The 230,686-nt window shown below is 43.0% G+C and carries 187 protein-coding genes, 7 tRNA genes, 2 rRNA genes, 4 pseudogenes and 2 riboswitches (1 of these 202 cut by a window edge); of the genes and pseudogenes, 142 read left to right on the forward strand and 58 right to left on the reverse strand.

The genetic code is table 11. The features are described from left to right. The 6 genes from ACP7A0_RS09960 to ACP7A0_RS09985 form a co-directional block, all read left to right on the forward strand. Window positions 1-103, forward strand: a 23S ribosomal RNA gene (locus tag ACP7A0_RS09960); the annotation flags it as partial. A 61-nt stretch (window positions 104-164) separates the two neighbouring features. Then, window positions 165-280 (forward strand): 5S ribosomal RNA (gene rrf, locus ACP7A0_RS09965). A gap of 42 nt (window positions 281-322) precedes the next feature. After that, window positions 323-397, forward strand: a tRNA-Asn gene (locus ACP7A0_RS09970). Between the two features lies 1 nt (window position 398). After that, window positions 399-471 (forward strand) — tRNA-Thr (locus tag ACP7A0_RS09975). A 354-nt stretch (window positions 472-825) separates the two neighbouring features. Then, window positions 826-2,265, forward strand: a complete 1,440-nt coding sequence (locus tag ACP7A0_RS09980; protein ID WP_426004987.1) for a SulP family inorganic anion transporter — start codon at window positions 826-828, stop codon at window positions 2,263-2,265. Between the two features lie 46 nt (window positions 2,266-2,311). Beyond that, window positions 2,312-3,292, forward strand: coding sequence for a bile acid:sodium symporter family protein (locus ACP7A0_RS09985; protein WP_081311457.1), 981 nt, complete (start codon window positions 2,312-2,314; stop codon window positions 3,290-3,292). 39 nt (window positions 3,293-3,331) lie between these two features. Here ACP7A0_RS09985 and ACP7A0_RS09990 read toward each other — a convergent pair whose 3' ends face one another. From ACP7A0_RS09990 to murQ, 6 genes are read right to left on the reverse strand one after another with little or no spacing between them, the layout of a single operon-like run. Then, the gene (locus ACP7A0_RS09990) at window positions 3,332-4,579 is read right to left on the reverse strand and encodes an exo-beta-N-acetylmuramidase NamZ family protein (protein WP_426004989.1); all 1,248 of its coding nucleotides are present in this window, start codon (window positions 4,577-4,579) and stop codon (window positions 3,332-3,334) included. An 11-nt stretch (window positions 4,580-4,590) separates the two neighbouring features. Continuing rightward, window positions 4,591-6,510, reverse strand: a complete 1,920-nt coding sequence (locus tag ACP7A0_RS09995) for a glycoside hydrolase family 3 protein (protein ID WP_106061675.1) — start codon at window positions 6,508-6,510, stop codon at window positions 4,591-4,593. A 13-nt stretch (window positions 6,511-6,523) separates the two neighbouring features. Continuing rightward, window positions 6,524-7,879 (reverse strand): penicillin binding protein PBP4B, encoded by a 1,356-nt coding sequence (gene pbp4b / locus ACP7A0_RS10000; RefSeq protein WP_340875029.1) that lies wholly within the window; start codon window positions 7,877-7,879, stop codon window positions 6,524-6,526. 19 nt (window positions 7,880-7,898) lie between these two features. Continuing rightward, window positions 7,899-9,272, reverse strand: a complete 1,374-nt coding sequence (locus ACP7A0_RS10005) for a PTS transporter subunit EIIC (RefSeq protein WP_066031425.1) — start codon at window positions 9,270-9,272, stop codon at window positions 7,899-7,901. After that, window positions 9,269-10,138 (reverse strand): MurR/RpiR family transcriptional regulator, encoded by an 870-nt coding sequence (locus ACP7A0_RS10010; RefSeq protein ID WP_060595393.1) that lies wholly within the window; start codon window positions 10,136-10,138, stop codon window positions 9,269-9,271. Before ACP7A0_RS10010 ends, ACP7A0_RS10005 begins: the two co-directional genes overlap by 4 nt. A 14-nt stretch (window positions 10,139-10,152) precedes the next feature. Next, window positions 10,153-11,064: an N-acetylmuramic acid 6-phosphate etherase gene (gene murQ, locus ACP7A0_RS10015; protein ID WP_066031424.1), complete on the reverse strand. Its 912-nt coding sequence runs from the start codon at window positions 11,062-11,064 to the stop codon at window positions 10,153-10,155. 220 nt (window positions 11,065-11,284) lie between these two features. Between murQ and ACP7A0_RS10020 the strand changes: the two genes are divergently transcribed. From ACP7A0_RS10020 to ACP7A0_RS10170, 31 genes and pseudogenes are all read left to right on the forward strand, one after another. Then, window positions 11,285-11,359 (forward strand) — tRNA-Glu (locus ACP7A0_RS10020). A gap of 6 nt (window positions 11,360-11,365) precedes the next feature. After that, window positions 11,366-11,441 (forward strand) — tRNA-Val (locus ACP7A0_RS10025). 3 nt (window positions 11,442-11,444) lie between these two features. Beyond that, window positions 11,445-11,517: transfer RNA gene (locus ACP7A0_RS10030), tRNA-Thr, on the forward strand. Window positions 11,518-11,545: 28 nt separating this feature from the next. Continuing rightward, window positions 11,546-11,630, forward strand: a tRNA-Tyr gene (locus tag ACP7A0_RS10035). 4 nt (window positions 11,631-11,634) lie between these two features. Further along, a tRNA-Gln gene (locus ACP7A0_RS10040) sits at window positions 11,635-11,706 on the forward strand. Window positions 11,707-11,842: 136 nt separating this feature from the next. Next, a complete protein-coding gene (gene rocF, locus ACP7A0_RS10045; protein WP_060595395.1) occupies window positions 11,843-12,754 on the forward strand; it encodes an arginase in 912 nt (303 codons plus the stop codon). A gap of 183 nt (window positions 12,755-12,937) precedes the next feature. Beyond that, window positions 12,938-13,501 carry an RNA polymerase sigma factor SigW gene (gene sigW / locus ACP7A0_RS10050; protein ID WP_003217112.1) on the forward strand — a complete coding sequence of 188 codons (564 nt, stop codon included), beginning with the start codon at window positions 12,938-12,940 and terminating at the stop codon, window positions 13,499-13,501. Window positions 13,502-13,515: 14 nt separating this feature from the next. Beyond that, window positions 13,516-14,142: an anti-sigma-W factor RsiW gene (gene rsiW, locus ACP7A0_RS10055; protein WP_060595396.1), complete on the forward strand. Its 627-nt coding sequence runs from the start codon at window positions 13,516-13,518 to the stop codon at window positions 14,140-14,142. A 217-nt stretch (window positions 14,143-14,359) separates the two neighbouring features. Further along, window positions 14,360-15,181: a diadenylate cyclase CdaA gene (gene cdaA / locus ACP7A0_RS10060; RefSeq protein WP_060595397.1), complete on the forward strand. Its 822-nt coding sequence runs from the start codon at window positions 14,360-14,362 to the stop codon at window positions 15,179-15,181. Beyond that, on the forward strand, window positions 15,174-16,583 hold the full coding sequence (locus ACP7A0_RS10065) for a CdaR family protein (protein ID WP_375566783.1): 1,410 nt from the start codon (window positions 15,174-15,176) through the stop codon (window positions 16,581-16,583). The genes cdaA and ACP7A0_RS10065 overlap by 8 nt, the downstream gene beginning before the upstream one ends. A gap of 25 nt (window positions 16,584-16,608) precedes the next feature. Further along, window positions 16,609-17,955: a phosphoglucosamine mutase gene (glmM, locus tag ACP7A0_RS10070; RefSeq protein WP_034664420.1), complete on the forward strand. Its 1,347-nt coding sequence runs from the start codon at window positions 16,609-16,611 to the stop codon at window positions 17,953-17,955. Window positions 17,956-18,523: 568 nt separating this feature from the next. Beyond that, complete coding sequence (glmS, locus tag ACP7A0_RS10075) at window positions 18,524-20,326, forward strand: glutamine--fructose-6-phosphate transaminase (isomerizing) (protein ID WP_060595399.1); 1,803 nt, start codon at window positions 18,524-18,526, stop codon at window positions 20,324-20,326. Between the two features lie 62 nt (window positions 20,327-20,388). Further along, window positions 20,389-20,688, forward strand: coding sequence for a hypothetical protein (locus tag ACP7A0_RS10080; protein ID WP_426004996.1), 300 nt, complete (start codon window positions 20,389-20,391; stop codon window positions 20,686-20,688). Window positions 20,689-20,851: 163 nt separating this feature from the next. Beyond that, on the forward strand, window positions 20,852-21,208 hold the full coding sequence (locus ACP7A0_RS10085) for a DUF2200 domain-containing protein (protein WP_426004997.1): 357 nt from the start codon (window positions 20,852-20,854) through the stop codon (window positions 21,206-21,208). A gap of 166 nt (window positions 21,209-21,374) precedes the next feature. Continuing rightward, window positions 21,375-21,566, forward strand: a complete 192-nt coding sequence (locus ACP7A0_RS10090) for a PLD nuclease N-terminal domain-containing protein (RefSeq protein ID WP_426004999.1) — start codon at window positions 21,375-21,377, stop codon at window positions 21,564-21,566. 14 nt (window positions 21,567-21,580) lie between these two features. Continuing rightward, complete coding sequence (locus ACP7A0_RS10095) at window positions 21,581-22,498, forward strand: ABC transporter ATP-binding protein (RefSeq protein ID WP_060595404.1); 918 nt, start codon at window positions 21,581-21,583, stop codon at window positions 22,496-22,498. Further along, complete coding sequence (locus ACP7A0_RS10100) at window positions 22,495-23,259, forward strand: ABC transporter permease (protein ID WP_426005001.1); 765 nt, start codon at window positions 22,495-22,497, stop codon at window positions 23,257-23,259. The genes ACP7A0_RS10095 and ACP7A0_RS10100 overlap by 4 nt, the downstream gene beginning before the upstream one ends. A gap of 10 nt (window positions 23,260-23,269) precedes the next feature. Beyond that, window positions 23,270-23,535 (forward strand): annotated as a pseudogene (locus ACP7A0_RS10105) (RidA family protein); the annotation flags it as partial. A 240-nt stretch (window positions 23,536-23,775) separates the two neighbouring features. Beyond that, complete coding sequence (locus tag ACP7A0_RS10110) at window positions 23,776-24,498, forward strand: ABC transporter ATP-binding protein (RefSeq protein WP_106048554.1); 723 nt, start codon at window positions 23,776-23,778, stop codon at window positions 24,496-24,498. After that, window positions 24,491-25,918 carry a sporulation killing factor system integral membrane protein gene (gene skfF / locus ACP7A0_RS10115; RefSeq protein WP_426005003.1) on the forward strand — a complete coding sequence of 476 codons (1,428 nt, stop codon included), beginning with the start codon at window positions 24,491-24,493 and terminating at the stop codon, window positions 25,916-25,918. Before ACP7A0_RS10110 ends, skfF begins: the two co-directional genes overlap by 8 nt. Before the next feature lie 19 nt (window positions 25,919-25,937). Continuing rightward, window positions 25,938-26,453, forward strand: coding sequence for a HEAT repeat domain-containing protein (locus ACP7A0_RS10120; RefSeq protein ID WP_034664409.1), 516 nt, complete (start codon window positions 25,938-25,940; stop codon window positions 26,451-26,453). Window positions 26,454-26,564: 111 nt separating this feature from the next. Then, window positions 26,565-26,762 carry a hypothetical protein gene (locus ACP7A0_RS10125; protein ID WP_223254153.1) on the forward strand — a complete coding sequence of 66 codons (198 nt, stop codon included), beginning with the start codon at window positions 26,565-26,567 and terminating at the stop codon, window positions 26,760-26,762. Between the two features lie 148 nt (window positions 26,763-26,910). Continuing rightward, window positions 26,911-28,038: a DUF418 domain-containing protein gene (locus tag ACP7A0_RS10130; protein WP_426005006.1), complete on the forward strand. Its 1,128-nt coding sequence runs from the start codon at window positions 26,911-26,913 to the stop codon at window positions 28,036-28,038. A gap of 163 nt (window positions 28,039-28,201) precedes the next feature. Next, window positions 28,202-28,573: a GntR family transcriptional regulator gene (locus ACP7A0_RS10135; RefSeq protein WP_034664402.1), complete on the forward strand. Its 372-nt coding sequence runs from the start codon at window positions 28,202-28,204 to the stop codon at window positions 28,571-28,573. A 5-nt stretch (window positions 28,574-28,578) separates the two neighbouring features. Further along, window positions 28,579-29,460 (forward strand): ABC transporter ATP-binding protein, encoded by an 882-nt coding sequence (locus ACP7A0_RS10140; protein ID WP_106048557.1) that lies wholly within the window; start codon window positions 28,579-28,581, stop codon window positions 29,458-29,460. Further along, window positions 29,438-30,043, forward strand: coding sequence for an ABC-2 transporter permease (locus tag ACP7A0_RS10145; RefSeq protein WP_426005009.1), 606 nt, complete (start codon window positions 29,438-29,440; stop codon window positions 30,041-30,043). The genes ACP7A0_RS10140 and ACP7A0_RS10145 overlap by 23 nt, the downstream gene beginning before the upstream one ends. Window positions 30,044-30,220: 177 nt before the next feature. Beyond that, window positions 30,221-30,424: pseudogene (locus ACP7A0_RS10150) on the forward strand (AraC family transcriptional regulator); the annotation flags it as partial. A gap of 131 nt (window positions 30,425-30,555) precedes the next feature. After that, entirely contained in the window at window positions 30,556-31,188 is a 633-nt protein-coding gene (locus ACP7A0_RS10155) for a TetR/AcrR family transcriptional regulator (RefSeq protein WP_081311488.1), read from the forward strand. Window positions 31,189-31,239: 51 nt separating this feature from the next. Next, complete coding sequence (locus tag ACP7A0_RS10160; protein ID WP_426005011.1) at window positions 31,240-31,923, forward strand: bacitracin ABC transporter permease; 684 nt, start codon at window positions 31,240-31,242, stop codon at window positions 31,921-31,923. A 28-nt stretch (window positions 31,924-31,951) separates the two neighbouring features. Continuing rightward, window positions 31,952-32,710: a DUF4097 family beta strand repeat-containing protein gene (locus tag ACP7A0_RS10165; RefSeq protein WP_426005013.1), complete on the forward strand. Its 759-nt coding sequence runs from the start codon at window positions 31,952-31,954 to the stop codon at window positions 32,708-32,710. Window positions 32,711-32,928: 218 nt separating this feature from the next. Further along, window positions 32,929-34,317 carry an amino acid permease gene (locus ACP7A0_RS10170; RefSeq protein ID WP_212041010.1) on the forward strand — a complete coding sequence of 463 codons (1,389 nt, stop codon included), beginning with the start codon at window positions 32,929-32,931 and terminating at the stop codon, window positions 34,315-34,317. Between the two features lie 39 nt (window positions 34,318-34,356). On the opposite strand, the gene ACP7A0_RS10175 is transcribed toward ACP7A0_RS10170, so the two are convergent. From ACP7A0_RS10175 to ACP7A0_RS10205, 7 genes are all read right to left on the reverse strand, one after another. Further along, on the reverse strand, window positions 34,357-35,238 hold the full coding sequence (locus ACP7A0_RS10175; protein ID WP_066031403.1) for a glycerophosphodiester phosphodiesterase: 882 nt from the start codon (window positions 35,236-35,238) through the stop codon (window positions 34,357-34,359). Window positions 35,239-35,330: 92 nt separating this feature from the next. Further along, the gene (gene glpT, locus ACP7A0_RS10180) at window positions 35,331-36,665 is read right to left on the reverse strand and encodes a glycerol-3-phosphate transporter (protein WP_426005015.1); all 1,335 of its coding nucleotides are present in this window, start codon (window positions 36,663-36,665) and stop codon (window positions 35,331-35,333) included. A 224-nt stretch (window positions 36,666-36,889) separates the two neighbouring features. Beyond that, window positions 36,890-37,660, reverse strand: a complete 771-nt coding sequence (locus tag ACP7A0_RS10185; RefSeq protein WP_426005017.1) for a SurA N-terminal domain-containing protein — start codon at window positions 37,658-37,660, stop codon at window positions 36,890-36,892. A 152-nt stretch (window positions 37,661-37,812) separates the two neighbouring features. Next, on the reverse strand, window positions 37,813-39,696 hold the full coding sequence (locus tag ACP7A0_RS10190; protein WP_426005019.1) for a thioredoxin domain-containing protein: 1,884 nt from the start codon (window positions 39,694-39,696) through the stop codon (window positions 37,813-37,815). A 38-nt stretch (window positions 39,697-39,734) separates the two neighbouring features. Beyond that, window positions 39,735-39,896: a DUF255 domain-containing protein gene (locus ACP7A0_RS10195; protein WP_077199439.1), complete on the reverse strand. Its 162-nt coding sequence runs from the start codon at window positions 39,894-39,896 to the stop codon at window positions 39,735-39,737. A gap of 130 nt (window positions 39,897-40,026) precedes the next feature. After that, on the reverse strand, window positions 40,027-40,629 hold the full coding sequence (locus ACP7A0_RS10200; protein ID WP_106039392.1) for a YczE/YyaS/YitT family protein: 603 nt from the start codon (window positions 40,627-40,629) through the stop codon (window positions 40,027-40,029). Window positions 40,630-40,639: 10 nt separating this feature from the next. Continuing rightward, window positions 40,640-41,074: a GNAT family N-acetyltransferase gene (locus tag ACP7A0_RS10205; protein WP_106039391.1), complete on the reverse strand. Its 435-nt coding sequence runs from the start codon at window positions 41,072-41,074 to the stop codon at window positions 40,640-40,642. Between the two features lie 141 nt (window positions 41,075-41,215). Between ACP7A0_RS10205 and ACP7A0_RS10210 the strand changes: the two genes are divergently transcribed. Beyond that, window positions 41,216-41,668, forward strand: coding sequence for a MarR family winged helix-turn-helix transcriptional regulator (locus tag ACP7A0_RS10210; RefSeq protein WP_106039390.1), 453 nt, complete (start codon window positions 41,216-41,218; stop codon window positions 41,666-41,668). Window positions 41,669-41,833: 165 nt separating this feature from the next. Here ACP7A0_RS10210 and ACP7A0_RS10215 read toward each other — a convergent pair whose 3' ends face one another. After that, complete coding sequence (locus tag ACP7A0_RS10215) at window positions 41,834-42,703, reverse strand: AraC family transcriptional regulator (RefSeq protein WP_106039413.1); 870 nt, start codon at window positions 42,701-42,703, stop codon at window positions 41,834-41,836. A gap of 126 nt (window positions 42,704-42,829) precedes the next feature. Here ACP7A0_RS10215 and ACP7A0_RS10220 point away from each other — a divergent pair, with 126 nt between their 5' ends. After that, entirely contained in the window at window positions 42,830-43,783 is a 954-nt protein-coding gene (locus ACP7A0_RS10220) for a DMT family transporter (RefSeq protein ID WP_106039389.1), read from the forward strand. Window positions 43,784-43,873: 90 nt separating this feature from the next. On the opposite strand, the pseudogene ACP7A0_RS10225 reads toward ACP7A0_RS10220, so the two are convergent. Both ACP7A0_RS10225 and ACP7A0_RS10230 read right to left on the reverse strand, forming a co-directional pair. Beyond that, a pseudogene (locus ACP7A0_RS10225) lies at window positions 43,874-44,053 on the reverse strand (DUF255 domain-containing protein); the annotation flags it as partial. Between the two features lie 235 nt (window positions 44,054-44,288). Then, window positions 44,289-45,671, reverse strand: a complete 1,383-nt coding sequence (locus tag ACP7A0_RS10230) for a PLP-dependent aminotransferase family protein (protein ID WP_106061688.1) — start codon at window positions 45,669-45,671, stop codon at window positions 44,289-44,291. A gap of 116 nt (window positions 45,672-45,787) precedes the next feature. Between ACP7A0_RS10230 and ACP7A0_RS10235 the strand changes: the two genes are divergently transcribed. The 5 genes from ACP7A0_RS10235 to ACP7A0_RS10255 all read left to right on the forward strand — a co-directional run bounded on the left by ACP7A0_RS10235 (window position 45,788) and on the right by ACP7A0_RS10255 (window position 49,846). After that, window positions 45,788-46,402 (forward strand): FMN-binding negative transcriptional regulator, encoded by a 615-nt coding sequence (locus tag ACP7A0_RS10235; protein WP_106039386.1) that lies wholly within the window; start codon window positions 45,788-45,790, stop codon window positions 46,400-46,402. Window positions 46,403-46,428: 26 nt separating this feature from the next. Next, window positions 46,429-47,229, forward strand: a complete 801-nt coding sequence (locus tag ACP7A0_RS10240) for a dihydrodipicolinate synthase family protein (RefSeq protein ID WP_106061689.1) — start codon at window positions 46,429-46,431, stop codon at window positions 47,227-47,229. A 383-nt stretch (window positions 47,230-47,612) separates the two neighbouring features. Continuing rightward, a complete protein-coding gene (locus ACP7A0_RS10245; RefSeq protein ID WP_106039384.1) occupies window positions 47,613-48,500 on the forward strand; it encodes an AraC family transcriptional regulator in 888 nt (295 codons plus the stop codon). Window positions 48,501-48,515: 15 nt separating this feature from the next. After that, entirely contained in the window at window positions 48,516-49,259 is a 744-nt protein-coding gene (locus tag ACP7A0_RS10250; RefSeq protein WP_106039383.1) for a class I SAM-dependent methyltransferase, read from the forward strand. A 140-nt stretch (window positions 49,260-49,399) separates the two neighbouring features. Then, entirely contained in the window at window positions 49,400-49,846 is a 447-nt protein-coding gene (locus tag ACP7A0_RS10255; protein WP_189313031.1) for a transposase, read from the forward strand. 543 nt (window positions 49,847-50,389) lie between these two features. Here the strand turns inward: ACP7A0_RS10255 and ACP7A0_RS10260 are convergent. Continuing rightward, window positions 50,390-50,590 (reverse strand): DUF255 domain-containing protein, encoded by a 201-nt coding sequence (locus ACP7A0_RS10260; protein ID WP_106039382.1) that lies wholly within the window; start codon window positions 50,588-50,590, stop codon window positions 50,390-50,392. Window positions 50,591-51,043: 453 nt separating this feature from the next. On the opposite strand from ACP7A0_RS10260, the gene ACP7A0_RS10265 reads away from it, so the two are divergent. Continuing rightward, complete coding sequence (locus ACP7A0_RS10265) at window positions 51,044-51,253, forward strand: hypothetical protein (protein WP_106031881.1); 210 nt, start codon at window positions 51,044-51,046, stop codon at window positions 51,251-51,253. 47 nt (window positions 51,254-51,300) lie between these two features. Here the strand turns inward: ACP7A0_RS10265 and ACP7A0_RS10270 are convergent, their stop codons facing one another. Then, window positions 51,301-51,807: a hypothetical protein gene (locus tag ACP7A0_RS10270; RefSeq protein WP_426005026.1), complete on the reverse strand. Its 507-nt coding sequence runs from the start codon at window positions 51,805-51,807 to the stop codon at window positions 51,301-51,303. A 193-nt stretch (window positions 51,808-52,000) separates the two neighbouring features. Between ACP7A0_RS10270 and ACP7A0_RS10275 the strand changes: the two genes are divergently transcribed. From ACP7A0_RS10275 to ACP7A0_RS10305, 7 genes are all read left to right on the forward strand, one after another. Then, complete coding sequence (locus tag ACP7A0_RS10275; protein ID WP_003217059.1) at window positions 52,001-52,261, forward strand: metal-sensitive transcriptional regulator; 261 nt, start codon at window positions 52,001-52,003, stop codon at window positions 52,259-52,261. A gap of 122 nt (window positions 52,262-52,383) precedes the next feature. Beyond that, window positions 52,384-52,866, forward strand: coding sequence for a DsrE/DsrF/DrsH-like family protein (locus ACP7A0_RS10280; RefSeq protein WP_003216959.1), 483 nt, complete (start codon window positions 52,384-52,386; stop codon window positions 52,864-52,866). Between the two features lie 14 nt (window positions 52,867-52,880). Further along, window positions 52,881-53,234 (forward strand): rhodanese-like domain-containing protein, encoded by a 354-nt coding sequence (locus tag ACP7A0_RS10285; RefSeq protein ID WP_088003756.1) that lies wholly within the window; start codon window positions 52,881-52,883, stop codon window positions 53,232-53,234. A gap of 47 nt (window positions 53,235-53,281) precedes the next feature. Next, window positions 53,282-53,842 carry a sulfurtransferase TusA family protein gene (locus ACP7A0_RS10290; protein WP_426005030.1) on the forward strand — a complete coding sequence of 187 codons (561 nt, stop codon included), beginning with the start codon at window positions 53,282-53,284 and terminating at the stop codon, window positions 53,840-53,842. A gap of 14 nt (window positions 53,843-53,856) precedes the next feature. Beyond that, window positions 53,857-54,984 (forward strand): MBL fold metallo-hydrolase, encoded by a 1,128-nt coding sequence (locus ACP7A0_RS10295; RefSeq protein ID WP_426005032.1) that lies wholly within the window; start codon window positions 53,857-53,859, stop codon window positions 54,982-54,984. Between the two features lie 33 nt (window positions 54,985-55,017). Further along, window positions 55,018-55,248 (forward strand): sulfurtransferase TusA family protein, encoded by a 231-nt coding sequence (locus ACP7A0_RS10300; RefSeq protein ID WP_034664361.1) that lies wholly within the window; start codon window positions 55,018-55,020, stop codon window positions 55,246-55,248. 59 nt (window positions 55,249-55,307) lie between these two features. After that, a complete protein-coding gene (locus tag ACP7A0_RS10305; RefSeq protein ID WP_426005034.1) occupies window positions 55,308-56,084 on the forward strand; it encodes a sulfite exporter TauE/SafE family protein in 777 nt (258 codons plus the stop codon). A 35-nt stretch (window positions 56,085-56,119) separates the two neighbouring features. Here ACP7A0_RS10305 and ACP7A0_RS10310 read toward each other — a convergent pair whose 3' ends face one another. Together ACP7A0_RS10310 and proS are read right to left on the reverse strand one after the other, a co-directional pair. Continuing rightward, window positions 56,120-56,296: a hypothetical protein gene (locus tag ACP7A0_RS10310; RefSeq protein WP_003216908.1), complete on the reverse strand. Its 177-nt coding sequence runs from the start codon at window positions 56,294-56,296 to the stop codon at window positions 56,120-56,122. A 142-nt stretch (window positions 56,297-56,438) separates the two neighbouring features. Then, window positions 56,439-57,872 carry a proline--tRNA ligase gene (gene proS / locus ACP7A0_RS10315; protein ID WP_426005036.1) on the reverse strand — a complete coding sequence of 478 codons (1,434 nt, stop codon included), beginning with the start codon at window positions 57,870-57,872 and terminating at the stop codon, window positions 56,439-56,441. 396 nt (window positions 57,873-58,268) lie between these two features. Beyond that, window positions 58,269-58,368, forward strand: a riboswitch (purine riboswitch). Window positions 58,369-58,445: 77 nt separating this feature from the next. Between proS and ACP7A0_RS10320 the strand changes: the two genes are divergently transcribed. From ACP7A0_RS10320 to ACP7A0_RS10345, 6 genes are all read left to right on the forward strand, one after another. After that, window positions 58,446-59,618 (forward strand): MFS transporter, encoded by a 1,173-nt coding sequence (locus ACP7A0_RS10320; protein ID WP_268496318.1) that lies wholly within the window; start codon window positions 58,446-58,448, stop codon window positions 59,616-59,618. A gap of 249 nt (window positions 59,619-59,867) precedes the next feature. Next, window positions 59,868-60,326 (forward strand): MarR family transcriptional regulator, encoded by a 459-nt coding sequence (locus ACP7A0_RS10325; RefSeq protein ID WP_034664352.1) that lies wholly within the window; start codon window positions 59,868-59,870, stop codon window positions 60,324-60,326. Window positions 60,327-60,437: 111 nt separating this feature from the next. Further along, window positions 60,438-60,683 (forward strand): hypothetical protein, encoded by a 246-nt coding sequence (locus ACP7A0_RS10330; RefSeq protein WP_034666639.1) that lies wholly within the window; start codon window positions 60,438-60,440, stop codon window positions 60,681-60,683. Further along, a complete protein-coding gene (locus ACP7A0_RS10335; protein ID WP_034664351.1) occupies window positions 60,680-61,141 on the forward strand; it encodes a DUF523 domain-containing protein in 462 nt (153 codons plus the stop codon). The genes ACP7A0_RS10330 and ACP7A0_RS10335 overlap by 4 nt, the downstream gene beginning before the upstream one ends. A 29-nt stretch (window positions 61,142-61,170) precedes the next feature. Next, window positions 61,171-61,587, forward strand: coding sequence for a hypothetical protein (locus ACP7A0_RS10340; protein ID WP_106031890.1), 417 nt, complete (start codon window positions 61,171-61,173; stop codon window positions 61,585-61,587). Window positions 61,588-61,668: 81 nt separating this feature from the next. Further along, entirely contained in the window at window positions 61,669-62,496 is an 828-nt protein-coding gene (locus ACP7A0_RS10345) for an aldo/keto reductase (RefSeq protein WP_106061694.1), read from the forward strand. Between the two features lie 41 nt (window positions 62,497-62,537). Here ACP7A0_RS10345 and ACP7A0_RS10350 read toward each other — a convergent pair whose 3' ends face one another. Then, window positions 62,538-63,620 (reverse strand): iron-containing alcohol dehydrogenase family protein, encoded by a 1,083-nt coding sequence (locus ACP7A0_RS10350; protein ID WP_060595537.1) that lies wholly within the window; start codon window positions 63,618-63,620, stop codon window positions 62,538-62,540. 199 nt (window positions 63,621-63,819) lie between these two features. Here ACP7A0_RS10350 and ACP7A0_RS10355 point away from each other — a divergent pair, with 199 nt between their 5' ends. Continuing rightward, on the forward strand, window positions 63,820-64,788 hold the full coding sequence (locus ACP7A0_RS10355; protein WP_060595437.1) for a rhodanese-related sulfurtransferase: 969 nt from the start codon (window positions 63,820-63,822) through the stop codon (window positions 64,786-64,788). Window positions 64,789-65,130: 342 nt separating this feature from the next. Continuing rightward, on the forward strand, window positions 65,131-66,750 hold the full coding sequence (locus ACP7A0_RS10360) for an APC family permease (RefSeq protein WP_106061695.1): 1,620 nt from the start codon (window positions 65,131-65,133) through the stop codon (window positions 66,748-66,750). A 34-nt stretch (window positions 66,751-66,784) separates the two neighbouring features. Here ACP7A0_RS10360 and ACP7A0_RS10365 read toward each other — a convergent pair whose 3' ends face one another. Further along, on the reverse strand, window positions 66,785-66,985 hold the full coding sequence (locus ACP7A0_RS10365) for a hypothetical protein (protein WP_060595439.1): 201 nt from the start codon (window positions 66,983-66,985) through the stop codon (window positions 66,785-66,787). 185 nt (window positions 66,986-67,170) lie between these two features. Here ACP7A0_RS10365 and licT point away from each other — a divergent pair, with 185 nt between their 5' ends. The 4 genes from licT (at window position 67,171) to arr (ending at window position 72,430) form a co-directional block, all read left to right on the forward strand. Continuing rightward, entirely contained in the window at window positions 67,171-68,007 is an 837-nt protein-coding gene (gene licT, locus ACP7A0_RS10370) for a BglG family transcription antiterminator LicT (protein ID WP_066031389.1), read from the forward strand. A gap of 235 nt (window positions 68,008-68,242) precedes the next feature. Continuing rightward, the gene (locus ACP7A0_RS10375) at window positions 68,243-70,102 is read left to right on the forward strand and encodes a beta-glucoside-specific PTS transporter subunit IIABC (protein ID WP_060595441.1); all 1,860 of its coding nucleotides are present in this window, start codon (window positions 68,243-68,245) and stop codon (window positions 70,100-70,102) included. A 19-nt stretch (window positions 70,103-70,121) separates the two neighbouring features. Further along, window positions 70,122-71,543 carry a glycoside hydrolase family 1 protein gene (locus ACP7A0_RS10380; protein WP_060595442.1) on the forward strand — a complete coding sequence of 474 codons (1,422 nt, stop codon included), beginning with the start codon at window positions 70,122-70,124 and terminating at the stop codon, window positions 71,541-71,543. A 470-nt stretch (window positions 71,544-72,013) separates the two neighbouring features. Continuing rightward, window positions 72,014-72,430, forward strand: coding sequence for an NAD(+)--rifampin ADP-ribosyltransferase (gene arr, locus ACP7A0_RS10385; protein WP_106061696.1), 417 nt, complete (start codon window positions 72,014-72,016; stop codon window positions 72,428-72,430). Window positions 72,431-72,493: 63 nt separating this feature from the next. Here arr and ACP7A0_RS10390 read toward each other — a convergent pair whose 3' ends face one another. From ACP7A0_RS10390 to ACP7A0_RS10415, 6 genes are read right to left on the reverse strand one after another with little or no spacing between them, the layout of a single operon-like run. Continuing rightward, a complete protein-coding gene (locus tag ACP7A0_RS10390; RefSeq protein ID WP_426005043.1) occupies window positions 72,494-74,413 on the reverse strand; it encodes a BglG family transcription antiterminator in 1,920 nt (639 codons plus the stop codon). After that, window positions 74,410-75,294 (reverse strand): ROK family protein, encoded by an 885-nt coding sequence (locus ACP7A0_RS10395; protein ID WP_106061698.1) that lies wholly within the window; start codon window positions 75,292-75,294, stop codon window positions 74,410-74,412. Before ACP7A0_RS10395 ends, ACP7A0_RS10390 begins: the two co-directional genes overlap by 4 nt. A 57-nt stretch (window positions 75,295-75,351) precedes the next feature. Continuing rightward, window positions 75,352-78,015 carry a mannosylglycerate hydrolase gene (gene mngB, locus ACP7A0_RS10400; protein ID WP_106061699.1) on the reverse strand — a complete coding sequence of 888 codons (2,664 nt, stop codon included), beginning with the start codon at window positions 78,013-78,015 and terminating at the stop codon, window positions 75,352-75,354. A 28-nt stretch (window positions 78,016-78,043) separates the two neighbouring features. Next, a complete protein-coding gene (locus ACP7A0_RS10405) occupies window positions 78,044-79,162 on the reverse strand; it encodes a PTS fructose transporter subunit IIC (RefSeq protein WP_034664325.1) in 1,119 nt (372 codons plus the stop codon). Between the two features lie 39 nt (window positions 79,163-79,201). Further along, a complete protein-coding gene (locus ACP7A0_RS10410) occupies window positions 79,202-79,528 on the reverse strand; it encodes a PTS fructose transporter subunit IIB (RefSeq protein WP_426005046.1) in 327 nt (108 codons plus the stop codon). Continuing rightward, window positions 79,525-79,983, reverse strand: a complete 459-nt coding sequence (locus tag ACP7A0_RS10415) for a PTS sugar transporter subunit IIA (protein ID WP_060595447.1) — start codon at window positions 79,981-79,983, stop codon at window positions 79,525-79,527. The genes ACP7A0_RS10410 and ACP7A0_RS10415 overlap by 4 nt, the downstream gene beginning before the upstream one ends. A gap of 242 nt (window positions 79,984-80,225) precedes the next feature. On the opposite strand from ACP7A0_RS10415, the gene ACP7A0_RS10420 reads away from it, so the two are divergent. Further along, on the forward strand, window positions 80,226-82,895 hold the full coding sequence (locus tag ACP7A0_RS10420) for a S8 family serine peptidase (RefSeq protein WP_426005048.1): 2,670 nt from the start codon (window positions 80,226-80,228) through the stop codon (window positions 82,893-82,895). Between the two features lie 107 nt (window positions 82,896-83,002). Beyond that, on the forward strand, window positions 83,003-83,485 hold the full coding sequence (locus tag ACP7A0_RS10425; protein WP_426005050.1) for a hypothetical protein: 483 nt from the start codon (window positions 83,003-83,005) through the stop codon (window positions 83,483-83,485). 343 nt (window positions 83,486-83,828) lie between these two features. Here ACP7A0_RS10425 and ACP7A0_RS10430 read toward each other — a convergent pair whose 3' ends face one another. From ACP7A0_RS10430 to mmuM, 3 genes are all read right to left on the reverse strand, one after another. After that, window positions 83,829-84,449, reverse strand: a complete 621-nt coding sequence (locus ACP7A0_RS10430) for a hypothetical protein (RefSeq protein ID WP_426005052.1) — start codon at window positions 84,447-84,449, stop codon at window positions 83,829-83,831. Window positions 84,450-84,571: 122 nt separating this feature from the next. Beyond that, a complete protein-coding gene (gene mmuP / locus ACP7A0_RS10435) occupies window positions 84,572-85,975 on the reverse strand; it encodes an S-methylmethionine permease (protein WP_060595450.1) in 1,404 nt (467 codons plus the stop codon). 46 nt (window positions 85,976-86,021) lie between these two features. After that, the gene (gene mmuM, locus ACP7A0_RS10440) at window positions 86,022-86,960 is read right to left on the reverse strand and encodes a homocysteine S-methyltransferase (RefSeq protein WP_106037050.1); all 939 of its coding nucleotides are present in this window, start codon (window positions 86,958-86,960) and stop codon (window positions 86,022-86,024) included. A gap of 335 nt (window positions 86,961-87,295) precedes the next feature. Here mmuM and ACP7A0_RS10445 point away from each other — a divergent pair, with 335 nt between their 5' ends. The 4 genes from ACP7A0_RS10445 (at window position 87,296) to ACP7A0_RS10460 (ending at window position 89,288) form a co-directional block, all read left to right on the forward strand. Beyond that, the gene (locus ACP7A0_RS10445) at window positions 87,296-88,126 is read left to right on the forward strand and encodes a YitT family protein (RefSeq protein ID WP_034664484.1); all 831 of its coding nucleotides are present in this window, start codon (window positions 87,296-87,298) and stop codon (window positions 88,124-88,126) included. A 97-nt stretch (window positions 88,127-88,223) separates the two neighbouring features. Next, window positions 88,224-88,541, forward strand: a complete 318-nt coding sequence (locus tag ACP7A0_RS10450) for a PadR family transcriptional regulator (RefSeq protein WP_034664309.1) — start codon at window positions 88,224-88,226, stop codon at window positions 88,539-88,541. Beyond that, window positions 88,534-89,121, forward strand: a complete 588-nt coding sequence (locus tag ACP7A0_RS10455) for a DUF1700 domain-containing protein (RefSeq protein WP_106037051.1) — start codon at window positions 88,534-88,536, stop codon at window positions 89,119-89,121. Before ACP7A0_RS10450 ends, ACP7A0_RS10455 begins: the two co-directional genes overlap by 8 nt. Continuing rightward, window positions 89,118-89,288 (forward strand): hypothetical protein, encoded by a 171-nt coding sequence (locus tag ACP7A0_RS10460; RefSeq protein ID WP_181185465.1) that lies wholly within the window; start codon window positions 89,118-89,120, stop codon window positions 89,286-89,288. Before ACP7A0_RS10455 ends, ACP7A0_RS10460 begins: the two co-directional genes overlap by 4 nt. Before the next feature lie 13 nt (window positions 89,289-89,301). On the opposite strand, the gene ACP7A0_RS10465 is transcribed toward ACP7A0_RS10460, so the two are convergent. Then, on the reverse strand, window positions 89,302-90,519 hold the full coding sequence (locus tag ACP7A0_RS10465) for a multidrug effflux MFS transporter (protein ID WP_426005056.1): 1,218 nt from the start codon (window positions 90,517-90,519) through the stop codon (window positions 89,302-89,304). A gap of 213 nt (window positions 90,520-90,732) precedes the next feature. Between ACP7A0_RS10465 and ACP7A0_RS10470 the strand changes: the two genes are divergently transcribed. Continuing rightward, entirely contained in the window at window positions 90,733-91,281 is a 549-nt protein-coding gene (locus ACP7A0_RS10470) for a GNAT family N-acetyltransferase (RefSeq protein WP_106039368.1), read from the forward strand. Window positions 91,282-91,327: 46 nt separating this feature from the next. On the opposite strand, the gene ACP7A0_RS10475 is transcribed toward ACP7A0_RS10470, so the two are convergent. Further along, a complete protein-coding gene (locus ACP7A0_RS10475) occupies window positions 91,328-91,531 on the reverse strand; it encodes a hypothetical protein (protein WP_060595455.1) in 204 nt (67 codons plus the stop codon). Between the two features lie 114 nt (window positions 91,532-91,645). On the opposite strand from ACP7A0_RS10475, the gene ACP7A0_RS10480 reads away from it, so the two are divergent. Then, window positions 91,646-92,185 carry a DUF402 domain-containing protein gene (locus ACP7A0_RS10480; protein WP_106061703.1) on the forward strand — a complete coding sequence of 180 codons (540 nt, stop codon included), beginning with the start codon at window positions 91,646-91,648 and terminating at the stop codon, window positions 92,183-92,185. Window positions 92,186-92,225: 40 nt separating this feature from the next. Here ACP7A0_RS10480 and ACP7A0_RS10485 read toward each other — a convergent pair whose 3' ends face one another. After that, window positions 92,226-93,857, reverse strand: a complete 1,632-nt coding sequence (locus tag ACP7A0_RS10485; protein WP_106061704.1) for a S8 family peptidase — start codon at window positions 93,855-93,857, stop codon at window positions 92,226-92,228. Between the two features lie 168 nt (window positions 93,858-94,025). On the opposite strand from ACP7A0_RS10485, the gene ACP7A0_RS10490 reads away from it, so the two are divergent. From ACP7A0_RS10490 to ACP7A0_RS10505, 4 genes are all read left to right on the forward strand, one after another. Beyond that, window positions 94,026-95,507 carry an amidase gene (locus ACP7A0_RS10490; RefSeq protein WP_426005228.1) on the forward strand — a complete coding sequence of 494 codons (1,482 nt, stop codon included), beginning with the start codon at window positions 94,026-94,028 and terminating at the stop codon, window positions 95,505-95,507. A gap of 37 nt (window positions 95,508-95,544) precedes the next feature. Then, window positions 95,545-96,108 carry a TetR/AcrR family transcriptional regulator gene (locus ACP7A0_RS10495; protein ID WP_034664477.1) on the forward strand — a complete coding sequence of 188 codons (564 nt, stop codon included), beginning with the start codon at window positions 95,545-95,547 and terminating at the stop codon, window positions 96,106-96,108. An 80-nt stretch (window positions 96,109-96,188) separates the two neighbouring features. Beyond that, window positions 96,189-97,211 carry a quercetin 2,3-dioxygenase gene (locus ACP7A0_RS10500; protein WP_375566828.1) on the forward strand — a complete coding sequence of 341 codons (1,023 nt, stop codon included), beginning with the start codon at window positions 96,189-96,191 and terminating at the stop codon, window positions 97,209-97,211. Between the two features lie 150 nt (window positions 97,212-97,361). Then, entirely contained in the window at window positions 97,362-98,495 is a 1,134-nt protein-coding gene (locus ACP7A0_RS10505; protein ID WP_106037056.1) for a zinc-dependent alcohol dehydrogenase, read from the forward strand. Window positions 98,496-98,687: 192 nt separating this feature from the next. Here ACP7A0_RS10505 and ACP7A0_RS10510 read toward each other — a convergent pair whose 3' ends face one another. After that, on the reverse strand, window positions 98,688-99,125 hold the full coding sequence (locus ACP7A0_RS10510) for a MarR family winged helix-turn-helix transcriptional regulator (RefSeq protein ID WP_060595459.1): 438 nt from the start codon (window positions 99,123-99,125) through the stop codon (window positions 98,688-98,690). 262 nt (window positions 99,126-99,387) lie between these two features. Here ACP7A0_RS10510 and ACP7A0_RS10515 point away from each other — a divergent pair, with 262 nt between their 5' ends. The 5 genes from ACP7A0_RS10515 (at window position 99,388) to ACP7A0_RS10535 (ending at window position 104,383) form a co-directional block, all read left to right on the forward strand. Then, a complete protein-coding gene (locus tag ACP7A0_RS10515; RefSeq protein ID WP_066031379.1) occupies window positions 99,388-100,896 on the forward strand; it encodes a class I adenylate-forming enzyme family protein in 1,509 nt (502 codons plus the stop codon). A 66-nt stretch (window positions 100,897-100,962) separates the two neighbouring features. Beyond that, window positions 100,963-102,345, forward strand: a complete 1,383-nt coding sequence (locus tag ACP7A0_RS10520) for an amino acid permease (RefSeq protein WP_060595461.1) — start codon at window positions 100,963-100,965, stop codon at window positions 102,343-102,345. Window positions 102,346-102,444: 99 nt separating this feature from the next. Beyond that, window positions 102,445-102,810 (forward strand): VOC family protein, encoded by a 366-nt coding sequence (locus ACP7A0_RS10525; RefSeq protein WP_375566830.1) that lies wholly within the window; start codon window positions 102,445-102,447, stop codon window positions 102,808-102,810. Between the two features lie 130 nt (window positions 102,811-102,940). Continuing rightward, window positions 102,941-103,279 (forward strand): DUF4288 domain-containing protein, encoded by a 339-nt coding sequence (locus tag ACP7A0_RS10530; protein WP_034664284.1) that lies wholly within the window; start codon window positions 102,941-102,943, stop codon window positions 103,277-103,279. A 243-nt stretch (window positions 103,280-103,522) separates the two neighbouring features. Then, window positions 103,523-104,383 (forward strand): alpha/beta fold hydrolase, encoded by an 861-nt coding sequence (locus ACP7A0_RS10535; protein ID WP_106039363.1) that lies wholly within the window; start codon window positions 103,523-103,525, stop codon window positions 104,381-104,383. 39 nt (window positions 104,384-104,422) lie between these two features. On the opposite strand, the gene ACP7A0_RS10540 is transcribed toward ACP7A0_RS10535, so the two are convergent. Together ACP7A0_RS10540 and ACP7A0_RS10545 are read right to left on the reverse strand one after the other, a co-directional pair. Further along, on the reverse strand, window positions 104,423-105,850 hold the full coding sequence (locus tag ACP7A0_RS10540; RefSeq protein WP_034664280.1) for an alanine/glycine:cation symporter family protein: 1,428 nt from the start codon (window positions 105,848-105,850) through the stop codon (window positions 104,423-104,425). Window positions 105,851-105,883: 33 nt separating this feature from the next. Then, entirely contained in the window at window positions 105,884-106,864 is a 981-nt protein-coding gene (locus tag ACP7A0_RS10545; RefSeq protein ID WP_012008818.1) for a glutaminase, read from the reverse strand. 517 nt (window positions 106,865-107,381) lie between these two features. Between ACP7A0_RS10545 and ACP7A0_RS10550 the strand changes: the two genes are divergently transcribed. The 3 genes from ACP7A0_RS10550 to ACP7A0_RS10560 all read left to right on the forward strand — a co-directional run bounded on the left by ACP7A0_RS10550 (window position 107,382) and on the right by ACP7A0_RS10560 (window position 110,891). Beyond that, window positions 107,382-108,668, forward strand: a complete 1,287-nt coding sequence (locus ACP7A0_RS10550; protein WP_375566834.1) for an ATP-binding protein — start codon at window positions 107,382-107,384, stop codon at window positions 108,666-108,668. Window positions 108,669-108,672: 4 nt separating this feature from the next. Next, the gene (locus ACP7A0_RS10555) at window positions 108,673-109,614 is read left to right on the forward strand and encodes a response regulator (protein ID WP_066031376.1); all 942 of its coding nucleotides are present in this window, start codon (window positions 108,673-108,675) and stop codon (window positions 109,612-109,614) included. 191 nt (window positions 109,615-109,805) lie between these two features. Further along, entirely contained in the window at window positions 109,806-110,891 is a 1,086-nt protein-coding gene (locus ACP7A0_RS10560) for an SEC-C metal-binding domain-containing protein (RefSeq protein WP_066031375.1), read from the forward strand. Between the two features lie 53 nt (window positions 110,892-110,944). Here ACP7A0_RS10560 and ACP7A0_RS10565 read toward each other — a convergent pair whose 3' ends face one another. Then, on the reverse strand, window positions 110,945-111,985 hold the full coding sequence (locus tag ACP7A0_RS10565; RefSeq protein WP_066031374.1) for a DUF4352 domain-containing protein: 1,041 nt from the start codon (window positions 111,983-111,985) through the stop codon (window positions 110,945-110,947). A 455-nt stretch (window positions 111,986-112,440) separates the two neighbouring features. Between ACP7A0_RS10565 and ACP7A0_RS10570 the strand changes: the two genes are divergently transcribed. After that, window positions 112,441-113,370 carry an aldo/keto reductase gene (locus tag ACP7A0_RS10570; RefSeq protein WP_060595468.1) on the forward strand — a complete coding sequence of 310 codons (930 nt, stop codon included), beginning with the start codon at window positions 112,441-112,443 and terminating at the stop codon, window positions 113,368-113,370. A 31-nt stretch (window positions 113,371-113,401) separates the two neighbouring features. Here the strand turns inward: ACP7A0_RS10570 and ACP7A0_RS10575 are convergent, their stop codons facing one another. Both ACP7A0_RS10575 and ACP7A0_RS10580 read right to left on the reverse strand, forming a co-directional pair. Then, on the reverse strand, window positions 113,402-114,367 hold the full coding sequence (locus ACP7A0_RS10575; protein WP_106039360.1) for a sensor histidine kinase: 966 nt from the start codon (window positions 114,365-114,367) through the stop codon (window positions 113,402-113,404). 11 nt (window positions 114,368-114,378) lie between these two features. Continuing rightward, window positions 114,379-115,080, reverse strand: coding sequence for a LytR/AlgR family response regulator transcription factor (locus tag ACP7A0_RS10580; RefSeq protein ID WP_060595470.1), 702 nt, complete (start codon window positions 115,078-115,080; stop codon window positions 114,379-114,381). A 161-nt stretch (window positions 115,081-115,241) separates the two neighbouring features. Between ACP7A0_RS10580 and ACP7A0_RS10585 the strand changes: the two genes are divergently transcribed. Both ACP7A0_RS10585 and ACP7A0_RS10590 read left to right on the forward strand, forming a co-directional pair. Next, entirely contained in the window at window positions 115,242-115,982 is a 741-nt protein-coding gene (locus tag ACP7A0_RS10585) for an ATP-binding cassette domain-containing protein (RefSeq protein WP_426005066.1), read from the forward strand. Further along, window positions 115,982-117,157, forward strand: a complete 1,176-nt coding sequence (locus ACP7A0_RS10590; RefSeq protein WP_060595471.1) for an ABC transporter permease — start codon at window positions 115,982-115,984, stop codon at window positions 117,155-117,157. The genes ACP7A0_RS10585 and ACP7A0_RS10590 overlap by 1 nt, the downstream gene beginning before the upstream one ends. Window positions 117,158-117,213: 56 nt before the next feature. Here the strand turns inward: ACP7A0_RS10590 and ACP7A0_RS10595 are convergent, their stop codons facing one another. After that, a complete protein-coding gene (locus tag ACP7A0_RS10595; protein ID WP_066031372.1) occupies window positions 117,214-117,765 on the reverse strand; it encodes a hypothetical protein in 552 nt (183 codons plus the stop codon). Between the two features lie 375 nt (window positions 117,766-118,140). Between ACP7A0_RS10595 and ACP7A0_RS10600 the strand changes: the two genes are divergently transcribed. After that, window positions 118,141-118,476: a hypothetical protein gene (locus tag ACP7A0_RS10600; protein ID WP_060595472.1), complete on the forward strand. Its 336-nt coding sequence runs from the start codon at window positions 118,141-118,143 to the stop codon at window positions 118,474-118,476. A gap of 84 nt (window positions 118,477-118,560) precedes the next feature. On the opposite strand, the gene ACP7A0_RS10605 is transcribed toward ACP7A0_RS10600, so the two are convergent. Further along, complete coding sequence (locus tag ACP7A0_RS10605; protein WP_066031371.1) at window positions 118,561-119,619, reverse strand: DUF4352 domain-containing protein; 1,059 nt, start codon at window positions 119,617-119,619, stop codon at window positions 118,561-118,563. A gap of 539 nt (window positions 119,620-120,158) precedes the next feature. Here ACP7A0_RS10605 and ACP7A0_RS10610 point away from each other — a divergent pair. Together ACP7A0_RS10610 and ACP7A0_RS10615 are read left to right on the forward strand one after the other, a co-directional pair. Then, window positions 120,159-120,587: a cell wall hydrolase gene (locus ACP7A0_RS10610; RefSeq protein WP_034664257.1), complete on the forward strand. Its 429-nt coding sequence runs from the start codon at window positions 120,159-120,161 to the stop codon at window positions 120,585-120,587. Window positions 120,588-120,706: 119 nt separating this feature from the next. Then, window positions 120,707-121,486, forward strand: coding sequence for a glucose 1-dehydrogenase (locus ACP7A0_RS10615; RefSeq protein ID WP_426005070.1), 780 nt, complete (start codon window positions 120,707-120,709; stop codon window positions 121,484-121,486). Between the two features lie 20 nt (window positions 121,487-121,506). Here the strand turns inward: ACP7A0_RS10615 and ACP7A0_RS10620 are convergent, their stop codons facing one another. Continuing rightward, window positions 121,507-122,547 (reverse strand): acyltransferase family protein, encoded by a 1,041-nt coding sequence (locus ACP7A0_RS10620; RefSeq protein WP_426005072.1) that lies wholly within the window; start codon window positions 122,545-122,547, stop codon window positions 121,507-121,509. Window positions 122,548-122,757: 210 nt separating this feature from the next. After that, window positions 122,758-123,750, reverse strand: coding sequence for an LLM class flavin-dependent oxidoreductase (locus ACP7A0_RS10625; protein WP_426005074.1), 993 nt, complete (start codon window positions 123,748-123,750; stop codon window positions 122,758-122,760). A 435-nt stretch (window positions 123,751-124,185) separates the two neighbouring features. On the opposite strand from ACP7A0_RS10625, the gene ACP7A0_RS10630 reads away from it, so the two are divergent. The 15 genes from ACP7A0_RS10630 (at window position 124,186) to ACP7A0_RS10700 (ending at window position 139,355) form a co-directional block, all read left to right on the forward strand. Continuing rightward, window positions 124,186-124,785: a TerD family protein gene (locus tag ACP7A0_RS10630; RefSeq protein WP_426005076.1), complete on the forward strand. Its 600-nt coding sequence runs from the start codon at window positions 124,186-124,188 to the stop codon at window positions 124,783-124,785. A gap of 20 nt (window positions 124,786-124,805) precedes the next feature. After that, window positions 124,806-125,387 (forward strand): TerD family protein, encoded by a 582-nt coding sequence (locus tag ACP7A0_RS10635; protein WP_034664247.1) that lies wholly within the window; start codon window positions 124,806-124,808, stop codon window positions 125,385-125,387. A 40-nt stretch (window positions 125,388-125,427) separates the two neighbouring features. After that, window positions 125,428-126,006, forward strand: coding sequence for a TerD family protein (locus tag ACP7A0_RS10640; protein WP_034664245.1), 579 nt, complete (start codon window positions 125,428-125,430; stop codon window positions 126,004-126,006). A 140-nt stretch (window positions 126,007-126,146) separates the two neighbouring features. Continuing rightward, a complete protein-coding gene (locus ACP7A0_RS10645; protein WP_426005079.1) occupies window positions 126,147-126,926 on the forward strand; it encodes a TerC family protein in 780 nt (259 codons plus the stop codon). A 94-nt stretch (window positions 126,927-127,020) separates the two neighbouring features. Next, entirely contained in the window at window positions 127,021-128,211 is a 1,191-nt protein-coding gene (locus ACP7A0_RS10650) for an HpcH/HpaI aldolase/citrate lyase family protein (protein WP_106039357.1), read from the forward strand. Beyond that, window positions 128,201-129,532: a phosphoribosyltransferase family protein gene (locus tag ACP7A0_RS10655; protein ID WP_338712595.1), complete on the forward strand. Its 1,332-nt coding sequence runs from the start codon at window positions 128,201-128,203 to the stop codon at window positions 129,530-129,532. Before ACP7A0_RS10650 ends, ACP7A0_RS10655 begins: the two co-directional genes overlap by 11 nt. Then, entirely contained in the window at window positions 129,525-130,634 is a 1,110-nt protein-coding gene (locus tag ACP7A0_RS10660; RefSeq protein WP_426005082.1) for a cysteine protease StiP family protein, read from the forward strand. Before ACP7A0_RS10655 ends, ACP7A0_RS10660 begins: the two co-directional genes overlap by 8 nt. Beyond that, window positions 130,631-131,446, forward strand: a complete 816-nt coding sequence (locus tag ACP7A0_RS10665; protein ID WP_066031364.1) for an HAD family hydrolase — start codon at window positions 130,631-130,633, stop codon at window positions 131,444-131,446. The genes ACP7A0_RS10660 and ACP7A0_RS10665 overlap by 4 nt, the downstream gene beginning before the upstream one ends. A gap of 70 nt (window positions 131,447-131,516) precedes the next feature. Next, window positions 131,517-133,133: a YceG family protein gene (locus ACP7A0_RS10670; RefSeq protein WP_426005084.1), complete on the forward strand. Its 1,617-nt coding sequence runs from the start codon at window positions 131,517-131,519 to the stop codon at window positions 133,131-133,133. 14 nt (window positions 133,134-133,147) lie between these two features. Beyond that, window positions 133,148-134,242, forward strand: a complete 1,095-nt coding sequence (locus ACP7A0_RS10675) for a toxic anion resistance protein (protein WP_003217200.1) — start codon at window positions 133,148-133,150, stop codon at window positions 134,240-134,242. Window positions 134,243-134,641: 399 nt separating this feature from the next. Further along, the gene (gene opuAA, locus ACP7A0_RS10680; protein WP_034664221.1) at window positions 134,642-135,910 is read left to right on the forward strand and encodes a glycine/proline betaine ABC transporter ATP-binding protein OpuAA; all 1,269 of its coding nucleotides are present in this window, start codon (window positions 134,642-134,644) and stop codon (window positions 135,908-135,910) included. A gap of 10 nt (window positions 135,911-135,920) precedes the next feature. Beyond that, on the forward strand, window positions 135,921-136,766 hold the full coding sequence (gene opuAB, locus ACP7A0_RS10685) for a glycine/proline betaine ABC transporter permease subunit OpuAB (RefSeq protein WP_034664471.1): 846 nt from the start codon (window positions 135,921-135,923) through the stop codon (window positions 136,764-136,766). Beyond that, a complete protein-coding gene (locus ACP7A0_RS10690; RefSeq protein WP_034664219.1) occupies window positions 136,766-137,647 on the forward strand; it encodes a glycine betaine ABC transporter substrate-binding protein in 882 nt (293 codons plus the stop codon). Before opuAB ends, ACP7A0_RS10690 begins: the two co-directional genes overlap by 1 nt. 106 nt (window positions 137,648-137,753) lie before the next feature. Beyond that, window positions 137,754-138,509: an alpha/beta fold hydrolase gene (locus tag ACP7A0_RS10695; RefSeq protein WP_223256585.1), complete on the forward strand. Its 756-nt coding sequence runs from the start codon at window positions 137,754-137,756 to the stop codon at window positions 138,507-138,509. Window positions 138,510-138,632: 123 nt separating this feature from the next. Further along, complete coding sequence (locus ACP7A0_RS10700) at window positions 138,633-139,355, forward strand: SDR family oxidoreductase (RefSeq protein ID WP_106039352.1); 723 nt, start codon at window positions 138,633-138,635, stop codon at window positions 139,353-139,355. A gap of 48 nt (window positions 139,356-139,403) precedes the next feature. Here ACP7A0_RS10700 and ACP7A0_RS10705 read toward each other — a convergent pair whose 3' ends face one another. Beyond that, window positions 139,404-140,531: a M20 peptidase aminoacylase family protein gene (locus ACP7A0_RS10705; RefSeq protein WP_106039351.1), complete on the reverse strand. Its 1,128-nt coding sequence runs from the start codon at window positions 140,529-140,531 to the stop codon at window positions 139,404-139,406. A gap of 153 nt (window positions 140,532-140,684) precedes the next feature. On the opposite strand from ACP7A0_RS10705, the gene ACP7A0_RS10710 reads away from it, so the two are divergent. The 3 genes from ACP7A0_RS10710 to ACP7A0_RS10720 all read left to right on the forward strand — a co-directional run bounded on the left by ACP7A0_RS10710 (window position 140,685) and on the right by ACP7A0_RS10720 (window position 144,942). Beyond that, window positions 140,685-142,115 carry a YfcC family protein gene (locus tag ACP7A0_RS10710; RefSeq protein WP_060595483.1) on the forward strand — a complete coding sequence of 477 codons (1,431 nt, stop codon included), beginning with the start codon at window positions 140,685-140,687 and terminating at the stop codon, window positions 142,113-142,115. Between the two features lie 217 nt (window positions 142,116-142,332). Further along, window positions 142,333-143,280 (forward strand): L-lactate dehydrogenase, encoded by a 948-nt coding sequence (locus tag ACP7A0_RS10715; protein WP_060595484.1) that lies wholly within the window; start codon window positions 142,333-142,335, stop codon window positions 143,278-143,280. A gap of 39 nt (window positions 143,281-143,319) precedes the next feature. Beyond that, complete coding sequence (locus ACP7A0_RS10720) at window positions 143,320-144,942, forward strand: L-lactate permease (RefSeq protein ID WP_066031359.1); 1,623 nt, start codon at window positions 143,320-143,322, stop codon at window positions 144,940-144,942. 206 nt (window positions 144,943-145,148) lie between these two features. Here ACP7A0_RS10720 and ACP7A0_RS10725 read toward each other — a convergent pair whose 3' ends face one another. Continuing rightward, window positions 145,149-146,138 (reverse strand): LacI family DNA-binding transcriptional regulator, encoded by a 990-nt coding sequence (locus ACP7A0_RS10725; RefSeq protein WP_060595486.1) that lies wholly within the window; start codon window positions 146,136-146,138, stop codon window positions 145,149-145,151. A 109-nt stretch (window positions 146,139-146,247) separates the two neighbouring features. Between ACP7A0_RS10725 and ACP7A0_RS10730 the strand changes: the two genes are divergently transcribed. The 6 genes from ACP7A0_RS10730 (at window position 146,248) to ACP7A0_RS10755 (ending at window position 152,849) form a co-directional block, all read left to right on the forward strand. Then, entirely contained in the window at window positions 146,248-147,573 is a 1,326-nt protein-coding gene (locus tag ACP7A0_RS10730) for a DegT/DnrJ/EryC1/StrS family aminotransferase (RefSeq protein WP_106031560.1), read from the forward strand. Continuing rightward, entirely contained in the window at window positions 147,548-148,414 is an 867-nt protein-coding gene (locus tag ACP7A0_RS10735) for an HAD-IIB family hydrolase (RefSeq protein WP_106031561.1), read from the forward strand. Before ACP7A0_RS10730 ends, ACP7A0_RS10735 begins: the two co-directional genes overlap by 26 nt. Further along, a complete protein-coding gene (locus ACP7A0_RS10740; RefSeq protein ID WP_060595489.1) occupies window positions 148,411-149,457 on the forward strand; it encodes a Gfo/Idh/MocA family protein in 1,047 nt (348 codons plus the stop codon). Before ACP7A0_RS10735 ends, ACP7A0_RS10740 begins: the two co-directional genes overlap by 4 nt. Before the next feature lie 54 nt (window positions 149,458-149,511). Then, window positions 149,512-150,705, forward strand: a complete 1,194-nt coding sequence (locus tag ACP7A0_RS10745) for an MFS transporter (protein ID WP_106039350.1) — start codon at window positions 149,512-149,514, stop codon at window positions 150,703-150,705. Between the two features lie 112 nt (window positions 150,706-150,817). Further along, window positions 150,818-151,447 carry a LysE family translocator gene (locus ACP7A0_RS10750; RefSeq protein ID WP_034664197.1) on the forward strand — a complete coding sequence of 210 codons (630 nt, stop codon included), beginning with the start codon at window positions 150,818-150,820 and terminating at the stop codon, window positions 151,445-151,447. A gap of 643 nt (window positions 151,448-152,090) precedes the next feature. Continuing rightward, window positions 152,091-152,849 carry a YqcI/YcgG family protein gene (locus ACP7A0_RS10755; RefSeq protein WP_375566851.1) on the forward strand — a complete coding sequence of 253 codons (759 nt, stop codon included), beginning with the start codon at window positions 152,091-152,093 and terminating at the stop codon, window positions 152,847-152,849. On the opposite strand, the gene ACP7A0_RS10760 is transcribed toward ACP7A0_RS10755, so the two are convergent. Then, window positions 152,844-154,196: an amino acid permease gene (locus ACP7A0_RS10760; protein WP_106031564.1), complete on the reverse strand. Its 1,353-nt coding sequence runs from the start codon at window positions 154,194-154,196 to the stop codon at window positions 152,844-152,846. The genes ACP7A0_RS10755 and ACP7A0_RS10760 overlap by 6 nt on opposite strands. Before the next feature lie 79 nt (window positions 154,197-154,275). On the opposite strand from ACP7A0_RS10760, the gene ACP7A0_RS10765 reads away from it, so the two are divergent. From ACP7A0_RS10765 to ACP7A0_RS10790, 6 genes and pseudogenes are all read left to right on the forward strand, one after another. Continuing rightward, on the forward strand, window positions 154,276-154,872 hold the full coding sequence (locus ACP7A0_RS10765) for a DUF1989 domain-containing protein (RefSeq protein ID WP_106031565.1): 597 nt from the start codon (window positions 154,276-154,278) through the stop codon (window positions 154,870-154,872). Between the two features lie 198 nt (window positions 154,873-155,070). Then, complete coding sequence (nadE, locus tag ACP7A0_RS10770; protein ID WP_034664190.1) at window positions 155,071-155,892, forward strand: ammonia-dependent NAD(+) synthetase; 822 nt, start codon at window positions 155,071-155,073, stop codon at window positions 155,890-155,892. A gap of 328 nt (window positions 155,893-156,220) precedes the next feature. Continuing rightward, window positions 156,221-157,168 (forward strand): annotated as a pseudogene (locus ACP7A0_RS10775) (dihydrodipicolinate synthase family protein). 77 nt (window positions 157,169-157,245) lie between these two features. Beyond that, entirely contained in the window at window positions 157,246-158,253 is a 1,008-nt protein-coding gene (locus tag ACP7A0_RS10780) for a LacI family DNA-binding transcriptional regulator (RefSeq protein ID WP_066031354.1), read from the forward strand. Window positions 158,254-158,373: 120 nt separating this feature from the next. Then, entirely contained in the window at window positions 158,374-159,750 is a 1,377-nt protein-coding gene (locus ACP7A0_RS10785; RefSeq protein ID WP_066031353.1) for an MFS transporter, read from the forward strand. Between the two features lie 164 nt (window positions 159,751-159,914). Then, on the forward strand, window positions 159,915-160,472 hold the full coding sequence (locus ACP7A0_RS10790; protein WP_034664188.1) for a shikimate kinase: 558 nt from the start codon (window positions 159,915-159,917) through the stop codon (window positions 160,470-160,472). 36 nt (window positions 160,473-160,508) lie between these two features. Here ACP7A0_RS10790 and ACP7A0_RS10795 read toward each other — a convergent pair whose 3' ends face one another. Beyond that, window positions 160,509-161,282, reverse strand: coding sequence for a class I SAM-dependent methyltransferase (locus ACP7A0_RS10795; protein WP_426005094.1), 774 nt, complete (start codon window positions 161,280-161,282; stop codon window positions 160,509-160,511). A gap of 116 nt (window positions 161,283-161,398) precedes the next feature. On the opposite strand from ACP7A0_RS10795, the gene ACP7A0_RS10800 reads away from it, so the two are divergent. After that, complete coding sequence (locus tag ACP7A0_RS10800) at window positions 161,399-162,298, forward strand: LysR family transcriptional regulator (protein ID WP_106039346.1); 900 nt, start codon at window positions 161,399-161,401, stop codon at window positions 162,296-162,298. A 45-nt stretch (window positions 162,299-162,343) separates the two neighbouring features. Here ACP7A0_RS10800 and ACP7A0_RS10805 read toward each other — a convergent pair whose 3' ends face one another. After that, window positions 162,344-163,129 (reverse strand): carbon-nitrogen family hydrolase, encoded by a 786-nt coding sequence (locus ACP7A0_RS10805; RefSeq protein ID WP_106039345.1) that lies wholly within the window; start codon window positions 163,127-163,129, stop codon window positions 162,344-162,346. Between the two features lie 234 nt (window positions 163,130-163,363). Between ACP7A0_RS10805 and ACP7A0_RS10810 the strand changes: the two genes are divergently transcribed. Then, window positions 163,364-164,320, forward strand: coding sequence for an acetylxylan esterase (locus tag ACP7A0_RS10810; protein WP_106031570.1), 957 nt, complete (start codon window positions 163,364-163,366; stop codon window positions 164,318-164,320). 33 nt (window positions 164,321-164,353) lie between these two features. Here the strand turns inward: ACP7A0_RS10810 and ACP7A0_RS10815 are convergent, their stop codons facing one another. After that, the gene (locus ACP7A0_RS10815) at window positions 164,354-164,668 is read right to left on the reverse strand and encodes a hypothetical protein (protein ID WP_012008865.1); all 315 of its coding nucleotides are present in this window, start codon (window positions 164,666-164,668) and stop codon (window positions 164,354-164,356) included. Between the two features lie 90 nt (window positions 164,669-164,758). On the opposite strand from ACP7A0_RS10815, the gene ACP7A0_RS10820 reads away from it, so the two are divergent. The 5 genes from ACP7A0_RS10820 (at window position 164,759) to ACP7A0_RS10840 (ending at window position 170,948) form a co-directional block, all read left to right on the forward strand. Continuing rightward, a complete protein-coding gene (locus ACP7A0_RS10820) occupies window positions 164,759-165,529 on the forward strand; it encodes a nucleotidyltransferase domain-containing protein (RefSeq protein ID WP_095285952.1) in 771 nt (256 codons plus the stop codon). Between the two features lie 160 nt (window positions 165,530-165,689). Continuing rightward, window positions 165,690-166,607 (forward strand): proline dehydrogenase family protein, encoded by a 918-nt coding sequence (locus ACP7A0_RS10825; RefSeq protein ID WP_034664177.1) that lies wholly within the window; start codon window positions 165,690-165,692, stop codon window positions 166,605-166,607. 23 nt (window positions 166,608-166,630) lie between these two features. Further along, a complete protein-coding gene (gene pruA / locus ACP7A0_RS10830) occupies window positions 166,631-168,178 on the forward strand; it encodes an L-glutamate gamma-semialdehyde dehydrogenase (RefSeq protein WP_060595502.1) in 1,548 nt (515 codons plus the stop codon). Window positions 168,179-168,303: 125 nt separating this feature from the next. Continuing rightward, window positions 168,304-169,536, forward strand: a complete 1,233-nt coding sequence (locus tag ACP7A0_RS10835; protein ID WP_375566855.1) for a PucR family transcriptional regulator — start codon at window positions 168,304-168,306, stop codon at window positions 169,534-169,536. A 113-nt stretch (window positions 169,537-169,649) separates the two neighbouring features. Next, window positions 169,650-170,948, forward strand: a complete 1,299-nt coding sequence (locus ACP7A0_RS10840; protein ID WP_106039343.1) for an arsenic transporter — start codon at window positions 169,650-169,652, stop codon at window positions 170,946-170,948. A 46-nt stretch (window positions 170,949-170,994) separates the two neighbouring features. On the opposite strand, the gene ACP7A0_RS10845 is transcribed toward ACP7A0_RS10840, so the two are convergent. Together ACP7A0_RS10845 and ACP7A0_RS10850 are read right to left on the reverse strand one after the other, a co-directional pair. After that, window positions 170,995-171,672: an amino acid ABC transporter permease gene (locus ACP7A0_RS10845; RefSeq protein ID WP_034664171.1), complete on the reverse strand. Its 678-nt coding sequence runs from the start codon at window positions 171,670-171,672 to the stop codon at window positions 170,995-170,997. Between the two features lie 12 nt (window positions 171,673-171,684). Next, a complete protein-coding gene (locus ACP7A0_RS10850) occupies window positions 171,685-172,557 on the reverse strand; it encodes a transporter substrate-binding domain-containing protein (protein ID WP_375566857.1) in 873 nt (290 codons plus the stop codon). 181 nt (window positions 172,558-172,738) lie between these two features. Here ACP7A0_RS10850 and ACP7A0_RS10855 point away from each other — a divergent pair, with 181 nt between their 5' ends. Beyond that, the gene (locus tag ACP7A0_RS10855; protein ID WP_034664467.1) at window positions 172,739-173,068 is read left to right on the forward strand and encodes a YckD family protein; all 330 of its coding nucleotides are present in this window, start codon (window positions 172,739-172,741) and stop codon (window positions 173,066-173,068) included. A gap of 49 nt (window positions 173,069-173,117) precedes the next feature. Here the strand turns inward: ACP7A0_RS10855 and ACP7A0_RS10860 are convergent, their stop codons facing one another. Next, a complete protein-coding gene (locus ACP7A0_RS10860; RefSeq protein ID WP_060595506.1) occupies window positions 173,118-173,882 on the reverse strand; it encodes an MBL fold metallo-hydrolase in 765 nt (254 codons plus the stop codon). 115 nt (window positions 173,883-173,997) lie between these two features. On the opposite strand from ACP7A0_RS10860, the gene ACP7A0_RS10865 reads away from it, so the two are divergent. Together ACP7A0_RS10865 and ACP7A0_RS10870 are read left to right on the forward strand one after the other, a co-directional pair. Next, window positions 173,998-174,414 (forward strand): Lrp/AsnC family transcriptional regulator, encoded by a 417-nt coding sequence (locus tag ACP7A0_RS10865; RefSeq protein ID WP_375566859.1) that lies wholly within the window; start codon window positions 173,998-174,000, stop codon window positions 174,412-174,414. Window positions 174,415-174,442: 28 nt separating this feature from the next. After that, window positions 174,443-175,249, forward strand: coding sequence for an aminoglycoside N(3)-acetyltransferase (locus tag ACP7A0_RS10870; protein ID WP_375566861.1), 807 nt, complete (start codon window positions 174,443-174,445; stop codon window positions 175,247-175,249). Window position 175,250: 1 nt separating this feature from the next. Here the strand turns inward: ACP7A0_RS10870 and ACP7A0_RS10875 are convergent, their stop codons facing one another. The 5 genes from ACP7A0_RS10875 to ACP7A0_RS10895 form a co-directional block, all read right to left on the reverse strand. After that, window positions 175,251-175,637 carry a competence protein ComJ gene (locus tag ACP7A0_RS10875; RefSeq protein ID WP_106038505.1) on the reverse strand — a complete coding sequence of 129 codons (387 nt, stop codon included), beginning with the start codon at window positions 175,635-175,637 and terminating at the stop codon, window positions 175,251-175,253. Window positions 175,638-175,757: 120 nt separating this feature from the next. Further along, window positions 175,758-176,357 (reverse strand): methyl-accepting chemotaxis protein, encoded by a 600-nt coding sequence (locus tag ACP7A0_RS10880; protein ID WP_426005101.1) that lies wholly within the window; start codon window positions 176,355-176,357, stop codon window positions 175,758-175,760. Between the two features lie 66 nt (window positions 176,358-176,423). Further along, window positions 176,424-177,269 (reverse strand): methyl-accepting chemotaxis protein, encoded by an 846-nt coding sequence (locus ACP7A0_RS10885; RefSeq protein ID WP_254637611.1) that lies wholly within the window; start codon window positions 177,267-177,269, stop codon window positions 176,424-176,426. 29 nt (window positions 177,270-177,298) lie between these two features. Further along, window positions 177,299-177,454 (reverse strand): hypothetical protein, encoded by a 156-nt coding sequence (locus ACP7A0_RS10890; protein ID WP_268496291.1) that lies wholly within the window; start codon window positions 177,452-177,454, stop codon window positions 177,299-177,301. Between the two features lie 128 nt (window positions 177,455-177,582). Then, window positions 177,583-178,011: a NucA/NucB deoxyribonuclease domain-containing protein gene (locus ACP7A0_RS10895; protein WP_034664156.1), complete on the reverse strand. Its 429-nt coding sequence runs from the start codon at window positions 178,009-178,011 to the stop codon at window positions 177,583-177,585. A gap of 367 nt (window positions 178,012-178,378) precedes the next feature. On the opposite strand from ACP7A0_RS10895, the gene ACP7A0_RS10900 reads away from it, so the two are divergent. The 12 genes from ACP7A0_RS10900 to ACP7A0_RS10955 form a co-directional block, all read left to right on the forward strand. Next, window positions 178,379-180,448, forward strand: coding sequence for a hydantoinase/oxoprolinase family protein (locus ACP7A0_RS10900; protein WP_034664154.1), 2,070 nt, complete (start codon window positions 178,379-178,381; stop codon window positions 180,446-180,448). After that, window positions 180,438-182,423 carry a hydantoinase B/oxoprolinase family protein gene (locus tag ACP7A0_RS10905; RefSeq protein WP_375566866.1) on the forward strand — a complete coding sequence of 662 codons (1,986 nt, stop codon included), beginning with the start codon at window positions 180,438-180,440 and terminating at the stop codon, window positions 182,421-182,423. The genes ACP7A0_RS10900 and ACP7A0_RS10905 overlap by 11 nt, the downstream gene beginning before the upstream one ends. Further along, window positions 182,420-183,505 carry an ABC transporter substrate-binding protein gene (locus tag ACP7A0_RS10910; RefSeq protein WP_034664150.1) on the forward strand — a complete coding sequence of 362 codons (1,086 nt, stop codon included), beginning with the start codon at window positions 182,420-182,422 and terminating at the stop codon, window positions 183,503-183,505. Before ACP7A0_RS10905 ends, ACP7A0_RS10910 begins: the two co-directional genes overlap by 4 nt. 8 nt (window positions 183,506-183,513) lie before the next feature. Beyond that, window positions 183,514-184,605, forward strand: coding sequence for an ABC transporter ATP-binding protein (locus ACP7A0_RS10915; RefSeq protein WP_106061726.1), 1,092 nt, complete (start codon window positions 183,514-183,516; stop codon window positions 184,603-184,605). After that, window positions 184,605-185,474 carry an ABC transporter permease gene (locus ACP7A0_RS10920; protein ID WP_375566869.1) on the forward strand — a complete coding sequence of 290 codons (870 nt, stop codon included), beginning with the start codon at window positions 184,605-184,607 and terminating at the stop codon, window positions 185,472-185,474. The genes ACP7A0_RS10915 and ACP7A0_RS10920 overlap by 1 nt, the downstream gene beginning before the upstream one ends. Then, on the forward strand, window positions 185,467-186,270 hold the full coding sequence (locus ACP7A0_RS10925) for an ABC transporter permease (RefSeq protein WP_060595514.1): 804 nt from the start codon (window positions 185,467-185,469) through the stop codon (window positions 186,268-186,270). The genes ACP7A0_RS10920 and ACP7A0_RS10925 overlap by 8 nt, the downstream gene beginning before the upstream one ends. 369 nt (window positions 186,271-186,639) lie before the next feature. Then, window positions 186,640-186,732, forward strand: a riboswitch (cyclic di-GMP riboswitch). A gap of 144 nt (window positions 186,733-186,876) precedes the next feature. Next, a complete protein-coding gene (locus tag ACP7A0_RS10930) occupies window positions 186,877-197,583 on the forward strand; it encodes an amino acid adenylation domain-containing protein (protein ID WP_375566870.1) in 10,707 nt (3,568 codons plus the stop codon). A gap of 20 nt (window positions 197,584-197,603) precedes the next feature. Further along, on the forward strand, window positions 197,604-208,298 hold the full coding sequence (locus ACP7A0_RS10935; RefSeq protein ID WP_426005107.1) for an amino acid adenylation domain-containing protein: 10,695 nt from the start codon (window positions 197,604-197,606) through the stop codon (window positions 208,296-208,298). A gap of 44 nt (window positions 208,299-208,342) precedes the next feature. Then, the gene (locus ACP7A0_RS10940) at window positions 208,343-212,176 is read left to right on the forward strand and encodes a non-ribosomal peptide synthetase (protein ID WP_426005109.1); all 3,834 of its coding nucleotides are present in this window, start codon (window positions 208,343-208,345) and stop codon (window positions 212,174-212,176) included. Window positions 212,177-212,239: 63 nt separating this feature from the next. Continuing rightward, window positions 212,240-222,370 carry an amino acid adenylation domain-containing protein gene (locus tag ACP7A0_RS10945; RefSeq protein ID WP_426005111.1) on the forward strand — a complete coding sequence of 3,377 codons (10,131 nt, stop codon included), beginning with the start codon at window positions 212,240-212,242 and terminating at the stop codon, window positions 222,368-222,370. A 13-nt stretch (window positions 222,371-222,383) separates the two neighbouring features. Beyond that, a complete protein-coding gene (locus ACP7A0_RS10950; RefSeq protein WP_426005113.1) occupies window positions 222,384-230,579 on the forward strand; it encodes an amino acid adenylation domain-containing protein in 8,196 nt (2,731 codons plus the stop codon). A 6-nt stretch (window positions 230,580-230,585) separates the two neighbouring features. Next, on the forward strand, window positions 230,586-230,686 hold the 5' end (the start) of the coding sequence (locus ACP7A0_RS10955; protein WP_426005115.1) for a thioesterase II family protein. 640 nt of this gene lie beyond the right edge of the window; only the first 101 of its 741 coding nucleotides appear in the window; it begins with the start codon at window positions 230,586-230,588; its stop codon lies off the right edge, out of view.

The raw sequence follows: 230,686 nt of genomic DNA on the forward strand, positions 1-230,686 counted from the left end.
AAGGAAGTAAGATCCCTGAAAGATGATCAGGTTGATAGGTCTGAGGTGGAAGCGTGGTGACACGTGGAGCTGACAGATACTAATAGATCGAGGACTTAACCTATATTCTAATGTGAAGCTTGAACATTGTTATCTAGTTTTGAGAGAACATTCTCTCCATCAGGTTTGGTGGCGATAGCGAAGAGGTCACACCCGTTCCCATACCGAACACGGAAGTTAAGCTCTTCAGCGCCGATGGTAGTTGGGGGTTTCCCCCTGTGAGAGTAGGACGCCGCCAAGCTTTTTGTTTATATCCTTCCAATGGAAGAAGTTACTTTATCATTCCGCAGTAGCTCAGTGGTAGAGCTATCGGCTGTTAACCGATCGGTCGTAGGTTCGAGTCCTACCTGCGGAGCCATGCTTCCATAGCTCAGTAGGTAGAGCACTTCCATGGTAAGGAAGAGGTCAGCGGTTCGAGCCCGCTTGGAAGCTTTCCTCTAAATTATAATGATTAATGTTTAAGGTTTCTCGATGATGAGAAGGCTTTTTTTGTTTGTTTTCATATATATTAAATTCGTTCATGTTTAACTACAAACAAGATTGCTATACGAATGGAGCAATTTGCTTGGAAGCTTTGCATTAGGTTTCTACATATGCCTTTTTTCGTTCTTGATACTTCAGTGCCTTTTTATGCTTACTAAAGTGATGAAATCCTCTCTAACAAAAGACTCTGTACGTTCCTCTTTCCCCCGAAAGTGAAGCATTGTTTATTTTTCCTTTCTTCATCTCCAGGTTTGGTTGATCTTCTTTTCTTGTTCGGTATGTATATAAAAAGGAGTAGATGGTTTGAAAGATTTATTTGTAAAGCAAGAATGGTTTGGGCATGTGCGTCAGGATGTGCTTGCGGGTATTTTAGTGGCTCTGGCCTTAATTCCAGAGGCGATTGCGTTTTCGATTATTGCGGGCGTTGATCCGAAGATCGGGTTGTATGCTTCGTTTTGTATTGCAATTGTGATTTCGTTTGTTGGTGGACGGCCAGGTATGATTTCGGCCGCTACAGGAGCTATGGCTCTGGTCATGGTTAATTTGGTTGCCGATCATGGATTGCAATATTTGTTTGCAGCTACGATTTTAACAGGTCTGATTCAAATAGTGTTTGGACTCTGCCGAGTGTCTCGTCTGATGAAATTTATTCCGAGGTCCGTGATGGTTGGTTTTGTGAATGCGTTGGCTATTATGATCTTCATGGCTCAGCTTCCACATTTCGTCGGAGAATCAATGGCCATGTATATCATGACAGGTGGCGCCTTGTTGATTATTTATTTATTGCCGATGGTGATAAAGGTGATACCTCCCCCACTCATTGCGATTATTGTCATGACGATCATTGCTGTATTTGGACATATTGATGTTAGAACGGTTGGAGATATGGGAGAGCTTCCTAGTTCTTTGCCTGCTTTTCTGATTCCTCAAGTACCGTTTAGCTGGGAGACACTTACTATCATTTTTCCTTATTCTTTAGCACTTGCGATGGTTGGTTTACTTGAGTCTCTTTTAACTGCACAGATTGTCGATGATATGACGGAGACGTCTAGTCGTAAGAACAAGGAAGCGAGAGGTCAAGGGATTGCTAATGTGGTTGCAGGATTCTTTGGTGGTATGGCTGGCTGTGCGATGATTGGTCAATCAGTGATTAATACGAAGGCAGGCGGGCGTGGCCGTCTTTCTACCTTTGTAGCGGGCGCATTTCTAATGGTGCTGATTTTTGTACTCGGAGATGTGGTGGTTCAAATTCCGATGGCTGCTCTTGTGGCTGTGATGATTATGGTCTCCGTTGGGACATTTGATTGGAGTTCCTTTCAGCAGCTAAAAAAGAATCCGAAAACAGATTCTATTGTCATGATTGTCACGGTCGTGACTGTGGTGTTGACTCATGATTTATCAAAAGGTGTGTTTGCAGGTGTGCTGCTTAGTGCGATATTCTTTGTAGCAAAAATATCAAAGCTTCATATTACCTCTACAGAAAGCCAAGCGGGTATTTGGGTGTATCGAATTAAAGGGCAAATTTTCTTTGCTTCTGTCACTGATTTCATCCAAGCGTTCCATCATGAGAAAGATCTCCAAGCCGTTGTGATTGATTTGTCTGAAGCGCGTATATGGGATGAATCAGGCGTGGCAGCGATAGAACGTGTAAAGGAAAAGTATCAAGCAGCTGGTGTACAGGTAGACGTAGTTGGAATGGATACCTCGAGTCGAAAGCTTGTGAAACAGGTGAATGGTTCTTAAAAAGATCTTTCTGTTTGTTACAATAGAAAAGGTAAGAAAGTGAAGGATGGAGGTGGCCGGCATGCTTGTGCGTTTGAACCAAGTGCTCGGCCGGATGATGCCGCTTATTACGCCCATTAGTGTGTTACTCGGTGTATTATTGTCGGCCTATTTAAAGGATTTTACGTTTATGGTGCCCTGGGTATTTGCCATGATGACATTTTCAGGGAGCTTGTCATCTACTTTTTCAGCTTTAAAGCATACGGTGATGCACCCATTGCCTTTGATTTTATCGTTTATGATTTTACATGTGCTGATGCCCCTTTATGCCTGGTCAGCGGGGCATTTGATATTTGCGGGTGATTCCATGACGATCACCGGTTTGACGCTTGCGATGGTGATTCCAACAGGTGTTTCTAGTTTAATATGGGCGGCGATGTATAAAGGGAATGTCGGGTTAACGTTATCTATCATTTTAATTGATACATTGCTTTCGCCATTGATTGTGCCAGTAAGCTTGTCACTCTTCGTCGGTACACAGGTCCATATGGACATGGTTGCGATCATGAAAGGGCTGTTTGGTATGGTGGTACTGCCCTCTATTTTAGGGATGCTCGTTCGCCAGTATGCAAAGCCATCGGTGACGAAAACAATTAGTCAGACCCTGTCTCCTTTTTCAAAATTAGGCTTGTTTGTTGTCGTATCGATTAACAGTTCTGTTGTCGCCCCATATTTGCGTGAACTGGATGTTGCATTTTTTAGCAAAGCAGCGACTGTCTTTTTCATTGCGATGAGTGGATATGCTTTTGCATGGTTGATTGGAAAGGTGATGAAATGTACTCAAGGGGAGATTGTGGCCATTGTGTATACGGGCGGCATGAGAAATATTAGTGCCGGAGCTGTGCTTGCTATTAGCTTTTTCCCGCCTGCTGTTGCTGTCCCTGTTGTGATTGGCATGCTATTTCAGCAAGTGCTTGCTGCCTTGTTTGGTTTCTTACTCAATCGTTTTGAGCTGAAGGCGCCTGCTGTGACTAAATCTTTATCATGAAAAGACCTCCATCTTATGAGATGGAGGTCTTTTTGCGAATTAATAGATGAGATATTTCTTCCGTTTCTTTTCGAACGATTTGAGGTCATGATGATAGCGCTTCATGATGTGTTTGACGGAAGTACCTTGATTGATTTCTTCTTTGATCCAACCATTTCCGATGAGTTTATCAAAGCTGCCTGTTTGAAGGAACTGAAAGTCTTTTGGATATAAATCATGTATTGCTTTGATGATGGATAACCCTGTTTTTACCGCTTCGAATGAAGAGCTGTCTGTGACGTATAGCTGCACACCGTGTGATAGCTTACCTGCATGTTTAGAAAAAGTGGGGGTGAATGATACTGGTCTAAATTGTACACCCTTTAGTTTTAACTGATTTAAATGATCTGCTAGTTCGCTGCTATTGATATATGGAGCGCCAATGAGCTCGAACGGTTTTGTTGTTCCTCTGCCTTCAGAGACATTTGTTCCTTCAATTAATCCTGTGGCGGGATATACAAAGGTACTATCCACTGTCGGCATGTTAGGTGAAGGAAGGACGAACGGCAGCTTTGTGTCATCAAACGTCATGGAACGCTTCCAATTTTTCATTTTGATGACTGTGACATCAGCATTGATATGAAACTCTTTGTTAAAGAATTTTGCTAGTTCACCAGTGGTCATTCCATGTCTTAATGGTATTGGATAGAGCCCTACAAATGAAGCGTGCTCAGGTTCTAAGACAGGGCCTTCTACTTTTAGTCCGCCAATGGGGTTTGGACGGTCTAGGACAACAAAGGGAATGTTGTTTTCTTTAGCGGCCTCCATCGCATAAGCCATCGTGTAAATATAGGTGTAATAACGAGCACCAACATCTTGGATATCAAACAGCAAGACATCTACATTTTTGAGCATGTCAGGCGTGGGTTTTCTTGTTTTTCCATAGAGAGAGTAAACAGGGAGACCTGTTTTTTCATCAGTATAGGATTCGACGCCTTCTCCTGCTTGTGCATCGCCGCGCACACCATGTTCTGGTCCATATAGAGCAGTAAGCTTGATATTTGGATGCTCAAATAGGAGATCGACACTGCTTTTCATATTTGCATCAATACCAGTTGGGTTCGTAATGAGGCCGACCCTTTTCCCTTTTAACCATGAAAGGTTGCCTGATAGTAGTGTTTCGATCCCTGTTTTGACCGCTGCTTTTTTTCCTTTTGTATCTGTTCGTTCTTGGTTTGCGGGGGAGGCGGCGGTCAATGTGCTCATAATGAGAATGCTTGCGAGTATCAAGCTTGCTGTTTTTTTCAAGAGAATCCCTCCTATTTGATCTGTTTCCCTTTCAAGTTGAGTCCATAGCCGAATGGATACAGGGTTTGATTTGGATGAGTGACAGATGGGATATCCACAGGCAATTTGCCCTTAGGTGATGCAGCGCCAAATATCACTTCTAATCCAGCAGGAATATTTGGCTGATTGAATTGCCCGTTTGAGTAGCCTTTAAAACCGTAAACGGCTAGTAAGGCATCAGCCTCCTCAAAATTTGCCGCATCGTAAGGATTTCTTAGACTCATGATGACCATTTTTTTGTTTTGTGCTGCTGCTTCTTTCATAACAGCACGAGGGAAGGCAGTAGCCCATTTTTTCGGGTCCTGTACATTGTCATCAATCACACCATCATTCACAGCTGGGTCATTTTGGACAACGTAAGAGCCGGTAATCACATAGTCAGCATCTTGAATCAGTTTGGCTGTTTCTTTGGTGAAGGTCTTATCCGCAAACGCATATGATTGGATACGTACAGGCTTGATCTTTTTTTGTTTGATCAGAGAGTCAATTGTGACAGACATGGCTTTTGTCTGATCTTCGTAAGGTGCCATGACCAAGATCTTGTTATTCTTTTTAGGCTTGAATGGTAAGGTCTTTTCGTTGTTTTTAAGCAGGGTGATCCCTTCACGTGCCATTTTTTGTTCTGCTTTCCGGTGCGACTTTTTCCCAACGACTTGAGTGGCTTTTTTGATTTTTTTCTCAAGGGTGATGGGTTTCTTGGAAGAAATGATGCCGCGTTTGATTTTCAATTGAAGAATTTTTTCGACAGATTGGTTGATTTGAGACATCGGAATTTCTTTCTTTACAATCGCCTTTTTTACAGCATTGAACACATTCTCTAGGTTTTTTTCTGTTTTTAGAGAGGTGACTGGTGCTGGCATAAGGGCGATGTCGACACCTGCCTTAATAGCCATCACCACGGCTTCTTCCTGCCCGAAGTTATCTGCAATCGCTTTCATATTTAGGGCGTCTGTTACCACAACACCTTGAAAGCCCATCTCTTCTTTTAATAAGTGTGTGATGACTTTTTTCGATAAGGTTGCTGGAACCATAATGTCCTCGCCATCTTTTTTGCTTTTGTACGTTGTGTGGTCAATGGCAGGGAATTGAACATGAGCGGTCATGACCATATCCGCACCAGCGTTGATGGCTTGTTGAAACGGATACAGCTCCACTTTTTTAAGACGATCTAGGTCATGTTCTACGAGCGGCAAGCCATAGTGACTATCGACGGCTGTATCACCATGTCCCGGGAAATGCTTTAGTGTGGAAATGGTCTTTTCCTTTTGAAGTCCTTTCATGGTTTGAAGGCCAAGCCTAGTGACAAGAGCAGGATCAGAGCTAAAGGAACGGACACCAATGACGGGGTTGTTTGGATTATTATTCACATCAAGCACAGGAGAGAAGTTTGTATTGATCCCTAGTGCGTTTAGTTCTTTGCCGATGATTTTACCTGTGTCGTATGCATTTTTCTTACTTCTAGAGGCACCAATCGACATATTTCCTGGGAAATGTGTTCCCTTTTGTAATCTTGTGACGATTCCACCTTCTTGATCAATTGAAATGAGTAATGGAATCTTTGGTGATGCTTTTTGAAATTCATGGGTGAGTTTGACGGTTTGTTTCGTATCAACGACATTCTCCGCAAATAAGATGACACCGCCTAGATGATATTTTTCAACAAGATGGGACACTTCTTTATTCATCTTTGTTAAGCCTGTAGGTGCAGATTCATCTTTTGTTTGCCAATTGCGAAAGTCTGGCATGAGCATTTGACCTATCTTTTCATCCAGGGACATGTCTTGCACCATTTGTTTTGCGGTTGGAAGAGGGGCAGAGCTAACCTTTTCCGTTGGAATGGAAGAGGTTAGCAGGGCCAAAACCAGAGTAGCGGGGAAAAGAGCTTTTAACATCGAATTCCTCCTTTTACTTAAAAGATTCGTAGATTGCGGTCATGATGCTTCCATAAGTACCAGTTGGGAAAAGGTCACCTTCAAATTGATTTGGGTTGGTTTCAGGTGAAACGACAGGCGAATGTTTCTTATTTGTCAGCAAGACGATACCTAGATTATGTTTTGGATCAATCAATGTCATGGTTCCGGTCCAGCCAGTATGTCCATAGGCTTCGTTACTTGCATATTTTCCAAACATCCATTCCATGTCAGTATGACCGTTTTTACGCCAGCCTAGCCCGTAAGTTGGGTTTGTATCAGAAGAGGCTGTAAAGAGATCGATAGAAGCTTGATCAAAGATGGTTTTTTTTCCATAGCCTCCTTTGTTCAGCATGAGCTGGAGCAGCACGCCCATATCTGACATGTTAGAGAAAAGTCCGGCATGACCAGAGATACCTGCCATTGAGTAATATGCTTTCTCATCGTGGACTTCGCCTAGCAGGGTGTACCTGCGAATGTTTTCAAAATCAATGACACCATCTCGCGAATTACCTAAACGTTCGGTTGCTGCAAAATGCTTCGGTTTAAATCCTTTTTGCAGTGGATTGAACATTGTATGTTTGAGACCTAGCGGCCGATAGATCGTCGACTCTACATATTGATCAAGAGGCATACCTGTTTTTTTCTCAATGATCATGCCTAACAGCATGTAATCAATGTCACTATAAATGTGCTGGGTGCCTGGTTTGTATTGCAGCGGCACCTTCGGCAGCCATTTCATCGTTGTCTTTCTATCTTGAGAGAAAAAAGAGCCGGCGGCTTCTTTGCTATAAAATAAGACACTGGAAGGGAGACCGGCAGAATGGGTCAGAAGATCTTTTACACGAAGCTGATCTTTACCGGTTACCTTTGCATCTGGTTCATCTTTAAAATCTGGCAGGATGGATTGTATTTTTTCGTTTACATCCAGTTTTTTCTCGTAGACGAGCTTTTGCAGGGCATAGTTGGTCGCATACATTTTGGTGTTGGATGCTAAGTCGAACAGTGTATTCTTTTTCATTTTCTTATATGATTTGAGTTCAGTTGTGCCTTCGTATTTTTGCCTGTAGCCATAGGCTTTTTGATGGACGATTTTTCCGTCTTTGATAATGATGAGTGCGCCTCCTGGAAATCCTGCTTTGATGTCGTTTTGAATCATGTGATCAACCTTCCTAAGCTGCCTGGAAGAAAAACCTGCTTGTTCCGGTCGTTTTGCCTTTTTTAAGACGGGATATTCTTCAGGTGCTGTTTTAGACAAAGACGATACAGGATGGGAGCTAGTTGCAAATGTTTGTACGGGTAATCCAAGGAGCATGAGCAGACTTGTTATTAAGAGAAAGTATTTCTTCAAGAGTTAGACCTCCTATTGCTTATTTTTCCTCAAATTCAACAGCCATATCATCATGAAAACCAAATAAGTATGTGAAAATAAATCCAGCGACATATGCAATAAAGAGTCCGATTAAGTAAAGAAGCATTTGATGTGTGTGAACAATAAAGGTTAATGGGAGACCTGATACACCAATCGCCTTCGTTGCAATTTGGAAGTAGGCTTGAAATGCGCCGCCGATTCCAGCGCCAAGACAAGCAGTGAGAAATGGTCGTCCCAGCGGGAGTGTAACACCGAAAATGAGTGGTTCACCAATGCCGAGCATCCCTGAAGGAAGTCCACCTGCGATGGCTCTTTTGAGTTTTTTCTTTTTTGTTTTCATATAAATGGCGAATGCCGCACCTACCTGTCCTGCACCGCCCATAGCGAGAATTGGCAAAAGCGGGTCATCTCCAATGGAATTAATGAGTTCCATATGAATTGGTGTCAGTCCTTGGTGAAGTCCTGTCACAACAAGTGGAAGGAAGGTCGCACCAAGAACAAATCCAGCGAAGATTCCGCCCATATTTAATAGATAAGTTAATCCTGAGGTGATGGCATCAGATATAAATCCGCCGACTGGCATGAAGACAACGTACGTAAAAATGCCTGTAATGAGTAGTGTGATGGTTGGTGTGACGATGATATCAAGTGATTGCGGGACGAAGCGTCTAATTCGGGTTTCCACAAGTGCCATAAAGATGGCGGCTAGAAGAACACCGATGAGCCCGCCTCTGCCTGGTAGAATATTTGTGCCAAATAACATAATGTCTGCGGAGGCTGGGTTAATAATGAGGATACCAGCTAATGCGCCTAATGCAGGAGAGCCTCCAAACTCCTTTGCGGCATTTGATCCGACTAAAATACCGAGATATGCGAACAAGCCTGAACCAATAACGGTTAAAATGATCGCTGATTGAGACTTTTCATCGAGCCAGCCTGCTTGCACGATTGCTTTCGTAATCCCTGTAATAAGACCTGATGCAACGAGTGCCGGAATGATAGGAATAAAGATGCTGGCAATCCGTCGTAAGAACAGCTTGAACGGTGTGCGGTTCTTTTGTGAAATGGCTTGCTTGTTTTTTTGTGCTTCATTGTTTAAATCATAAGAGCCAGAGGCATTTAGCAGCTGTTCAAACGCACTTGATACTTGGTTGACAACACCTGTACCTAAAATGATTTGAAGCGTTTCTGCCTCGACGACACCTATGACGCCATCGAGTTCTTTGATTTTTGTGATGTGAACTTGTTCATTGTCAATCGGTGTAATTCGGAGACGCGTCATACAATGTGTATGGGAAGAGATGTTTTCAGAACCACCACAGAGAGAAAGAATGTCTTTCGCCAACTGCTGATATTTCGTTTGATGACTCATGTTGAATCCCCCTTTGATTTTCGTTTCATGGAGCGGATGGCATGTCTTGTCTTGTCAATATATTGTGCTGTCTCTTCATATTGACGGGAAGCTAAGCTGAGGAACAAGACATCAATTAAGTAGAGCTGTGCCATTCTAGAGGAAGTGGCTGCACTGCGAAAAGGTGCTTCATTGGAACCGGACGTCGATAGGTGAACATCACTTAAGGCAGAAACGCTTGTTTGACCAGGATGCGTTAAGGCAATGGTTTTCACTTGATTGTCTTTTGCGAGCTGAAGGGCTTGAATGATGTCTAACGTTTCTCCTGAAAAGGATATACCGAACACGATGTCATTCTTTCCTGCATTTGCGATGACCGTTGATGCGATGTGCATGTCAGTGAAGGCAGTCGCTGCATAATTGATTCTGAGAAATTTCTGCTGGGCATCCGCTGCGACGATGCCAGATGCACCGACGCCGATAAAATGGATTTGGTTTGCATGCAGCAGTAATTGAACAGCTTTTTCTAATGCTTCTGCATTTAAAATAGAAGCGGTGTCCTTAATCGATTGAATCGAGTTTCCTGCTGTTTTTTGAATAATGGATTGAAGCGGTTCATCTTGTTCGATATCACGATAGCCTTGTTTATCGTCGTGCATCAAGTCTCCAGCGATTCGCATTTTTAAATCGTGATAGCCATCTAGCCCGAGAGATTTACAAAGGCGGATGACAGCAGAGCTGCTTGCTCCGGCTGCCTGACTGATCTCGTGTACTGTGCTTTTAATGACTTTGTCAGGATGGGCAAGAATATAGTCTGCAATGATTTTTTCAGATTGGGGGAGCTTTGCTTTCATTGTGTGTAGTAGGGTGAGTCCACCTGCTGACATGAGCTCTGCCTCCTTTAGGATTGATGATGAGAGATGGCTTTGTCGATATGGCCATTCGCTTTGTTGAGTAAATCCTTGGCTGTTTTTTTGTCTGTGTTTGTTTGGAGCATGACGATGGCGGTTTTGACTTCTAAGTCTGCTGCTTCAAGAGTCTTCACGGCTTGTTCATAGGAAGCGTTTGTCACATGTTGAATGATGGTGATGGCGCGTTCTTTTAATTTATGATTGCTGACTTTTACATCAACCATCAGGTTTTCATATACTTTACCTTGTCTGATCATGACAGAGGTGGAAAGCATATTTAAAATCATTTTATGAGCGGATGCGGCTTTCATTCGTGTTGACCCAGTGATGGCTTCTGGTCCTACAATGACTTCAATGGCGCAGTCTGCCAGCTCGCTAATTTCTGCTTGTTCATTGCAGCTGAGGGCTACTGTTTTTGCGCCGATGGATTTAGCGTAGTTTAAAGCGCCGATGATGTAGGGTGTCCTGCCGCTGGCGGCGATACCGACGACCGTATCTTTTGATGTCAGGTGAATGTGTTCTAAATCCTGTTTGCCGGCTTCTTCACTGTCTTCCACATCTTCGGCAGCATGTGAAAAAGCAGAGTCGCCGCCTGCCATGATACCGACAATCACATCAGGTGAGACGCTATAGGTAGGGGGACATTCAACAGCATCCATCACGCCAAGTCTGCCGCTTGTCCCGGCTCCTAAATAAACGAGTCTACCCCCATTTGAAATGGATTCATAGGCGAAGTCACTTGCTGTTTTGACATGTGGTAGGACACGGTTCACTGCTTGAGCGACCTTCATATCTTCTTCATTGATCAGCTGGAGTATTTCGAGCGGATCTGCTTGTGATATTCCCATTGTGTTAGGGTTTCTTGATTCTGTTGTCAAAGAACGCAATTGAGATGGCTGCATGCGACATTCCTCCTTATTTCTTCATTTTCAGTATATTCAGTGTGATATGAAATTTCAACATTATATTTAAATATTGAAATTATATTTCACTCGAAACGTTGTGCTAACTGGAGGTAAATAATTAGAAAATAAAAAAAATAAAAATCCCCTTTACAAAAGGGGGACAACCTGTATATAATAACTTTTGTCAGCTTCACGGAAACAGCAAACTTGACAAACTGGCCCGTTGGTCAAGCGGTTAAGACACCGCCCTTTCACGGCGGTAACACGGGTTCGAATCCCGTACGGGTCACCATGATGTGGAGGATTAGCTCAGCTGGGAGAGCATCTGCCTTACAAGCAGAGGGTCGGCGGTTCGAGCCCGTCATCCTCCACCATATGCCGGTGTAGCTCAACTGGTAGAGCAACTGACTTGTAATCAGTAGGTTGGGGGTTCAAGTCCTCTTGCCGGCACTGTTTTTTCTTTATCAATTCCATATGTGGAGGGGTAGCGAAGTGGCTAAACGCGGCGGACTGTAAATCCGCTCCCTCCGGGTTCGGCGGTTCGAATCCGCCCCCCTCCACCATTTTTGGGCTATAGCCAAGCGGTAAGGCAACGGACTTTGACTCCGTCATGCGTTGGTTCGAATCCAGCTAGCCCAGTTAAGACACCTTTTACAAAAAGGTGTCTTTTTTTATGTTGGCAGACGGAATGTATAACTATTCAAAATATTGTTGAGTTGAGTCAGAAGGCATCGAGAAAGTAAAATATAAGCATGAACGGAAAGGGGATGTACATATGGGAGATCAAAAGAAGGTCACGATTGTCGGAGTTCCGATGGATTTGGGTCAAATGAGAAGGGGCGTCGATATGGGACCGAGTGCGATTCGGTGTGCAGGCGTAAAAGAAAAATTGGAATCGCTTTCATTTGATGTGGAGGATCTCGGCGATATTTTGGTTGAACAAAGAGATGATGAGAAAGGTTTATATACAAGTGAAAAGCTAAAAAATTTAACGGAGAATGCTAGTGCGAATCAGCTGCTAGCTGAGAAGGTTGACAGTATTGTGCAATCAGGCTCATTCCCGCTCATTTTAGGCGGTGATCACAGCATTGCGATAGGAACACTTGCGGGGGTAGCCAAGCATTATGAAAACTTAGGTGCCATTTGGTATGATGCACACGGTGATTTAAATACAGAGGAAACCTCTCCTTCTGGAAATATACATGGTATGCCGCTTGCAGTCAGTCTCGGTCTTGGGCATGCTGATTTAACGAACATTGGTGGTTATTCCCCTAAATTGAAGCCTGAGAATGTTGTTATAATTGGTGCTCGATCCTTAGATGAAGGAGAGCGGGCATTGATTAGAGAGAAAGGCATTAAAGTGTATACGATGCATGAAATAGATCGTTTAGGGATGACAAGGGTGATGGAGGAAGCCATTTCATATTTAAAGGAAAGAACAGATGGTGTCCACCTGTCGCTTGATTTAGATGGACTAGATCCAGCGGAGTGCCCTGGTGTAGGAACTCCTGTGGCGGGTGGCATTAGTTACCGGGAGAGTCATCTTGCCATGGAACTTTTAGAGGAAGCGGGTATTTTGACTTCAGCTGAATTTGTTGAGGTGAATCCGGTTTTGGATGAAAAAAATAAAACAGCCGAGGCAGCTGTTGCGTTGATTGGTTCGTTAATGGGCGAAAAGCTATTGTAGAGCGGGACTTGTTCCCGTTCTTTTTTGTTTTGGAGAAATTTAAGGATATATTAAGGTTTTTACCGGTGGATATGCGTAACACGCTGTCAAAAATTTGTTACACTATTTTTTAGAGGAGAATGAAACCTTTTGGAAAGAGATTCGTATACATAAAGACCGGTGAAGGCAGAGGTTGAATATACTATGGACACAATGATTAAAAAGAGAATTAAGCAATTGAAAAAAGGCGACCAGAACGCATTTGCAGACATCGTAGACCTGTATAAAGACAAAATTTATCAGCTGTGCTACCGTATGCTTGGGAATGCACACGAAGCAGAGGATATTGCACAGGAGGCGTTTATTCGTGCCTATGTGAATATTGAAAGCTTTGATGTGAATCGTAAGTTTTCTACGTGGCTGTACCGCATTGCAACCAACCTGACCATCGACCGTATTCGCAAAAAAAAGCCGGATTATTATTTAGATGCAGAGGTGGCAGGAACAGAAGGACTGAATATGTATTCTCAAATTGCTGCTGATGGCATTTTGCCAGAGGAAGAGGTGGTGTCTCTTGAATTATCGAGTACCATTCAGCAAAAAATTCTAAGATTACCCGATAAATATCGTTCGGTCATCGTATTAAAGTATATTGATGAACTCTCGTTAAAAGAAATAAGCGAGATTTTGAATATACCCGTTGGTACGGTGAAAACGAGAATACACAGGGGTAGAGAGGCTCTCCGGAAACAGTTGAGAGACCTTTGAGTGAGGTGATTTTGATGAGCTGTCAGGAAAAAATCGTCCTGCTTATGCATCAGTATTTAGACGGGGACATTGAGCCCCAAGACGAAAAAGAATTAAAAAGCCATCTGCAATCGTGTGAGGAGTGCCGTACTCATTTTCAACAAATTGAGAAATCCATCGCGCTTGTGCAGAGTACATCTCATATAGAAGCACCATCTGATTTCACTGCAAAGGTGATGGCAGGTCTTCCAAAGGAAAAAAAGCGTGTGTCGGTTCAAAGATGGATCAAAGCTCATCCGCTGATGGTGGCCGCTGCCCTCTTTCTCATTTTGATGGGAGGCAGTCTGTTTACAAGCTGGAATACCGATCATAATTTCAGTGTGTCAAAACAGTCGAATCTCGTCGTTGTAAATGATACAGTGACCGTACCTAAAGGGGAAACCGTAAAAGGTGATGTCACTGTCAAAAATGGCAAGCTGATTGTAGAAGGCAAGGTTGATGGAAATGTCACCGTCGTCAATGGGGAACAGCTGACTGCTTCTGCCGGACAAGTCACTGGTCAAATTAATGAAATTAATGAAGTGTTTGATTGGATTTGGTACAAAATGAAATCCACAGCACAAAATGTGATGCGGGTCATTGGACCAGAGGAGCAAAAGTAATCATACGGGTCGAGAGCAGTCTCTTTATGGGGCTGCTCTTTTTCTATATTATAGGTCAGAATGTATGCGAACTAGCACGCCAGCCATATATGGCAACTGTTTTCCTTGCTGAAACAAAATGTGGTATAATAGCCACGCTATGTATTTACACATAGTCTCTTTTTTTATTAAAAATGCATCAAACGAAGAATAACTGAAAATTCTGGAGGACGAGGAAATGGCTTTAGGGGATATTCCTTTTTTGCAGTACCTCGGTAATGCTGTTGATGTTCTCGTTGTTTGGTATGTGATATATAAATTAATGATGGTCATCCGCGGAACAAAAGCGGTTCAGCTTTTAAAGGGAATTGTGGTCATTGTTCTTGTCAGGATGGGAAGTGCGTATCTCGGTCTTAACACACTTCAATGGCTGATGGATCAAGCGATTACGTGGGGATTCCTTGCGATCATTATTATTTTTCAGCCAGAGCTAAGGAGAGCGCTTGAGCAGCTTGGGCGCGGCCGTTTCTTCTCAAGAAGCGGGACACCTATAGAGGAACAGCAGCAGAAAACGATCGAGGCAATTACAAAAGCAATTAAATATATGGCAAAACGCAGAATCGGCGCGCTGCTGACAATTGAGCGTGATACTGGGATGAATGATTACATAGAGACTGGAATTCCTTTGAATGCAAAGGTGAGTTCAGAGCTGCTCATTAATATTTTCATTCCAAATACACCGCTTCATGACGGTGCTGTCATTATGAAGCGTGATGAGATTGCAGCTGCGGCTTGTTATTTACCGCTGTCAGAAAGTCCTTTTATCTCTAAGGAACTGGGGACGCGTCACCGGGCGGCAGTCGGAATTAGTGAAGTGACAGACAGCTTAACCGTCATCGTTTCTGAAGAGACAGGCGGCATTTCTGTCGCAAGAAATGGTGATCTCCACCGAGAATTGACAGAAGAAGCGCTTGAAGAAATGCTGATTGCTGAATTTAGTAAGAACAGCAAAGATGCTTCCTCGACCAAATGGTATTGGAGGGGCAAGAAAAATGGATAAGATTTTGAATAATCGCTGGGCCGTAAAGCTTCTTGCATTGGTCTTCGCTTTATTGCTGTATGGTGCAGTCAATTCAGCGCAAGCGCCCACGCCGAAAAAAATCGGTGAATCCTTTTTCCCAACATCGACGACAGATGAAGCAACTTTAACCGACATTCCTGTTAAGGCGTATTATGATGACGAGAAGTACGTCGTTACTGGCGTGCCGCAAACAGTCAATGTGACGATTAAAGGGTCAACGAGTGCTGTGAAAACAGCAAGACAAACAAAGAACTTCGAAATATATGCAGATATGCAGAATTTATCCACAGGTACCCATAAAGTGGAGCTGAAGGCAAGAGATGTATCAAAAGGGCTCACACTATCGATCAACCCATCTGTGACGACGGTGACGATACAAGAAAAAACAACAGCAGAATTTCCTGTTGAAACTGAATTTTATAATCAAAATAAAATCAAAGATGGCTATTCACCTGAACAGCCTATTGTGAATCCGAAAAAAGTCACAGTCACTGGTTCAAAGGACGTAATCGACAAAATTTCTGTCATTAAAGCATTTGTGAACCTAGAGGATGTCGATCAGCAAATTGAAAAGGAAGCGAAGCTCACTGTGTATGATAGCAGCGGGAATGAGCTGCCAGTCGAATTGAGTCCGTCTGTGGTGAATATTACAGTTCCCATCTCAAGTCCAAGCAAAAAGGTTCCGTTTAAAATAGAGCGGACTGGCAGTTTGCCGGATGGGATCAGTATCTCAAGTATTGAGACAAGCCCGAGTGAGGTCACAGTGTACGGCTCTCAAAAAGTGCTGGATTCGCTTGATTTTATTGATGGCGTCAAGCTGGACCTAAGCAAGATCAAAGATGATACGGAGATTGATGCCGACATTCCCCTGCCAGATGGTGTGAAAAAGGTATCGCCCGAAACCGTCAAGATCAAAGTGAAGGTTGCAACAGCGCAAGAAAAAAAGATCGATAATGTACCAATTTCTGTCGTAGGTCTGAGCAAGGATCTCACCTCTGATTTTGTGAGCCCATCTTCTGGACGACTCACGTTAACAGCAAAGGGATCAAAGAGTGCGATTGATAAACTAAAGGCTTCAGATGTTGAAGCCTATATCAATGTTGGGGACTTGAACGAAGGAACACATGAGGTCACAATTCAAGTGAACGGTCCTCAAAATGTGACGTGGACATTATCGAGATCAAAGGTCAAAGTGAAACTGACTTCTACTGAGACAGAAGATCAGCCAGCGTCTACGAATGATCGCAAGGATCCATCTTCTGATGACGATGATCAGGATGAGAAGAGTAAAGAAGAATCCACGCAAGAAAAAGCAAAGAAAGAATCAAGTCAAAGACAGCGGATCAAAGAAGATAAAAAAGAGGACGAAGCGTCCTCTTGAATGGTAAAAAAGGAGCGATTGAAACATGGGCAAGTACTTTGGAACTGATGGTGTAAGGGGTGTGGCGAATAGCGAATTAACGCCAGAGCTCGCATTTAAAATTGGGAGATTTGGCGGCTATGTGCTCACGAAGGATAAAGAACGTCCAAAGGTACTCGTTGGACGAGACACACGTGTATCCGGTCATATGCTAGAAGGAGCGCTCGTTGCAGGCTTACTTTCAATTGGCGCTGAAGTGATGCGTCTAGGTGTGATCTCAACACCTGGTGTGTCTTATTTAACGAAGGCAATGGACGCAGAAGCGGGTGTCATGATTTCTGCTTCTCACAACCCAGTTCAAGACAACGGAATTAAATTCTTCGGCGGTGACGGCTTTAAGCTGTCTGATGAACAGGAGAATGAAATTGAGCAGCTGATGGATCAGCCGGTCGATCAATTGCCACGCCCAGTTGGAGCGGATCTTGGAACGATGAATGACTACTTTGAAGGTGGTCAGAAATACTTGCAATTCTTGAAGCAGACAGCGGACGAGGATTTCACAGGTATTCACGTGGCGCTTGACTGTGCTCACGGTGCAACCTCTTCTCTAGCGACACATTTATTTGCGGATTTAGATGCTGATGTGTCCACAATGGGAACATCACCAAACGGATTGAATATCAATGATGGTGTCGGCTCAACTCATCCAGAGGCACTTTCTGCTTTTGTGAAGGAGAAGGGTGCAGATATTGGTCTTGCGTTTGATGGTGACGGAGACCGTTTAATTGCTGTCGATGAAAAAGGTGATATTGTAGACGGCGATCAAATTATGTACATATGTGCACGTTATTTGAAGGGTGAAGGCCGATTAAAGGATGACACCGTCGTGTCCACGGTCATGAGTAACCTAGGCTTCTATAAAGCGCTGGAGAAACAAGGCATTAAGAGCATCCAAACCGCTGTTGGTGACCGCTATGTGGTCGAAGCGATGAAAAAGGATGGCTATAATGTCGGCGGTGAGCAATCAGGCCATTTGATTTTCCTTGATTACAATACGACAGGTGATGGCATGCTTTCTGCGATCATGCTTGTCAATACACTCAAAGCAACAGGAAAAACATTGTCAGAGCTTGCAGCTGAAATGGAAAAATTCCCGCAGCTTCTAGTGAATGTGAAAGTGTCTGATAAATATAAAGTGGAAGAAAATGAAAAAGTAAAAGCAGTGATTCAAGAGGTCGAAAAAGAGATGAACGGTGATGGCCGTATTCTTGTTCGTCCATCTGGAACAGAGCCGCTTGTACGCGTGATGGCAGAGGCGAAAACAAAAGAGCTGTGTGATGAATATGTGACTCGAATTACCGCTGTTGTGAAAGAGGAAATGGGTATCGAGTAATAGATGAAAGCAAATCGCCAGCGGCGGTTTGCTTTTTTTTCGAATAAACGTCATAAATGGATGGATTTGTACGAATCTTATAAGCGAGGGCAAATTGCTGCCTTCATACATAGGAGAGCACATCAAAGGTAGAACATGACAAGCCTCATCGCATATAGTGTATGGAGGTCTCACTTTCTTGAGCGGGATCACCCGCTAAATTGTGATTGACGGAGGTCAGACCTTATAGTACAATCATCCTTGTGTTACTGGATTTTTATTCTATCAGGAAAGGCAGGGTAGATGTTCAGCAACTCTCTTATAATTATAGCGCCCGAACTAAGCGATCGGACGAAAGATGCTTAGTTGACGAGGATGGAGGTTATCGAATTTTCGGCGGATGCCTCCCGGCTGATCAAAAAAGAGATCACAGCCGTAAGTGTTTCTTTAAAGCAAAGAGGTGACTCTTTGTACAAAGGGAATACACATGATCTCCCAAATTAAACATGTAGAGAGGGACGAAGAAATGTCCCTTCTATTTTAGTAGGCTTTCTTTGTCCCTTTCACATGATCGGGAGGAAGAATATTTATGTGTGGAATCGTAGGTTATATTGGTCAGAATGATGCGAAGGAAATCTTATTAAAGGGTTTAGAGAAGCTAGAGTACCGCGGGTATGACTCAGCAGGTATCGCTGTGGCAAACGAAGAAGGCGTGCATGTGTTCAAAGAAAAAGGACGTATCGCTGAGCTTCGTGAAGTTGTTGATGCAAATGTAGCATCTTCAGCTGGAATCGGACATACACGCTGGGCAACACACGGTGTACCAAGCCATCTAAATGCGCATCCGCATCAAAGTGCTTCTGGCCGTTTTACGCTTGTTCATAACGGTGTCATCGAGAACTATGTACAATTGACACGCGAATATTTACAAGACGTCACACTAAAAAGCGACACAGATACAGAGGTTGTTGTTCAAGTCATCGAACAATTTGTGGACAGAGGTCTTGATACAGAGGAAGCTTTCCGTCAAACGCTTCTTCAACTAAAAGGCTCTTACGCAATTGCCCTTTTCGATAACGAAAACAAAGAAACAATCTATGTGGCGAAAAACAAAAGCCCATTATTGGTTGGTTTCGGAGAAGATTTCAACGTTGTAGCTTCTGACGCAATGGCGATGCTTCAAGTAACAAACGAATATGCGGAATTAATGGATAAAGAAATGGTCATTGTCACAAAAGACGAGGTGATCATCAAAAACCTTGACGGTGATATCATGACACGTCCTTCTTATATCGCTGAGCTAGATGCAAGCGACATCGAGAAAGGCACATATCCTCACTACATGTTAAAAGAAACGGATGAGCAGCCGCTTGTCATGCGCAAAATCATCCAAGAATATCAAGACGAAAACGGCAAGCTGTCAGTCGCTGGCGATATCGCAAGCGCAGTAGCAGAAGCAGACCGCATTTACATTGTGGCTTGCGGAACAAGCTACCATGCAGGACTTGTCGGTAAACAATATATTGAAGACTGGGCGAAAGTACCTGTAGAAGTCCATGTAGCAAGTGAATTCTCTTACAACATGCCGCTTCTATCGAAAAAGCCGTTGTTCATCTTCCTTTCTCAATCTGGGGAGACAGCGGACAGCCGTGCTGTACTTGTTCAAGTCAAAGAGCTTGGTCATAAAGCATTAACGATCACAAACGTACCAGGTTCAACGCTTTCTCGTGAAGCGGACTTCACATTGCTTCTTCATGCAGGACCAGAAATTGCAGTGGCTTCAACAAAAGCTTACACAGCACAAATCGCTGTTCTTGCGATCCTTGCATCAGTTGCAGCCGAATTAAATGGTCAATCTCTTGACTTTGATCTTGTGAAAGAGCTTGGGATTGTAGCAAACGCAATGGAAGCCCTTGTCGATCAAAAGGATGAAATGGAACAAATCGCTCGTGACTTCTTCACAGTGACACGTAACGCATTCTTTATCGGAAGAGGACTTGACTACTATGTGTGCCTTGAAGGTTCACTAAAACTAAAGGAGATCTCTTACATCCAAGCAGAAGGATTTGCTGGCGGAGAACTCAAACACGGCACGATTGCTTTAATTGAAGAAGGCACACCGGTCATTGCCCTTGCAACGCAAGAGCACGTGAACCTCAGCATTCGCGGTAACGTCAAAGAAGTCGTTGCACGTGGAGCAAACCCATGTGTCATCTCACTAAAAGGCCTAGAAGACGAAGGCGACCGTTTCGTCCTTCCAGCTGTACACCCAGCACTTGCACCACTTGCATCTGTTGTCCCATTACAGCTCATCGCTTACTACGCAGCCCTTCACCGCGGGTGTGATGTGGATAAACCACGTAACCTTGCGAAGAGTGTGACGGTGGAGTAGGGTTTAAATTAAATCAGACTTTTGATACCCCTTTAGATATAATTATCTAAAGGGGTATTTTTGTGTCTAAAGAGCTTAATAAAATGAAAGATAGATTCGATAAGGTCGTACATTTTCAAGGGAGCGGAATGATTATTAGTGAATATTTAAAAAAGGAAAAATGGGGAAATATTTTTTTCTTAATCGTTTATATCGCATTGTTTATTAGCTCTTATTTGTTGATTAGTGGTCCTGCCACGGTCGAAGGACCGATTTGTGTATTCCTTGGATTTTGTTTCATTCAATTTCTTAAATATAGGACTTTCAAAAAAGATGAAGAGAATAAAAAGAGAAATAATAAAGGTTTATATCATCGTTTATAAGTTGTATGATAGCCATAATTTAACATGGGATATAATGTGCTAAGGACATTAAAAATAGAATGCCAAGTTGGTTTGAAAATAAAGGAATTAGGCATAATGAGAGAGCCGCATCTTTCGCAGGCAATACAGGTTAAATATTTAACAAAGAAAGAGAGAAGAGCGCATGACCAAACATAAAATTTACACAATGAGCTTCGCAAAAGTCTATCCTCTCTATATCGCAAAGGCAGAGAGAAAAGCACGAACGAAGGCTGAAGTCGATACGATTATTTGTTGGTTAACAGGGTACAGTCCGGAAGAGCTGCAGGAACAGGTGGATCAACAGACAGATATTGAAAACTTCTTTGCCGAGGCTCCTGAGCTTCATCCTTCCCGCAGTTTAATCAAAGGAGTCATCTGTGGTGTTCGAGTAGAAGACATTGAGGAAGAAACCATGAAAAACATTCGGTATCTAGATAAGCTGATTGATGAGTTAGCGAAAGGAAAGACGATGGAAAAGATTTTGCGAGGTTCATTATAAGCAATATAAACATGTAAGCCCAGTGAGCGCACCTTCACTGGGCTTTTTTTATATTTATAGACCAATCGATAGATAAAAATAAAATCCATTTGAACGAATCCCCTCTTCATGTCGTCAAAAGAAGTGATATCAAAACAAATTGGTGTATGAAAAAGGAGTGGTGTGGATGGATATGAAAATGATTTTACCTCTTATTTTGCTGCAAGCCATTTTAATGGTGATTGGTTTGTTTGATTTGCTGAAAAGAGATCCATCTAGGGTCAGAGGAGAGGTGAAGTGGATTTGGGCTTTGGTGATTGTGTTTGTGGCGAGTGCCGGTCCTATTGCGTATTTCATTTTTGGTCGTAAACAATCTTAGTAGGGGGGATTTGCTTGAATATGCTGGAGTGTCAAGGGCTGACGAAATCGTATGGTCGGCATGAAATTTTAAAAAACGTTTCGTTTTCTGTTGGGGAAGTTGGTTGTGTCGGTTTTTTAGGAGCCAATGGAGCGGGGAAGACAACGACGATTCGGATTTTGACGGGGCTTGCTCGTCCTACGTCTGGCGTCGTGAAGGTGGCGGGTATGGATGTGACAAAGGACATGGATGACATCAGTCATGTGATTGGATATTGTCCGCAGCAGCCTGCATTTTATCAGGACATGACGGGGCAGGAGTGGATGCATTGGGTTGGCGGGTTATTTCAATTAGAGAAAAAAATCATTCGTTCCAAAACTGAGGAGCTGTTGAAGCTTTGCCGTGTGTATGAGGCGAAGGATCGTGCCATTGGCAGCTATAGCGGAGGGATGAAGCAGAGGCTCGCCATTGCACAGGCGCTCATCAACAGCCCGAAGGTTCTGATCTTGGATGAACCTGTGTCTGCACTTGATCCAATGGGAAGAAAAGACGTCCTGACTTTGATTGAGCGTCTAAAGCATGAGATGCTGATCTTTATGTCGACCCATATTTTAGATGACATTGAACGAGTGGCGGATCATATTATCATGATCAACAGCGGAAAAATTGAGATGTCCTCTTCGATGAAACAGATCAAAGAAGACTATATCCAGCCAGTGATTGAATTTCAATTAGAACAACAGAATACGAAACTAGTGGCTTTGTTAAAAGAACGGGATTGGGTGGAGGAATGCATTGAAACAGGAGACGATTATCAGGTGCGAGTCAATGATCAACAAATGGCATTGAAGGAGCTGCCTCGTCTCATCACTGAAGCTGGCGGTGTTATCCTCCATTATCGACTATCTAAGCTGACGCTAGAAGATATTTTCATGAAGGTTGTGACTGCATGATGATGTTGAAAAAGGAATTTAGGGAGTTATTCACTAGTTATAAAATGTTGTTTGTGCCAATCATTTTTACGATTTTAATGATCACGCAGCCTATTACGCTCAAAATGCTGCCAGATCTTTTGTCGAAATCGGCTAATTTACCTGAAGGGTCTACATTTTATATACCAGAGCCTAGTGCTGGAGAGGCTTTAGCAAGTGCATTGAGTAAATTTGATTCGCTCGGCGTGTTTATCCTGATTATGATCGTGATGGGGACGATTGCTGGAGAGCGTGCCTCTGGGGTGACGGCGATGATTATGGTGAAACCGATCAGTCGAATGAGTTATTATGTCTCGAAAATATGCGCCTATGCTTGTTTGACTTTGTTTAGTTTGGTGGTGGCGGTGCTTGCCTCCGTTTATTATGTGGACATCCAATTTGGGCATCTGGATTGGGTCAATGTGTTAAAAGGAACACTTCTTTATTATCCAAATTTATTGCTGATTGTGGTATCGACCATTTGTGCTTCGGCGTTCTTTACGCGTTCCGTCACAGCCGGCGGTGTATCGCTTGTGATCAACCTTATTCTATTTACCGTTCCTTCATTTTATGAGGATACATTAGGGAAGTTTGCGCCTAAAGGCGTGACAAGTGCGGCCGAGGAGATGATTCATAGAGGGACTTATTCGGATCAGGCGCTTACAAGCTTTCTAGGTGTATCGGTATTGATTGGTTTCTTTTTTCTCATCGGATGGTTTCTTTTTAGAAAACAAGAATTGTAGGTTGATGTACCCTTTGGAGCAGCTCGAATTAGCGTTAGAGAATGTGAAACGGAATGTAGAAGCGGCAGATATGGCCGTGGAAGATATAACGAAACTAGTATTTTATCTCGTGGGAGAGTTCGATGCTGCGAGCAGAAAACGAATCATGGGTCAGTTTTTAGGGGATCATCTGCCTTGACGATGGTTTATGTGGTGGCCCTGGCTTCTCCTGCTTTGAAGGTAGAGGTGGATGCTTGGGCGGGTCAGGAGATGGGTTTGGGTGATGGGGCGGTTTGAGGGAATAACTGTTTAATAGATAAAGGATTAGGATACTGTCGCCTAATCTTTTTTTATTTTGTACATGATATATTTTCTTAATCCGTTGTACATAGAATAGATTACCTCATTCCTATTACCTTGTTATTCTCTATATGGTAATATTAGGGTGAGTGGTTAGTGGGTCTAATGACATTCGCTTTTCATCTTATAACACACCATAGATAAGCATACATCACTCTAATACAAGGGAGAGATTCGATGCCATTCATGGAGGTTCAGAATATAAGCAAACGATACAGTAATGGTGATGGGATAGAGGGCCTGTCATTTTCCATAGAAGCAGGAGAAGTTGTGGCGCTGCTTGGGCCGAATGGCGCCGGGAAGACGACAACGATTCGGTGTTTAACGGGTCTATATAAACCAGATGGAGGGGAAATTCTCATTGAGGGTTTCCCGCCTGGTCATTCCCATGTCCAAAAACAAGTAGCTCTTATTCCTGATCAGCCGTATTTGTATCCAGACTTAACGGCTGCTGAACATGTTCAGTTCCGTGCTCGTGGATATCATAAAGGCTTAAAACAGATCAAGGAAAAGGTATATGGAGCGTTGAAAGAAGTACATATGGAAAAGAAGATGAACGAACTGTGCGGAAGGCTGTCAAGAGGCCAAAAGCAGCGTGTCGTTTTAGCAGGGGCCATTGTTCAAGATGCCTCCCTTTTTATATTAGATGAACCGACTGTTGGGTTAGATATTCCGTCAAAACAGTGGCTGTCGGATTGGCTGAGACAAAAAAGCAGTCAAGGTGGGGCGGTCTTTGTCTCGACTCATAGTCTAGAGTTCGTTCTTGATACGGCCAGCAGGGTGGTATTGATTCGAGACGGTGCCATCATGAAGAATATGGATGTTCCTCAATTAAAGGAAGAACAGATTGAGTGGAGGGCAGAAGTCATTCAACTTCTGGGGGAGTGGTCAAGTGAATAACACACTCTCCCTTTTATGGATGAAATCTCAAAGGCGCTTGATCAGTAAAAATCAAGAAAAGAAAATGCCTTTTGTGATCTTACTTCTTTTCATTGCGGCAATTGGTTTTCAGCTAAGCGCAGTTTCAAGTATGGGTGATTGGAATACGGTTGCAGCTGGATGGATCATTGTCTGCTTGTTTGTTCTCTATACGGGGTTTGGCTTGTTTACAAATCGGCTCCCTAGTCAAATGAACGATATCATTTGGTTATATGGAAATGGCGCTTCTCTATGGACAGTTGTCATCAGTGTATGGTTGTATCACATTTTTTGGCGAGGGGCTCTTCTCATTGTCTCTGCTGTGGCTGCGGATCTTCTTCTGTTTTTTATGACGCAGCAGTACCCGTTTCTGCTTGGAAAATCACTCATCCTGACAGGGCTGTTATGTTTGGTTGAAACTTGGATGATTGCGATGTCTTGTGCTAGAACCATTCGGGTATATAAGCGCCTGCTCATAATCGGTTTTGTATTGATGTTTGGCTTCTTTGCACTGCTTGTTTTGAATCAATTCATGATGAAACAGCCCTTCTTGATGAACATTGCTGATTCTTTGATGTTTCAAGCTGGACGTATGATCGAAGAGTTCTCCATTCTTTCTTTCTGCATCTTTATTGGAGTAATGTTCCTATCTTTCATGATGATGTACAAGGCTAGTCATCGTTTAGAGATGAAGGAGTCTTTAGTCAAGGAGGCAGTATTTTGGGAGGAATTTGAGGGGAAACATATTCAATCAAGTCCAATCGTTCAAAAAAAGGGCAAGACGTGGTGGGGGCTTCCGTCATTAACGGGCAGCTGGGCTTTTCTTTGGATTGAATTATTGCTGCTAAAAAAGTATGCGACCTTCCATTTGTTATCTACCATGCTGTTAATTGGTACTTACTATGTCGTCCTTACTTATTTTTCAGATTGGCTGAATCTATTCTTAATCGTCATCGCTGCATCCGTTCTTTTTAGTTCATATTATGCGGGGATTGTAAGACACGCACAAACAGGAGTGCTCTATCTTTTTCCAGGCGCTTTATATCAAAAAATCATTATGTTAGAAGTGTTTCAAACCTTTTGGCTGTATGCGTTCTACTTGATTTCACTTTATTTGGTTGAGATTCAGGATGTATTGTATTGGACCTTATTTGGTGGAGGAGTTTATATATGGTTTTTGGCCATACGGCTCTTTGCCTTTATGCAGCCTCTGAGACGAGAAAAGAGTTTTGCTTTGGCCGCCTATTATCGATCATTGCTATTTGCGTCTGTGATCAGTGCTATGGTCATTATTAGCATTCATCTAATCACTGATGGCTTGTTGACAACAATTGTATCCCTAGTGGCTGGAGCTGGATTTTATGTGCTTTTGCTTTGTTATCGATGCCGTGCGGTTCATTAAAAAGAGGAGTTGATTGTCAATGAAACCAGAAAATAAGCTGTCTCAATCAGTTCAACAATTGGCAAATACAAATGAAGTAACGATCGTTCAAGCAATAGGGGAATTGAGAAAGTTCGGAAAAGATGCAGTGCCCGTCCTTGTTGAGGCTTTAAAAGAAAAAGGATCTCTACGGAACATTGCAGCAGCTGTACTTGGTGAATTTGGAGCAGATGCGGGGGACGCAGCTGAGCCGCTAGCCCAGCTATTAGAAAGTGACGAAGAGGATACAAGAATGGCCGCTGCCATGTCACTCATGAGGATTGGACAGCCCAGCTTGCCATTCCTTCTGGCACTGGCTAAACGTTATGAGGGACCTACTTGTTTCTGGGCATCATGGTGTATCTCTTGGATTGATCCATCAAAAATTGAAAAAAACATGTACGAGTGCTTAAAACAAGAACAAGAAAATCCAACAGGCAGCGTCACTCCTTTTGCTGCAGAGGAAGCATTAGGGAAAATTATCGCTTTTCAGCTAAAGGAAAAGGAGGATGAATAGTGGAAAAGCAAAAACTCAATTGGCCTGAGCACCTTCCGTGGATTCATCCTTCAGATCAAAGGAAAAGTTAGAAAAACATTCAATTGGTTAGTAAGTGTAAGGGAGGAGAGAGTGTTGTTTCTATCAAACAAAGAATTAAAAAGAAACGCGGTTTTTTTCGCAGGGATTGGAGCGGTTTTGTTGATTTTAATGATATTGAAATGGTTTCCGATTCCTGCAGACTGGGAGCTGACGTTGATTTTTTTCGGATTGGCGATTTTGTTTTATTTGAAACGTGTGATGCGGAAAGAAGAAAATCATCATTCATAATTCATCAGTAAAAAACCTAGAATGTATATTCTGGGTTTTTTTATTAAATTTACCTTAAAACGCATGTTTTTACATGGGTGTAGAGACCAATTTTTTGAAAGTGTGGTAGGATAAATATGCTTTTATATTTTCCGAAGGAGCTGTCGTGTTGAAGGGATCTAGGGTTGAGTTCATTGATAGTTTGCGTGGTTTTAGTTTATTAGGTATTTTGATCGTGAATATGCTTAATTTTCAATATGATTATGATTTTGAGAAGATGTTTGATTCGAGTTTTTGGGGGCAGGAATTTGGCGTTTATGTAACGGAAATTTTGTTCCAGGGGTCGTTTTATCCGATTTTCTCCTTTTTGTTTGGGTATTCTTTTATCAAGCTGATTGAATCAACGAAAGCCAAGGGACTAAATACGAATGCCATTGTCGTTCGCCGGGGCTTTGGTCTGATTGTGCTTGGGATGCTGCATTACATCTTTATTTGGAATGGTGACATTCTTCTTTATTATGGAGCTTGTACGTTTTTCTTGATAATGTTTTTGAGCAGCCGAATCAAAACAATGCTTATTTGGTCGGGTGTGTTAGGGGCGTTGTCTTTAGTCGTTGTGCCATATATGATGAACTTTGTTTATGGGAATGATGATTTTTTAACCGATGTGTATGCGAAGGGTGCATATGGAGATATTTTGCTCAGCCGGATTACGGTTGAAGACGATATGTTGATTGTGACCATTATTCTGGCGATCGTGACCATTACGCTTATGCCGATACTAGGGTTTCTTTTCGGTACGATGATGGTGGGTCCGTTCGCATTGCTTGGCATGGTGATTGGTAAACGAGGACATCTGACAGAAGAAGATCGAGGAATGGCCTATCGCAAAGGCTGGGTCTGGGTCATTGTCGTCGGGCTTGCGCTAAAATGTGCGACGTTCATTGATGCGTCTTGGAGTGAATTCGTGATGACGCTTGGTGCTTATGTGCTGGCGATCGGGTATATTCAAGCCTTTATTATTTTCTACTATTCGAAGGCAGCCCAAGGTCTCAAACGTCTGCTTGCAGGGCTTGGCCGTTTGTCCCTATCAAACTATTTGGCGCAGTCGATCATTTGTACAACGATTTTCTATTCTTATGGACTTGGTCTATTTGGACAGATGGGGTCAATGTTTGGACTGCTGCTCGCTGTCGGACTGTACACAGCACAGCTGTTCATCAGCTATCTCTATTTGAAAAAATGGAGAAGAGGTCCGGTGGAGTGGATGATGGGAAAATGGGTGTATTGGAGATGAATTTTGTTGGGGAAGGCCGCATAGCTGAAGAGCTGTGCGGTTTTTTTTAGTTGAGTTGCAATCAAAAAATGGTTGATTATTCTTTCAGTGTGTATATAATGTATATATAGTGTATATACAATATTTCGTTCCAAACACCAGTACAGTAAAAAGAGGTTTTTATATGCAGATTACGATTTCAAACCACTCTAAGGAGCCCATTTATGAGCAAATTACGAATCAAATCAAATCGATGATTTTAACGGGGGAGCTGGCGGAAGGCTCGGCACTGCCGTCTATTCGAAAGCTGGCGAAGGATTTGCAAATTAGCGTCATCACAACAAAGCGAGCATATGAAGAGTTAGAGAAGGCAGGATTTATTTATTCGATTGTAGGCAAGGGATCATTTGTTGCGGAACAAAACCTAGAGGTCATGAGAGAGAAAAAATTGAAGGTGATTGAGGATCAGCTTGGAGCGGTTGTCACAAACGGCAAGGAATTAGGCTTATCTTTTGATGAATTGCAGCAGTTATTAAAGTTCTTGTATAAGGAGTGAGATGAGTGGAGCATGTGATTGAATTCAAAGGAGTATCAAAACGATTCAAGGACTTTTCAGTTAAGAGTCTCGATTTACAGGTCAAGAAAGGCTTTGTTACAGGGTTTATTGGGGAAAATGGAGCCGGTAAGTCGACTACCATTAAAATGATCATGAACTTGTTAAAACCAGATTCGGGAGAGGTTAAGATCTTCGGACTAGATTATCGCACCCATGAAAAAGAAATTAAGGAACGAATCGGTTTTGTTTACGATGCTAACGTTTTTTTCCCAGGATTGAATTTAAAAGACATCAAACGAATTGTGGCACCTGCCTATAAACGCTGGGATGACCAGCTTTTTTATCAATATATTGAACAGTTTGGTCTGCCGTTGCATAAAGCGATCAAAACATTTTCAAAAGGGATGCAGATGAAGGCGTCACTTGCGATTGCGCTATCACATCATGCAGAGCTGATTATTATGGATGAGCCAACAGCCGGTTTAGACCCAGTTTTTAGAAGAGAGCTGTTAGGAACGTTACAAGAGTTAATGATTGATGAGAACCGGACCATATTTTTCTCAACACATATGACAACTGATTTAGACCGGATCGCGGATTATATTGCGTTTATACAAAATGGACAATTGGTCTTTCAACAGTCGATTCATGAGGTAGCGGAGAATTATGCGCTTGTGAAAGGAAGCCTGGATTTGTTGGATCGAGACACAGAAAAGGCTTTTATCCATATTCAGCGTACAGCATCAGGATTTGAAGCATTAACAGATCAGATCGAAGAAGTAAATCATATCTTTGGAGACGCTGTTTTGATCGAACCGGCATCGCTTGAGGATATCATGTTTTATTTGAAAGGCGGGATGTCGCATGTTTCATTTAATGAAGCGTGATGTGATTTTGCAAAAGAAGCAGCTAATTATTTTTATTCCGTTTATCTTATTTTTTATTTTCATGGATGCGCATCCGGCATTGATTTTTCTAGTCGCTAGTTTCTTCATACCTTTTAACACATATGCGTACGATGAGAAGGCAGAAACGAATATTCTATTAAACTCTTTGCCTTATACACGTAAAGAAATTATCGCATCACGTTATCTTGGTGCCGTTTTCTATATGATTATCGCAATCGGGCTGACAAGTGCTGCTTTATTTGTTTTTGGGAAGCTGTTTTCGCTGACGGATATTGCGATTGGCAGCGGGCTGTTTTTATTGTTTGCGGCGTGTACGTTTCCATTGTTTTATATCTTGAAGCCTGGCTATATCACAACGGCAGTGATTATTGGCTTTATCCTTTTATCTGGTATAGGACCGCCATTTGTTGCCTATTTAGCGGAGCAATTCAGTGGGATCACAGATTTTATCATGAAATTATCGATACCTATTTTATATACTGGGTCAGCTGTGCTGATTATGCTTATGTACCTGCTGTCTTGGGGGTTTTCTACTGCTATTTATCAGAGGAAAGTGTTCTAGGAAAAATAGCTGAATCTATTCAAAGTAGATCATGACCGCAATTATGATCAAGTAGAGGTGAGCGAGATGATGTATAGTCTGTCATGCAAGAGGCGATTTTCTATTTTGAGTCGCATTTGATGGATGAGCTGTATTAAGGCAGGTGCCTGAAATAGTGGGATATTCTCATTTTCATTTCAATATGCGATTGTTTTAGATATCCCTTCTCACAGTGAATCCATTCATTTTGGTGTCTTGCTCAGCGGCAAGGGAACGGTATGGGCAGATGGGTTTCGATTTGAGGAAGTGAATGAGAAGACACCTACAACCAATATGGTGGAGGATTCTGTATTGCCAGATGTTCCAGTGAATTTACAGTTTGAGCTTGAGGAGACCGTGTGAGCGGTCTTTTTTATTTTATATAAAGAACCTATATTGACAGTTTATCATGAAGTAGATTAAAATACATACCAACGGTCGGTATGTAAAAGGAGGCGTTTCATTTGGCCAGAAATAAATATCCAGAAAAGACAATCCAGCAAATTTTAGATGTGTCGACGAAGCTGTTTCAGGAAAAAGGATTTGAAAAGACGAGTTTGCAGGATATCATCCATGAATTGAACATGTCTAAGGGTGCTATTTATCATCATTTCAAATCGAAGGAAGAAATATTACGTGCCGTGATGGATCGGCAATTTCGTCATGCGACAGAGAAGCTTGAAGATCTGATTGAGCATACAGAGGCAGTTCATGCAAAAGAGAAGCTGCAGCTTATTTTAGAGAAGCTTGTGGCAGATCCACGGTCTCACTCAATTGATGGAATCTTAGTTGATCAGATCAAAAACCCGCAGTTTGTGGTGGAAGGGATGAAGGCAGGAGTAAATCAGGATGCGCTTAAAATTAAAAGGCTCATTCTAGAAGGAATTGATGATGGTTCGATGAAGACTGCTTTTCCTGGTGAAGTGGCAGAAGTGTTTATGCTTCTCGTGAATATATGGCTGAATCCAACACTATTTGCCCGTGATGAGCAGGAAACTAGTCAGCGTTTGCTGTTTTTACAACAGATGATGAAAGGGCTTGGAGTGGATGTAGTGAGTGATCTATTTATTCAAAAGGTCACAGCGCATTATGCTGGAATTGGTGGATATGATCAGCCTGGAACCTAAATGGTCAGATAAGAGACAAAAAGAAAAATTCATTTCATAGGAGGATGCCTTATGCTTCACTTCATAAAACTTGAGCTAAGAAAAAGCCATATGAAACATTATATTCAATCTAGTATGATTGCAAGCATTGTACTGCTGGTGTTTATTTATTTTGTCGCGTTTGTTGCACAGGTTGAACAGGAAATAGGTTTTCAGCAATATCCGAATATCTATTTGTTGACCAGTATAGTATGGATGATTTTTTTTTCGATCGTCACAGCCTTGATGTATTGTCGAGTGATGGTGACTGCATTGAAAGAGCATGAACCTCATTCATCAAGTCTGAAAGCATCACTCCTTTCGAGAATGGTCTGGATGCTGTGCTTTTCTACGATTGCAATGCTGTGTAGCATCATTCCCTCATTTGTTGTGTTTAGTGTCACTGAAACGTTCTTCCCCCTTGTTCAGGATGCGCTGACAGCTGATGTGATGTTCACTGTGATCAAAACGTACCTAGTGTTTACTTGTTGTATCAACGGTATTGGCATGATTGCGATGAGAGTGGGGGTAATGAAGAAATCTACCTCCATGACCATTCTGACTGCGATTGTTCTATGTGCTGTTTTAGGAAACCTATTAATTGCTTTTTATGGAAATGATCAAATGAATTTCATTCTGTCAGGAGTCATGATCGCAGCCGTTCTCATTGTGATCTTGGAATTATGGGGCAGTATCATCCGGCTTCAAGAGAGATGAGCCGCGTTGAAAAAAGGAGGGAGACATTGTGGAGCATACGGTTCGAATTGAAGAATCGGTCGTAGAATTATCGCTGGATTGGCTATTGGGAGAGGTGCGTATTCATCATCATGATCATCCTTATCTATTCATTCGTCAAACGACCAATCAAGCTTTTCCCCAACGTTATTTGCTGCATCATCAGGTAAGAGATGGACGGCTGGTCATTCAAGATAGACGAAAAAAAATACTCAGCTTAGGGCTTCACCTTTATAAAACCGATGTAGCTATTTATCTTCCTAAACAACAATTACAGTCCATATCTCTTCGTTGTAAAGGAACAAATCTTCAGGCAGAGAGGCTGAAGGTGGAAAATGTCTCTTGTCATTTAACTTCTGGAAAGACGATGCTATCAGGTGAAATCAAGCATCTCCATTTAGAGACAGTAGGTGGACTTATTTCTAGTCGGCAGCTGGTCGCGCAGAGATTATTACTGCACGCCACATCGTCAAAAGTTGAGTTGACGGGTGCTTTTTCGGACGTTGATCTGCATGTAATAGGTAGAAGGATACAGATTCATTCTACAAACATGCTAAATTCACTTAAGTCTACTTCAACTGGAGCATATGTCAAAGTGGCGATACCGGAAAATGATGGGTTTACTTGTTATGTAAAGAAAAGATCCGGTGCTTTTCGGAATGACTTTTCTTGTCATCGAGAGAAGGGCAAAATGGTGCATAAAAATGGACTACGATCCTTTGAGATTGATATAAGAGGCGGTCAGTTTCTAATAAGTCATAAGCATTGAAGTGACTTTCACTCGTTGATTCAATATATCAATATAAAACAATTTGAATCTCTTTTATCGTCGGAATATTTTGATAATAGTGTTTTCCTCAAAAAAACAATTGTTTTTTAAGGGTAGATTTATTATGATAATATACATCGAAAGATTGATGTTTCTCAATCAGAATGAACATTCTGATTTTTATTTTTTATGTTGTTTGTTGATGAGGGGGAAGAAAAGTGGCTCAAAAGGAATTAAAGAGAGGGTTAAGTGCCCGCCATATTCAAATGATCGCACTCGGTGGCACGATTGGTGTTGGCTTATTTATGGGGTCAGCTAAGGCCATTCAATGGACAGGTCCATCGGTTCTTCTCGCGTACGCAGTATGTGGTATCTTTATTTTTTTTATTATGCGTGCGATGGGAGAAATGTTATACGTTGAACCGAGTACAGGTTCATTTGCTACATTTGGTCATCAATATATTCATCCGCTTGCGGGGTATATGACAGCTTGGAGTAACTGGTTCCAGTGGGTCATTGTCGGGATGTCGGAAATTATTGCAGTAGGCGCTTATATGAAATATTGGTTCCCAGACCTGCCAGCGTGGATTCCAGGTTTAATCGCGATGATTATTTTGGGAGCGGCCAACTTGATTTCGGTTAAATCGTTCGGTGAGTTCGAATTTTGGTTTGCAATGATCAAGATTGTGACGATTATTTTGATGATCATTGCAGGTCTAGGCATTATTTTCTTTGGATTTGGAAATGGCGGGACGCCTATTGGCTTGTCTAATCTGTGGGCGCACGGCGGGTTCTTTACAGGTGGATTTACCGGATTCTTGTTTGCGTTGTCGCTCGTCATTGCTGCCTATCAGGGGGTAGAGCTGATTGGGATTACAGCAGGTGAAGCACAAAATCCAGAAAAGACGCTGACCAATGCCATCAAAAGTATCATCTGGCGTATTTTGATTTTCTATATCGGTGCGATCTTTGTCATTGTGACAGTGTATCCTTGGGATCAGCTGAATACCCTTGGCAGTCCATTTGTGGCGACGTTTGCGAAAATTGGGATTACAGCAGCTGCTGGTATTATTAACTTTGTCGTCATTACAGCAGCGATGTCAGGCTGTAATAGTGGGATTTTCAGTGCGGGACGTATGCTTTATACATTAGGTGTGAATGGACAGGCGCCTGCTTTCTTCACCAAAATTTCGAAGAATGGCGTGCCGTATTTTGGGACATTTGCTGTGCTGATTGGCTTAGCGATAGGAGTTGTCCTCAATTATGTTGCGCCACCAAACATTTTCGTCTATGTGTATAGTGCGAGTGTACTTCCTGGTATGGTGCCTTGGTTTGTGATTTTGATTAGTCATATCGGCTTTAGAAAGGCGAAGGGATCTGCGCTTGATCAACATCCATTCAAGATGCCGCTAGCGCCGTTTTCTAATTATCTTACAATCGGTTTCTTACTGATGGTGCTTGTATTTATGCTCATTAATCAGGATACGCGTATTTCTCTAATCGTGGCCATTGGGTTCTTGATTGTAGTAGCGCTTAGCTTCTATGTCTTTGGGATCGGGAAACGGAAACCGATCGAAACAGCTTCTTCTGATCAAACGGTAAAATAATCAAAGGCCTTGCGGGATGAACCGCAAGGCTTTTTTTGTTTAGAGTGAAGCTTTCACACGGTTAAAGACATCTGGAAAGTTGGTGAAAAGACCGGTGACGCCGTATTGCAGTAAACGGGTCATGTCTGCTTCGTTGTTTACCGTATATGGGTGGAGGAGGAGTCCGTGGCTTCTGACCTGCTGTACGTTTTCAGGTGTCAATGCTCTAAAGTTTGGCCCGACACCCACTGCATAAGTTTTGATGAAGTCGAGCTGATCGTCTGTGATGGACGTCATTTGGGTTCTGTCTAATAGCTGTACTTTTGGAAGGCGTGGAGCTAGTTTCTGTAGTTTTAGCAGGCTGTCTTGACTAAAGGATTGGATGATGACCTGCCCTTTTCTCGTATGTTTTCCGAGAAGATGATGTTTCTTTAAGGCGTCCAATAGTTTCTCTTCCATTTGCGGATAAAGGTCCGGTTTTTTTGTTTCAATATAATAATTCTCTCGTTTGCCGAAATAGCGCAGCACCTCATCTAATGTGAGTACTCGCTGTCCGATATAGTTGGCATTTTGTCTGTCGGGATTGACTTCGTTAAACCATGTACCGGCATCAAGCTGTTTGATTTCGGCAAGTGTGAGGTCTTTGACCCAGCCCGTTCCGTTTGTGGTCCGGTCAACGGTTTCATCGTGCATGACGATGAGGTGTCCATCCTTTGTCATTTGAAGGTCGAGTTCGAGGTAATCCACATTCATCTTTGTGGCGAGTTTGTAGGAAGCCAGGGTATGCTCTGGTGCATACCCTGATGCTCCGCGGTGTGCAACGGTTAAAATACGATCTGGAGATAAAAGATGTTCATGTGCCGATATGGTGGTCGGCACCCACGCAAAAGACAGTAAAGCAAAAGAGAGCAACACGAAAGCAAGTAATCTACTTTTCTTCATATTTTATCCTCCTTTTACGGTAACTGCCTTCATCATAAGAAATAGATGTAAAGGGCATGTTGGGTGGATATGAATCTTTTATGTGATTTTCATTAAGCTTGCTCTACGCGCTTCCCTGTATTCCAAGTCATCGCCAGGAAGACAATCGCAAGCACACAAGAACCAACCAGTAAAATGAAGCCTCCTGTCCAGTCATAGTGATCTACGACGACGCCCATCATCGCATTGGCAAAGGCAGAGCCGCCAATATAGCCAAAGAAGCCAGTGAGTCCGGCCGCAGTGCCAGCCGCTTTTTTAGGAGCAAGGTCAATGGCTTGAAGTCCAATGAGCATGACAGGTCCGTAAATCAAAAAGCCGATGCTGATAAGGGCGATGTTATCGACCATTGGATTGCCAGCAGGGTTTAACCAGTAAACGAGCACCGCAATTAATACCCCAACCATAAAGAGGACGCCCGCTGGTGCACGGCGGCTTCTAAAGAATCGGTCGCTGATCCAGCCGCACAACAATGTCCCCGGAATGCCTGCATATTCATAAAGAAAATAAGACCAGCGTGAATGCTCTGGTGAAAAGCCCTTTGCTTCTGTTAAGTAGGTCGGCGCCCAGTCCACGACACCGTAACGGACGAAGTACACAAAGACATTGGCAATGGCGATATACCAAAGGAATTTATTGTTGAGTACATACTTAAATAAAATCTCTTTCACTGTTAATTCTTTTTCTTGATCTTCATACTGCTGTGCCGGATAGTCATTGCGATATTCCTCGATTGGCGGAAGGCCAGCGGATTGCGGGGTATCCCGGACGAGTAGAATGATCACGATGGAGACGATAATGGCAATGATGGCAGGGAAGAAAAAGATACTTTTCCATGTCGCAAACAGCACGATCCCTAAGGTGATGAGCGGTGCAAGAATTCCCCCGCCGATATTGTGAGCAACGTTCCAAATGGACATTTTCGTTCCACGTTCACTAACCGAAAACCAATGCGCCATCGTGCGTCCGCATGGCGGCCACCCCATGCCTTGGAACCAGCCGTTTAAAAACATGAATAAGAACATGATCCATACACTTGACGTCACCCATGGAAATGAGACAAATAGGATATTGATAAGGGCTGATAGAAAGAGTCCGGTGGCTAAAAAGTATCTTGGGTTACAGCGGTCTGAGATCATCCCCATGATGAATTTACTAAAGCCATAAGCGATAGAGACAGCTGCGAGTACAAAGCCTAATTCACTTTTCGTGAACCCTTCTTCCTGTAGATAAGGAATGGCAAAAGCGAAATTTTTGCGCAGCAAATAGTAGCCCGCATACCCGATAAAGATGCCTAAAAAGACTTGCAGCCGCAGCCGCTTATAGGTCTCATCTGTTTTGGCATCATCGAGCCTGTCGATATGCGGAGCGGGTTTAAACCATTTGAACATAAAGATCCTCCTCTTGTCGTTATCCGATTGACTGAAGCAAAAGTACGAGATCGGCGTTTGATCTTGTACTTTTTAAGAGACAAAAGAATTGATAGCGCTTTCTTTTGTACTCCCATCATATCGGATGGAAGAGACGTTTATGATGAGGCTTTTGTCATAATTTTGGAAAAACAGTTCATCAAGTAACGAAAAAAATCCGCACAATGGCGGATTTTTCTTAGCTGTTACAGAGATACATTAATTTTCGCAGATTTCTTTAGTTTTTCAATTTCTTTTTGTACTTCTTTCTGCTTTTCTTGAGATTCTAGCTGTTTTTTAATTTGTGATTTAACCTCTTTGTATTCAGGTGCTTTTTGCTTTTGTTTTTTCATTTCATCTGCGTATTGATCATAGTACGCTTTGACATCCTTTTCAGAGACGGACGCTGATTTGATTTCTTTGTCGACATACTGGCTGTATTTGATGCTGTCGGCAATGTCACTTTTCAGCTGATCCATTGTGAGTCCGCTTTTCTTAAGAGCTTCTTCAAATTGAGCGTTGTCTTTGAATTGTTTCTTTTCTTCTTTTAGCTGTTTATCTACCTGCTTGTCAGAGGCTTTGATGCCCTTCTTCTCAGCATCTTGCAGGATGAGCTCTTGACCTACGAGCGCATCAATGGTTTGTTTCTTGACTGCTTTTGCGCCTTCTTTAGATGTTGGGTCTTGCCCTGATTGTTGAAGCTGGCCTTGAATGGTCGATAAAGCACTATTATATTCATTACCTGTGATTTTGTCTTGGTTGACGGTCGCAACGACCTTTTGATCATCGATTTTTTGTGCGTCTAATTTCTTTTGCATCTCTTCCATTTGCTTTTGCTGTTCTTTTTGGTCAGCCTGTGTTGTTTCCTTGTTTTTGGCTGAATCGTTTTGCTTATCTTGTTTCGCATCGTTTGACGAGCAAGCTGCAAGTCCCACTGATAACAGACAAGCGATGAGTGTATATGATATCTTTTTCATCATTTTCTCTCCCTTCGGTATGAGAACGTCTAGTGCGCATTCTAACCGTTTTTTAGGAAAAATAAAACCTTACAGCCGATTTGTTAGCGGATTGACATGTTTTTTATCTGTTTGTCCTCATTTTGTCTTCTCATAGTCATCTTATGACAAACTCAATCGTGGAATAATTGTTCCATCGCCTCGTCGATATTGGTAATGGGCTGGCGGCAGCTGTAGTTTTCACAAATATACACAGTGGTTCTGCCATCGATTGTTTTGTAATCTTTTGTAAAGGGTGCGAGCTGCGCTAATTCCTGCCCTGTTTCGGCAGTCAATATGATATCAAATGGCATGAAGCGTTTCCGAAGCGCCTGTAAAAGTCGTTCTTTTTGAGGATCACCGTTTTTCCCGAGAATGATGATCTCTCTTTTTGTTGCATATTGACTCAAGAGTCCTTGCAGAAAAGCTGTGTGCCCGCTTGGATAGGAGGAGACATCGACATAAAAGGCTTGGAACATCTGCTCTAATGTGTCCAGCCAATCCTGACGTCCGGTCAGTCTGCTTAGCGTGAGAAGGTGCTTGAGTGCGGTGCTGTTACCAGAAGGCATGGCGCCGTCGTACACTTCTTTTTCTCGAACGATGAGCGCTTCCGCATCTGATCCTGAGAAGAAAAAGCCCCCTTTTTCCTTGTCCCAAAACAGCTCAAACATGTTCTCGGCAATGGCTGTCGCTTTTTCCAACCATTCTAATTCAAAGGTCGCTTCGTATAAAGACATATACGCTTTTAGCATATGCGAATAATCCTCGATAAAGCCAAGATGCTTTACGTCTCCTTCTCTATATCGGACCATGAGCCGCTCATGTTGGACGAGGTGTGTTTCTAGAAAAGATATCGCCTGTTTCGCCATGCGGATGGCTTCCTCTGCACCGAATACCCTTCCTGCTTTGGCGAGCGCAGAGATCATCAGCGCATTCCAAGATGTGAGCACCTTGTCATCGACAAGCGGTGCGGGTCGCTGCTGTCTGACAGATTGTAAAATGTGCCGGGCTTCTTGCAGCTTAGACTGAAGCGTATGGTCATCAATCGAAAAAGAGGCTTTGATGTCATCAAAAGAGGTGGAAATGGTATGAGGGATGTTCGCCCCTTCAAAGTTCCCCTCTTCTGTGATGTGATAGACAGCGCAGAATAAAGCGCCAAGGTCCTCGCCTAAATGAGCCATGATTTCGTCTTTTGACCAAACGTAATATTGCCCTTCTTTCCCCTCAGAATCTGCATCTATCGCTGAATAAAAGGAGCCGCCCGGATTCATCATATCTCGTTTAATAAAGTGGATCAGGTGTTGGACAAGCTTTTCATACTCAGGCTGTTGAGTAAGCTGATATGCTTCTGTGTAAGCTTCCATCAGCAAGGCGTTATCATACAGCATTTTTTCAAAATGAGGCACAAGCCATTTTTCATCCGTCGAATAACGAGAAAAGCCTGAACCAATATGGTCATAAATACCGCCATTTGCCATACCGTCTAACGTTTTCGTGACCGCATATAACGCATTTTCTTGCCCTGTCCATTCGTAATAGCGCATAAGGAACGTGAGCATATGAGGTGCAGGAAATTTTGGTGCGGAGCCGAATCCGCCATACAGCGTATCAAAGCTGCTCATGAGCTGATAATAGGCTTTGTGGATCGCCTCTTGAGACAAGGTATTTTCTGTCTGTCCTGCTGCTTTGATCCGCAAATTATTTGTCGCCTTCTCTGCTAATGAATCGATATGATCGCGGTCGTTGTGGTACGCATCCAGCAGTTGCGTCAGTGCTTCAATGAAGCCAGGACGTCCGTAAGCACTTCTCTTTGGAAAATAAGTCCCCGCATAAAAAGGCTTTTGATCAGGCGTGACAAATACGTTCAACGGCCAGCCGCCTTGCCCCGTCATCATCTGACAAACAGACATATACATAGAATCGATGTCTGGACGCTCCTCACGATCGACTTTAATCGAAATGAAATGTTCGTTTAGGATGTCAGCGACTTGCTGGTCTTCGAAGCTTTCGTGTGCCATGACGTGGCACCAATGACATGTGCGTGTAGCTACCCGAGCTAGCTATACCCAATAGATACGAGAACAGGTTTGTTTTCGCGTTTCGCTTTTTCAAATGCTTCTTCTCCCCAAGGGAACCAATTAACGGGGTTGTGAGCATGTTGAAGTAAATATGGAGACTTCTCAGCGATTAATCTATTGGGCTTATTGTTAGTGGGCATGGGATCACCTTCTTTCGATACAGTTTCTTATCAGTATGGTCTTTCCAATATCTAATATACCAAATATCAAAAAAGAAGAGGTCTTTTAGGGTTAGCCTCTTCTTTTCTTTTTATAAGGTGATTCCAGACCTCAATTGGATAAAAGGCGACGTTCAACAATAGGCATAAAAAAGTGAAGGATCATGCCTCCTAAACACACAGTTAAAATGGTTCCGATACCGACAGGGCCTTTACATATATAAGCCAACAATAAGAAAAAAGCATACAATACTGTTCTTGAAAATAGGATGGTTCTTTTTGAAATATCTCGAATAATGAGTGTTAAATGGTCGATAGGAGTTGATGCAAATTTTGTTTGAAGATAGATGGCTGTTCCAAGACCAATGAATACCAAACCAACTCCGAAACACGTCAGTTTGCTAAACCACATGCTTGTGTAGATGACATGTTTTATGAGGAACAACCACAGATCAATGCCTATTCCAGTCACGAATGCTGTTATCAAACCTAAAAAAACAGGTTTTTTTCTTGTTAATATAGAGTTACAGATTAAGGTGATGACAGAAATAAGGACCTCCCAGCTTCCTACGGTAAGACCGAATTCTTTGGAAAGGCCAACCAAAAGGGCATCGAATGGGGAAGTACCTAGTCCTGATTGTATTGTTAAAGAAATGCCTAAACTTAATACGAGTATACCTAGTCCGTAATAAACATACTTCTTTTTATTAGACATGATTTGTATTTCAAGATATTTCTTTTGTCATCAAGACGTGTGGAATTCCGTCTTCCATAAATTCATCTGAAGCAGTTTGATAGCCCAGTTTTTTATAAAAGCCTTCTGCATGTGTTTGCCCATGCAGCTTAATCTTAGTAATGCCTTTTTCTTGCATGATTTTTTCCAGCTCTCCAATGATGATTTTGCCCAAACCGTACTTACGATAAGGTTTTAGGATACAAATTCTTTCCAGTTTACCTGTATGATCAACGATGCGCACACGGCCTGTGCCGACAGGCTGATTCTCATGATATACCAAGACATGCTGGCATTGTTCATTGAGTGTATCGAATTGATCGAACTCATCGGATTCAGGTACTTGCTGTTCTTCAATGAATACCGATTTTCTAATATCTTGAGCAACATGTAAATCATTTTCAGTTGTTATTCTTTTTATATTCATTATTTATCAATCCTTTTCTGATATTAGTCTGGACTGTACAGCATGCGTGTGGTCTTATAAAAGTAAGGTTAAATTATTTTTGTTGTAATTGCAACGAAAATAGATGTAATTACAACAAAAAATATGTGAGGAGTTTTGGGTATGAACGACATTTTACGAGAGATCGGCATGATATCCAGAGGTTTAGATTCCATAAGCAATATTGAATTTAAAGATTTGGACTTAACGAGAGGGCAGTATCTCTATCTTGTACGTATATACGAAAACCCCGGTGTTATTCAAGATAAATTGGCTGAAATGATAAAAGTTGACCGAACAACGGCTGCACGGGCAATTAAGAAATTGGAAATACAAGGATTGATTGAAAAACAGCCGGACAGACAGAATAAAAAAATAAAAAAGCTGTTCACGACTGAGAAAGGGAAAAAAGTTTATCCTTTTTTAAAAAAAGAAGAAGAACATTCTATGAAAGTGGCCTGGTCTGATTTTTCACCTGAGGAAAAGGAAACCATTTTTAAACTTCTTCACAGAGTCAGGAAAAATGTAGAACGGGATTGGGAAAATGTGAAGAAGGGAAACAAAAGGGACTACTAAAGTACAAATTTCAACTTTAAAAGTTTTAGAGCACATTATGTGGTATAGTCCCTTCAATAAAAATATGTGTAATGGCATCAATGGCTAGTTTAACAGCCTATAAATAAAGGGAGTCCCATAAACAGGGACTCCCTTTATTTGTAAATTGTAGAAGCATCCTTAGAATTAATGCCTCATATGAATCTTTTTGTATGAGAATGGTGTCATATTCATAGCTTGTTGAAATTTACTTATGAAATAACTGGTACTGTTAAATCCAACTTGATAAGACACTTCTGTCACAGTGGTTTCCGGGTGTTGCAGTAATAGTAAGCTTTTTTGGATTCTATAATCCAGTACATAACGTAACGGCGTCTTATTCAGCATTCGTTTAAAATAACGGCAGCACTCAGAACGGCTTAATTGGCCAGCTTTTGCAATGTCTTCTAATGTCATTTTCTCAGCATAATGGAGATGTATCCAGTTTAACATTTGTTTCATTCGATGACTTTTTATCATTTCAGATTGATCGTACTTTAATTGAAAACCATTAATGACTAAGTTTTTCCATATTAAAGTTAATTGCATGGTTATGTCAATTTCATAGAGCGATGTCTTTTGTTGAACCAATTGATTTATTTTTTTTACAGCTTGTAGAATGTTATTTGCCCAATGTTGATTTCCACCCAAAAATAAATGGGATAAATTAGTTGAAAGAATATAGGGCTGAACATAGCTTGAATACAGCTCTTGAGCTAAAACGAAATGGGGTGAAACATTTAAACAAATGTAAGTACAACCCGAGTGATCCTTTTCCTCTGCCATGTGCAAGCAGCCACTATTAATAAATAATCCATCACCTTCTTGAACCTCTATTTTTTCTTCATTTATTTGAAAGACAGCTATTCCTTTTAGTATCAAAACAAATTGAATTTCGTCATGCCAATGAAGCGGTATATAGCCATTTATATTTTGATTGATCCTTGTCTCGTAACATGCAACTGGTAATGCAACCGTTCGGTGTTCTGTTAATTCCTTTAAGTTTTGATCAACCATAAAATTTTTTACTTGCACCCTTTCCACCTCAATATATTTATATTTTTTTGTTCGATTTAAGTATTTTTTATGAGATTTTGAATTTATGATAACACTATTATTATATTTATTAGCGAGGGATCTTGCATGAATAATTCAAATAGAAGAATGGGATTGTTCTATGTTATAACAGGGGCGACATGTTGGGGAATTGGGGGTACAGTAGCCAAAAAACTTTTTCAAGGTGATCAAATTGATGTCAATTGGCTTGTAACGATACGCTTACTTACGGCTGGCATTTTACTCTTGATGCTTCAATTGTTCAGAAAGAATCGGATTCAGATTATCGAGATTTGGAAAAATAAAGCCACAGCTTGTCAGCTTCTTATTTTTGGCTTATTCGGAATGCTAGCTGTGCAGTACACATATATGGCATCCATTCAACATGGGAATGCAGCGGTTGCTACGTTATTACAATATTTATCCCCAGTAATCGTTATTATCTACTCGCTTTTGCGAAAACGAACGGTTCTTACCAAACAAGATATCATAACAGTATCACTTGCTCTGGCGGGGTGCTTTTTTCTACTAACAAATGGTTCACTTTCTCAACTTTCAGTACCGGTAGCTGCGGTCGTATGGGGAGTTTTATCAGGATTCGCGGCAGCTTTCTATACTTTATATGCCGTTGGCTTATTAAATAAATTTAATTCTCTTGTTGTTGTAGGCTGGGCTATGATTATTGGCAGTTTTGCATTAAGTTTTATTCATCCGCCATGGCAAATGGATTTTAAAAGTTTAACTGCTGAGGTGTATGTATATATTATATTTGTAATAGTGTTTGGCACAATGATTGCGTTCTGGTTCTTCATAAAAAGTCTGCAAAGCCTCTCACCTAAAGAAACAAGCTTGTTAGGAAGCTTAGAGCCTCTATCTGCAGTTGTCACAACTGTTGTTTGGTTAAAGGAACCATTTGGGTATTTTCAGTGGATTGGTGCTGTATGTATTATAGGAAACACTCTGATATTGGCTTTGCATAAAGGGCCTTCTAAGCGGAGTGAGAAATCTAATTTGAAGATTGGGGAATCTTGCAAACACTAAAAGTTAAAAGGAAAAAAGAACCTGTAGAATTAACTATTTTGCCGCCCTTAAAAGGGCTTTTTTTTGTAAAACTTTAAGGTCACTTTAGCAGACATGGCACCAGTGACAAGTTGAATAGCCGATGCTGACCAGAACCGGCTTGTTTTCACGTTTTGCTTTTTCGAAGGCTTCTTCTCCCCAAGGGTACCAGTCTACGGGGTTGTGGGCGTGTTGAAGTAAGTATGGTGATTTTTCATTGATTAATCTATTGGGTTTACTTTTGTTTGGCATGGGATCACCTTCTTTCTGAATTTAACTAAAGATAACATACCACATTTTCTTTATTTAACTCTCCTTTTCAAATACCGCCTAAAATCATGAATAAAAAGCGTTATAAAACCAATATAAATATCGTGATTAAAATATGAAAAGGAGACTCAAGATGGAACTTATTCTTCATTATGGGTTTATTGCTGGTTCGCTGGCATGGGAGTATTTTTAACTAGAGAAAACGAAGATATGTGTATTACAACCAGGCCCTTTTCAAAAGTTTTACACCCTGTGTTATTTCATCAAAGTCGAGATGAGCGAAACCTAACTTTATGATTGGTCTATTAGGATTTCTATTAACGAAATAAATGTTAGTAGGATATACTTTTACTCCATATTTTAAAGCACGTTGGATTAATCTTTCTTCTGAATAGTTCAGATGAACTTTCACTAATATATATAATCCAGACTGCTCACCAATAATCGTTAAATGATCTCCGAACTGCTTCTTTAAATTTGAAGTAAAGTGCTGCATTTTGCTTCTATAAGTGGTGCGCATGCGTTTAATATGGCGGGCCCATTCACCTTCTTTCATAAATTCGGCCATGGTTAGTTGGTTAAGCAAAGAAGCAGTGCTTTCGAAATGAAGAAAACGGTTTTTGTATCGATGTAATATAGGCTGGGGCAAAACCATATAGCTTAGGCGAATGCCTGGAAGAAAGGATTTTGAGAAATTTCCTAAATAGATGACTCTTTCTGAATGAATGGAGGCAAGGGCAGGAAATGGCTGCTGCGTATAACGGAATTCACTATCATAATCATCTTCAAGAATATATCCCTCTTTTTTATTAATCCAATTGATAAGTGTTTGACGTTGCTGAATGGGCATGCTTACTCCGTAAGGGCTATGATGAGAAGGTGTCACATAAATTAGTTTTTCTTTCATTGAATGTAACTTCGAAAAATCAGCCCCACTTTCAAAGACAGGTAATGTTTCTAGAGAAAACCCATGAAATTGAAATGTTTCTCTAGCACCGTCAAAACCAGGATCCTCAACTATGATCCCGGAAAATTCATCTTTCAGAATATGACCAAGATAAACCAACATTTGTTGGGTGCTGCTGCCAATGATAATGGAATTTGCATCAGTTTTCACCCCGCGGGATTCTAACAGATAAGCAGCTACTTGTTCACGTAGCTGTATTTCTCCGAATGCTTCACCGTATAGGTAGCTTTTCTCTAATGTCAAAACTTGATTGTACAATTTTCTCCATGTTTTCAGAGGGAAGAGCTTTTGATCTACGGCACCTGCACGAAAATCAATCAGAACCCGTTCTAATGACATTTCTGTTTGCTTACTCCGAAAAGAGTTATTTTTTCTTTGGAACAAAAGGGTTTCTACTTTATTGACAAAATATCCTTTTCTTTTTTCGCCCCGAATGTACCCCTCCGCTAATAGTAGATCATACGCCATTAGCGTTGTATTGCGGCTTACCTGCAGGGAATTTGCTAATTCACGAATAGATGGTAATTGTTCATTTGCTTGGATATTTCCTTGCTCGATTAATATTTTGAATTGTTCATAAATTTGTTTGTATTTAGGAGTATTACTTTTAAAAGCAAAAATAATGTTTTTCATCGTCTTCTCCCCTGACATGTATATTTATTTGGAATTGTACCTTTTTAAATGTCAGTTAGTATCATATTATACTCTAAAAGCGCTTTATCAATCCATTTTGAGAGAGGAGAGTTTTTATGTATATCCCTGCCTCATTTCAGCTTAGTGAAGACGAAGCTTGCGATGTTATAAAAGAGTATGGTTTTGCAACATTGTTTTCAATGCACGATGGTATGCCATATGCAACCCATTTGCCCTTGATGATGAGCAACGATAAAAATTACTTATACGGTCATTTTGCTCTACCGAATCCTCAGTGGGAAGATATTGAAAGCCAATTCGTTTTAGCAGTTTTTCAAGGGCCTCATTGTTATATTTCGCCCAAGTGGTATGAGACAAATCAGGCTGTACCTACATGGAATTACGTATCTGCTCATGTTTACGGGAAAGTTGAACTTTTGGATGAGGAAGAAACAATAAATTCAATGAGTGATCTGGTATTGAAATACGAAAGCCCTGACAGTCCATACAAATTAGGGGATGTCGATTCTAAATTGTTAGCGGGCATGAACAAAGGGGTAAAAGGTTTTAAAATCAAAATCAACAAAATAGAGGGGAAAGCGAAGCTAAGTCAAAATCATTCGATATTACGGCAAGAATTAGTCGTTAACCAACTCAGTCTAATACCACATACACACGAACAAATAATCTCTAGTTTAATGAAAGAAAATATAAACAAAAAAATGCAATAAGTTTATAAGTTGGAGGTTGCTTTATAATGAAAAATTTTAACGTTGCTATTCCTACTCCTTTTTATGAAGATGAGAGTTTATTTTTAGAAGGCTTTGACCCTATTGTTGAATATTTACAAAACAACGGAATCGATTCCTTGCTTATATGCGGCACTACTGGTGAACAACATTCACTCAGCATTAATGAACGTATACAAATCATTGAACATTTCAATCAGCAAAAATTTGAGGATATTGAACTGATGTTTGGTGTGTCATCTATAAGAACAAGTGATGCTAGAAAGCTTATTGAAAAAATCGAAAAAACCAATATAGATGTTATATTACTTGGCTTTCCACCTTATATAAAACCAACACAACAGCAAGCTATTTATTATGTTGATGAACTGCTTAGCCATACGTCTAAAGAGGTTGTACTTTATAATAATCCTGCTCGAACTGGCTTTGATTTGAGCGAGAAAGCACTTAAAGACTTGGTTAGCCGGCATCCTAATATTATTGGACTGAAAGAAGGAGGGGACGTTCATCGTCATCAACAAACAAATCTTCCTAAAGACTTTATTATGTTTGCAGCAGGAGATGTAAACTTCCTAGAGTTAATCAATAATGGATGTAACGGTTTGTCGAGTATGGTAGGGAATGTTTATCCTCGAGAAGTCAAAGAAGCTTTCAATAACTTGTTAGAGAATAAACCGGTTAATCTAAATAAATTAAACGACCTAATAAATGAGGTTACAAATAATCAACCTATTGTCAATATAAAGACCCACTATAACAAGATCGGTATAAAAGTAGGGAATTGTCGGTCACCAATCATATCACTTTAAAGAAGGTTTGACATTAAACTAGTTGCTACCCAGTGAGTAACTAGTTTTTTATATCAAGCTAGTCTGCCTTTTACTGACTTGTTGAAATTAAAGAAAGTACATATGGATATTTCCAAATGATGTCAACACGAGTAGCAAAGATGTCAACACCGAAAACCATAAATGTCAGCACTCAAAACCATCCAAGTCAACACCGATATTTTGGCAAAGCAAAAACAGCTTTTCTCAATCTTTTTACATATAAAGACTATTTCCTGATTTGTTCCTAATAGAGATCAAATCAGGTTTTTATTTTCTCTTGGTCTTTTTGGTGTCCAAAAATTAGCAAGCTAGGAACAGCCAAATGATTTTCTAATCCTTATAATAGAGGCAGAGGTGGTAGTATGCAGTACAAGCAAATTATTGATCAAAGTATCACTTATATTAAAGACCACATTAACGAGCAGCTTACCGCTGAAAAAATAGCAAATCATGTTGGATACTCTACCTTTCATTTTTGTAGAATTTTTTCTCTGGTAAAAGGGGTTCCGGTCATGGAGTATGTGAGAAAATACCGCCTATCGACAGCAAGAATTGAACTTTCTGATAACCAGAAAATCTTAGATGTTGCCTTGCAGTATGGCTTTGAATCGGCAAGCGGATTTTCAAAATCATTTAGGCAAGAATTTGGATATACCCCGACATCATATAAAATTAGAATGGCGGATAGTGATAATACTCTCGTAAAAAATATACGAGATGTCCTAGATCCACCGAAATTCGTTGATAAAGAGCCCTTTAGGGTAGCAGGTTATGGCTTACACGCAAATATTGCAGATAATTATAGCCATCAAATAGCTGCTTACTGGGATTCAAGTAACGAATCCAATTTAGAGGAAAAGCTTTATGAACAATTAAAACCACCCAAACATGGTGAAGTTGGGCTGTGGCTTCCTTATCAGAATGAAGGTAATGCAATCTATTTATTTGGGGTTATTGTCGATGACTTTAGTCTGGCAACCTCAGATATGATCGTTGCAGAAATACCAAGTGCAACGTACGCTGTCTTCACTACTCCACCTATCAACAATCTATCAACCGCCACAACATACGACAAAGATCCTTTATCAATAGCTGTTAAGGAAACCTGGCGGTACATTTTTTCGGAGTGGTTTGATCAAAGTTCATATGAATTGGATGAAGATCGCCTTGCTTATGAATATTATGATGAACGCTGTCATGCCTCCGAAAATTCTATTATGGAAATCTATATACCGATTAAGAAATCATAGAAAGAAGTTGAAAATATGTTTACAGAATATGGTGAATTAAGCACCATGCTATACCAGTTGACCAAACCAGCCGGATACTCTATTGATGGTGATTTGGAATACTATTATGAACATTTGAAAAGTACTAAAGGTAAAATCTTAGAAGCAGGCGTCGGCACTGGTAGAATGATGATTCCTTTTCTGCAAAAGGGACTTGATGTAGAAGGTGTTGACGTATCTGAAGATATGTTAAAACAATGTAGAGCTAACATGGAGGCCGCAAAAGTGAAGGGAACTCTCTACCAAGGAGATCTTACTGACCTTCATCTACCTGAAAAATACGAGGCGATTATCATGCCTACCGGGAGTTTCTGTCTATTACCCCGGAATCAAGTTAAGGATATTCTGCGTTCTTTTTACCAACATCTTGAAGTAGGCGGTAAAATTATTATTGATTTGGAATTGCCAACTGGATTCATACCAGACAAAGTTTCAACAGGTCAATTTTCAATCGACAATGAAACTGGCATTCTATTTACGTCAACAACCCAAGGAATAGATTGGCTTCAACAGAAAACCAGCTTTATTCACCGATACGATTTGCTCAAAATTGGTAAGATTCAAGAAACAGAAATATCAAATTTTGTTCTCTATTGGTATGGAATCCAGGAGTTTCAGCTTTTACTGGAACATGAAGGATATTCTTCGATTGAGTATAAACTTGGGTATGAGAGAGATACGTCTTCTTCCCTCATCACCTTTTTTGCAAGTAAAGAATAATTAGGTTATTTCTTTTTAAGAAAGCTTCGCCAAAAACTACAAATTCATTTCTCTCTTACCTGTCACTCTGTTTATCATTTTTGGATTTTTTTACAGGTACTAACTTAGAAAAGATATTTAGTGTTCCGAGGAGGAGTCGAATGATTCAATACCAAAAGATCCTACAAATGTACTTCAACGGTGACTCTCAACGAACCATCGCAGCCGCCACCGGTCATTCATGGCGGACGGTAAAAGATGTGATTTACCGAGCAGAAAATAAAAATATCATTGAGCTGAAGCCGGAGATGGATAATCTCTGGCTATTTGGCTTCCTATACCCCGAAAGGCAGACATTTGAGCGGGGTTATTACCCTGTTAATTGGGAGTATATCCATAAAGAGCTGATGAAAAAGAACGTGACGCTCCAACTTCTTCATCGTGAATACAAAGAGAAAGCTCGAAACTCAAAGAAATATCCTTATTCCTATACCAGCTTTACAAGGGGTTATCGTCTATTTGTGATAACGCAAATACATTTGTATAATTCACATTTATGTAAATTAGTGAATAAAAAAAGCATATCCTTTAAGATATGCTGTAATTAAACACGTATGTAACTCATGGCTAATCCATTTTCATTTTTTTGAATTACTTTAAACCCGTTGTTTTCATAAAAAGATGATAACTGTTCATTTTCTTCATATTCAACAGATACTATTCTAATTGCAACTAATTTATTAATTAGCTTACAATTTTGAAACAAGAATTTTGGAACTTTCCAAGATTCATTAGGAAAGCACCTAATATACAAACTTTTTGTTTGATGTCTTTACAGAAATTATAAATCAAAATAGTCGCATCCTCAAGTGTTTTGTTGCAGATATCATTATTATCCTCCCCAATTATTAGTTATTTTATGCAGTTTCAAGCATATTAAATGACAAAAAATATGCTTCATTTATAGGTGGCAACAATATGACAAAAAAAGAGCATATCTAGTTAGAAGTTTGTTCTTTTTCTCTGTGCATCTTATAAAATCCATATCATATATTATTAAATTGAGGGGTTCGAATCTTTGTAACACTCGAGGCATTTGCAAGCTAATCAAACATTACTAGTTGATCTTTTGATTTTGCGTTATTCTGTTTTTATATCAGAGTAGCTAAACAAACAGGACACCAGTGACAAGTGGCGTAGCCGATGCTGACAAGCACTGGTTTATTTTCACGCTTGGCTTTGTCGAAGGCTTCTTGCCCCCACGGGTACCAGTGAACTGGGTTGTGGGCGTGCTGAAGGAGGTACGGTGATTTTTCGTTGATGAGTTGGTTGGGTGTTTGGTTGTTTGGCATAGGTCACCTGCTTTTACATCATTAGTTTAATTTCATCTTAAATTTCTTAAGGAGTAGAGACTAAGTCATTATTTGAGTGTATCATTTTGTTAAAATATAGGTTTTTCTTTATATTTGGAAACTGAATAAACACCCTACAATTTTAAAATTCGAAGGAGTTCTAATGTCTAAAAAAATAATGAGACGGTTATCACTACTATGCTTTGTAATAGGTGTTCTACTATGGAGCCCTAATTTGATATTTGGATATGGAAGCGGATTATGGTTATTGAATTATCTATTAGGTCCAGTTGGTATTATATTAAGTATTTATAGTAGAAATTATCTTTATACGTTTTTAAACTTACTCACCACATTTAGTTTCTTTATCTTCATGTTTCTTGGGTATCACTGATTTACAACGTGACGTCAATTCACCTATCTAATACTAAATAATAAGAATGGAGAGATAAAATGGACTATGTTTATCAGAAAAAGGAAAAGAAAAACGGTAATTGTGTCATATCCGTTCGAGATAGATGGGAGAATTCAATTATTGAATTTGAAAAAAAGCTACATCACATTGATATAGTGGTTAATTACCGTAATGATAAAACAACGAAGTATTCAATGCCAATAGAGATTTTTGAAAAAGTTTACGATGATCTACACAGAGATAATTGAGGCCTAAACTTTTCAACGCCTCATTGATGTTCCATTTCAATTCTCCTCTACTTCTTCACCATCACATATTGTAAGTGTTCTAATTCAAACATATCAATCAGTTCATCGATCTCTTTAAAATCGATATGTTTCCCAAATCGTTTTTTGCTTAGGTCAATTTCTACATCTAATTGATCGTCTTTTTCTTTCGTTTCCAGGCCGTCTACACAAGAGTAGATTTCAATGGTTTCTCCTTTGGACAGCTCTGTTTCAATGAAAAGGAAAAGAGGACGGAGAGAATGAATGATGCCTAAATCATAAACAAAAGGATGCGTGAATTTGTCTCTTACGGCTTCATAGACCGGATCTACATAAGCAATGTGAATGCCAGCAAAGTCCTCTTCTGTTTCGTATACTTCTATCAAGGGCTCTTCTTTTTGATAGGTTTTGGGCTTTTTTCGTTTTCTATCAACCGTTTTGATATTGAGTTCAGAGAGTGGTTTATAGGTAGGCTTTTGACCAAAGGTACCAAGCGGCAGCTCTTTATTAGCACCAATATAGTGATGTAAAGTCATATGTGTGTCCTCTTTTCGCCAACTAATTTCTCGTGCATTGATTAACTTCTTTTTATCAATAAATGGTGGAATGTGCAATTCTTTTCACATATGATCTATCCTTTCTCTATAAAAAGGAGGGCAAGTCGTTTGACTAAATACCTCTTAGGGTATACTATCTGTTCATAGAAAGAATAGAAAGGAGTGCTGGTACATGGAATATAATCAGCAGATGAAGAACCGTCTTCGCCGGATTGAAGGGCAGATTAAAGGGGTTCTTGCGATGATGGAGCAGGGAAAGGATTGCCGCGAGGTGGTGACGCAGCTGTCAGCATCACGTAATGCCATTGATCGGGCAATGGGTGTGATTGTGAGTACAAATCTTGAGCAATGTGTTCGTGAAAGTCTTGAACAAGGCAAGGATACGGAAGGTCTTGTGAAAGAGGCAGTTGAGCTATTGGTGAAAAGCCGGTAAGAAATTCCTCAGCCTTTGGTGGTTGACGGATTTTTTTACTTGATGTAATATACCCTTACCGGTATATGTATATTTTTTATTTTCTATATACCCCCATAGGTAATTGTTGAAGGAGGAGCAGAATGGAAGAACAGAAAAAACGCACGACGATTGTGTTATTTAGTGGAGATTATGATAAAGCGATGGCAGCTTACATTATTGCTAATGGTGCAGCAGCCTATGATCATGAGGTGACCATTTTCCATACGTTTTGGGGGCTGAACGCCTTGCGTAAGGATGAGATGGTACCGATGAAAAAAGGATTTTTAGAAAAAATGTTTGGCAAGATGATGCCGCGCGGGGCTGATCGCATGGGGCTTTCCAAGATGAATTTTGCGGGAATGGGGCCGAAAATGATCAAGCATGTGATCAAAAAGCACAATGCTATGACCTTGCCGCAGCTCATTGAGATGGCGAAGGAGCAGGATATCAATCTCGTGGCATGTACAATGACGATGGATCTTTTAGGATTACAGGAGAAAGAATTATTAGATGACATTCAATATGCTGGTGTAGCGGCATATTTAGCAGAGGCTGAAATCGGACGTGTGAATTTATTTATCTAGTGAGGTGAAGCAGGATGGTGCAGACGATTTTACTCATCATCGTAATTGGATTACTCGTGAGCCGCTTTTTGCCGGTACGAGGTGTAAAGCAAATGGATGCAGCTCATATGAAAAAGAAGCTGAAAAGCAAAGGTCAACAGCTCATTGATGTGCGATCTCCTAGTGAATTTCAAACAAATCATATCAAAGGCTTTCAAAACATCCCGTTGTCTCATTTGAAGAAACGAGCTTCTCAGCTTGAGAAAAATGAAGAGGTCTATGTGATATGTCAAAGCGGAATGAGAAGTATGCAGGCGGCGAAAATATTGAAGAAGCAGGGATTTACTCAGATTACAAACATCAAGGGTGGCATGAATGCTTGGCATTAAATGCGCAATAAAATATACCCCCACCCCTATATAAAGGAGGATAAGACATGCAGCAACCAACTGTCATTTTAGATGCAAAAGGACTGGCATGCCCGATGCCGATTGTGAAAACAAAAAAACAAATGAATGAGCTTTTACCAGGAGACGTACTGGAAGTGCAAGCCACTGATAAAGGATCAGCAGCGGATCTAGCGGCATGGTCAAAAAGTGCAGGCCACGAATTTTTAGAAACAAAAGTAGAGGGCCAGGTGCTTCATCATTTGATTCGTAAGGGCGGAGAACAAGAGAAAGAAGGGAAGTCCATGATTTCGGAAATGTCTTTGGAGACTTTTCAACAGAAAGTAAAAGAAGATCCATCTTTGTTTATTTTAGATGTGCGAGAGCTGGATGAATACGAGGCGGGGCATATTCCAGGAGCTGTTCATATTCCTCTTGGTGAGGTTGAACAACGTGCGGAGGAATTGAGCCGGGAGACGGACATTTATCTGATCTGTCACTCAGGCAGAAGAAGTGAATTAGCTGCGCAAAAGTTAAAAGAAAAAGGATTTCATCAATTGGTGAACATCGTGCCAGGCATGAATAGCTGGACAGGAGCGATTGAAAAATAGGAGCTGAATGGAACATGACGGTAAAAGCGATGAACGCAGAGCAGTTAACAAAAAAGATCGTGAACAAAGAACCGCTCTTTTTGCTAGATGTGCGAAATCAAGCGGATGTTCAGGATTGGAAGATCGAAGGGGAAGCAATCGTTCATATGAATGTGCCTTATTTTGATCTCCTTGAAGGAGTAGAGGGCATTTTATCTCACATTCCTTATGACCGTGAATTGTTGGTGGTTTGTGCCAAGGAAGGCTCCTCTATCATGGTGGCGGAGATGCTGTCAGAGGCGGGCAGAACGGTCCATTATTTAGAAGGCGGTATGAAGGCGTGGAGCGAGCATCTAGAGCCAGTGAAGATCGGGGATTTAACCGGCGGTGGAGAGCTGTATCAATTTGTGCGTATGGGCAAGGGATGCCTGTCTTATATGATCATGTCGAATGGAGAAGCCGCAATTGTAGATGCAGCTAGAATGACGGATGTCTATATCCATTTTGCTAAAAAGCATCATGTCTCTATCACGCAAGTGTTGGATACTCATCTTCATGCGGATCATATTTCTGGCGGGAAAAAACTGGCTGAACAGACTGGTGCCAGCTACTGGCTGCCGCCAAAAGATGCAGAAGAGGTGATCTTTGAATATCACCGTCTTGAAGAAGGGCAGCGGATGACGATTGGAGCGGCTTCCATTGATATTCACCCCCTTTACTCGCCGGGGCATACGATTGGTTCAACATCTTTTATCGTGGATCATCAATATCTTCTTTCAGGTGATATTTTGTTCGTTGATTCGATTGGAAGACCTGATCTCGCTGGAATGGCGGAGGACTGGGTAGGTGATTTGAGAGAAACACTTTATGACCGATATAGAGCACTTTCGAAAGAATTCATTGTATTGCCAGCGCATTTCATGATCATGGATGAAGTCAATGAAGACGGAAGCGTTTGGAAGGAGCTAGGCGTTCTATTTGAAGAAAATCATGGACTGAATATTGAAGATGAAGACGTATTTAGACAAATGGTCACGAAGAATCTGCCTGCACAGCCAAACGCCTATCAAGACATTCGTCAAGCCAATATGGGGAAGCTGAGCCCAGACGATGAAGCGCAGCGTGAAATGGAAATTGGTCCAAACCGTTGTGCGATTCGGTAATGTCCAATAAAATAAGAAGAGAGGAACAATCAAATGACATCAGATCAAATTTTAGACGTAACAGGGCTTGCATGCCCAATGCCGATTATTCGGACGAAGAAAAAAATGAATGACTTGACGGAAGGGCAAGTTTTAGAAATACATGCAACAGATAAAGGGGCTAAAGCTGACTTGGCAGCATGGGCGAAGTCAAGCGGACATGAATTGATCACGCAGACGGATGAAGGACATGTGCTGAAATTCTGGGTGAGAAAAGGGTCCTAAAGGATATTAGGGGTATCTGCTGAAGATCCCCTTTTCCTTTTGCAAAGGAGGAGACCAGCGTGGATTTTGCGTTTTTGATTACACTTTTTATCATCGGATGTATTGGTTCCTTCTTATCAGGAATGGTGGGAATCGGGGGATCTGTGATCAACTACCCCATGCTGCTTTATATCCCGCCACTGGTCGGTGTGATGGCACTATCAGCACACGAGGTATCAGGGATTGGCGCCATTCAAGTGCTTTTTTCGACGCTGGGTGGGGTATTGGCCTACCGAAAAAGCGGGTATTTACATCGGTCGTTGATTTTATATATGGGGAGCAGTATATTGGCGGGCAGCTTATTAGGCAGTTATGTATCTCACTTTATGCCAGAGAGTGGGATGAATCTCGTCTATGGATTGCTCGCGGTAGTGGCTGTGATCCTCATGCTGATTCCAAAAAAGGGACAGCGTGCAGACTCAGAGGGAGAAGTCACTTTTCATAAAGGGCTTGCGGCAGGTATTGCCTTTGTGATTGGCAGTGTTTCCGGGGTGCTAGGCGCGGGTGGAGCATTTATATTGGTACCGGTGATGCTGTCTATTTTAAAAATTCCTGTCCGGATGACGATTGCGTCCTCACTTGCGATTACGTTTCTATCTGCGATCGGTGCATCGACTGGAAAGGTATTGACGGGTCAAGTCATGCTTCTTCCTGCGGTTGTGCTGATGCTGGCAAGTTTAATAGCCGCTCCGATTGGTGCTACGGTCGGTCAGAAAATCAATGCCGTCTACTTACAATGGGCACTAGCTGTGATGATTACGGCGACAGCGGTCAAAATTTGGCTTGATTTATTATAAAGAAAAGACCAACAAAGCAAACGTGTTGGCCTTTTTTATTTGACGTCATCGTGCTCGATATATGTTTCAAGGGCTGGGTGAAACTCTTTTTGATAATGAAGGTTGGGGCACGTTTTCACGACTTTGCCTTGCAGGGCATTGGACTTAGAGACTTCTAATGCTGTTTTACATTTAGGGCAGCGTTCGGCAAACAGTGAGGGCCAGCGCTTCATATATCACCACTCCAGTTAAAGTCTTAAAAACCGATTATATTAATATGAATTATAGGGGATCGTGCAGGTGAGGTCAATGGGTGTTTGGGTCTTTTTAACAAAAAAAAGCATCGTAAAGGATGCTTCTCTTTCGTTTCGATTCTCAATAAGCTTTCGCCCAGAAGACCATATCAGATGCAGGCTTTCCGCAGCAGACACATGTGTCTGAAACGGATTCCTGTTCAAATGGGATACAGCGTGAGGTCGCCCCTGTTCTCTCTTTGATGTCGTTTTCGCAATCTTCATCACCGCACCACATTGCTTTGATCAATCTGTTTTCTTCTGAAAGAATGTGCTCAATGTCTTCGATGGTGTGAGCTTTTGATGTTTTTTCATGTAATCGTACTTTCGCCTTTTCGTACATCGTCCGTTGAATGTCTTCAAGCGTGGATGTAATAGTTAGTTCAAGTGTATCTAAGGTGACAGCTTGCTTTTCACCAGTGTCTCGTCTTGCGAGCATCACTTGTCCTTTTTCGATGTCCTTTGGTCCTACTTCGACACGTAGAGGGATGCCCTGCATTTCACATTCGTTGAACTTCCAGCCTGGCTGTTTATCACTTGCATCGATGTCAGTACGTGCGATGCGGGTGAGTCGATCTTTCAACTCGTAGGCATGATCGAGCACACCTTCTTTATGAGAGGCGATTGGCACGATTCGCACTTGGGTTGGCGCAATGTTTGGCGGAAGGACCAGTCCTCTGTCATCACCGTGCACCATGATCATGGCACCGATGATTCTTGTCGTAAAGCCCCAAGAGGTTTGCTGGACATGCTCTAGTTTTCCTTCGCGGTTTAAGAATTCGATGCCAAATGCTTTGGCAAATCCGTTTCCGAAGAAGTGAGAAGTGGCCGTTTGCAGGGCTTTTCCGTCATGCATCAGACTTTCGACTGTATAGGTGAAGCGGGCGCCAGCGAATTTTTCTTTCTCTGTTTTCCTGCCTTTAATGACAGGGATCGCTAGAAGCTCTTCACAAATAGACGCATAGATATGGAGCATTCTTTCTGTTTCTTCAATCGCTTCTTGTTCAGTCTCGTGACAAGTGTGCCCTTCCTGCCAGAGGAATTCAAGGGTTCTAAGGAATGGACGTGTTGTCTTTTCCCAGCGGACGACATTGGCCCATTGGTTATATAGCTTCGGTAAATCACGATAGGAGTGAATGATGTTTTTATAATGCTCGGCGAACAGCACTTCAGAGGTTGGTCTGACGCAGAGTCTTTCTTGTAATTCCGAATCACCGCCATGTGTCACCCACGCCACTTCAGGAGCAAAGCCTTCGATATGATCCTTTTCTTGCTGGAGCAGACTTTCTGGGATAAAGAGCGGCATATACACATTCTCATGCCCTGTTTCTTTGATTTGGCGGTCAAGTTCGTCGCGAATATTCTCCCAAATTTTGAAGCCGTATGGCTGAATGATCATACTGCCTCTGACGCTTGAATAATCGACGAGGCGTGCCTTTGTGACAACATCTGTATACCACTGGGCAAAATCGTCTTCCATGCTTGTGATTTTTTCAACAAATTGTTTCTTTGACATTGCATGTTCCTCCTTTGTAAAAACAAAAAAGCTGTGCTTTAAGTTAGGGACCATTCCTGGTGGTACCACCCTAATTTAAAGCACAGCTTTACACTCGATCATGATAACGGTATGAACCGCTGTATGAAACAGAACTAAATCGGCAGGTTCACTTGAAGATGTCAGTAGGAACTTCTCAGCACCGTTCCCTCTCTGTTAAAGGTCAATTCAAGCTACTATTCCAGATCTACGTTGATCAATGTTCGTTGATTTTTCATCAGTTTACCTGTAAATGCAGGAGAAAGCAAGTTGTACTGGGGTTTTTTTTCATGCTGTTCTGAGTGCTTTGTTTGATCGTGAATTTGCAGCCATTTCCTATTTTTACAGCTTGCCAGTTATGTAAGGCTATGCTAATATATTTGAAGAAAAAAATAGACTTGTATAACCTCAATAATATGGTTTGAGGGTTTCTACCAGGATCCGATAAATCCTGATTACAAAAGCGCGCTTTCCTTTTTTGTAATCAGGGTTTTTTTGTTTGTCTGCACCCTGTATCAAAAGTGAAAGCGATGATATAGAGAAGGGATGTTAGACATGAACTGGAGAGTATATTTATTAGCCGTTTCTACTTTTGCGGTTGGATTGGTTGAGCTTGTGGTTGGGGGCATTTTGCCAAGCCTTGCAGAGGATTTGAATGTATCTCTTGCAACAGCTGGGCAGCTCATCACCGTATTTGCCATTGTGTATGCCATTTCAGCACCCGTGCTGCTGACCGCCACAGCCAAAATCGAACGAAAGCGTCTTTATTTAATCGCGTTATTGGTGTTTACATTAGGAAATGTGTTCACATATTTTAGTTCGACCTTTGCCCTTGTCATGATCTCTAGGGTATTGATCGCGATGAGTACAGCGCTTGTGGTGGTGTTGTCACTGACGATCACTGCTAAATTGGTGGAACCAGCGCAACGTGCGAAGGCATTAGGGCTGATTTTTATTGGGATTAGTTCTTCACTTGTTCTCGGTGTACCGATCGGTATTTTTATTACAGAGAGCTTTGGCTGGAGAGTGATGTTTTTAGGAATCAGTATTTTATCAGCGATATCGATGGTGCTGATCTATTTCCTATTGGAGAAAATGCCTGTTGAAAAAGTCACACCCCTTAGAGAGCAAATTCGTTCTTTAGGGCATCCGAAAATTTTTAGTGCACACTTGATCAGTTTGTTTATGCTGGCAGGTCATTATATGCTTTATTCTTATTTCACTCCATTTTTAATGGAGGTTCTGCATATGACCCCGTTCTGGATTAGTATTTGTTATTTGGTCTTCGGGCTTGCATCTATTGGCGGGAATGGGTTTGGCGGCTGGCTTAGTGACAAGCTGGGTTCAGGGAAAGCCATTTTGCTGGTGACAATAGCGTTTGCGGTTGTGATGTTTATCATTCCTTATACAGCGGGTGTGTTTGTCCTCTTTATGGTCATGGTTGTCCTATGGGGAGCGCTTAGCTGGGCATTAACGCCTGCCTTGCAGAGCTATTTGATTCAAACAGATCCTGTTACGTCTGATATTCAGCAAAGCTTAAATACATCGGCCTTGCAAATTGGTATCTCAATTGGATCAGCGGTTGGCGGTGTCCTGTTTACGATGACCGGTTCATCTGTTGATCTGGCGAAATTCGGTGCAGTTTTTGTGCTGATTGCCTTTAGCTGTGCGGTGATTTCGTTGAAGAGACCGCCACTTTATATGGATCGTCAGCATCGTGCTGAATAGCTGCCTCATGATAGGCAGCTTTTTTTCTGTTCTATATTATTACAACATCACACGAAAAGAGCCTTTCTTTCCATGAATTATAGCAAATAAAAGAAAGAGGAGCTGTGACATGATGGGTCAACTAGTAGAAAAGTACATACACCATTTTCAGGTGTAATGGCCTGTTCTTTTTCTCACACTGACATTTCTTTTGACTCCTCTTTTAATTATTAGTACCATTTTATTAACCAGTTAAGAGTGGAGGTTCAGATGGAGACAAAAGAGCAGATTGTATTAAAAGCGATTCAAGATTTGATTATGCATAGAGAAAAGAGACGGAATGATCCAACAGATCCACTGATTACCACGACTGATACACTCAAACAAGATTGGACACTCACACAGCTTCACATATTATCAATGATTCAAGCCAATCCAAACGAATCAAATAATACATTTCTTTCTCAACAACTGAAGCTATCAAAGCCCGCTATTACAAAGGCTGTGAAAAAACTAATTGATAAAGGCATGGTGGACTATTGCCACCGGCAAGGGGATAAGAAGTCCGTCTACTATTCATTGACAGAGAAAGGCACGCAATTGGCAGCGCTGCATGATGAACTACATGAAAAAGCCGTCGCGTCCTACTTAGAATTTCTCCAGCAGTTTCATGAAGATGAATTACAAGTGATTGAGCGCTTTTTGAAGGCTTGGAAAGAAAAGATATAGATTAAAAAAACCGAAACCATTGTAGAAAATGAGATGATTTCGGTTTTTTATATGGTAAAATTAACATATATTGACGTTATTCGTGATCATGCTCAAAAGGAGGGAGCTTCTTTGGAGAAAGAGATGATGGAAAATTTTAAAAAGTCTGCCACTATCATGCCGTTCGTTGGATTGTTTGTCAGCTTGCTATTATATGTTTATTTTTTTGGCATTACTGGAGTTGAAGGGTCGATTTGGGCTGCTGCTTTGTATTGTGCTCTGCCCTTTTTGGTGTACACGATATTTTGTTTGCCGATAAGTATTTATTTTTCGGTCAGTAGAAAACGTTCAATCCATAAAAATGAGGAACATTCATGATTGTGGTCAGCGCTTGTCTTGCTGGGTTGAAGGTCCGGTATAATGGCAGCCATCGATTAGATCAGCGAATTGAAGAGCTTGTGCAGGAAGGAAAGGCTGTGACAGTTTGTCCTGAACTGCTTGGCGGCTTCTCTACGCCTAGACCACCGGCAGAAATCATTGGCGGAGATGGATATGATGTTTTACGGGGGCAGGCTGCTGTTGTCGATGTTCATGGAACTGACGTCACAGAGATGTATGTAAAAGGTGCAAAAGCCACGCTGGAACAGGTTCAGTCTCTGAAAGCAACAGCGGTTGTGTTAAAAGAGTACAGCCCTTCTTGCGGGAGCCGGCTGATTTACCAGGGAGAGTTTAACGGTAAGACAAAAGCGGGTGATGGTGTGACGTCCGCCTTGCTGAAACAGCACGGGATTCAAGTGTTCTCTGAGGAGGATGATTGGACTTCGTTGTTTCAATAGGTGTGGCGTGGATAGAAGGAGGAGCTAGGTTGAAAAGGTGGATCATTGGTGTAGGTGTAGTGGTTTTAATAGGAATAGGTATTTATTTTATGATCAATACCAAAACATACTCTTTTGATGATGTGACCTCACTGGATAAGAATAAGGTGACTTCGATTCAAATTGAGCATGATAATGAGCAAGTTGTGGTAGATAAGAAAGAAGATATTCAAAAGCTGCTGAATGAATTTTCAGGTATGAAATTAAAGAAGGCGAATGGCGCTAAAAAAGAAACAAAAGAGTCTTATTGGATTAGGGTGTTAGAGGAAGGCAATGTTACATACGGATTCGTCTTTTATGATCAAGCTTATTTAGAGACATATGATGGTTCTAAAACGAAAAATAAGATCAGCGAATACCAAATCGTTGACGCCAATCAAGTCGATATAGGACAATATATCAAATAACACCAGCGAAATTTCTTGCATGATCAATAGAAAATTCGGGTATAGTGCTTGGTAAGTAAAAATGAAGCGGAGGTTTGTTTGATGAGTGGATTAACAGATACAGTCACATTAGCAAACGGAGTAAAAATGCCGAAGCTAGGTTTTGGTGTATGGCAGGTAAAAGATGGGGATGAGGCTGTAAATGCAGTCAAAGACGCTCTTGAAGCGGGCTACCGCAGCATTGATACAGCAGCGGCCTATCAAAATGAAGAAGGGGTAGGCAAAGCCATTCAGCAATCAGGCATCTCTCGCGATGATCTGTTTATTACGACAAAGGTCTGGAATCGTGATCAAGGCTATGAAGCAACACTTGAAGCCTTTGAAACAAGTATGAACAAGCTTGGGCTAGATGTATTAGACCTTTATTTAATTCATTGGCCAGTTGAAGGTAAATATAAAGATACTTGGAAAGCACTAGAGAAGCTGTATAAGGATGGACGCGTTCGAGCCATCGGTGTGTGTAACTTCCATCAGCACCACCTAGATGATTTATTAGAAGAGGCAGAAGTTGTGCCAATGGTCAACCAAATCGAGCTACATCCAAAGCTGACGCAGGAGCCTTTACGAGACTACTGCAAGGAGAAAGGGGTTCATGTAGAAGCGTGGTCACCATTAGGCAGTGGGAAGCTTCTGAACCATCCTGTTCTTCAGGATATTGCGAAAAAACATGACAAATCCGTGGCACAAGTCATTCTTCGCTGGGACTTGCAGCATGGCATTATCACCATTCCAAAATCTGTGACGAAGAGCCGAATCATCGAAAACACACAAGTCTTCGATTTCGAGCTGTCCGCACATGAGATGGGTGTCATCGATCAGCTCAATGAAGATGAGCGCACAGGTCCAGATCCAGATAACTTTGATTTTTAATCGAAAGAAAAGCACAGGTGGATGCCTGTGCTTTTTTTTATTTAACGGTTTTTCGAGGCTGATACGTTTTCAATGACTTGAATGGCGTCGGCAATTTGCTCTTTGGAATAGTCTCCAATCAAGCAAAAGGTTTCGTCTGCACGTGCAGCATGGCTTGCCACTGTTTTTGCGGCTTCTTCCAGCTGAGCTGTGATGCCAAGCTCACGCATATTTCTAGGTAATCCGAGTGTTTCATAAAGCTCAAGTAATTCTTCTACTTCGCTCATTCGATTTTCTGCGGCAAGCTGAACAAGAATGCCATAGGCCACTTTTTGACCATGTAATACGTGATGCGTTTCTTCAATAAATGTCAATCCGTTATGGATGGCGTGCGCTCCTGCCATTCTGCCGTAGCGTCCCCCGTACCCGCCGACCGTGCCGGCTAATGTAATAATGGTATCCGTTACATCCGCAAATGCTTGCGAGTGCTGCCCTGTTGTCAAGCTGTGGACGGCTTCTTCGCTATGGGAAAGAAGAATGTCTCTGACGTATACCGCCTGCTTTAGTGCAGCATGCACCATGAGCGGTAAGGAGTCTTTTGCATTTCGAATAATGGCTTCTGCTTCATACCATTTGGCCAGCGTATCTCCAATCCCACTTTGAAGGTAGGAAAGAGGAGAAGAAAGCAAAAATGTATGATCAATGAGCGTGAGGTAGCTGGACCGTTTATGATAATCGACTCTCATGAAATTCCCCTTGTCATCATAAATGACGCTAAGCGGTGTAGATGCAGCACATGTCCCTGGGATGGTTGGAACCATGATCACTTCAATTTGAAGAGCTTCTGCTACTGACTTGGCGGTGTCTAAAATCGTGCCGCCTCCAATCCCAATCATCACATCTGCCCCTTTCAGTTCTTCAGCAATTCGTGTGATCGCATTTGGTGAACTGTATCCTTTGTGCTGAACAACAGGCCAATGAGGTGGAAGCTTTGTGTACGCTGAAAAAGCATGAAATGAATCGTGTCCCGTCAGTACAGCGGGCGACTGGAAGGATGGAGAAACAAGTGAATCGAGTTCATGATAAATCCCTTTTTGAGAAATAAATTGGTTTGGGCCGCTTCTGACGATATCTTCTGGCTGGATCATTGAGTTCTGCTCCTTTACAACATCATATTTCATAAATCATCTCATTTTACAGAAAGTTCTGTCAAATAATCGATAATATGAGGAGAAAGACCCTTCCGTTTTATGGAATTGAGCCGCTGACATTGCCTTTAGGTATGTATTTCCTGTATGATAAAGAACGGTATGTTTTGATTAAATTTAAGAGGTGTTTATATATATGGAAAAACAATATCGTGTCTTACTTTACTATCAATATGTCCCCATTGAGGACCCAGAGACGTTTACAGCAGAGCATCTAGCATTCTGTAAGGAGCTTGGTTTGTTAGGCCGTATCCTTGTGTCAGCAGAAGGCTTGAACGGAACTGTTTCTGGTACCATTGAGCAAACGGACAAGTACATGCAAGCGTTAAAAGAAGATCCGCGCTTTGCGTCTATGCCGATCAAAATTGACGAAGCAGACGGTCATGCGTTTAAAAAAATGCACGTCCGCCATCGAAATGAACTAGTGAATCTGAGCCTTGAAGATGACGTGAACCCGTTAGAATTAACAGGTAAACATCTCAGCCCAGTTGAATTTTACGAGCAAATGCAATCACCTGATACCGTTGTGATTGATGCACGTAATGATTACGAGTTTGATGTCGGCCACTTTAGAGGGGCAGTACGTCCTGATATCGAGACATTCCGCGAATTACCTGAGTGGATTCGTGACAATAAAGAGATTCTTGAAGGGAAAAAAATCCTGACGTATTGCACAGGCGGCGTACGCTGTGAGAAATTCTCAGGCTGGTTAAAGCGTGAAGGCTTTGAAGATGTCTCTCAGCTTGACGGCGGAATTGTCACGTACGGAAAAGACCCAGAAGTTCAAGGAAAGCTATGGGATGGTCAATGCTATGTGTTTGATACCCGCTTAACAGTGCCAGTGAATCAAACAGAGCATGTAGTTGTCGGAAAAGATTTCTTCACCGGTGAGCCTTGCGAGCGTTATGTGAACTGTGCAAACCCTGCATGCAACCGCAAAATGATTGCAACAGAAGAAAGCGAGCATAAATATATGCGCAGCTGCAGCCATGAATGTCGTACAAGTGAACGTAACCTTTATGTGAAACAGCACAATCTGTCTGAAGAAGAAGTGCAAGAAAGACTAGCTGTGATTGAAAAAGAACAAGCAATCTCACAAGGATAGAGGGACCCCCTTTATCCTTTTTTTCTATACACGAGAGGGTTCAGAAGAAAGAGGGATTCATTTCCTCTTTCTTTTTTTGTTTTGTTTTTTTCAAAATAAGGGTAAAGGTAGTTATTCAGTCTAATAGATTGAACCGTTGAAAAAGCGCTTTCTTTAGAAATAAGCATGTTCGACTATTTCAGAAAATAGAGAATTGAGAGATAATAAAACAGGCGAAAAAATGAACAAGGGTAAAGATTTAGTTGAAGAAATATTTGTCAATTGAATGAAAAGTGAGCTGCAAGTAAGAAAGACGCTTACTTGGGCACATGCTTTGTAATTTAATCGAAAGGTGTTATGAACATGAATCATTTGCATCGTAGAATGGGAACTTTCGCTTTAATGATGGTAGGTCTTGGCTCAATCATTGGTTCAGGATGGCTTTTCGGTGCTTGGCGTGCCGCTCAAATTGCCGGCCCTGCTGCTATTTTGTCCTGGTTGATTGGGATGGTCGTGATTTTATTTATCGCTTTGTCTTATAGTGAACTCGGATCGATGTTTCCAGAGGCAGGCGGAATGGTGAAATATACGCAATATTCACACGGCTCTTTTATCGGGTTTATTGCTGCTTGGGCAAACTGGATCGCTATTGTCTCCGTCATTCCTGTTGAGGCGGTGGCTTCTGTCCAGTATATGAGCTCATGGCCTTGGGAGTGGGCAAAGTGGACAAGCCATTTGGTCACAAAAGGGGTTTTGACGACAGAAGGGCTCATGGTCGCCAGTGTACTTCTTGTGATTTACTTTCTGCTCAATTATTGGACAGTTGGGTTATTTTCAAAAGCGAATACATTCATTACTGTGTTTAAAATTGTCATTCCAGGATTAACAATTGGTGCGCTCTTATTCGTAGGTTTTCATAGTGAGAATTTTACTTCTGGAACAAGTATTGCCCCTAATGGCTGGGCGAGTGTGCTGACAGCTGTTGCGACATCAGGGATTGTGTTTGCCTTCAATGGCTTCCAAAGCCCGATTAATATGGCTGGTGAGGCGAAAAATCCAGGCCGATCGATTCCGATCGCCATTGTTGGATCCATTTTGATTGCGACTGTAATTTATGTGCTTTTACAAATCGCCTTTATCGGTGCTGTCAATCCGTCCATGATTGTGAATGGATGGGGCCATTTGAATTTTAACTCGCCATTTGCTGACCTTGCCATTGCGCTTGGGATTAACTGGCTGGTTCTGATTTTATATGCAGATGCGTTTGTATCACCTTCTGGTACAGGGATTACGTATACGGCGACGACATCTCGTATGATTTATGGAATGGAAAAAAACAAATACATGCCAAGCGTGCTTGGCCGTCTGCACCCTATTTATGGTGTGCCTCGTCCAGCGATGTTTTTTAACTTAGCCGTATCGTTTATCTTTCTGTTTTTATTTAGAGGCTGGGGTGTACTTGCAGAAATCATTTCAGTTGCGACGCTCATTTCTTATTTGACAGGTCCAGTGACCGTTATGACACTGAGAAAGACAGGGACAGATTTATATCGTCCGCTTCGAATAAAAGGACTCAGCATCATTGCTCCTCTCGGCTTTGTCTTTGCCTCATTGACGCTGTATTGGGCGAGGTGGCCGTTAACAGGTCAGGTGCTGTTCATTATTCTCATCGGTCTTCCGATCTATTTTTACTATCAAGCAAAAGCGAAGTGGAAAGGCTTCGGCCGCAACTTTAAGGCGGGTGCTTGGATGGTCGTGTACTTGCTTGTGATGATGACGATTTCCTGCCTTGGCAGTGACAAATTCGGCGGCTATAACGTCATTCATTATGGCTGGGACATGGCACTTATTACAGTGGTTGCCTTGCTATTTTATATGTGGGCACTCAAAAGTGGATTTGAAACAGAATTTCTAAAGGATGCGAAAAAAATTAATGATGAGCTGCGTAATTCTCAGCAAGAAGCCGCATCATCCAAAGAATAAAGGAACGGCTGCCTGAATATCGCGGGCAGCCGTTTTATTTTGATAAATGATGCATCACGTGCTGCCTCAGCCAAGTGGTGACGCCACGCAAAACGGCTGCTGTGACAAATGAGATGAGCACATATCTCCAAAGCTGATCCATGCCTTGTCCACTAAGCCAAAACACGATTCCTAGAAAAACGAGTGTGAATAGAAGCATGAATAAAAATGATGCAGACCAGAAAAAAGCCTTCACTGAAGGTCACCTCCTCGGAGTATTGTATGCAGGTAATTGAATGATCAGACCAGCTATGAAGGGGTAGAATCATGATGAAATCTATTTCAAAAGTCAGATAAAAACACCAAGTGATTTGACAGTTGTGTTAAGATGAGAGCATATTTTGAGTGAAGATTGTGGGTCATAGACGGAGGTGTTTGGGGTTGCAGATACAAAAAGTTCTAAACAATAATGTCATTAGTGTGATAGATGAACAAGGTAAAGAAATCGTCGTCATGGGCAGAGGTATCGCGTTTCAACGACGGCCTGGAGACCCGGTAGACGAATCGTTAATCGATAAAGTCTTCCGCCTGGAGGATCACTCCGTTCATGAGCGGATGAAAATGCTGCTTCTGGAAGTTCCGTATGATGTGGTCAAGGTAACCGAAGAAATGATTCAATATGCACATACAAAGCTGAACCGAAGATTAAATGAAAGTCTGCATGTATCACTCGCAGACCATATTCATTACGCCATCGAACGATTGAAGAAAAATCACCTCATTGAGAATTCGCTTATTTGGGAGATTAAACGCTTATACAAAGATGAATTTCTTGTGGCAAAGGACTGTCTTGAGATGATTGAAGAGCGTCTTCATATTGAACTGCCTGAGGATGAAGCAGGCTTTATTGCGATGCATATCATTAATGCAGAGCTCAATGAGGACATGAATACAACGGTCAATATCACAAAAGAAGTAAACGCCATTCTCACCATTGTGAAATATCATCTCAACATGGATTTTGATGAAGACTCACTCAACTATTACCGTTTTCTCACGCATTTGCGCTTTTTCGTCCAGCGTCTGATCAACGAAACACTGCTTGTCAGCGAAGATCAGGACTTGTATCAGCTGATCAAGGTGAAATATCCGAAGGCTTACGAATGTGCAAAGAAAATCGCAGAATATGTCTATCAAACCTATCACCGAGATCTCACATCAGAGGAGATGCTGTATCTATCCATTCATTTGAATCGATTGATCAAACGAGAAAAATAAAGGTAGATTTTAAAAGAAAGCGTTGACATGAGAAAAGCTGAGTGGTACTATTTGCTCATAAACATAAAAGAATACGGTTTCACAATGATCGTCTTAGAGGATTGTGACTGTTCGGCAGGCAAAACCTAAACGTTCACTGAAAAAGCGCAATGGCAAGTTGCGACTATTTTTGGTGCCCGTTTAGGTTTTTATTTTGCCCAAAAACGTATTTTTTTGAAAAAAAGGGGGTTTTTGTATGAGTTATCGTCAATTAGCAGAAGACATTATCAAACACATTGGCACAGAGAAAAACGTTCATTCACTGGTCCATTGTGCCACAAGACTTCGCTTCACATTACATGACCGATCAAAAGCAGACAAAGCAGCCATTGAAAAATTAAATGGTGTTGTAACCGTCATGGAAAGCGGCGGCCAATTTCAAGTAGTCATTGGCAATACCGTACCAGAGGTTTATCGAGAAATTGGGGAGTTTACGAATCTATTAGAGGATTCCACTTCTTCATCTGCAAAATCAGGTGGAGAGAGCACAAGCCTTTTCGGAAAATTCGTCGACATTGTCTCTGGTATTTTCACACCACTTCTCGGTGTCATGGCGGGTGCTGGTATTTTAAAAGGTCTATTAGGCATCTGTATCAATGCGAAATGGTTATCACCTGAAGATACGTCGTACCAAATTTTATTTGCTGCGTCTGACAGCTTGTTCTACTTCCTGCCATTACTGCTCGCATTCACTTCGGCGAGGAAGTTTAGAGCGAATCCATTTGTCGCTGTGACGATTGCTGGTGCACTCATTTACCCAACCATTCAAGAGTTGTCAAAAGGCGGCGGAGATGTGACCTTCTTCGGTATTCCGGTCGTCTTAATGTCGTATACATCAACGGTTATTCCAATCATTTTGGCAGTGTTTGTCATGGGATATATCGAACGTTTCTTTAACAAAGTCATTCATGAAAGTGTCAAAAACTTTATTACACCACTGATTTTACTTGTCACGGTTGTTCCGCTGACACTCATTGTATTCGGCCCATTTGGTGTGTATGCAGGGAACGGCATTGCAGCTGTCTTGCTGAAAATATTCTCCTTTAGTCCTACACTTGCAGGTGCTTTAATTGCGATGGCATGGCAGGTTCTCGTGATCTTCGGTATCCACTGGGGTCTAGTGCCAGTGATTTTAAATAATATCGCCGTCCATGGAAAAGATCATATCAAGCCGGCTACTGCGCCAGCTGTATTCTCACAAGCCGGTGCCTCAATCGGTGTTATGCTGAAAACAAAGAATAAAAAACTGAAATCATTGGCTGGATCGACAGCGGTTTCTGCCGTGTTTGGGATTACAGAGCCAGCTGTATACGGGGTCACGCTTCGTTTGAAAAAACCATTTATTGCAGCCGTTCTCTCTGCCGGTGTCGGCGGTGCGATCATCGGTTATTCACAAAGTATTGCGATTGCGTCAGGGCTTCCAAGTTTACTGACACTTCCGATTTTCTATGGACAAGGGTTTACAGGGTTCATCATCGGAATCTCGGTCTCGTTTGTTCTATCCATCGTCTTGACTTATTTGATTGGATTTAAGGATCCAGTAGATGAAGATGACACGCCAGCACCGATTTCCGCACCAACAATGGAAAACGAACATGGGGTCAAAGCAGCTCATGTGAAGAGTCCTTTAAAAGGCGAGGTGATCAAGCTGGAGGAAGTACAGGATAAGGCATTCTCATCTGGTGCACTAGGAAAGGGTGCAGCCATCATTCCATCAGAAGGCAAGTTGTTTGCACCAGTATCAGGAGTTGTGACAACGGTGTTCCCAACAGGCCATGCGTACGGTCTCACTTCTGAAAGCGGAGCAGAAGTGCTCATTCACATTGGACTGGATACCGTACAATTAGGCGGTCAGCATTTTACCCCGAAGGTCGTACAGGGGCAAACCATCACAGAAGGTGAACTGCTTGCAGAATTTGATATTGAAGCCATCCAAGCTTCCGGCCTTTCCGTCACAACACCAGTGATTATTACCAATTCCGGTGAGTTTAGCGATATTATTGAAACAGAAGTAAAACAAATTACACCAGGACAATCATTTTTACATCTCGTTTAATCAAGAGGAGGAAGAAATTATGAGATATTCAACACTAGCACCATTTCCAAAGGACTTTTTCTGGGGCGGATCTACTTCCGCCTATCAAGTAGAAGGTGCGTGGAACGAGGATGGCAAGGGGCCTTCTGTCATTGATATGAGAGCAAGTTACCCTGAAGGGACAACGGATTTTAAAGTCGCAAGCGATCACTATCACCGCTATAAAGAGGATGTGAAGATGTTTGCAGAAATGGGTTTAAAGGCTTATCGCTTCTCTATTGCATGGACACGGATCATTCCAGATGGAGATGGGGAGATCAATCAAAAGGGGATTGAATTCTATCATTCTCTCATCGATGAATTGCGCCGCTATGACATTGAACCAATCGTGACAATGTATCATTTTGATCTGCCTCATGCGCTTCAAGTAAAAGGCGGTTGGTCAAATCGTGCGACAGTAGATGCGTTTGAACGTTATGCAGAGGTTCTCTTTAAGGAATATGGCCAGAAGGTAAACTATTGGCTGACCATTAATGAACAAAACATGATGATCTTACATGGATCGGCGCTCGGTACACTTGATCCAAATTTAGAAAATCCAAAAAAAGAACTGTATCAGCAGAACCACCATATGCTCGTAGCTCAGGCGAAAGCCATGACGCTTTGTCATCGTTTGCTGCCTGAAGCGAAAATTGGACCAGCACCAAATATTGCGCTCATTTATCCGGCATCTCCAAAGCCTGAGGATGTGCTTGCTGCGGCGAATTACAATGCGATCCGCAACTGGCTGTATCTTGATATGGCAGTCTTCGGCCGTTATAACAACCTTGCTTGGGCATACATGAAAGAAAAAGACATTCTTCCTGTTATTGAAGAGGGAGATATGGATATTTTGAAAAGTGCGAAGCCAGACTTCATTGCCTTTAACTACTACACATCTCAAACGGTTGAAGCGAGTAAAGGAGATGGCAACGATGAATTTGCACGCGGCGGAGATCAGCATTTAAAATCTGGTGAAGATGGCGTATACAAAGGCGGCAACAACCCGTTCTTAAGTAAAAATGCGTTTGGCTGGGAGATTGACCCTGTCGGCTTCCGTTCAACGATGCGCGAGATTTATGACCGCTATCAGCTGCCGCTTATTATTACAGAAAACGGATTGGGTGCTTTCGACAAGTTAGAAGAAGATGGTTCGATTCAGGATGATTATCGAATTGACTATTTAGAAAAGCATATCGAACAAATCAAATGGGCGATCACAGACGGAGTCGATGTCTTCGGATACTGCCCGTGGTCTGCAATCGATCTAATCAGCACACACCAAGGATGCTCCAAGCGCTACGGATTCATCTACGTCAACCGCGACGAATTTGACCTAAAAGACCTCAAACGAATTCGTAAAAAGAGCTCTTATTGGTACGAAACCTTGATTCAGCAAAATGGAGAGAACATCGGGGAGTAACAGATAAAAAAGCCAATCACCTTATGCGGGTGGCTGGCTTTTTTTCTTCATTCACTCTATTAGCAAGATCATATTGTTCGAGTTGTTCTAAAATGATAGTCTAATTATATATTGTAAAATTTGGTTTAATATCCATTATAAGAGAGGGTCTGTTTATATGATGACGATTCTTTTTCTGTTTTTCTTATTGTTTTTCATTTTTTATGCTTTGAATTATATAGGTCAGAAATTAATTGCGAAGGAATACCCAATGAACCATGGTGTGATTGTGACTCTATCAGCTGTGGAAGGTATTCTTGTTTTTGTACTTGTTGGTGTTAATGAGAAGTTTCCATTTTTTTAGATCCAATCACATCTTGCTCTCTACTATTATTATACCGCGAATACAATCTCATTTACAGACTGTTTTCCGCCCAGATCAGGCCGTATACTGTTATACGCAAGTCAAAAACGATAAGGGGTGCGGCTGTATGAATGACAATGAGCAGGTTTTAGATCCTGGCCCATTTTTTCATGGGACGAAAGCAGAATTGAAGATTGGAGATCTGCTTGAACCGCTGTATTTATCCAATTTTCAGGATAAAAAATCAAACCATATCTATTTCACTGGAACATTAAATGCGGCCAAATGGGGTGCTGAGTTAGCAAGGTCTGATGCGAAAGAGAGAATATATCTTGTAGAACCGTTAGGCGAGTTTGAAAATGATCCGAATTTGACTGACAAAAAATTTCCCGGCAATCCAACACGTTCTTATCGATCGAAATCCCCTTTGAAAATTGTCGCAGAATTAGGTTCATGGGAAAGACATTCTGATGAAGAAATCAATCATATGCTGAGCTCTTTGAAGAAATTAAGTGAAGAAGGAAAAAATGTCATATACGATTGATGATCCATATTCTAAATAACACGAAGGCCGCCTCATCAACAACTGGGCGGCCTTTGTTCTATTTTATTGAAACAATGCATCCATCAACTCATCAAATGTTTTTGCTTGCTTCAGGAAGTGAATGCGGTCTGGATTGTCCAGTAAATCGACGGCCTGTTCAAAGAATTGATTCATACAGACTGCGTCATCCTTATGAATGGCTAATAAAAAGACAAGTGATACTTGGTCTCCCTGCCAGTCAATTGGCTGTTTTAAGTGTGCGATGGCTACGCAGGATGTGCCTTCATTTGTGATGAGCGGGTGAGGCATAGCCATTCCTCTGCCAAGATAGGTAGACGACATTTGCTCCCGCTCAAGCACCGAGGACCGAAAAGAAGGCGATACTAGCTGATGCTTCTCTAAACCGCTGCATAGTGTGTCTAATACCTCCTCCTTGCTGGATAGGTCAGCATTCAATAAGGTCAATCGTTCTTGAAAAAATGCCATCAGCTCTTTAGAGGGAGTCCCATGTCCATTTAATAAATGAATGATCTCATTTACCCGCTGTACATCATGATGTTCAAAAAAAGCGCTGACTTGAATCACGGGTTTTCCCTTTGATGCGAGTGGGACGGTTGTAATGATGACATCACAGGGCAGGGTGGTGCTCATTAGATAATCCTGATAGGAATACAGCTCGACGATTTCCAGTTCGTGCTGAAAGGCTGCCTTCAATTTAATTTCAAGCAGTCTTGCCGTCCCTAGTCCAGACCCGCACACGATAATGGCTTTCTTTTTTTGCGAGGTATCGAGCTGACTTCTTTCAAATGAAGCAGCGATATGCAGAGCAACATATGCCGCCTCGTCTTCATTTGGCGTCCGTACCAGCTGTAAGGCATTCAGTCCGCTGACAGCCAAATCAAACGGGTAAGGATAGGACGCTTTGATCTCATGCAAAAGCGGATTTTGTAAGGATACGCCATATTGGATTCGATTTAATAATGGCTTCATATGAAGCATCAAGTCTTGCTGCAGGATGTTGTCATCTGCAAAGCGGTGGCCGCTTGTTTTCTCAATGTGCTGTAGAAAGACCGCAACCGCCTGCTGAACTTCCACTGTCGTCTGATGCTGGGCGGCTTCTTTCCACGTTTGATTCGCCAATAGATGCATCACTAAGTAATCTGTTTCATCCTCTGATAAGATGACGTGAAAGGTGTCACTTACCTGCTGTATGATCTTTTGGGCAATTCTCATTAAGACTGGTGATCTTTGTGTACGAGTGGTACTGGCGGATATCCGCTGGTTTTTTCGTGTCTGCTGAATCGCAATCGCTAAGTGAATGACTAAGTTTTTTAAGGCAATGTCTTTAATGAGCAATGACTCTTGATGCAGGTTCGTCAAGACAATAGATCGAATGGTTTCAAGAGAAATATCAGGAAAATGGAGCTGCTCCCGCTCGGTGATATGAGAAAGTGCAGGCTCTTCCTCAAGGAGTAAGTCTGCATAGCATGTTCTTTTTTGCAACTCGTCTCCCTCAATCTTTAATCCAAAACCAGGCTTTGACACAAGGGTCATGCCGTAACGGGCTAACAGCTCTCGTCCTTTTTTTAAATCACTGCTGACCGTCATGCGGCTGATAAACAGTTCTTCAGCCAGCTGGTCAATTTTTAAGTAATCCGGTTGAAGCAATAGCTTTCTCATCATAAATCGTACACGCTCTTCTGGCATGACGGGGACGAGAGAGCGGGCAGGAAGCTTCTGTTGATGAAGCCAAAGCAGGAAGGCGTCTTGGTCACTTGTTAATAGGGTGTATCCCTTTCCGCGGATCGTTTTGATCTTGGCTCCAGCTTCCTTTAGTTGTTCATTTGCTTCTTTGATTAAATTGCGGATGGAGCGGTCAGATAAGCGAAAAGAGGCAGTGAGCTCCTCCAGCTTCACGAACCCCTTCGTTTCAAATAGCCGCTGAATCAGCTGATAGGTTCGAGGATCTGCCGTCATCATCATTGCGCGGCTCCTTGCGCCTGTAAGGCATCAGTACCAAGAGCGATTGCGCCCATTAAACCAGATAATCCATCAAAGAATGGCTTGGTGATAATTTCATTTAAAGGCTTTGGCAGTTTCAAATAGCCGCCAAGCCGCTTTTCTGTTTCATCAAGAATGAGCGGCAGCATAGCGGGCTGTTTCATCACACCTCCGCCGAGAATGATGCGCTCTGGTGAAAGAGTGAGTAATAAATTGGCGGTCATCTGCCCGAGATAGTAGGCATGAAGTGACCAGGCAGGATGCTCCTCTGGCAGCATTGGTGCCAATGTATGATAGCGTCCTTCTATGGCAGGTCCAGATGCCAGTCCCTCTAAACAGTCGTGATGTATTGGGCAACAGCCTCCGTAGGAATCATGAGGATGCCGCTGAACGGTGATATGCCCCATTTCTGGATGCAATAATCCGTGAATGAGGCGGTGTTCAATATAGGCACCGCCACCTATTCCTGTTCCAACTGTGATGTAAACCAAAGAAGCAGGCTTTTGTGCTTCGACCGAAAAGCGGGCTTCTCCGAGTGCTGCACAGTTCACATCGGTATCAAGCTTCATCGGGAGCCCAAGGGCTTGTTTTAAGGTAGAGAGGAAAGGGAATTGGCGCCAGGCTGTTTTTGGTGTATCTAAAATCGTCCCATAGCTTGGGCTTTGTTCTTTTACATCGACAGGCCCGAATGCCCCAATGCCAATTGCATCGACAGGATGCTTTGTAAAGTAATCGATCACTTGCCGGCATGTTTCAATTGGGTTTCCTGTTGCAAAGGAAGTCATGTGTTCAATCGTTCCGTCTGTTGTTCCGTAGCCGCAGACAAATTTTGTTCCGCCTGCTTCAATGCCTCCAATTCGCATGATCAATGCCCTCCATTAAAGAGGGGCGAAATCCAAATGGACCCCGCCCCTACATGTTCATTTTTTCTTTACAATGTAGGTTTGTACCTGACAAGGTGTGAGCGGTTCAATGTGTAATGATCCATCTTGTGCTTTGAGTATATGTCCTTCAGGTGTTTCGCCTAAATTCGCTGTTTCTCCGTGTTGTAGAGATGAACTATTGATTGAAGCGGCTGTTTGACGCGTTAAATATGGATTGAAGAGACGGATGACAATGCCTGTTCCATGCTCTTCTTTTTTCAGAGCGCTTAGAATGGCTCCGTCTGTCTCAATGTCAAGCAGGCTATAAGTAGATTGTAAGTCTTCTTTTTCATCTCGGAAAGAGAAAATTAAACGACCGTTTAAAAAGTCTGCCCGTTCGTAGCATTGAACTGGGGTGGTATACCGCTTGGCAAGCTGCGCTAAGTGCCCCTCGCTGATAGCGTCCTTGCTATAGTGCATGCCAAATGAGAACGACAGTGCACCTTGCAGCTGAGCGTCAGGTGTCTCAACGATTTTTTCACCAGATGCGCGTCCTGGACGGTAAAGAAGGTTTTCTTTCCCCATTTTTCCGAAACAGCGGAAGAGCGTATACGCAATCGTAGTGTAGCCTTCTCCTGTGATTTGATATTCTCTTACGCAGTCCGTCAATAGAGCGACACCATATGCTTCATTACGAAGTGCAGTAAAGGATTGCATCGGTTCAATGGTGATCGGTTTTTCTTCCCAATGCTCATTGCTCCACCATTCAAGCTCTTGCGTGAGCTCTGTTGGGCGTTCGATGGTTCCAAACTGCTGATCGCTCAGTGATACCTTTGATGCGATGCCTGTATCAAAGAGGACACGCAGACGATGGTCTAACGCATGATTGTCGACATCGACATGAAAACGGATGACAGGCTCATCTTTGTTTAATGCCACCTTCGCTGTGATCGGGAGTGAAGTCGTGACCGATTGCTGAGAGCGCTCTTCTAAGTCATATGGGACAGTGAGAGTAAGCTGGATGGTGAGCTCTTCCTGCAGGCCGCTTTTAGACACTGTGATGTCTGCTGAAGAAAGATCCTTGGATGACACATACAGATCTTCGCGCGGCGGGGAATAGTTGTAGGAATCTCCATCGTCTCCATTGTCTTCAAAGATCATTTGCTCAGAGAATGTCAGGCCTGTTTGTTTATCTGTGATGTCCAGCGATCCGTTGTCATTTGCCGCTATGCGGTAATACGTATTTTCAATCGCGCGTCCTTCTGTTTGTTCCCATACAGATTCGCTCGATTCATCGAAAACCATGCTGACTTGTGTATAACCAACGGACGGTAAGCTGGCGGCTTCAATCAGCAGAATGGCTTTCCATACTTGTTTTGGCATGTACACATCTTTACTTGGGTTAAGAGAAATTTGCTGTGCCAGCACATAATCTGTGACATCGGTTTTGCTTTTCACTGTGTAGTGAAGCGTTCTTCCGTTTGCATCCTTTAGTGTAAATGGACGTTCCGTGATAAAGGTTTCAACCTCAATGACTTCAGAACGCTTTGAAGGCAGTGTATTAAATAACGTGAATGTGATTTCTTGCTCAATTTGCAGTCGAATAGCAATGAGACGCATGTGTAAGTCCACAAGATTCTCGGCGATTTCCTTTGCCTGCTTGTAGCGGAAGAAGACATCTTGATTCGTCGTGTCGCTATTGCAGCCTCCAATGCTGTCATGCGCTGCATTTTCAAACATGAGGTACCAAATATCACGAACCGTATCATGCGGATAGTCGTGTCCGAGTGAATAGCTAATCGTTAGGATAGGCTCCATCACATTGACGAGATAGTTTTCAATTTGATTGTTTAAGATTTTTAAATCAGCTCGTGTTGAAAAAATAGATTTGTGAATCCGCATATGCTTCGCATGAATGAGCTCTCCTTCTAATGTTTCAAAAGACGTCCGCTCTTTTTTTACTGCTGCAATGTAATCTTCTAAACTGCTGATTTGATAGTGGTGCTCGTCAAGTTCATTGGCTTTTCCTAATAAGTCAGGCAGGTTTTTGCGGATCGGTGCCTGGTCAAAGCCATTTGGGAAATAGACATTCTTTGTGGTTGCCTTTGCTTGCAGCGCACCAATTTTTTCAGATAAAAAGGCTTGTAAATCCTCATCCTTCTCAGGAATATTTCCACCGTAGTAGTAGCCAAATGGCAGGTTCACAGCAAAGACTTCACTGCCGTCAGCACCTTGCCAATTGAATTCAGTGTGATTCGTCATATGGTCTGAAACACCGCGCCAAAAAGCTGTATCCACAATGCCGAATCCACGGTAAATTTGAGGCATTTGCGCGGATTGACCGAAGGAATCAGGGACATAGCCGACTTTCATCACATGACCGAACTGCTGACAGCGTTCAATCCCATATTGCAGGTTCCGTACAATCGATTCACCTGAAATGACGAGCTGGTCGGTTTGGGTATACCATGGGCCGATGATGAGACGTTTGGCTGTGACGAGTTTTTTGATTCTATTCTCATCCTCAGGGCGCCATTTCAAGTAATCATCCAATAAGGATGCCTGTGCATCGAGCATGAAGTAATGGAACCTTTCATCTGTTTCAAGGGTGTCTAAAATGTCCATTACGCTTTTCATTAAGTAGATACGGGATCGGGAGGTGGTGAAATACCATTCCCGGTCCCAGTGAGTATGTGGAATCACATGTACATTGACAGTCATTGATCAACGACACCTTTCTATGTTCAAATTATCCTTCTAGCACAAGGTCAAAATCGTCTTCTTCTTTCTGCTTCTGGTCATGTTCTGGCGTTTTTGGCTCTTTTTTCTCAGAGAAATTCACAAGCAGGTTGGCGCCAATACCGATGACGAGTGCGCCAGTAAGGGCTCCGATTAAATAGGCCCACCAGTTTCCGACTGAGAAGAAGCCGTATAGCCCGCCAATTGGCGGCATGATGTCATGAACACCTAATAATGCAGCGACCCCGCTTCCAGCAGCACACGCGACAACATTGAGCGGAATCAATTTCAAAGGATTGACAAGGGTAAAAGGAATCGCCCCTTCCGTAATACCGATAATGCCCATCACAAGCCCGCCTCGTCCGGCTTCTCTAAAGGTTGGAGAGAAGTTGCGTTTTCGAATCAATGTCGCAAGCCCGTATCCAAGCGGCGGAATGACAATCGCAATATTGACGAGGATGGCAGGGAGGTAGACGCCTGATAGGAAGAGTGCGTTACCTGCCATCCAAGCGGATTTATTCACCGGTCCGCCAAGGTCGAAGCCAATCATCGCACCTAGAATCAGAGCGAGTGCAAGTGTGCTTGTGCCGTCAGCGACCATACCTTTGATCCATTCAATTAATGCCGTGTTCAAAGCGCCTAATGGTCCGCCCAGCAGAACGGACATGAGAAGCCCGGTTAAGCCAACGGTTATAAGCGGTAAGATGAGCAGAGGAACGAGTCCGGCTGCGGAGCCTTGAATTTGAATTTTTCGTTTTACAAAAAGAGCGACATATCCTGCGAAGAAGCCTGCAATGACGGCACCGATAAATCCAGCATTCGTTGAGCTGGCAAGGGCACCACCGATGAAGCCGGCCGCAAGACCTGATTTATCCGCAATCGAATAGGCGATAAATCCAGCGAGCAGGACGTTCATTAAGCCAATGCCTGTCCAGCCAACCTGCTCCATTAAATAGGCGCCGTGTAAAATGCCGCCAGCATCCTTATAGGCGTTTAAATCTGAAACACCAAATCCTAATCCGACTAGTTTTGCTAAACCAACGATAAGGGAGGCGCCGATGATCACAGGAAGAATATAAGAAATACCGGTCATGAGATGGCCTTCAATGACTTTTAATTTTGCTTTCATTTTGCTTTGCTCCTTTCTATATGGCATTGCTCACGTTTATTAAGATTCTGATTTTTTCTTTTCAACAAGTGCTACGGCTTTTGTGATGATTTGCTCGGCATTTTTTAAGGCGCGTCCGATCTCGACACGTACTGTGGGAATGCCTGAGAAACGTTCCGCATCGTTGATATGCTGGTTTGAGGCAATGATACAAAGGTCTGCCTGCTTTGCTTCCTCTGTTGTAATGCTATTTACCTGTCCCATAATCCCTTGCTGCTCGATTTTGATCTCGTGACCGAGCTGTTTACCCGCATTCTCTAATGCCTTTGCTGCCATTGGTGTATGAGCTAACCCTGCTGGACATGAAGTGACACCGACAATTTTCATTGTGTAATCCCCTCTTTCAATTGTTGTTCAATGACTTCGTAATAATAGTCAGCGGTTTGACCTGGTTGTATCTTTTCGATGAAAGCCGGTTCCATGAGGCTTGTCGCAATCCCTGACAGTAATTTCAGGTGTGTGACATTTGCTTCTTCTAATGGAACGAGCAGTGTAAATAAATAGCTTGTGGGCAAATCGTCGAAGCTTCCCCATTCAATAGGTTGTTCTAACTCTAAAAATAGAAGTGAAGCCGTTTGTACAGCGGAGCTTTTTGTATGAGGAATGGCGAAGCCTTGCTGAAGTCCTGTTGAGACTTCGTCTTCGCGAGTCAACAAATCGGATAATAACCCCGCCTGATCGTTTGTAATCTGAAGGTCTTCAGCTTTCTCGGCAATGTATTGTAAAATCTCATTCTTTGATCGTCCGTTTACTTGTGTGAAAACATGATCTTTTTGGAACAAGCTGATCCCTTCTCTCTTGTTTGTTAAGCGCTTACAAGTTGATTGTAATGTACTTTTCGGCATGGTTAAATAGCATCATTTTCCGTTTGAAATGGCAAAAAGTTTATGAAGCTATTCGTTTTGCTGTCTGTATATCTCAAATCCTAGCTTAAAACGAGTTTAATTATGTAAAAAACAGATTCTACTAAATGCATTTCTGTGATATTCTTCCAAGGTATTACAAAAGATAAGGGGGTCTTTTCATGTTCAAAAAGCAGGTCAAATCCTGTGTGATCGTACTCATGGCCATCATTCTCTGTATGGCGGCATTACCTGGATATGAGGCAGCAGCTGCCAGTAAAGGAACAACTGTCAATGAAGCCATTGGGTTAAAAAATGGTGAAGTGATCTCAGGTACATTACAGAATGAAAAGGAAGAGTCATGGTACCAAATCACGCCATCTGCACAAGAGGTGGCAAAACATACACATATGAAAATTTCTGTAAAAAGTAAACAGGTGTTGTCCGTATCGGTCTATCCAAGTAAAGACAGAGCGATGAAGGATGACACTTATTCCAGATATCGTGTGGACACTGCAAGTGGAGAGACAGAGATCGACTTCCCGCATGCATGGTCAGGTCCTTATTTTGTCAAAGTGCTCTATTTAGGGTCGGAGGAAGACAGCCGTGATGAGGGAGAGGATGCGGCCTATACAATTGGGTATAAAGGAGCTAACCTTCCGCCTTCTGAACCCGTTTTCCCTGAAGACGATGAGCCTGACATCATTATTATTGAGAAAAAGTACGGGCGCGAAATTCTCCAATCGATGCGTACAATTGAAGATAAACGTTTTAATGAAACACCAAATGGTCAGAAGCTGAGTCGCCTGCTCCAAAAGACAAAGCCATTTCTCAAATCGAAGCTCATCAAACAAAAAAATGAGCAGCAAAAGGTATACAATCATCTGCTGACATTAAAGACACTGCTAAATGACGTAGAGAAAAATGGTGCATTTAGCGGTCATATCGTGACAGAGAAAGAACAACAGGCGATCCGTTCCCTTTTTGATATGCTCAAAGGAGCAAGTCCTGCCTATTTAAAGAAGGAATTAGAAGCAGTGAGTCAAAAAATTGGAATCGATCAGCTTGAAGGAAAATCGATCGGTTATGTATTAGAGAAGCAAAAGCTTGTAAAAGAAGAGAAAGTGAAGACGAATAAGATCATTTTTAAACTAAAGGATGGCCAAACGCTTCAATCTGCGAAAAAGAAGATGAAAAGCTATGGAATCCAAGAAAACCGCGTGACATCGCAGTCAGTAAGTCCTTTGTTTAAAGGAATGTATGTCTATGATGTACCAGCAGGGCAAGAATCAGCTGGAAAGACACTAAAAATAGGCAAAGCTGTGATCAAAAGCACTGCAAGAAAGCTGTCCAGTATGCCGAATGTTGAATTTGCGGAGCCTGTTCAAACCTATCGTGCACTTAGCAATGACGTGCAGTATGGTTACCAGTGGCCACTGAAAAACAGTGCGCAAAACAGCGGGAAAAAAGGCGCTGATGTGAAGTTTGAACAAATGAATACACTGATTGGCACAAGCAAAATGAAGCAAACATTAATTGCTGTTGTGGATACAGGTGTAGACAGTCGTTTGACTGATTTAAGCGGGACTGTTCGTACGGACTTAGGTGCGAATCTCATTGGACGAAACAAAGATGCGATTGATGACAATGGACACGGTACGCATGTTGCCGGCATCATTGCCGCAAAAGCCGATAATCATTACTCCATGGCAGGTCTCAATCAACATACGGGCATCATTCCGGTGAAGGTGCTGGATGCCTATGGCTTTGGAGATACAGAGCATATTGCACTTGGAATCAAGCATGCAGTGGATAAAGGCGCAAAGGTCATCAACATGAGCCTTGGCGGCTACTACAGCAGGGTGATTGAATATGCAATGAACTACGCGGCTCAAAGAAATGTACTAGTGGTCGTGGCGAGTGGAAATGATGGCGTTCCAGAAATGGGCTATCCTGCGACATCAAAGTACGCAATGGCCATTGGCGCAAGCAACCGTATGGATATTGCCGCTGAATTCTCAAGCTACGGTAAAGGACTGAGCATGTCTGCACCAGGATCTGATATTCCAAGCTTAATGCCAGATGGGAATGTCTCATACCTGAGCGGGACATCAATGGCGACACCATATGTGGCAGCGGCAGCAGGATTACTGCTTTCTAAAAATCCATCCTTGAAGCCAAATCAAGTAAGGAATATCTTGCAAAGCACAGCAGATAAGATCTCCTTTACATCTGTTGATGGAAAAGATGACGTTTTCTATGATGAAAACGATGAGCCAATTATCGATCCGAAAATTCCAGGTATTGATTGGATGACAGGACATGGCAGACTGAATGCATTTGCTGCTTTAAGTGCTGTCGAATTGAATGCATCTGTGAGCAAAGTGGAGGATCAGCATCAAAAGGTGACAGGTAAAGCAAAGGCAGGCGCTGCTATTTCTGTGTATAGAGGCAAAACCCTGCTTGGAAAAGGCACAGCAGGCAAAAATGGAACTTTTAGTGTGAAGATCAAGCATCAGAACAAAAACAAAGTGCTTCACATTAAGATTTCAAAAGGAAAGGCCGCTACAACGCTCAAAACAGTCGTCAAAAAAGGCAAAACACCAGCTAAGCCGAAAGTGGGCAAAGTAACGGTCAAAAGTAAAACGGTCAAAGGAACTGCGGGTGCAGGATTGACCATTAAAGTGAAAAACAAATCAAAGAAAGTCATCAAAACGGTGAAAACGAATAACAAGGGCGCATTTACTGCCCAAATGAAACCGCAAAAAGCCAAAACGGTCTTGTATGTGACCGCTTCTGATGTGAGAAAAAGAGAAAGCAAAGCGGTGAAGGTTGTTGTTGTGAAAAAGTAAGAGAAGAACTTCCCTTTCTAAAAAAAGGGAAGTTCTTTTGTTTGTTACTGGAAAAATACCAATTAATGTCGATAGTAATATAGTAGGAAAAAAAGGAGGATTTACAGATGAAAAAAATCTTGTTTGCTTTCTTTCTATCATTGCTTCTCGTATTCCCAACCTTTGCACATGCTGAGGAAACAGGTGCAGTACCAGCATCTGTACAAGTAACTAGTGTTACAGCAGCAGACGGAGGTATGGTTAATTACGGTTCTGGCAGTAAATATCGCGTGGGTTCTTATTATCCAGCTACGTTTAAAGGAACACTAAAAGATACAAGTGGAAATCTCATGCCCAATCAGCCGATCCAGCTTTATTTTGAAGCAGCAATCAAATCATATGCTCAAACAGCGACAGGCACAACAGACGTAAATGGACAATTTTCACTGACGTTTCAAGTTCCTGCAGGTGCAGGCTACCAAACATACAATAATGCAGGCTGGTCTACACATTACTACGATATCGTTCCGGTGACGTTCACTTCAAACGACATCAAGCTATCTTCAAATGTCACAAGTGTATACCATTTGGCATATACATCACGTTACTAATCTGCTGGAAGAGGCGACTTGGCGAAAGCCCTGTCGTTTTTTCATAGAAAAAAGGATGTCATCAGGTGACATCCTTTTCTTTTTGTTAGCAAACCTGCTGGGCGGCAACCGAAAGAGTCGATAAACAAACACTCATGAGCCGTGACTCCCAGATTTGATCGAGCGTTTACCTTTTAATTCTGAGCTTTGATGGATAAGAACTTTCACACTTGAACGTTGATCCTTGAACCTTCAGCTTTGAGCTTTTATCAAGGATCATCCAGAGATGATCAGATGAGGAGGGAATGACCTTTCCCTCGGAGGTGTTTAGTTCTATCGATTTTCGGCTCACTAACAAAATCAATTAATCGATCTGTACTTTCGTCAGTGTATTGCTTTCAGACAAGGAAAAATCAACTTCCATTTGAAAATCCTCAATTTCGTTCGAAAGCTTTTCAATCTTCACTCGAAGACGAAGCGGATCGATGATCGTTGCCTCATTTTCAGCTAGGAACGACTTGACGATCTCTTGGTTGGCAGCCGCTTGTGTTTTTCCGTCTTTTCCAAACAAGGTTTCTAAATGCTGGTCGAGTCTCTTTTTCACATCTTCATTGGTTTGTTCTGCTTTGTCTACTAGTTCTGTGTACACCTTTTTTAATTTCCGTAAATAACGAATATCGTATTCAATGGACGTCTTCCGTTCAATCGCTTCTGCCACCGTCATGCTGACACCCGCTACATCAATTGTTGTGGTCGCATTCGACACAACAATGGCTGATTTGATGGCATTCCGGCGTTTGATTAATGCTTGAATCGATTGGTCATCAGCCTTCGCCTTTTTTTCGATTTCTTCTTGATTTTGAAACCCGTGCTGTATATGTTTCCCGATCATCAATCCACCAAGTACGGCTTCATCAACGGTTCGGTTGATTCTCTTATCTAACATTTTCAGTTCACTTAATGCTCTTGTAATGGTCATTTCCATATTAGTGACAACTCCCTTGGTTCATCCTGAAAATCATAGATTCCTATCATATACCAATGTGTGTTTCTTTTGCTAGTGATATCCTTTTTTGTCAAGTTGTTTATACTTTAAAAAACCTGGTGCTATACACCAGGTTCTTCTCGTTTTTTCTGAATCCAAGCTGTCACATAATAGGCAGCATAGCAGAGCGCGATGAAAGGAATGCCGCAGATGAGGGCAATCCGCTGATTTGGATCAAAGGCAATACCGATGACAGATGCAAAACACAGGAGGAAGGCAGCAATTGGAACCACTGGATAGAGCGGGGTTCGAAAGGAAAGATCATGGAGCTGTCCGCCTTCCTGTAAAAAACGTTTCCGAAACATCAACTGTGAGGCAGCAATCCCCATCCACACGATTACAACGGCCAGTCCAGAGATCGAAACAAGGACAAGGTATACCGTTTCGGGTGCGATGACACTTGATAACAAAGAAAGAATACCGCCGATCATACTTAAAATCAGTGCATTCAAAGGAATTCCTTTTGATGTCAGCTTTGCAAGTTTCTTAGGCAGTGTCCGTTCCTCAGAAAGTGACCAGAGCATACGGGATGACGCGTATAGTCCAGAGTTTGCAGCAGATAAGATCGCTGTCAAAATGACAAAATTCATGAAATCTGCGGCATATGGAATCCCGATTCGATCAAACACCACAACAAATGGACTTTTGATCACCCCGGCTTCTTCCACTGGGATCAAGCCGGCTAAGACCACGATCGTTCCAACGAAAAACAGGACAAGACGCAGTACGGTTGTGCGAATCGCTCTTGGAATGGTCTCGTCAGGATTGACGCTTTCACCCGCAGCAATTCCAATTAACTCCGTACCTGAAAAAGCGAAATTGACGGCTAGCATCGTCATTAAAATTGGTAAAAAGCCGTTTGGGAAAAGTCCGCCTTCTCCAGTGAAGTTAGAAAAGAACGGAGCGGCCTCACCGCCCTTTAATGGAATCAAGCCAAACATCGCAGCTCCGCCAAGGATAATAAAGAGAATAATAGCCATTACTTTAATGCTGGAAAACCAAAATTCCGATTCTGCAAAGAACTTAACTGTAAAAGCATTGAGTAAAAAGATGAGAAGAGCAAAAACGCCGCTCCACATCCAAACCGATGTGTCTGGGAACCAGCGCTGCATTAAAAGGCCTGCCGCTGTAAATTCCGAACCGAGTGCCACTGTCCATGTCAGCCAGTAGAGCCAAGCGACTGTATAGCCTGTGCCGGGTCCAATGTATTTTGTTGCATACGTATGAAAGGCCCCTGTAACCGGCATTGCGACAGATAGCTCGCCTAAACAGAGCATCACGAGGTACACAATTAATGCCCCGACAAGATAGGCAAGAATCGTTCCTGCGGGTCCTGCCTGATTGATGGTATACCCAGAGCTTAAAAAGAGCCCTGTTCCAATAACGCCGCCTAGAGAAAGCATGAACAGGTGGCGGCTCGTCATTTTTCGTTGATATTGTTGTGACTGATCTTTTGCTTGTTCCATGTCTTCCCGCCCTTTTGCTTAGAAGTATGTGTGATGATTCGTGGTGCTATGATGTGGTTTGTTTTAAGATGTCCGTGATATCTTCTGGGGTCGTCCGGCAGCAGCCGCCGATGATATGCGCGCCGTCTTTGTACCATTGATGCGCACATTCACCAAATGTATGCTGAGATGTATCCCCGCTCCATACCTTTTCTTCAGGATCATATAATTCTCCTGAGTTTGGATATACGACAATCGGCTTGCTCGTCCCCTTTTTCATCTCTTGAATGAGAGAAGAGATAAATTGCGGCGGCGTACAGTTTACACCAACAGCAGCGATCTGTTCATATGGTTCCAGTACTTGTACACATTCTCTGAGCAAATCACCTTCACTAATATGAAGGTCATCCTTCGCGCTGAAAGTAATCCAAGCACATACACCACTGAATTCATCTTGCAGCAGCTTTGCGATAGCCGTTGCTTCAATCAGACAAGGGATCGTTTCACATGCAAGAATGTCTGCACCAGCTTCTACTAATGCCTGAATTCTTGGTCTGTGAAAATCAATAAGTGCCTGCTCCGTGAGTCCGTAATTTCCCTTATATTCTGAACCATCAGACAAATAAGCGCCGAATGGCCCCACAGATCCTGCGACAAATGGTTTTGTCCGCCCTTTACGACGCGCTTCATCCTGCCAAAAAAGATCGCGTGCCTCTTTTGCTAAAGTGACAGATCGTTTCATTAGTTCAATGGCTTCTTCTTTTGTATAGCCTTTTTCAGCGAAGCCATCAATCGTTGTTTGGTAGCTCGCTGTTGTGGCACAGTCAGCTCCGGCTTGGAAGTAATCCAAGTGTACTTGCTGAATCAATTCTGGCTGTTCAATGAGTATTTTGGCTGACCATAAACGATCGTTTAAATCGCAGCCCTTTCGTTCAAGCTCCGTTGCAAGTGCACCGTCTAAAACCAAAGGTGCGTGAGGCTGTAAACGGCTTTGAATAGGATTCATCGGAATCGAACACCCTCCTTTTTAGTTGGAAATGATGGATATGATATGAGGCAGTAGTTTAAATGACTAAAGTGTTTTTGTCAAGGAGAGGAAAAAGCATGATATCGCGGAAAAACCTTGAAAACATGCGGGTTCCGGTGCATAAACATGCAGTCAAAATAATAGAAAACCAAGTCATTGACAGCCTCTAAAAAGAGATATATATTATGGAAAGGTTCATTTCAGAAAGCTTCATCAAAAGGCGCTGTCTTTTGATTTTTATTTTGTCCAACGACTGTCTTCTTTCGTGCAGAAAGAGGGTTTTTTATATGCTTAGAAAAGGAGGAAAGAAGAAATTGAAAAAATGTGTAAAAGATTTGGCTATGATTCTGATTGGTTCTTTTTTATTTGCTGCAGCAGTGAACATGTTTGTCATTCCACTTGAATTTGGTGAAGGCGGTGTAACGGGGCTGTCCATCATTTTCTATTATTTGTTTGAAATTGCACCATGGCTGACGAACCTGGTGTTTAATGCCATCCTGCTGCTTGTGGGGTATAAATATTTGGACAAGAAGACGACGATTTATACTGTGGTTGCCGTCGCAAGTAACTCCCTATTTTTACACCTGACCACAACATGGGTCGTGAATGTACATGAATTGATCATTGGAGCGATTTTCGCAGGAATTATCATCGGTATTGGAATTGGTCTTGTGCTAAGAGCAGGCGGTACAACGGCGGGTTCTGCCATACTCGGAAGAATTGCCAACAAGTATTTAGACTGGAACGTGAGCTATGCCATCTTGTTCTTTGATCTGATCGTCGTATTTGCTTCCTACTTTATTATTGGTGCGGAAAAATTAATGTTCACCATTGTGATGCTGTACGTGGCAACAAAGGTGATGGACTTCGTGATAGAAGGGCTTAACACGAAAAAGGCAGTAACGATTATTTCTTCATGCAAAGATGATATTGCTGAAGAAATCAATCACACTTTGGATCGAGGCGTGACGATTTTAAACGGACGCGGTCATTATTCAAAGGAATCGAAGGAGATTCTCTACGCAGTCATTCAAAAGCAAGAGCTCATGCGCCTAAAGAAAATCATCAAGAAAATTGATCGAGACGCATTCGTTGTTGTCCATGACGTGCGTGATGTGTTCGGAGAAGGATTTGTGAATATATAAACCTGAAAAGACCTTAACCGGGTCTTTTTTTATGCTCTATACCTCTTGTCACATCATACTATGTATTGTATAGTATAAATGGTTAGGAGTTGTAATCATGAATGCACAATTAAAAAAAGGTTTGCTGGAATTCTGTGTACTGGCGGTATTAAAGAAAGGCGATTCCTATGGTTATCAAATTATTAAAGATATGTCCCATTGTATTGAGATTTCAGAATCGACATTATATCCGATATTAAAGCGGTTAGAGCAAAACAACTATGTGGAGACCTATTCCCAGGAACATAACAGTCGATTAAGAAAGTACTACCGAATGACAAATAGCGGCCGTGAGCATATGGCGCAGTTTTTAGCGGAATGGGATCAAGTAATGGCGATTTACGACTTTATTTCTGGAGGACAGGGCAATGAATAAAAAAGAATTTTTAGCCAGCTTAGAGAAGCACCTGCATCGTCTAGGCGAAAAAGAAAGTGATCGGTTCATCGAATATTACGATGAAATGATCGAGGATTATCAGGAAGATGGCTACAGCGAACAGGAAGCTGTTCATCAAGTGGGTCAGCCTTCAATCATCGCTGAGGGGATTATGAAGGAACAAGGAATCAAAACTGCTCAGGTGCCGACGTTCGGAGAAAAAGCTACAAGGCTTTCCATTCTCATTTTGGGCTTTCCGTTATGGGGAAGTATTTTAGCAACGGTCTTTCTGCTGATTCTTTCTGTCTATATGGTGGTTTGGTGCGTTCCGCTCGTCACAGGTGCATTGACGCTCACTGGTCTGCTCGGAGGTTTTTGGAGCATCATTGGTTCTCCATTTATTTTTCAGGACGGTTTGCATGTGGTGGTGACGCAGGTTGGAGTGGGTATTCTTCTATTAGGTGTCGGATTATTATGCGGCATAGCCACGGTGTATTTGACAAAGCTATTTGTTCAAATGACTGTTCAAACCACTAAGGCATTCATGGGAATGTTTAAAAAGAAGGTCGTGAGAATATGAATGTGAATGATTTAAAAAAGCAATGCATCAAATGGGGGATCATCTTCACCGTTGTCGGAGGAATGATCATGGCAATTGGTTTTGGACTATCAGGCTTTGACCTAGATGCATATCACAACAATGACCAGAACAATGTGTTCCGCACTATCAATTGGAACAAGCCATAAATGAAAGACCCGCTTATGCGGGTCTTTTTTTCGCTCGAACCACAAAGGAGAAATAACAGCAAAGTGCACCTAGTTCACAAAGCATAATGATCAGGCCCATAGGAAAGGCTGTTTGGCTTCCCGCTAGTCCGACAAGAGGTGTCATGCATGCGCCTAGCAGCATTTGTGCCACCCCGATGAGGGCAGCTGCACTTCCTGCATGCGCTCCATGATGCTGCATCGCAAGAGACGGCGCGGACGTACCGACAATTCCGACGCTTGAGACAACAAAAAACAATGGAATGAGAATGCCATACAATCCTGCATCAATGGAGATCATCAAAAATAAGGTGACGCCGCCTAAGGCAGCTGTCAGCAATCCAATGCGAAGAACTTTCTCTTCGCCGATTTTTACAGCGACACGGGCAAATACTTGTCCAGCCATGATGATGCCAAGACTGTTCACTGCAAAGGCAGCACTAAATCCTTGTGGAGAAAGGTGGAAAAGATCCTGGAGCACAAACGGTGAGCCAGAAATATAGGCAAACATCGCTGCGAATACAAGACCCTGCGAGAGGGCATACCCAACAAAGAGACGATCACTCGCTAAAATTTTCATGGCACCAACAATCTGTTGAAAGCCCCCAGTCTGTCTGCGCTCCACATGTAAACTTTCTTGTAGTGAAAAAATGGATCTCAGCAGCATCAAGGCCCCGAGAATTCCTAGTAGAACAAATACACCCTGCCATGTTGTAAAGCGTAAAATCTGTCCGCCCACAATAGGTGCCGCTGCCGGAGCAACCCCGTTGACCAACATCAGCAGTGCAAAGAATTTCGTCATTTCTGATCCTTCATAATGATCTCGCACAATGGCTCGTGCAATGACAATGCCAGCTGAACCAGCGAGCCCTTGAATCAATCTTAAGAGGATGAACATCCAAATCGATGTGACCACCGTACATAAAAGTGATGCAGCTATAAAAATGATTAAGCCGATCATCAGCGGTTTTCTTCTGCCGATCGTATCACTAATAGGACCTGCAATCAGCTGTCCAAGCGCCAGTCCAATAAGACAAGCCATAAGACTTAATTGGGACAAAGCCGTGCTTGCTTCAAAATCACGCGCAATATTAGGCAAAGCAGGTAAATACATATCCATTGCAAGCGGTGCAAGGGCTGTTAAAGACCCAAGCAATGCAGCAAGGAGAAATCGATTTTTTTTCGATTCTTGGGGATAAGATAAAGAACTCATATGATCACTACACTCCTCGTATACTTCCTCAAAACAGCATAATGAATCAAGCGTTCCTTTTCAATGGAAATTTTCAAAGATGATTCCGTGCAAAATGATTGATCTTTCGAATGAGACTCTTTACATTGAATGAGTAGAGAAAAGAACAAGGTCATCGACATGCAGTATTTGCATGATACGTATATCTAGCAATAAACAACAGGAGGTGCTGACATGAAGCAGCAAGAGCTAATCATTCGTCAAGCAGTCAAAGAAGATCATGAAGCGATCAGGCATGTACTAATCAAATCCTATTCACAGTATGAGCCTCAATTTACAGAGGAAGGCTGGCAAAATTATTCTGCTGCGCTTGCAGCAGCTGTAGATAATCCGAACATGGAGCTGATGCTTGTGGCGGAGCTTGAAGGCAAGGTCGTGGGGACGCTTCAAATGTTTCGGTCATCAGAGCAAGCGTATGACAAACCCGAAATGGGCATTACATCAGCCATCGTCCGGTTTTTAGGAGTAGATCCCGATGTTAGGGGAAAAGGAATTGCAGAGTCATTGTTACGTAAAAGTATTGAACTTACGCAATCATGGGGCGAAAATGTCCTGTATCTTCATACATCTGATAAAATGCAGGCTGCCATTCGTCTATATGAAAGAATGGGCTTTGAGCGTGCACTAGATAAAGAATTTGTGAATCAAAATGGGACGCATGTCAAGAGCTATCAATATGTTATCCAAAAAGAACAGCCGGCAGGTTCATCACATCACGCGTAATAAAAGGAAGAGCACGTCCTCAATGGACAGCTCTTCCTTTTTCAATTTATGCCCACAATACAAGCGCCCAATATGATACCAACCACGAGATTAAACCGAACATAACAAAGAATTTTAACATGCGCTCATAAGGAGAAAGCTTTCGTTCTCTCTTCGTTTTCACCAGCCGCCAATAAAGGGCATAGCCGCAAAAAATGAGGATGATTTGTCCAAGCTGTGTAAGGTTTTCAAGAATCGTGATTCCGTTCATTTATTTCACCTCATCATAGGTCTTCCATATGTGAATGCAGCAACCCTTTATTTTTTCATAAAAAAACGGTGTATACTGGAAAGAGAGAAACTAGATGCAAGAGGGAGTTGTGACATGTTGTTTTCGCTACATGCGGATCGTTGGGATGAAGTAATCGAGAGGAAAATCAAATACGATCAGAAGGTCGTGGAATATACTTGTCAGCTGTTAGACGCACAGGAGCAGCAGGCTGTGCTGTTTCACAAGATCGAAGACACGTTTACGATGAGGGCAGGTGATGGTGCTCTGACCATTCCAAAAGGGAGCTATACGACCGCTTATTATTGGAAGGATCGACCTTACAATATTTACTTCTGGAGGGATGATCAAGGGAAGGAACTTGGGTCTTATTTTAATATTGTGGGGAATACATGGTTCAACGGCCAGCTGGTCATATTTGAAGACCTCATTATTGATCTTCTCGTTCTGCCGAATGGTCATTTCTTTGTGTTGGATGAAGATGAATTGCCGGAGAGTTTAGCGGCTTTTGAACAAGGTTCAGTGCGCCAGGCATTAGAGGGTGTGATGGCTTCGTTAGAAAGCATACTCGATCAAGTGAGGGCAGATGTCGAAGGGAAATATCATCACAGCTTGTTTGAGCCGATGTTGAAATAGAAAAAACGATTCCTTTCAGGCGAGGAATCGTTTTTTTCTGTCAAACCTTGATACGGTTTAATCGTTTCTGTAAGTTGGTTTTCGTTTTGGAAGCTTTTAGCTGTTTGACAGCGGTTTGAGCCGCGGCTTTTGTTTTCTTTGTTCGTTTGGCTTCCGCTTTTTTGACCTTTTGTTTGGCGTCTGTCACTTTCTTTTGATAGGCGACCTGTTTTTTGACTTTGTCGAGCCGGTTTTGGAGGCTTGTTTTTTCTTTGCCTTTGTTTAGCTTTTTGATAGCCGTTTGGGCGCTTTTAATGGCGCCTTGTGTTTTGCTTTTTTCGGCTGTTTGAACCTTTGCACGTGCGGAACGGATATCAATGGTTCCTTGTACCTTTTTCACCCGTTCGGTGAGTGCTGTTTTTTGTTTACTTGCAGTGAGTCTGCCAATTCTCGTTTTGGCTTGATTGACATCTGCCTGCTTTTTAGATGTTTCGGCTGTTTTGACAGCGCTGGTCGCAGCCTTCAAAAAGCTTGATTGTGGTATATATTGCATGCGGCCATAGCCGAATTGTGGATCCCTTCCTTTTGCGCCAAGATCCACTGTATAGCTGCGCAATAAGGTGCGAAGCTGTACATTTGTTTTCTTCGGATGAAGCTGTTTCAACAGTGCCAGCATGCCTGTGACATGCGGTGCAGCTTGTGATGTACCTGTTGCATACCAATATTCATTCTTTAAATAAGTGCTAATGACGTTCTGGCCAGGGGCAGAAAATTCAATGCCTTTCCCTGTATTTGAGAGAGACGCGAGTTTGTCTTTGTCCGTCGTTGCAGAAACGGCAATGACGCTATTGTACGCGGCAGGGTAGCTAATATAATTCTTCTTCCCATCATTCCCGCTTGCAGCTACCACAAGCAGTCCTTTTTTGTATGCCGCATCCACTGCTGAATGCAAGATGGGGATATTGTCTTCAAAACTTAGGCTTAAATTCATAATATCCATCTTGTTGTTAATGGCCCAATCGATGCCTCGAAGCAGGCTGTACAAGTCGCCTTCTCCCTTTTTATCTAACACTTTTACAGCATACAGCTTCGCACCAGAAGCGACGCCGACTGTGCCATAATCGTTATTGAGCGCACCAATCGTGCCTGCGACATGTGTGCCATGCCCTTGATCATCTTTATAGGAAGTTGTGTACTTCACAAATGATTTCCCGCCGGATATCTTTAAATCCTCATGTGGAGAAATACCAGTATCTAAAACAGCTACCTTCACATTTTTCCCCGTGACGCCTTCTTTTATCGCTTGCTTTACATTCAGCTTTTGCAAGTTGTAAGATTGTTGAACCAAAAAATTCTGACCCGTAGCGGCAGCGGTTTTTTTCATAGTAGAAGAAGCGAGTTTAACCTTTATGTTTTTTGAGACATAAGCGATGTTTGGATCTTTTTTGAGTGAGGTGACCGCTTGTTCATCTGCTGTCACAGCGACAGCGGGAAGATGTATGTACTGAGTGTTCACTTTTTCACTTTCTTCAATAGCCGTTTGCTTTCCTTTTTGGTTTTTATAGACGATGATGACATCTGTTTCTTTTGGCGGTGCAGCTGCCTGCGAATGGTAAGGCAAGGCAGTTGTCAACGCAAGAAGAAACGCGATGACTACGACGATTTTCTTTTTCAAGGCGATAGCCCCTTGCATACGATGACCTCCGTCTTTTTTTCTCTATTATATCGGAGAAATGAGAAGGATGGTTAGAAGAATCATATTGTTTGTCAGAAAGTTTTTTTATAAGTAACCTGAAATTGAAATTCATACAAATCTAGTAGACAATAGAGAGATCATAATAAGAGAAAGTAGGACATGCTGATGAACGTAAAAGAGTATATGACGTATGATGCGACTGGCTTGGCAGCACTTGTACGGAATAAGCAGGTAACGCCAGACGAGCTTGTACAGGCTGCATTTGCTAGATTGAATGAGGTCAATCCTGAACTAAATGCGGTGATTCAGACAAGACAAGATCAAGTATTAAAAGAAATCAAGACATTACATACGAATCAGCCGTTTGCGGGCGTTCCATTTGTACTGAAAAATATATCGCAAGGGATGGAAAATGAACCGCTGACAGCAGGTGCTGCATTGTTAAAGGATGTAAAGGCAAAAACGGATTCCCACTTTGTCCATCGATTGAAGCAGGCTGGATTTCTCATGATGGGTCATACAAACACACCAGAATTCGGTTTAAGGAATGTAACAGAACCTTCTTTACATGGTCCAACGAGGAACCCTTGGCATCCTGACTATTCCCCTGGCGGTTCAAGCGGGGGGACGGCAGCAGCTGTTGCAAGCGGCATCGTACCGGCTGGTGGAGCAAGTGATGGCGGTGGATCCATTCGGATTCCAGCATCCTTTACAGGTTTGTTCGGTCTCAAGCCAACGAGAGGAAGAACGCCAGTAGGACCAGGCGCAGGAAGGCAGTGGCAAGGGGCTTCCATTGATTTTACACTCACAAAAACAGTGCGGGACAGTGCAGCCCTTCTTGATCTGCTTCAAGTCATTCAGCCTGAAGCGGCTTTCCAAACGCCGTTATACGACGGCAGCTATCAAGAAGATCTATTGAAACGTACATCTTCTATGCGAATTGCTTACAGTATAGAATCTCCAGTAGGTACGAAGGTTAGTGAGGAAGCGAAGCAGGCGGTTCAGCAAACAGTGAAATGGCTGAGTGACCAAGGGCACCAAGTAGAAGAAGCGAAGCCGGCAATTGACGGGATCCATCTGATGCAGCAATACTACGTCATGAACAGCGGAGAAATGTCTGCATTATTCACGTCCTTGGCTCGTTCATTAGGACGTCCAGTCAATCCGGAGGAAACGGACATCGTCGCATGGGTGCTGGCGGAGGCTGGCAAGAATGTGACCGCTGCTGCTTATACAGAAAGTCTTGATGCGTGGGATATGGCGGCTGCACAAATGGCATCATTTCATCAAACGTACGATCTTTTTGTGACACCAGCTACTGCCTATTCAGCTCCAAAGGTTGGTGAGCTGATGCATTCGAAAGAGGAAATCACTGAACTTTTACGTGTGTCATCCCTCTCAATGCAAGCGCAGCAGGATCTCATTTATGACATGTTCTTAAAGAGTCTGACCTACACACCATTTACACAGCTTGCCAACTTAACGGGTCAGCCTTCTATGAGTGTTCCTGTTCATCTCACTGAAGCGGGCATGCCTTTAGGGGTACAGGTGACAGCACCAAAGGGAAAAGAGGACTGGCTGCTTCGGCTTGCAGCAGAAATGGAGACATCCTCGATTTGGAAAGGAACAAATCAAATCATACGTTGAAACGACATTTGTCTATGGAGGGAAAGGAGTGTCACACGTGAGTACGAAGGACAGAATCATTCAAACGGCTGCACTTCTTTTACGAAAACAGGGGTATCATGCGACAGGATTGAATCAAATCATTAGAGAGAGCGGCACGCCTAAAGGATCTCTTTATTATTACTTTCCAAACGGAAAAGAAGAGCTAGCCATAGCAGCCGTTGAATATATTAGTCAAAAGGTCATCGATCGAATTGAAGAAAGTTTTGCCTATTCGGATGACCCTTATATCGCCATCGACCGTTTTATGACAAACATCATTCGGGGATTTATGGAGCAAGAAAGTGAAAGAGGGATTCCGATTGTCTTGCTGGCGGCAGAATCCAAGCCAGAACATACGCAGCTTCATGCTGCATGCAAACAAGAAATGATCCGCTGGCAAGAGCTTGTGAAAGAAAAGCTAATGAACAGCGGATATGAAGAAAACAAAGCGGATGAGCTGGCTTCTCTCCTTCATTCAATGGTGATTGGGGGTCTATCGATGACCACAGCACTCAAACAAACGACCCCGTTAGAACACGTAAAGTGTTACCTTAGACACTTATTTATGCGAGAAGAGTAAAATCTCTCGCATATTGTCTATCTATTATATCAATTGGTCTATATAATAAAGATAGTCAATTAGTCATGAGGAGTGATGGGATGTCGGAGCAACCGCAATCAATCAAGCAATCCGAAGATACCTATTTTTATACCGTGTCTGGTTCAGGGAAGCTGTATGGGCTTGAAAATCAGCTTGTTCATGTGCTGGCAGAAGCAAATCAAACGAATCAGCTGTTTGAGCTTGTCTTAATCACAGGTGGGAAAGGGGCTTATTTTCCACTTCATTGTCATGAGCACTTATTTGAAACCATTTTCGTGCTGGAAGGAAAGCTTGAAGTGATACTGGACGGTAAAAAATATATGGTCACAGCCTTCGATTATATTCATATCCCGCCTAAAACGATTCATGGCTACAGAATGCATAGTCACAAAACAAGGTTTATTTCATATACGTTGGGCGGACAAATGACAGATGTCTATCAGCAAATTGGGAAGAGGCTTCAGCAGAACGAATGGCTGATGACTGATCATGCTTTCGATGCAGCCAGCTTTGAACAAGCTGGAAAAGAAAGCGATCTCATATTGATGCATGGTATCCGGCAGCTATCAAATACAACCAAGCCCTCCGTTTTATTTCATAGTCAGCTCCCTCAGGCGGTGCAGCCCTATGTATTAGAGGCTGGTGAAGGGAAGCAATATATCGTGGATGGTCAGCTTCATGAGCTGATCGCAACAACAGAAACAACTGGAGGCGGGTTCAGCCATTTTGTGATTGAAGGCGCGAAGGGAAAGTATTTTCCTCCGCATTATCATCAAGTACATACAGAAGCACTCTATTGCGTTGAAGGAAAAATGAACCTTCAATTGAACGGAGAGGATATTTGCCTGATGCCGGGTGATTTTGCCTATATACCGCCGGATACGATTCATTCTTATGAATTCGTTTCCCATTCTAATAAATTTTTGCTTTTACTGCTCCCTGGAAAGATTGAGCAGTTGTATGAGCAGTTTGAAGAATCACAAAGCCCGAGTATATGTCCTTATTTTATTCAAGAAGGGAACTTGATGATCGATCGAGAGACTTCCTCTCAATATGATTTGGTTTTTGTCGAAAAAGGATAAATATGTAACGCGTTACACATGATTGAATAAGCGCCTGTCGAACCCATCGACGGGCTTTTTTGTTTTTCAAATATTCCTGATCTGATGCATGAACCATCCATTCCAGGTGAAGCTATGTACAGATGATTTTCGCTAAAGGAGGAAATGCATGTGAGAGCTGTTACTTATCAAGGAAAAAATAGCATTGCAGTGAAGAAAGTAGATGCGCCATCTATTCAAGATCGGGAAGATGTGATCATACGAATTACATCAACAGCAATTTGTGGATCTGATTTACATTTGTATCAGGGGAACTTCCCGCTTCCAATCGGCTATGTGATTGGGCATGAGCCAATGGGGATTGTGGAGGAAGTTGGACCGGATGTCACGGTAGTAAAAAAGGGAGATCGTGTCGTTATTCCATTTACCGTTGCATGTGGTCAATGCCAATATTGTCATCATCATTTAGAAAGTCAATGCGACAACTCAAACCCGCACTACGATTCGGGTGGGCTTTTTGGATATAGTGAGAAATATGGGAATTATCCTGGAGGACAGGCAGAGTATTTACGCGTGCCTTTTGGAAATTACACCCCGTTTAAGATCCCAGATGATTGTGAGCTGGAGGATGAACAATTACTGTTCTTATCGGATGTTCTTCCAACTGCCTATTGGAGCGTGGAGCACGCAGGTGTGAAAAAAGGTGATACGGTCATTGTGTTAGGCTGTGGACCTGTTGGGTTAATGGCGCAGCAATTTGCATGGCAAAAAGGGGCAGAACGTGTGATTGCGGTCGATTACATTGATTACCGTCTGCGACATGCAAAACGGATGAGCGGCGTAGAAGTATTTGATTTTACAGAAGATCCCGACATGGGAGAAACGTTAAAGGAGCTCACTAAGGGTGGAGCCGATGTTGTGATCGATTGTGTGGGAATGGACGGGAAGAAGTCACCGCTTGAAAAAATTGAGCAGAAACTCAAGCTGCAAGGCGGAACGATTGGACCCATTCAAATTGCCACAAAAGCCGTCCGCAAATGTGGGACAGTGCAGATGACTGGTGTGTACGGCGGCCTATACAATATGTTCCCATTAGGTGCCTTTTTCGCAAGAAACGTCACCCTGAAAATGGGACAGGCTCCGGCGAGAGGCTACATGTCAAAGCTCTATCAAAAAGTGACAACCGGTGAAATTGATCCTAGAGCGATCATCACACATCAATTGCCATTAGATGATGCCGCTCATGCGTATCACATATTTAACGAAAAACAGGATGATTGTATAAAGGTCATCTTAAAGCCATAAAAAGAAGGCCCTCAGCATGTAGACAAACCCTCGCATTCGGTGTCAGTCCTGCGTGCCGGTGCTCACGAATGTAAATTCGCTCCGCTCCGGTACTCGTCCTTCCTAGGGCTGCAAAGGTTTTCTATCACGCTGAAAAGAAGACAAAGGGCATTTTAGCCCTTTGTCAAAAAATCTAAAGGCTTAGGAGTATTCCTAAGCCTTTAATGTGTGCTCGTCCATCATTTTTTCGATTAATTCAAAAAATGTTTTTTTATCTTCTTCTGAAAGATGGTTGAACAGCTGATTGACAAGCAGCTGGCGGTTATCAATCATTTGTTTTGCGATTTGTTCACCTGATTCAGAGAGTGTAATCCATACAGTACGGCGGTCATTATTATTTCGAGAGCGGATAATCAGCCCTTCATCTTCTAAGTGATTGAGAGCGGTTGTTGTTGCAGAGGGAGATAATGAAACTTCCTGCAGAATATTTTTCACAGTACATGATTGATGGCGATAAATGATGCGTAAAATAAACCCTTTCACATTCGTGACGTTTTTCGGGATGTTTTCTTCATCTATTTGCTTCGTCGCCTTTAAATACTTTGTCAGCGCATGGTCTAATAAACTTGCCTCTAGCTCGAAATGTTGCATTCTCCATACCTCTTTTCCTATTGCGTTCGCATTTTCCGATCAATTACTAGGTCTATCTTATCATAATAGTTATCATCATTTAAACCAAAATGGAAGACGGCTATAAAATTACCTATATTATCAATTAATATAAAGAACAATTCCAAAATGAAATGATTTTACTTTCAGCTGGTTTTATTTTAGAATGTGAATGAGATAAAATCTGCCAACCCCATTCACTGGAAATTGGCTATTGTAAATCAAACGTTTGGAGATGAAGATATTGAATACTTTACAGGCATTACTTAACGACAGAATGGAACGCTCTTCACAAATTGAAGCGGTAACTGGCGGGGGTGTGTCTTATACATTTGAAGAATATGCAAAACGCATTGACCAGCTCGCTCATTACTTATATCAAAAGGGGATTCGAAAAGGAGACCGCGTTTGCTTTATTTGTCAAAACCATCATCACTTTTCAACGATTATGCTGGCAGCCATCAAAGCAGGTGCAGTCGCAGTTCCGCTTAGCTGGCAGCTTACTTCTTTTGAGCTGGAAGGTATTTTGAAAAAAGCAGAGCCAAAGGCTTTATTTTTTGACCGTGAATTCCGTGACATCATTGCCGCAGTGAATATGTCTTTAGAAGATTGTCTGATGGTGGAATCCGGTGTCAATGCGAAAACAACCCAGCTGTTTGAAGACATTTTGGCTTCAAATGATGGAAGTCATCTTGCTGATGAGGTATCAGAAGAGGATTTAGCGATGATTTTATTCACTTCTGGAACAACGGGCAATCCAAAGGGCTGTATGGTCGGGCATGGACGAATTTATCAATTTTTAACAAGACATGGGAATCGAGGATTTGATCTGAAAGGAAAACGGTACTTGGCGAGTCATCCGCTGTATCATATGAGTTCAATTAATCATCTGATCGCAGCTGCGATTGAAGGGTATACGCTTGTCTTCTTACATGATGCAACACCGAAACGCATTTTAGAAACGATTGAGAAAGAAAGAATTACGTTCATGATGGCTTTCCCATCAGCTTACACGTACATGCTAGAAGAAATGAAACGCGGTTCGTACGATCTCTCATCTTTTGAAATTGCGATTTCTGGCGGTACAAAGGTGCCGGTACGCTTAATTAAAGATTACAAAGAAGCAGGCATTCAGATGATGCATGGCTATGGAAGTACGGAAGCATGGGTTGTCAGTGCGTGGCATCCAGCGATGGGTGAGGATAAAATGGGCTCTGCAGGTAAAGTGGATGCGGATGTAGATGTGAAAATCGTACATCCTGAGACAGAGGAGACACTGCCAGCTGGAGAAATTGGCGAAGTCGTCATGAGAAGCCCATTTTATTTCCTAGGCTACTATCATCAGCCTGACGCTACTGAGAAGGTGCTGAAAGATGGCTGGTTCCATATGGGGGATGCAGGCTATCTAGATAAAGACGGTTTTCTTTTCATCACAGGCAGATACAAAGATGTGATTCTGTACGGCGGGGATAATATCTATCCTGACCAAGTAGAAGAGATTATTGAACAAATTCCAGGTGTGATTGAGTCAGCTGTCATCGGGGTACCGGACGAATTATATGGGGAAGTGCCAAGTGCGTATATCGTAAAAGACGAATCCTCCGATTTCTCCGAAGAAGATGTGGTGAACTATTGCCAGGAACGTTTGGCAGATTACAAAGTGCCCTCCATTCATTTCACACAGGAGCTGCCAAAAAACAAGCTTGGTAAAATCATGAAGAAAGATTTACGTGAATTGGTTGTGAATGCGTAGTACCTATTCTGCTATAATGAAATTTGAATGATTTTTTGTTTTTCTAACGTTTTGGAGGGAAAGGGTTTGCGACATATTCTTCGTAAGAAACACATTCACGATTTGTTAGAACAGAGCAGGCAGCAAAAGGTAAAGAGAACGCTGGGCGGGCTCGATCTCACGCTCCTTGGTATAGGGGCAGTGATCGGCACGGGGGTCATGGTGTTAACCGGAATTACAGCGGCTAAGGATGCAGGACCGGCTGTCATTTTCTCCTTTGCCATTGCAGCGATTGTGTGCAGTTTGGCAGCACTTTGCTATGCAGAAATGGCTTCAGCGCTGCCTGTATTCGGCAGTGCATACATTTATTCATATACAACGATGGGTGAGCTTGTCGGGCATCTAATGGGATGGACTTTATTGTCCGTTTATATGCTGACTGCTTCAGCTGTCGCAAGTGGCTGGTCGAGTTATTTCAACAGCTTGCTTGAGGGGTTTGGCATTTCGATTCCCCATCAATTTTTAGCGGGGCCAGAACAAGGCGGATACATGAATCTGCCAGCCATTATCATTGCCTTACTGATTGCGTGGATCTTATCTAGAGGAACGAAGGAAAGTAAAAAATTCAATAATATCATGGTGTTTGTGAAACTCGGTATTATTGTTCTTTTCATTGTAGTGGGCGGGTTTTATGTACAGCCATCCAATTGGCAGCCGTTTATGCCATTTGGTGCAGAAGGCGTCATTGCCGGTGCTGCTGCTGTGTTTTTTGCCTTTTTAGGATTTGATGCGATTTCTGCTTCTGCGGAAGAGGTAAAAAATCCGCAGCGGAATCTGCCAATTGGCATTATTGGCTCATTACTCATTTGCACGATCATTTACATTGTCGTTTGTTTGATCATGACAGGTATGGTGCACTATACAAAACTGAATGTCACAGAGGCTATGTCCTATGTGCTGCAAAGTGTACATCAAAATAGCGTAGCCGGTATTATTTCTGTCGGTGCGGTTATTGGATTGATGGCTGTGATTTTCGCCAATAATTATGCAGCAACTCGAATTGCTTATGCGATGGGACGAGATGGACTTTTGCCTAAAGTGTTTTCGAAAACAAACAAAAGCGATACGCCTGTTGCAAGCATATGGATGATTGGCGGCATGACAGCTGTTATTTCAGGGTTTATTGATTTAAAGGACTTGTCCAATTTAGCGAATATCGGTGCTTTATTGACGTTTGCGATGGTGAGTTTATCTGTGCTCATTTTGAGAAAGACACATCAGCAGCTTGAGAGGGGATTCCGGGTTCCATTTGTGCCGGTCTTGCCGATTATCTCAATGGGCTGCTGCTTGTTCCTTATGCTCAACTTACCAGGCCGGACGTGGCTTTACTTTGGTGTTTGGCTGTTAATCGGTGTCGTCATGTACGCAGCGTATTCAAACAAACATAGTGAATTAGCGAAAGCTTCATGAGAAAAAGGTGCAAATCCGTTGACGATTTGTGCCTTTTTTCATACGATTTGGGATAAGCTATAAAAGAGAAGATGGACGGACAAGAGGAGGATGAAGGGTATGATTAGCGTTAGTCCTTATATTGTGGTAGACGATGTGAAGGAATCTCTTCAATATTATCAAGGAATTTTTGGCGGAGATATTCATATTTTAAATGAACATCAAGACCGTGTGCTGCATGCGGAACTTCACCTTGGAGAATCATTGCTTCACTTTTCAGATAGGTTTGGCCGCACACCAAAGCCCGAACATCTCAGATTGATTATGCAGTTTGACAATGAAGAAGAACTAAAGGCTGTATATGAAGCGCTAGAAGCTGACGGAGATGTACTGGTCGAATTACAGGATACGTTCTTTGGTGCACTTCACGGACAAGTACAGGACCGCAAAAATGGGTTGATCTGGGTGCTGAATTATATGAAATAGATGAAGACAAAGAGCTAAATAAAGATCATGCAATGATATAAAAATAAAAAATGATTGTGGACACAGCAACCTCAAAAAACAATTCCCTTATATTTACCTTAAATCTATTGAATATCCAGGTGATAAATCTATGTATGATCTCTTTTCAGCAAAATTATTGTTTGAATCCATACCGTCTCCCAAAGTTAGACCTGATAAGATATTTGAAGAAAGAATCGTATTAATCAAAGCAAAAGATCAAGATGAAGTTAAAAAAATTATAGAAAAAAGTTTTCCAGAAGAAACATTTGGAAATGGGGATTACGGACAAACAACAAAAAAATTAGTAGCAATCCTAGATATATTTGAACTTGTAGACAATTTAGAAGAAGAACCACTTCACTTAAGTGAAGTGTATTGTCGTTATCTTTCATTTGATGAAGAAATATCTCCAAAAGAAGCAATAGAAAAATATTCTCTAGATAAATAAAAATCGTAAAAAAAGCAGACTGATTAGAGTCTGCTTTTTTAGTTATTTAGTCATTTAGCACAAATACATATCTTCTCTGTTTCTTTCGCAATAAGACACCAATTCGCTGTTCAAGGATCCTTGGTCAAAATTCTAAGACCTTCACTATTGTGAAGGTTTTTTTGGGAGTGTTTTTATTTTCTGAAAAATGGAAAATATGCTATGTTGGAAGAATAAAAGAACAAGGAGAAGGGTGGCAAAGGGATGGAGCAAATTGAATTTCAATCGATCCAAACAAATGGTGTAACACTTCACACAGCAATGGCTGGACCTGAGAATGGCCCGCTGCTTGTACTGCTGCACGGGTTTCCTGAGTTCTGGTACGGCTGGAAGAACCAAATCATGCCCCTCGCTGAGGCAGGCTATCGTGTCGTCGTTCCTGATCAAAGGGGCTACCATCTAAGTGATAAGCCAGAAGGAATCGAATCCTACGTATTAGATCAACTGAGAGATGATATCGTAGGGCTGATTAAGACGCTTAGTCCGAATCAAAAGGCGATTGTGGGTGGTCATGATTGGGGCGGAGCAGTTGCTTGGCATTTGGCATCCACACGTTCTCAATATGTAGAGAAATTAATCATTGTCAACATGCCGCATCCGCGGGTCATGATGAAGGTTCTTCCGTTTTATCCCCCGCAGTGGAAGAAAAGCTCCTATATCGCTTTCTTTCAGCTTCCGAATGTGCCAGAGGCAGCACTTCAGGAAAATCACTTTCAAAAGCTGGATGAAGCCATTGGATTGACTGCAAGACCACATTTGTTCACGAAGGAAGATGTATTAAGCTACAAGCTGGCTTGGACGCAGCCAGGTGCCATGACCTCAATGCTGAATTGGTACCGCGCCATCAAAAAGGGCGGCTTTGAAAAGCCGATATCAAAACGCATTTTAGTACCTGTTCGCATGATCTGGGGGATGGAGGACAAGTTTTTAAGCAGAAAGCTGGCGAAGGAAACGATGAAGATTTGCCCAAATGGTCAGCTGATTTTTGTCGATGATGCTTCTCATTGGATCAATCATGAAAAGCCAGAAGTGGTGAACAAACTCATACTCGAATTTTTGAACTAAAGAAAAAAGCTCTGATCAGAGGACCAGAGCTTTTTTTATTTATCCGATTTGATTCTTTTTCAACGAAGCAGGTTCGTCGTCCCAGCATTCAATTTTCTCATTGTTTGGAACGGCATTTTTATAGAAGACAGGGTCCTTGCCTTCTTTTTTCTGTCTCGTATAATCCTTCAATGCTGCAAAGGCGACCTTAGACAGCATGGTAATGGCGATGAGGTTGACGATGACCATGAGTCCCATGAAGAGATCGGCTAGACCCCAAACGAGAGGAACAGTTGCAACTGCACCGAAAAGAACCATTCCAATAACGGCAATTCGATAGATGTTAAGCCAAATTTTGTTGGCACCAAGGAATTCAATGTTCGTTTCACCATAGTAATAGTTACCGATCAATGTACTAAAGGCGAATAGGAAAATCATGATAGCAAGGAATCCAGAGGCCCATGGCCCAATGTGCTGACTGAGTGAAGCCTGTGTTAATTCAATTCCTTGCAGGTTCGTTGTTTTGTACGCATCAGAGAATAGGACAAGGAAGGCTGTGCTCGTACAAATAATTAACGTATCTGTTAATACGCCAAATGCCTGGATTAACCCTTGTTTTACAGGGTGACTTGTCACGGCTGTTGCTGCTGCGTTAGGTGCACTACCCATACCAGCCTCATTCGAGAAGAGACCGCGTTTAATCCCTTGTAATAATGCCCCGCCTAGTGTTCCGCCAGCAAACTGTTCAAACCCGAAGGCATGTTTCACAATCGTACTGATGACACCAGGAAGTTCAGTGATATTTGTCACAATAACAAAGAATGCAATTCCGATATAAGCTAGAGCCAGTACAACGACAATGTATTCAGAAGCTTTTGCAATGGCTTGGATTCCCTTGAAAATGATTGCTGCAAAAATAACAGCCATTACAATACCGACTGTTAAACGGTCTAATCCAAAGGAGTTTTCAAAAGCGACGGTGATCGTATTTGATTGAACCGCATTAAAGACGATTCCAAAAGAAATTGTAATTAGGATCGCAAATAAAATTCCCATCCAGCGCTTGTTTAACCCTTTTTCCATGTAATAAGCAGGTCCACCGCGGAATCCTGTTTTATCTTTCACTTTATACACTTGGGCTAATGTACTTTCAACAAAGCTTGAGGCAGAACCGATAATGGCTACGATCCACATCCAAAAAATTGCCCCAGGTCCACCAATTGCAATGGCGATAGCAATCCCTGTGATATTCCCTGTTCCTACACGTGCCGCCATACTGATGGCAAATGCTTGGAACGGTGATATCCCCTCTTTTTCTTTTCTTCCTTCTTTCAGGACACGCACCATTTCTTTAATCATTCTCACTTGCAGGAAGCGTGTTCTATATGTGAAGTAGACCCCTACTCCAAGTAACAGAGCAATCACAATATAAGTCCAAATAAAATCATTTGTATTTGTTAAATAAGATAGCAAAGCTTTTTCGTTCATAACATCACCTCTTCGAATTCATGACTGTTCATTTTAAAAAATACTGAGATCCCACTCTTTGGCGAGCTTTTTCAGCATCATGACACCGGTAATACTATTTCCGCAATCGTCAATGGCGGGACCATAAATACCGATTCCGCAGCCTGTCTGAAATGGGAATTCTCTTCTTGCGCTTGGCGGAACGCAAGCCATAATTCCTCCAGACACACCACTTTTGGCTGGAACGCCTACGAAAGCAGCAAAATTACCAGATGCATTATACATGCCGCATGTCAGCATCAATGCCTTTGTTAGTCTTGCGATATCCTTTGGTATGACTTGGACCTGTTTAAAGGGATGGTAGCCATCACTTGAAATAATCAGTCCAATCAAGGCGATGTCCTCTGTTGTGACCTCGATGGAACATTGCTTTAAATACACTTCTAATGTCTCTTCGACATCTGATTCTAAGTAATTGGTTTCTTTTAAGTAATAAGCAAGAGCACGGTTGCGGTGCGCAGTTGCCCATTCTGATTGATAAACCTCTTCATTAACAGATGGACGCTTTCCTATTAAGTTTTCGATTAAATCGAAAATATATGCTAGCTTTTCTGTAGAAGTCTTTCCGGGAAGGATGGAGGATACGGTAATAGCTCCAGCATTAATCATTGGATTAAAGGGCTTCCCCGGTTTATGCATCTCAAGGCGGTAGATGGAATTAAATGCATCACCAGTTGGCTCTACATCTACCCGGTCCAAGACGTAAGGAACGCCTCTTCCTAAACAGGCAGCTATAAAGCTGATGACTTTTGAGATACTTTGCAGGGTAAAGGGAACGTCCCAATCACCATATCGTACAGATGATCCATCTGGGCCTATCACGCTGATACCAAGTTGAGAGGAATTCACTTTTCCGAGTGCTGGAATGTAGCCAGCATTCTGCCCGTTTTTGTAATACGGACGTATTTCTTCTGCCCATTGATCAACAGAAGACTGGCATGCGTGTTGTGTATTATTAGAAATTGCTGTTTTCATACGATTCCTCCAATCAAAAATCAAAAAGTACCCTATTGAATTGGCGGATGACAAAAAATGCGATCAAATAGGCACGAAAACATGTTACACATCTTCAAAGAACTTGTCATGCGCTGCTTGTACCACTCCTTTACACCTAAATATATGTTCAATTGAAGGCTTTGGCGGCGAAAAAACAAAAAGGGTTTTTAGTGAAAATTCAGAAAACGCTTACATATAGTTTCACTAAAATTGTTCATTTAATTTATCTTGGAAACTACACAATCTGACGAAAATCTACAGAAAAACTTACAAATAAAAATCGGTTTGTCGATGATTGTCTAAACAATTCCCATTATTGTAGACAATCACCAAAACGCTGAATAGCTGAAAGGTCACCATGCCGTCTCGGAGAATAGTCATAAAAAAGGATTTTGGGGAAAGAAGGAGCCGTGAAAATTATTTTTTTGCACATTGTGAAGAAAAGAGTCTCCTTGTATACTGTGGCTATGCAAAAAGGGGAAGGGATGTCAGTCATTTGAGTTTAAACCAGCTTGTCAAAAAAGACGCATTCATTTTAATTTTTATGGTGGTTATTGTGCCGCTTGCAGGAGAACTGAAGTTTTATCCTGTGAATGAGACGTTCCGGATCAGCTTTGGCGCACCTGCGTTTTTCTTTTGTTTATTACTCTTAAGGAAATCTAGACCGTTTTTGCCTGGGTTTTTAACAGGCGCAGCCATTGTGCTTTTTCGAGTCGGCTTAGATCTGATTCAGCATAATGCTGGACTGGCTGCATCATTTTATCAGCAATTCCCAAGTTTCTTTTTCTATTTTACATATGCATTTCTGTTCTTTGCCGTCCGTACGGGACGTTTTAAACAGCGCTCTATTTTTATTGGCATCATTGGTCTCATGATTGAATTAGTGGCTGATCTTGTTGAGCTCTTTGTACAATTTTTAGTGTTTGATACGACGATGACGCTATCAAAGCTGAGTGATATGTTTCTCATTGCGTTTGCTCACAGCTTTGTCGTAATCAGCTTTTTTAATATGATGAAGCTATATGAGGCACAATCAAGAGAGAAGCAAATCATGAAACAAAATGAGCATATGATGATGGTCATTTCAAATTTATACGAAGAAACGGTTCATTTAAAGAAAACGTTAAAACATACAGAGCACATTACGCAAGAATCATACAGGCTTTATCGTCTCTTGCATGAACACGAAGCAGGGAAGAAAGTGAGTCAGGAGCTATTGAAGCTTGCAGGAGAAATCCATGAAGTGAAAAAGGATAATCAGCGTATATATGCTGGGCTTTCGAAGCTAATTTCTAAGGAAAATATGCAAGACTATATGAAGGCAGAAGAACTCGTTCAAATTGTACTCCGCATTCAAGAAAAGTATGCGCTCTCTCTAGGGAAAAACATCTCCTTTATATCTGATATAAGGGGCATTCATTTGCATGATTATCATGTGTTCATTTTTTTATCGCTCATTAATAATTTAATGGCAAATGCGGTTGAAGCCATAAAGGATAACGGAATGATCTCACTCGTATTGAAAGGAAGTCATGATAAAATAGAGATTCGGATTGAAGATGATGGCCCGGGGATTCCTGAAAAAATGAGAGAAATAGTATTTGATCCAGGCTATACTTCTAAATTTGATGCATATGGAACACCATCAACTGGGATTGGCTTATCCTATGTGAAAGAGCTGGTTAAAGAGCTTGGCGGTCAAATTAAAATCGAACAAAGAGAAACAAAGGGAACAGCTTTTCAGCTAATCCTTCCTATACAAAATTTAATACAGAGAGGGTGAGTGTATGCGATTTTTCATTGCAGATGATGATCGTGCAATACGCTCGATTTTAGGTCAAATCATTGAGGATGAAGATTTGGGAGAAGTCGTAGATGAAGCCGATGACGGAGTTGGATTAGAAGCCCATTCATTGAACCTAAAAAAAGTAGACATCCTTCTGATTGACCTTTTAATGCCTGCTAGAGACGGCATTCAAACGATTCGTCATATTCACCCTGAATTCAAAGGTAAAATCATGATGATTTCCCAAGTAGAGGCGAAAGAGATGATGGCAGAAGCCTATGAATTAGGGATCGAATATTATATTCATAAACCTGTCAATCGAATTGAGATCGTCAGTGTGATTCGAAAAGTCATGGAGCGTATTAAGCTGGAGAAATCGATATATGATATTCAAGCTTCCCTTCGCCATGTGCTGCCGTTAGAGCCTGTAATTTCTCATGATACGACGGGTGCTGGGGCGAAAAAAAGGACGATGAAAGAGGCAGGGGAATTTCTCTTATCCGAACTAGGAATTGTCGGAGAGAGCGGTTCTAAGGATTTACTAGAGATCCTGATCTACTTACATGAAACACAGTCAGCCAATTCTCATGAGGTCAATTTCCCGCCGCTAAAGCAGCTCTTTATCAAAACAGCGGAGAGGAAGCTGGATCATGGAGCAACCGATGTAGAAGTGATGAGGGAAGTGAAAGCGGCAGAGCAGCGGATTAGACGAGCTATTCACCATTCCTTGAATCATTTTGCTTCACTAGGATTAACAGATTTTTCGAATCCTAAATTTGAGCACTATGCGTCGAAGTTTTTTGACTTTACCGATGTCAGCCAAAGAATGAAAGAGATGCAGAAGACCTCTTCATCCGCAGGATCGACGGGCAGAGTCAATACGAAGAAGTTTGTTCAAATCTTTTATTTTGAAGCAAAGCAGTTATTTGAGGGAATGAGCTGAAGAAAATCTGTTGGAATGATTGGAGAAAATAAACAGAAAAAGACCGCTATTCCTATGATCTGTCGTGATCTTTATGTATCTTTGTTATTTAACTGATCATTCTGATTTTTCTTTTTTCTTGAAAATAAAACTCTCCTGTGCAATCGTTTGTTAAAATAGTGAGGTTAGACTAGAATGTCGGAGGTTTTATTTTGGGAAAAATTAAACGAAATGCGCTCTGCCCATGCGGAAGCGGAAAAAAATATAAACATTGCTGTGGTCAAAAGTCAGGCGGAGAACAAACGTCTGAGCTTGTGTTTAAGGAAGCTGTACAAGTTCAAAAGGATTTAATGAATTATGCTTTCTCTAAGCATCAGAGAGCCATCAATCAATTCATTAATGAGTTTTCTTTCCTTGCAGATATGGATAAAGAAACGCAACAAATTTCAGTTTTCCATTTGAGTGTATGGGGCATTTTCTTCCGTCCATTAACGGATCAGAAAGAAACCATCTTCCAAGAATTTCTGACAAAGAAAGCAGAGGATATTACCCGTCCGAAAACAAAACAAGTGGTTCAATCATGGACAAACATGGAACCATCTTTGCTTTTATTAAATGAAAAAACGGACGAGTCTCTTTACTTTGAGAATATGGTGACAGCTGAGAAGGTTGAAGTAGATGTAAAACCGGATCAAACAGTCTTGCCTGAAAAAGGAAGTCTCGTGCTTGGATTCCCTGTTCAATTTGAAGAAAAAGCAGAGTTTTTCATTCAATATACGATGTTTGCGAAAGAGTTTACAGATACGCTTCTTCTTCAGGTTCGTCAGCTTGTTGAAGCATATGAGGCAAATGGAGGGGCACGCAGTACATTTATGAGAGAATCATTCCCTGACGTGCTGAAGTGCATGTTTGCGAAGCAAGAAGTAGAAGAATCAGAAACATCTGCTCAAACAGAAGGCGATACTGGTCTATCAGCAGATCGTATGGACTGGGCAAGTGACGTTCAGCTGGAAACAGCTAAGCTGATTGAAGACGGAATGAAGGAACACGGTGATCAAAGCCTGACAGATGGCGCTTTAACTGTGTGGAAAGCCTATTGTGATCAGAAATCACCTGTGATTCGTAAAGCAGCATCATTTGCTGCGGGAATCGAATATTACATTCATTCACTTGCAAGCGATGCCCCGCTTTCTCAAGCGCAAATAGCGAAAAAGTATGGCATTAGTGCGTCTACTGTATCGAGCCGTTTTAAAGATATTGAAAAAGCGGTGAAAGAAGAGCAAGAGGCGACTGTATAGCATAATAGAAAAGACGCGGCACCTTCATGGGCCAGCGTCTTTTTTGTTGATGCTTATCTTGTTTTAATAAAACCGCTCATGTACTGCGATGTATTATAATCGTTGAGGTCAATTTTCCACTGACCATCCCCATTACGTTTCATTTTCACTTCGTATTCAGCTGGGCTGGAGACTGGGGGAAGCTTCTCGAATTCAGACGCGTACATGTCTAAGCTTTTCTTATACAATTCTTCTTTAGAGCGGATCTTGCCGTTGTAAAACTCGTCTCTTTGCTTGTCTAGCTTGTCTTTTAAGTTAGAAGCATCAATGCCTGTTACTTGAGCGACAACCTTCGCCTCGTCATCAGAGATGGTTTTCACACTTGTTTCTACTTTGGCTTTATCCTTCATGGTGTTTTGAATGCGTTTATACATAGACAGAATATCACGATCACTTACTTCATTTCCGTACATGCCGGCACTTCTTTTGAAGTCTTTGACAAACATTTCGTGGTATTTATTGACGACATCCGATTGGTTGTCACCTGTTAAATCGGCAAATTGATCGTTCTTTTTGTCAAAGACAATCATATCGGTATAAGCGGATAGCGCCTTTGCAGGGTTATCCAGCTTTTTCGCTGTATCCAGTATTTTGTTTCCATCTAGGTTGATTTCGATCGAATCACTGTTTTTCTTGATGCTGTCTTGGTACACGAACTGATATTTTTTCCCTTTGTCTACTAGGAAATAAAGAGCACCTGATTGTGATTTGCCTTTGTTCAATGAACCGAGGTCAAGGCGGTCTTTACTGCCGTAAAATTTTAAATCAGATACTTTGGCATCGTCCTGATAAAGGGAGAAGTCAGAGTTATATAATGAAAGGGCTTTGTCACCTTTGTTTGTGATCGTCAAGTTGACTTTTAAAACCAATTCATTGTCTCTTAGCGTAGTTGTTGAGTCTTCTGGTAACGTATATTCGTAGCTATTGACTTTTACCTCTGCTGTTTTTGTTGATTTTTGATCAGCGTTGCTTGATTTGGCTGAGCTCTGGCAGGCTGCAGAGATGATCATCACGAATGAAATCATGAGGAGTGCACTTATTTTTTTTAGATTCACAGTTGATGCTCCTTTGCTTTTCTTTCGTCATTTCATTCTCGCTATCTGACTATGAAAAAAGAAACAGATAGAATGGTATATTCGGGTGTTAAAGGGGAAAATCTCCTTATGACGATTTGCACTATTCATTCTATCGAAATTCAATCATGATGAGGAATAGGTTTTAATCCCTATCTTTGAAAGAAATTTACACAAACATCTTTAATAAAAGGAATTTTGTAAGTCTAATATACTAGTTAATAAGAATTAATTTATAGATTTATCATGGGTTTTAAATGTTTTTTAGGTAAAAATCTTGAAGTGAAGGTGTTAATGCTTTTAGAGAGATGACTATACGTCCCTTCATTTTTTCAGCATCTACCTGCTATGTTAATTTTCAGAGAGCAGGATACTTGAATGTTGAAAAGGATTCATGGGAAAATAAGGATGATTAAGCAGATAAGGGAGATGAGCTTTTGAAAAAGGTAACGCTTGGACGAACTGATTTACAGGTGAATCCGATAGGGCTTGGTACGAATGCGGTAGGTGGACATAATTTGTTCCCGAACCTGAGTGAAGATGCCGGACGAGAGCTTGTGGAGACGGCTCTTGATCAAGGTGTCAATTTCTTAGATTCTGCTTTTATTTATGGGCTGGGCCGTTCAGAGGAATTGATCGGTGAGATCATTGCCAAAAGAGGCGGCAGAGAAAACCTTGTCCTTGCGACAAAGGGGGCTCATAAAGAAGTAAACGGACAAATTGAACTGGATAACAGCCGGGACTTTTTAAGAGAGCAGGTCGAAAATAGCCTGAAACGACTGCAAACAGATTATATTGATTTATACTATATGCATTTCCCGGACGGCCGGACGCCGCTGGAAGAAGTAGCAGGCACATTAAAGGAATTGAAGGATGAAGGAAAAATCAGGGCAATTGGCGCATCAAACCTTGATTTTGAACAGCTTCAAGCCTTTAATCGAGATGGCTACTTAGACGTGCTTCAGTCGGAGTATTCTCTGCTGAAACGTGAGGCAGAGCAGGATCTTCTCCCATACTGTGTCGAGCATCGTATTTCCTTTATTCCTTATTTCCCGTTGGCGTCAGGCCTGTTGACTGGGAAATTTACGAAGGATGCGACATTTGATGATATTCGAGCAAAAGACCCGCTTTTCCAAGGCGAGGCGTTCCTGCAAAACCTCGAAAAAGTAGACAAGCTGAAGGCAATTGCACAATCAAAGAACGCTGAAACGGCACACGTCGCACTGGCTTGGCTTTTAGCGCAGGACGGCATCGACGCCATCATTCCAGGTGCAAAACGAGCTGAGCAAGTTCTGCAAAACCTAAAAACAAACGATGTTCAATTAACAAAAGAGGAAATCAATCAAATTGACCACATTTTCTCTTAACATAAAAAAGGTGCTCAGCTGCACCTTTTTTTTATGACATCGTAAGGGGAATTTTGATGACGAGCCGCAAATTTGGAGAACGGTAAGTGAAATCAAGTTTACCGTCTGCCTTTTCAACAAGCTGATGAATGATATACGTCCCCATTCCTTGATGATCGCCGCCTTTTGTCGAGCGCCCATAGGTTTTGAACAAATGGTCTAACACGTGTTTTTCCATTCCTTTTGTGCTGTTCTCACAATGGATTAAAAAGAGCCCGCTCCGAATAGAGGTCGTGATTGAGATGCTTCCCTCGTTCCCGGCTTGCTTCGCTTCAATCGCCGCATCTAGGGCATTATCAAGCAGGTTGCCAGTAAAACTAACCTGATCCGCCTTAGAAAACGGAAGCGATGAAAAAGGTGCTTGAAGGTCTAGTGAAAGGGCAATGTCCTCTTTTTCAGCCCGCTCAAAAAAGGAGTGCAGGGTTGAGGCCAAATAAGCATTTTCTCCTTTAATCCATGGGAAATGTTTCACGTATTGCTGAATCAAATCCTTGATCTCATGTTCGTCGTTCGACGCGGAAAAGGCATTTAAATGTCTAGCTGTTTCATGATGTTTACTGCGCAGCTCAAGCAGCAATTCATTGGTTCTTGATTCTGCGTTGATCAGCTCTTGAAGCCGTCCATTTAACCGTCTCTCCGTCTGCATCATCTTCAATGAAAGGATATCTGCTGTCATGATGATTATAAAAGCCAAAAGAGAGCTCATCCCATTTCCTTGCGTCAGAAAAAGGGAAAGACCTGCACAGGTGAAGAGCACAAAAGCGCCCAGCATCACATAACCACTCACATGAGGCAAAAACCTTTTGTACATGAAGAATGTATAAAGACAAATCACACAAAAGGTGAGGAGCCACAGCACCCCAGATGATAGCGGCAGAAAAGCTTCAACAGCTGCATGAAATGCAAGACCTAGCCATATGAGAGCATACATGCGGAATCCAAGATAGAAAGCGTTCACGTTCGTTCTCCTTAAAAATAGTATTTCTTAAAGTATTCTAATTGCTGCTTGGTCATCATGGCTTTTTTATCCGTACCTTCAAAAGACACGATAAACGAATTTTTGGCATACGCCGAGAAGTTCTTAATGTAATGAATATTGATGATAAACGATCGGTGGGAGCGGATAAAATCTCTTTCAGCCAGATCGCCTTTTAACTCGTTTAATGTCTGATATGTCTGGATATCTCCTGTTGTTGTGACAATGGTGGTTGACCGTCCTGTTCGCTCAACAAAAATGACATCCTTCTTTTGCAGCACATGAATATCTGACTGCTGCTTAATGAGAAGCCGTCCATGAATGCTTTTCTCCTGCTTGGTGGACAGATAGCGATCTAAGGATTTGGCAATTCGATCGGCTTGATAGGGCTTCATAATATAATCATGAACATTTAAATCAAACGCATGGACCGCATATCCGCTGTTTCCTGTCACAAATACAACATCGACATTCAGTGCGTGAGAGTGAATGAGATCCGCTAATTCATAACCGGACATTCCGGGCATTTCAATGTCTGCGAACAACAGGTCAATGTCTCCCTGTTTGACCTTCTCGTATGCATCCTCTGCTGACTGCGTGACAAAGACAATGTCCACAGCCTCCATTCTGCCCACAATGGCATGCAGTTTTTCTAAATCTACTCGGTAATCATCAACGAGACCTACTTTTATCATAAAAATCACCTGTGACTCTTCTTATTATTTGTCTATTTTACCATTTGTTTTTTTAAAATAGATCATTTCAAGACAGAAAAAGGACGTTTCGCGACATTTTTATGTCAGGGAAGCGTTATTTTTTCTATCATAGACTTAGAAAGTTGAAAGGGGCGAACCAAATGATTACTCTCAGCGATTGCAGCTGCTGGTTTAAAGATAAGAAAAAAGTCGTGAAAGCAATGAAACACATGACGTTCTCTGTGAAGGAAGGGGAAGTCGTTGGCATCTTAGGAGAAAATGGTGCAGGAAAAACCACATTATTGCGCGCCGTAGCCACATTATTAGAGCCTACGCACGGAACAGTCACTGTCGCAGGCTTTGATACGGTGAAAGAAGCAACTGAAGTGAAAAAGCGAATTGGTGTTTTGTTTGGCGGTGAGACGGGGCTTTACGATCGTTTGACGGCACGAGAAAATCTTGAATACTTTGGCAAATTATATGGCTTAGACCAGCATGAAATCAAAGCAAGAATAGAGGATCTGGCAAAGCGTTTTGGGATGAGACAATATATGGATCGCAAGGTGAAAGGATTCTCAAGAGGAATGAAACAAAAGGTGGCAATTGCCAGAACCTTGATTCATGATCCTGACATTATCTTATTTGATGAGCCGACAACAGGCTTGGATATCACATCAAGTAATATTTTCAGAGACTTTATTCATCAGCTCAAGCAGCAAAATAAAACCATCCTTTTTTCAAGCCACATCATGGAAGAAGTCAGCCAGCTTTGTGACAGTGTCATGATGATTCATCAAGGAGAGCTTGTGTACAAAGGAACACTTCCAGAATTATATACACAGGAACAAAGTGATGACTTGAACTATATCTTTATGTCGAAGCTCGCTAGGGGGGTTTCATAATGTGGAAAACCGTATTTTTAAAAGAAATGACAGATGCGCTAAGGGACCGAAAAACCTTACTCTTAACAGTGCTGATTCCTCTTTTGACGATGCTTGGACTGGTGTTCTTTTATGAAAGCATGATTGCAGATCCAGGGGATGAAACCTATACGGTCGCAATCAATGAAAAGCTTCCAACTGAAATGAATCAAATGATCAAAGAGGTCAAAAACCTCACGCTTGAAACATTTGATGACCCGCAGCAAGCTGTCAAAGAAGGGAAGGCGAATGCTTACCTGGAAATGCCGAAAGAGGCTGACGACATGCTTCAGCATCAAAAATCATTTGCGATTAAAATTCATGGGTACACAACAGATGATGATTCGGTCATCGCGGTTCAAATGCTGCAATCCTTACTGGAGCAGTATCAAAACCAAATCGTAGAAAAGCGTTTAGCCGCTGATCAAATCAATACATCTGTTATTCATCCATTTCAGGTGCAGGCCGTTGATGTAGAAGAAGGCGATGAAGGGGAAAATGGAATGACCGCTATGCTTTTGTCGATTCTCCTTCCGATGATTTTGGTGACCTCCGTTATCTCAGGAGCTTTGCCAGCTGCGCTTGATATTGTAGCGGGTGAAAAAGACCGGAAATCCATTGAAGCGTTGTTCCTGACACCTGCCAGCAGACTTCATATTCTCATAGGAAAATGGCTTGCTGTCTCCATGTTCGGGATTTTAAGTGGAATTGTGGCGATCGGCATGCTGCTTTTATCCACGCTGCTCTTTACAGAAAAGCTAAAACAAGCACTGAACTTTGGTGATCAAATGTGGAGCATTATCGCCGTCATGTTTGCGGCGCTTATCATCTTCTCATTCATGGTATCGATGATTGAACTGCTGCTCAGTGTCGTTTCAAGCTCAGTGAAAGAAGCGCAATCGTACATGTCCATGATCATTACATTAGGTGTGATCCCAATGTTCTTTACCATGAGAGCAGGTGCTACGCAGCTAGATACGTACTACTTTGCTGTCCCATTCCTTAATATTCACGCGCTTTGTAAGCAATTGATGTTTGGCATCATCGATCCGATGTCCATCACTCTGACACTCGGCTCCTCAGCCCTCGCAGTCGTCATCTTGTTTGTCATCGTGAGAAGCTTGTTTATGAAAGAAAAGTGGATGCTTGCAAAATAAAGAAACGCCCTCTATGATAGAGGGCGTTTTCAAGTGAATGCCGATCACCGTATGTTTTAGTTTAAGAAACCGAATTGATCCAAGTTCTCTAAATAAAATTGAAAATACTCGTTATGAATATCAACTGGATATTCTTCTAACTCATTTTCAATAATTGCACCTACAATTAAAGCATTTAAATACCTATCAAGCTTTTCGCAGCTAGCTCTTACTTGAGATTCTGAAATATATAATCCATCTTTACTTTCTAAAATGATATCAATTCTTCTACCTTCTTGTTCATCAAGCAATAAGTGATTATACTCCCATTCTTTGACTCTCTTGGGGTTTAAGGGATGTTCACGATTATCAAGTATTTCTTCACGATGATTCTTTTTTTCCTCATTTGAAAACAATTGAATCAATATACTTGGATCATCTATGACAAAACATTTATATATCTTATTATACTCAAAGTGATCATCATTTACTAAATCTAAAATTTTTGTTTTTGAAAATTCTCTAGCTTTAAATTTAGACGTTATAATCTCAGCAACTCGTTCTTTAGTAAAAATCAATTGATCTTTTTTATATAAATACTGTTTATATAGCTTTTCGTAATTATACATGATTCACCTCTATTAATTATTTAACAGGACCTCCGTAGAATGAATGAGCTTTTGGAGTTCTTTTATAGGGATGCCAGTGATAATAATACCATGAGAGCAGGAGCTACGCAGCTAGATACGTATTACTTTGCTATCCCATTCTTAATATTCACGTACTATGTAAGTAATTGATGTTTGGCAGCGTGAGAAGTTTGTTTATGAAAGAAAAGTGAATGCTTGCGAAATAAAAAAGCTAAAAACTTGTAGATTTTTTCTGCAAGTTTTTTTATATCCAGAGATTCATATAAAAGAGGTTCACGATCGGACAAAAGAAATGGCATAATAGAAGGCGAAATGACATTATTATCCTAATTTAATTAAAGAGGTGATTGGTGTATGTCTTATCAAACAGATGATGATGATGTGCTAGAGTTATGTAATATATATGCTCAACAAACACACCATTTTGAAGCGTTTATTTTGGGAAACAGGAAAGGGTTATTGGAATTAAGAAAAGCGATAGATGAGGCATTAGAAACGGGTAGTTCCGTTGCACATTTATATCCATCTGATTTTGAAGGATATGAAACGTATGTTGCTTTAGTAGATGATGAGCAAAAGTTTGAGAAATTAATGGACCCTTATGTAGAGGAATACGCACAAGAGGAGGATGCGGTTGATCCGGTTGAGGTGATAAAAGAGTATGAAGCTGTAAAAGAAAATCCTTCATAATAGACCGTATCTTACTTTCTTGGCTGCAATTCGGAACTAAATATAGGGATCAAACAAAAAACCCCCGGCATCGGGGGTTTTTCATTAGTTCTTGATGAACTTTTCAACTAATGAGCTTGTTTTGTAATCGTTCAAATCAAGTTTCCATTGGTCGATGTCATTTTTCTTCATGTTGACTTCTACTGTTTCTTCAGAAGATGAAGGTCCTAATTTTTTGAACTCTTCTGGGTAGATTGAGAGTAAATATTTTTGTGCTTCATCATAAGAGGCTGTGCGGTTTTTGCTGTAGAACTCAGTCGCTTTTTCTTTTAGACGATCGACAAGCGGGCTTGCATCAATTGGTGTAAGAGTTACAGTCACAACAGCTTTATCACCACTGATGGCTTTTGTTTTTGTTGAGACTTTTGATTTTTCAGCTAATGTTTCTTTTACAGCTTTTAGAAGCTTATCAAGGTTTTCGTCCTTTGCTGAGCTTGAAGAAATACCTGATGACGTGATGTAGCCTTGTTTGAATGATTTATCAAATTGGTTTACAACAGTTGATTTGTTATCACCTGTTAGTTTTTCGAACTCGTCGTTATTCTTACCAAAAATCATGACATCAATATAAGAAGAAAGGGCTTTTGCAGATGCTTGAAGTGTATCTGCTTTTTTCATTAAGTCTTTCCCTTTAATATCGAATTCTAGTGTTTTGTCATCTTTTTTAGAACCACTACCTGGCTCATTGTACACAAGCTGATAGTCTTTTTCTTTGTCAACAACAAAGAAAAGACCGCCTTTTGATACTTTTCCTGCATTTAGAGAGCTAGAAGATAATACTTCATTGTAATCATCTGGAGAGATCGTAGACACTTGTGAGTCATCTTGGTAAAGCGTGAAGTTGCTTTTATCAACATTTAGAGGCTCTTTGCTGATATTTTTTACAGATACGTTCACTTTTAGTACATACTGATCATCCTGTACAGATGTATCGTATTGAGGTGGTAATGTGTACTCAGCACTTTCTACCTTTACTTCTGCTGCATCAAGGGATTTTGTATCTTTTTCCTTTGCAGCTGACTTTTCTTTTCCACCACTACAAGCAGCAGCGACAACAGTGACACACAAGATTAGAAGAAACAGGGATAATTTCTTTTTAAACATGAGATGTTTTCCTCCTCGGGTTTTATGGTGAATTTCATTGGAAAGCTTTAGTTCATATCATTCTTTTTGCACAAAAAGAAAAATACTGTATGTTTTTTACTGTAGAATGAAGCGAAAGTACTGTCAATACTTCAGTGCGTTTCTAAGTTTGCACAGCTTCAAATAGTAAAAATGACACTAAGTTGAGAGGAGAAACTTGTAAATTATGATTTGATGTCTCCTGTAAAAACTCAACATTTTATATTTTAAGGTTTTGAGTCGGATTGTTGAATAGGTTCAAATGACTGTTTTTGATAATGGTGTAGCAATTAGAAGGATTTTTATGACTTGTAAATGAGTCTATAGTAATGAATATTTTTTCCTGTTATGCGCATGATTACTTGGTTTGTGTGTTGTTGCCAGAGAGACACATGTCCAGCAAAATATTGAGGTATTTAGACAGGCTCCCGACATGGAAAGTGTCTTTTCCCGTCAAAATGGCAGTCATCTAGACAGAAAGACCACATAAAATAAAAGAGAAACGAAATGGAGGTGGATGTATGGCAGTGGTAAGAGCGACAAGCTCTGATATTGATCTAATGGCCAGACTGCTGAGAGCGGAGGCAGAAGGTGAAGGGAAGCAAGGGATGCTGCTCGTAGGAAATGTAGGCATCAACCGGTTGCGTGCCAACTGCTCTGACTTTAAAGGGCTGCGTACGATTCCACAAATGATTTATCAGGAGCATGCATTTGAAGCGGTCACGCATGGTTATTTTTATCAACGAGCACGAGAAACGGAAAAAGCACTAGCGCGTAGGAATATTAACGGAGAACGATTTTGGCCGGCAAAATTCAGCCTTTGGTATTTTAAACCGCCTGGAAATTGTCCACCGACTTGGTACAATCAGCCGTTTGTGGCAAGGTATAAGTCGCATTGCTTTTATCAGCCAACCGGTGAAACATGTGAAAATGTCTATAACACCTTTTAGCTTGATGAACAGCACAATCCTCTTAGTCAACGATTGCAGAGGGTTGTGTTTTTCTTTTTTTCAAAATGGGTAACCATTGTGTATCAACAAGATGAAGCATGTGATTGGGGGAAATGAAGATGTATCAAGATTTAAAAGGGAAAACAGCCATTGTCACAGGTTCTTCAAAAGGAATCGGACAAGCCATCGCATTACGATTTGGACAAGAGCAAATGAATGTGGTTGTGAACTATAAAGGCGATGAAGAGGGTGCTGAAGAAACGGTACAAGCCATTCAGCAGCGCGGAGGTCAAGCGGTGAAAGTACACGCAGATGTCTCCGAAGAGGAAGGAATTCAAGCCATCATGGATACAGCACTGGAGCATTTCGGTACAGTAGATGTGTTCGTTAATAATTCAGGCTTTAATGGCGAAGAAGCGATGCCGCATGAGATGACGCTTGAACAATGGCAAAAAGTCATTGATGTCAATATCACAGGCGCCTTTTTAGGAGCAAAGGCTGCGATCGCCTATATGATGGAGCATGACATCAAAGGGTCCATTTTAAATATATCCAGTGTCCATCAGGAAATACCGCGCCCGTTCAATGTTCACTATTCCACTTCCAAAGGTGGAATGAATATGATGACGAAGACGCTGGCTCTTGATTATGCGGAAGCAGGTATTCGGATCAATGCGATTGCACCAGGTACAATGGCGACCGAATCGAATGATGATTTGCAGGATGAACAGAAAAAACAAAAGCAGCTTGAAAAGATTCCGATGAGAGCCTTTGGCGAACCGAAGGAGATTGGGTCCGCCGCTGCATTCCTCGTATCTAAGGAAGCTTCGTATATCACAGGCACCACCTTATTTGTGGATGGAGGAATGACGCTTTATCCTTCTCAAATCAATGATTAATACAAAAAACATCCGCCCGATCAGCCGGCGGATGTTTTTTGTTCGTAGCGGTGTGCTGCTTTGGCTGGTTTGCCGAGCAGCATCGGATACTTGCTCAGGAAGGAGATACACGGCACCATAAGCAGCAAAGTCCCGATCGTATAAAAGAGTGTCCAAGAGAGCTGCGCTGTATCCGCAATATTGATGCCAAGTCCATAATAAACAAATGCTTTCATGATATCGATGCCGGCAAACTGCAAGACAAGAATAACAATAGAATTTCGTCCGAGATACGTCAAAATAGGGGACGTTTTGAATTTAAAGCTTAAATAAATCACGGCAGCTGAGCCGAGCAGTGCACATGCATAGAAAAGAAAGAGGTCGCCATAGTCGTTAACGCGCATATCGACCCGTGAATTCAAGCTTTGCATGTAAGCCGTCAGTACAAGCAGACCTGTACATAGAAGAAGGGTTGGATCTGTTTTTAATTCCACAAACCATTGCTTTGCCAAAAATCCAATTGAATAAAACACAACAGCCGTCAAGGCGACATTGGCATTCCAAGGCAGACTTTGGTCTAAAAGCAATGTAGAGGCATATCCAGCACCTCCGCAAAAAACGGTCAGTAAGATCAGGACAGCAGGTTTCCCTTTTGTCAGACGGTGCATAAAGAAAAATATAATTTCCACTAAAAAGAGCGTCGTTAAAAACCAGATGGCTGGGTTATGCGTGAGTCTAGCTTCATCTGCATTGGATATAAAAATACCTGTAAACGGAACGAAAGGGTCAATATCCGTTTGTCCCTTAAAGGCAAAAAAACGAGTAACGGAGAACCAGAAAACATACGTAATGATGGAGAAATAGAGATAGGGTAAGAGTAAGCTCTTGGCTTTCTTCTGAATAAATGACAGAGCAGGGTGTGAGGATGATCGAAACATCATGCCTGATAGTAAAAAGAAAAGCGGCATATGAAAAGAGTAAATGAATTGCTTTAAAGAATCTGGAATGGGCACATGCGCCATGACCACGAGCAGAATGCCGATTCCTTTAGCCGCATCGACCCAATCGAGTCTCTTTTTCATGGCCTGTCATCTCCTTCCTTCTAGCGTCGTAAACGATTCTTTGAATATGTACCTCTACTATATAAAAGGTACACCCCTTATGCGTTTACAGTTCGCTAACGATTAGAAGACACATTTGCGATCAGATGACAGACGAAAGGATTTTGACATCTTGATGTTACATTTCCCATTTTCTATGACAATGAAAAAAAGAAGCCAAGGGGATTGGCTTCAAAATAATTCTGCGATTCGTTTGAAGGAGCGCTGTTTTTCGATCGGATCAAAGGAATTGTTTAGAATCATGATGTCATCCGTTTGATAGCGGTCCATCAAGCTAAGTAATTGCTCTTTCACCGTTGCCTTTGAGCCAACAATCATCCGCTGGCGGTTTTGTAACACTTTTTTCTTTTCCTGCGTGGTGTAGTGATAGGAACTGGCTTCTTCTATAGAAGGTACGCGGCTGTCCAGTCCTTTTTCAACACGCAGCAGCCATAAATCTGTACTGCTGGCGATCTGGTCGGCCTCTTCATCTGTTCCACCACAGATGACAAAAACAGCAAACATAGCGTGCGGCTGCCCGGAAAAGACAGATGGAGAAAAGTGAGACCGGTACGTCTCAAATGCTTGCTTGCCGCGTGCAGGGTGGATAAAATGACCAAAAATATAGTTGATCCCAAGCTCCGCCGCCTGCATGGCACTATTTTCTCCTAGCCCAAGCAGCCAAACCGGCGGATGAGCATCAACAAGCGGAGAAGCTTTGACTCCTGCATGTGGGTGCCCAGAAGGCAGGCTGTCTGATAAGTAAAATAGAAGATCCTTCAGCTGGCGGTCAAACTGAGACAGGTCTTTATGCACGCCGTCCGTCAAAGCCAGTCTCGTCCTTTCAATCCCGCCCGGAGATTTGCCGACACCGATTTCAATTCGTCCAGGATAAAGGGCCTCAAGCTGCCGCGTGACCTCTGCTACTTTAAAAGGGCTGTACTGCGGAAGTAAAATGCCGCCAGACCCGGTACGTAAGGTTGATGTATGAGCGGCAATATGAGCCATTAATATTTCAGGTGCTGTACTAGCGAGCCCTCTTGTGCTGTGGTGTTCAGCAAACCAATAACGCTCATACCCAAGAGTTTCCGCAAGCTGAGCCAGCTGCGTTGTGTGAATCAATGTCTCTTGGGCTGTCTGACCTTTAGGAATAGCGACTTGATCTAATATGTGAAGTGATGGCATTATCAACATCCTTTCATCGAAACGGTCCATGTTCTTCATCTCAAGTATAAAGAAATCCATGAATAGAAGGAAACGAAAGGGTTTATCTCTCGATCGCAAGCTTTTATATTTTCTATATCAACATATAAAACCAAGTGAAATGATGCCTACACGTCGTTCATTCAGCTAGAGCTGCTTACCGGGAACATTCGACAATGTTTCACATGAAACACTTCATTTACGACATGAACCATTTTCAACATGGATCTTTCGTTAAAAAAATATCATCTGTTTGAAACCTATCTTGAACATAGATCGTATATACTAGTAAATAGAAAAAAGAGTAAGAGGCTCCAATGTCATATCATGAATTTTGTCGAATTTTCATGTATGATAATTTTAATAGGGTCCATCGCTTAATAAATAGATTTTTATTATGCTGGAGGAGTGATTGATTTGGCGATTACATTAGAAAAAGGTCAACGTATTGATTTAACAAAAGGCAAAGCAGGGCTAACGAATATTCTTGTTGGACTTGGCTGGGACCCTGTATCACAAGGCGGCGGATTTTTAGGAAAGCTGTTTGGCGGCGGAGGCGCTGATGTTGATTGTGATGCTTCAGTGCTCATGCTGAAAAATGATAAGTTTACGGAAAATAAAGATTTGATTTATTTTGGCAACTTGAAAAGCAAATGCGGCAGTGTCGAGCATACAGGTGACAACCTGACTGGTGAAGGAGACGGAGATGATGAACAAGTCCTCGTCAACTTGAGCAAGGTGCCAGGCAATGTGAATAAATTGGTGTTTGTTGTGAACATCTATGATGCACTAAGAAGAAATCAACATTTTGGTATGATTCAAAATGCGTACATTCGCATCGTGGATCGTTCAAACAATCAAGAATTAGTGAAATATAATTTAAAAGATGAGTATGCAGGGAAAACATCGTTAATCGTTGGAGAGCTTTATCGTCATGAGAATGATTGGAAGTTTGCGGCTGTTGGAAACGGTACAAATGATGCGAAGCTTGCCGATATTACGAGAAACTATATTTAATCAGAAGGGAGAGATTCCTAGTGGGAATTTCTTTAGCGAAAGGTCAAAAAATTGATTTAACAAAAACGAATCCAGGTTTAACAAAAGTGGTCGTCGGTCTTGGCTGGGACGTCAATAAGTATGACGGCGGACATGACTTTGATCTAGACGCAAGTGTATTTCTTTTAGATGCAGCAGGTAAGGCAAGCTCTCCATCGGATTTTGTCTTTTACAATCAAACAACTGGCGGTGGCGGCAGTGTCGTACATACAGGCGATAACCGCACTGGTGAAGGAGACGGAGATGACGAGCAAGTCAATATCGACTTATCAGCTGTACCAGCGAGTATTGAGAAGATTTCATTTGTCATTACGATTCATGATGCGGAAGCGCGCAGTCAAAATTTCGGACAAGTAACGAACGCATATGTGCGTATTTTAAATGCGGCATCAAATGAAGAACTCATTCGCTACGATTTGGCAGAGGACTTCTCCATCGAGACAGCGATTATTGTAGGTGAATTATACCGTCATGGCGGGGAATGGAAATTCTCAGCTGTCGGATCGGGCTATCAAGGCGGACTTGCCCGCATTGCAACGGACTTCGGTTTAGATATCGGGTAACGGCTAGTTTCATATTTTCAAAGATAGGAGAGGTACGAATATGGCGATTCAGCTTTCAAAAGGACAACGTGTCGATTTAACAAAAACCAACCCAGGGCTGACGAAAGTGATGATCGGTCTTGGCTGGGATACGAATAAATATTCTGGTGGAGCCGAATTTGATTTGGACGCTTCGGCTTTCTTAGTCGATGCAAACAATCGTTGTCAGCAAGACACAGATTTTGTCTTCTATAATAACCTTCAGCACCCAAGCGGCAGTGTCACTCATACAGGTGATAACCGGACGGGCGAAGGAGATGGAGATGATGAGCAAATTCTCGTTGATTTCTCAAAAATTCCTGCTAACATTGATCGTATCGGAATTACAGTTACGATTCATGATGCAGAGACGCGCAGCCAGAATTTTGGACAAGTCTCTAATGCGTTTGTTCGTGTTGTAAATGAAGAGGGCGGGGAAGAATTGATTCGCTTTGATTTAGGGGAAGACTTCTCAATTGAAACAGCTGTTGTGGTATGTGAGTTGTACCGCCACGGAAGCGATTGGAAGTTTAACGCCATCGGAAGCGGATTCTCTGGCGGACTTGCAGCTCTTTGTCAAAATTATGGGTTAGAAGTGTAAACGATAGAAACAAATCGATTCAAGTGGCGCTGCCAATGACTCATATGAGGGCCTTTTCCAAAGTGAGAAAGAAACAGCGGTCAAGAATAACAGCAGGCGAAAGCCTGCTGATGCTTCTACACTTATAGGAGGAAAACCAGTTGGATATTTTGAAACATATGTTGGACACGTATGCCTCGTTTTTTGATTGGCATATGTGGGCAGAGGTATTAACAAACCCTGTCTCTTGGGGGCTTATTGGGACCCTTGTTGTGCTTGAAGGATTGTTATCAGCAGATAACGCGCTTGTATTAGCTGTCATGGTGAAACATTTACCAGAAAAGCAGCGTAAAAAGGCATTAACCTACGGATTAATTGGCGCTTATTTCTTCCGTTTTCTATTCATTGGCGTAGGGATGCTGCTTATTAAGTTCTGGTGGATTAAGGTCCTCGGAGCTGCATATTTAGCATGGCTTGTCATTAAGCACTTCTGGTTAGGTGAAGGCGATGACGAAGCGAAGGAATTGAAAAAAGAAGGCTGGATGGTTCGTGTATTTGGCGTGTTCTGGGCAACCGTTATTTCTGTGGAAATTATGGACCTTGCCTTCTCGGTGGACAGTATTCTTGCGGCATTCGCTGTATCTGAGGAAGTATGGATTCTGCTATTAGGCGGAATGCTTGGAATTCTCATGATGCGTACAGTGGCACAGTTATTCCTTGTCCTCATTGACCGTATTCCAGAGCTTGAGAATACAGCGTTTATTCTCATTGGAATTATTGCCATCAAAATGGGCTTAAGTGCTGCTCATATTGAAATTCCGCATGTCGCATTCTTTGCAATTATTATCCTAGCATTTATCGGGACGTTTATTGTTCATAAAATCAATAAGAAGAAACATCAAGATGTGACAAACGAAGCTGCGGCTTCAAAAGAAGAATAGGACGATCAAAAAGGAATGGAGTTGACTAGCGGCTCCATCCTTTTTTGAATCATCAGGTCATTTATTTTCTCTAAACAACAGGAGGTGGCACAGCATGCGGTATTTTCGATTTTTATCAGAGGCGAGGCAGCACGATCTTTTTTTCAAGCGGCCAGGGGCGATGCATTCACTCACAACGAGGCATGTACTTGCGCATGCATTAGGTGCTACTTTGTATATGCCTGCGACAAGACAAGATATAGCAGATATGCTGCTGTCGCAGAAATATGAAGCGCTTTGCTCTGTTGTATTTTGCTTGGAGGATGCCATCGGTGATCAAGAAGTGGACATGGCCGAACAGAATCTAGTGACACAATTGGCCAGTCTCAAAGAGAAAGTAACGCATGCTCCTGAAACGGCTGAACAATTGCCTCTTTTATTTATTCGAGTTCGTTCGCCGAAACAGCTGCTTAAAATGGCAGACTTGCTCGGTTCCTCTCTTCAATTACTTACCGGTTTTGTGTTCCCGAAGTGTTCAGTTCATAATGCGAAGGATTATTTGGACAGTCTGAAACAGGCATCGTCCCAAACGCGGACAACACTTTATGGGATGCCCATTTTGGAAACACCCGATTTATTAGAAAAAGAAACAAGATATACGGTGTTGTCTGAGTTAAAGCAGATCTTGCTGAATGATGAAGAATATATTTTGAATATTCGCATTGGGGCAACGGATCTTTGCGGTTTGTACGGTATTCGCCGTGATCGTGACACGACCATCTATGAGATCAAATTGATTGCAGATTTAATCACAGATATCATCAATTATTTTGGGCGTTCCTTTGTAATTTCTGGGGCTGTGTGGGAGCATTTTGGCCCTGCTCGAAAGGAACAAAAGCCATTCATCCGTGCGCTTTCTCATAGGAGCGGTGAACCGTCTTTATCTGAATTTGATGACGTACAAGGTTTACTCAAGGAGACAAAACTCGATGTCGCTAACGGCATTCATGGAAAGACGGTCATTCATCCAACACATCTTAAGCCGGTGCAAAGCATGTATGTTGTGACGAAGGAAGAGTATATGGATGCATTAAGCATTCTTGAACATGCAGACGGCACAGTTGGCGTAATGAAGAGTACCTTCTCTAATAAAATGAATGAAACGAAGCCGCATTACCGGTGGGCAGAGCACATTTTAATTAAGTCAGATATTTACGGGGTGTTTCATGAAAATAGAAGCTATATCGACATACTCAAAGAAGCAGAAGCCGCATACGCTGAGCATCTTGGAACATATGGAAGTTGAGCTTGATCTCAAAGAAGGTGCGCTTCAGCTGGAAAAAGAGCATCTTTTTGACATGGCAGCAAGAGTGAACAAAAAAAGAGCCTTTTTATTCGTTAGTAAGGTGCTCGGTAAGCACATTCCTGTTCATCCAGTAAAACCGCTTCTTGTCTCGGGTCTTTTAGCCATGGCATATGCCCAAGAGCAAACAGGCAAGACATCTCCGCATCAAGACCTTTTAGTAGAAGCACTCAAGACGGATGACCACACGGCATTAACTAAAGCCTACGAAGCACTCAAAAAAGAGAAGCTTTCATCAGGAAAACAGCCGATCGTGATCGGCTTTGCAGAAACAGCAACAGCACTGGGGCATGGTGTGTATGACGTAATAGAAGGAGCATCTTACATCCATACGACACGTGAACAGCTGCTGGATCTTGATCCTTCATTGGTATTTGAAGAAGAGCATTCGCATGCGACGGATCAGCTTTGTTATGCAGACGAAGCATTACTTCGCACAGACCGTCCCATCGTGCTAGTAGATGATGAAGTCACGACAGGCCGTACGAATATCAATATCATTCGGGACCTTCATGCAAAGCATCCGCGGCATTCTTACACGATTCTTTCTATTTTGGACTGGCGGACTGAGGAGCACGAGAAAGCCATGTGTGAGCTTGAAGAGGAGCTTGGTATTCACATCACATCATTGTCTTTATTAAAAGGGCAAATGGTCTTTCGGGGCAAAACGCTGGATGAGCCAGCTTATTCGTATGAGATTGCTGAGCAAAAGGATCTGCCAAGTCTCTCTGTTCACTCTCTTCAATCTTTCTTTAAGCACGAGCCGTATGCACTTTCTCATGCAGCAAATTCGGCGGGTCATTCGCCATATATACATGAAACGGGCCGTTTTGGTTTAAACGCAGCAGATACGGCAGCCATCGACCAAGCAGCTGCACAGGCTGGGCTGAAACTGAAGAAGGAACGTAAAGGAAAGCAGACACTTTGTTTAGGAACAGGTGAGCTGATGTATGTGCCGATGAGACTGGCTGCACATATGGGAGAAGGCGTTCTCTTTCATTCAACGACGAGAAGCCCAATTCACCCTGTTGAAAAGGATGGATACGCTGTTCAAAATGGGTTTACCTTTGTGAGTCCAGAGGATGCCCGAATTCAGCACTACGTGTACAACATACCAAAAGATCAATACGATGATGTATTTCTCTTTTTTGAGAAAAAGGTCTCTCAGGAGGCATTGCGTCCGCTTGTTCACTTATTTGCCGAGCGGCATGTGAAGCATGTGCATATTGTGACTTTATCAGACGAGGTGAAGGTGAATGGCTAATGTGTATACAAAGATGGGAAGCTATCCAGAGCAGGATGTAACCTTCTTACTCAAAGATTTATCATCCATTGAGATGGAGAAAAGTACAGAAGAGCGGGAGCGTTCGATTCAGAGCGGTGCGCATTATTCAGAAATGCTGCCGATTGAGTATAAACCAACGGAATCTTATATGGATTTATTCTATCAATCTCTGAAAGAAAGTAAGGAAAAGGTAGCAGAAGCAGTAGCTGTGGTAGCAGAACAGATTGTGAAAAAGCGAGGCTTCCAAACGGTTCTTTGCAGTTTGGCTAGGGCGGGAACGCCGATCGGGGTGCTCATCAAACGATATATTCGAAAGACATATGGTCTTGAACTGCCTCATTACAGCATCTCTATTATTCGTGACCGAGGAATAGATGAGAATGCGCTGCATTATATGCTCAAGGAACATCCGGGCTTTGAGATTGCCTTTATTGATGGATGGACCGGAAAAGGTGCGATTTCGAGAGAGCTCCAAAAAGCTGTGATTGATTTTGAAAGAAAGTATGATATTCGTCTTTCTAGTGAACTGGCTGTACTAGCTGATCCAGGCTATTGTACAAATGTCTACGGAACGAGAGAGGACTTTCTCATTCCAAGTGCCTGCCTGAATTCGACGGTATCAGGACTTGTCAGTCGAACGGTACTAAACAACCGCTGGATCAATGCCGATGATTTCCATGGGGCGAAGTATTATGAAGAGTTGCTTGATGAGGATGTGTCCAACCTGTATGTGGATACAATTGAAGAAGCATTTTCTAGCCTCGAACCAAATGTACGAGAGAAAGCAGAGACCATCCTCACACAGGGAATGCCTGCGGACTGGCGGGGGATGGCGTCCATTGAAGCGATCGGTCAGGAGTTTCACATTGAAAATCCCCATTTGATTAAGCCGGGTGTTGGTGAGACGACCCGTGTGCTGCTTAGAAGAATCCCTTGGAAAATCTTGATTCAGCCGGGGTCTCAGGAGAAGCTGAAGCATATTTTGCTTCTGGCAGAGGACAGAGGCGTTCCTGTCATTGAATATGCCAATATGTCCTATACTTGCTGTGGACTTATTCGTCCGATGGAACAGACGTCATGAAGACATGTGCGTTTGCCAGTGATTTAGACCGGACGCTGATTTACTCACATCGAGTGCTGGACCAGTATGAGTATGAAGGAGATTATGATTTAGTTGAGGTGCTGGACGAACGACCGCTTTCCTATATGTCGGTTGAAACGAAAAAATCCTTGCAGACAATTCATCAATTAGGCTGGTTCATTCCAGTGACGACAAGAACGACTGCTCAGTATGAACGGATCACCTTCTTTCAGCAAGAGCTCCAACCGGAGTATGCCGTCACGACAAATGGGGGCTGTATCCTTCATCACGGCAAGCCGCTTGAGGATTGGCAGGCCATCGTTGATGAGAGGCTCAAAGCGTGTATGTCAGTCAGAGAGATGCTAAGAGCCATCTCCGACCTTCCAGTTGCGGCATGGGTGAAGCGTACCCGGACAGCAGAGGGGAAATTTCTTTATTTGATTATGAAAGATGAGTATTTGTCTCACATTCCACTTGCTGAATTGAAGCTGTGGGGCGAGGAGAGAGGCTGGCAGGTTTCTCTTCAAGGACGGAAGCTTTATTTTATTCCGGAGCCGCTCAATAAGTGGGATGCTGTTGCTTTTTTAAAGGAACGGCTGGAGCTTGAATATGTATATGGTGCAGGCGATTCCCTTTTAGATGCAGGTCTTATTCGTCAGGCGGATATGGGCTTTGCCCCGAGGCATGGGGAAGTGCTTGACTTTGACCCATTACTTGAGCCGACAGCAGCATCTGGCATGGCAGCAGCAGATGAAATCACCGCTTGTGTCATGAAGCAGATGACGACCGTAAAAAAGCCTTCGATTCGATAGCAGAAGTAGAAGGGTGAATGATATGATAGTAGTAGCTTTCGAGAAAATATAGGAGAAAGGAAGGAGCGGCGTGAGTTATAAAGAAATCGATGTCAACCATACACGGGCGGAGCAGGAAGCCTGGAAAAACGTGCTGAAAAAGCCGCTCCCTGAAAGAGACGGTTATGTAAAGGACGAGCATACATTGTCCTTGCCGCGTCTCGCCGCCCGGGTCCTTGGAACTCCGCATGATGCAACCGATTATTTTATTTATTTACATGAATTATATGAAACAGATGGCGTTCATATTTTAAGTGAAACGCTCAATCGTCATATTGAGCCGGAGCATTTTCAAGCGCTTCAACGCATTCATTTGATTAACCAAGAAGAAAAGGGATTGTCCGTGAATCGCTTTGTGGCTTTTTTAGATGGTGAACAGCTGATTGTACGCCATCCAAACCCTGTGATGAACCGGCATATCCGCCTTTCATTGATCAAGGTGTTTGAGCATTTCAAACAGATGCATGAGGATGGATTTCAGCATCCCGATTTCCGCCGGGTTCTGCTGGATGTAGTGAAGTTTTCAAATAATCATCTAGATCCATGGCTGAAGGAAGTCAATATAGAAGAAAAAATGCCGGCTGTCATTTGGTATGGAGAGGCGAATAAAAGTCAGCTTTATTTTCTTTACTATGTCATGCTGATTGGCTGTGATGTTGTGCTATTTCATCCAGAGGGCGAGGATTCGTTCCGCGAATTAGATCCAGAAGAAAAGCTGACTTTTATTGATCAGTATCCGGGAAATTCAAAGCTTGAACCGTTCCCTACTGAAAAGCCTGAGAGGAAATCAACGGTGGCGTACCGCTCGACAAGAGAGCTTGAAGAGGTGCTCCACACGGAAGATTCAATGCTGTATAAGCCGTGGCAATTCAGAGATCATACCCCTCATTCCATTACGCTGAAGACAACGTATGATGAGCTGTTTTTAATTGCAAAGGAACGTTCCTTTATTCGCCCTAATTTTCAAGCAGACCGGGACACGATACAGATTCCGAATCTCTTTGCGAAAATGATGGGGATCACACGAGACAAGCGTGAATACTGGGATCGTATCCATACGTTAATGGAAGGGAAAGAGACGAAGACCATTCGCCATTTTCCTTTTACGAAAGAAGTGTCTTCGAATTATCAATTTCATTATCAGCATGCCCTTTCTTCTGCTGGAGAGATTGATCCTGAATTATTAATGAAAAGCAATGTATGGCAGTTTTCTCATCTATATGAGGGCGCGCAGCGTGCGATAGCAGAGGCGATATCTCGAATCTGTCAGAATCCAAAGCTATTAAAAGAAGGCAATGAGACCGAATTAGATGTCCGTATTTATTTATTCAAACAGATACTGCATATCGGCCAGGAGCTCATTGAACTCATTCAAACCTTTGATTATGCACAAACCGTACCGAAAGTGATTTTATACCATACGGAATATAATGGTGAGCTGACTCGTTCTGATGCGGCTGCCCTCATTTTCCTAAACGAAATGGGGGTGGATCTCTTCGTGTATCATCCGGCGGGATACCAGTGTATCGAGCGGTATATAGATGACCAATTATTTGATACCCATTGGCTTGATGAGATGGTCATGAATCAGGAGTTTAAAGAGCCATCCATCGTCAGAAAGTTATTTCAATCCATTAAAAATCGATAAGGAGATCAAAACTTATGACAAATACAAACGGAAATGACATCATTTCAATTGATAAAGAGGAAATCTCCATTGAGAAGGCAGACGATATCCGCGTTCAGCTTCGAAATGAACCAGAAGTGCAAAATATTGCGAGACAGATCGATGCGAAAAATCAGCTGGAGCTGCTTGAATACGGAAAGCAGCCGGCCGTTGAAATCTCTAAGTTCTCTGATCGTATTCTTTCGATGATGCGTTCAACAAGTGTCACTGACTCAGGAACGATGCTGACGCAGCTTGGAAAAATTATGGATCGTTTTGATAAAAATGATTTTGACGAGCCAAAGGGTGGTTTGTTATCAAAAATCTTTAAACGCGGCGGCAGCATGATTGAAAAGATTTTCAGTAAATATCAAACGCTAGGTGCAGAGATTGAAAAAATTAATGTAGAAATCAGTAAATATAAAGACGAAATGACCAAATCGACTGTGACGCTTGAAGAAATGTATGAGCATAACATTCAATACTATATGGAGCTTGAAAAGTATGTTGTTGCAGGTCAAATGAAAATCGAAGAATTAAAGCAATTGGTTCCTTCTTATGAAGAAAAAGCGGCTAGTGGAAACCAGCTGGCACAAATGGAGCTTGATACACTTCGTAACGGCATTCAAGCATTGGAAGAGCGTGTATATGACCTTGATATGGCACGGATGGTGGCTCTTCAAACGGCACCGCAAATTCGTTTGCTGCAGCGTGGGAATACGAAATTAATCGGTAAAATCAACTCAGCGTTCATCATCACCATTCCAATTTTTAAAAATGGGATCATTCAAGCTGTTACAGCGAAAAGACAAAAGCTTGTGGCTGATTCAATGAGTGAGCTGGATAGAAGAACAAATGAAATGCTGAAACGAAATGCTGAAAACATCTCAAGTCAAAGTGTGGAGATTGCCAAATTGTCTGGACGTCCAAGTATCGACATTGAAACGATCGAATCTTCCTTTAATACGATTGTACAAGGGATGAAAGAGACGAAACAGATCGAAGAAGAAAACAAACGATTACGCGAAGATGGAACAAAACGTATGCTTGAATTGCAAGATAATATTAAGCGGGCTGCCCTAGAGTCCTAAAAAATAAGCTGTCTGTAACTAAAGTTGCAGGCAGTTACTCATGAATTTTATTAAAATTTGAAGAAAAAAGGTTTTTATGTGACCATTTTCGGGTAAATCCTGTTCAGGGGAATGGTTCGCCCATGTTTGAAAAAGTCCGCTATGGTGAGGATTCGAGTTATTTTTTAGCACAATTAGGAATTTCCAGTAAAATATTGTCTGATGAGAGGAAATACCCCGTAAAATATGTAGTTTATGAAGCATTCTATAGGATTTACGAGTAATACGGCGTATAAACTCTAATCACCAGACCTCTATATGGAATTCATACATATTGTGCGGAAATAAGCGAATTCTAAAGATTGTTCGCATCATAACGCTTATGTTACGGTTATAAAGATGCTAATTTGGAGGGAAAATATGAATTCTGAAGAGAGAACTATCAAAATCAAGATAAATAATGTATCTAAAATTTTCGGTAAAAATGCTAAAAAAGCATCTCAAATGCTTGGAAAAGGGAAAACAAAAAGAGAGATCCTAAAAGAGACCGGCGCAACAGTTGGTGTCAATCGAGCAAATTTTGATGTGTATGACGGCGAGATATTTGTCATCATGGGGCTATCAGGGAGCGGAAAGTCCACACTTGTGCGGCTGCTAAATAGGTTAATCGAACCAACCTCCGGAGAAATATTTATTGATGGGGATATGATAACAAATATGTCAAAGGATCAATTGCGTGAAGTCAGACGGAAAAAGATCAGCATGGTCTTCCAAAACTTCGCATTGTTCCCCCACCGTACGATTCTTGAGAACACAGAGTACGGTCTTGAATTACAAGGTGTAGACAAAGAAGAACGCCGCTCAAAAGCGCTTGAATCCTTAAAGCTTGTTGGACTTGAAGGCTTTGAAGAACAGTACCCAAACCAATTAAGTGGCGGGATGCAGCAGCGTGTTGGATTGGCACGTGCATTAGCAAATGACCCTGACATTTTATTAATGGATGAAGCTTTCAGCGCACTCGATCCATTAATTCGTAAAGATATGCAGGATGAATTGCTTGAGCTTCATACATCTGTAGGAAAAACGATCATTTTCATTACCCATGATTTAGATGAGGCGCTTCGGATTGGCGACCGCATTGTGCTCATGAAGGACGGAAATATCGTTCAAATCGGAACACCAGAAGAAATCCTGATGAACCCATCGAATGAATATGTTGAACGTTTCGTTGAAGATGTCGACCTTTCTAAAGTATTAACCGCTGGTCATATTATGAAACGTGCAGAAACAATTCAGATCGACAAAGGGGCACGTGTTGCGCTCACGCTCATGAAAAACCTTGGGATTTCGTCTATCTATGCAGTAGATAAGAAAAAGCATTTATTAGGTGTTATTTCTGCACAAGCAGCGAAAAAGGCGGCAGAAATGGGAGCGTCGCTTGAAACAGTTCTCGATAAAGAATTCACGACAGTATTGGAATCTACGTATTTGACAGAAATCTTTGACGCAGTATCTGATGCAGCAAACATTCCGATTGCCGTTGTCGATGAGAAAAACAGAATGAAGGGTATTGTGGTCAGAGGTGCATTAATTGGTGCGTTATCAGGTAATGATGAGTATATCAACATGTCTTCTAACAAACTTGAGGAAATTAAAACACAAGAGCCTTCTGCACAGGAGGTAGAATAAGATGTTTAGTATGAGTGATTTACCTAGAATTCAGTTCGCGGATTACATTGATCGATTTGTTGACTGGTTAACATTAACGTTTGGTGGTTTCTTTGATGGCATCACAAATGGATTAGCAGGCACAGTAAATGGAATTGTGGCAGCACTTGGTGTGATTCCATCTATTATTTTAACCCTTATTTTTGCCGGCATTGCCTGGTGGATCAGTACAAGAGGAGTTGCTCTTTTCACACTTATTGGATTTTTGCTGATCGACTATTTAGGCTACTGGCATCCAATGCTACAAACACTTGCGCTCGTTTTGACAGCTGTGGTCATTTCCATCGTGATCGGGGTTCCGATCGGTATTTGGGCATCACAGAAGGAAACTGTGCGTAAGATTGTAACACCTATTTTAGATTTAATGCAGACAATGCCTGCATTCGTTTATCTTTTACCAGCAATCTTCTTCTTTAACATTGGCGTTGTGCCTGGGGTTGTGGCATCAGTTATTTTCTCCATGCCGCCAACGATTCGTATGACGATTCTCGGTATTAAACAAGTACCAGCTGATTTAATTGAAGCAACAGAAGCATTTGGTTCAACGACATTCCAGCGTTTATTCAAAGTTCAGCTTCCACTTGCAACAAAAACCATCCTAGCTGGTATTAACCAAAGTATCATGCTTGCTCTATCAATGGTCGTCATTGCGGCAATGGTAGGTGCTCCAGGACTTGGTTCGGAAGTATATAGTGCGGTAACGCAGCTGAAAACAGGAATTGGTTTTGAAGCAGGTATTGCCATTGTGATTGTGGCGATTACACTCGACCGTATTACACAAAACATTAAAACGAAAAAAACCAGGGGGAATGCTTAATGTGGAAAAAGTCTCTCTACATTGGGATGACCGCCCTGCTTGTCTTTTTACTAGCCGCTTGTGGCGTGAAGTCAGATTCAAATGCGAGTGCAGCACAGCAGGTGAATAAAACCATTATCGGCATTGATCCGGGTTCAGGGATTATGGCGCTAACGGATCAAGCGAAAAAGGATTACGGCTTAGAGGATTGGACGGTTGTGTCTGCATCAAGTGCAGCTATGACCGCAACGCTCAAGAAATCTTACGACCGTAAAAAGCCAATTATTATCACTGGCTGGAATCCACACTGGATGTTTACTCGCTATGATTTAAAATATTTAGAGGATCCAAAGAAATCTTACGGTGAAGCGGAAGAGATTCATACGATTTCACGTAAAGGTTTTGCAAAAGATCAGCCGGAAGCAGCCAAAATGCTTAGTCAATTTAAATGGTCTCAAGATGACATGGGCGAAGTCATGATGGATATCCAAGATGGTATCAATCCAAAGGATGCCGCCGTTAAATATGTGAAAAAACATAAAGACCAAGTAGCGAAATGGACAAAAGGCGTGAAAAAGTCGAATGGTGACAAAGTCAATCTTGCCTACGTTGCGTGGGATAGTGAGATTGCAAGTACCAATGTCGCTGCAGAAGTACTGCGTGAGCTCGGATTTGAAGTGACCTTGACTCAGGTGGAAGCAGGTCCGATGTGGACAGCAATTGCAACTGGAAGTGCAGATGCATCGTTATCTGCTTGGCTGCCAAATACGCATAAAACGTATGCAGCGAAGTTTAAAGGGAAATATGATGATCTAGGCACAAGTATGAAAGGTCTTCGCATGGGGCTAGTTGTTCCGACATATATGAAGAACGTCAACTCGATTGAGGATTTGAAAAAATAGCCTATAGTGATGAGGTTCCCTTATAATAGAAGGGAGCATATGAAAAAGCAGTCTGCTCAAAAAGCGGCTGCTTTTTTCTTATATAAGGATGGTGGACGAGTTGTCGATGATGGATAAGCCAATCATGATTTTCCTGCATGGCGGAGGAGTCAGCAGCTGGATGTGGCAGGAGCAGATGGAAACATTCAAGGAAGCGTATGAATGCTATACGCCTGATCTGATTGGTCACGGGACAAGAGCAAATGAACAGTCATTTTCCATGCGAGAAAGCGCTCTTGAAGTCATCTCGTGGTTCAAGCAGCATGCGCACGGCCGTAAAGTGATACTCATTGGATTCTCTCTAGGTGCACAGGTTGCCGTTGAAGTGTTATCGAATGAGCCTGATATCGTAGACATAGCCGTCATCAACAGCGCTCTTGTGATGCCGCTGCCATGGCTTTACTTGATGGTGAGACCTCTTTTACCTCTTACGTATCCATTATTAAAGAAAGATTGGTTTATCCAGCTCCAAGCTGAAAAGATGGGGCTTCCAAACGATGTACTGAATGACTATGCGGCGGATTCGAAGAGTTTGCAGAAGAAAACCCTTCTGACGATGTTTCAAGAAAATCTCCATTACAAGCTCCCAGACACGTTTCAACAAGCGAAGGCACGGATTCTTGTCACAGTGGGAGAAAAGGAAAAAGGTATCATGAAACGGTCAGCAAAGAAAATAACGACATCACATCCGAAGGCAACAGGTGTCGTCGTTCCTGATATTGGACATACATTTACGTTTGAAAAGAAAGAACTGTTTATTGATATGATTCAATCCTTTATAGAAGAGCGTGCGTTACCAGTGGAATTAAAGGAAATCAAGTAGCCGAAAGTGAAGACAGGCATAAAAGAGGCAGTTAGATCTTAGAACCTATATGATATAGGCATAAAACGCTTACAGATGAGCTGCAGTCTGACTGAAAGCTCATGAGCCGTAGAAGGAGGAGCTATGAGTAAAAACTATATCATATTCGGTGCGAGTCAAGGCTTAGGGGATGCTTTTGTAAAAGGTCTTCCTTCAAGTGGAGATACAGTTTGGATTGTGTCGCGAAGTGAACCGAGCAGTTTGAACATAGATGACGGTGTACATAGAATTTGGCTGAAAATTGATTTATCAAGCCAAACCCACATCCCTTTTATGCTCGAAGCATTGGAGAATAAAACCATTGATGTTCTCATCTATAACATTGGTTTATGGGAAAAACGAGGCTTTGAAGATGATTATTCATTCGATCACGATCAGCCAGAGGATATCGCTCATTTAATCAATGTGAATGTCACCTCTACGATTACTTACATCCAAGCACTGCTTCCGCACGTAAGGAAATCGGAGAATGGAAAAATCATCGTGATTGGCTCAACGGCGGGACTAGATCATACAAACCTGCCGCAGGTTTCTTTTGTCGCTTCTAAATTTGGCCTGCGCGGAATTGTGAATGCACTGAGAGAACATGTGAGAAAAGATAAAATATCCGTCACCTGTATCAATCCAGGAGAGCTGGCGGCAGAGGTTCCATATGAAGATGGAGCCGAAAAAGCCATCACTCTATATGGTGAAACGAGAATCCCTGTACAGGATATTGTAGAGCTTGCGAGATGTGTGATTCATTTATCAAGGGTATCCTGTGTAAAAGAAATCAACGTCCCAGCCATGACAGATTTGAATGCATAATATAAAGCATACCACCCGTTTAAAGAAAAAACGGGTGGTTTTTTGATTTTATGATGAATGCTGCTGAAGGGTTTGATAGACAGCTTCCGTCAAGATCTCAATGCCGGTAAAGATAGCAGAGCGGTCGAATGTCATATATGGATGATGTAGACCGGGCTCTAGATCACAGCCTAAACCAAGCATCGTGGATTTGATATGCGGAACCTTTGCTGCATAAAAGTGAAAATCCTCTCCGCCTGTCGTGACGATCGGGGGATCGAGCTGCTCTTTGCCTAAAATCTGTTCAATGGCATGAGACATGATCTGGACAGCTTCCTCATTTAAGGTTGCGGCAGGCAGACGGTGATCGGTTGAAAGTGTAATGGAAGCGCCAAAGGCATCCGCTACAGCATGTACGGCTCTTTCAATTTCTTTTTCTAGTTCATCCATCACATCATTTGTTTGTGCCCTGACATCTAATGTAAAAGAAGCTTTGCCAGGGATGATGTTTGAACTGCCCCCGCCAGCATGTAGGTTGGTCATTTTTACAGAATGTGCAACTCTTGGGTCGACATGGATATGCGCGAGTCTCTGCACGAGGGTAGAAGCCACTTCAATGACGTTGACCCCAAGATGCGGGCGTGCACCGTGGGCTTCCTCTCCAATAATTGTGCCGATGTAATGATTACTCGATCCATGCAAAATTGCAGGTGCACAGCGTCCGTTTAATGTTTCTTGAATTGGGCGCACATGCACTCCGTATAAGTAATCAACGTCTGCTAACATACCTTTTTCAATCATTTTCAGCGCGCCGCCGCCTTTTTCCTCAGCAGGCTGAAAAATGAAGCGGATGGTGCCGTTCGGGAGCTCCTTTTCCTTTAATGCCATGAAGGTGCCGAGAGCCATTGTCATGTGTGCATCGTGACCACATGAATGATTGGGTTGAAACTCACCATCTACTTCCTGCCAAAGTGCATCAATATCGGCTCTCACAGCGACCACTGGTGCGCCTTCTCCAATTTCACCAATCACTCCTGTACAGTCGTCAAATGTTCGAGTCTTGCAGCCCATTTTTTTTAATATGCCTTCAAGATAAGCCGTCGTATTCGTTTCTTCCCAGCTTATTTCTGGGTGGGCGTGCAGGTGTTCAAAGATGTCTGTCACGGTCTGTTGCATTTCGTTTGTCAAAGTTGTCATGAGTAGCCTCCTTGCTGACAGAAAATCTGCCAAAACATTCTTTTAGTGAAATAATATTGATCTTAAATATCATCAGTGTTTATAATATAACACATCATTTGATTATTCTGAAAATTAAGTGAAATTCCGATCGGGACAAAGGGGTTTTGACACATGAAAACAGCGGCAGTATCAGCACCAGAGAAACAAAAACGAAAACTTCAAATGCCGGATGCGTATGTTCTCTTATTTATCATTGCGCTCATTTGTACCATTGCAACGTATTTTGTACCAGCGGGTGAGTTTGACCGAAAGACATCAGGGGAAATCACAACAGCTGTTCCTGGCAGCTATCACCGCATTGATCAATCACCCGTAAGTCCCGTTGGCTTTTTTACAGCCATTCAGGAAGGGATGGTAGGGTCCTCTTCTATTATTTTTCTCATTCTATTTACTGGCGGAACCATTGCCATTTTGGAGAAAACAGGTGCCATTAACGGAATGATTCACCATGTCATCAGCAGGTTTCAAACGAAGCAATTATTGTTTATTTGTATTGTTGGAGGATTATTTTCGGTGCTTGGAACGACCGGCATTGTCGTGAACTCTGTTATAGGATTTATTCCAATCGGGATTATTGTGGCAAGGTCCTTGAAATGGGACGCTGTGGCAGGAGCAGCGGTCATTTACATCGGCTGTTATGCTGGATTTAACGCAACCATTTTGTCTCCATCTCCACTGGGGTTATCTCAGACGATTGCAGAGCTACCGATTTTTTCTGGCATTGGCCTGCGTGTCATTATTTATCTTTGCTTTCTTATATCTAGTATTGTGTACATCTATTTATATACAAGACGCCTGAAGAATAAAGAAAAGGGAAGCCTTCTTGGTGATCAATGGTTTCCTGCGAAGGGGCTTGGCGGATCTGATGCAGAATCTGTGGACAAGCCTGCATTTACCGGCAGACATAAGCTGATTTTAGCGGTGTGCGGATTGTCTCTTGGGGGCTTCTTATATGGCGCGCTTCAGCTTGGCTGGACCGATAAGGAAATGGCAGGTGTGTTCATTTTTATGGCCATTGCTGCTGGATTGCTTGGCGGATTAGCAGCCAATGATATTGCGAAAACATTTATTGTCGGCTGTCAAAGCCTTGTGTACGGCGCACTCATTGTCGGAATGGCACGCTGCATTTCTGTCATTTTAGAAAACGGTAAGCTGCTTGATACAGTGGTCAATGGCTTGGCGAGTATGCTGACAGGATTTAGTCCAATTGCTGGTGCGATTGGGATGTATATTGCGAGTGCACTTCTTCACTTTTTGATTTCATCAGGATCAGGAGAAGCGGTTGTCTTTATTCCAATTCTTGCGCCACTGGCTGATTTAATGGGCATCACAAGACAGGTAGCTGTTGAAGCGGTTATGCTTGGCGAAGGGGTGGTCAACTGTATCAATCCGACGTCAGGTGTGTTGATGGCTGTGCTTGCTGCAAGTGGTATTCCTTATGTGAAGTGGCTGCGTTTTATGGTGCCGCTTGCGCTCATTTGGTTTGTCATTGGTCTTGTCTTTATTTGTATCGGCGTTATGATCAACTGGGGACCTTATTAAACATGTATAAAGCTGCTGACAATTGTTTGGCAGCTTTTTTCTTGTGGAAATATGCATGGAGACAGCGCATTGAAAGCACAATAAGTGTGTTCACAAATTCGCTACATATTTTTTTTGAGCAACCCCCTTGCAAAAGTTTGTGAAGTGTTGCACAATAAGAATGTGAAATACTTCACATACGAAAAACAACCTAGTTTTACTCAGGAGGATGAGATAAATGACAAACGAAAAAGTAAACAAAGTAGCACTTATTGGAGCAGGTTTTGTAGGCAGCAGTTATGCCTTTACATTAATAAATCAAGCGATCACAGATGAATTGGTTGTCATCGATTTAAATCAAGATAAAGCAATGGGTGACGTCATGGATTTGAACCACGGGAAAGCATTTGCTCCGCATCCTGTGAATACATGGTATGGAGATTATGAGGATTGTAAGGATGCAGACATTGTATGTATCTGTGCTGGTGCGAACCAAAAGCCAGGTGAAACGAGACTTGACCTTGTTGAGAAAAATTTAAATATATTTAAAGGCATTGTAGACAATGTGATGAAAAGTGGATTCGATGGTATTTTCTTAGTCGCCACGAACCCTGTTGATATTTTGACATATGCCACTTGGAAATTCAGTGGCCTGCCAAAAGAGCGAGTGATTGGCAGTGGAACCACACTTGATACTGCAAGATTTAGATACATGCTCAGTGAGTACTTTGAAGCAGCGGCACACAATGTGCATGCGTACATCATTGGAGAGCATGGGGATACAGAGCTTGCTGTGTGGAGTCATGCGAATATCGGAAGTGTACCCATTACAGAATTAATGAAGAGAAATGATCAATACAAACAAGAAGATTTAGATGAGATGATGGAAAATGTCCGCCATGCCGCTTACCAAATCATTGAGAAAAAAGGCGCCACTTACTACGGCGTAGCGATGAGTTTGGCCCGCATTACAAGAGCGATCCTGCACAATGAAAACAGTATTTTGACCGTCAGCACTTACTTAGATGGAGAGTATGGAGCAGAAGATGTCTACATTGGTGTACCTGCCCTTGTGAATCGAAATGGCGCAACAGAAGTGATGGAGCTTGCACTTAATGATACAGAAAAAGAACAATTCGCACACAGTGTGAATGTGTTAAAAGAGATTTTGGCTCCTCATTTTTAATCAAAAGCAACCTATCTGAGCAGAAAAGGATGAATCACTATGTGGCAGCAAATATATAATCCGTTTGGTAATGAGTTCGTGAGTGCATTGGTAGCAATGCTCCCAATTTTGTTTTTCCTGCTTGCATTAACTGTATTTAAGTTAAAAGGTGTTTTAGCCGCTTGTTTTACCTTAATCGTCAGCTTTGTAACAGCTGTTTTCTTCTTTCATATGCCAATTGAAAAGGCATTATCTGCTGTGCTGCTCGGTATATCTAATGGGCTGTGGCCGATTGGATATATCGTCATCATGGCGGTATGGCTCTATAAAATTGCTGTGAAATCTGGTAAATTCGATGTCATTCGTTCTAGTATTGCAGGAATCTCTCAAGATCAACGTCTTCAGCTCTTATTAATTGGTTTTAGTTTTAACGCATTTTTAGAGGGAGCCGCTGGGTTTGGTGTACCGATTGCGATCAGTGCCGCTCTCTTAACAGAGCTTGGGTTTAAACCGCTGAAAGCTGCGATGCTCTGCTTAATTGCCAATGCTGCGTCTGGCGCATTTGGTGCTGTGGGTATCCCAGTCATTACAGGGGCGCAAATGGGCAATATGACGCCGCTTGCGTTATCTCAAACCCTTGTGTATACGATTCCGTTTATTTCATTCTGTATTCCGTTCCTGCTCATTCTCATTGTGGACGGATTCAAAGGGATTAAAGAAACGCTCCCTGCCTTGCTTGTTGTAAGTGGAAGTTATGCCATTTTACAAGCTGTCACAATGGTGACAATGGGTCCTGAGCTTGCCAATATTATTTCAGCCTTAGCAAGCATGGGCATTTTGGCTTTATTTCTTCGAAAATGGCAGCCGAAACACATTTATCGTGAAGAAGGAGCACCAGCCATTGAACAGAAACAAACGTATCGCGGCATTGAAGTGCTGAAAGCATGGTCTCCGTTCTATATTTTAACCGCCGTTATTACGGTATGGAGTCTGCCAGCATTTAAAGCATTGTTTGCTGCAGGAGGCCCGCTCAACTGGACGACGATTTTAGTGAAGATGCCGTTTTTGCATCAGCAAATTGTGAAATTACCACCAATTGCACAAACAGAAACACCCATTGATGCAATCTTTAAAATTGATGTCATCAGTGCAACGGGTACTGCCATTCTGATTGCGGTGATGCTGACAGGGTTGTTTAGCAGACATATTACATTAACAGAAGGCGCTGCCTGCTTAAAAGCATCAGTGAAAGAGCTTTGGGTACCTGTTCTTACCATTTGTTTTGTCATGGGCTTTGCCAACTTGGCGAACTTCGCTGGACTAAGTTCAGCCATTGGGCTTGCACTTGCCAAAACAGGCGATTTGTTCCCGCTTGTCAGCCCGGTGCTTGGCTGGATCGGGGTGTTTATTACAGGATCTGTCGTGAGTAACAACGCCTTATTCGGCAACCTTCAAGCGGTCACTGCTTCTCAAATCGGCTCACAGGCAGGTTTGTTAATCGGGGCAAATACAACTGGCGGGGTCATGGCAAAATTAATTTCTCCACAATCCATCGCCATAGCTACAGCAGCTGTTGGAGAAACAGGTAAAGAATCTGAGCTCTTCCAAAAGACCGTGAAGTACAGCTTTATCCTGCTCGGCATTGTGTGTATATGGACATTCATTCTTGCTCAATTTGTATAGGTTTAAAAAAAGACTGAGACAGCTCTCAGTCACAGCGTGTAGATAAACCCTCGCATTCTTTGTCAGGTCTGTGCTCCGGTGCTCGTCCTTCCTAGACTGCAAAGGTTTTCTATCACGCTGAAAGAAGGAAGACAAAGGGCTAAAACAAAGATCATTTTAGCCCTTTGTCAACAAAAAAGACTGAGACAGCTCTCAGTCTTTTTTGTTTATGTCGATTCCCTTGTCACAAGCCGGGTAGGCAGATGGATATGTTCACGCTGTAATGGTTTTTGGTCTTGCAGGATCTCGATTATTTGCTGCACAGACCGCTGGCCAAGCTCTACGATCGGGATGTCAATTGTGGTGATTGTTGGAGCTGTCACCTCGCAAATGTCTTGATTGTCATAGCCGATCACCGCTAGATCCTTAGGGATTTGATAACCGTATGAAATGGCCTGTTTAATGAGCCCTGCTGCGACTTGATCATTACCCGTGAAAATGGCATCAGGTGCATTCTTCATGTCATGGATGACATCCATTAAGCGAAAACCGTCTTCAATGGTGAAGGCCTCCCCAAAAAGCCAATCGTCATGCAGCGGCAAGCCGTGTGCAGAAAGTGCATCAAGATAGCCCTGTTTCCTTTGTTTTTGTGCTTCACTGCTTTCAGTATCAAAGCAAAACCCAATCGATCTTCGCCCTGACTGAATCAAGTAGTCAACCGCTTTATAGGCGGCTTCCCGCTCATCGTATCCAATAATCGGGATGTCTGCTGTTTGATGATATTCGTTCGCCATGACAATAGGGCCGTTCGTTAAAAATGGCTCGATCTTTTCCCACGGATTTTCTAATGCCCCTAATATGACCCCATCTACTTCTCTTTTTTTTAATAATTGAAGCCCTTCAAGCTCTAACGATTCCTGATAAAACGTCTGAAGCACGATGGCTTTATAACCTTGATCCAGTACTTCCTTTGATATGCCTTTAATCAATTGTGCAAAAAAAGGATGGTCCACAGCCGGGACAGACACAGCAATGGTTTTTGTCTGATGTGAACGAAGAGTGCGAGCCGCTGAACTTGGTGTATATTCCATTTCTTTCATCACCTGTAAAATAAGCTGACGCTTTTCCTCTGACACATATGGATGATGATTCAGCACTCTGGAAACGGTGGTGGTTGAAACCCCGCAGCGTTTGGCAATTTCATAAATTGTACACATATTAACAAATCCTTTACACAAAGTTATTGTTCTGAAATCGATAACATCATTTACAATGTGAAACAAGTTAAATATTAACAAATGGAATTGATTAATTGGAGGGAATGGAATGCAAATATTGACGAAGATATCAGGTAAAAGCAAGGATTATCTTCCTTTGCTGGATATGATCAATCAAGGTGTTCAAGTAAAGTCTGATTCAGTTGAGAAGCACCTAGCAAATGAAAAGCTGGTGACGTTCCTTGAGCAAGATATAGGGCGCACAGGCTTGGAAAAAATTCTCTTCCATTATAAACAAAATAAGGAAAAAAAGATACCATTTCTGCCAGTTGATAAACTGATTTCAGAGGATGAGATCGATGATATCATGCAGGTGTTGAAAGAAGTATTGAGTTCTGGCCGTTTTACTTCAGGGCCATATATTCCGGCGTTTGAAAAGCAGCTCGCTGAGTACTTAGGGAAGAAATATGTCATTGCCACGTCAAGTGGAACAGATGCCCTAATGATCAGCCTCATATCAGCAGGCGTCCATCCGGGAGACGAGGTCATTTTGCCAGCGAATAGCTTTGCTGCAACAGAAAATGCAGTGCTTGCGATTGGGGCTGTTCCGGTCTATGCCGATATTGATCCAGATACTTACTGCTTGGCACCGAGTGAAATTGAGAAGCATATCACAGATCAAACGGCATGCATTCTTCCGGTTCATTTATATGGAAAGCAAGCGGATATGAAGGCCATTTCGGCGATTGCGAAACAGCATGGGTTGAAAATCATTGAAGATGGCTGTCAGGCGATCGGCAGCAGCAGCCTTGGTGCATATGGAGATGGACTTGTTCTCAGCTTTAATCCATACAAAAACCTTGGCGTCTGCGGTAAGGCAGGGGCTATCGCCACAAATGATGAAGCCTTAGCGGAAAAATGCATGGAGATCAGCTATCACGGCTTTGAAGTAGGAAAGAAAAATGTCAAACGCAGTGACTATGGATTTAATTCTAAAATTGATAATTTGCAGGCAGCGATCGGACTCGAACGCATGAAGTATTTAGGGTTACAAAACTTTAAACGCTTTTACTTAGCAAAGCGATACATTGACCAGCTGCAAACGCTTGAGGAAGAAGGATACTTGAAGCTTCCGAAGCTGACGGATGATCATGTCTGGCATCTGTTCCCGATCAGAGTGCTAAAGGGCGAACGAGATGAGCTTGCAGCGAAATTGCTGGAAATGGGCATAGAAACAGATGTTTATTACCCGATTCTATCGCATCAGCATCAAACAAATCTTGTTTCTCAAAAGTATAAACGTACGACACTTCCACACACGGAAAAAGCAGCACAGCAATTACTTCACTTGCCGCTGTATCCAGGCATGCCGCTGCAAGATCAGGAGAAGGTCATCGAGGGGGTTCATCATGTTATCAAGTCTTCCATTCAATAAAAAGCTGCTGAATCAGCCGGAAAATCCGAAGTGGATCGTCTTCTGTGACTTTGATGAAACCTATTATTCTCACGGAATGACCGATGAGCAGAGAGAGGATGTAAAGCGGCTGGAAGCCTTTGTGGCAGAAAAGAGCGAAGCAGGACAGCTCATGCTTGGCTGGGTCACGGGAAGCAGCCTCGATTCTGTCACAAGTAAAATGGAAAAAGGAGGTTTTCATCAATTCCCGCATTTCATTGCGTCGAACTTAGGAACTGAAATTGTGTATACATCGGAAGCCCGTTTTGGACAGCCAGATGCGGAATGGATGAAGCGGCTGGATGCGCAGGGCTTTTCAGATGAAAAAATTGAAGACATCCTGGAAACCGTACGTGAAAAGGGAATTCATCTCAGACCGCAAACGCAGCTGGGCAGCTCAGGGTATAAGAAGAATTTCTATTATCAGGAGCAGGATGAACGGACAGATCTTCATCATCTATCATTCATCCAAACACTTGCCAAAGAGCGCGGGGTGGCGGTCAACATTAACAAATGCAATCCGCTCGCAGGAGACCCTGCGGATTGCTATGATGTCGATTTTTTACCAGTCGGAACAGGGAAGGATGAAATTGTCCGCTTTATGCTGAACCAATATGATCTATCAAAAGATCAAGGCTTTGCCTTTGGAGATAGTGGGAACGATTTGCGGATGCTTCAATCCGTCACGCATGGTTTCCTCGTCCAAAATGCGACGGCCGAAGCCAAGCGGCACCATCATCAGATTTGTCATCATGGGTATGCAAAAGGAATCTATGAAACACTGAAAACAGTGATGTATAAACATGAGGAGGCACATTCATGAAGAAAATTGGAATTGTTGGAGCAGGGAATATTGCAAAAGCTCATGCAAGAGCATTATCAACAATCAAAGGTGCAGAGTTATCCGGTGTCTATGATTTGCACGAGTCAGTTGCACAGGGATTCATTAAACAGTACGGCGGACGTGTGTATTCAAGTATTGAAACACTAGCAGATGCATCTGATGGGTTGATCATTGCCTCCCCTAATTTTTGTCACAAAGACCATGCCCTTCAGGCACTAAGAGCAGGACAGCCCATTTTATGTGAAAAGCCGATGGCTGTGTCGCTGAAGGAAGCGAAGGAAATGGTGGAGACAGCCAAACAGTTCCAGGTTCAAGCCAGTATGGGCTTTAACTATCGTTACTTATCCTTTGTGAATATTTTGAAGAACTTGATTGCCAATGGTGAATTAGGCCGCATTTTGACCGTCAGGACTCATTTTAAGAAAAACAGTGCCCTCAGAAGAAAGACATTTTCATGGAGAGACGGCGGTGAGAGTCTGCGCACGAGCGGTGCATTAGGGGATCTTGGTATTCATTTAATTGATATGCTGTGGTACTTATTTGGCAGTGACATGAAGAAAGAATCACTTAATACCAAGATGCTGACACATGTAAAGGAAAAAGAAGAGAAAAAGGTGCAGGTGGATGATCATACCGAAATTTTCGGACAGATGGAGAATCAAGTGTTCTTTCACTTGGTCACATCCAAAAGCACGCAGCCTGAGGAATGCGGATTTAGTGTAGAAGTCGTTGGTCATGACAAGGTATTCAAATACCATACGAACATGAAAAACGAATATGAGATCAGTGATGGATTGTGTGTGGAGCGTCATCAAATGCCGCAAACCCTGCTGACAGATCCGCCAAATGAATTTTACGGATGGTCTGATACGTTCCGTGATCAGCTGATGCACTGGGTGAATACTGATCCATATCCATGTCATATGAAAGTGGCTGATTTTGTAGATGGGTATCGCGCACAGGCTGCGCTCAATACATGCTTCGAGAGGGAAGAGGCTGTCAAGTCTGCCCGGGCATATTAAAGAGGTGGAGCGGAGGATGTCATGACTCCGCTCCTTTTTAGAGGAAGTGAAAAGATGAAAAAAGTATTTTATTTTGGCTGTGTCTTTTATTTTTTTATTGGGACCATTCATGTGTTTTTTGGCAGCTTAACTCCTTATTTACTGTCAAGTTACGATAAGGGTCCCGGGGAATTATCTTCTTTAATCTTTTTTCAGTTTATTGGTTTTTTGACAGGTGTTCTGTTATCCCCCATTCTTGTGAGGAAAAAAGGCTATGGCGCTGTTCTGACTATGGGTCTTTTGCTGATGATCGGGTCACTTCTCCTTGGGCTTTTGGTGCCGGGCTGGACAACACTTGTACTGGCAGGTTTTTTTCTTGGGAGCGGTGCAGGCAGTCTTGAGACCACAGCCGGAGCGTATGTGATTTCGATGGCAAACAGTGCGAAGCGAATCAGCATCATGGAGGTCTTTTTTGGGTTAGGAGCGCTGTTATTTCCACTTGTGATTCTGCTCACTGTCACTGAACAGACGTGGCACTATGTGTTTTTATTTCAAGTCGGTGCACTGACTTTCTTTCTTATGCTCTGGCTTGCCTTTATGAACAAATTGCCTCGTGGACAGATGGATTCTTCTTCCAATTCCAATGGGATGAGAAAACCGTCCTTACTTGTTGATCGAAACAATCGAATGATTGTGGTGCTCATGATCTGTTTTGCTTTTTTCTACGCAGGGATTGAAACGAACTTTGCGAACTTTTTGCCGTCGATCATGCTGGAAAAAGGGGGAGACAACTGGAGTCTTTTTGCGGTTTCTACCTTTTGGACAGCGATCGTCATTGGCAGAACTGTCATTGCGAGAAAAGCTGATCAGCTGCATCCGCTGCGTTTTTTAAAGCTAAGCGCAGCACTCATGATTCTGCTGCTCGTTGTATTTGCCCTGACAACCCACATCGCCGCGCAGCTGCTTCTCATCTTTTTCATCGGCCTGTGCGCAGCTGGCATGTTCCCAATCGCACTGACTGCATCTGCATTAATGATTGAAAATGCCATCGACGAGGCAACGAGTTACTTTATTGCAGCCGCAAGTTTAGGCGGAGCCTGCTTGTCCTTCTTGATTGGCTTTAGTCTTGAATGGGCAGGAGCAGCAAGTGCCGTCTTTGTTTTCGCCTTCTTAGCTGTTCTTCTGTTTGCAGCTGCGATTCAAATGAATCGTGCTAAGAAAAAGGATACGGTTCTGTCGCAGCAATCGGCGCTGAAAGCCGATCGGTAAGCAATATCCAATGTCTCCTTGAGTCCACCTGAAAAGATGACAAAGGACTTGTACTAAAACACAGAACGTTTGAATAATATGTACAAGTCAGCATCAAAAGGAGGACGTCTATGTGGCGGTGTTTTTTGGTTATATCTTTTTAGGGTTGTCACTTTCAGCGCCTGTTGGGCCAGTCAATGCAGCCCAAATCGACAGAGGGATTAAAAGTGGATTTTGGCACGCGTGGATTTTTGGTGTGGGGGCGATGGCCGCGGATATTGTCTATATGCTCCTCATCTATTTTGGTGTCGCCCAGCTTTTGACTGCACCTCTAGTGAAAACCTTTTTGTGGCTGTTCGGCTTTTTCGTTCTGACCTATACGGGCATTGAAAGTCTGCGTAAAATCAATTTGCAGGAGAGCCCGAAAAAGGATGGTGGAAACACTTCGGTTGGTCAGTCGTTCATGACGGGGTTTTTCATTTCTCTTTCCAATCCGCTTAGTATTTTATTTTGGCTTGGCATCTACGGCAGTATTTTGGCTAATACGATTGAAAAGTATGGGGCATCTCAAATGCTGATGTACAGCATGGCTATTTTTATCGGCATGCTGATCTGGGATTTCAGTATGGCGCTGCTTGCTAGTTCGTTTAGGCGCTATTTAAGTGAACGTGTCTTACATGGCTTATCCGTTCTTGCAGGTTTATCTTTACTTGGTTTCGGCGCCTATTTTGGGTATCAAGGGATCATGGCGTTGATTGGGTAGAAAAACAGACTGATACATTCAGTCTGTTTCAGCGTGTAGACAAACCCTCGCATTCGGTGTCAGTCCTGCGTGCCGGTGCTCACGAATGTCAAATTCGCTCCGCTCCGGTACTCGTCCTTCCTAGACTGCAAAGGTTTTCTATCACGCTGAAAAGAAGACAAAAGGCTAAAATGAAGATCATTTTAGCCCTTTGTCAACAATTTGAAACAGACTGATACATTCAGTCTGTTTTTTTGTAAGGATTGACAGACATAACACATTCTTGAATAATGGTGGGATATTGCCATCCGTATTTTTCTTCCAGTATTCAACTATGTGTGCATGCTGATCTTATCAGTTATCACAGCAACATTGTCTATCTGTTTAGCTTATGCTCGGCCCTCATTTATTGGGTGCTCGATTCTGTCTTTTTGATGAAGAACAGATCATAGGAATGATACAAAAGCGCTCTATTAAAAGAAGCAGTTTGACGGCCGCATACACTTGTCTGTTCATGCATCATGGAGTGAAAGACACACATACATGCTCAATTTGAACGAGAACGTCCACCTCTTGAATGCGCAAGGAAAGTCGTTGAAGGACAGTCACCACAGCCTTTTTTTCTCATAGGCTATGGAGAAGACGCTAAAACGAGGTGGAAGAAATGGCCCAGTTGTATGCAAAAAGTTGCCTTGATCAAAATCTACGATCACTAGAAGAATGGAAGCAGGATGCTTTTACTCAATTTGGAGAGATGGTAGGAGATGAGGCAGATACATTCCCTTGTGTACCGGGAAGACAGGGGTTTTTTCTCGATCATTTACGCTATGGGTTTGTTGGTGATCCGAGGGAAGAGGAAGCGGTTGATGAATTAGCCCAGCTGCTGAGAGAATATCAAAGCTGTGCGAAAGAAACGGGTCAATATGCTTCATTTATTTGTTTTTTTGAAACACCGCAGGATTTAAAAGAAAGTTCGCTTGAAGAGTTTGAGCAGCAGTTTTGGTCACTGCTTCAACGACTGCACCAGAAAGATGAAGTGCCATGGCCTGAGGATATTCCACTAGATACTCATCATCATGAGTGGGAGTATTGCTTTCACGGGGAAGCGTATTTTATTTTGTGTTCCACACCGGCTCATAAGCTCAGAAAAAGCCGCCACTTCCCTTATCTCTTGATGGCATTTCAGCCTAGATGGGTGTTTGAGAAATTGAATGGATCGACCAAGTTTGGTCAAAAAATGAGCCAGCTCGTTCGCAAGCGGCTCAAAGCGTATGATGAGGTCAGCGTTCACCCATCATTAAAATGGTACGGTGATCCGACCAATCATGAATGGAAGCAATACTTTCTCCCAGATGAAGAGGCGGAGAAACCAGCCTCCGCCAAATGTCCTTTTACTGCATTAAAAAACATGATGAAATTATGATGCGGTCTGATCCTGCTGCTTCCACTTTTTTCTCATAAATAGCACCATGATGGCAATCACTGCAATGATCCCAAGGCTGATAAAAAAGCCAGGTCGTCCGCTTGCCTCTGTTAAAGTGCCTGAAATGGCGGCTCCAATCAAGAGAAGCGCAAGAATCATTTCGCACGTTTGGCGAGTGGATGGCTTTGATAGCTTTTTACTTGAGAACAGAATGAATACCCATGTGTACAGAAGGGTAAGGCCGGCTGCTGTTGTGAGATGCTCGTAGATGTGTTTGGACAAAAAGAGTGCAAGCAAAATCGAGACAATTAATCCAGCAGCAGTTAAAATAATCGAAGGCCATCCGACATGAGATGGGTCTTTTTGTTTAAAACAAGCAGGTGCATCTTGATGCTCCGACATCGTGCCAAGCAGCGTCGTGACTGCATAGAGTGAGGCAACCAATGTCGAAAAGCCGGCAATAATGAAAATGCCATTAAAGATATGAAGAAAGATTGATAAATGAAATGGATCTAATGATGTAATAAATGGACTGCTGTTCTCGTTAAAGGCTGTTACTGGGACAAGCAAGAGAGCAAGTCCGATCGAGACGATATAGATGACCGCTAGAATGATCAGCATGACGCGTCCAGCCTTTGCCGCATCTTTCGGATCTTTTAAATGAACCGCCATCAGCCCCATGACTTCAATTCCCCCAAATGCATAAAACGCGTAAATCAATCCATTCCAAAGACCAAGTGCACCGAGCGGCATCCATTCGTGATCTTTGTTTGGCAGATGCAGGGTCGGTTTATGATCTGTCAGAATGCCGAATAACACAAGCACCGCAAGGATCATAAACAGAAAAATCGCCGCTGTCTTCAGTACCGCAAGGACATTTTCTGTCTTTTGAAAAGAAGAAAGCCCTATGATAATCACGAGCAGGGCAAGAGCGGAGTAAATCGCAGAAAACACCCAGAGCGGAACAGATGGAAACCAGTGGCGGGTAAAAAGAGAAATCGCTGTTAACTGACTTCCCGTAATCAACATTTCTGCAAACCAATACACCCAGCCATTGCTAAACCCTGCCCAGCGTCCATATGCTTTACGAGCATAGGAACAAAATGACCCTTTATCAGGGTTATCGGCTGTCATCGCAGCCAAATGCTTAAAGACGAGATAGGTTCCGACCGCAGCAAGCAAAAAAGAAATGCAGACGGAAAAACCGGACTTTGTAATGGCAATGCTGGAACCAAGGAAGAAACCAGTGCCAATTGTACAGCCGACTCCGATGAGAGAAAGCTGCCACCAAGATAAAGTTTGTTCTTCTTTCAATGCATGTGCAACACCTTTCGATTTCAATGACATTAGCTTGTGACCGCCTTCTTTTTTTATACATGATCAAGGGGACATTTTGGGCATACTGACATGGAAAGGAGTGCATGTGATGAACGGAGAATATGTCATTTTACCAAAGGATGGACACGGCTTTCGCTTAGGAAAAGGCCAATGTATGCGGGTCGTTGATATTGAAGGTCAGCAAGTAGCAGATGTCATGGCCTATCATGAAAAGGATTTTTATGAAAAATTTGACCAAGGCGCGACAATGGACAGCCTATTTTCGTCAAAAGTGAAAAAAGGGGATAAGCTCTATTCTAATTTATATAAACCGATGTTTACGGTCATTGAAGACACAGTCGAATGCCATGATTTATACATGCCCGCCTGCCGGCAAGAAATGTATCAGCTTTTATACGGACGGACGCATTTAGAGGTCATGCATACATGCTACGATAATTTGCGGACTGCCTTTGAGCCATTTGGGATTCCTAAGGAGGATATGTACTATCCTTTTAATGCCTTTATGAATACAGTCATTGATGAAAAAGGAAAACTGTCTGTGGAGCTCCCAAAATCTCTTCCCGGTGATTACATTCGTCTGCGAGCCGAAATGGATCTCATTGTGGCCGTATCCGCATGTCCTTCTGATATTGGGAAGTGTAATGGCGCAGCCTGTACATCTATACGGGTAGAAATTGATTGAAAAAGAAAAGGGCCAGTCCTTATAGACATGGTCTTTTTCTTTTGTGAATGTTTGATCATTAATGAAATAGGGGAACGTCTAACAAAATGTTCTTCTTGAAAACATGGTATAATGAAGACTCATAAAACGTTGTCAAACCAATGAATTCAGAGTAAAACCTGTTCTCTTCATGTAGAGGATGCTTAGGAGGAAAAGTGTATGAGTTTGCAGAAAAAGATCAGCCAAGAGTTGCATGTGCAGCCCTCAATTGACCCAAAGCAGGAGATCGAAAAGCGGGTTGGATTTCTAAAGGAATACTTGAAAAAAACTGGCGCAAAAGGATTCGTCCTCGGCATTAGCGGCGGACAGGATTCAACGCTCGCTGGCCGTCTTGCACAGCTGGCTGCATCTGAGCTGCGTCAAGAAGGAAAAGAAGAGGCAGTCTTTATTGCGGTGCGCCTCCCGCACGGTGTGCAGCAGGATGAAGATGATGCACAGCTCGCTTTATCATTTATTCAGCCGGACAAGTCGTGGAAATATGATATTGCGCCTGCCGTGACGGCATTCAGTGAACAATATCAAAAGGACACAGGCGGCCCGTTGTCTGACTTTAATAAAGGAAATGTCAAAGCACGCATGAGAATGATCGCGCAGTATGCTGTCGGAGGAGAAGAAGGATTACTTGTCATCGGTACAGATCATGCAGCTGAAGCAGTAACCGGCTTCTTCACGAAGTATGGTGATGGCGGTGCAGATGTTCTTCCGCTCACAGGTCTGACGAAACGCCAAGGCCGGATGCTGCTAGAAGCGCTGCAAGCACCTGAGCGCCTATACTTAAAGAAACCGACAGCGGATCTGCTTGATGACAAACCTCAGCAAACGGATGAAACAGAACTTGGCATTACGTACAATGAAATTGATGATTACTTAGAAGGTAAGCCAGTGTCAGATCAAGCAGCAGAAGCGATTGAAAAGCGCTATGTTCAATCAGAGCATAAACGCCAAGTACCAGCTTCCATGTTTGATGACTGGTGGAAATAAGGAATGCCTGAGACCTCTCCTGTGATGGAGAGGTTTTTTATAGTAAAAATACTGTTTGGAAAATATAAAATTATTTATAATGGTCTCTTATTGAATATGTATTTAGGATGATAATCAGCAACTTTAACCAGCAGATATTGCTTAATCATTTAAGAAATAAAACAAACCTATATTATTTACTAGAAAAATGAAATTGATTGTATTGTTATTTGAATAATAAAAATTTTCTAAAAATTAAGTTGACAATCTCCGTTATGTCATTTTATGATTGTTTACGTAAACGCTTACCGTAAACGTTTACTATAATCGAATGGGGAGGAATTTGTTGATGAAAAATAAAGAAAAATGGAGCGGTGTATTCCCGGCTGTCTTAATTCCTTTTAAAGATGACTATTCAATTGATGAACCTGCTTTTCGTAAGCTTGTCCGTTGGGTGGCGGAGCACAAAGGGATTAACGGTATCGTTGTCAATGGACATACTGGCGAGATTATGACTTTACTGCCACATGAACGAGCTGAGGCTGTGCGCATTGCAGCCGACGAATTAAAAGGGGAAGTACCTGTCATTTCTGGGGTTTCTGCTGAAGGGACAATTGAAGCGATCCAACATGCAAAAGCCGTTGAAGAAGCTGGCGGAGAAGGTATACTTCTCATGCCGCCACATTCATGGCTAAGATTCGGTATGCAGCCTGAGTCACCTGTCCAATTCTTTAAAGAAGTTGCAGAAGCGATTGACATTTCAATCATCGTACATCAATATCCAACTTGGACAAAAACCTCATATACAACCAATCAATTACTAGAAATGTCATAAATTGAGAATGTTGTCTCGTTTAAAATTGGTCAAAGAGACATGGCACAATACGAGGTCGATGTGCGGGCATTGAAAAAACATGCACCAGATGTATCGTTACTCACATGTCACGATGAATATTTATTGCCAACATTAATTCAAGGGATTGATGGAGCACTTGTAGGTTTCGGCTGTTTTGTGCCAGATTTGATCGCTGAACTTGTGAAATGTGTGGAAGAAAAAGATCTTGTAGCGGCCAATAAAGTTTACGATAGAATCTTCGAATTAAAGCATGCTGTGTATAAAATGGATGAACCTTCATCTACCTCTCATCTGCGAATGAAGGAAGCGATGTACCAGCGAGGTCTAATCAGTAGTTCGCTTGCTAGGAAGCCGGTCTTACCTTTAACTCATAAGGAGAAAGAAGAGATTCGCCAGGGCCTTCAAAGTGTTGGTTTGCTTAAGGAAAACGTCAGTAGATAACAGACCATTAATTTCATGATGAAGGTGAGTCAGGTTATAATAGAGGACAAAACAACAGACTCCCGGAGGTATGAAATGTGTCAGTAAGTATTAAAGATGTAGCATTGAAAGCTGGAGTGTCTATAGCATCTGTTTCCCGAGTATTAAGTGGTAAACCAGGAGTAGGTGCTCAAACGGCTGAAAGAATCAAACAAGTAATTGATGAATTAGGCTATCGTCCTAATTTAGGAGCTAGAGGGCTCGTCAAAAGGAAGACTGGGAATATAGCTGTAGTGGTTCCGCGTGGTTCATATATTTTGAATAATCCATTTTTTTCAACGATTCTAGATGGAATAGCGAAGGAATTAGATGAGACGGAATTCAATATGTTGATGTCGTTTACATCTGTACAACAGCAGCGATTACTTGAAACGCAGGCAGTAGATGGAGCCATTCTATTTTCACCAAGAAATGAAGAACTAAGCATGGATTGGTTAAAAAGTTTAGCCATTCCCATTATAGTTGTCGGAAGTTATCTAGATGATTCTCCATTTCCATGTGTCAGGCCAGATGATGAAGAAGGTGTGTGTCAATCAATAACGGCCTTATTTGATAAAGGTCATCGAACCATTGGGCTGGTCAATGGTCCAATGAGTTCGATGCATAGTGTGAGGTATTACAAGGGATATGAGCGCACACTTAAAAGTTTAGGGTTAACAATAAACAAAGAACTTGTGTTTGAGTTAGATGAATTTGATGGGGGAAAAGTAGTAGAAGTGGTTTCTCAATTTCTCCAAGGAAACCAGCACATGACTGGAGTTGTTTGCTCTTCAGATTTTTTGGCGATGGGGGTCATGAAAGCGGCAAATAACGCAAATGTGTCAATACCTCATGATTTGTCTGTCGTTGGTGCCGATGATGTGCCCATTGCAAGTTTTCTAACCCCTTCTTTATCTTCAGTTCATGTTGATTTAGTTGGAATGGGAAGAAAAGCTGTTTCTTTACTAACACAGTTATTGGAAGGGGAACAGTTAGATGCGATGGAACATATCTTCCCTATGTACTATATAGACCGGGGCACCACGGGAACGCCAAAAAAGAAATGATAGATGCTGAAAACTCGTATGAACGCTTTAGAATGTCTATTGGTTTAAAATGTAAGCGATTTCTTTAGCGCTCTTCGGCATGTACTTTTGCATCATTTCCTCTAATAAGGAGGAGATACCATGACGTTAGAACTCAGCGGAAATCCAAATTCTCATGATGGGCAAGTTGTTGATAGAGCTTCACAACTATTGACTAGAATGGAAAGTGTACCTTTTTCTAGATGGCATTTAAAACCTCGTATCATTATGGGATCTGCTACTTTTTTTGATGCTTTTGATGCTCTATCTTTAGCGTTTGTTCTCCCAGTTCTCATCGGAATGTGGAGTTTATCACCTGCTCAAATTGGTCTTCTTATTGGGTCTGGTTATATAGGACAAGCGATTGGTGCTATTTTCTTTGGCTGGTTAGCAGAAAGGCGCGGCCGTGTATTTAGTGCAAAGTGGACTGTACTCCTCATGTCCGTCATGAGTATTGCATGCGTGTTTTCAGGTAATTTTATGGCCCTGTTTATTTTTCGTTTTATACAAGGGATTGGGGTAGGAGGAGAGGTGCCGGTAGCAGCCTCATATATCAATGAGCTGTCCCGGGCTCAAGGGAGAGGCAGATTTTTTATGCTTTATGAGATGATTTTTCCTTTAGGATTAATGATCTCAGCTCAAATAGGCGCATTTGTTGTACCTAGCTTTGGGTGGAAGTGGATGTTTTTGATTGGGGGCATTGGAGGTTTAATCGTCTTTGTATTCTTTTTCATGTTGCGCGAATCTCCAAGGTGGCTTATTTCGAAAGGCAGGTTAGATGAAGCCGAAAGAATTATTGAAGAAATTGAAGCTAGTACTGACAAACGAATGCCTGTAGCAAAGCAAGTATCTAGCAGTACTGAAAAAGGCGACTGGAAAGAGCTTTTTTCAACTTTTTATCGTAAAAGAACATTGATCGTATGGGGACTATGGTTTTCTGCCTACTTTGTTTCGAATGGTTTAAATAACTGGTTACCGAGTCTTTATAATACTGTTTACAATTTGCCAGTTGGAGATTCATTAAGGGCAGCATCTCTAACAAATATTTTACAGACCATAGGGGTATTCGCTTGTGCATTTTTAATTGATAAAGTAGGACGAAAGCGCTGGGCAACCATTGCATTTATTGTAACAGGTGCTTTATTAACGGCTTTATGGATCAGCGGAGCTAATTCTCCAGAAAGTGTTATATATTTAGGGTCCGCTGCTTACGGAATGATGGGGACAATTACAGTTCTTCTCTATCTATATACACCTGAAATTTATCCAACACGTATGAGGGTGATTGGAACGGCATTTGCTACAGCGTGGCTTAGGCTGGCCTCAGCGATCGCTCCTATTATGATAGGCTTTATTTTAGAGGTAAGCGGTGTTTCAACTATTTTTATTCTTTTCGCAAGTGTGACTGTAGTGGGAGCAATTCTTGCTTTTAAAATGATCGAAACGCGCGAGAAAGTATTAGAGGATATTGCACCGTGAGTTACGCACGCAGTGAAGAACTTATTCCAAAGAGGGTAGGTTCTTTTTTCTATGCAGATGATCTACGTACAATTTTTCAAATTGCCTATCTTTTCGCGCGCCATTTATCATATAATAGATACATTATGTAGCATTCCTTGTCGTAAGGAGGACGTGTCACGAATATGAAAAACAATAGAGAAATCCCTGTGAGACAGCGAAATATTGTCCTCATTGGCTTTATGGGTGTTGGGAAAACAACCATTGGGCAGCTGGTTGCCAAAAAGCTATATAGAGATTTTATTGATGTGGATCAGGAGATTGAGAAAAAGTATAACATGACGATTCCTGAGATCTTTCAGCAAAAAGGAGAAGCATTCTTCAGGCAGGCTGAAAAAGATTATATCGTCGATTTATGTGAACATACGCAGCTAAAGATCGTTTCTCTTGGAGGCGGTGCATTCAAACAGGAAGAAATCAAACGCGCCTGCTTGAGGCATTGTACGGTTCTTTTCCTTGATTTATCTTGGGAGAATTGGAAACAGCGGCTTGATATTTTGATTGAAAACCGCCCTGTTCTTCACAACCGGACGATTGACGAGATGAAAGAGCTGTTTGAAGAGCGCCGGGAAATATATGCCCTTCATAACTCAAGAGTGGAGACAGATCATTTAGAAGCTGAGGAAGTCGCCAATTATATTGTGGACACACTCAAGCTTGGCTGGGATTTATATTCGAAATAAAAAGTCTACCAACGAGGGTAGACTTTTTCTATAAGTTCAATTCTTCATTCCTTGAATGAGTGCAGCTTTTAAACAGAAGGAAATAGGCTGCTGCTGTGCATCGAATTGAAGTTGAAACAGCTGCTTTGTATCAGGGTCTGCGGATTGAAGATGGGAAACGATCTCTTTTTGAACATTCTCTGGTGTGCGTCCACGCATCATCCAGTCCTGATAATCAATTTGCAGATCCCAGTAACGCTTTTCTTTTTGAGTCAGTTGGTTGGCAGCGAAGAGCTCTTTCCATTCTGATAACGAGCTTTCTCGCACATGAGAAGGATCTCTGAGTCTATTTAAGTGATTAATGAATGAATCCTGTGCAGTGTTTTCGGGTGCGTAATGATCGACGAGCAGGAATGTGCCGCCTTTTTTTAAGACACGGCTGATTTCAGACATGGCTGCCGGCAGGTTTGTAAAGTGGTGAGCGGCAAATCGGCACGTCACGATGTCAAATGATTCATCAGCGAAGGGCAGTGCTTCTGCGGCTGCCCGCTCAAAAGTAATATGTTTCAGTTGGCGTTCTTCCGCAAGTGCTGCTGCAACCTCGATCATTTTTTGCGTGACATCAATGCCGATTCCTTTAGAAATGATATCTGAAAAGGAAAAAACGGTATGTCCTGCCCCGCAGCCGATATCAAGTAAATGCTCGTTACCCTTCGTATTGGCTGTTGCTTTCATCCATTCCAGCTCTTCTCCGGCTGCAAATATAGGTGAATCTCGATAGTTCTCGGCATTTTGTGAGAATTGGTTTTCGGCTTTAGCATATGGATTCATTTCTTCTCCCCCTTTGTTGTCTCTTTATCGTAAAATTCATTTTGTTATTTGTCTAAGACATAAAAGATATGACATGAATAGTTAAAACCTATGAGGTGATGAAAGTGGATATACGAATGATGGAATATGTCATGGAAGTGTACCGGCAGAAAAGTTTTACAAAAGCAGCGGATCAACTTCACATTGCACAGCCTTCTTTAAGCCAACAAATGAAGAAGCTGGAAGAGGAATTAGACACACCCCTCTTTATTCGAAAGTATGGACAAGTCACGCCCACACCTCAAGGGAGTCGATTCATTAAAAGGGCTGAGAACATTTTGAAGGAAAGAGATGATTTGCTGCGTGAAATGGGAGAAGCAGCTTATGAGGTGGGGAAAGAGCTGAACATTGGAGCGCCAGCAGTCACAGGGGGCTATGTCTTGCCCGGTTTATTAAAAACCTTTTGTCGAACGTATCCTCATGTTCACGTTCAACTAATAGAAGAATCACCTCGTGAGCTAGAAAAACTTCTATTGGCTGGAAAGCTGGATTTGGCTATTTTATCTATGCCTGTCGAGCATGAATCATTGAAAACGAAACACATGCTGACAGAGCCGCTTCTTCTCGCAGTTCCGCAAACTGCCCAGCCCTGGTCAACAGATGAATGGAACGAAATCATCAATCAAGCAGATCAGAAAGGGTCTGTTCCGTTTCGCCTTCTGGAAGACGCCGCATTTATTATGCTGAAAGAGGGATATGGCTTTCGGCAAGTGGTCATGGAACTATGTCTTCATCATGGTTTTCAGCCGAAGATTACCTTTGAAACAAGTCATATTCAAACAGCGCAGGCATTGGTCAAAAATGGACTAGGTGTGACAGTTGTGCCGAAAATGGTGGCACAAGAGGAAAGGAACGAAGTCACTTATTTGAAAATTGATTCATGCCCAACCCGCACTCTTGTGTTTGCATATGTGGAAGAAAGGTATTTAACGAAAGCCGCTCAAGCCCTAATGGACCTTTACCAGAATCAAGCTTAAACAAACGTTTAATTAAATGCAAAAAGCAGGGGAGCACCCTGCTTTCTAATAGATATCCAGACGCTGATCCGTCATCACAGGAATTTGCTGTCTCACTTCATCCACTAGCTGAAGATCAATTTCCGCATAATAAATGTCTTCCTCATGGCTTGTTTCAAGCAGAATACGGCCAAGTGGATCAATCACCATGGAGTGGCCAGGGAATTCAGTGTCTCTGCTTGTGCCTGTTCTGTTAACAGCAATCATAAATGACTGGTTCTCAATCGCTCTTGCGATGAGCAGGCAACGCCAATGATCCACTCTTGCTGACGGCCATTGCGCCGTATTGATGAGCACTTTCGCCCCTTTGTTTACAAGTGTTCTGGAAAGCTGCGGAAAGCGAAGGTCGTAGCAGATCATCGCACCGATCTTCACATCCTCATCATAGTCAAATAAACCAAGCTGATCACCAGCTGTTAAATAGTTGTGCTCATCCATTAAGCGGAATAAGTGAATTTTATCATAATCCACTAAGAGCTCACCTTGGCGGTTAAAGACATACATCGTGTTGGTGATGTTGTCATCTTCTGTGCGCTTGTTCAATACACTTCCAGCGATGAGAACCACTTGGTGCTTACGGGCAAAGGAAGAGAAGAGCTGTTTTGTGCGTTCACCGTTTACATCCGCAAGCTGCTCGGCTTGTTCAAGTGCATAGCCGGTATTCCACATTTCGGGTAAAATGATCAGATCAGGCTGCTGATGGATGGCTTCTTGTAAAAACGCTTCTGCTTTTTGAAAGTTCACATCAGGTTCTCCAATTTGAACGTCCATTTGGACAAGGGCGATTTTCATACAGGTTCCTCCTTTATTCGATGGTGTAAATGTGAAAATCCATGAATGTCTATCGATTTGTTTTGCCTGAGAACATCTAGTCTTCAAGCCAGTTTCTTTATCATATAGGTTTCAATCTTCTTTGCCAATAGAAATGTCAGAAGGTTTTGTCTTTTGTAGTGAAAATGACTTTCTAAGTCAAGAAAACAGTGATATGATACTCATAACTAATAAAACAAAGGGGAATAGTATGGTATGCAATTGTTCGATTTACCACTAGAAGAGCTAAAAGTATATAAACCGAAGAAAACAGCACGACCTGATTTCTCAGACTTTTGGAAGGCGTCGCTCGAAGAACTGCGCCAAGTGGAGGCAGAGTCAGCACTTGAACCTTATGATTATCCAGTGAAAGGCGTCAAGGTGTACCGCCTGACGTATCAAAGCTTTGGTCATTCTCGAATTGAAGGCTGGTATGCGGTACCAGATCAAACAGGTCCGCATCCAGCGCTCGTTCGTTTTCATGGCTATAATGCCAGCTATGACGGCGGCATTCACGACATCGTCAACTGGGCACTGCATGGCTATGCGACATTTGGTATGCTCGTCCGCGGTCAAGGCGGCAGTGAAGATAAGACAGTGACACCAGGCGGGCAGGCTTTGGGATGGATGACAAAAGGCATTTTATCGAAGGAGAACTACTATTATCGAGGTGTTTATTTAGATGCGGTTCGTGCACTCGACGTTATTCAGTCCTTTCCGGAAGTGGATGAACACCGTATCGGCGTGGTGGGTGGAAGCCAGGGAGGTGCACTGGCGGTTGCAGCTGCGGCACTTTCAGACATTCCAAAGGTCGTCGTGGCAGATTATCCTTACTTATCAAATTTCGAGCGTGCAGTGGATGTGGCATTGGAGCAGCCTTATTTAGAAATCAATTCATACTTTCGAAGAAACAGTGATCCAGAAGCGGAAGAAAAGGTATTTGAGACATTGAGCTACTTTGATTTGATCAATTTAGCCGAATGGGTGAAACAGCCCACATTGATGGCCATCGGTCTGATCGACCAAATCACCCCGCCATCTACTGTGTTTGCGGTATACAACCATTTAGAAACAGATAAAGATTTAAAGGTGTATCGCTACTTTGGACACGAGTACATCCCGGCTTTTCAAACAGAGAAGCTTGCCTTCTTACAAAAGCATTTAAGGATCTAAAAGAACAGAGGCCGCTCTAGGAGGGCCTCTTTTTTAATAGCTCGTATTCTGTCTCGTTTTTTCATCAGGCACTAACGCAGTGATAATCAGGGCAAGGGCAGTGATGATATGAAGAATGAATCCGAGAATCGGAATCCAAGCAAGGCAGGATGTGACAATTCCGATGATGCTTCCAATCATTGGTCCCTGGTCTCGCTTCGATAAGACGAGTGTGATAATATGCAGAATAAGCATGACCATGAGCGGTGAATAGCCATTGCTGATAACGAATAGACCTCCGATCACAGGGATGGCAAGGCAGGCTTCAAAAATCCCGGTGATCCATTTCATAATGCGAGATATAGACATCAGATCCAACTCCTTTTTTATATGTCTTATTCGTATTTTCCCAAAACGTGAAGAAGTCATGCAGAATTCTATAGAAAGAGTTGATGGATGTTGAGAGAGAGAATCAAGGAAGAGCTGAAAATCATCGAAGAAACGTATGACGTAAAGATTTGCCTCGCCGTTGAATCAGGCAGCAGGGCATGGGGATTTCCCTCGACTGATAGTGATTATGATGTTCGTTTTTTATATGTTCCCCGGAAAGAATGGTATTGGGCGATGGAAGAGCATCGTGATGTCATTGAACGACCGATTGATGACGTGCTTGATATCAGCGGCTGGGAGCTTAGAAAGGCACTTCGCTTATTCAATAAATCAAACCCATCCATCATGGAATGGCTATCTTCTGACATCATCTATGCTGAATCTTTCTCTTTGGCAAAGCAGCTAAGAGAATTAAAGGATCGAGCGTTTTATCCTGCAGCATTGATGTATCATTACCTCAATATGGCGAAGCGGAATGAAAGCCGGCATTTACGAGGGGAGCAGGTGCGAATCAAGAAGTATTTCTATGTGCTTCGTCCGCTATTTGCCTGTCAGTGGATTGAACGCTACCGGACGGTTCCGCCGATGGACTTTCATGAACTGCTCGAGGAGCTAGTGGAGGAAGGCCCGCTTTTAACAGAAATTCACGAGCTGCTCAAACGTAAAATGGACGGAGAGGAAATGGATGTAGAGAACCGTCTCGCCTATGTCCATCCATTCATCGACAAAGAGCTGGCGCGTTTTGATGAATTGGTGAAAAGCTACAATCAGCCGAAAGACAATCTCACGCAAGAATTAAATGAGCTGCTGCAGTCTACCCTTGATGAGGTGTGGGCGTAGGAGGGAAGAGCCAGCCGGATAGCGGCAGGCTCTTTTTTAACTCTTATTGTGATAAAACCACAAAAAAAGTCAGAATTTTTGTCATCTTCAAATATTGTAGCGGACAGCTTATGAGCCTTACAATAAAGACATAGCTTACAAAGAGTGGGAGGTGCCCTTTATGGAGTCGGTCACAAGAAATTTCTTCTTGTTTTTGTCAAAGAGCAGTCTCTTGAACCATATTGCTCGTAATTGGGGAAGTGCTGTTGCATCTAAGAAAATCATCGGTGGGAAGGATTTTGAGAGCGCTATCTCTGTCATCAAACGATTAAATGATCAAGGGATGGCTGTAACAGTTGATCACCTTGGTGAGTTTGTCACAAAGGCAGAGATTGCAAATGAGCGGACGAATGAGTGTATTCAAACCATTCAGCGGATTGCTGAGGCGGGACTCAATTCCCACGTGTCACTCAAAATGACATCACTCGGCCTGGATATTGACGATGACCTTGTGTATCGCAATATGAAAAGCATTTTAGATACGGCAGAGAAACACCGTATCATGGTGACAATCGATATGGAGGATGAACAGCGCTGTCAAAAAACGCTGGACATTTTTAAAGAGATGAAATCTCAATATGAGTATGTCAGTACGGTCCTGCAGGCGTATTTGTACAGAACAGAAAAGGATCTTGATGACCTAAATGAGCTTCAGCCATTTTTAAGACTTGTAAAGGGTGCCTATAAGGAATCCGCTGAAGTGGCGTATCCAAACAAAAAAGACGTCGATCAGAATTATCAAAAGCTGATCGAAAAGCAATTACTCACAGGGAACTATACAGCCATTGCGACACATGACGATCAAATGATCGAGTTTACGAAAAATATTGTGAAAAAACACAATATACCGACAAGTCAGTTCGAATTTCAAATGCTGTATGGCATGAGGTCAGAAACGCAGCAGGCACTTGTGAAAGAGGGCTATCAAATGAGGGTCTATACCCCGTATGGACGAGAGTGGTATGGCTACTACATGAGACGTCTTGCAGAACGGCCGGCAAACATTGCCTTTGCTTTAAAAGGGATGACGAGAAAATAATTTGAAACGGGAGCGTGACAAAGATGACAACACCTTACAAACATGAACCATTCACGGATTTTAGCCAGGAAGAAAACCGCAAAGCGTTTGAACAAGCATTAGCAAAGGTAACAGAATCACTTGGTCAAACCTATCCGCTCGTGATTAATGGAGAAAGAATCGAAACGAAAGACCAGATTATCTCGATCAATCCAGCGAAAAAGGATGAAGTCGTTGGAACCGTATCAAAGGCCGGGAAAGAAGAGGCAGAGCAAGCGGTTCAAGCTGCGGCGAAAGCATTTGAAACTTGGCGCTATACGTCTCCAGAAGAAAGAGCCAGCGTCATATTCCGTGCTGCGGCAAGCATTCGCCGTAAAAAGCATGAGTATTCAGCCCTTCTTGTAAAAGAAGCAGGTAAGCCTTGGAACGAAGCGGATGCAGATACAGCAGAAGCAATCGACTTCCTTGAATACTATGCCCGTCAAATGCTGGAGCTGGCGAAAGGCAAACCAGTGAACAGCCGCGAAGGGGAACGCAATCAATATGTTTACACACCAACTGGCGTGACGCTCGTCATTCCGCCGTGGAACTTCTTGTTTGCCATTATGGCAGGAACAACAGTAGCACCAATCGTTACAGGGAACACAGTTGTCTTAAAACCAGCGAGTGCAACTCCTGTGATTGCGGCACGTTTTGTGGAAGAGCTTGAGCAAGCAGGTCTTCCAAAGGGTGTGGTGAACTTTGTACCAGGAAGCGGAGCAGAGGTCGGAGATTACTTAGTCGATCATCCGAAAACAAGCCTGATTACATTCACTGGCTCAAGAGAAGTAGGGACACGTATCTTTGAACGCGCGGCAAAAGTACAGCCAGGTCAGCAGCATTTAAAGCGCGTCATTGCTGAAATGGGCGGTAAAGATACAGTGGTTGTAGATGAGGATGCAGACGTCGAATTAGCGGCTAATGCCATTTTCACATCAGCCTTCGGTTTTTCAGGTCAGAAATGTTCGGCTGGATCTCGGGCTGTCGTCCACGAGAAGCTGTATGACCAAGTGGTCGAGCGAGTGAAGGAAATCACAGAAACAAAAACAACAGCGAATCCTCTTTCTGCGGATGTCTACATGGGACCTGTCATTGATCAAGCGTCCTTTGACAAGATCACGGATTATATCGAGGTGGGCAAGGAGGAAGGCCGCTTAGTGACTGGTGGAACGAGTGATGATTCGGAAGGATACTTCATTCACCCAACCATTTTTGCAGATCTTGAGCCAACATCTCGCTTGATGCAAGAAGAAATCTTCGGACCAGTCTTGGCCTTCTCGAAAGTGTCTAGCTTTGATGAGGCACTTGAAGTAGCCAACAATACGGAATATGGTTTGACAGGTGCTGTCATTACCAATAATCGTGATCACATCAACCGTGCGAAGCAGGAGTTCCATGTAGGGAATCTCTACTTTAACCGTAACTGCACAGGAGCCATCGTGGGATACCACCCATTTGGCGGATTCAAAATGTCAGGAACCGATTCAAAAGCAGGCGGTCCAGATTACCTAGCTCTACACATGCAGGCGAAAACGATTAGTGAAATGTTTTAAGATGGAAAAGCATGAACCTGTGCACACGGGTTCATGCTTTTTTTGCTTGTCTACGACTTGTTTCTATACAAATCTGTCCGGAAAGAAGTATGATAAATGTATTACTTAATCAGGGAGCAATCGGGATGGAAGAGATATTAGAAAAGCTTCATACATTTTTTGATGTCGATAAGTTAATTGCATTTATTAGCGGGTATTTAAAAAAACCAGTCATTTTAGAAAGCACAGAGTGCCAGCTCCTTGCTTATAATTCTTACAGCATTCAGCAGTTTGACCCAGTCAACCAGCAAACGATTTTCTCAAAGGAATGCCCGGGGTCTGTAGTCGATTGGTTAAAGAAAACAGGGGTCATCGAGCGACTTCACACGGATTCAAAGCCTTTTTATGTGAGCGGTCATGACGAGCTCGGGTTTAATCGGCGGGTGGCTGTGAGCGCCAAGCATAAACAAGAAGTTGTGGGCTTTATTTGGGTGCAGGACATTGAGGATTCCCTCTCTCAGGAGGAGCTGCAATTTTTGCACGAAGCTTCCTTTCAAGTGGGAAAAGTGATTTATAAGAATAAGAAACAGCTGGAGAAAAAGGAAGGCAAGATTGAAGAATTTTTCAAAAAGGTCATGGATGATCATTTTTATACAGAAGAAGAACTGAAGTGGGAGGCTGAGAATTTAAGTATCCCATTGCCGGCAGTATTTACTGTCATGGTCGTACATGCTGCCGATAACAAAAGTGAGACGGCAGAAGACGTGAAGGATGTCATTCGAACGTATTTGCAGCTAGAAGATAAGGTGAATCACGTATACTCCGTTCAAGCCGACATTGTCGTGATATTGGGCAGCTTGTCAGACCGGCACTCACCGAAAGCAACTGCTGCCGACGTCATCGCTCATCTGCAATCGAAAACGCATGTCCATCCTTCGCCGCTGTATATCGGGATGGGAAGAGAGTATCGAGATGTCATGAAAATGAGTACAAGTCGATTTGAAGCGATAGAGGTCGTGAAGGCTGTGAAAATTGTTGGGGGACAAGAGCTGATTCCATATGATTACGAGAATCTGGGGGTTTTCCGGTTCTTAGACTCGATTTACAGCCATCAAAAAAAGAAAAATGATTTCAATCCAGATTTGTTACGTTTGAAGGAAAAAGACCGTGACAGCCAAACTTCTTTTTTAAAAACGCTTGAAGTCTACTTATTGAATAACTGCAAGCTAAAGCCTGCTGCAGAGCAGTTGTTTATTCATCAAAATACATTAAACTATCGAATGAAACAAATCTTTGATATGACCTCAATCGATTTAAGTCACTTCAGCCAGCGATGTGAGTTATTTATTGAATTGATGCTGATGAAAAAAGATCAATAGTCATCGAATCCGCAGGTGCCCGGGATCACCTGCGGGTTTTCATGTGAAAATGGCATACAACTGCTGCGTTACGTTGTATGATAGATAAGGATTTTATGAAAGGGGGGCCACCTTTGGGAGCAGTCACCTTGGCCATTTTGATTTTTATCCTGACCCTCGTCCTTGTCATTTGGCAGCCAGGACGTTTAACCATTGGATGGTCAGCATGTGGAGGCGCCATTCTTGCACTTGTCTTTGGTGTCGTTCATCTGGGCGATGTGTGGGAAGTGACGCATATAGTATGGAACGCGACATTTGCGTTTATTGGCATCATTATTATTTCGTTAATTTTAGATGAAATTGGGTTTTTCGAATGGGCTGCACTGCATATGGCAAAAGCCGCAAAAGGGAACGGTGTCCGCATGTTTATTTATTTAACATTGCTCGGCGCTGTCGTGGCTGCTTTTTTTGCGAACGATGGAGCGGCACTGATTCTGACCCCGATCGTCTTGTCTGTGGTGAGAGCGTTAAAGCTGGATGAGCGGATGATCCTGCCTTTTGTGATGGCGAGCGGCTTTATTGCAGATACAACCTCCTTGCCATTTGTCATTAGTAACTTGGTTAATATCGTATCAGCCGACTATTTTCATATTGGATTTCTAGAATATACAGCAAACATGTTCGTGCCAAACCTTGTGTCGCTTGGAGCGAGCATGGTAGTGCTTTATGTGTTTTACCGGAAGCTCATCCCAAAAACATACGATCTGTCACAAGCGAAAGAGCCGGCATCAGCTATTCGAGATATCCGCATGTTCCGCTTGTCTTGGTATGTGCTTGGCTGTCTGCTTGTCGGTTATTTTGCAGGAGAACTCATTGGGATTCCGGTCTCCATCATTGTGGGCGGTATTGCCCTTGTCTTTTTGTGGCTGGCGAGAAGAAGTCCGCAAGTGGCGACAAAACGCGTCATAAAAGAAGCACCGTGGTCCATAGTCTTTTTCTCAATTGGCATGTATGTCGTCGTATATGGACTGAAGAATGTCGGTCTCACAGAAATATTGGCGGCATGGATCGAACAAGGCGCATCGCATGGCTTGCTTGCGGGAACGATGTTTATGGGCGTGCTTGCCGCAGTGCTGTCCTCTGTCATGAACAATCTGCCCACTGTGTTAATCGATGCGATTGCGATCGGTCATACAGATACAGCAGGCGTCATGAGAGACGGACTGATTTATGCCAATGTCATCGGCTCCAACCTTGGTCCGAAAATGACCCCTATCGGCTCATTGGCGACATTGCTGTGGCTTCATGTTCTCAAGAAAAAGGGCGTCCATATTTCTTGGGGTGCATACATGAAAGCCGGAATCATCCTGACCATCCCAACCTTGATCCTTACTTTACTAGGGTTATATGTGTGGTTATGGCTGATACATTAAAGCTAAATACAAAAGAGAGCAGATCCATGAGATCTGCTCTCCTTTATTACAGATATTTCGCATAGCGCTTTTCTAAAAAGTCTTGAAGCAATGAGACTACGCTGCAAATGCCCCAGTAAATGAGTGCGACCAAAATATACATGGTCATATAATCGAATTCGCGTCCACCTACAATTTTTGCTTGCTGGAAGAGCTCGGGTACAGTAATCATCGCAGCCAGTGAGGAGGCTTTGATTAAATCGAGCATGACATTGGTCAATGGCGGAAGTGCGATGCGGACAGATTGAGGTAAAATGACACCGCGCATCGTTTGCCAATAGCTGAGACCTAGTGACTTGGCAGCTTCCACCTGTCCACTCGGAACAGAGGAGAGAGCCGCCCGGTTGATTTCTGCAATATAGGCAGCGCTATTGAAGCTGAACCCAATAATGGCAGCAGTGACCGCTGTAAATTCAATCCCGATATAAGGGAATCCAAAATAAAGAATAAATAAAATCACCAGAATGGGCACGCCTCGCATGAATGAGATATACAGCCGTGCAGGCAGCCGAAGCATCCACGTGTTCGCCATTCTGGCAAGCGCAATAAAAAAGCCAAGAATTGTACCAAAAAACATGCTCACAAAGGAAATGAGCAGCGTCAGCCAGATGCCTTTCATGACAAATGGAAATGACGCCTTTGCCAGTGCAGGATTAAATATATATTCTAAATGAATATCTCCCACGATTGCGGCTCCTTATTTAGAAATGTCGACATCTTCGACATCAGCATCTATTTTCTTTGAGACGTCTGCATGATGAAAGAATTTTTCGGAAATCTTTTTCATGGTTCCGTCTTTTTTCATGTCTTTTAAGACACGATTTAATTCTTTTTGAAGCTCTGTGTTGTCTTTCTTCATCACAAAACCTTGTTCGTTTGGCATGTATTTTAAGTCAGGGTGAATCGTAATATTTAATTTCGGGAATGCAGCAAGAGCTAGTGTCTGCAAGTAATAATCATTTAGAATGACATCTGTACGACCATTAGCGACATCCTTTAAGTATTGCTCGTTTGTCGCATTATCATAAATGACTTCCTTCGCACCGTACTTGCGAGCGACATCCATGTAAATCGTTGTGGCAGCACCAGCTGCTTTCTTTCCTTTTAAATCTTTTAACGTTTTAATGCCAGACAAATCATCTTTTCGTACGATCGCCGTGCCATAGGAATATTTATAAGGAGTTGAAAAGGCAAACTTATCTTTTCTGTCATCTGTGATGTCAATGTCGTTTGCAGCGGCATCCACTTGACCAGAATTAATGGCGCTCAGCATGCCATCATAGCCCATTTCTTTAAATTCTACTTTCACATCAAGGTGTTTAAACGCTTCTTTGACCACTTCCACTTCATAACCAGTCAATTGATCCTTGCCATTAGATGTATCATGATATGACGTTGGATAAAGGGTGCCTGAAGTAGCAACCACGATTTTCCCTTTCTTTTGAATCTCATCCCACTTTGAATCTCCAGACTGAGAAGAGCTTGATTGACTGCAAGCAGACATGACAAGTATGAAAGCAGACACAACAAGCATCACCCATACCGATTTTCTATGATAAAAACGACTCATTTAAGAATCCTCCTCTATTTTTTATACAAAACAAAACATAGCACGCTTTTTCTGTTAGGACAACGTTTTCAGAAGAAAAGCGAAAAAGTAAGAATATTATGTGCAATTTGCGTGGTGAAATAATGTATAAAAAAGGAAGGTGCGTACAAAATAATTGCGAATAAAGGAGGAAATAACAATGATGAAAAAAGTAAGTGGCTTAATCATATTATCGATGATGCTGTTGCCTGGTTTTTATATGGAAACAGCTCATGGTGAAACACCCCAAATGGAAAAGCGTCCAGTAACGCATCAAGTAAAATTAACGACAGAACAACAAAAACAAATTGAAATGCTTGAGCAGCAAATTCTTTCTAAACGAAAAGAAGTGATTGAGAAATACGTTCAATATGGTGTGTTAACAAAGGAACAAGGTACACATATTACCAAACGAATGGATGAACATTACAATCATTTGGAAAATAACGGATTCGTTCCATTGCTGAAAAAACCACAGCACCATCGACCATAATGATGAAACCGGCAGCGAGGTGCCGGTTTTTTATTATTTATGAATCTTTTCAGAAGGTGAGGCTTTCACCATCTTTAGGGACAAAAATGGCTTGATCTGCATGATGCTCCTGAATGTAAGCTTGTAAAGAAGCTCTTGTTAGCAAGCAATGGTTCACTGCCTCAAGGTGACAAGCGACAATTTGTGCTTTTGGCTGAGAACGGTGAACGTCTAAAATGTCTTCCTTTGTCATGGTAATCGGATCGCCTTCTAAAAATTGAGCAGCTCCGCTATTAACCACAATGACATCTGGCTTGCATGTATTGACAACCTCCTTCGGCTCATCACACCAAATGGTATCACCTGCAATGTAAAGGGTAGGTTCATCAGGGTGAGAGAAAACAAAACCGCTGACCTGTCCCATCCGCTTCGCAGTTTCTCCTGTCCCATGCTGTCCACCTGTCCGCTTAATATGAACACCGCAAATGTCTATTTCATCTTCAATGCATGTGACATGCTGGAAACCGGCTTCTTCAACTTCTTTTTTGTCATTCTCCGATTGCGTATAAATGGGCTGGTCTTGAGCTAATTTTTGTTTTGCCTCGTCATCAAAGTGATCCACGTGCAAATGAGTGAGTAAGACAGCATCTGGGTGTAACATGTTGTCTAAGTCAATGTTTACAGGCAGATCAACAATAGGATTGTTCAAATGTTGATTGGCTGTATGAGGAAACGGTGGATATGTTCCTTTTGCTGCTAAAAAGGGATCAATGAAGAAAGTTGCCTGACCATATTGAAGGTATAAAGTAGCATTCCGAATGAGCGTGATTTTCATGAAAAGGCCTCCTTTTTTTCTGATTAAGTTTACAGTATATTAAAAGAGTTCCATATGACAGAGGGTAATGAAAGTCTTTCAGCAGAAGGACTTGATTTTTGAAAGAGGTGAGCCAATGTTAGACCAAACCGATATGGATATATTAAAAGAGCTCTCTAAAAACAGCCGATTGACCATGAAAGCACTAGGTGAAAAAGTTCATTTAACCGGTCAAGCTGTTGCAAATCGTGTGTTAAAGCTTGAAGAAGAGGGTGTGATTGAAGCATATACCATTTCGATTGACTGGCGGACTCAAAAGACCATCCAAACATTTATGCAGATCTATACCCGCAGTCATCATCACGAACCACTTCTGTCGTTTCTCGACCAACAGGAAGAGATCAAGAACTTGTTTAAAATAAGTGGTGAGGGCTGTTATATGGCTGAAGGCCATTTTTCCAGTCATGATGAACTGGATCTGTTTTTAACGGAGCTGACAAATTACGCAAATTATAAACTGTCTATTGCGGTTAAACGTCTCATTCATCAGTAATAGAAGAGACGCAGGAGGAAAAGGAACGATGAAAAAATTAATCAAAAGTCAAGCTGAACCGATGACAAAGGAAAGAATCAAAGCAGACTTGGTTCAACTTGGTGTGAAAAAAGGCATGATTTTATGTGTTCACTCATCTTTATCATCTATCGGCTGGGTAAACGGAGGCGCTGTTGCTCTCATACAAGCATTGATGGAAACCTTATCAGAAGAGGGGACACTGATCATGCCGGCACAAACGTTAGAGCTTTCTGATCCCGCTGATTGGATCAATCCGCCTGTTCCTTTTTCGTGGTGGAAATCGATCAAAGAGACGATGCCTGCATTTGATCCAGCATACACGACGCCAACAGCAATGGGAAAGGTAGCGGAAACGTTTTGGAAATATCCAGGCGTGGCGAGAAGCAATCATCCTCATTTTTCATTCACAGCCTGGGGCAAAAGGAAACATGAGCTTCTGAAACACCACGCACTTTCTTTTGGATTAGGAGAACATTCGCCTCTAGCCCGCATGTATGATCTTCAGGCTCAGGTGCTGCTGATTGGTACGTCATTTGAGAGCCTGACAGCTTTCCATCTTGCTGAATATCGCATCCCTCAGCAAGACCTCATGACAAGAGGAGCTCCCATCTTAGAAAATGGTTGGAGGGTATGGAAAGAGTACCAAGATATTATCACAAGAGAAGAACTATTTGAGCAGATCGGTCGTGATTTTCTGCAATCAGGAGGCACTCATGATCACGGTCAAATCGGACTTGCCAGTTCATATTTATTGCCGGTGAGAGAATCAGTAGACTTTGCGGAAAAGTGGCTTGATTTGTACGATCAGTCGTGATCTACACAGTTTGGAAATTTATATGATAAAGGTCTTGATCAGGCTGCTGTGAGGTATAGCAGGTGAGCTGATAGTCTCCCTTTGGAATAGGGAAAGACAGCACCTGAGCCATGACGCTTGTGATATAAACTTGATCGCTTGCATGCGTAAAAGGCACTGTAACTGTTCTGTCAGCCGAGGCTGGGGGCATATCGCTATTTAAAGTTACAGTAATAGATGCTTTTCCGTTGTTGACCCCTTCAAAGGACACACCCTGATCTCCCATGGCGAATCCTTGAAGAATGTCATCATCTGACCAATCAATCACAGGTGGTGTTTTGCTTCCGGTGTATACGGTGATTTGGTGATAAGAGATAGATAGGGAATAGGCTTGGTTTAACTTATTCATTTAAAAAACTCCTTTATACATAGATTTTCGTTGGAATGTGAATGATTGAAAGAATGATTCTTGAAGAGAATGTTAGGCAGCAAGACGATTGTCGCCGTCTTGCGCTTCTATTTGAGGAATCTAGATGTGAAATTGCGAAACCATTGCTTTTAAATCTCCTGCTAAATGGGCAAGAGCTTCTGATGATGCTGTTACTTCTTCCATTGCGGCAAATTGTTCTTCTGTTAAACCGGCTACTTGCTGTGAATGTTCACTCGTTAGTTTAACGCCTTCTGTGATAGTGGCAAAGGATTGTTTCGCATCGTTTGTATAAGCTGCGATTTTTTGTGATGTACTAGATAAATGCTTGATGCCATCTGCCATTTCTCTCATTGACTGTTGAATATCAATAAATGATTCTTCTGTATGAGAAATAAGTACAGTCCCTTGAGCCGCTTCCTCTTTTACTCGTTTGATGGCATTCGTCGAATGAGTCATCTCTTTTTGGATTTCAGAAATGAGATGGGAAATCATATTTGATGATGCTTGAGATTCTTCAGCGAGCTTTCTCACTTCGTCTGCGACAACCGCAAAACCTTTTCCATGCTCGCCTGCTCGTGCTGCTTCAATTGCTGCGTTAAGAGCAAGCAGGTTTGTCTGATTAGCGATGTCTGTAATAACATTGGAAATATGATCAATTTCAGCTGAACGTGTTTCTAATGCTTTGAATGGCTGTCCCATTTTCCTCTATTGATTTTGCAATAGATGTCATTTGTGAGTTTACTTCCCCAATATTCTGTACACCTTTTAGGGCCATTTCTTGTGCAATTGACTTCTTGAAGCCATTTGTTCCGCATTTTCCGTGATGTTTGCCAGCTCGTTAGATACTTGAATCATCGTGTGCTCACTTGTTGTCATTTGAGCAGATTGTTCTTCTGATGATTGAGCTACTTCTTGAATACTGTGGGTGATTTTTTCTGATGCTGCACTTGTTTCTTCTGCGCTAGCTGAAAGCTGCTCAGATGAGGTGGCCACTAATTCAGATGTGTTCATGACATTAAGAATGGTTTGATTTAATTTTTCCCGCATCTTATTGAAATGACCAGCCAGGTCAGACAGTTCATCGCCTGCCGTATTCGACACATTGATGGTTAAATTTCCTTCGCCGGCACTTTTAATGGCAGAAGCTATGCACTTGAGGCGTGACTGAAACCGCTTTGTGAAAATAGAAATAATGATAACTGCAACAATTAAACTTAACAACAGAACAATGACAAATTGAATATAGAATGACTGAAGCATTTGTGAAATCATGCTTTGATTGGCGCCCGTATAAAAAATACCAATCGTTTTGCCTGCTTCATTTTTGATCGGCATATAAGCCGTTTGATAGTCTTTCCCGGCAACATTTGCTGTGCCGTAATAGTTTTCTCCTTTATCTAATACAGTGGCCTTCACTTCAGGTGAGACTTCTGTACCGACAGCTCGTTTTCCGTTTAACATGACATTCGTCGCGACACGGGTATTCCCTTGGAAAATTGTGATGGTATCATCGGTATATTCAGCTAATTGGTCAACCAATGTATCATGATCATTGATTGGGGTATCCCCTTTATAAAGCTTGCCATCTTTTATCAGCCACGAGCCTGCCACTTTTTCATCTAGGTAGGCATAGCCTAGCTTTAATCACTTTTTACTTTTTCAGTGGCCATGTGCTTGATGTTTTCTGTCATTTCACGATTCACCACATAACCAACAACTGCTGAAAAGATGATGAGGACACTTAAAAAGATCAGCAAAATTTTGGCACCAAGCCTCAGTTTTCCCTTTTTTTTCATGCTTTTTGACTCCTTTAGGTATAAGGTAGGATAATCCCCTTTTTAAGGATTATCAGCATGAAAAAAATGTTTGAAATACCTGTATGCAGTTACGAGAAAATTTTTTTAGATAGAAAAGGGAAATGGCGTTAATCGATGATAAATTGTATTCTTGTGCCGTCAGGATCATCCGATAATTGATGACCGACCCATGAGCCTGCTCCCCTATTATCTGAAGGACTGATATATTTGACAGAAGCTCCTGTTCCTCCTTCCTTACACATCGCCATCGGCCATTCGTCCCGATCATACCCGCGCTTTGTTGGGATGCCATGAAGTGATTGGTCTCTCTGTTCATCGCTATGTTTACGGTCAATCGTACATACGGATGAATGGCCTTCATCAATTGCCTCTTCTATGTGCTTCGCGGTTTCTGGGTAACGATCTGATGGGAAGTGAATGGTTTTGTCATAAGATGAATTCGTCGTCTCTTGTTTACTTTGCTCCAGCTGAATATAGCCTGTTGCTACACCAACGACGATTAGTAAAAGCAAGAGAATGATTTTAAGAAGTTTCATAGATGCTAGCTCTCTTTCTTGTTTGCGTATTTTGTAAACAGAAGTATAGCAGAATTACTTACCAATTTCTCCTGGTTTTGAAAAAACGCCTTTTAAAGTTCGAAAAACGGTTTTTATCCGTTTTCTTGCTTTTCATATTTGTAAAAATTCATAAAAATTTTAATTTTGCTGGTCAAAAAAAGATTATGCTTTATCAAAATGGCTTTATCACTGCTTTTTGGGCTAATTTCAAGAATTTAACACACAGAAATTTTAAAAAAATAAAATTGACTAGACCGATATGCTTTAATAATATGGAGTCAAATATCAAAAAATGTCGTAATTTATCAAAATATGATTCTATTTACATTGCAGGAGGGGAGTACAAATGGCGGATGTCTCTTATCGGCTTGGTATAGACATAGGAGGAACATTTACTGATTTATCGCTGATGAATGAAGCAACAGGGGCGCTGACTGAACTCAAAACACCCACAGTGACTGACGACCCAGCCCAGGGAATTATCAATGGGCTAAAACTTCTAAAAGACAGAGGTGTTGATTTATCTAAAATCCAATATCTCGTACATGGAATGACAATCGGTCTTAATACATTATTGCAGCGGAAAGGAGCAGATTTAGCCCTTTTTGTGACGGAAGGCTTTCAAGACATATTATCACTACAACGATTACGATTACCCATTCCTTATGACTTCAATTCTCGTTTGCCGGAACCGTTGATACCACGAAAGCATGTATACCCAATCTCTGAAAGGTTGATACACGATGGTACGATCAAAAAACCTCTCCATCTGCAGCAATTAGATCATGCTGTCCAGCAGGTCATGTCTAAAAGGCTAGCAGGTATTGTCATTTCTTTTTTACATAGTTATCAAAATCCAGTTCATGAATTACAGGCAAAAGCCTATATCAAACACCATTATCCGCAATTAGAAGTCCTTACTTCATCTGAATTATGGCCTCAAATGAGAGAATACGAGCGTACTGTGATGTCTGTTGTCAATTTGTACATTCAACCAAAGGTAAAACAGTATTTACAAACATTGAAAAGCCGTTTGAAAGAAGAAGGTGTACCAATTTCTCCATACATTACACAATCAAATGGTGGTTTAATGGATGCAGAAAGTGCAGCAACTTCACCTGTTAAAACACTTTTTTCTGGTCCGGCAGCTGGTGTCATTGGTGCGGCAAGAATCGCAGCCTCTGCAAACGAATCCAACCTGATCACTTTTGATGTAGGGGGGACGAGTGCAGATATCTCCATTATTCAAAAGGGGCAGCCTACAATGGCTCAGTCTAATCAGCTTTCAGGTTTTCCTATCATTCTTCCATCTGTTGCGATGTATTCAATAGGGGCAGGCGGAGGTTCTGTCGCGTGGATTGATCAGGGCGGGCTTCTCAAAGCAGGACCAGAATCAGTTGGCTCACAGCCGGGACCAGCTTCGTATGGTAAGGGAAAGAAAGCCGCCTTAACTGATGCGTTCCTCATATGCGGTTATCTCAATCAAGAGCGTTTTGCTGGAGGACATTTACACCTACAGCTATCCGCGGCGGAAAAGGCCTTTCAGCCAATTGCTGACCAGCTCAACAAAACGGTAGAAGAAGCGGCTGACCAGCTGATCCAAGTAGCTGTCGCCAATATGTACACAGAATTAAGCAATGTCATGGAGCAGCAAGGGTTTGACCCAAGAGATTTTAGTTTACTAGCGTTTGGCGGAGCAGGACCGGTTGTGGCGAATTTCCTTGCTCGAGAAATCCATGCGAAAAACGTGGTCGTTCCTCCAAGTCCAGGAACATTATGTGCATTAGGTGCTCTGACCGCTGATTTTATTCATGATGCGGTGCTGTCGAAGAAAATATGCTTACAAGACTACTCGATAGATCAACTAAAACAAGATTTTGAGATGCTTTCGCGAAAAGCGGCTGATTGGTTCAGTCGGCAGAACATTCAGCATATTAAACAGACATCCATTCTATTATTGGCAGATGCACGTTATCAAGGACAAGCCTTTGAGATTGAATTACCATTATCAGCTGAATGGCTGAAGCAAGAACAAGATATCCACCAACTCATTGAAGCCTTTCACAAACTGCATCAGCGTCAATATGGTCATAGAGATGATCAGGCGAACATCGAGTTTACTCATTTACGAGTTCGAGTCATAGGCGAGACGCCGCCGCTGCCTTTCACACCTGTTCATGAAAGCAGCGGACAATCTTTGAAGCCATATGAATACAGGCGAATCTTTATAGAAGAAAAAGAACATGAAGCAGCTATTTATTACAGAGATACTTTGTCAGTAGGTTCTGTCATCAATGGACCTGCCATTATTGAGCAGGATGATACGACAACATTGATTCTGCCAAATTGGACAGGCAGCATTGATCAATCAGGGAACTTGGTGATTTCAAGGGAGGCGGCTTTACATGAGAACTGATCCAGCAAAGCTTGAGATGATGCGCAGTTATTTTAATGCAATTGCGTCTGGCATGGGACATGTCATTGAGCGGACGTCTTTTACGACTTTCGTCAAAGAATCAGCTGACTTTGCGACAGCGTTAGCCACGCCTTCTGGAGATTTCTTTGTTTATCCGAAGACAGTGGGTGTAACGATCTTTTTAGGGCTGAGTCTTAAAAAAGCGATTGAAGAGAGCGGGGCGATGCAGCCGGGAGATATTATCATCACAAATGACCCTTATACGACAGATGGTTTAGCGACTCACCTGCCGGATGTCCATATCATTAAGCCAATTTTCGTAGATGGTGAAATTGTCAGCTATGCTTGGTCTTTTGTTCATGTGAGTGATGTGGGCGGACTTGTGCCCTCGAGTATTTCACCGACAGCAACAGATGTCCATCAAGAAGGATTAAGAATCCCGCCAGTGAAAATTTATGAAGGCGGGAAAGAGAATCAGGTCGTTCGTACCTTTTTAAGAGCCAACAGCCGAGCCAGTCATTTAAATGATGGGGATATCAATGCGATGATTGCTGCAGTAAATACAGCAGAAATTCGGTTAAAAGAAATGATCGGCAAATTTGGAAAAAATGAAGTGAAACAAGGAATGATGGACCTGCTGAAGCAAGCTGAGATTCGTGCAGGAAAGGTCATTGAAGCCATTCCGAATGGAACGAGTGAATTCGCTGATTATTTAGATGATGATATGATCTCGGATGTGCCGATCCGTTTGAAAATCAAGTTAACGGTGAAAGGAAAGCGGCTGATTCTTGATTTTTCTGAGTGTGACCCTCAAGTGAAAACAGCTTTTAACCTTGTCACCAATGGTCAGAAGCATTCCTTCCTATATCAAGGGTTGATTAATTACATTATTAGTAAAGATCCCTTTATACCGATTAATGGCGGAATAACATATCCGATTGAAGTGATTTCACCTAAAGGGACGCTGGTGCATCCAGAATACCCGGCCTCTGTTGGTATTCGGCATTCGATTACGATGAGGCTGTATAATGTCGTGCTAGGCGCCATTGGTAAGCTGTTACCTGAAGCAGTGCCGGCAGCAGGTGCAGGTCAATCTGCTATTGTTGTTCTCTCTGTTCCTGATGATCAAACAGGTGGCAGGAAAATGTCTGTTGTCGAACCATTAGGCGGAGGCGGCGGTGCTCAAAATGGAACTGATGGAGTAGATGGCATTGATCATTCATCTGGCTTTTTGAAAAATACACCCATTGAGAGTTTAGAACAGCATATTGATATTCATGTTCACCGATATGAGCTTTTGCCGAACACAGGCGGGGCAGGAGAAAACAGAGGTGGACATGCGATTGGTTTGGAATTTGAAATGATCAAGCCTGAATCTATGGTGACCGCACGAGGAATGGAACGAATGAAGTTTCAGCCTTGGGGGTTAATGGGCGGCCGAGCAGGAGCTGTTGGTGAGGTCAAGCTGATCACAGCAAAAGGTGAAAAACAAGACCAGCCAAAAATAGATGTTCTGCGTCTTGAAAAAGGCGATATTGTGCAATTAATATCACCAAGTGGAGGCGGCTGGGGAAATCCATTTGCTAGAAAGAAAGAAAAAGTCCTTCAGGAAGTGGAAGCAGGTCTATTAAGTGAAGAAAGAGCGCTGCAGCAATATGGCGTTAAAGTGTATCTAGACCAAAATGAATGGAAGATTGATGAAAAGCAAACGAATAAGCTTCGTGAAAAGGTTGATCATCCTGCTGATATCATGTGGGATTTCGGAGAACACAGAGAAGCTTATGAGAAAGTATGGACGGATGAAGCCAGCAGCGAGCTTGCCGTGCAGCTGCGTTCTTACCCAGCTAATGAACGTACGCATTATAAACATGCAGTTCATCAACATTTCAGTCATAGAGATGAGCCGTTAACAAAGAAAGATATTATTCAAGCACTTCGTCATATGGATGGACAAAAAGGGGGAAATCAATCATGAAAAGAAGATTAATCACTATTTTTGCAGGTGTACTATCAATGATTCTACTGCTGACAGCTTGCGGTGGAAATGGACAGGATCAAGGTAAACAGCAGCAGACTGTGATCGTTGGCGTATACGGAGGCGATTGGGAAAAGAATATCAAACCAATCCTCGAAAAGTTTGAAAAAGATACGGGAATTAAAGTCCAAACCGTCTCTGGAGCGGATTCTGAATGGTTTACGAAATTAAAAGCGTCCAATGGAAAAAATCCACCGTATGATCTGCTTATTTTACAGCCTGATACGATTCAAAGAGGCATTGCAGCAAATGTTCTTGCGCCGATTGACGAAGAGCAAGCACCGAATGTCAAAAAACTTTACCGTTCTGTCCAAAAGAAGCTCACTATTGATGGGAAACAATATGCAGCAGGCTTTAGCATGGGGCAGCTAGGAATTGCTTATCGAAAAGATCTTGTGAAGCAGGAACCAAACAGCTGGACAGACCTATGGAGCAGTCAGCTAAAAGGGAAGGTGGCGATATCATCTCCGACTTATTCAGCTGGTTTGCAATTTTTTTCTGCGCTTGTCCATGCTCAAGGTGGGACAGAATCAAATCCTAAGGATATTGATAAAGCCTTTAAAAGCCTTTCACAATTAAAAGGACATGTAGCTGCTTTTCCAGATAATCCAGGGTCTATTCAAACCTTGTTAGAACGTGGTGACGTGGCAGCAGTTCCATATTGGGATGGACGAGTATTTGCACTTGAAGAAGAAGGAATGGATATTGGTTTCTCATATCCGAAAGAAGGCGCTGTTGCAGCTGTTGCGAGCTGGGCTTTAACGAAGGGAAGTCAGCATGAAGAAGCGGCTTACAAACTATTAAACTATTTAAGTGGAAAAGAAGCTCAGGAGGCTTTCTCGGAAAAATCTTATTATGGCATGTCGAATTCTGATGTGAAATACGGTGACAAGATTAAGGGGAAGGTCAAGGTTGGAGAGAATTATTATAGCAAGCTGACTTGGGTAGATTACGAAACAGCAACTTCAGAGCTTGGCAATTGGACAAATCGATGGAACGAAGTATTAGGCGGAGGAAAATAGGTGATCGCATGAGTGGAATCCATTTAGAACATATCAGCCAGCATTTCGGCGAGCAGATTGCTCTTAACGATGTCAGTCTTACGGTGAATGAGGGAGAGTTTTTCTCCCTTCTTGGCCCTAGCGGCTGCGGAAAATCAACGTTATTAAACATCATTGGCGGTTTTTTAGAGCCAACAAAAGGTGTCGTCTATATTGGTGATCAGGATGTGACGACTTTACCGCCTTATCAAAGAAAAACGGGTATGGTCTTTCAAAGCTATGCACTCTTTCCGCATCTGACCGTATTTGATAATGTGGCGTATGGGTTAAAGGTTCAAAAGAAAAAGAAGGCAGAAATCAAAGAGAAAGTTATGGAATGTTTGTCTCTTGTGCAATTAGAGGCGTTTGCGAAACGTATGCCGCATCAATTAAGTGGTGGACAGCAGCAGCGGGTAGCGATTGCAAGGGCGCTTGCGATTCAGCCGTCTGTTCTTCTTCTTGATGAACCGCTCAGTAACCTAGATGCAAAACTTAGAAAAAATATGCAGACAGAGCTTCGAAATATTCAAAGGAATGTCGGAATTACAACCATCCTCGTGACCCATGACCAAGAGGAAGCATTAAGCCTTTCTGATCGGATTGGGATTTTAGGTGAGGGGAGAATCCAGCAGATTGGGACGCCTTTAGAGGTGTATCGCCAGCCAAACAATCGATTTGTTGCTGAATTTATCGGACAGGTGAACCTATTTGAAGCAGTATATGATGAAGCTAAAGCTGCATTTATCGTTCCTCATTTAACCCAGTCAAACGGGCAGCATGTTGAGTTAAAGGCTGCGGCACACCAAGAGAAGAAGGGGAATCATTTACTCATGCTCCGTCCAGAAAGAATCAGCATATCTTCTGAGTGGGAAAACGTTCAGCCCAACCATGTATCAGGCGTGCTGGCAGATGTCAGTTATATTGGTCACTCATTACGTTTGGTGGTGGGGCTCGATAGCGGTGAAATGATTGTCCATGCTTCTGATGCAGCATTTCCTGAACTGCCGAAAGCTGGAGAAGCTATTCATATCAATTGGCAGCCTGAAGATATTGTTTTCCTAGATTCGAAGGTGCACACGTGATGCGTATCAAGAAAAAGAATCAGCGATTTCATTGGTTCATGCTGCTGCCTGCGTGTTTGTTTCTTGTTGTATTTCTTCTAGCGCCGCTTGTGATGATGTTCGTCCTCAGTTTTCGCGATGTGGATTCAATGATGAATACATTACAAACGTACAGCTTTTCTCAATATATTCATGTGTTCACGACAGATGCGTATGTGAAGGCGATTGGAAGTACAGTGTGGGTAGCCTTGCAGACAACGGTAATTTGTTTATTGATGGCATACCCCGCAGCATACGTGCTCGTCAAGGCACCTCATCCGCGTCTGCGGGCATTTTTCTATATCTTACTTGTCTCGCCGCTTTTGACAAGTGTTGTGATTCGGACGTTTGCATGGATTGTCCTTCTTTCGCAAAATGGTCTGATCAATGGCATGTTATTAGATTTACATGTGATTGAAAAGCCGCTCTCTATGCTGTGGAATATGAATGCGGTGATTATTGCTTATGTTCAGGTCATGCTGCCTTTTGCAGTGCTGCCTATCGCGACGAGCTTAACCGATATGGATCGTCATTTACGACCGGCTTCTATGAGTCTAGGAGCTGGACGTATTCGAACCTTCTTTCATGTGACCTTTCCACTGACCATTCCAGGTATGGTGACTGGAGCTATTATTGTCTTTTCACTGGCGGCTGGGAGCTATATCACCCCGCTGTTAGTCGGCGGAAGGATGCAGCCTCTGCTGCCGCTGTCTATTTATCAGCAGGTCATGCAGGTGTATAACTTGCCTCTTGCTGCAGCGATGTCCTTTACGTTATTGGTTTGTGTGCTTGTGGTGGTCATTTTATTAAGCTATCTATTGAAGCGTTGGGAGGCGAGGATGCATGCGTAAAAAATCATTAGGTGACCGTTTGCTTTCAATCCTGATTTGGACTGCTGGGTCATTGGTTTATCTCTTTTTAACCATACCTGTTCTTGTCATCGTCTTATCTGCTTTTAGTCCAAATGCCTTTCCTGAATTTCCGCCGACTTCGTTCTCCGTTCGTTGGTTTCAAGAGGTCGTGTCGAATCCAGAATGGATGGAGTCTCTGCGTATCAGTGTGATTTTGCTATTCATCGTAACGCCGCTCACGGTTCTTTTAGGCACGATGGCTTCGTATGCTTTAGCAAGGCTTACCTTTAAGGGAAAGGAGGCCATCCAAGCCTTCATTTTGTCACCACTTATGATTCCTCAGGTAGTGTTGGGGATTGCCATGCTTTATTTGTTTACGGCTATGGGGTTTACGGGATCTTTGTGGGCGCTTGTCATAGGTCACGTCATTATTGGCTTTCCCTATGTGGTTCGAACAGTAGGCGTCAGTGTCTCGAATTTGGACCCGCAGCTTGAGCTAGCTTCAATGAATCTTGGCGCAGGACCCATTCGCACATTCTTTCGAGTGACGCTGCCTTTGATTAAGCCAGGAATTATTGCAGGCGGAGTGTTTTCAGCTGTGACGTCATTTGGGGAAATATCGATCAGTTTGTTCGTTTCCTCTCCCCAAACCATTACGATTCCCATCAGGACGTTTAATTACATTGAGCAAACCTTTGATCCGAGTGTCAATGCGATATCTGTCATATTTATTATCATTTCTATCATTGCGTTGCTCATCATTGAGAAAACGATTGGCCTGTCTAAGGTGATGTAAATATAATGAAGAAACAAGGGAGCTGTCATTTGAAATGGCAGCTCTTTTTGTGTTGTTTTTACGGTAAATATTTTCAATTTTTCAGGGAATATAGTTCTTAAGATTTAAGAAATTTTGGAGAATGAAAGGAGACCTCTATCCTGCATTTTCGGTCATATTTGCAAATTTTAAGGGGAAACATGAAATTTTTGCGGTATTTAGTCGATTATTTTCGGTTGAACGCAACTATTATTAGTTATTTTCGGTAAATATCGTAAATTATCATGTGATTCATTCGGTATAACGCATGAATCTTTACACCCATTTTTCGGTGAAAAAAACAATAATTTCATATAAAGTGGACGTAAATAGAAAATATTTAAAAAGAAAAGAAGAAAAAGGCAAATCTATGGAAACGTAGAGACGCAAAGCCATGTCCTAAGGTAAAAGTTGCTTTTTTACTATGGTCGGCAGGTTACCGAATCAAAATGGGAGTCCCTCCGTTTTATTCGGGGTGGGCTTCTTTCCGTATTTCGTCTATTTAATCAAATAGACTTGGTTCTTTTGATATAGAGGGTGCAGGGTGTCACATTGGTGGAGAAAACATAGAAGAGGCGGAGGATAAGAATGAATACAGTTTATTACCCCTTAACACATGCGCAAAAGCGAGTATTCTACACGGAAAGATTTTATCCAGGTACAAGTATTTCTAATTTGGGTGGATTCGCCAGATTGAGATCGGTATCAGGTTTAGATCCATCTTTAGTCGTTGACGTGCTTCAAGCGTACATTCGCCAAACTGACTCCCTTCGTTTGAGGCTGGTGTATCGACATGAGCAGGAGGAGCCTGTTCAATATATGAAGCCTTATGAAGAACAGCCGATTCGCATGGAGAAGGGCTGGAGTGAAGAAGAAGTGAGGGCTTGGGCGAATGAGCAAATCCGTGAGCCAATGCCGTTAATTGACAGCCCCTTGATTGAATTTACGGTCTTTCAAATCAGTGATCAAGAGTGCTGGCTGTTCTGTAAAGCACATCATATTGTGGCGGATGGTATCTCGATTATCTTGATGGGAAATCGCATTATCGACTTATACCAGAACATGCTGCACGGGGTAGACATCTCACCGGTTGAGGAGATTTCCTTCGTTGATCACATCATGAGTGAGCAAAGCTATGAAACTTCTAAACGATTTCAAAAAGACCAAGCCTTTTGGAATGAGCAATTTGCCAATATTCCAGATTTCGCTTCTTTAAAACCGCATAAGGGATACGAGATGAGTTTACATGCGCAGCGATTTTCGGGGGATATTCCAGATTCTTTGAAGGAGAAACTTCGTGCTTTTTGTGAAGAGCAGAAAGTCAGTATGCTCTCGATGTTTATGTCCACTGTTTATGTATATTTACATCGTTTTAGCGGCATGGAGGATGTTGTTCTTGGAACCTTTATGGGCAACCGAACGAATGCCAAAGAAAAAAAGATGATTGGTATGTTTGTTTCGACGATTCCAATGCGTGCATCTGTTCATGGGTCGCAAACATTTCTTGATTTCGTAAAACAGGTCATGGCGGATCAAATGAAGATCTTGCGTCACCAAAAGTACCCTTACAATCTCCTCATGAATGATTTGCGAGAAAGAGAAGGGTTTACAGGGCGCCTTTTTGATATTTCTTTAGAATACCAGGTCATGCAGTGGCAGAAAAAAGAGAATCTGTCTTTTATTACTGAACCGATTTTTAGCGGGAGCGGAATGAATGATATTTCAATCCATGTAAAGGACCGCTGGGATACAGATACATTGACCATTGATTTGGACTACCGTACAGATGTATTCACCGAAGAAGAAATCAGTAAGATGTTTGATCGATTTTTGATCATACTAGAGGCGGCGGTCTCTCAGCCTGACCAGCTGATCGGGACACTTCCTTTACTTCCATCAGATGAACAAAAGGAACTGCTGCAACTATCTGAGAGAATCCCGTTTGAAAAACCAGCTGAAAAACCGGTTCACCACATGTTTGATGAGACAGCAAATAAGTATGCAGAGCGGACAGCCGTTGTAGCGGAAAATGGAGCATTTACTTATGGAGAGCTGTATCAAAAGGCAGAAAAGCTGGCGCGGTTTTTACAAATGAAAGGTGTCTCGCGTGATGTGCCTGTTGCTGTCCTAATGGATCGGAAGGCAGATGCTATGGTGGCGATCTTCGGCATATTAAAGGCTGGCGGGGCGTATGTACCGATTGATCCGGCATTACCTGAGGAGCGCATTCAATATATTGTGGAGGATTCTGGTGCTTCCATTGTGTTAACAGAGGAATCGTTCGTTTCAACATACCGTGCCCTCTCGGAAAAAATGGTCGTTCAGCAGCAAATCGAATTAGATGATGGTCTGCTGCCTGCGCTTGTAAATCAGTCGGCACCTGAGGATTTGGCTTACATGATTTATACATCAGGTACGACTGGAAAGCCGAAAGGCGTCATGATTGAGCATCTTCAGCTGCATCATTTGGTCCATGCCTTGCATCATGAGATTTATCAAGGGGCGAGTGAGCTTCAAATGGCGCTTCTTGCACCATTCCATTTTGATGCATCGGTGAAACAAATCTTTGCTGCTCTTTTATTTGGGCATACGCTTCATATCATCCCGCGAGAAACGACGAGAAATGGTGTTCAATTAGCGGCTTATTATAAAAAACATCAAATTGAAGCAGCAGACGGAACACCGGCGCATGTGCAGCTTTTACTTGCAGCGGATTTGGACGGGCTGTCATTGACACACATGTTGATTGGGGGAGAAGCATTGCCTGCGAAAGCAGCACACTCTCTTATCGAAGCGCTTCGTATGAGTGAGCCTGATTTTACTTTGTGGAATGTGTATGGTCCGACTGAGACGTGTGTCGATGCGGCGGTTCATCGTCTGGAACTAAGTGAGCTGCGCGAATCATCTGAACAGCAGCGTTATGTGTCGATCGGAAAACCACTCGGTCATCACCGTCTTTATATTTTAAATGACCATGATCAATTACAGGTGCAGGGGGCTATTGGAGAGCTATGCATTGCAGGGATAGGTGTTGGACGAGGCTATGTGAATCAGCCTGAATTAACGGAGAAGGTATTCACGACAGATCCGTTTTCTCCACACGAGCGGATGTATCGAACGGGGGATCTAGTCAGATGGCTTCCGGATGGCACCATTGATTATCTTGGCAGAATGGATGATCAAGTAAAAATAAGGGGTTACCGCATAGAAACAGGCGAAATTGAAGCAGTGATGGAGCAGGTAGATGGAGTCGATCAAGCTGTCGTACTTGTGGTTGATGAAGCGGACGGGGAAAAGGCGTTAAGTGCTTACTATCAAGCTCGTCAAGAAGGTGTGTCAGTTGACATGCTGCAAGCCGCTATCAAACATCAGCTTCCAGCTTACATGATGCCGCTCTATTTCAAAGAGCTCGATGCATTTCCACTCACAGTCAGCGGCAAAGTCGATCGTCGTGCACTTGCTGCTTTAAAAGGCGACAAAGCAGTTCATGCTGTATATGTTGCACCTAGAAACGATCTCGAAACGAAGCTTGTGCGTTTGTGGGAAGAAATCCTTGGTCAAGAGAAGATGGGTGTATATGATTCTTTCTTCGAGCGAGGTGGTCATTCACTTAAAGCGATGACAGTACTCACACATGTTCAGCGAGACTTTCAGGTGGAAGTGCCGCTCTCCATTTTATTTGAACAGCAGACCATTGCTGCTTTGGCTGCCTACATTGAGCAAGCGGAAACATCTTCTGAAACGGTGATACCAAAAGCGCCGGCAGCAGACCACTATCCATTGTCACCTCCACAGCAGCGCGTTTATATGGTGAGTCAATTGGAGCAAAGCACCGCATACCATATGCCGGCTGTTGTGAGGTTAAAAGGAACATTGCAGCGAGAGAAGCTGACTGAAGCCTTTGAAAGACTCATCACACGTCATGATATGCTGCGTACTTCTTTTCATACGTTGAAAGGTGTTCCATGTCAGCAGGTAGCTCCATCAGTGCCATTTCAAATAGAGCAGCTGACAGGCGGCACGATGGAAGAAAATATGCAGCAATTTGTCAGACCTTTTGACCTTGAGTGTGCACCACTTCTTCGTATTGGCTTGAAGTTATTACATGATCAGGAGCACCTGCTCTTTTTCGATATGCATCATCTCATCTCAGATGGTCTTTCGATTGATTTAATGCTGCGTGAGCTGTCAGATGCTTACGAGGGATCGGTCAAAGCACCATTGAAGCTTCAATATCAAGATTATGCTGTTTGGCAAGAACAACAAGATTTTCAAAAAGAAGAGGCATTCTGGCTGCAGGAATTTTCGGGTGATCTTCCTGCTTTACAGCTGTTGACCGATTATCAACGCCCAGCGGTCCAGTCTTTTGCAGGGGACCGTGTGATCAAAGAAATAGATGAAACGTTAAAGGAACAATTGCAGGAGCTTGCGGCAAATCACCACACGACACTGTATACGGTTCTGCTTTCTGCTTACTATACATTGCTTGCGAAGTACACGGGTCAAAAGGAATTCGTGGTTGGAACACCGGCGGCAGGGCGTGTGCATGCAGACCTGGATGACATGATCGGCATGTTTGTCCAGACACTTGCTTTGCGGTCAGAGGTTGATCCGAATGGAACCATGTCGCAGTTGATCGAGCAAGTTAAGGAAAAGACGATGCATGCATTTGAGCATCAGCAATATCCATTTGAACGGCTGCTTGAAAAGCTGAATATACCAAGAGATTTTAGCCGTCATCCTTTATTCGATACCGTTTTTACACTCATGCCAGATCATGGAGCAGCCCAGCATATTGGAGAGATGCAAGTTGAAATTGAAGAAACCAATTTCCATATTGCAAAGTTTGATTTAACGCTGCAAGCGATGGAGTCAGATCAAGGTTTATCCTTTGTCCTCGATTACAGTACGGCGCTATTTAAACGAAGTACAGCCGAGCAAATGCTGCATCATTATATGTATTTGCTGGAGCAGATGGTCCAATCGCCGGAGGAAGCGATTCGATCCTATCGATTACTGTCTGAACAGGAAGCGGAAGCTCAACTGAATCTGTGGAATCCGTTACCGACGCCTTATCCGGCAGAAGAAACCATTGTGACGCAGTTTGAAGCGCAGGTGCAGGAGCATGGTCATAAGTCTGCACTCCAATGTGAAGGTGTGATTCTTTCTTACCAAGAACTGAATGACCGAGTGAACCAGCTGGCTCATTATTTGCGTGAACATGGGTTTGAAAGAGGGATGAAAGCGGCCTTATTCTTTGAACGATCCAATGAGATGGTACTCTCTGTTCTAGCTGTGCTTAAGGCGGGCGGCGTCTATGTACCAATTGATCCTGATTTCCCTGATGAGCGCGTGAAGCACTTTTTGACAGATAGCGGTGCACAATTTTTACTGACACACCAGGTGCTGCGCCAACGTTCGGTACTCGCTTCTTTTGAGGGAACCGTCGTCGAAACAGAAGATCAACTGATTGTTCAGCAGTCAGACAGAAATATAGACATACCTATTTTACCTGAGGACTTGGCGAATTTGACCTATACATCTGGTACAACTGGCAAGCCGAAAGGAAATATGGTGACACACCGGAATATTTTGAGAACGGTGAAGCAATCAAATTATCTTGCCATTCATCATGAAGACACGGTGATGAGTCTATCAAACTATGTATTTGATGCTTTTATGTTTGATGTGTTTGGTGCTTTATTAAACGGAGCGAAACTGATTGTTCTGCCAAAGGACCATATCTTAAATATGAATGAGCTTTCTGGAGCGATTGAGAAGGAAAAAGTCAGTATTTTAATGATCACGACAGCTCTTTTTCACTTACTCATCGATATGAAAAAAGACAGCCTGAAGAACGTCAGAAAAGTTCTGTTTGGCGGAGAGCGAGCTTCCGTGCCTCATGTCATGACTGCACTTGAAACGGTGGGGGAAGGCAAGCTTGTTCATATGTACGGTCCTTCTGAAAGCACGATTTTCACTACGTATTATCCAGTGAATCACATTGAGAAGCAGGCGTTATCCATTCCAATTGGAAAGCCAGTGAGTCAAACGGCTGTTTACATTGTAGATGAATTTGGACATGTGCAGCCGCCGGGTGTTGCGGGAGAGCTATGTGTCGCTGGTGATGGACTGGTGAAAGGATATTATGGGCAGCCAGAACTCACAAGCGAAAAATTTGTGGAAAATCCTTTCCGCCCTGGTGAGGTCATGTATAAAACGGGTGATCTTGCACGATGGCTGTCAAATGGAGAGATTGAATTCATTGGACGGATTGATCATCAAGTGAAGATTCGAGGTCAGCGTATTGAACTTGGAGAAATTGAGCATCAGCTGCTGCGACATCCGCAATTGAAGGAAGCCGTCGTCATTGCAGCTCCAAATGATACATTATGTGCGTATTTCACAGCAGAAGGGTCTGTCTCATTAACTGATTTGCGCGAGCAAGCAGGACGTGAACTGCCTGTGTATATGATGCCGTCGTTCTTCATGCAATTAGACGAGCTTCCGCTGACGAATAACGGCAAGGTAGATAGGCGCGCCTTACCGGTGCCTGACCTAAGTGAGCAGGGGGTAAATGAGTACATCCCTCCTCAAACCGAAACAGAGCATCACGTAGCGCGCATTTGGGAGGAAGTTCTTGAAGTGCCGAGAATCGGCAGGGACGATCATTTCTTTGAATGCGGTGGCCATTCGCTGCGCGGCATGAAAATGCTGAACAGGCTGTATGAAGAGATGCACGTGGAGCTCACTTTGAAGTCTTTATTTGAATCTCCAACATTAGAGGCGTTTGCCTTTGCGGTTGATCAAGCGGATCAAACGGAGATCAAGCGGGTGGAGGTTGCAGAAGAAGCGGCCTATTATCCAGTGACATCTGCTCAGAAAAGGCTGTTTGTATTGGAGAAAATGACCGATGCGGAGCAAAGCTATCATATGCCGGCTGCTTTAAAGCTAGAAGGTGTTTTTGATGAAAAACGATTTAAAAAAGCGATTGAGCAGCTTGTCCATCGTCATGAAGCATTTAGAACGAGCTTTGACTTTGTTCAGAATGAACCTGTTCAACGGATTGAATCAAATATTTCCTTAGACATTGAGGAAATCGAAGGGAACGGAAGAGACATACAGGAATTGATGAATGACTTTATCCGTCCATTTGATGTAGGAAAGGCGCCTTTACTCAGAGTAGGTCTAGTTTCTGTTTCCGTAAATGTCCATTATTTACTGATTGATATGCATCATATCATTTCAGATGGCGCATCTGTTGGCATTTTAATTGAGGAGCTTTCAGCCTTGTATCGAGGAGACAAACTACAGGAATTACCTGTTCAATATAAGGATTATGCGGTTTGGTCAAAAAGTGAGACGTTTGCTGCACAAAAAAGAGCTGAAGAGGCGTTTTGGCTGGAGCAATTACAAGGAGAGCTACCTGTACTGGGACTGCCGGAAGACCTGCCAAGACCAAAAGTGCAAACATTCGCAGGAGAGCGTGTCTCCTTTACAATCGATGGGTCGCTTAAAGCGAAATTGGATGAGCTGGTCAGAGCGCTAAACAGCACGACGTATACAGTCCTGCTCACTTGCTACAGTACCCTTTTAAGCAAGCTATCAAGACAAGAAGATATCATCATCGGTTCACCGATTGTGGGCAGAACTCACCCTGATATTCAATCTGTCATTGGTATGTTTGTGAACACGCTGGCACTTAGAACAAAGCCAGCAGGACATCTGACAGCTGCAGAATTTGCGTCAAATGTTCATCAACTTGTGTTAGAGGCAAATGAGCATCAGTTGTACCCATTTGAAGAATTGGTAGACCAAGTACAAACGGTTCGAGACACTAGCCGTCACCCAATCTTTGATGTGGTGTTCTCGATGGAAAATGCGGATATCCGTGATTTAACGATGGATGGACTTCACATCGTTCCAGAGCCATTTGAAGAAAATATCGCCAAATTTGATTTGACCTTAACTGGAAACGAATCGGCTGATCACATTGAGCTTGTGTTTGATTTTAATACTTCTATCTTTCAACAGTCTTCGATTGAAAAGTGGAAGGAGTTTTTCCTTCATTTATTGGAACAAATGGTATCAGCGCCAGATCAATCGCTAGATCAAATGCAGCTATTATCACCGAAGCAGCAGCAAAAACTGCTCAGTGAATGGTCAGGTCCTGTCCTAGACGTTCCGTCAGATCAAACCATTCATAAACTGATCGAGGCTAAAGCATTTGAAGCACCGCACCAAAAAGCGGCAACCTTCTGCGGAACAAGCTGGACGTATGAAGAACTGAACAGTCGGGCGAATACAGTCGCTTCAAGGCTCATCTCAAACGGCATAAAACGAGGAGATCGCATCGGCATTCTCACCCGTCCGTCCCTTAATATGACGGCAGCTGTCCTTGGCGTCTTGAAGGCAGGTGCGGCATTCGTTCCAATCGATGCGGATTATCCGGATCAGCGCATTACCTACATGCTGGAAGACTGCGGGGCAGAGGTTCTTTTGATGCAAAAAGGATTGACTGCACCATCTTCATTCACAGGTCATGTCCTATTGATAGAGGATGCCGTAAAAGGTGAAGCGCAAGAAATTCAGATTCATATGAAACCGACTGATCTCGCCTATATGATTTACACGTCTGGAACAACAGGACAGCCGAAGGGTGTCATGGTCGAGCACCAGTCCCTTGTAAACCTAGCGTTTTGGCACAATGATGCCTTCCAAGTGACCAATGCGGACCGAACCGCTAAATATGCCGGCTTTGGCTTTGATGCCTCCATTTGGGAAATGTTCCCGACATGGATCGCCGGCGCAGAGCTGCACATCATCGATGAAGCGATTCGTCTCGATATGATCAAGCTCAATGCGTATTTCAATCAAGAAGGTATCACCATTGCGTTCCTGCCGACCCAGTTATGCGAGCAGTTTATGTCAATGGACAATCATTCTCTGCGTTACTTACTAACAGGCGGAGATAAGCTGAAACAGATAAAGCCTGTTCCATATAAACTCGTGAATAACTACGGTCCGACGGAAAATACAGTCGTGGCGACAAGCGGGATTATCAATCCAGATCAAGGAACGCTTCCAATCGGAACAGCGATTGCCAATACACGTTTTTACATTATGGGTTCGTTATATGACCTCTCGCCGCCAGGCGTACCGGGTGAGCTTGTGATCGCAGGAAAAGGACTGGCTAGGGGGTACTGGAATCTTCCGGAGGAAACAGATAAACGATTTGTCCCAGATCCATTTTATCCAGGTGAGCGCATGTATCGCACAGGCGACTTAGTGAAATGGACAGAGGATGGCGAGCTGATCTATCTCGGCAGAAAAGACCATCAGGTCAATATCCGAGGCTTCCGGATTGAGCTATCAGAAATTGAAGCTCAGCTTCTTGAGCTGGATTCAGTCAAAGAAGCAGTCGTGACAACGGTGAAAGATGCAAGCGATCAAGACGCCCTTGCCGCATATGTCATCACGGAGAATGAAACAGAAGACTTAAAAGAAAGCTTAAAACGCACGTTGCCAGACTATATGGTGCCTTCATGGATCATCAAGCTAGACCAACTGCCGATGACGGCAAATGGCAAAGTCGATCTGAAAGCATTGCCAGCGCCTGATATGGAAGCAAACCAAACGGCTTACGAAGCGCCAAGAGACGAAGTCGAAACGCTTCTATGCGGCATTTGGGAAGACGTACTTGGCGTGAGCCAAGTCGGCATTCACGATCACTTCTTCTTCCTTGGCGGAGATTCGATTAAAGGCATTCAAATGGCAAGCAGACTCACACAAGCGGGCTGGAAGCTCGATATGAAACTACTATTCCAGTACCCAACGATTGCAGAGCTGCGCCCATATATCGAAGAAGCTGATCAACTGACAGCCGACCAGTCACCTGTCGAAGGGGAAGTCATTTTCACACCGATTCAGCGCTGGTTCTTTGAGCGAAACTTTACGAGTCAGCACCATTGGAACCAATCGGTTATGCTCCAAGCGCCAAATGGTTTGGATGAAACCATCGCTCAGCAAGTGTTGGAGCAGCTTATGATCCATCACGATGCCTTGCGAATGGTGTATCCGCTTGAAGAAGGACGCGTGATCCAGCGTCATCGAAAAATCGAAGAAAACTTGGTGGCTGTTGATGTAATGGAAGTACGAGGGGAACTGTCGGAGCAAATCCTGCAGGTAGAAAAGCTGGCAAATGAAGTGCAGGCGAGTATATCGCTAGCGGAAGGACCTTTAGTAAAGCCAGCTATTTTCCGAACGGATCAAGGGGATCATTTACTGCTCGCTGTACATCATCTTGTCATCGATGGTGTGTCATGGCGTATTTTCCTTGAAGATTTTATGGCTCTTTATGAACAGTCGAAGCGCGGGGAAATCCTGACACTTCCTGAAAAAACACACTCTTTCCAAGAATATGCCCAGAAGCTGACGGAATACGCGATGTCAGATGAGTTGCTGTCGGAAAGAGCCTATTGGAAAAAGGTACTTGCGCATTCCGTTACACCGATTCAAAAGGATTATGTGACAGAAGATCAGCGGATGCTTCATACACAGACCATTCGTTTTACATTGTCTGAGGAGGAAACACGCAGTCTGCTGACAGATGTACATGAAGCATATCAAACAGACATCAATGATATTTTGCTGACAGCACTTGGATTGTCCATGAAAGAGTGGACAGGTGAAGACAGACACTTTATTCATCTTGAAGGACACGGGAGAGAGAACATCCTCCCTGCAATCAATGTATCACGGACGATTGGCTGGTTTACAAGTATGTATCCTGTGTTACTGGATATGTCGCATGCAGACGATCTTTCTTATCAGATCAAGCATTTAAAAGAGGAACTCAGGCACATTCCGAACAAGGGAATCGGCTATGGCATATTAAAATATTTAACCCCTGACAAGATGAAGGACGATATCTCATTTGATCTCGCGCCAGATATCAGCTTTAACTATCTTGGTCAGTTTGATGAACAGATCAGCGGTGAGTTAAGCCGCTCAACGTGGCATCCAGGACAATCGCTGAGTCCTGAATCAGAGAAACCTCATGCACTTGATATTGTGGGATTCGTCGAACAAGCCATGTTCCATGTGACGATTTCTTATCATCAACTTGAATTTGAAGAACGTACGATGGAACAATTCAAGGATCTTCTTGAAAAGAATGTGAGGGCGCTGATTTCACATTGCGTATCACAGGAGGAAACCCAGATGACACCTAGTGATGTAGGGGATGAAGATCTCACGATGGATGAACTTGAAAAGCTAATGGATATATTTTAAGCAAACGAAGAGGTGGACATATGAGCAAGCAGAAGATTCAGAAGGTATATCCTTTAACACCCATGCAGGAGGGCATGCTGTATCATGCCATGCTAGACCCTAATTCCTCCTCTTATTTCACACAGCTTGAGCTTGGAATAAGCGGAGAGTTTGATCTCGCTCTTTTTGAAAAAAGTCTCAATGAGCTCATACGGACATATGACATTCTCCGTACAGCTTTTGTTTATCAACAATTACAAAAGCCTCGTCAGGTTGTACTGGCTGAACGTCATCTCGATGTGTATCGAGAGAATCTATCACATCTGAATCATCAAGAGCAGCAAAAGGTATTGGATCAATATAAAAATCAAGTGAGAAAGCAAGGATTTCACTTAACAAATGATCTGTTATTGAAGGTCGCTGTTTTTCAACTAAATGAAACAAACTGGCATCTAATTTGGAGCAACCATCACATCATCATGGATGGTTGGTCCATGGGTGTTTTAATGAAAAAACTGTTTCATTACTATGAATCTTTTCGGAACGATCGAACGCCGGATCGCTCACAGGGAAAGCCTTATGCAGATTATATCCAGTGGCTTGGAAAGCAAAATAAACAAGAAGCGGAAAGTTATTGGCAGGAGCGTCTAGATGGAGCGGTTCAGCATCAAGGGCTGCTGCAGCAAAATGAAGCGAACGGACAATACGACCATCAGGAATGGACGTTTACATGGGATGCTCAAACGGTACAAGCCATTCAAAATGTGGCAAGAAAATGCCAAGTGACAGCCCCGAACCTGTTTCAGGCTGTCTGGTCTGTTCTATTAGGCACCTATCATGCAGCTGATGATGTCACATTCGGCACCGTTGTATCGGGCAGACCTCCAAGTGTATCTGGAATTGAGCGCATGGCAGGGCTGTTTATCAATACGATACCCGTTCGAGTGACATTGGATCAGGGGCAGACGTTCAAACAGTTGTTTCAAAAGGTTCAGCAGCATGCACTGGAAGCGGAAAACTATGATTTTATGCCGCTTTATGACATTCAGCAAAAGACAGCTGCTGGAGGGCAGCTCTTTGATCATTTGGTTGGGTTTGAGAACTATCCTTTAGATCAGGAGCTGTCTGGTGATACCATGTCTGCACGGCTTGGTTTTTCCATTGATGTAAAGGACGGATTTGAACAAACGAATTTCGACCTGAATGTCCTTGTTTATCCAGGTGAAACGTGGACATTGAAAATCAAATACAACGCCATAGCTTTTGAAGAAAAGATCATTGAAAACATATCAAAACATCTGACCAATCTCATGAAGCAAATCATCCAGAACCCTGATGTACGCCTTCATGAAGTGACATGTATCACAGAAGAGGAGAAGCAGCAGATTGAAGCTTGGAATCAGACAGAGCGAGATTATCCGAAGCATCTGTCTATTCCTGAGCTGCTTAATGAACGTATGAAGGCGCAGCCTGACCATCTGGCATTAGTTGAAGGCGATCGAACATTCACGTACGAGGAGCTTGGACAAGAAATCCGTCGTTTAGCCGGCAGTCTTGTTGAAAACGGCGTACAGCCCGGAGATGCTGTCGCGGTGTATATGAACCGATCAGCAGATGCGGTGATCGCCATTTTAGCAGTTCTGCACGCAGGGGCAGCTTATGTGCCGATTGATCCTTCCCAGCCTGAGGAGAGAATCCGATGGATGCTTGAAGACAGCGGCGCATCCATTTTGCTGCATGCTGACAATCAGCCGCCAGTTGATGAACATATCAAGGCTGTACATGTGACCAGCATGCCTCATCGCTCACACGTGGATTTCTCAGTCCGGACGTCTCCATCTCAATTGGCGTATATCATGTATACATCAGGATCAACTGGACAGCCCAAAGGGGTTCAAATTGAGCATCAGCATATTGTGAGATTGGCTTGCTCTCAGGAGAAATTAGGCTTGACCAAGTCGGATCGTATGGCGCATACAGGGGCCGTCAGCTTTGATGCTATTACCTTTGAGATATTTACCACGCTGCTAAATGGGGCGACGCTTTATCCTGTTGACCGTGATACTTTATTGGATATCCATCGATTCGAACAATTTATCCAAACACATCAGTTGACGGCGCTCTTTTTAACAACTGGATTATTTAATCAGCTCGCTCAGCAGCGGCCGCAAATGTTCGAAGGATTAACCACATTAATTACAGGCGGTGACGTCATCAATGTGAAGAGTGCGGAGCTTGTGAAACAGCATCATCCAGCACTTGTTTTACTGAATGCCTATGGTCCAACTGAAAATACAACCATCTCGACCATTTACGAAGTAACAGGAGATGAAACGGGTCCGATCCCAATTGGTCAGCCGATCAACCATTCGTCGGCTTATATTTTAGATGATGATCAAAGATTGCAGCCAATTGGAGCGCCAGGAGAGCTGTATGTTGGCGGAGATGGTGTCGCAAGAGGGTATCTCCATCGTCCGGATTTGACCAATCAAGTGTTCATGGCAGATCCTTTTAAACCGTCAGGCCGTTTGTATCGAACAGGGGATTTGGCTAGATATGGCGCGGATGGCCAGATCGAATTCCTCGGCCGGACAGATGATCAGGTGAAAATTCGAGGCTTCCGTATTGAGCTTGGTGAAATTGAAACAGTGCTTCAGCAAAAAGCGGGCATAGATGATGCGGTTGTGCTTGTCCATTTGTTTTCCTCAGATGAACAGGAAATCACCGCTTACTTCACAGGGACAATGACAGAAGAAGAGGTGCGGGATTTATTCAATCAAGAGCTGCCAGCTTATATGGTGCCGCACCATGTGATGAAGCTGGATGCTTTTACGCTCACATCGAACGGGAAGGTAGATCGAAAAGCTTTACCAAAGCCGGACGAAGCGCATCAGGAGAAAAAGGAAATCATTTCGCCTGAGACGGAGACAGAAAAGGCACTCGCTCAAATTTGGGAGGAGCTCCTTGGGAAAACGGTAGGAGTAGATGAACATTTCTTCATGGCTGGCGGGCACTCTCTCAAAGCAATGATGATGTCCGCGAAAATTCAAGAGGTGCTTCAAAAGGAAGTACCGATTCAAGTGATTTTTGAGAAGCCGACGATTCGTTCATTAGCGGCATATATCGATCAGGATGGTCAAGAAGAAAAAGGACATCCCATCTTACCAGCAGAGCAGGCGGACGAATATCCGGTATCACCAGCTCAGCGCCGTTTATACATTTTGCAGACACTCGAACCTGACAGCACGAATTATCATATTCCGATCGTCTTAACGCTTGAAGGGACACTCGAATATCAGCGGCTCAGATCAGCATTTGATCAGTTGATCCAAACGCATGAAATCTTAAGAACGAGTTTTCATATAAATGGAGAAGACATCGTCCAAAGGGTGAATGAATGGACTGCATTTGACCTTCCCGTTCATGACATCAAAGAAGAAGAGGCAGAGGCATTCCTTTCTGAACGTCAAACACCATTTGATTTAACAGCTGCGCCTCTATTGCGAGCTCAGTTGTTGAAGGTCAGTGAGAACCGTCATCTTCTCGTCTTGGAAGCACATCATCTCATTACAGATGGCAGCTCCATGAAGACGTTCATTCAAGATTTGGCGAAGGCCTATGATGGAGAAGCTCTTGCAGAAAGAGCCATTCATTATAAAGATTACGCTGTCTGGCAGTTAAGTGAAGAAGAGACGGAGAAACAGAAGGAGCATGAAGCATATTGGTTGAAGCAATTCGAAGGGGACTTGCCGGTATTAGAGCTGCCAACTGATTATCCGCGTCCAGCGGAACGTGATTTTTCCGGGGGACGATTCATGTTTGGCTGTGATCAAGCGACGACTCAGCGGATTCATGAACTGCTTCAGAAAACAGATACGACCATGTACATGTTCTTGTTATCTGCTTTTCAAGTGCTGCTTGCCACTTATAGCGGCCAGGAAGATATCATCGTTGGTTCCCCTGTTGCAGGACGGACACACCCTGATATACAGGACATGCCGGGGATGTTTATCAACACTGTTGCGATGCGCGGAAAACCAGAACAAACGAAGACATTTTTACAGCTGCTTGAAGAAATAAAAGAAACGAGTGTTGACGCTTTTGCTCATCAAAGCTATCCACTGGAAGAGTTAATTGCACGCCTTCCGCTAGATCGTGATACAACCCGAAGCCCGCTCTTTAGCGTGTCATTTAACATGCAGAACATGGAGGTTCCGGCGCTAAAGCTCGGCGATCTGCACATTTCGCCTTATGCCATTCAGCATCACTCTGTCAAATTTGACTTGTCTCTAGAAGCATTTGAACGAGAGGGAGCATTAAAGTTGAGCTTTGACTATGCAGCGGCATTATTTAAAGAAGAGACGGTCCGCAGGTTCGGAACTCATCTTCTAGCGATTATTCGTGAAGCGGTCCAACACCCGGATGAACAGATCGGCTTGCTCCGTATCCTTGATCAGCATGAGCAAATAGAGCGATTGGAGAAAAAAGACGAAGTGCAATCGAATCGTCATGAGCCCTTCCATGTCCAATTTTCGCGTCAGGTAAAGGAAACACCAGATGCCATTGCGGTGATGGATGATCAACGGAAGCTCACTTACCGCGAGCTGGAAGACATGGCAAATGCGCTTGGCAGTGAACTGAAGGTACGAGGCGTCGAGAAAGAAAAGACTGTAGCACTGATTCTTGACCGCTCTGTCTATGTCATCGTCTCAATGCTTGGTGTGATGAAAGCAGGTGGTGCATTTGTACCAATTGATCCGGCCTTCCCTGCGGAACGTATCCGTTACACATTAGAAGATTCAGGTGCACAAGTGATCGTGACAAATGAGTCTCTTGCAGGTTCCTATCAAGATCACAAGTCGATTCAGGTGGTGCAGGTTGAAAAAGCAGTGCAGCAAAGCCGCTCGCTAGATCTGCCGGAAGGCTCAGCCGATCAGCTCGCTTATGTAATATACACATCTGGTACAACAGGGAAGCCGAAGGGTGTACAGCTCACGCATCGTAATCTATCACACTATGTCAACTGGCTGACAAATGAGGTGACATTGCAAGAATGCGATCGGACGGCACTGCTTTCTTCTTATGCATACGATCTCGGTTACACAAGCATTTTCCCTGTTTTAAAAGCAGGGGGGACACTCTATGTGTCTCGTGAAGATGTGTATACAGACCCGGTGCGTCTCATGCGTTTGATTGATGAACAAGAGCTGACGTATATCAAAATGACACCATCCTTATTTCATATGATGGCAGATTCGAAGGATCATGCATTTAATGCTTTACGCCTTGTGATACTTGGAGGGGAACCGATTGTCTCTGAGGATGTTGAAACGTTTATGGAGCAGCACCCATGTGTGGCAGTGATGAACCACTATGGCCCGACAGAGACAACTATTGGGACTGTGACCAAGCTGATCACACCGCAAGAGCTAGGCGCTTTGAAGGATCGCTCTGTGATCGGGCAGCCAATTGCTCACACAAGAGCGCTCGCACTCAATTGTCAGCAGCGCCTTGTCCCTTATGGCGCACCTGGAGAGCTTTATATATCGGGGGAAGGTGTATCGAGAGGGTATTTGAATCAGCCTGAATTAACAGCAGAGCGTTTTCTTGAAAATCCATATTATCCTCAGGAGCGAATGTATCGCACAGGGGATTTGGTCAGACAGCATGCAAATGGAGACATTGAGTTTCTCGGAAGAATAGATGATCAAGTGAAAATCCGCGGTTATCGTATTGAGAAACAGGAAATTGAGCATGCCGCGCGTGCACGATTATCCATTCAAGAGGTGTATGTCAAAGTAATTCACATGTCCCGTTTACCGGAGCTTGCACTCTATTACACAGCGCCTGAGCCAATTGGAACACTGACGTTTAGAGAAAAGCTTGCGGAGACACTGCCGGATTATATGATTCCAACGTACTTTGTCAAAGTCGACCACATTCCGCTCACACAAAACGGAAAGGTAGATGCGAAGTCTATGCCGCTTCCGCACGAGGTGCATATGAACCGCGCGGTGCATGCAGCACCAGAAACGGCACTTGAGCAGTCGCTGTGTGACATTTGGTCAGAAGTACTTGGGGTTGAACAAATAGGTGTTCATGATCACTTCTTTGAATTGGGAGGTCATTCTCTCAAAGGCATGGTGCTCATTTCGAAGGTACAAGCCAAGCTGAACAAGCATGTGCCGCTCAAAGTCCTTTTTGAAAAGCCAACGATACGGGCGATGGCAGCCTATTTGGAAGAAGTGGATTCTTCGGACATCACATCCATTCATCCGGCGGAGAAGCAAGATTTCTATCCTGTCTCTTCCGCTCAAAAGCGGATGTATGTGTTACAGCAGCTGCATCCAGAAGCAGTTACTTACCATATGCCAGCTGTTTTGATGATGGAAGGCAGCCTTGATGTAAAGCAGCTAGAAGAAGCGCTGCAAGCCTTGATCGAACGACATGAATCATTGCGGACAGCCTTTGTAGAAATTGACGGCGTACCAGTTCAAAAAGTCTATCGCCGAGTGCCGTTTACGTTAGAGGTTGTTGAAGTAGAGAGAGGTCATGAACAGCCTGTCATAGACGCATTCATCACCCCATTCTCATTACATCAAGCACCATTAATGAGGGCAAAGGTGGCGAAGCTTTCTGATGAGAAATATGTGTTCATGATGGATATGCACCATATCATCGCAGATGGTGTCACACGCAGTCTGCTCATTCAAGAATTGGCAGAGTTGTATGAGAAAAAGACATTACCGCCAATTCAGCTGCACTACAAGGATTATGCGGTATGGCAGCAGGAAGAAAAGCAGCAAGCGCTGCTCGAGAAACAGCGTCAATATTGGCTAGAGCAATACGCTCAGCCGCCTGAAGATTTGGCGCTGCCACTTGATTTTCCGCGCCCTCATGTTCAGTCATTTGAAGGAGACCGAGTCGATAGATGGTTACCTGCTGAAAAGGTGCAGTCCATTAAAACGCTCATGGCTGAAAAAGGTGTAAGCTTGAACATGGTCATGCAAACGGCATTTGCCATTTTCCTTTCCAAATTAACTGGGCAGACAGATATCGTTATAGGCGCTGTGACAGCAGGACGTACGCATGCTTCAATGGAACGGGTTCCGGGCATGTTTGTGAATACACTGGCTCTTCGACATGAAGTGCAGCTGGAGGAAACGACAGCACAATTGCTTGAAAAAATGAAAGATCGCAGCCTATCAGCCTATGAACATCAAGATTTCCCGTTTGAGGAATTGGTGGCACAGTTAGATCTTCCGAAAGACACGAGCCGCAATCCATTGTTTAGTGTCATGCTGACAACGGATGACCGAGACCTGACGTTACCGGATCTGGATGGACTCAAGCTTTCGCAAAAACAGCAAGAGACAGTTCAAGCAAAATTTGATGTAACGCTCGGTGTATTTGAAGAAAAAGACCAAGTGGGCCTGCGTTTTGAGTATGCAGCGGCACTGTTTAAAAAGAAGACCATTCAGCGTTGGAGTCAATATTTTGAACAAATCATAGACGAAATGCTGGCTAAGCTCAATCAGCCAATTTCAGCGCTATCGATCTTGACTGAAGAGGAAAAACGAGAACTGATCAATGAATGGTCAGGTCCTGTCCTAGACGTTCCGTCAGATCAAACGATCCATGAACTAATTGGAGCTAATGCGCACAAAGCGCCTCACCAAAAGGCGGCGACATTCTGCGGAACGAGCTGGACATATGAGGAACTGAACAATCGGGCGAATGTAGTTGCTCAGAAATTGATCTCTCTTGGCACAAAACCCGGAGATCGCGTCGGCATTCTCACCCGTCCATCGCTTGACATGACGGCAGCCGTCCTTGGCGTCCTGAAGGCAGGTGCGGCATTCGTTCCAATTGATGCGGATTATCCGGCTCAGCGTATTGCGTACATGCTAGAGGACTGCGAGGCAGAGGTGCTTCTGATGCAAAAAGGACTGACTGCACCAACTTCTTTCACAGGTCATGTTCTGCAAATAGAAGATGCCGTAGAAGGAGAAGCACAAGAAATTCAGGTACATGTGAAACCAACAGATCTCGCCTATATGATTTACACATCGGGAACGACTGGACAGCCGAAGGGTGTCATGGTCGAGCACCAGTCCCTTGTCAATCTTGCTTTCTGGCACAATGATGCCTTCCAAGTGACAAATGCGGATCGAACCGCCAAATATGCCGGCTTTGGCTTTGACGCCTCCATTTGGGAAATGTTCCCGTCATGGATCGCCGGCGCAGAGCTGCACATCATCGATGAAGCGATTCGTCTCGATATGATCAAGCTCAATACGTATTTCAATGAAAAAGGGATCACCATTGCGTTCCTGCCAACTCAGTTATGCGAGCAGTTTATGTCAATGGACAATCATTCACTGCGCTACCTACTGACTGGCGGAGACAAGCTGAAACAGGTAAAGCCTGTTCCATATAAACTCGTCAATAACTATGGCCCAACAGAAAACACAGTCGTAGCGACCAGCGGGATCATCAACCCAGATCAAGGCACACTTCCGATCGGAACGGCGATTGCCAATACTCGTTTCTACATCATGGGTTCGTTATACGACCTCTCGCCGCCAGGCGTACCGGGTGAGCTCGTGATCGCAGGAAAAGGACTGGCAAGAGGGTACTGGAATCTTCCAGAGGAAACAGAGAAACGATTTGTCCCAGATCCATTTTATCCAGGTGAGCGCATGTACCGTACAGGCGACTTAGTGAAATGGACAGAGGATGGCGAGCTGATCTATCTCGGCAGAAAAGACCATCAGGTCAATATCCGAGGCTTCCGTATTGAACTGTCAGAAGTTGAGGCGCAGCTCCTTGCGCTGGCGGAAGTCAAAGAAGCAGTCGTGACAACGGTCAAAGATGCCAGCGAACAAGATTCGCTTGTGGCATATGTCATCACCGATGAAGAAACGACCGACCTGAAAGAAAGTCTAAAACGAACGTTGCCAGACTATATGGTGCCATCATCCATCATCAAGCTTAACCAACTGCCGATGACGGCAAATGGCAAAGTCGATCTAAAAGCATTGCCAGCGCCTGATATGGAAGCAAACCAAACGGCATACGAAGCGCCAAGAGACGAAGTTGAAACACTGCTTTGCGATATTTGGGCAGATGTCCTTGGCGTGAGCCAAGTCGGCATTCACGACCACTTCTTCTTCCTTGGTGGAGACTCAATTAAAGGCATCCAAATGGCAAGCAGACTCACACAAGCGGGCTGGAAGCTCGATATGAAGCTATTATTCCAGTACCCAACGATTGCGGAGCTGCGCCCATATATCGAAGAAGCCGATCAATTGACAGCTGACCAATCATCGGTTGAAGGGGAAGTCATTTTGACTCCAATTCAACGCTGGTTCTTTGAGCGAGCATTCAGTGACCAGCACCATTGGAATCTCTCGATGATGCTTCATGCGCCAAACGGATTTGACCTTTCGATTACAGAACAAGTGATGCAGAAATTACTTTCACATCATGATGCACTGCGTATGGTATACAGGCAGGAGCATGATGACATTCTGCAATACAATCAGCGGGAGCTCAGGGAATCGATTGCGATTATTTCTCATGATGTCTCTAAAGAGCACGACGTGAAAAAGGCCATTTCCACATATGCCAACGAGTATCAGCGTCAGCTGAACCTCGAAACAGGTCCACTCATGAAAGTGATTTGTTTCCGTGCAAAAGATGGCGATCACTTACTCATCGTGACACACCATCTTGTCATTGACGGTGTCTCATGCCGAATTTTACTAGAGGATTTTATGTCTCTTTATCAGCAGGCAGCTCAAGGACAAACGCTCGTCCTTCCGCCAAAAACCCATTCCTTTAAAGAATGGGCAGAGGCAATCGAACGATACGCACAGTCCAAGCCGTTAAAAAGCCAAAGTGAGTACTGGACAGAGATTGACACTCTGCCATTGACCACTTTACCTGTTGATCATGAAGTAACGAAAAGAAAAGTTGCTCAAACAAAAGCAGTACAGATGCAGCTTTCAGAGTCCGAAACCGAGCATCTCTTAACCGATATTCATCTACCGTACACAACGGAAATGAACGATATTCTTCTATGTGCTCTCGGGCTTGCCGTTCAGGAGTGGACAGGGAAGTCCCATGTACATGTGCAACTTGAAGGTCATGGAAGAGAGGATATTTTATCAGGGCTGGATGTCTCCCGCACGGTTGGCTGGTTTACGAGTATGTATCCAGTTGTTCTTGAAGCAAAGCCGGATCAGACCATAGCTGATGCTATTAAAGGAACGAAAGAGATGCTGCGGCGTGTGCCAAATAAAGGAATTGGCTACGGGATTTTGAAATACATGACAGCCACTGAGCTGTCAGGACAGCACGTACATCCTGAAATCAGCTTGAACTATCTTGGGCAGATCGATCAGGAAGTGACGACAGAACTCTTTGGACCGTCCACCTATGATATGGGACGACAAGCAAGCCCTGATTCAGAAGCTGTCTATAAGCTGAACCTCAGTGGTCTTGTTCAACACAATCGATTCATGTTGTCGTGTTCCTATTGTACAGATGAATATGAAGAACAAACGATACAGCAGTTCATGGCATTGTTGAAAGAAAAAATCCAATCCATCATTACCCATTGTTTAGCGCAGCACGAAAGAGAATTCACGCCAAGTGACTTCTCTGCGGCTGATCTTGAAATGGATGAAATGGACGACATTTTTGACATGCTTGAGGAAAAATTGACCTAACAACACGAGATCAGTCATACAAACGGGAAGGGAGGATGAAATAGATGAGTTCATTTAAAAGGGATCAAGTTCAAGACATGTATTATCTGTCACCGATGCAAGAAGGAATGCTGTTTCATACCCTCCATCATCAAGAAAAGGGCTTTTATGTAGAGCAAATGGATATGAACGTAAAGGGCACACTGCGTCATGACTTACTTGAGAAAAGCATGAATGTCATCGTGGAACGGTACGATATTTTTCGTACCGTATTTCTCCACGAAAAAGTGAAGCGCCCTGTCCAAGTTGTGGTGAAGAAACGCCCTTTTACGCTTGATGTGGTGGACATGCAGGATCTTTCTGAAGACGAACAGCTTGTACGTATTGAGACATTTAAACAACAGGATCAGCTGAGAGGATTTGATCTCTCGAAGGATTCTCTCATGCGGGCATCCGTTTTCCAAACGGGTCCTGCCAGCTATCGCTGGATATGGAGCTATCACCATATCCTCCTTGATGGCTGGTGCTTTGGGCTTGTGGTGCAGGAGTTATTTGCAATTTATCATGCACTTTTGCATGACGTCCCTTACAAGCTGGAACCGGTTAAACCATACAAAGAATATATTCAATGGCTGGAAAAACAAGATAAACAAGCATCACTTCAATATTGGCAGCAATCATTAGCCGGGTTTGATGGACAATCAACCTTTAAAGAACAGAAAAAACAAACGAATGAACATGAATTAGGCGAAATGGAATGGTCGATGAGCAAAGAAGAAACGGCTGCTTTATCAGAGTTAGCGTTGCAGCAAAATGCCACGTTAAGCAGCGTGCTTCAATCGGTGTGGTCAATTCTGTTGAGTAGATATCAGCGTTCAAATGATGTGTTGTTTGGCACGGTTGTGTCGGGACGTCCGGCAGATTTGGCTGGTGTTGACAGAATGGTTGGCTTGTTCATTAATGTCATCCCAAGAAGAATTCAGCTGACAGATGACATGACATTCCGTTCTCTTCTATCAGAGACTCAGCAGCAGTCTCTTGCAGCCGAGCCGCACCAATATATTCCGATTTATGATATTCAGGCAAAGACAGGTCAGCAGCCACTCATTGATCATATTGTCGTGTTTGAAAACGTCCCAGCCGCAAAGAAGGACGAGCAAGAGGCGCGATTAGGGTTTACTGTGGAAAACATGAATGTGTATGAAAAATCGAACTATGATCTCAATTTGCTGGCATCACCAGGAGAACAATTGCAATTGAAGCTGGCCTTTAACCAAAAAGCGTTTGATCCTCAATTTGTCCACCGGTTAAAGGAGCAGCTGAGTCTATTGATGAACGAGGCGATCAAGCATCCTGATCAATCGGTTCATACACTTACACTCGTCACGAAACAGGAAAAGCAGCTGATTCTTGAGGAATGGAATGCGCCTGAGCTTGAGCATGACCAGCTGTATTTGTCGAAATGGTTTGAGCATAATGTCCGCAAACAGCCGAATGCAGTGGCATTATCAGCAGGTGAGCACACGATGACATATGCGGAGCTGAATGAACAAGCCAATCGATTGGCAAGGCATTTGCAAAAAAATGGGGTCACGCATCAAACGGTCATCGCCATTTTAGCCGACCGCACGCCTGAACTTATTGTCAGCCTGCTGGCTGTCTTAAAAGCAGGCGCAATCTATGTGCCAATTGATCCCGATTATCCAGAAAGCCGCATTCAATACATGCTTAAAGACAGCGGGGCAACGCATCTTCTGACTCACTCATCCTTTATCGGTCAGGCGAAGGCACTTGCGTTTGATGGTACGTATCTGTTTGCGGATGATCAGGAAATTTCACTGATGAGCTCAGAGAATCTTCTGCTAGAAGCAGGCTTACACGATACGGCTTACATCATGTATACATCTGGTACAACAGGTCAGCCAAAAGGCATCATGACGACCCATTCCAATATTGCCCGGGTGGTCAAAAATACGAACTACTTAACCATTTCAGAAACAGATACACTGCTGTCACTATCCAACAGCGTATTTGATGGCTTTACATTTGATGTGTATGGCGCACTTTTAAACGGAGCGAAGCTTGTCCTGCCGAAAAAAGAGACCATTTTAGACATGGGCGAGCTGACGGGGCTGATTAAAAGAGAAAGCATTTCTGTCATGTTTGTTCCGACTGCATTATTTAATCTCCTCGTTGATGAAGAAACCGACTGGATGCGCAGTGTGCGCAAGGTGCTGTTCGGAGGAGAGCGGGCATCGGTACAGCATGTGAGGAAAGCCTTTGATGTCATGGGGAAAGACAGACTGATCAATGTCTACGGTCCAACCGAATCAACGGTCTTCGCCACCTATTATCCAGTAGATGAGGCTCTGCCGGTAGAGACGCGTTCGATTCCAATCGGAAAGCCGCTCAACCAGACGGGTGCTTATATATTGAGCCCGCACGGACAGCTTCAGCCGATTGGAATGGTCGGAGAACTATGCCTGAGCGGAAAAGGGCTTGCGAAGGGGTATTTGAATCGTCCTGATCTGACAAAACAAGCCTTTATCGCCCATCCATTTGCTGCGGGAGAAAGGCTGTATCGTACGGGAGACTTGGCCTATTTTCGAGCAGACGGTTTGATTGAGTATGCAGGCAGAGTGGATGACCAGGTGAAAATTCGCGGTCATCGAATTGAGCTGACAGAAATTGAAGCCCACCTTCTCATGCATCCAGGCGTAAAGCAAGCTGCCCTTATAGCTGATCAGCATAACACGCAGCATACAAGGCTGCTCGCCTATATGACGTGTGAGGAGGAGTGGAAGGACAAACTCGATGTGATCAAGTCAGGGCTGAAGGAAAAACTTCCGGCTTACATGCAGCCTCATGAGCTGATCAGACTTGAGAAAATGCCGCTTACGCCAAATGGAAAGGTTGATAAACGTCAGCTGCCAAAGCCAGAGGCGCCTCAAGGAAACCGCCATGTGAAGCTTCCAGTAAATGAGGTAGAACAAAAGTTGCTTGTGATGTGGAGGGAAGTGCTTGAAAGAGATGATATCAGCACAGATGACCATTTCTTTGAGCTTGGCGGGCATTCATTAAAAGCGATGTCGCTTTTATCCAAGGTGTCGAAGGAATTCGATGTTCAGGTGCCCATTCATTTGCTGTTTGAGACGCCTACCATTGAAGCAATCAGCCGTTATATTCAACAGCAGGATCAGGAAGCCGCAGGCTATCTTGTATTCAATGAATCTCAAACGCCAACAGTCTTTGCTCTCCCGCCATTACCAGGCTATGGCTTTATTTATCAGGAAGCCGCAAAAACGCTTGATGGTGTTCGTTTGATCGCCTTTGACTTTATTGAAGCCGATCATCGAATTTCGCAATATGTTCAGCATATCCAGCACCTTCAGCCTGAAGGACCGCTGACTTTGATGGGATACTCTGGCGGGTGCTACCTAGCCTTTGAGCTTGTTCAATCGCTCGAACAAGCAGGGCGGACCGTCGAAAAGGTCATCATGATCGATTCCTATAAGAAAATAGGAGAAAGTGATTTAGAAGGACGATCCATTGATGACGATATAGCAGCGATCGTCCATCAGTCGCAGCAAAGTGAACTTGCCCAAGCGGAGCTCATCCAAGACGCGCTGGCTCAAAAAACGAGAGCCTACTATGAAACTTTTGTTAAGGGGGTGAACCAAGGAGAGATACAAGCAGACATTGACTTCATCCAATCCGAAGAGCAAATTGCGATACCAGACTGGATGGAAAATTGGGAAGCTGCGACGACCGGCGCTTATCGACAATATCAAGGCTATGGTCAGCACGCTGACATGTTCAAAAACAAAGAATGTGCCGCTCAAAATGCACAGCTGATCCAAAAGATAGTCCATCATAAAAATAGAGAAGCAGTCTTGTAAACTTTAGATTAGGCAGGGGTGCACACTGGCAGCCCTGCCTGACAAAAAAGGAAAGGAACTCATATGAAACCATCAACCATCAATCAATCGAATGTACATGAATCAATGGATACGATTTTACAAGATGTACAGAAAACCATTTTACAAACCAACGAAATCGAACGCTTCGCTGTTTTTTCTCGTGAAAAAACCATTCGACCTCGGCCATATCACCTCTCTCATTTATTTCTCGACCATCACATGGAGCAGGAGGCCGCAGTTGAATGGATACAGACGCAAATGGCTTCGCCTATTTTAGCGGACATGCCCCCAGCCATTTCCTATGGGGGGGATATAGATGTTAGTGCAGGAGCTCAAACCTTGCAGGACGCTCTAACTGAGGCAGCCAAAACGACAAACGGGCTGACTTATATCATCAATAGTGAAAATGAACTCACGCAATCCTACGCACAGTTAAAGGAGGATGCCGAACGGGTTCTGACGGGTTTAAGGGCACTAGGGCTTGAGCCAGGTGATCCTGTCTTCTTTCAATTTTCATCGAATCATGCGATGGTCACGGCCTTTTGGGCATGTGTGTTAGGCGGATTTGTCCCAACACTTGTATCGGCAGCCCCGACCTATCGGGAAATGAATGCCTCAGTGAAGAAGCTTCATCACGCTTGGAACCTGCTGGAACACCCGCTCATTCTCACGGATGACTCGCTGATTGATGAGGTGCAAGGCTTAGCTTTACTGTGGCATACAGATCAATTACGTGTGGCAGCCGTTGAACCGATGCTCACTTTAGAAAGAGATCTAGAAGCACATCCAGTCACGCCTGATGATTCAGTCTTTTTTATCTTAACGTCTGGAAGTACGGGGATGCCTAAATGCGTAGAGCATTCTCATAGAAGTGTGCTGGCGAATGTCAAAGGGACAGTGGCAGCCAATCAGTTTACACAAGAGGATGTCTCGTTAGACTGGATGCCATTAGATCATATTGGCGGCATTGTGATGTTCCACCTTGTCAATGTGTACACAGGCTGTGAACAGATTCGGGCAAGGACAGATGACTTCATCGCTCAGCCGCTGCGCTGGCTTGACTGGATGGAACGCTATCGTGCAACGAAGACGTGGGCACCTAACTTCGCATTTGCGATGATCAATGATTATGAGAAAGACATTTCTTCAGGATCCTGGGATCTTTCTGCCATGACGTGCATGATCAATGGGGCAGAAGCGGTCGTACCGAAGACAATTCACCGGTTTTTACACCTGCTCGCTCCGCACGGCTTAAAGGGAGACGTCATCAGACCGGCTTTCGGCATGTCTGAAATCTCATCAGCCGTTGTCTTCTCTTTTGCGATTGAGCGGGGAGATGAAAACAGCGGGGTTCTGACCTTTGAGGAAACGTCGCTGACAGAGCAGCTAAGACCAGCGGAGGCACGTGAGACAGGAACCGTCAGCTTTACAGAGCTGGGGAAACCGATTCCGGGTATCACGATTCGCATCGTCAACCATGAGCATGAGCTTCTTCCTGAAGATCATATTGGCAGCGTGCAAATCAAAGGGCCGACGACAATGAAGGGCTATTACAAGAATGACGAAGCGAATCAAGAGGTTTTTCAAACAGAGGGCTGGTTTCACACGGGTGATTTAGGTTTTCTGCACGAAGGAAGGCTGACATTAACCGGTAGAGAAAAAGACATGATCATCATCAACGGGAAAAATTATCACAACTATGAGATTGAAGCCATGGCTGAGGAAGTACCAGGCGTAGAAACGAGCTTTGTGGCTGCTTGCTCCGTTCGGATGGAGGCATCTGCATCCGATGAACTGATTCTCTTTTTTACACCGAAGCTGTATGAGCCTGCTTATATCATGAGGGCTAGCCAGCACATTAAAACCCATATTGCGACAAAAATGGGTCTGTCTGCATCAAAGGTTATCCCTGTCCAGAAGCATGCCTTTCCGAAAACAAGCTCTGGAAAAATAGAAAGGGCACAGCTCAAGACAAGGTGGCAGGAAGGTGAATTCGACGAAATCATCAAGGAACTGGACATCAGACTTGAAAATGAACACACCTTGCCTGATTGGAGTTATCAAAAGAAGTGGACACCTGCTCCGCTTCATGAAACTGAAAAGCAAACAGCAGGGGACATGGTGATCTTTGCAGATGCATTAGGGCTGGCAGATCAATTGAGATCCCTCTCAAACAATGAACAAACCTATATTACGGTTGAACCGGGTCAAGCATTCACACAACTCACACATACTCACTTCATCATCCACCCGAATCGGCCGTCAGACTACGAACAACTCTTTGAGACGCTCCGTTCGTATGGCGTTTCGGTGAAACAAATCATTCACCTTTGGAACTACACAAACAAGGAAGACACACTTCAAGCGGCAATGGCGAAGGAAGCGCAGAAAACTGGCAGCATGAGTACATTATATGTAACAAAAGCGATTGCCGCCTATGAGGAACCTGTAGAGATCACCTTTGTCTCAGCTCATGCGATGAATTTGCCAGAAGATCAAACGCATCATGTGGAAAAAGCAACGACAACAGGATTGATGACAGCTGTACAGCATGAATGGCCGTTTATCAAGGTGCGATGTCTTGATTTTTCTCTAACAGAACCGGCTGACCGTTCTCATGCATCAGCGATCATGACAGAGCTTACACATGACACAAGCCATCATATCGCTGCTTACCGCGAAGGTGTTCGTTATATTCCTCTTTTATCACCGCTGCATCTGGAAAAAGATCAAAAGAGGAAGAAACCGCCATTTGAATCATCTGGGCTTTACGTGATGACAGGAGGGCTTGGCGGCATTGGGCGGATGCTGAGTGAACACCTTCTGACGTCCTATCAAGCGCATCTTGTGCTGCTTGGAAGAAAAGCACGAAAGGCTTTATCTGCGGAGCAGCAAGACGTTTTGACCTCACTTGAGAAACAAGCGAAAGACCATGGCGGCACAGTTTTTTATGAAGAAGTGGACATGACGGACGCAAAAGACATTGAAGCGCTCATCTCAAGACAAGAGGCGGCTCAAGGAAAAAGGCTGCATGGCGTGATTCATTTCGCTGGCATCATTCAAGAGGAGCTGCTTGCTGACATGACGTCTGCGTCCTTACATGCGATGTACGAAGCGAAGGTATATGGCACGATTGCGCTTCATGAAGCGGCTTCTAAACGGCAGAACGTCTTATTTTTATCTAGCTCGTCAGCACGAACGTTAAAGGGCGGGATGACCGTCGGCGCTTATTGCGCTGCCAATGAGTTCGTTGAACAATTTGCTCATTATCAAAGGCTGACATCTACAGTGAAGCCGTATTGCTTTAGCTTTAGCATGTGGGATGAGGTCGGCATGAGCGAGGGTTCGATGATCAAAGGCATGTTAAAAGAAAGAGGCTATCTCCCGATTCCAAAGCGGGCGGGCTTCCAGACAATGCTGGCATGTTTGATGACAGATGCGCCACTCATTTATATAGGATTAGATCGGTCGAAGCAGGACATTCAAGAAATGAGCCAAGCGGAGAGGCAAACAGAGCAAGCCATGTATGTCTTTTTTAAAACCGACAAAACAAAGGCCATTGAAGAACGGCTGTATCAGTCCATTTATACGTGTTTGCAGTCTCATCTATCTGGTGAATATTCCGTACATCTATTTCCTGAGGAATACTGGAAAGAATCAGAGGATGGCATGCCGGATGAAGCGTATTTCAAAGCATTCATTGAGGAAAGTGGACAGGAGGCAGAGGACAGAGCGCCTCAAACGGAGACGGAGAAACTTTTGGCAAACATTTGGTCCGAGCTGCTTGATGTCTCAAATGTCAGCTGCGGTGATCATTTCTTTCTACTCGGGGGTCATTCGCTCAAGGCAACGCAAATGCTGTCTGCGGTGAGACAAAGAATGGGATTTGACGTGCCGCTCGCTGTTCTTTTTGAGCATACGAGACTTGGGGAATTAGCGGAATGGATCGATTCGCATGCAAAAGTGGATGAAGCGGTACAGGTGCGGAAAATGGAAAAGGGTCAGGAGATTCCGATGTCTTATGCCCAGCAAAGACAGTGGTTTCTCTATCAATTACAGCCCGATCTGCCATTTTATAATAATACAATTTCCTTTCGGATGAATGGACCTTTAGATGTGAAGGTGCTTCAGATGAGTCTGCAGCAAATGGTGCAAAGGCATGAATCGCTCAGAACTTCCTTTATCATGAGCGGCGATGAACCAGTGCAGATCATACATGAGCATATGACTCTTCCAGAGCTTGAAGTGGTGGATCTATCAGATCTGACAGCACAGAAAGAAAAAGAACAAAAAGCGGCTGAATGGGCAAAAAGAGAGGCGGGCACACCTTTCCGCTTAGAACATGATCCGCTTTTTCGAGTGAAACTGATTCGGCTGTCGGAAACAGATCATTTGCTGCTGATGTCCATTCATCACATTGTGTCAGATGGCTGGTCGGTTGGGATTGCCGCAAGAGAGCTGTCTGAGTGGTATACAGCGATGATTGACAAGAGAGCGCCTGATCTTTCGCCGCTGCCGATTCAATATGCGGATTACGCACTATGGCAGAAGGAGTATTTGACTGGAGAGACGCTGCATAAGCAGCTTTCCTATTGGAAGGAGCAATTTGCGGTTCCTGTAGAAGATTTGGTTTTGCCGTATGACTACCCGCGGCCAGCCGTTCAATCCTACAAGGGAAAAACGAAAAAATACCACTTGTCGAAGTCGCTATCTGAGCAGCTGGCTGCCCTTTCTAAAAAGACAGACAGCACCCTTTATATGACGTTAGTGACTGCCTTTTCTACCTTGCTGCATCGATTGTCTTCACAGGATGAGTTTGTGATTGGATCAGTCATTGCTGGGAGAAATCGGACGGAGATGGAGCATCTCATCGGATTTTTCGTAAATACGCTGGCACTTCGGATCGATCATAGCGGGAATCCTGCTTTCACTGAACTATTAGAGCGGGTGAAAGAAACAACAATGGGCGCCTATGCGCATCAGGATGTGCCGTTTGAGATGGTCGTAGATGAGCTGAATATTGTACGTGAGGCTGGCAAGCAGCCGCTGTTTCAGGTCATGTTCGTTTTGCAAAACCTGCCGCTTGAAGCTTCTCCGATGGGGGAGGCGACATCCGTTTTAGCCATTGAAGATAACGATACCGCCAAATTTGATCTATCCCTGTTTGTTTTTGAAGGGGCGGAGGGTCTTCAATTAAAACTGGAGTATGATGTGGACTTATTTTCTGACGACACGATGGATCGGTTCCTTCGGTACTACGAGCATCTGCTTGCGTGTATTTGTGAAAATCCAGCACAGCCGATCAGACAAATGAATTACCTGCCAGAGAAAGAAAAGCATCAGCTGCTCTATGAATGGAGCGGTAAAACCAATCAGCCTGCAGGCCCACTTCTCATCACGGAACGGTTTGAAGCGCAGGTGAGAAAGTCACCCGATGCCATTGCTCTCGAATTCGGGGAAGAGCAGTGGACGTATCGTGTGTTACAAGAGAAAGTCGACCGGCTTGCTGCTTCTCTGCAGCAGCGAGGTGTGACGCCGCATGAACCAGTAGGGCTGCTCATCGACAGGTCGCCTCAAATGATTCTTGGGGTGCTGGCGATTGTGAAAGCAGGAGGCGCCTACGTGCCAATTGATCCTGAATATCCAGATACACGGATTGATTATATGTTGAGGGATACAGGTATTAAGCTGTTACTGACAAAAAATGAATGGCTGAAAAAGGTGTCAATCAGTCAAACCGAACTCATTTGTCTTGATGAGGGATATGAAGAGTTTTTATCAGAAGCAGAACTCATACCTGCTGCCCTAAAACCTGATGGACTCGCTTATATCAATTACACGTCAGGATCAACTGGACAGCCGAAAGGGGTTTTGATCCCGCATCAAGCAGTCATCCGGCTTGTCTGTGAAACAGATTATGTCACCCTTGATGAACATACGCGCATTTTACAAATCGCCAGCTTCTCCTTTGATGCCTTTACGTATGAAATATGGGGAGCCCTGCTAAATGGGGGAAGGCTGATCCTGACCGATCGAAATACGATTTTATCAATGGATACGCTGGCTGAAACGCTGACATCATACAAGATCACAACAGGATTTCTGACGGTGCCGCTGTTCAACCGGTTAACAGAGGAACATCCTGAAGCCTTATCTGGATTCGATGCATTATTGGTTGGTGGTGATGCGCTCTCAGCTGCTCATATCCGCAAGGCACTGCCGTATTTACCTGAAGGGCTTTTAAACGGCTATGGACCAACTGAGAATACGACGTTCTCCTGTGTGCATCACATTCGCTCATTAGACGAAGGGCAGGCGACAGTTCCTATCGGTCAGCCAATTGCTTATTCACAAGCCTATGTATTAGACGACCAGCTGCAGCCGGTTCCGCAGGGTGTTATTGGAGAGATCTACGTTGGCGGAACAGGGCTGGCACTCGGTTACCTTGGAGATGAAGAAAAAACATCGCAATCATTTATCCCGCATCCTTTCCAAAAAGGAGCGCGTTTATATAAAACAGGCGATATGGGCCGCTGGCTCCCAAATGGCATCATCGACTGCATTGGAAGAATGGATCATCAAGTGAAAATACGCGGACATCGCGTCGAATGCGGCGAAATTGAAGCCGCTATGCTGAGTGTTGAAGACATCATAGAATGTGCGGTCATTCCGCATCAGCACGAGAGTGGTCATAAGCGCCTCATCGGTTACTTTGTCCAAAAAGGTGCATGGACCCAGCAAGACCTTCGCAGCGCCTTGAAAGACAAGCTGCCAGATTATATGGTACCAAGTCTATTCATAGAGCTAGAGGAACTGCCGCTCACGCCAAACGGCAAGGTAGACCAAAAGCGTCTCCCGCCGCCAGAGTGGAGACAGGAAGAAGCAGACAAACCAGCAGATAAGGCACTCAGTGAGGAAGAACGAGTGCTGGAAAAAGTGTGGACTCAGCTTCTTGGCACTCCTTCAATTGATGTACATGATAACTACTTTGAACTAGGCGGAGATTCCATTATTGTCATACAAATGGTGGCACGTCTAGCACAGGAAGGCTACATCATTCAGCCAAGAGATGTATTTGAAAAACAGACCATTTCGCAGCTGGCACGCGCTATGAAAAGAGCGGATGTGTCTGTGTCCTATGATCAATCGCCTGTTACAGGAGATGTTCGTCTGCTTCCAATCCAATCTTGGTTCCTTGAGCAATCGATGACAAACCAAGATTATTGGAATCTATCAGCGCATATGGAATTTAAACAATTTGTACAACCCGAACAGTTGACACAGGTTCTTTCGAAGCTTGTCGATCATCACGATATGCTGAGAGCCATTTATACAAAAGCAGCAGACGGCACATGGATTCAAACCATTCGTGCGCCTGGCATTACCCCTTGTGTCACATTCTTTGATTTGACGGATGTTTCTCACGAGGAAGCGCTAGAGCAAATTCGTTTGGAGACAAGCGCTTGTCAAGGAACATTGTCATTAGAGCGGGGAGAAGTGATCAAAGCCATTCTTTTTCAGACAAGTGATCGTACGTCTGAACTTTTTATCGCAGCCCACCATCTTGTGATGGATGGAATATCGTGGCGCATCATACAGGAAGATTTATTAAATGGATTGAAGCAGCTTGCGGCACGGCAGGAGATCGCGCTTGCAAAGAAAACCGCTTCCTATCAGCAGTGGGCAGATGCACTCTATGAATATGCACAAACCGATCAATTACAAGAGCAGGTTCCTTTTTGGCAAAAGATCATGGATCAAGAGGAAGAAGGTTCTCCTTTTCAAACACCTGCGCTTTTCAATATAGAAGAACATGCAGAGATCCTGACTGTTCAATTGACGAAGGATCAAACAGACATTTTACTAAGGCACGCATCACAAGCGTACCGAACTGAGGTTAACGATTTACTTTTATCAGGACTTGCGCAAGCCGTTGGAAAGCCAATATTGATCACGTTAGAAGGACACGGACGCGAGGATTTATTTGAACAGATGGATTTGTCACGGACAGTCGGCTGGTTTACAAGCTCTTATCCTATTTTTATTCCTTTTATTCAAACCGATGTGGAGAGACAAATCAAAGATGTCAAAGAAACCTTAAGAGCTGTGCCGCAAAAGGGGATCGGCTATGGCTTGCTTCAATACATGACAGTATCTCGCTTACTCAAAACGGCAGCGCCGCAGATGAGCTTTAATTACCTTGGACAGTTAGATCAAATAGATGGTGAGGCAAATCTGTATTTAGCAGATGAACGAAATGGACATGTACATGATCCAAAAGCAGAAAGACAGCATTTAATCGATGTGTACGGATACGTTGTCAGTGGTCAGCTTCAGATGAATTTTATGATCAATCGTGAACTGCTTCAGGAGGAAGAGGTGCGCCAGTTACCTGAACGGTTCAAAGAAAAAATGGAGGACATTCTGACGCATTGTATAGAGACAAAAGGCGGCTTTACGCCATCTGATTTTCCAATGGTTCAGCTGACGCAAAAGCAAATAGATGAGCTTCCAGATCATGTAGTGGATGTATATCCACTATCTCCGATGCAGCAAGGGATGCTGTTTCATGCACTGTTAGATCAAGCGTCACAGGCTTATTTTGGTCAGGTTCATATGACGCTCGAAGGCTTAACGGACGGCGAAGCCTATGAAAAAGCATGGAATCTGCTTGTAGAACGTCATTCGATTTTGCGGACAAGATTTGCTTGGGAGGGGCTAAAGGAGCCTGTCCAATTGATTCAATCAGAAGGAAGCATTCACCTCACTCAGCACGATGTGCGCCACCTGAGTGAAACGGATCAGAAGAAAACCATTGAGCGTTATTTACAATCCGATCGTTCAAAGGATTTCGAATTAGAGGATGCGGCTGAACCGCTCATTCGTATCGCTTTATTCCATCGTGACGAGAAAACATGCACGTTTGTTTTTAGCTTTCATCATATTTTAATCGATGGCTGGAGCCTGTTCGGCTTGATTGAGGAATCCTTTTCAATGTATCGCTCTCTTGTGGATGAACGAGAGATAAACCTTCCTGTTGTACGTCCGTATAAAGATTTTATCGAATGGCTGCAAAAGCAGGATCAAGAGAGGGCGCAAGAGTTCTGGAAACATTATATGTCAGGAGTGGAGGAAGCCACACCACTTCCTGGGGACGGAGAGCAGACTTCGAATGAAGGAGCAGGTATTGATCAATTTAGTATCAAACTGACGCCTGAAATGCAGCAGAAGCTGGAGAGGATGACAGGCACACAGAAGGTCACGATGAGCACACTGATTCAGGCGGCATGGGGGCTGCTCTTGCACCTTCATTCAGGCTCAGAGGATGTCGTGTTCGGTGTCACAGTATCTGGGCGGCCGGCGGACTTACCAGAGGTTGAAAGCATGACAGGGCTCTTTATTAACACCTTGCCGCTCCGTTTGCCGATCACACCAGACAGGACCATTGCCGAGCTGCTGGCACAGACGCAGGAAACGGTTTTTCACATGCGAGAATTTGAGTATACCGTACTGCCAGATATTCAGCAGATGACCCAAATCCCGAATGGAGAATCATTGTTTAACAGCATTGTCGTGTTTGAAAACTATCCGATTGAATCTGTAGAGCCGTATGGTGTACGGATATTAGACATTGCAAGTCATGAAGAAACAAACTATGACCTGACCCTTGTGGCTGTCCCAGGAGATACGCTGGAGCTTCGAGTCACATACCGCTTCAATCAATATACAGAAAAACAAATACAATCGCTGATGCAGCAGCTGGGCCACACACTTGAAGCCATGACAGAACAAGTGGAGACACCACTCTCTGATTTCACGATGGTAACAAATGAAGAAAAAGAGCGGATGATCACCGAGTGGGCGAAAAACGCACAAGTCAGCGTGCTGTACCCAGACCAAGAAGAGGTCTACTCAGGAGTGCACGATCCTTCCTGTGAGACGGAAATATTTGTGCTAAGCGAAGAGCATCAGCTCATGCCGATAGGATTTTCTGGAGATATTTTTATCGGCACGAAGGATATCAAAGCACTTTGCGGGGAGCTTGCTGATTGGATGGAGACGCATAAAATTCCGCATCCATTCAAACATCAAACAGGCGAATACCTCTATCCGACAGGGGATGTCGGCGTTTGGACTGAAAAAAACAAGATTCAGATTTTGGATTGGATGTAGGAGGAGAAGAACGATGTTAGTTAGTAGACGAAAAGGACATGCAGCAAATCATATCGTCAGAATCAACGGAAAACGAATCGATCTCAAAGCATTAGAGCAAGTCATGATGCTTCATTTTCCGCTAAAGGAATGTGTGTTAATCCCTAAGAAAAATCAAGAAGGCAGCCTCTCGCTTGTGCTATTTGCACAGGCGAAGGACCCTTCGCTAACAAGAGAGGACTTGATGAAAGGCCCGCTTCATCCCTATGAAGTACCAGCCGCTCTCGTCTTATTGCCTTCCTTGCCAAGGGCAGAAAGTGGAGCCATCGATACAGAAGCATTGCTTTCGATTGACATCATAGATGAAGAGGGTTTAAGAAAGATAGAAGAGCGTACGAAAGCCATAGATGGAGTGGAGGAAGCGGCCGCTCTCATTGAAAGTCAGACAGAAAAACAAATGCCTTATCACCTAGATGACCTGTTTCCTAATCGACAGCGTGCGCAAGGGAACGTATCGATCTCGAAGGATGAAGCGGGCGAAACAAAGCAAGCATCCGCTCATGAAAAGCCGCCAGCACTTGTGTATGGCGGGGATGTCATCAAAAAACCAGGCACACCTGTCACACTGACAGAGGTGCTGATTCGATCAGCCTTTATGTCACCTGACCGCGGGGTGACCTATATCAAAGAAGGCGGGCGCACATTGACCCAAACCTATCCTGAGTTACTCACAAACGCAGAACGGGTTCTGTCTGGTTTAAGGAAAGCAGGGCTGACAAATGGCGATCAAGTGTTACTTCAATTAAAAGATCATCATGATTTCATCACCGTGTTTTGGGGCTGTATTCTCGGTGGCATCATTCCGACTCCAGTCTCTGTTCCGCCTGTTTATGATGAGATGAATCAAGGAGTGAACAAGCTCAAGGGCGTGTTTCAGCTGCAAAATGAACCGTTTATTATTACAAAAGAAGCAAGTGCTGAAGACATTGCTGGGCTGCGTGAGACATTTGAGGCAAAAGAAATACCTATTTTAACAGTAGAAACATTGCTTACGTGTGAACCGGATGAACAGCATTATGAGCCAGAGCCGGATGAGCCTGTGCTTCAGCTGCTGTCTTCAGGAAGTACGGGTGTGCCTAAGTGTATCCGTCACAACCATCAAAGTATTTTATCTCGGATCATCTCCTTTGAGCAGACAAATGGCTTTACGCATGAGGATGTGTCGCTTAACTGGATGCCGCTTGATCATGTAGGAGGCATTGTCATGTTTCATGTGCATGACGTCTACCTTGGCTGCCAGCAGATTAGTCCATCCATCGATCAATTTATCGAGCGGCCGATGGTGTGGCTGGATTGGGTAGAAACATACGGCGTCACAAGGACATGGGCACCGAATTTTGCTTTTGCCATGATGAATGAATATGAGGACGACATTCGCAAGGGGAGCTGGGATCTCTCCACACTGACTTATATTATGAATGCAGCCGAAGCGGTTGTTCCAAAAGTGACGCAGCGCTTCATGCATATCATGGGTCAGCACAGATTAAGCCGCCATGCGATGGTGCCGGCGTACGGCATGTCTGAAACATCCTCAGCCATTGTTCAATCAAAGAAATTCATGCGGCATGATGATCAGGATGGACAGCTGACGATTGATCAGACCTCGTTAACAGGTGAAATTCAATACGTGACGCAAGATCATCCGCACAAGATGACGTTTACAGAAGTCGGCGTACCTATTCCGTCTGTATGGGTTCGGATTGTAGACGAGCATCATCATGTGCTGCCAGAAGATCAGGTCGGGCGCTTACAGGTGAAGAGTCCAACGATTATGATGGGCTATGATCAAAATGAGGAAGCCAATCAAGAGGTATTTGCGGAAAATGGCTGGTTTCACACGGGGGATTTAGGATTTATTCACGAAGGGCGTCTTGTTCTGACAGGTCGAGAAAAGGACATCATCGTCATCAACGGAGCCAACTATTTGAATTACGAAATTGAAGCGGTTGTGGAAGAGGTGGACGGGGTTGAAGTCACCTTTGCCGCTGCGTACGGCATTTACAATCCCGAATCAAGCAACGACACGCTTGCCGTCTTTTTTGTCTCGCAAAAAGATTCAATAGAGGAACAAATCACGATGATTCAGCAGATTAGAGAGGCCATCATCCGAAAAATCGGGATAGAGCCTGATCACATCATTCCGGTGAAAAAAGACCAATTTCCGAAAACAGAGAGTGGGAAAATCCAACGTGCCCAGTTAGGTGCAGCGCTAAAAGAGGGAGTATTCCGTGACATTGAAAGGGCACTGGATCTTGCTTCTGAAAATGAACAAACACTCCCAGATTGGTTTTTCAAACGCACTTGGGCAAAGGAGCATATTGGTCCGTCTCAGCCTTCTGCTGATCATGTACTCGTTTTCGAGGATGAAAAAGGGCTGTACCAATCACTTTACGCACAATTTGAACAAAGAAATCAGCCCTATGTTTCTGTGAAAAAAGGGCGTGAATTTTTGCGTTTGTCCAAAGGGATGTACCAGATGAATCCGAGAATCAAGGGGGATTACGTCAGGCTCGCTGCAGCACTTGAAGCAGATGAATTAAAGACAGGGCAGGTACTCCACCTGTGGAATGTGACAGACAAAGAAGCCATCGTTGAGCCTGCGCAGTTCAAAGAAATGCATGCGAGTACCAATCAATCTATTTTGTACTTGTATCAAGCTTGGAGGCAAGAAAACAAAGAGCCAGTCCGGCTTGTCGTGGTGACAAAGGGTGGTCAATTTGTAAGCCCTGAAGACGATCTTCATGTGGAGAAAACGTCGCTCGCTGGTTTATTAAAAACCATCCCGCAAGAATGGGAAGGAGCAGAGGTGTCCCATATTGATATTGAAGCGGAGCGTGTGGAACAGGATGCAAAGCACATTGCTGAAGAGCTGTCAGCGATTCATATAAAAGCAGAGGTGTCATACCGAAACGGGCACAGGTTCGTACCAAAGCTGGAAAAAGTCAATATGATGAAAGCACCTCAAACAGAAGGGTTTTTAGAATATGAAGGTCTTTATTTGCTGACTGGAGGTCTTGGCGGTATTGGATTTGAGCTGTCTAAACAGATGCTCCAATTTGGCCTAAAGCTCGTATTGATTGGAAGGACTTCTCTGGAAGACAGCCTGGAAAAGAAAGAGGCGTTCTCACAGCTAAAAGGCCTCGGTGATGTCATCTATGTACAAGCGGATGTGACCAATTTAGCTGACGTCGAGCGGGCGATTTACAAAGCAGAAAAACACTTTGGTCAATCCATCCGGGGCGTGCTGCATTTAGCCGGGGCAGGCAATGTGTCAGAGCATTTTCAGCATGCGGATAAGTATGCATTGGCTCATACGTCAGAAGAGGATTTCACAAAGGAGCTGTCAGGGAAAGCAGACGGAGCGTTTGTCCTGCAGGAAGCCTTCAAGCATGACCCGGCAGTACCACTCGTCTTTTTTGGATCGGTGAATGGCTTTTTTGGCGGCACAACATTCGGGGCATACTCTGCAGCCAACAGCTTTTTAGATGGACTTGCGCACGCTCTCACCTTTCAAGAAGGAAGACGGGCAATCTCTTTGAACTTCAGCATGTGGGATAATCTTGGTTTGTCTAAGGGACATACCGGCGCAGCGCTAACCGTCCGCAAGGGATTTCAATTGATTGGAAAGAAGCAAGGTCTCCATTCATTATGTCTAGGTGCCCGGCTGAATGAAGCGCATCTATTTATCGGACTAGACGGAGCCAATCCAGAAATCGCTGAGTATCTTCAGCCAGCACCAATTCCGACTTTTGAGAAAAAGCTTTTTTACACGGTTCAGTCTGGCAAAGAAGTGCATGTTGAAGATATCGCAGGCGTAACAAAAGGTGACTGGGATATTCAGCAAGTACAGGAAATACCGAAAAAACAAGATGGCTCTATTGATCATGAAGCCCTCAAGCTGAATCATCACAAAAATGGACAACCCCTTGAAAAACAATTGCCAGAAACGAAAACAGAGCAAATTCTTGCTGCCATATGGGAGGACATTTTAGACGTAGATCGTGTGTACAAAGAGGATCAATTCTTTGATCTTGGCGGGCATTCATTAAAGGCGACTCAAACTATTTCTCGGATCAATCATGAATGTTCAATCAAGGCGCCTTTAAAAATATTATTTGAAAGTAAGCATCTGGCCCATCTGGCGCAAATGGTTGATGACATCAAAGGGGCACCGGCTGTTCAGGAAGCCAAGATTCCAAAGCTTGAAAAGCGAACAAGCTATGAGCTGTCACATGCTCAGAAGCGCATTTGGTTCTTATCCACATTAGAAAAGAGCCATCATTACAATATATTAGGTGCTTGGAAGCTGACAGGACAACTGCACATTCAAGCGTTAACAAAAGCGATCGGTCTCTTAACGAAACGTCATGAAGCACTGCGTGCAACATTTAAATCGCTTGGGGGCAAGCCAGTTCAACTGATACGTGAAGACCTTCCGCCATCCGTCACAGTTGCGAATTTCTCATTATTTAATGAAAAAACGAGAACGAGAAGACTCAAGCAGCTTATTCAGCAAGAGGCAAACCGCGTCTATGATTTAGAAAGAGGACCTCTTTCACAGTGGACGATTGTGGATATGGGCAATGAGGAATTTTATCTTCTTTGCGCGCAGCACCACATCATTTCAGATGCATGGTCGCTCAGCCTGCTCATTCAGGAGTTAGAAGTGGCATATGACGGGCTTCTTTCAGATGAATCGCCGCAGCTCCCGGCGCTGGAAATCGAATGGACAGATTATGTTCATTGGGAAAATGAGCAACTAACGCATCATCAAGCAGACCAAACCTATTGGCTCGATACCTTACAAGGTGAACTTCCAGTGCTAGAGCTGCCGTTTGACCGCCCTCGTTCGCCGGTTCAAACATTTAACGGCGCTACAGAGCAAATCGTCTTGGAAGAACCGCTTATCCGCCGTTTGCAGGCTTTGTCCAAGCAGCAGGGCACAACGCTGTTCATGACGATGCTGTCAGCGTACTACGTCCTGCTTCACAAGCTGTCCGGACAGACAGATATCATCATTGGCTCGCCGATCGCAGGGCGAGATGCCAAACAATCAGAGAAGCTCGTTGGGATGTTTGTGAATACACTTGCGCTGAGGCAGGATATCTCCACAGCAGATACATTTGCTGATGTCATGGAAAACGTGAAAGAGATGACGTTAAAAGCATTTGAGCATCAGCGTTATCCATTTGACAAGCTTGTCGATGATCTTTCGTTGGATAGAGATTTAAGTCGATCGCCTATTTTCCAAGTGGCCATGGGGTATGTAACAGATTCGCTCAATGTAAATCTCAAAGGGCTGACAAGTGAACATGTGATGGTCCATCATACAGTGTCTAAATTTGATCTCACCCTGCATGTATTTGAACAGGGAGATCAGCTGTCGATCCATGTGGAATATAATACAGATTTATTTAATCAAGAGACCATCCATCGTTATATGAATTATTATCTTCATCTGCTAGATGGCATGACGGCTCAGCCTGAACGTACATTTTCTGACTATTGCTTAATGGACAAAGCGGAACAGGCCGCCATGATCATAGGGAAAAACCAAACGGCTACGTCATATCCAAAACGGACCCTTCAAGAGCTGTTTGAAGAACAGGTGCAGCGTGATCCGCACCGTATTGCCTTGTCCTATTTGGAAGAGCACATGACGTATCAAGAGTTGGATGAGAAGGCGACACAGCTTGCTGCTTACTTGCAGTCTAAAGGAGTTGGACCAGGTTCACTGGTACCGATGCTTTTTGATCGTTCCTTTGACATGATTGTCTCGGTGCTAGGTATCGTCAAGTCTGGTGCTGCGTATGTTCCGATGTCACCTGAATATCCAGATGCACGCATCCGCCTCATCGTTCGCGATACGCAAAGTGATGTGATCATCACTCAGTCTCATTTTGCGAGTCGTCTAGTAGACTTTACAGGTACAAAGATTAACATGGACAAGCCGTTATCAGAAACAGATGCAGTGTATCAAAGAGAACAATCGATCATAGGGGAAGCCCAGCTGGCCTATGTCAACTACACATCAGGCTCAACAGGTACACCAAAAGGCGTGATGCTCCCTCATGCAGGAGTTGTCCGCCTGGTTAGAGAAACAAACTATATTGAACTAGGTCCAGATGACAAGATGCTTCAGCTCTCAAACTATGCTTTTGATGCCTTTACATTTGAATTATGGGGAATGCTGCTGAATGGCGGTCAGCTGATTCTGATCCCAAAATATGCCGCACTGAATATGGATGAATTATCACGGTTGATCAAAACGCATCAAGTGACAGCCAACTGTCTGCCAACCGCATTATTCAATCGGCTGGTGGAGCACGATCCAAAAAGTGTAGCAGGCTACCGCACATTACTTGTTGGCGGAGAAGCGATGTCTAGTGAGCATGCACGAAAGGTACTCCCACATATGGAGGGTGTGCTCATCAATGCTTACGGTCCAACAGAAAACACGACCTTAGCAGCAACACATCAAGTCACGCACATGCCAGAGGGTGCAAGATCAGTTCCAATTGGTGTCCCGGTATCGAACTCAACTGTCGTCATTCTAGATGAAGCGCTCAACCCAGTGCCAGCAGGCGTCAAAGGAGAAATCTATATCGGCGGCACAGGGCTGGCAAAAGGATACCTTCATGATCCAGAGCGGACGCAGGAGCGTTTTATTGACAATCCATTTCCTGAACTAGAGGGAGACAAGCTGTATCGTTCAGGTGATCTTGGTACATGGCGTTCAGATGGCACCATTGAATATCTCGGCCGAAAAGACAACCTCGTGAAAATTAGAGGCTACCGGATTGAATGTGGGGAAATTGAAACAGCTCTCCTCAAGCATCCGCAAGTAAAGGAATGTACAGTCATCGCCAAAACGTATGGCAGCTCTAAACGGCTGGCAGCCTACCTTGTCACAGACGGGGAGAATCCTGTTCCGGGCTGGAAAGCATTTTTGCAGGAAAGCCTGCCAGGCTACATGATTCCAAGTTACTTTATTGTAATGGACGAAATGCCAGTCACAACGAACGGAAAGGTTGATCAAAAAGCACTGCCAGAGCCGACAGAAACGATCTCTCTTTCCCAGGGGGATGACAAACCAGTCACCGAAACGCAGGAACAAATTGTCACAGCTTTCAAGGAAGTGCTTGGTGTCAAACAAGTAGGCATGCATGACTCCTTCTTTGATTTAGGCGGCGATTCGATTATGAGTATCCAGGCTGTTGCCAAATTAAAAGAAAAGGGGATTCGTGTTGATCCAAAATGGATTTTCATGCATCCAGCACCTGCGCAGCTAGCCACACATGTGGACGCAATTCCAGAGGCCGGGGAGCATGTCGAAAGGTCTCCGAAGGACTATGTGATTGAGCTGAAAAAAGGCGATCCAGCTGAACCGAGAATATTCTTTGCACCGCCTGCCGGTGGAACGGTCATGGGCTATATCGATGTTGCTAAGCTGATGACACATCAAGGCGCTGTTTATGCCATGCAGTCTCCTGGCTTATATGAGGATGAAGAACCGCAATTCCTTCATTACACAGAGCTTGTCACCATTTTTATTGAAGCCATTGAGACCTTCTATCGACCAGGCATTGACTATCTAGCAGGGCATTCAATGGGCGGGCATCTTGCCTACGGAATGAATCAGCGGCTCTGCCATGCAGGAAAAGCGCCGAAAGGATTGATCATTTTAGATACGGTGCCAGTGCTAAGAGATGAGGCAGATCAGGCGCTCCATGCCGATATGAACGAAGAAGAAGTGAAAATGCTTGCGCTTGTCCTAGGAATGGGAAATCTCGTCGGCATCCAGCCAGAAGCATTACAAGGGCTGAGCTTCCAAGAAGTGAAACAGACAATACTCAAAGAGGCGGAAAAGGATGAAGTGGTTCATCAATTTATGAATGATCAATATTTAGATAAATATTTGCAAATGCAAACGCATAATACGATCATGTCACAAGCCATTGAATTAGAAAAAGAACCATTCCCTGTGCCGTTTTATATTGTACAAAGCAGTGATCACGCCATCGATTTCCAGAAGAAGTTCTCAGACTGGGAGGCTTATACGAAAGGGTCGTGCTCGTATTATCACATCAAAGGAGACCATGTCACCATGATGAAAAGGCCGCAGGCAGATGAACTGGCACGGATTCTTCAAACGATTATAAAGGGGTAAGGACGTATGAATCAGTTATTTAAAACCTTTGAAAAAAAATCAGACCTTATTCAGCTTATTTGTTTTCCTTTTGCAGGCGGTTATTCCGCCTCGTACCGCCCGCTCTT

The organism is Bacillus sp. DWP3-1 (genome assembly GCF_049896565.1).
Lineage (GTDB): Bacteria > Bacillota > Bacilli > Bacillales > Bacillaceae > Bacillus.

Bases quoted from the DNA above. Each gene is read 5' to 3' on its own strand.
- ACP7A0_RS09985 (WP_081311457.1), top strand. From the start codon at position 2,312: ATGGAGGTGGCCGGCATGCTTGTGCGTTTGAACCAAGTGCTCGGCCGG.
- ACP7A0_RS09995 (WP_106061675.1), bottom strand. From the start codon at position 6,510: ATGTTAAAAGCTCTTTTCCCCGCTACTCTGGTTTTGGCCCTGCTAACC.
- ACP7A0_RS10005 (WP_066031425.1), bottom strand. From the start codon at position 9,272: ATGAGTCATCAAACGAAATATCAGCAGTTGGCGAAAGACATTCTTTCT.
- ACP7A0_RS10010 (WP_060595393.1), bottom strand. From the start codon at position 10,138: ATGTCAGCAGGTGGACTCACCCTACTACACACAATGAAAGCAAAGCTC.
- murQ (WP_066031424.1), bottom strand. From the start codon at position 11,064: ATGCAGCCATCTCAATTGCGTTCTTTGACAACAGAATCAAGAAACCCT.
- rocF (WP_060595395.1), top strand. From the start codon at position 11,843: ATGGGAGATCAAAAGAAGGTCACGATTGTCGGAGTTCCGATGGATTTG.
- sigW (WP_003217112.1), top strand. From the start codon at position 12,938: ATGGACACAATGATTAAAAAGAGAATTAAGCAATTGAAAAAAGGCGAC.
- rsiW (WP_060595396.1), top strand. From the start codon at position 13,516: ATGAGCTGTCAGGAAAAAATCGTCCTGCTTATGCATCAGTATTTAGAC.
- cdaA (WP_060595397.1), top strand. From the start codon at position 14,360: ATGGCTTTAGGGGATATTCCTTTTTTGCAGTACCTCGGTAATGCTGTT.
- ACP7A0_RS10065 (WP_375566783.1), top strand. From the start codon at position 15,174: ATGGATAAGATTTTGAATAATCGCTGGGCCGTAAAGCTTCTTGCATTG.
- glmM (WP_034664420.1), top strand. From the start codon at position 16,609: ATGGGCAAGTACTTTGGAACTGATGGTGTAAGGGGTGTGGCGAATAGC.
- glmS (WP_060595399.1), top strand. From the start codon at position 18,524: ATGTGTGGAATCGTAGGTTATATTGGTCAGAATGATGCGAAGGAAATC.
- ACP7A0_RS10085 (WP_426004997.1), top strand. From the start codon at position 20,852: ATGACCAAACATAAAATTTACACAATGAGCTTCGCAAAAGTCTATCCT.
- ACP7A0_RS10090 (WP_426004999.1), top strand. From the start codon at position 21,375: ATGGATATGAAAATGATTTTACCTCTTATTTTGCTGCAAGCCATTTTA.
- ACP7A0_RS10100 (WP_426005001.1), top strand. From the start codon at position 22,495: ATGATGATGTTGAAAAAGGAATTTAGGGAGTTATTCACTAGTTATAAA.
- ACP7A0_RS10110 (WP_106048554.1), top strand. From the start codon at position 23,776: ATGCCATTCATGGAGGTTCAGAATATAAGCAAACGATACAGTAATGGT.
- ACP7A0_RS10120 (WP_034664409.1), top strand. From the start codon at position 25,938: ATGAAACCAGAAAATAAGCTGTCTCAATCAGTTCAACAATTGGCAAAT.
- ACP7A0_RS10135 (WP_034664402.1), top strand. From the start codon at position 28,202: ATGCAGATTACGATTTCAAACCACTCTAAGGAGCCCATTTATGAGCAA.
- ACP7A0_RS10145 (WP_426005009.1), top strand. From the start codon at position 29,438: ATGTTTCATTTAATGAAGCGTGATGTGATTTTGCAAAAGAAGCAGCTA.
- ACP7A0_RS10160 (WP_426005011.1), top strand. From the start codon at position 31,240: ATGCTTCACTTCATAAAACTTGAGCTAAGAAAAAGCCATATGAAACAT.
- ACP7A0_RS10175 (WP_066031403.1), bottom strand. From the start codon at position 35,238: ATGAAGAAAAGTAGATTACTTGCTTTCGTGTTGCTCTCTTTTGCTTTA.
- glpT (WP_426005015.1), bottom strand. From the start codon at position 36,665: ATGTTCAAATGGTTTAAACCCGCTCCGCATATCGACAGGCTCGATGAT.
- ACP7A0_RS10185 (WP_426005017.1), bottom strand. From the start codon at position 37,660: ATGAAAAAGATATCATATACACTCATCGCTTGTCTGTTATCAGTGGGA.
- ACP7A0_RS10190 (WP_426005019.1), bottom strand. From the start codon at position 39,696: ATGGCACACGAAAGCTTCGAAGACCAGCAAGTCGCTGACATCCTAAAC.
- ACP7A0_RS10195 (WP_077199439.1), bottom strand. From the start codon at position 39,896: ATGCCCACTAACAATAAGCCCAATAGATTAATCGCTGAGAAGTCTCCA.
- ACP7A0_RS10200 (WP_106039392.1), bottom strand. From the start codon at position 40,629: ATGTCTAATAAAAAGAAGTATGTTTATTACGGACTAGGTATACTCGTA.
- ACP7A0_RS10205 (WP_106039391.1), bottom strand. From the start codon at position 41,074: ATGAATATAAAAAGAATAACAACTGAAAATGATTTACATGTTGCTCAA.
- ACP7A0_RS10210 (WP_106039390.1), top strand. From the start codon at position 41,216: ATGAACGACATTTTACGAGAGATCGGCATGATATCCAGAGGTTTAGAT.
- ACP7A0_RS10215 (WP_106039413.1), bottom strand. From the start codon at position 42,703: ATGGTTGATCAAAACTTAAAGGAATTAACAGAACACCGAACGGTTGCA.
- ACP7A0_RS10220 (WP_106039389.1), top strand. From the start codon at position 42,830: ATGAATAATTCAAATAGAAGAATGGGATTGTTCTATGTTATAACAGGG.
- ACP7A0_RS10230 (WP_106061688.1), bottom strand. From the start codon at position 45,671: ATGAAAAACATTATTTTTGCTTTTAAAAGTAATACTCCTAAATACAAA.
- ACP7A0_RS10235 (WP_106039386.1), top strand. From the start codon at position 45,788: ATGTATATCCCTGCCTCATTTCAGCTTAGTGAAGACGAAGCTTGCGAT.
- ACP7A0_RS10240 (WP_106061689.1), top strand. From the start codon at position 46,429: ATGAAAAATTTTAACGTTGCTATTCCTACTCCTTTTTATGAAGATGAG.
- ACP7A0_RS10245 (WP_106039384.1), top strand. From the start codon at position 47,613: ATGCAGTACAAGCAAATTATTGATCAAAGTATCACTTATATTAAAGAC.
- ACP7A0_RS10250 (WP_106039383.1), top strand. From the start codon at position 48,516: ATGTTTACAGAATATGGTGAATTAAGCACCATGCTATACCAGTTGACC.
- ACP7A0_RS10255 (WP_189313031.1), top strand. From the start codon at position 49,400: ATGATTCAATACCAAAAGATCCTACAAATGTACTTCAACGGTGACTCT.
- ACP7A0_RS10260 (WP_106039382.1), bottom strand. From the start codon at position 50,590: ATGCCAAACAACCAAACACCCAACCAACTCATCAACGAAAAATCACCG.
- ACP7A0_RS10265 (WP_106031881.1), top strand. From the start codon at position 51,044: ATGGACTATGTTTATCAGAAAAAGGAAAAGAAAAACGGTAATTGTGTC.
- ACP7A0_RS10270 (WP_426005026.1), bottom strand. From the start codon at position 51,807: ATGACTTTACATCACTATATTGGTGCTAATAAAGAGCTGCCGCTTGGT.
- ACP7A0_RS10275 (WP_003217059.1), top strand. From the start codon at position 52,001: ATGGAATATAATCAGCAGATGAAGAACCGTCTTCGCCGGATTGAAGGG.
- ACP7A0_RS10280 (WP_003216959.1), top strand. From the start codon at position 52,384: ATGGAAGAACAGAAAAAACGCACGACGATTGTGTTATTTAGTGGAGAT.
- ACP7A0_RS10285 (WP_088003756.1), top strand. From the start codon at position 52,881: ATGGTGCAGACGATTTTACTCATCATCGTAATTGGATTACTCGTGAGC.
- ACP7A0_RS10290 (WP_426005030.1), top strand. From the start codon at position 53,282: ATGCAGCAACCAACTGTCATTTTAGATGCAAAAGGACTGGCATGCCCG.
- ACP7A0_RS10295 (WP_426005032.1), top strand. From the start codon at position 53,857: ATGACGGTAAAAGCGATGAACGCAGAGCAGTTAACAAAAAAGATCGTG.
- ACP7A0_RS10300 (WP_034664361.1), top strand. From the start codon at position 55,018: ATGACATCAGATCAAATTTTAGACGTAACAGGGCTTGCATGCCCAATG.
- ACP7A0_RS10310 (WP_003216908.1), bottom strand. From the start codon at position 56,296: ATGAAGCGCTGGCCCTCACTGTTTGCCGAACGCTGCCCTAAATGTAAA.
- proS (WP_426005036.1), bottom strand. From the start codon at position 57,872: ATGTCAAAGAAACAATTTGTTGAAAAAATCACAAGCATGGAAGACGAT.
- ACP7A0_RS10320 (WP_268496318.1), top strand. From the start codon at position 58,446: ATGAACTGGAGAGTATATTTATTAGCCGTTTCTACTTTTGCGGTTGGA.
- ACP7A0_RS10325 (WP_034664352.1), top strand. From the start codon at position 59,868: ATGGAGACAAAAGAGCAGATTGTATTAAAAGCGATTCAAGATTTGATT.
- ACP7A0_RS10335 (WP_034664351.1), top strand. From the start codon at position 60,680: ATGATTGTGGTCAGCGCTTGTCTTGCTGGGTTGAAGGTCCGGTATAAT.
- ACP7A0_RS10345 (WP_106061694.1), top strand. From the start codon at position 61,669: ATGAGTGGATTAACAGATACAGTCACATTAGCAAACGGAGTAAAAATG.
- ACP7A0_RS10355 (WP_060595437.1), top strand. From the start codon at position 63,820: ATGGAAAAACAATATCGTGTCTTACTTTACTATCAATATGTCCCCATT.
- ACP7A0_RS10360 (WP_106061695.1), top strand. From the start codon at position 65,131: ATGAATCATTTGCATCGTAGAATGGGAACTTTCGCTTTAATGATGGTA.
- ACP7A0_RS10375 (WP_060595441.1), top strand. From the start codon at position 68,243: ATGAGTTATCGTCAATTAGCAGAAGACATTATCAAACACATTGGCACA.
- ACP7A0_RS10380 (WP_060595442.1), top strand. From the start codon at position 70,122: ATGAGATATTCAACACTAGCACCATTTCCAAAGGACTTTTTCTGGGGC.
- arr (WP_106061696.1), top strand. From the start codon at position 72,014: ATGAATGACAATGAGCAGGTTTTAGATCCTGGCCCATTTTTTCATGGG.
- ACP7A0_RS10390 (WP_426005043.1), bottom strand. From the start codon at position 74,413: ATGATGATGACGGCAGATCCTCGAACCTATCAGCTGATTCAGCGGCTA.
- ACP7A0_RS10395 (WP_106061698.1), bottom strand. From the start codon at position 75,294: ATGCGAATTGGAGGCATTGAAGCAGGCGGAACAAAATTTGTCTGCGGC.
- mngB (WP_106061699.1), bottom strand. From the start codon at position 78,015: ATGACTGTCAATGTACATGTGATTCCACATACTCACTGGGACCGGGAA.
- ACP7A0_RS10405 (WP_034664325.1), bottom strand. From the start codon at position 79,162: ATGAAAGCAAAATTAAAAGTCATTGAAGGCCATCTCATGACCGGTATT.
- ACP7A0_RS10410 (WP_426005046.1), bottom strand. From the start codon at position 79,528: ATGAAAATTGTCGGTGTCACTTCATGTCCAGCAGGGTTAGCTCATACA.
- ACP7A0_RS10420 (WP_426005048.1), top strand. From the start codon at position 80,226: ATGTTCAAAAAGCAGGTCAAATCCTGTGTGATCGTACTCATGGCCATC.
- ACP7A0_RS10425 (WP_426005050.1), top strand. From the start codon at position 83,003: ATGAAAAAAATCTTGTTTGCTTTCTTTCTATCATTGCTTCTCGTATTC.
- ACP7A0_RS10430 (WP_426005052.1), bottom strand. From the start codon at position 84,449: ATGGAAATGACCATTACAAGAGCATTAAGTGAACTGAAAATGTTAGAT.
- mmuP (WP_060595450.1), bottom strand. From the start codon at position 85,975: ATGGAACAAGCAAAAGATCAGTCACAACAATATCAACGAAAAATGACG.
- mmuM (WP_106037050.1), bottom strand. From the start codon at position 86,960: ATGAATCCTATTCAAAGCCGTTTACAGCCTCACGCACCTTTGGTTTTA.
- ACP7A0_RS10450 (WP_034664309.1), top strand. From the start codon at position 88,224: ATGAATGCACAATTAAAAAAAGGTTTGCTGGAATTCTGTGTACTGGCG.
- ACP7A0_RS10455 (WP_106037051.1), top strand. From the start codon at position 88,534: ATGAATAAAAAAGAATTTTTAGCCAGCTTAGAGAAGCACCTGCATCGT.
- ACP7A0_RS10460 (WP_181185465.1), top strand. From the start codon at position 89,118: ATGAATGTGAATGATTTAAAAAAGCAATGCATCAAATGGGGGATCATC.
- ACP7A0_RS10465 (WP_426005056.1), bottom strand. From the start codon at position 90,519: ATGAGTTCTTTATCTTATCCCCAAGAATCGAAAAAAAATCGATTTCTC.
- ACP7A0_RS10470 (WP_106039368.1), top strand. From the start codon at position 90,733: ATGAAGCAGCAAGAGCTAATCATTCGTCAAGCAGTCAAAGAAGATCAT.
- ACP7A0_RS10475 (WP_060595455.1), bottom strand. From the start codon at position 91,531: ATGAACGGAATCACGATTCTTGAAAACCTTACACAGCTTGGACAAATC.
- ACP7A0_RS10480 (WP_106061703.1), top strand. From the start codon at position 91,646: ATGTTGTTTTCGCTACATGCGGATCGTTGGGATGAAGTAATCGAGAGG.
- ACP7A0_RS10485 (WP_106061704.1), bottom strand. From the start codon at position 93,857: ATGCAAGGGGCTATCGCCTTGAAAAAGAAAATCGTCGTAGTCATCGCG.
- ACP7A0_RS10490 (WP_426005228.1), top strand. From the start codon at position 94,026: ATGAACGTAAAAGAGTATATGACGTATGATGCGACTGGCTTGGCAGCA.
- ACP7A0_RS10500 (WP_375566828.1), top strand. From the start codon at position 96,189: ATGTCGGAGCAACCGCAATCAATCAAGCAATCCGAAGATACCTATTTT.
- ACP7A0_RS10510 (WP_060595459.1), bottom strand. From the start codon at position 99,125: ATGCAACATTTCGAGCTAGAGGCAAGTTTATTAGACCATGCGCTGACA.
- ACP7A0_RS10525 (WP_375566830.1), top strand. From the start codon at position 102,445: ATGATTAGCGTTAGTCCTTATATTGTGGTAGACGATGTGAAGGAATCT.
- ACP7A0_RS10530 (WP_034664284.1), top strand. From the start codon at position 102,941: ATGTATGATCTCTTTTCAGCAAAATTATTGTTTGAATCCATACCGTCT.
- ACP7A0_RS10535 (WP_106039363.1), top strand. From the start codon at position 103,523: ATGGAGCAAATTGAATTTCAATCGATCCAAACAAATGGTGTAACACTT.
- ACP7A0_RS10540 (WP_034664280.1), bottom strand. From the start codon at position 105,850: ATGAACGAAAAAGCTTTGCTATCTTATTTAACAAATACAAATGATTTT.
- ACP7A0_RS10545 (WP_012008818.1), bottom strand. From the start codon at position 106,864: ATGAAAACAGCAATTTCTAATAATACACAACACGCATGCCAGTCTTCT.
- ACP7A0_RS10555 (WP_066031376.1), top strand. From the start codon at position 108,673: ATGCGATTTTTCATTGCAGATGATGATCGTGCAATACGCTCGATTTTA.
- ACP7A0_RS10580 (WP_060595470.1), bottom strand. From the start codon at position 115,080: ATGATAAAAGTAGGTCTCGTTGATGATTACCGAGTAGATTTAGAAAAA.
- ACP7A0_RS10585 (WP_426005066.1), top strand. From the start codon at position 115,242: ATGATTACTCTCAGCGATTGCAGCTGCTGGTTTAAAGATAAGAAAAAA.
- ACP7A0_RS10590 (WP_060595471.1), top strand. From the start codon at position 115,982: ATGTGGAAAACCGTATTTTTAAAAGAAATGACAGATGCGCTAAGGGAC.
- ACP7A0_RS10595 (WP_066031372.1), bottom strand. From the start codon at position 117,765: ATGTATAATTACGAAAAGCTATATAAACAGTATTTATATAAAAAAGAT.
- ACP7A0_RS10600 (WP_060595472.1), top strand. From the start codon at position 118,141: ATGTCTTATCAAACAGATGATGATGATGTGCTAGAGTTATGTAATATA.
- ACP7A0_RS10605 (WP_066031371.1), bottom strand. From the start codon at position 119,619: ATGTTTAAAAAGAAATTATCCCTGTTTCTTCTAATCTTGTGTGTCACT.
- ACP7A0_RS10610 (WP_034664257.1), top strand. From the start codon at position 120,159: ATGGCAGTGGTAAGAGCGACAAGCTCTGATATTGATCTAATGGCCAGA.
- ACP7A0_RS10615 (WP_426005070.1), top strand. From the start codon at position 120,707: ATGTATCAAGATTTAAAAGGGAAAACAGCCATTGTCACAGGTTCTTCA.
- ACP7A0_RS10620 (WP_426005072.1), bottom strand. From the start codon at position 122,547: ATGAAAAAGAGACTCGATTGGGTCGATGCGGCTAAAGGAATCGGCATT.
- ACP7A0_RS10625 (WP_426005074.1), bottom strand. From the start codon at position 123,750: ATGCCATCACTTCACATATTAGATCAAGTCGCTATTCCTAAAGGTCAG.
- ACP7A0_RS10640 (WP_034664245.1), top strand. From the start codon at position 125,428: ATGGCGATTCAGCTTTCAAAAGGACAACGTGTCGATTTAACAAAAACC.
- ACP7A0_RS10650 (WP_106039357.1), top strand. From the start codon at position 127,021: ATGCGGTATTTTCGATTTTTATCAGAGGCGAGGCAGCACGATCTTTTT.
- ACP7A0_RS10655 (WP_338712595.1), top strand. From the start codon at position 128,201: ATGGAAGTTGAGCTTGATCTCAAAGAAGGTGCGCTTCAGCTGGAAAAA.
- ACP7A0_RS10660 (WP_426005082.1), top strand. From the start codon at position 129,525: ATGGCTAATGTGTATACAAAGATGGGAAGCTATCCAGAGCAGGATGTA.
- ACP7A0_RS10665 (WP_066031364.1), top strand. From the start codon at position 130,631: ATGAAGACATGTGCGTTTGCCAGTGATTTAGACCGGACGCTGATTTAC.
- ACP7A0_RS10675 (WP_003217200.1), top strand. From the start codon at position 133,148: ATGACAAATACAAACGGAAATGACATCATTTCAATTGATAAAGAGGAA.
- opuAA (WP_034664221.1), top strand. From the start codon at position 134,642: ATGAATTCTGAAGAGAGAACTATCAAAATCAAGATAAATAATGTATCT.
- opuAB (WP_034664471.1), top strand. From the start codon at position 135,921: ATGAGTGATTTACCTAGAATTCAGTTCGCGGATTACATTGATCGATTT.
- ACP7A0_RS10690 (WP_034664219.1), top strand. From the start codon at position 136,766: ATGTGGAAAAAGTCTCTCTACATTGGGATGACCGCCCTGCTTGTCTTT.
- ACP7A0_RS10695 (WP_223256585.1), top strand. From the start codon at position 137,754: ATGATGGATAAGCCAATCATGATTTTCCTGCATGGCGGAGGAGTCAGC.
- ACP7A0_RS10700 (WP_106039352.1), top strand. From the start codon at position 138,633: ATGAGTAAAAACTATATCATATTCGGTGCGAGTCAAGGCTTAGGGGAT.
- ACP7A0_RS10705 (WP_106039351.1), bottom strand. From the start codon at position 140,531: ATGACAACTTTGACAAACGAAATGCAACAGACCGTGACAGACATCTTT.
- ACP7A0_RS10710 (WP_060595483.1), top strand. From the start codon at position 140,685: ATGAAAACAGCGGCAGTATCAGCACCAGAGAAACAAAAACGAAAACTT.
- ACP7A0_RS10715 (WP_060595484.1), top strand. From the start codon at position 142,333: ATGACAAACGAAAAAGTAAACAAAGTAGCACTTATTGGAGCAGGTTTT.
- ACP7A0_RS10720 (WP_066031359.1), top strand. From the start codon at position 143,320: ATGTGGCAGCAAATATATAATCCGTTTGGTAATGAGTTCGTGAGTGCA.
- ACP7A0_RS10725 (WP_060595486.1), bottom strand. From the start codon at position 146,138: ATGTGTACAATTTATGAAATTGCCAAACGCTGCGGGGTTTCAACCACC.
- ACP7A0_RS10730 (WP_106031560.1), top strand. From the start codon at position 146,248: ATGCAAATATTGACGAAGATATCAGGTAAAAGCAAGGATTATCTTCCT.
- ACP7A0_RS10735 (WP_106031561.1), top strand. From the start codon at position 147,548: ATGTTATCAAGTCTTCCATTCAATAAAAAGCTGCTGAATCAGCCGGAA.
- ACP7A0_RS10740 (WP_060595489.1), top strand. From the start codon at position 148,411: ATGAAGAAAATTGGAATTGTTGGAGCAGGGAATATTGCAAAAGCTCAT.
- ACP7A0_RS10745 (WP_106039350.1), top strand. From the start codon at position 149,512: ATGAAAAAAGTATTTTATTTTGGCTGTGTCTTTTATTTTTTTATTGGG.
- ACP7A0_RS10755 (WP_375566851.1), top strand. From the start codon at position 152,091: ATGGCCCAGTTGTATGCAAAAAGTTGCCTTGATCAAAATCTACGATCA.
- ACP7A0_RS10760 (WP_106031564.1), bottom strand. From the start codon at position 154,196: ATGTCATTGAAATCGAAAGGTGTTGCACATGCATTGAAAGAAGAACAA.
- ACP7A0_RS10765 (WP_106031565.1), top strand. From the start codon at position 154,276: ATGAACGGAGAATATGTCATTTTACCAAAGGATGGACACGGCTTTCGC.
- nadE (WP_034664190.1), top strand. From the start codon at position 155,071: ATGAGTTTGCAGAAAAAGATCAGCCAAGAGTTGCATGTGCAGCCCTCA.
- ACP7A0_RS10785 (WP_066031353.1), top strand. From the start codon at position 158,374: ATGACGTTAGAACTCAGCGGAAATCCAAATTCTCATGATGGGCAAGTT.
- ACP7A0_RS10790 (WP_034664188.1), top strand. From the start codon at position 159,915: ATGAAAAACAATAGAGAAATCCCTGTGAGACAGCGAAATATTGTCCTC.
- ACP7A0_RS10795 (WP_426005094.1), bottom strand. From the start codon at position 161,282: ATGAATCCATATGCTAAAGCCGAAAACCAATTCTCACAAAATGCCGAG.
- ACP7A0_RS10800 (WP_106039346.1), top strand. From the start codon at position 161,399: ATGATGGAATATGTCATGGAAGTGTACCGGCAGAAAAGTTTTACAAAA.
- ACP7A0_RS10805 (WP_106039345.1), bottom strand. From the start codon at position 163,129: ATGAAAATCGCCCTTGTCCAAATGGACGTTCAAATTGGAGAACCTGAT.
- ACP7A0_RS10810 (WP_106031570.1), top strand. From the start codon at position 163,364: ATGCAATTGTTCGATTTACCACTAGAAGAGCTAAAAGTATATAAACCG.
- ACP7A0_RS10815 (WP_012008865.1), bottom strand. From the start codon at position 164,668: ATGTCTATATCTCGCATTATGAAATGGATCACCGGGATTTTTGAAGCC.
- ACP7A0_RS10825 (WP_034664177.1), top strand. From the start codon at position 165,690: ATGGAGTCGGTCACAAGAAATTTCTTCTTGTTTTTGTCAAAGAGCAGT.
- pruA (WP_060595502.1), top strand. From the start codon at position 166,631: ATGACAACACCTTACAAACATGAACCATTCACGGATTTTAGCCAGGAA.
- ACP7A0_RS10835 (WP_375566855.1), top strand. From the start codon at position 168,304: ATGGAAGAGATATTAGAAAAGCTTCATACATTTTTTGATGTCGATAAG.
- ACP7A0_RS10850 (WP_375566857.1), bottom strand. From the start codon at position 172,557: ATGAGTCGTTTTTATCATAGAAAATCGGTATGGGTGATGCTTGTTGTG.
- ACP7A0_RS10855 (WP_034664467.1), top strand. From the start codon at position 172,739: ATGAAAAAAGTAAGTGGCTTAATCATATTATCGATGATGCTGTTGCCT.
- ACP7A0_RS10860 (WP_060595506.1), bottom strand. From the start codon at position 173,882: ATGAAAATCACGCTCATTCGGAATGCTACTTTATACCTTCAATATGGT.
- ACP7A0_RS10865 (WP_375566859.1), top strand. From the start codon at position 173,998: ATGTTAGACCAAACCGATATGGATATATTAAAAGAGCTCTCTAAAAAC.
- ACP7A0_RS10870 (WP_375566861.1), top strand. From the start codon at position 174,443: ATGAAAAAATTAATCAAAAGTCAAGCTGAACCGATGACAAAGGAAAGA.
- ACP7A0_RS10875 (WP_106038505.1), bottom strand. From the start codon at position 175,637: ATGAATAAGTTAAACCAAGCCTATTCCCTATCTATCTCTTATCACCAA.
- ACP7A0_RS10880 (WP_426005101.1), bottom strand. From the start codon at position 176,357: ATGGGACAGCCATTCAAAGCATTAGAAACACGTTCAGCTGAAATTGAT.
- ACP7A0_RS10890 (WP_268496291.1), bottom strand. From the start codon at position 177,454: ATGAAAAAAAAGGGAAAACTGAGGCTTGGTGCCAAAATTTTGCTGATC.
- ACP7A0_RS10895 (WP_034664156.1), bottom strand. From the start codon at position 178,011: ATGAAACTTCTTAAAATCATTCTCTTGCTTTTACTAATCGTCGTTGGT.
- ACP7A0_RS10900 (WP_034664154.1), top strand. From the start codon at position 178,379: ATGGCGGATGTCTCTTATCGGCTTGGTATAGACATAGGAGGAACATTT.
- ACP7A0_RS10905 (WP_375566866.1), top strand. From the start codon at position 180,438: ATGAGAACTGATCCAGCAAAGCTTGAGATGATGCGCAGTTATTTTAAT.
- ACP7A0_RS10910 (WP_034664150.1), top strand. From the start codon at position 182,420: ATGAAAAGAAGATTAATCACTATTTTTGCAGGTGTACTATCAATGATT.
- ACP7A0_RS10915 (WP_106061726.1), top strand. From the start codon at position 183,514: ATGAGTGGAATCCATTTAGAACATATCAGCCAGCATTTCGGCGAGCAG.
- ACP7A0_RS10920 (WP_375566869.1), top strand. From the start codon at position 184,605: ATGCGTATCAAGAAAAAGAATCAGCGATTTCATTGGTTCATGCTGCTG.
- ACP7A0_RS10925 (WP_060595514.1), top strand. From the start codon at position 185,467: ATGCGTAAAAAATCATTAGGTGACCGTTTGCTTTCAATCCTGATTTGG.
- ACP7A0_RS10930 (WP_375566870.1), top strand. From the start codon at position 186,877: ATGAATACAGTTTATTACCCCTTAACACATGCGCAAAAGCGAGTATTC.
- ACP7A0_RS10935 (WP_426005107.1), top strand. From the start codon at position 197,604: ATGAGCAAGCAGAAGATTCAGAAGGTATATCCTTTAACACCCATGCAG.
- ACP7A0_RS10940 (WP_426005109.1), top strand. From the start codon at position 208,343: ATGAGTTCATTTAAAAGGGATCAAGTTCAAGACATGTATTATCTGTCA.
- ACP7A0_RS10945 (WP_426005111.1), top strand. From the start codon at position 212,240: ATGAAACCATCAACCATCAATCAATCGAATGTACATGAATCAATGGAT.
- ACP7A0_RS10950 (WP_426005113.1), top strand. From the start codon at position 222,384: ATGTTAGTTAGTAGACGAAAAGGACATGCAGCAAATCATATCGTCAGA.